This window comes from Streptomyces apocyni (assembly GCF_009739465.1).
In the GTDB taxonomy this organism is placed as follows: domain Bacteria; phylum Actinomycetota; class Actinomycetes; order Streptomycetales; family Streptomycetaceae; genus Streptomyces; species Streptomyces apocyni.
In genome coordinates this window covers 57,672-286,864 of the sequence record NZ_WHOM01000033.1, presented here as the reverse complement: position 1 = coordinate 286,864, position 229,193 = coordinate 57,672, and the positions used below count along the sequence as shown (strand labels likewise).

Sequence of the window (229,193 nt, the reverse complement as noted above, 5' to 3'; positions counted from 1 at the left end):
CCGGCCCGCGAGCACATCCCCGTCTACATCGCCGCGATCGGCCCGAAGAACCTTGAGCAGACCGGCGAGATCGCCGAGGGTGCCCTGCTGATCTTCCCGTCCGCCGAGCACCTCCAGGACACCGCGATCAAGCACCTCAAGGCGGGCCGCGAGAAGGCCGGGCTCACCATGGAGGGCTTCGACGTCTGCCCGACGGTGCCCCTCGCACTCGGCGCCGACAGCGACGTCCCGGCCCTGGCCGACACGTTCCGTCCGTACACCGCGCTCTACGTCGGAGGCATGGGCAGCCGCAAGCAGAACTTCTACAACCAGCTTGCCCAGCGCATGGGTTACGAGAAGGAAGCCGCCGAGATCCAGGACAAGTACCTGGACCGCGACAAGAAGGGCGCGGCCGCGGCCGTACCACAGAAGCTGATCGAACAGACCACCCTGCTGGGCTCCGTGGAGCGGATTGCCGACGGGATGCGGGCCTACGCCGCGGCCGGTGTCACCACCCTCACCCTGGCCCCGGCCGGGTTCACGCTGGAGGAGCGGATCGCCTCGCTGCGCGCGGGCACCGAGGCCCTGGAGCGTGCCGGACTGGCGTAATCCGCCGCCCTCAGGCGCCAGAGGGCGAGGGCGAGAGAGAGCCAAGTAGAGGTTTCTGCGGCCGTGGTGGGGGCTCGGGGGTCTTCCCCGCCACGGCCGTCACCCATACAACGCCGCACGCACGGGTCGGTTACGGGACCCGCCGCGCGCATATGGCCCGACCGTCACTTCGTAAACCTCAGATCCTCCTTTTGGCGGAGTTGTCTGGTGTGCTGTTGCCCGGCGCCCCGCAGCGGACTTCACTTGGGTCCGGTCCCTGCGTAGGAGGTGGCGGTCATGCTCTCGGCCAGAAGTCTGTTCCAGGAGATCATCGACAACGACGCGTCGTTTCAGCTGTTCTGTTCCATCGCTGCCAGCGGCGAGACCCAAGGCGGCTGGGAGAACGGGCGGATCGCGGCACTGATCCCCGACAGCCAGCGCGAACTCGCGCCGAAGATCGCACGGCACGGCGCCGACGAGGACAAACACGGCCGGATCTTCAACGCCCTGATGAAGAGGCGCGGACTCACCCCCGTCAACGTCCCCGAGGACACCGACTACACACTCCTGCTCGAGAAACGGGGCGTCGGACTCGCCCACGAACAGCTGCGCCGAGACGAGCGACTGAGCGAAGCCGACATCGTCACCTACCTGGCACACAGTCGCGTCACCGAGCAGCGCGCCGCCGAACAGATGGTGATGCTCCGCACGTACTTCGCCGACCACCCCGTCATCGGCAAGGCCGTGACCATGATCTCGAACGACGAGGACAACCACCTCGCCTACTGCCACGAGGAACTGCTCAGGCTCGCCCGGGAGGGCCACGCCCGCCTCATCCAGCGCACCCTGCACGACTGCGCCCTCGCTGAGATCCGCGTCTACCGAGACGTCAGCCTCGCCGTGATGGCCCGCATGGGCCGCATCCTGAACTGGCCAAAACCCAAGTCGGCCGCACTCGCCGTGGGCATCCACGCCATATACGCGTACGAGCGCCTCGGGGGCTGGCGGCGGATGGCGTCCCTGAAGATGCCCGCACGACGCAACGCGCTGAGCGGGCCACCGACCTCCGCCGCGGAGTTCGCCTAGACCCTCGTTCTGCGTCTCGGACCTGATCCGCCGGGCAGGCCCTAGGGTGGCAGTCATGCCCACGTTGATCCTCGTCCGGCACGGACGGTCGACCGCCAACACCGCGGGCCTGCTCGCGGGCCGGACGCCAGGCATCGGCCTGGACGAGCAGGGCAGCGCCCAGGCCGCCGCCCTGCCCCAGCGGCTCGCCGCCCTCCCGCTGGTCGCGGCTGTCAGCAGCCCGCTGCAGCGCTGCCAGGAGACCCTCGCGCCGCTGCTCGCCGCACGCCCCGGACTCGCACTGCACACCGAGGAACGCATCAACGAATGCGACTACGGCGACTGGTCCGGCCGCAAACTCGCCGAACTCATGGACGAACCACTGATGCAGGTCGTCCAACAACACCCCTCGGCGGCCGCCTTCCCCGGCGGCGAGTCGATGCCCGCCATGCGTACCCGCGCGGCCGAGGCGGTACATGACTGGAACGCGCGCGTAGTGCGCGATCACGGCCCCGACGCGGTGTATCTGATGTGCGCACACGGCGACGTGATCAAGTCCCTGGTCGCCGACGCCATCGGGCTCCACCTGGACCTCTTCCAGCGGATCTCGGTCGAGCCCTCCTCGATCACCGCGATCCGCTACACCCCGCTGCGCCCCTTCCTCCTACGACTCAGCGACACCGGTGACTTCGCCTCACTGGTCCCGCGCGCGAGCGACCCGGGGGGCGACACGTCGGACGCGACCGTGGGTGGCGGTGCGGGAGCACCGTGATCGCCACCCGCAGTAGGGTGAACTCGTCGCACCAGTCCAAGTGTCGTACCAGTCTAAGTAAGGGAGAGGCCAGGACGTGTCCCGTCAGGTGTTCCTCTATGACCCACCGGAACGCTTCGTGGCCGGAACGGTCGGGCTCCCTGGGCGCCGTACGTTCTTCCTCCAGGCTTCGGCCGGAGGCAGGGTCACCAGCGTCGCCCTGGAGAAGACCCAGGTCGCCGCGCTCGCCGAGCGCATGGACGAACTGCTCGACGAGGTCGTTCGGCGCAGCGGAGGCAGCGCCCCGGTGCCCGCCGTAGGACCCGCCGAGATCACGGACAGCGCGCCGCTCGACGCTCCGGTCGAGGAGGAGTTCCGGGTCGGCACCATGGCACTGGCCTGGGACGGCGACGACCAGTGCATGATCGTCGAAGCCCAGGCTCTGGTCGAGCTGGACGCGGACGATGAGGAGGGCCTCGCCGAGGCCGAGGAGCGACTGCTCCAGGACGACGAGAACGGCCCCCCGATGCTCCGCGTACGGCTCTCCGGAAGCCAGGCCAGGGCCTTCGTCAAACGCGCGCTGGACGTCGTGAACGCCGGGCGCCCGCCCTGTCCGCTGTGCAGCCTGCCGCTCGACCCGGAAGGACACGTATGCCCGCGCCAGAACGGATACCGTCGCGGAGCGTGACCACGACCAGCGTCGAGTTGCTCGCCCACGGGGAACTCTCGGTGCGCGGCCGCATCCGCGAGGCCTCCAACGCGGTGCTGTTCTGCTCGGTCGCGTACGAGGGCGAGAGCGCCACCTGCGTCTACAAGCCGGTCGCGGGGGAACGGCCGCTGTGGGACTTCCCCGACGGCACCCTCGCCCAGCGTGAGGTCGCCGCGTACGAGGTCGACGCGGCCATGGGCTGGGGCCTCGTACCGCCGACCGTGCTGCGCGAGGAGGGGCCCTACGGCGCGGGCATGTGCCAGCTGTGGATCGAGGCCGCCCCCGACGGCACGGCACCGGAACTCCTCGCCCTGGTGGACCGCCAGGAACCGGCCGACGGCTGGAAGGCGATCGGCTTCGCCGAGGTCGACGAAGGCCGCACCGCCCTGCTGGTGCACGCGGACGACCCCAGACTGCGGCGGCTCGCCGTCCTGGACGCGGTGATCAACAACGCCGACCGCAAGGGCGGCCACCTGCTGCCGACCGCCGACGGACGGCTGTACGGCATCGACCACGGCGTCACCTTCAACACCGAGGACAAGCTGCGCACGCTGCTGTGGGGCTGGGCGGGGGAGCCGCTCACCGACGAGGCCGTCGAGGTACTCGACCGGCTCGCCACCGACCTGGACAGCGGCCCACTCGCCGCGCGGCTCCCCGACCTGATCACCCAGGCCGAGCTGACAGCGCTGCGCGCCCGGGTGGCGGGCCTGCGCACCAGCGGACGCCACCCGGCACCTTCGGGTGACTGGCCCGCGATTCCCTGGCCGCCGGTGTAGGACGAGACGGTCAGGGCGCTGCCAGACGGTGGGGACGCTTGCGGAAGCGCGTTGAAGCACGCCGAAGCCAGCCGCGCAAGAGTGCTGAATCAGTCAACGTCACCCGTCCGGTTCGTATCCGGAACATCCGTCCGGTTAGGCTCGACCCATGCATGCCTGGCCAGCTTCCGAGGTCCCCGCCCTGCCCGGCACGGGCCGCGACCTCACGATCCACGACACCGCGACCGGTGAGCTCGTCACGCTTGAGCCCGGTCCCGTCGCCCGCCTCTACGTCTGCGGGATCACCCCGTACGACGCCACCCACATGGGTCATGCGGCGACCTACAACGCGTTCGACCTCGTGCAGCGCGTGTGGCTCGACAACAAGCGGCAGGTTCACTACGTGCAGAACGTGACGGACGTGGACGATCCGCTGCTGGAGCGCGCCGAGCGCGACGGGGAGGACTGGACCGTGCTCGCGGAGCGCGAGACGGCGCTCTTCCGCGAGGACATGACCGCCCTGCGGATGCTGCCTCCGCGGCAGTACATCGGCGCCGTCGAATCGATACCCAAGATCGTCCCCCTGGTCGAGCGCCTGCGGGACAACGGCGCCGCCTACGAACTCGAAGGCGACGTCTACTTCTCCGTGGAGTCGGACGCCCACTTCGGGGAGGTCTCGGGACTCGACGCCGAGGCCATGAGGCTGCTGTCCGCCGAGCGCGGCGGCGACCCGGACCGCCCCGGCAAGAAGAACCCGCTCGACCCGATGCTCTGGAGCGCCGCCCGCGCAGGCGAGCCCAGCTGGGACGGCGGCAGCCTGGGCCGCGGCCGCCCCGGCTGGCACATCGAGTGCGTCGCCATCGCCCTCGAGTACCTGGGCATGGGCTTCGACATCCAGGGCGGCGGGTCCGACCTGGCCTTCCCGCACCACGAGATGGGTGCCTCGCACGCCCAGGCACTGACCGGCGAACACCCCTTCGCACGGTCGTACGTACACGCCGGGATGGTCGCGCTGAACGGCGCGAAGATGTCCAAGTCCAAGGGCAACCTGGTCTTCGTCTCGACGGTCCGCCGCTCCGGCGTCGACCCGGCCGCCATCCGGCTGGCGCTGCTCGCGCACCACTACCGGGCCGACTGGGAGTGGACGGACCAGGTGCTCGTCGACGCCGCCGCGCGTCTGGACCGCTGGCGGGCCGCCGTCTCCCGGCCGGACGGTCCGTCCGCCGACGCGCTTGTGGAGGAGATCCGTACGGCTCTCGCCCACGACCTCGACTCGCCCGCCGCGCTCGCGGCCGTGGACCGCTGGGCCGGGCTCCAGGAATCGGCGGGCGGTACGGACGAGGGGGCGCCCGGCGTGGTCTCGCGCGCCGTCGACGCGCTGCTCGGTGTCGCCCTCTAGGGACGCCGGGGACGCACGTCATGTGGTGACCCAGTGACGCGAGGCGCCGGACGAGCGGGAGCTCGTCCGGCGCCTCTGTCGTAGGCGGCACCATCCGTGCTGCCCAACGCCCGCTACGACGTGGTGGCCGTCGACCAGGTCTGACGCCCTGCGGGCGTCAACTCTCGGAGCCGGACGGGCCGTCGTCCTCCTCGGGGTCCGTCGCATCCGGCGACGGTGAAGGCGGCGAACTCGGCGAACCCGGCGGTGGCGAACTCGGCGGTGGCGGTGGCGACTCCGGGAGCGGCGGCTTCGGTGGCCGGGTCCGCCCGCTGGGGTTCTCCCGCAGGTACGAGCTCCCCTCGCCGCCGTCCGTCGCATGCCCCGGAGCCTGCGTGGGCCCGCCGTCCCGACGCCGCAGATACCGCTCGAACTCCAGGGCGATCGCCTCGCCGGACGCCTCCGGCAGCTCCGCGGTGTCCCGCGCCTCCTCCAGCGACTGCACGTACTCGGCGACCTCGCTGTCCTCCGCGGCCAGCTGGTCAACACCCAGCTGCCAGGCCCGCGCGTCCTCGGCCAACTCGCCGAGCGGGACGCGCAGATCGAGCAGGTCCTCCAGCCGGTTCAGCAGCGCCAGCGTCGCCTTCGGGTTCGGCGGCTGCGACACATAGTGCGGCACCGCCGCCCACAGCGACACCGCGGGCACCCCCGCGTGCGTACAGGCCTCCTGCAGCACACCGACGATGCCCGTCGGGCCCTCGTACCGGGTCTCCTCCAGGTTCATCGTGCGGGCCAGGTCCGTGTCCGACGTGACACCGGTGACCGGCACCGGGCGCGTGTGCGGAGTGTCGCCCAGCAGCGCGCCGAGCACCACCACCAGCTCCACGCCGAGTTCATGCGCGAAGCCCAGCAGCTCGTTGCAGAACGACCGCCAGCGCATCGACGGTTCGATCCCGCGCACCAGCACCAGGTCCCGCGGTTTGTCCCCACCGATACGGACCACCGAGAGCCGGGTCGTCGGCCAGGTGAGCCTGCGCACCCCGCCATCCAGCCAGACCGTGGGGCGGTTCACCTGGAAGTCGTAGTAGTCCTCGGCGTCCAGCGCCGCGAACACCTCGCCCTTCCATTCCCTGTCCAGATGCGCGACCGCGGCGGAGGCGGCGTCACCAGCGTCGTTCCAGCCCTCGAACGCGGCCACCATGACCGGGTCGATCAGCTCGGGAACCCCCTCGAGCTCGATCACCCAGTGCCTCCTTCCGACGAGCCTTACGTACGTGCCAACCTTACGGCGTCAGCCGGGTGCCTCCGCAGCCCCCTATATCGGCCTCATGCGCGGGAGTGAACTTCCCCGGCCGGTGTGTAAAGCGCGCCCAGCCAAGCACGAGAGAGGCGACCGTACCTACCCGGCCGCCCCTCGTCGAGCCCTGCTTACCGCTTGGCGATAACTGCTTGGTGATTACCGCTTGGCGTCGAGCATCCCCTGCACCTTGGCGCGTACGTCCTCGGTGTCCAGACCGCGGATCGTCAGCGTCGTACGGCGACGCAGCACGTCGTCCGCCGTCTCCGCCCACTCCTGGTCCCGGGCGTAGGCGACCTGCGCCCAGATCTCCGGGGCGTCCGGGTGGACGCGCTCGGCGAGCGCCGCGTCCTCGTTGGCCAGCCGCGCGATGTCGAAGGCCAGCGAGCCGTAGTGCGTGGCCAGGTGGCGCGCGGTGTCCGCGGCCATCCGCGGCCCGGGAGCCGGTCCGTCGACCAGCAGCCGGTGCGCGACCGCGCGCGGGTTGGCGATACCCGGCAGCGGGAGCTTCTTCGGCAGCCGTGAGATCGGCTCCATGTCCTCGCCCAGCGGGTGCCCCGGAAGCTCGGCCAGCTTGGTCATGACCGTACGGCCGATGTGCCGGAACGTCGTCCACTTGCCGCCCGCGACCGACAGCATCCCGCCACGGCCCTCGGTGACGACCGTCTCGCGCTTGGCCTTCGAGGTGTCCCCGGGGCCACCGGGCAGGACCCGCAGACCCGCGAACGAGTACGTGATCAGATCGCGGGACAGCTGCTGGTCGCGGATCGAGAAGGCCGCCTCGTCCAGGATCTGCGCGGTGTCCTGCTCGGTGACCGCGACATCGGCCGGGTCGCCCTCGAACTCCTCGTCCGTGGTACCGAGCAGCAGCATGTCCTCCCAGGGGAGGGCGAAGGTGATGCGGTACTTGTCTATCGGCGTCGCCAGCGCGGCCTTCCACGGCGAGGTGCGCTTGAGCACCAGGTGCGCGCCCTTGGACAGGCGGATGGACGGAGCCGAGTTCGGGTCCTCCATCTTCCGCAGGTGGTCCACCCACGGGCCGGTCGCGTTCAGCACCAGGCGGGCGGTGACCCCGAACTCACTGCCGTCGGTACGGTCCTTGAGGTCGGCGCCGGTGACCCGGCCCTGGGTGAAGCGCAGGCCGGTGACCTCGGCGTGGTTGAGCACGGTGGCGCCCGACTCGACGGCGGCGCGGACCGTCATCAGGGCCATCCGGGAGTCGTTCATCTGGTCGTCGCCGTACACGGCCACGGCCTTCAGGTTGTCCGTCCGCAGCTCCGGCACGTCCTGCGCGGCCTTGGACGGGCTGAGCAGATGGCCGACGCCGTCACCGAACGCGGACAGCGCCGAGTAGGCGAAGACGCCCGCGCCGAGCTTGGCGGCGCCGTGCGGGCCGCCCTTGTAGACCGGCAGGTAGAAGGTGAGCGGGTTGGCGAGGTGCGGTGCCACCTGGCGGGACACCGCACGCCGCTCGAAGTGGTTCTCCGCCACCAGCTTCACCGCGCCGGTCTGCAGGTAGCGCAGACCGCCGTGGAGCAGCTTGGAGGAGGCGGAGGAGGTGGCGCCGGCGAAGTCACCGGCGTCCACCAGGGCCACCCGCAGACCGGACTGGGCAGCATGCCAGGCAGTGGAGATGCCCAGGATTCCGCCACCGATCACCAGGAGGTCGTACGTAGCCTTGTTCAGCTGCTCCCGGGTTTCGGCGCGGCTCGGGTGGGAGCCGCCGGCCGGATGCAGCCCGAGAGCCGGGAGGGCCGAGCCGCTCTGCAGGGTGGTCGTCATGGGTTTTTACTCCTCGTCCTCGATCCAGCCCATGGTCCGCTCGACGGCCTTGAGCCAGCTCTTGTACTCGCGGTCCCGCTGGTCCGCTTCCATGCGGGGGGTCCACTCGGCGGCCCGGCGCCAGTTGGCACGCAGGGCGTCGGTGTCCGGCCAGAAGCCGACGGCGAGACCGGCGGCGTAGGCGGCGCCGAGGCAGGTCGTCTCGGCGACCATCGGGCGCACCACCGGCGCGTCCGTGAAGTCCGAGATGGTCTGCATCAGCAGGTTGTTGGAGGTCATACCGCCGTCGACCTTGAGGGCCGCGAGCTCGACGCCGGAGTCCTTCGTCATGGCGTCGGTGATCTCACGGGTCTGCCAGGCGGTGGCCTCGAGCACGGCGCGCGCGATGTGCGCCTTGGTGACGTACCGGGTGAGTCCGGCGATCACACCGCGGGCGTCGGAGCGCCAGTACGGGGCGAACAGGCCGGAGAAGGCCGGTACGAAGTAGGCGCCGCCGTTGTCCTCGACCGTGGAGGCGAGGGTCTCGATCTCGGCGGCGGAGTTGATCAGGCCCATCTGGTCGCGCATCCACTGCACCAGGGAGCCGGTGACGGCGATCGAACCCTCGAGGGCGTAGACCGGCTTCTGGTCGCCGATCTGGTAGCCGACGGTGGTCAGCAGGCCGTTGTACGAGTTGACGGGCGTGTGACCGGTGTTCATCAGCATGAACGTGCCGGTGCCGTACGTCGACTTCGCCTCACCCTGGGCGAAGCAGGTCTGGCCGAACAGGGCCGCCTGCTGGTCACCGAGCGCGGAGGCGACCGGGATGCCGTCGAGCACCCCGCCCTTGGCGGTGCCGTACACCTCGGCGGAGGACTTGATCTCGGGCAGAACCGCGGCCGGGATCTCGAGGGAGGCGAGGATGCGCTCGTCCCACGCCATCTCGTTCAGGTTCATCAGCAGGGTGCGCGAGGCGTTGGTGACGTCCGTGACGTGCACACCGCCGTCCGCGCCACCGGTGAGGTTCCAGATGACCCAGGAGTCCATCGTGCCGAAGAGGATGTCGCCGCGCTCGGCGCGCTCCCGCAGGCCCTCGACGTTGTCGAGCAGCCAGCGGACCTTCGGGCCCGAGAAGTACGACGCCAGGGGGAGGCCCGTCTCGCGGCGGAAGCGGTCCTGGCCGACGTTGCGGCCGAGCTCCTTGCAGAGCGCGTCGGTGCGGGTGTCCTGCCAGACGATGGCGTTGTAGACGGGCTCGCCGGTGTTCTTGTCCCACATCAGCGTGGTCTCACGCTGGTTGGTGATGCCGATCGCCTTGACGTCGGCGGAGGTGATGCCCGCCTTGGAGATGGCGCCGGCGACCACGCTCTGGACGTTGGTCCAGATCTCGGTGGCGTCGTGCTCGACCCAGCCCGGCTTGGGGAAGATCTGCTCGTGCTCGCGCTGGTCGACGGAGACGATCCGGCCGTCACGGTCGAAGACGATGCAGCGGCTGGACGTGGTGCCCTGGTCGATCGCGGCGATGAAGGGGCCAGCGGTGTGTGCGTCGGTCACGTTCTTGCTCCTGGAAGTCTGTGTGCGGGGGGCTGCGGTGGCTTACGCGAAGGCGATGCTGTAGATACCGGCGGCGACAGCGCCACCGATGAGGGGGCCGACGACCGGGACCCAGGAGTAGGACCAGTCGGAGCCTCCCTTGTTCGGCAGCGGCAGCAGGCTGTGCACGATGCGCGGACCGAGGTCACGGGCCGGGTTGATCGCGTATCCGGTCGGGCCACCCAGCGACAGACCGATGCTGACGACGACGAACGCCGTGATCAGCGCGCCGAGCGGGCCGAGACCGTTGCCCTCATCGTTAAGCCCCTGGGTGAGGATCGCGAGGACCAACACCACGGTGCCGATGATTTCCGTGGCCAGGTTGTAGACCGGGTTACGCACCTCGGGGCCGGTGGAGAAGATCCCGAGCACCGGGCCTGGCTCCGTGGTGGACCGGGCCACCGCCGTGTCCTGGGCGCCGGGGCCGCCCACGATCTCCTTGTCGGTCAGGTGTGCGAGGAACTGCCCGTAGTAGGCGATCCAGACCAGCACCGCACCTATCATGGCGCCGAACAGCTGGCCTATGACGTAGACCGGGACGTCATCCCAGCCGCCGTTCTCGATGGCCAGGGCCACCGTGACCGCGGGGTTGAGGTGAGCGCCGGAGAGGTGGGCCGTCATGTAGACGGCCGTCATGACCGCGAAGCCCCACCCGAAGGCGATGGCGACCCAGCCGGCGTTCTGCGCCTTCGAGCGCTTGAGGGTGACAGCGGCACAGACACCGCCGCCGAGGAGGATGAGCACGGCGGTACCGATGGTCTCGCCAATGAAGATGTCGGAGCTGGACACCGGCGACTCCTTTGTCCTTCGTCCAGATGGAACACCGAGTAGGTCGTACCCCGGGTCCTTCCGGTGGTCCGAGCCCTCGGTGAGGGCGGAATGCTCGATCCACGTCTGCCATACCCTACCCCGTATTGCCGGTAGGTGTTCGACAATGTCGACCGATGAACGGCAGTTTTGCGCCACGGTTAACGCGACGTCAAGACTTCGGTGTGACTTCTGTGGCGAGAGTCCCGATCGTTATCCGAGGGACCCCTGCGAGTGCCGGGAGGGCCGGGGCCGCCGCGACGGCGGCGCCAGGGCAGGCGCCGCTAGCGTGCCCCGCTCAGAACCGGCCCGCGCCCAGATCCCGCGACACGGAACGCGCGCAGTCGCGCACCGCCGCCACCAGCTCAGACCGCAGCTCCCCGGCCACACAGACCCGCTCCACGGCCCCGGTGATACCGACCGCGCCCACAGGCATCCGCCGCCGGTCATGGATCGGCGCCGCGACCGAGGCGACCCCTTCCCATGTCTCCTCGACGTCCGCGGCCCAGCCGCGAGCACGGGTCAGGTCCAGCACCTCCTCGAAGGCGGCCAGGCCGCTGACCGTACGCGGGGTGAGGTTCGGCCGCTCGACCTCCACGACCTCGCTGTGCGCGACCGGGTCGTACGCCGAGAGCACCTTGCCCAGCGCCGTGGAATGCAACGGCTGCATCGCTCCCACCTCCAGCACCTGGCGGCTGTCGTCGGGCCGGAAGACGTGGTGCACGATCAGCACGCCGTGCTGGTGCAGCACCCCGAGATAGACGCTCTCCCCGCTTGAGCGCGCCAGATCGTCCGTCCACACCAGCGCGCGGGCGCGCAGCTCGTGTACGTCCAGATAGCTGTTGCCGAGCCGCAGCAGCTCGGCACCCAGCTGATAGCGTCCGGACGGCGGGTCCTGCTCCACGAAACCCTCGTGCTGAAGGGTGCGCAGAATCCCGTGCGCCGTACCCTTGGCGAGATCCAGGGACGAGGCGATATCGGAGAGGCCCAGGCGTCGCTCACCGCCCGCGAGCAGCCGCAGGATGGCCGCAGCCCGCTCGAGCGACTGGATGTTCTTCGCCATCGGGTCGGCGCCCCCTTTGCCCTTTGTTTACTGCCGCTTCCATTGTTCGGCAATGCTGAACACTATCGGTCGATGTCGACCTTGTCCTAATGGTGCGGCCATGCGGTGCGCACACATCTCTACACGAGAGACGCGCCGTGATCCCACCCGCTGACCACCAGGTCACCGGGCGGCACGCCGTCCCGCCCGGTGGACACCCTTCCCATCGGAGCCCCGGTCGTGGATACCCTGGCGGCGTGCACTCGCCTGCCGGTGGGTGCAAAGCCGACAGCCGTCGCATCCCAGGGAGTACATCCATGGCCACGCTGCCGACCCCCGCATCCTCCAGCCAGGCCCGCGCCGACGCCCTACGCGAGGCACTCGCCTCGCGCGTCGTGGTCGCGGACGGCGCAATGGGCACGATGCTCCAGGCACAGGACCCCACGCTCGACGACTTCCAGCAGCTTGAGGGCTGCAACGAGGTACTGAACATCACCCGGCCGGACATTGTGCGGTCGGTGCATGAGGAGTACTTCGCCGTCGGTGTGGACTGTGTGGAGACGAACACCTTCGGGGCGAACTTCGCGGCGCTGAGTGAGTACGACATCACGGAGCGGAACTTCGAGCTCTCCGAGTCGGGAGCGCGGATCGCGCGGGAGGTGGCGGACGAGTTCACCGCCTCGACGGGGCAGCAGCGGTGGGTGCTGGGCTCGATGGGCCCGGGCACCAAGCTGCCCACGCTGGGACACGCCCCGTACGCGGCCCTGCGCGACGCCTACCAGATCAACGCCGAGGGCATGATCGCCGGTGGCGCGGACGCGCTGCTCGTGGAGACCACGCAGGACCTGCTGCAGACCAAGGCCGCGATCCTGGGCGCCCGCCGCGCCCTGGACGCGACCGGGATGAGTCTGCCGGTGATCTGTTCGGTGACGGTGGAGACGACCGGGACGATGCTGCTCGGCTCGGAGATCGGGGCGGCGCTGACCGCGCTGGAGCCGCTGGGCATCGACATGATCGGGCTGAACTGCGCGACCGGCCCGGCGGAGATGAGCGAGCACCTGCGCTATCTCGCCCGGCACTCGAGGGTGCCGATCTCCTGCATGCCGAACGCGGGGCTGCCGGTGCTGGGCAAGAACGGCGCGCACTACCCGCTGACCGCCGCCGAGCTGGCCGACGCGCAGGAGACCTTCGTCGGGGAGTACGGGCTGTCGCTGGTGGGCGGCTGCTGCGGCACCACGCCGGAGCATCTGCGGCAGGTCGTGGAGCGGGTACGGGACCTGCGCCCGTCGGTGCGCGACCCGCGCCCGGAGCCCGGGGCCGCGTCGCTGTATCAGACGGTGCCGTTCCGCCAGGACACCGCGTACATGGCGATCGGTGAGCGGACGAACGCGAACGGGTCGAAGAAGTTCCGTGAGGCCATGCTGGAGGCCCGCTGGGACGACTGTGTGGAGATGGCCCGGGACCAGATCCGCGAGGGCGCCCACATGCTCGACCTGTGCGTCGACTACGTCGGCCGGGACGGCGTCGCGGACATGGCCGAGCTGGCCGGACGCTTCGCGACCGCCTCCACGCTGCCGATCGTGCTGGACTCCACCGAACTCGACGTGATCCAGGCCGGGCTGGAGAAGCTCGGCGGCCGGGCCGTCATCAACTCCGTCAACTACGAGGACGGCGACGGGCCCGAGTCGCGGTTCGCGAAGGTCACCGCGCTGGCCCAGGAGCACGGGGCCGCGCTGATCGCGCTGACCATCGACGAGGAGGGCCAGGCCCGCACCGTCGAGCACAAGGTCGCCATCGCCGAACGGCTGATCGACGACCTGACGCAGAACTGGGGCATCCATGAGGCGGACATTCTCATCGACTGCCTCACCTTCACCATCTGCACCGGCCAGGAGGAGTCCCGCAAGGACGGGATCGCCACCATCGAGGCGATCCGGGAACTCAAGCGCCGCCACCCGCAGGTGCAGACCACCCTGGGCCTGTCCAACATCTCCTTCGGCCTGAACCCGGCCGCCCGCGTCCTGCTGAACTCCGTCTTCCTGGACGAGTGCGTGAAGGCCGGTCTTGACTCGGCGATCGTGCACGCCTCCAAGATCCTGCCGATCGCCCGGTTCGACGACGAGCAGGTCACCACCGCGCTGGACCTGATCTACGACCGGCGCGCGGAGGGCTATGACCCGCTGCAGAAGCTGATGGCGCTGTTCGAGGGCGCCACGATGAAGTCGATGAAGGCGGGCAAGGCCGAGGAACTGGCCGCCCTGCCGCTGGACGAGCGCCTCAAGCGGCGCATCATCGACGGCGAGAAGAACGGCCTGCACCAGGACCTGGACGAGGCGCTCACCGAACGCCCGGCCCTGGACATCGTCAACGACACCCTCCTGGAAGGCATGAAGGTCGTCGGCGAGCTGTTCGGCTCCGGCCAGATGCAGCTCCCCTTCGTCCTCCAGTCCGCCGAGGTCATGAAGGGCGCGGTCGCCCACCTCGAACCGCACATGGAGAAGAGCGACGCCGAGGGCAAGGGCACCATCGTGCTGGCCACCGTGCGCGGTGACGTGCACGACATCGGCAAGAACCTGGTCGACATCATCTTGTCCAACAACGGCTACAACGTGGTCAACCTGGGCATCAAGCAGCCCGTCGCGGCGATCCTGGACGCCGCCGCCGAACACAAGGCCGATGTGATCGGCATGTCCGGACTGCTGGTCAAGTCCACCGTGATCATGAAGGAGAACCTCCAGGAGCTCAACCAGCGCCAGATGGCCGCCGACTACCCCGTCATCCTCGGCGGCGCCGCCCTCACCCGCGCCTACGTCGAACAAGACCTCCACGAGATCTACGAGGGCGAAGTCCGCTACGCCCGCGACGCGTTCGAGGGCCTGCGGCTGATGGACGCGCTGATCGCGGTCAAGCGCGGCGTTCCCGGCGCGACCCTGCCCGACCTCAAGCAGCGCCGGGTCAAGGCCACCGCCACCGCCGTAGCCGAGGAGCGCCCTCAGGAGGGCCCGGCCCGCTCCGATGTGGCCACCGACAACCCGGTCCCCACCCCGCCGTTCTTCGGCACCCGCGTCATCAAGGGCATCCAGCTCAAGGAGTACGCCTCCTGGCTCGACGAGGGCGCGCTGTTCAAGGGCCAATGGGGCCTGAAGCAGGCCCGCACCGGCGACGGCCCGACCTACGAGGAGCTCGTCGAGACCGAGGGACGTCCCCGGCTGCGCGGCTGGCTGGACAAGCTGCACACCGAGAACATGCTGGAAGCGGCCGTCGTGCACGGCTACTTCCCGTGCGTCTCCAAGGGCGACGACCTCATCATCCTCGACGAGAAGGGCGGCGAACGGACCCGCTTCACGTTCCCCCGCCAACGCCGTGGCCGCCACCTGTGCCTGGCCGACTTCTTCCGCCCCGAGGAATCCGGCGAGACCGATGTCGTAGGGCTCCAGGTCGTCACCGTAGGCTCGAAGATCGGAGAGTCCACCGCCGAACTCTTCGAAGCCAACGCCTACCGCGACTACCTCGAACTGCACGGCCTGTCCGTCCAGTTGGCCGAAGCCCTGGCCGAGTACTGGCACGCCCGCGTCCGCAGCGAACTCGGCTTCGCGGGGGAGGACCCCGCCGAGATGGAGGACATGTTCGCGCTCCGGTACCGCGGCGCGCGCTTCTCCCTCGGCTACGGCGCCTGCCCGGACCTCGAGGACCGCGCGAAGATCGCCGAGCTCCTCGAACCCGAGCGGATCGGCGTCCAGCTCTCCGAGGAGTTCCAGCTCCACCCCGAGCAGTCCACCGACGCCATCGTCATCCACCACCCGGAAGCCAAGTACTTCAACGCCCGCTGAGAACCTTGTCGCGAGGCGCCATCGAGCGACGCGTCGTACACTGGTAGGTCCAGTGCAGGCCGGTCGTCTTTCCCCAGGGAACTCCCCGCCGGGAAAGGTGGCCGGCCTTCTCGTCCCTCATGGAGGTGCGCGGATGACGAGTACGGTCCCCGCAGTCGGCACGCAGTCCCAGACTCGCAACTCTGTTCGAGCGGTGGAGACCTCGCTGACCGACGGCTCCGCCCTCCAGGCCGTGCTGCTCGACATGGACGGCACCCTCGTGGACACCGAGGGCTTCTGGTGGGACGCCGAGGTCGAGGCCTTCGCCCAACTGGGCCACACCCTGGACGCCTCCTGGCGGCACGTCGTCGTCGGCGGCCCGATGACCCGCAGCGCGGGCTTCCTGATCGAGGCCACCGGAGCCGACATCACCCTCACCGAACTGACGGTGCTGCTCAACGACACCTTCGAGCAGCGCATCAGCCACTCCCTGCCGCTGATGCCCGGCGCCTCCCGCCTGCTGACCCAGCTGGCCGCGCACAACGTCCCGGCCGCCCTGGTCTCCGCCTCCCATCGCCGCATCATCGACCGGGTACTGGAGTCGCTCGGCCCGCAGCACTTCGCCCTGAGCATCGCGGGCGACGAGGTGTCGCGTACGAAGCCCCACCCGGACCCGTATCTCCTCGCGGCGGCGGGCCTTGGCGCCAAGCCGGGCCGCTGCGCCGTCATCGAGGACACCGCGACCGGAGTCGCGTCCGCGGAGGCGGCCGGCTGCCGGGTGGTGGCGGTGCCGTCCGTCGCACCCATCCCACCAGCGGCGGGCCGTACGGTGGTCGACTCGCTGGAGGACGTTGACCTTCCCTTTCTGCGGAGCCTGATGGCAGGAATGAACTGATCCGCACACCGAGCGTGTTCCGGTGAATGCCGAGGGAAGCGAAGAGCGTCAGCCCGTGCCTTTTCCGTGATGCATCGGATGGCTGAATTCCGATGCACGGTACTTCAGTTGAATGCGTGACCTTTCTCACGTGGTCCGACGTCGACACGGCTCAGGCCGTGTGCTGAGGCTGCCCGAAATGCGTGACCTGGCGTGCCCTTGTGTCCCGATTGATAGTCAGGTGCACGAAACATTCCACTGTTCGGATATCGGTGCGTCGCGCGTCCGTGCCGCTGCGTGATTACCGTCCAACTCCGGGACCCTCCAGTTGCCCTGGCGCCGCGGACTAATCTCGTGGTCGAGAACATCGACGTAACTCCCGTGATCTGGCAACACACCCCAGTTGCCGGGAACACGGGAACCAACGCTGGAGAGCTTCGAGAATGAACCGAAGGACATGGGCGCTGTCGGCCGCCATCGGTCTGCTCGCCCCCGTGCTCGCTGCCTGCGGTGGATCAGGCAGTGGCGGGGGCGGCGGAGCGATCGTCGTCGGCACCACGGACCGGTTCTCCGCGAAGCAGGCTCCCGCACTCTTCGACCCGGCCTACGCCTACGACGCGGGCTCCTGGAACATCCTCCGCCAGACCGTCCAGAGCCTTCTGCACCTGCCACGCGGCGGCGGCGAGCCGGAACCCGAGGCGGCCGAGCAGTGCGGCTTCACCGACACCGGCAGCGAGCGCTACGAGTGCACCCTGCGCGAGGGGCTGAAGTTCTCCGACGGCAGCAGCCTCAGCGCCGAGCATGTGAAGTACTCGATCGACCGGGTACGGACCATCAAGGACGAGAACGGCCCGCTCAACCTCCTCGCCGGCATCGACACCATCGAGGTCCAGGGCGACCGCAAGGTCATCTTCCACCTCGAGGAGCCGGACGCCACCTTCCCGCAGAAACTCGCCACCCCGGCCGCGGGCATCGTCAACCCCAAGGCCTACGACGCGAAGAAGCTCCGCGAAGGCTTCAGCGTGGACGGCTCCGGACCGTACTCCCTCAAAGCCGAGGTCAAGGGCGACGAACTCGTCAAGGCCGTCTTCACCAAGAACCCCCACTACAAGGGGGCGTTGAAGACGAAGAGCGACAAGATCGAGCTGCGTTCCTTCGCCGACACCGACGCCATGGGCAAGGCGCTCAAGGACGGCGGCATCGACCTGATGACCCGCACCATGTCGCCCGAGCAGATCGAGCAACTGTCCAAGGAATCCGGCGGCGACATCGACCTCGTCGAGATGGCCGGCCTCGAAATCCGCTACCTCGCCTTCGACACCACTGCCCCGAGCGTGCGAAGCAAGGCCGTACGGCAGGCCATGGCCCAGGTCATCGACCGCGAGAAGCTCGTCTCCAAGGTCTACGGCACCACCGCGGAACCGCTCTACTCGCTCGTCCCCGCCACCGTCATCGGGCACACCAACGCGTTCCTCAACACGTACGGCAAGCCCAGCGTCGACGACGCCCGTGCCACGCTCGCCAAGGCCGATGTGCCAACCCCCGCCAAGCTCACCCTGCACTACACCACCGACCACTACGGGCCCGCCACCAAGGGCGAGTTCGAGATGCTGCGCGCGCAGCTCAACGACAGCGGCCTGTTCGACGTCACCATCAAGGGCACCGCGTGGGACACCTACCGCGCCGCCCAGCGAGACCGCGAACTCCCCGTGTTCGGCATGGGCTGGTTCCCCGACTTCCCCGACGCCGACAATTTCCTCGCACCCTTCCTGGACGAGGACAACTTCCTCCACTCGCCCTACGTGAACCAGGCCATCCGCAAGCAGCACATCCCCCAGTCGCGCCGTGAGGCGGACCGGATCACCGCGGCCGACAGCATCGAGAAGATCCAGGACATCGTGGCCCGGGACGTTCCCGTGCTGCCGCTGTGGCAGGGCAAGCAGTACGTCGCCGCGCGGGACAACGTCACGGGCGTGGAATGGGCCCTCAACTCGTCCTCCAACCTCCAACTGTGGGAACTCGGCCGTGGCGTAGGCAAGTAATGCCCGCTTCCCGGCCCTCCAGCACACACGTACGCACGTACCAGGCACGCAAGCACGCAAGAACGCAAGTACCAAGTACCAACGGAACAAGGAACAACGTGAAGAAGCACATCCAGTGGCCGGCCTCCCTGCTCGCTACGGGGCTCGCCGCCGGACTGCTCACCGGCTGCGGCAGTGAGCAGGGCGATTCCGCGGGCTCAGGCGACGCCGTGGTCGTCGGGATGTCCGACGAAGTCCAGTCCGTCGACCCGGCGGCGGGCTACGACCCAGGTTCGTGGCTGCTGTTCAACAACGTCTTCCAGTCGTTGCTGAGCTTCCCCAAGGGCGGCACCACACCCGAACCCGAGGCCGCCAAGCAGTGCGGATTCACCGACGCCCAGACCAAGGTCTTCGAATGCACCCTGCGTGACGGGCTGGAGTTCAGCAACGGCAACTCCCTCACCTCGAAGGACGTCAAGTACTCCTTCGACCGCACCCGGAACATCAACGACGACAACGGCCCGGCCGTCATGCTCACCTCCATCGACCGCATCGAGACACCCGACGCCAAGACCGTCGTCTTCAAGCTGAAGGTGCCCGACGCCACCTTCCCCAGCAAGATCGCCTCTGGCGCGGGCTCGATCGTGGACCACCGCAGCTACGACTTCGACAAGCTGCGCACCGACGGCCAGGCCGTCGGCTCCGGGCCGTACGCACTGGACTCCTTCGGCAAGAAGGAAGCGGTCTTCAAGGTCAACGGCAAGTACCAGGGCACCGCCCAGGCCAAGAACTCCGGGGTGACCCTGAAGTTCTACGCGGGCGACCAGAAGCAGCTCAAGAGCGAACTGCTGGACGGCAAGGTGCACGTCGCCTACCGCGGACTCGCCGCCGAGGACATCGCGGCCATCGAAGAGGGCACCAGCGGCAAAGAGTCGAATATCGACATCGTCGAGGGCTCCAGCGCCGAGGTCCAGCACCTGGTCTTCAACATGAACGACCCGGTCGCCGGAAAGCTCGGCGTCCGCAAGGCCATGGCCTACCTCATCGACCGCGAAGCCGTACTCGCCGAGGTCTACCGCGGCACCGCCGCGCCCCTGTACTCGATCGTCCCGGCCGGCATCACCGGCCACAACACGGCCTTCTTCGACACCTACGGCGGCCGCCCCCAGCGCGACAAGGCCGCCAAGGCACTCAGCGACGACGGCATCCACGACAAGGTCAAGCTCACCCTCTGGGCCACCCCGACCCGTTACGGCCCCGCCACCGTCGAGCAGTTCAAGGCCATCGCCAAGCAGCTCAACGACAGCGGCCTGTTCGACGCCGACGTGAAGTCCGCGCCGCTCGACGAGTACAACAAAGCCATCGAGGCAGGAAAGTACGGCGTCTACGTGAAGGGCTGGATTCCGGACTACCCGGACCCCGACAACTTCACCCAGCCGTTCTTCGGCGACGACAACGTCCTGCTGAACAACTACACCAACAAGTCGATCACCGACCGCATCATCCCGGCCACCTCCGCCCTCACCGAGCGCTCCGCCACCGAGAAGCAGTACGGCGAGCTGCAGGACACCGTGGCCAAGGAACTGCCCATCATCCCAATCTGGCAGGGCAAGCAGTACGCGGCCGTCGGCGAGAACGTCACCGGGCTCGAGTGGTGCCTCGACGCGTCCACCGTCTTCCGCTTCTGGGAGATCGCCAAGCACTGACCCCCGCACCCAGACGAGAGCGGGCCGCCCCCTGAGGAGGGGCGGCCCGCTCTCGTCCGTACCAGCGCAGTCCGAACCCGCGCTAACCCTGCGCGCCAGGGCGCACCAGACCACTCTCATACGCGTACACCGCGGCCTGCACCCGGTCACGCAGCCCCAGCTTCGTCAGCACATGACCCACATGCGTCTTGACCGTGGTCTCACTGACAAACAGATCCGCGGCGATCTCCGCGTTCGACAGCCCCCGCGCCACCAGCTTCAGCACCTCGACCTCCCGCTCGGTCAACGTGTGCAGCGTGTCCGGCACCGGCTCGTCCCCCGACGGCAGATGCCCCGCGTACTTGTCGAGCAGCCGACGCGTGATACTCGGTGCCAGCATCGCCTCACCCGACGCCACCACCCGGATCGCCTGCACCAGCTCATGAGCCGGAGCGTCCTTCAGCAGAAAACCACTCGCCCCGGCCTTCAACGCCTCGACCACATACTCATCCAGGTCGAACGTCGTCAGCACCAACACCTTCGCCGGACCATCCCGCCCCGGACCGGTGATCTGACGCGTCGCCTCGACCCCGTCCATCCGCGGCATACGGATATCCATCAACACCACATCGGGCTGCAACGCCCGGACCTGGTCGAGCGCCTGCAGCCCGTCCCCGGCCTCCCCGACGACCGCCAGATCCTGCTCGGCCTCCAGGATCATCCGAAAGCCCGTACGCAGCAGCGGCTGATCGTCGACCAGCAGGACGCGGATCGCCACAACACATCTCCCTTAGCTAGACCGGGCCCATTCTGCCCTGCCCCGCGCCCTCAGACCCCGGCGCCCTCAGAGCCTGACTTTGAACCCCCGCCTGCGCCCCGACGCCCGGCACGCACGCTCGCCGCACGGCGTCCCAGGACAGGTGGCTCCGCCACATGACCTGGGACGCCGCACGCCGATCGCACGCACCGACCGCCGCTGCGCCCGCGCTTCGCGCGAACGACGGGGGTTCAAAGTCAGGCTCTCACCAAAAGCGGATACGGCGGGGGAGTACCACCAAACTCCGGACACACCGCCTGATGATCACACCAGCCGCACAGCTTGCTCGGCCGCGGCCGCCAGTCACCCGTCTCCGTAGCCCGCCGAATCGCCTCCCACAGCGCGTGCAGCTTCCGCTCCACCCGCTCCAGATCCGCCACCACCGGGTCATACGTGATCACATCACCACTGCCCAGATACACCAGCTGCAGCCGCCGCGGCACCACACCCTTCAACCGCCACACCACCAGGGCATAGAACGTCATCTGGAACAACGCACCCTCGGAGTACTCCGGACGCGGCGCCTTACCCGTCTTGTAATCGACGATCCGCACCTCACCCGTCGGCGCCACATCCACCCGATCGATGATCCCCCGCAACCGCAGCCCCGACTCCAGCCGCGCCTCCACGAACAACTCACGCTCAGCCGGCTCCAACCGCGCCGGGTCCTCCAACGTGAACCACCGCTCCACCAGCGCCTCAGCCTGCTCCAGCCACCGCGCCAGCCGCTCACCCGCCGCCTGCTCATCAGCGTCCGCGAACAACTCCGACAGCTCCGGCTTCGCCTCCCGCAGCCGATCCCACTGCCCCGGCACCAGCGCCTTGGCCGCCGGCGCCGTACGCTCAGCGGCCGGCACGTCAAAAAGCCGCTCCAGCACCGCATGCACCAGCGTGCCCCGCGTCGCCGCCTCACTCGGCTTCTCCGGCAGCTTGTCGATCACCCGGAACCGATACAGCAACGGACACTGCATAAAGTCACTAGCCCGCGACGGAGAGAGCGACACCGGGCCCGCGGCGGCCACAGCGGCATCAGAGCTGACATCCATGGGCAAGACCCTACGACCCACCACTGACAGCAGCCGCATACCATCGACGTCAGACCCTCTCGCACTGCATGATCGTGGGACAACGTCACCGACAGCGAGAGACACTTACCCGAAGGGACTGAGGGGACACAGTGGACGACAGCGGCGGGAGCGGACGGCCGCAACCCGGCAAGGGCGAAGCGGACCCCGCCACCGACAACGACACGCCGCAGCTCCCGCAGAAACCAGCAGGCAAACCCGAGCGCCCCCGCGAACCCGGCGGCGGACTCCTCATGGGCCGCCCCTTCGGCGTGCCCGTATACGTCGCCCCCAGCTGGTTCCTCGTCGCCGCCCTCATCACCTGGGTCTTCGGCGGCCAGCTCGAACGCGTCCTCCCCGAACTCGGCAACGCCCGCTACCTCGTCTCCCTCTTCTTCGCCGTCGCCTTCTACGCCTCCGTCCTCGTCCACGAACTCGCCCACACCGTCGTCGCCCTGCACTACAAACTCCCCGTCCGCCGCATCCAGCTCCAGTTCTTCGGCGGCGTCTCCGAAATCGAGAAGGAATCCGAGACCCCCGGCCGCGAATTCCTCCTCGCCTTCGTCGGCCCCCTCCTCTCCCTCGCCCTCGGCGGAGCCTTCTACCTCGGCATGCAGACCGTCGAAGCAGGCACCGTCCCCGGAGTCCTCCTCGCCGGACTGATGATCTCCAACCTGATCGTCGCCGCCTTCAACCTCCTGCCCGGACTCCCACTCGACGGCGGCCGCATGCTCCGCGCCGTCATCTGGAAAGTCACCGGCAACCCCATGACCGGCACCGTAGCCGCCGCCTGGTTCGGCCGCGCCCTCGCCGTCACCGTCCTCATCGGACTCCCCCTCCTCACCCAGACCGGCGCCATCGGCGAACCCAAGAACGGCGTCGGCATGGACACCGTCATGGACGCCCTGCTCGCCGCGATCCTCGCCGCCATCATCTGGACCGGCGCCGGCAACAGCCTCCGCATGGCACGCCTCCGCGAACACCTCCCCACCCTGCGCGCCCGCACCCTCACCCGACGCGCCGTCCCCGTCGAATCCGACACCCCCCTCTCCGAGGCCCTCCGCCGCGCCAACGAATCCGGCGCCCGCGCCCTCGTCGTCGTCGACCCCCACGGCGACCCCCTCGCCGTCGTCCGCGAAGCCGCCATCGTCTCCGTACCCGAACACCGCCGCCCCTGGGTCGCCGTCAGCGGCCTCGCCCAGGACCTCACCGACGACATGAAACTCTCCGTCGAACTCTCCGGCGAAGAACTCCTCGACACCCTCCGCGCCCACCCCGCCACCGAATACCTCGTACTCGAGGACACCGGCGAGATCTACGGCGTACTCTCCACCGCCGACGTCGAGCGCGCCTTCGTCAAAGCCATGGCCAGGCCAAACTGACCCAGCCCCACCCCCCAGCCGCACCCCCAGGACCCCCACACCCGTGGTCAGCCGCCCCACGCCGGACCGGTACGCTGGTCACATGTCCGAACCGACCGGTGCCGCCCGCCGCCGCGGGCCCTTCAAGGTCGGGGACCAGGTGCAGCTCACCGACCCCAAGGGCCGCCACTACACGTTCACGCTCGAGGCCGGGAAGAACTTCCACACCCACAAGGGTTCCTTCCCCCACGACGAACTGATCGGCGCCCCCGAAGGCAGCGTGGTCCGCACCACGGGAAACGTCGCCTACCTCGCGCTGCGCCCCCTGCTCCCCGACTACGTCCTGTCCATGCCCCGCGGCGCCGCCGTGGTCTACCCCAAGGACGCGGGACAGATCCTGTCCTTCGCCGACATCTTCCCCGGCGCCCGCGTCGTCGAGGCAGGAGTCGGCTCCGGCTCACTCAGCAGCTTCCTCCTGCGAGCCATCGGCGACCAGGGCATGCTGCACAGCTACGAGCGCCGCCAGGACTTCGCCGACATCGCCCAGCAGAACGTCGAACGCTACTTCGGCGGCCCCCACCCCGCCTGGGAACTCACCGTCGGCGACCTCCAGGACAACCTCAGCGACACCGACGTCGACCGCGTCATCCTCGACATGCTCGCCCCCTGGGAGTGCCTGGACGCCGTCTCCAAGGCCCTCGTCCCCGGCGGCATCGTCTGCTGCTACGTCGCCACCACCACCCAGCTCGCCCGCACCGTTGAATCCATCCGCGAGATCGGCTGCTTCAACGAACCGACCGCCTGGGAATCGATGATCCGCAACTGGCACATCGAAGGCCTCGCCGTCCGCCCGGACCACCGGATGATCGGCCACACCGGCTTCCTGCTCACCGCCCGCCGCCTCGCCGACGGCGTCGAGCCCCCGATGCGCCGCCGCCGCCCCTCCAAGGGCGCCTACGGCGAGGACTACACAGGCCCCAACGCCGGAGGCGGAACCCCCACCGCCAGCTAGCCCCACCAGCCACAGCACAACCCTCAACGACAAGTCCCCGCCGCCGAGTTCCCCGCACCACCGGAGAACTCAGCGGCGGGGACTTTCCGTTGAGAGCCCGCCTCCGAACCAAACCCCAGAACCAGACCGCGGAACCAGACCGCGGAACCAGAGCTCAGAACCAGACCCCACCATTCCGCCCCACTGTGAGGTATGGCACGATGCTGGCCACCCCCACCGGCACAGCCCTCACAGGAGACACTCCTCGTGCAGCACCCCGCCGTCCCGGAACTCGCACACACCCGCACCCGCCCCATCCACTGGCTCACGACCGCCACAGCCCTCGCCGCCGTCGTCGCCCTCGCCACCCTCACCCAGCCCAGAAACGCCACCGCCGCAGCACCCAGCCCACCCCCACCCGCCGCAGCCGCCAGCGCACCCGACCCAGGCACCATCGACTACCCCATGCGATGCGGCACCACACCACCCCAAGTCCAGCACCAAGCCAGCACCGACCTCGACCACGACGGCCACCCGGAAACCATCGCCGTGGTCCGCTGCGCCGCAGGCTCCGGCACCCCACCCAGCGGCATCTACGTCATCACCGCACCCCCGTCCACGGCGCCCCGCATCGTCGCCACGCTCGTCGACCCCGCCGACCGGCTCAGCGTCAGCGACTTCGCCGTACAAGACGACACCGTCACCGCCACCCTGTACGGCTACTCCACCCCCGACGTACCCCGCTGCTGCCCCGACCAGCAAGAGAAAGCCAGCTGGCAGTGGAAAGACGGAACATTCCTTCGCTCACCGCAGGCAACCGCCCACAGCCTGTGACTACGGCGCGTCAGGCCCGTACACCTCGACCTGGTCCGACACCCGCCGCACATGAATACAGTCGCCCGGACACTCCTTCGCCGAATCCGCGACATCCCTGAGCAACGGCAGCGGCACGCGCGTGGTCGCCCCCACCTCCTGCAGCAGCTCGTCATCGGCGCTCTTCACATAGGCCAAGCCATCGATGTCGAGCTCGAAGACCTCTGGCGCGTACTGCGCACAGATGCCGTCGCCGGTACAGAGATCCTGGTCGATCCAGACCTCCAGAGCCTCGCCGCCATCGACGGTGGGCGCCTCGTGCTGCACGGTCATCTCTCCTGCCGTTTCCTCCGCCAGACCACCCGCCACAGGACAAGTCGGGCCAGCCCTGACGGGTGTTGAACGTTTCGACGATACAACCGCTCGCTTTCCGATGTTGTTCCGTGGGTATTCACCTGGCGTGAGGGAGTACGCAAGGGTGAAGATCGGACACACCCCGACCGTCTTTGTGGATCTAGGGGTTTCAATCCGTACCTGCCCAGGTAGGGTCAGGAAGCGTCCAGCTCCCCTTGGAGGAGGTGAGGACCGTGGCAGCCCACGACGACGACATGAACCGCGGCATCCGCCCGGGTCGAGGGTCCGATGACCCTGCCGGTCAGATTGCCTACCTAGAGCAGGAGATCGCCGTCCTGCGACGCAAGCTCGCCGACTCACCGCGCCACACGAGGATTCTCGAAGAGCGCATCGTCGAGCTGCAGACCAACCTGGCCGGAGTCTCCGCACAGAACGAACGACTCGCGAACACACTCCGTGAGGCCCGAGACCAGATCGTGGCCCTCAAGGAAGAAGTCGACCGGCTCGCCCAGCCGCCCGCCGGCTTCGGCGTCTTCCTGCACGCCAACGAGGACGACACCTGCGACATCTTCACCGGAGGCCGCAAACTCCGCGTGAACGTCAGCCCCAGCGTCGAGCTCGACGAGCTCCGACGCGGCCAGGAAGTCATGCTCAACGAAGCGCTCAACGTGGTCGAGGCCATGGAGTTCGAGAGCGCCGGAGACATCGTCACCCTCAAGGAAATCCTCGAGGACGGCGAACGAGCCCTGGTCATCGGACACACCGACGAAGAACGCGTCGTACGACTCGCCGAGCCCCTGCTGGACATCAACATCCGAGCCGGCGACGCCCTCCTACTCGAACCACGCTCCGGATACGTCTACGAAGTCATCCCCAAGAGCGAGGTCGAAGAGCTCGTACTCGAAGAGGTCCCCGACATCTCGTACGAGAAGATCGGCGGCCTCGGCGGACAGATCGAGATGATCCGGGACGCCGTCGAGCTCCCCTACCTCCACCCCGACCTCTTCAAGGAACACGAGCTCAGGCCCCCCAAGGGCGTACTGCTCTACGGCCCCCCCGGCTGCGGCAAGACACTCATCGCCAAAGCCGTCGCCAACTCCCTTGCCAAGAAGGTCGCCGAAGTCACCGGACAGCCCGCCGGAAAGAGCTACTTCCTCAACATCAAGGGCCCCGAACTCCTCAACAAGTACGTCGGCGAGACCGAGCGGCACATCCGCCTCGTCTTCCAGCGTGCCCGCGAGAAGGCCAGCGAAGGCACCCCCGTCATCGTCTTCTTCGACGAGATGGAATCCCTCTTCCGCACCCGCGGCAGCGGCGTCAGCTCAGACGTGGAAAACACCATCGTCCCGCAGCTCCTCGCCGAGATCGACGGAGTCGAAGGCCTCGAGAACGTCATCGTCATCGGCGCCTCCAACCGCGAGGACATGATCGACCCCGCGATCCTGCGCCCCGGACGCCTCGACGTAAAGATCAAAATCGAGCGCCCGGACGCCGAAGCGGCCAAGGACATCTTCACCAAGTACCTGAAGCCCACCCTGCCGCTCCACGGCGACGACCTGGCCGAACACACCGGCGACCGCCAGGCCACCGCCACCGCCATGATCCAGTCCGTCGTCGAGCACATGTACGCCGAATCCGAGGAGAACCGCTTCCTCGAGGTCACATACGCCAACGGCGACAAGGAAGTCCTCTACTTCAAGGACTTCAACTCCGGCGCCATGATCGAAAACATCGTCGGCCGCGCCAAGAAGATGGCCATCAAGGCCTTCCTCGAACACAACCAAAAGGGCCTCCGCGTCGCGCACCTCCTCCAGGCATGCGTCGACGAGTTCAAGGAGAACGAGGACCTGCCCAACACCACCAACCCCGACGACTGGGCCCGCATCTCCGGCAAGAAGGGCGAACGGATCGTCTACATCCGCACCCTCGTCACCGGAAAACAGGGCGCGGACACCGGACGCTCCATCGACACCGTGGCCAACACCGGCCAGTACCTGTAAAACCAAGGGCGGCTGCGGGTGCCCCACACGGGTACCCGCAGCCGACTGCATTCCAGGCCAAAACCATGCACCACCAATGACTGAAACGATCTCCCCACCAGCACAAAGGCGCTCTAGGCTCTTCGGTACCGCCGAGTCGCGCAGTGCGGGGACGGGCACCGCACACGCACCGGAGAACCAGCGGTACTTGAGCGCCGCACCCGAAGGGGAGCGCCGCCGGGCAAGGAGGGCCGCATGACCGTACGGCGAGTAATGGGCATCGAGACGGAGTACGGCATCTCCGTCCCCGGCCACCCCAACGCCAATGCCATGCTCACCTCATCCCAGATCGTCAACGCCTACGCAGCGGCGATGCACCGGGCGCGCCGCGCCCGCTGGGACTTCGAGGAAGAAAACCCGCTGCGCGACGCCCGAGGCTTCGACCTCGCCCGCGAGGCCGCCGACGCCAGCCAGCTCACCGACGAGGACATCGGCCTCGCCAACGTCATCCTCACCAACGGCGCACGCCTCTACGTCGACCACGCACACCCCGAATACAGCGCCCCCGAGGTCACCAACCCCTACGACGCCGTCCTCTGGGACAAAGCCGGCGAGCGCATCATGGCCGAAGCCGCCGAACGCGCCGCCCAGCTCCCCGGCGCCCAGCCCATCCACCTCTACAAAAACAACACCGACAACAAGGGCGCCTCCTACGGCACCCACGAGAACTACCTGATGAAGCGGGAAACCCCCTTCTCAGACATCGTCCGCCACCTCACCCCGTTCTTCGTCTCCCGCCAGGTCATCACCGGCGCCGGACGCGTCGGAATCGGCCAGGACGGCCACGAACACGGCTTCCAGCTCAGCCAGCGCGCCGACTACTTCGAAGTCGAGGTCGGCCTCGAGACCACCCTCAAACGCCCCATCATCAACACCCGCGACGAGCCACACGCCGACGCCGAGAAATACCGCCGCCTGCACGTCATCATCGGCGACGCCAACCTCTCCGAGATCTCCACCTACCTCAAGCTGGGCACCACCGCCCTCGTCCTCTCCATGATCGAGGACAGCTTCATCAACGTGGACCTCGCCGTCGACCAGCCCGTCCGCACCCTCCACCACGTCTCCCACGACCCCAGCCTCCAGCACCTGATCACGCTGCGTAGCGGACGGACACTCACCGCGGTACAACTCCAGATGGAGTACTTCGAGCTCGCCCGCAAGTACGTCGAAGAACGCTTCGGCTCCGACGCCGACGACCAGACCAAGGACATCCTGATCCGCTGGGAAGACGTGCTCGGCCGCCTGGAGACGGACCCGATGAGCCTGTCCGGCGAACTCGACTGGGTCGCCAAACGAGAGCTCATGGAGGGCTACCGCCGCCGCGACAACCTCGACTGGGACGCCGCCAGGCTCCACCTCGTCGACCTCCAGTACGCCGACGTACGCCCCGACAAGGGCCTCTACAACCGTCTGGCGGCCCGCGGCAAGATGAAACGCCTCCTGGACGAGCCCGGCGTCGAACGGGCCGAGACCAAGCCCCCAGAGGACACCCGTGCCTACTTCCGCGGCCGCTGCCTGGAGCAGTACGCCGACGACGTCGCCGCGGCCTCCTGGGACTCGGTCATCTTCGACCTCCCCGGCCGCGACTCCCTGCAGCGCGTGCCAACCCTGGAACCACTACGCGGAACGCGAAACCACGTAAAGGAGCTGCTGGACCGCTGCCGCACGGCGGAAGACCTGGTCCGCGTGCTCTCCGGAGGCTAAAGCGCGCCTGTGCGGGAATCATCGAGGTGGTCCTCGCACGTTGTAGTAAGCAAGTGCGGGGCCGATGTCGGACCGGGCTTGTAGGGTCTGATCTTGACCGATGCAATCGAGTCGTACTTACCGGAGCGGGGTGAGGGAAATGGCGACCAAGGACACCGGCGGTGGGCAGCAGAAGGCCACGCGTTCCACCGAGGAGGTCGAGGAGACCGCGCAGGACGCGCAGGCCTCGGAAGACCTCCAGGAGCGCCAGGAGAAGCTGTCGGACGACGTGGACTCCGTGCTTGACGAAATCGACGATGTACTGGAGGAGAACGCGGAGGACTTCGTGCGCTCCTTCGTTCAGAAAGGTGGCCAGTAGGCCACTTTCACCTTCGAATCGAAGGCGTCCGGTGGGTGAAGTGGTGGCCTCAGGGAACCTGAAGTGTTGTGCGCGGTGCGGTGAGGTGAAGCCGCGCACGTGCTTCGCAGCCAAGCGGTCGAACCTCGATGGCTTGCAGGGCTTCTGCCGTGACTGCGGGGCGCTGTCTGACCGGAAGCGCCAAGAGGCGATGGGGAGGGCGGCGTTCCCGCAAGGGCGGGTGCCTGCAGGGTGCAAGTGGTGCCTGGGCTGTGGGGAAGTCAAGCCGTACTCGGAGTGGCATCGAAACAGCTCGTCTTCTGACGGCCTGGCCACGCGCTGCAAGGCGTGCCGGGCCATAGCGGGTCGGGCGAGCCACCTGAAGCGTCAGTACGGCATCACGGAGGCTGAGCGTGACGAGATGATCGCGTCGCAGAGAGGGCTCTGCGTGATCTGCCTGAAAGCCCCGGCAGTACAGGTGGATCACTGCCACGAGACGGGTAAGGTCCGTGGCGTACTGTGCTTCAACTGTAATTCGGCCATTGGCAAGTTGGGGGACGACCCTGACGCGCTGAGACGGGCCATCGCATACCTGGGAGGAAACTCGTGGAAGCCAATCCTCGTAGCACCGGGCGTCTACCAGCTGCCTTCCTGACGCCTGGGTCGTCGTCCTTCGTAGACTTCCTGGCCGTGCATCAGCCGGACGTGCTGCCGGGCAGTCGCCAACTGCCGCCCGGGCAGGGCGCGGTACAGGCGCCGCATGGCACGACGATCGTGGCGGCGACGTTCCCCGGCGGTGTGGTGCTCGCCGGTGACCGGCGGGCGACCATGGGGAACATGATCGCGCAGCGGGACATCGAGAAGGTGTTCCCGGCGGATGAGTACTCGGCCGTCGGGATCGCGGGCACGGCTGGGCTCGCGGTGGAGATGGTGAAGCTCTTCCAGTTGGAGCTGGAGCACTTCGAGAAGGTTGAGGGTGCGCAGCTGTCGTTGGAGGGTAAGGCGAATCGCCTGTCGACGATGATTCGGTCGAATCTCGGGATGGCGATGCAGGGTCTGGCCGTGGTGCCGCTGTTCGCGGGGTATGACCTGGATCGTGAGAAGGGGCGGATCTTCTCGTATGACGTGACGGGTGGCCGTTCTGAGGAGCAGGGGTACGCGGCGACGGGCTCGGGTTCGATCTTCGCGCGTGGGTCGATGAAGAAGCTGTACCGCGAGGATCTGACGGAGCAGGAGGCGACGACACTGGTGGTGCAGGCGTTGTATGACGCGGCGGATGACGACTCGGCGACGGGTGGTCCGGATATGGCTCGGCGTATCTTCCCGATTGTCACGGTGATCTCCGATGAGGGGTTCCGGAGGCTTTCGGAGGAGGAGTCGTCTGAGTTGGCTCGTCAGATCACGGAGCGGCGGCTTGAGCGGCCCGATGGTCCGCGTGCCGCGTTGCTCTGAGGGGCTGTGTGGTTCTGATGGGCCGGGCGGAAGTGGGGTCCGGAGTTCACTTGTCACTGATAGGAAGGGACGGATAGCCGGTGTCGACGCCGTTCTATGTCTCACCCCAGCAGGCCATGGCCGACCGGGCGGAGTATGCCCGTAAGGGGATCGCCCGTGGTCGCAGCCTTGTTGTGCTGCAGTTCGCCGACGGCATTGTGTTTGTCGGCGAGAACCCGTCCCGTGCGCTGCATAAGTTCAGCGAGATCTATGACCGGATCGGTTTCGCGGCCGCCGGTAAGTACAACGAGTACGAGAATCTTCGGATCGGTGGGGTCCGTTATGCGGATCTGCGTGGGTATACGTATGACCGTGATGATGTGACGGCGCGTGGTCTGGCGAACGTCTATGCGCAGACGTTGGGGACGATCTTCTCGAGTCAGGCTGAGAAGCCGTATGAGGTGGAGTTGGTTGTCGCCGAGGTGGGCGCCGAGGCGGCGGGTGATCAGATCTATCGGTTGCCGCATGACGGGTCGATCGTCGATGAGCACGGCGCGGTGGCGGTTGGCGGTAACGCGGAGCAGATCAGCAGTTTCCTGGACCAGCGTCATCGGGATGGGATGAGTCTGGCGGAGGCGTTGCAGCTGGCGGTTCAGGCGCTGTCGCGTGAGCCGAACGGCGGTGAGCGGGAGATTCCCGCGGAGCGTCTTGAGGTGGCGGTGCTGGATCGTACGCGTCCGCAGCAGCGGAAGTTCAAGCGGATTGTGGGGCGGCAGTTGAGTCGTCTGCTGGAGGCGGAGGCGGACGCTGCGGCTACCACGCCGACGGAGGCTCCGTCGGATGAGGAGACTGGGGAGGGTGGAGGGGGCGCGGAGAGCGCGGAGTAGCTCTTTCTCGCCTTCTGGGTAGGTGTTCGCGCCCCCGTGTCGTTTCGTGCGACGCGGGGGCGCGGTGCGTCGTGGGGCGGGTTAGGGCGGGGGTGGTGCGGTGGAGTCGCGTACGACGAGTTCGACGGGGAGTGGGTCGTGTGCGGGGGTGCGGCCGTCGAGTACGGCGAGGAGGGCTTCCATGCCGCGTTCGCCGACGTGTTCGGCGGGGAGGCGGATGGTGGTGAGTTCGGGGTCGACGGCGGTGGCGAGGGTGAGGTCGTCGAAGCCGGTGATGGAGAGGTCGTGGGGGATGTGTAGGCCGAGGCGGCGGGCGGCTTTGCAGGCGCCTGCGGCGATGATGTCGTCGTCGCAGATGACGGCGGTGGGACGGGGGCCCGGTGCGGTGAGGGCGTGTTCCGCGGCTGCTCGTGCTTCGTGTACGGCGAGGGGTGCGGGGGCGGTGCGGGCGGTGGCGTCGGGGGTGGTGCTGAGGGTTTCGGCGAGGGCCCTGGCGCGTACGTGGAAGGTCCAGGAGTCGACGTCGGCGGCGAGGTGCAGGAAGTGGCGGTGGCCGAGTGTGAGGAGGTGTTCGGTTGCTTGGCGCATGCCGTCGGCGAGGTCGACGTTGACGTGGGCGGCGGGGGTGGGGTCGGTGGGGTCGCTGTCGAGCATGACGAGGGGGAGGTCGGCGCCGCGGATGGCGGTGAGGGCTTCGGCGGCCATGGAGGAGGCGATGACGCCGTCGAGTGCGGTACGGGCGGAGGCGAAGGGGTCTTTGGCGGGGCCGATGCCTTCGGGTGAGGGGTAGAGGACGACGCCGAAGTCGTGGGTGGTGGCGATGCGGGCGGCGCCGGTGTAGACGCGGGCGAAGAAGTCGTGGGTGAGGGCGGGGACGACGAGGAGTGCGGTGCGGGTGGTGCCGAGGCGGAGGCTGCGGGCGGCGAGGTTGGGCCGGTAGCCGAGTTCGCGTGCGGTGGCGCGGACGCGTTGGGCGGTGCGTTCGGAGACGCGGCCGCGCCATTTGTCGCCGAGTACGAGGGAGACGGCGGCTTGGGAGACGCCGGCGGCGTGGGCCACGTCTTTGCTCGTGGGCCGTGCCACGGGGGGCTCCTCTCGTGCGGTTGCCGCGGGGGCGGCGGATGCTGGTGGTGGGGTCGCTGTGTGGTCGCCGCGTGGTCTCTGGGTGGACCTGTTGGCTGGGCTCATGGTACGTATAACGGCAGACGTTATACGTAAAACCTCGGTGTGGGTGAGAGGGGCCGTACATGGCCGCGGGATATGTGGACCTGCTGCGGACGCGGCATGCGGCCAGGCTGCTCGGCGGGACGCTGGTCGGTCGGCTGCCGAGTGCCACCGGTCATGTCGCGATCGTGCTGTTCACGCGTGCCGAGGGCGGCAGCTACACCCTGGCCGGGGCGCTGGCGGCCGTCTATGGCCTGGCGATGGCACTGGGGCAGCCGCTGTTGGGCCGTGTGGTCGATCTTCGGGGGCAGCCGCGGGTGATGTTCCCCGCGGCGGTCTTGTCGGCGGCGGGGATGGCGGTGTTCGCGTTCTCGGGTATCGGGTCGTTGCCCCTGGCCTATGCGGCCGTGGGGATGGCGGGGCTGTTCACGCCGCCGCTTGAGGGCGGGCTGCGGGCGCTGTGGCCGAGTGTGCTGGGGCGTGAGGACCGGGTGCACGCGGCATATGCGCTGGACGCGGTGGCGCAGGAGATCCTGTTCACGGTGGGGCCGTTGCTGGTGACGCTGATCGTGTCGCTGTGGTCGGCTCCCGCGGCGCTGCTGGTGATCAATGTGATCGGGGTCGCCGGTGCGGTGTCGGTCGTGGTGTCGGGGCCGTCGCGCGCGTGGCGGTCGGCGCCGCGTGAGGCGCACTGGCTGGGGGCGTTGCGTTCGCCGGGGCTGCTGGCGTTGCTGGGTGCGTTCTTCTTCGTGGGGCTCGCGCTGGGGTCGATCACGGTGGCCGGTGTGGCGTACGCGGACGACCATGGGCGGGAGGCCGTGTACGGCTGGCTGATGGCGTCACTGGGCCTCGGCGCGCTGGTCGGTGGTGCGTTGTACGGGGCGCGGCAGTGGGCGGGGGTGCCGGAGCGGCGGCTGCGGGTGCTGGTGGGGTTGCTGGCGCTGGGGTATCTGCCGTTGGTGCTGACGCCGGGGGTGCTGGCGATGTGTGCGTTGGCGGCGGTGTCGGGTGTGTTTCTGGCGCCGTCGTTGGCGTGTGCGTTCATTGTGGTGGATCGGCATGCGCCGGCGGGGACGGTCACGGAGGCGTTCTCGTGGCTGGTGACGACGTTCGGTGTGGGGGCGGCGCTGGGCACGGGCGTGGCGGGGCCGGCGATTGAAGGGGGCGGGACCGTCGCGGGTTTCGTGGTGGCGGGCGGTGGGGGAGCGGCCGCGTTCCTGGTTCTGATGGCGACGGTTCGGGTGCTGGCGGCTCCGGTTCGTACGGTGCGGGTGACCGGCTCGTCCGAAAGTGATCGAAACGGTGCTGTCGAACCCGGTTTCAGTGCGGGGCATCAGGCGTAATGTTCAGTCATGGACCGCCGCATTTTCGGGCTGGAGAACGAGTACGGCGTCACGTGTACGTTCAGGGGGCAGCGCCGTCTGTCTCCTGACGAGGTGGCGCGCTACCTCTTCCGCCGTGTTGTGTCATGGGGCCGCAGTAGCAACGTCTTCCTGCGGAACGGCGCCCGCTTGTACTTGGACGTGGGTTCGCATCCGGAGTACGCGACTCCCGAGTGCGACAACGTGACCGAGCTGGTCACCCACGACAAGGCGGGCGAGCGCATCCTGGAGGGCCTGCTCGTCGACGCCGAACGCCGTCTGCATGAGGAGGGAATCGCGGGCGACGTCTATCTCTTCAAGAACAACACCGACTCGGCGGGGAACTCCTATGGTTGCCACGAGAACTATCTGGTGGCCCGTCATGGGGAGTTCTCCCGGCTCGCGGATATTCTCATTCCGTTCCTGGTGACCCGTCAGCTGCTGTGTGGCGCGGGGAAGGTGCTGCAGACTCCGCGAGGTGCGGTGTACTGCGTCAGTCAGCGGGCTGAGCACATCTGGGAGGGGGTCTCTTCGGCGACCACCCGCTCCCGCCCGATCATCAACACGCGTGATGAGCCGCACGCGGACGCTGAGCGGTACCGCAGGCTGCATGTCATCGTCGGCGACTCGAACATGTCCGAGACGACGATGCTGCTGAAGGTCGGCGCGACGGATCTGGTGCTGCGCATGATCGAGGCGGGCACGGTGATGCGGGATCTGACGCTGGAGAACCCGATCCGGGCCATCCGTGAGGTCAGTCACGACCTCACGGGCCGGCGCAAGGTGCGCCTGGCCAGTGGGCGTGAGGCTTCGGCGCTTGAGGTGCAGCGCGAGTACTACGAGAAGGCGGTGGACTTCGTCGACCGCCGGGGTATTCGTACGGGCACGGTGGAGCAGGTCCTGGAGTTGTGGGGCCGGACGCTGGACGCGATCGAGGCGGAGGATCTCGACCGTATCGACACCGAGATCGACTGGGTCATGAAGTACAAGCTCATCGAGCGGTACCGCGCCAAGCACAACATGACCATGTCGCATCCGCGGGTCGCTCAGATAGACCTCGCGTATCACGACATTCATCGTCGTCGTGGTCTGTACTACCTGCTGGAGAAGAAGGGGCAAGCGGCCCGGATCTGCAACGACTTGAAGGTGTTCGAGGGGAAGTCGGTGCCGCCGCAGACCACCCGGGCCCGGCTGCGCGGTGACTTCATCCGCCGCGCCCAGGAGCAGCGCCGTGACTTCACGGTCGACTGGGTGCATCTGAAGCTGAACGACCAGGCGCAGCGCACCGTGCTGTGCAAGGACCCGTTCAGGTCGGTGGACGACCGGGTGGAGAAGCTGATCGCTGGTATGTGAGGTGGGGCGGGCCGCCTTTTCGGGGGCGGAGCGCAACGCGGGGCGCCGTACGGCTTTCGTGCGGCGCCCTTCGCGCGTCGTAGAGTTGCGGGCACCCGACCCCGCAAGATCGACCGATGATGAGGCCCATTGTGCGCCGACGTTCCCTGCTCCTGGCCGTCCCCGCTGGACTGCTGACGCTCGCTGGCTGCGGCGATGAAAAGAGCGACAAGAGCAAGTCCGAGCCCAGCCCCGAGTCCCCGGAGTCTCCTGGTTCCGGAGATGCGGCGAAGGCGAAGATCGTGGACGGCCCTGTGCCGGAGATCACCGAGGGTACGGAGTTCGGTGAGAAGCCGACCGTGGCCAAGGGTTCCGGTAGGCCGTCGTCTGACCTCGCGGTGAAGACCGTGATCGGGGGCGAGGGCGGGGTCGTGGCGAAGGGGGACTTCCTGCAGGCTGATTATCTCGGTCAGATCTGGGATACGGCCAAGGTGTTCGACAACTCCTATGACCGTGGTGCTCCGGCGGTCTTCCCGATCGGTGTGGGCCGGGTCATCCCGGGCTGGGACCAGGGGCTGGTGGGCAAGAAGATCGGTAGCCGGGTCGAACTGGCGATCCCGCCGGCGCTTGGCTATGGCGAGCAGGGCAACCCGCAGGCGGAGATCAAGGGCACCGACACGCTGGTGTTCGTCGTGGACATCGTGGACTCCTTCAACGGCAAGAGCGCCGCCAAGGGCACGGAGGTGGCGCAGGACAACATCGACCTGCCGAAGGTGGGCACGAACACCGACGGCAAGGCTCCGTCGATCGATGTCCCGGAGAAGGACGAGCCGAAGAAGCTGGTGTCGAACTACGTCATCGAGGGTGAGGGTGAGGAGCTGAAGGCGTCCGACAGTGTCCTGGTGCAGTACAAGGGCGTGCTGTGGGACGGCGGGAAGGAGTTCGACTCCTCGTACAAGCGCGGTGAGCTGGCTCAGTTCGCGCTGAGTGAGGTGGTCAAGGGCTGGTCGCAGGGGCTGACGGGCAAGAAGGTCGGCAGCCGTGTACTGGTGGTCGTGCCGCCGGACCTGGGGTACGGGGATCAGGAGAAGGGGGAGATCCCGGCGAACTCGACGCTGGTCTTCTCGGTCGACATCATCGCCAAGATGTGACGGCGCATCTGTAAGACTGTCCCGGTTGCCATCAGCAGAAGCAGGAGCGTTTGACGTGAGCATCGAAAAGCCCGAGATCGACTTCCCGGGCGGGGAGCCCCCGAAGGACCTTGAGATCAAGGACATCTGGGAGGGCGACGGCCCGGTGGCCAAGGCGGGCGACAGTGTCGAGGTCCACTACGTGGGCGTGTCCTTCTCCTCCGGTGAGGAGTTCGACGCGAGCTGGAACCGCGGTAAGCCGCTGTCCTTCGAGCTGGGCGCCGGTCAGGTCATCAGCGGCTGGGACAAGGGTGTGCAGGGCATGAAGGTGGGCGGGCGTCGCCAGCTGACCATCCCGCCGCACCTGGCCTACGGCGACCGGGGCGCCGGCGGTGGCCGGATCGCGCCGGGCGAGACGCTGATCTTCGTCTGCGACCTGGTCGCCGTCTGACCGCCGTCTGATCGCAGTCCGGTCGGACGGATGTCCGGCCGGGTGTGAACGAGTGGAGGGCCCATGCTGACCGGCATGGGCCCTCGGCTTTTGCCACGCGTCCCCGGAGCGGTACGGTCAACGGTCGTAGCAGCACTTGTGGGAGGGTGGAGAGGGCGTCGATGGCGATTGCCAAGGCAGAGCGGCTGATGAATCTGGCGCTGTGTCTGCTCGGGACCCGGCGGCCGCTCAGCAAGCGTGAACTGCGCGGCTCCATCGAGGCCTATCTGGAAGCGGGCCAGGACGACGCCTTCAACCGGATGTTCGAGCGGGACAAGGATGACCTACGTGAGCTGGGCCTGGTCATCGAGACCGTCGAGAACCTCGACGGTGAGGTCGGCTATCTGGCGAGGCGGGACAGCAACCGGCTGCCGCCGGTGACGCTGGACGCCGAGGAGGCCGCGGCGCTCGGTCTGGCCGCGAAGGTCTGGCAGCAGGCCAGGCTGGCGGGGGCGGCCAGTGGCGCGCTGCAGAAGCTGCGTGCGGCGGGTATGCCGGAGGAGACCGATCCGCGGGAGGTGCACAGTGCGCTGGAGCCGCGTATCCCGGTGCACGAGGCGGCGTTCGAGCCGTTGATGCTGGCCTGCCGGGACCGCCGCCCGGTGGTCTTCGACTACCGCAAGGCGACCGCGGTACGGCCCGAGGTGCGGCATGTCGAGCCGTGGGCGCTGGAATGCTGGCGAGGGCACTGGTATCTGGCGGGCTGGGACCGTGACCGTGGTGCGGAGCGGGTTTTCCGGCTCTCCAGGATCACCGGCAAGGTCCGTTCCCGTGCCGGACGGTTCACCGCCGAGGTGCCCGATGTGGTGCGGGTACGGGAGACGGTCGCGAGCTGGGCGGGGGAGAACGCCGACCGCTCGGCGCGGATCGAGTTGCGCGCGGGGGCCGGCTATCCGCTGCGGGCCCGGGCCACGGCGGTGCGGGAGCTGGGCGGCGGCTGGGACGAGTTGGAGATTCCGTACGGGCACGGTCTGGACGCCTGGCTGGTGGAGTTCGGCGCCGATGTGGTCGTAGTGGAGCCCGCCGAGCTGCGGGCTGATGTCGTGGACCGGCTGCGCGCCGTGGCCAAGGGCTGAGGGGGAGACGCGGAAGATGGCGGCGAACGCGATCGACCAGACCCGGCGGATGCTGTCGCTGGTGACCTATCTGCGGGAGCGCCCCGGTGCCCGGATCGCGGATGTGGCCCGGGCCTTCGGGGTGAGCGAGGACGAGCTGATCTCCGACCTCGATGTGCTGCCGCTGTGCGGGACCAGCTTCCGGGGCGGTGACCTGCTGGATATCGACACCGATGGTGAGCGGATCTGGTGGCACAACCCCGACGATGTGGCCGAGCCGCTCCGGCTGGCGGCCGATGAGGCGACCGCGCTGCTGGTGGCCGCCCGCGCGGTCGCCACGCTCCCGGGGCTGCGGGAGAGCGACCGGCAGGCGCTGCTGCGGGCGACCGCGAAGCTGGAGGCGGCCGCGGGTGACACCGCCGGGGCCAGTGACCGGCTGTCGGTGACGTTCGAGTCCGAGGGCGGGGTGTTCGCCGAGGTGGACCGGGCCATCTCGGAGCGGCGTCGGCTGTGGCTGCGCTACTACTCGCCGACGCGGGACGAGCTGACCGAGCGCGAGGTGGACCCGATCCGGCTGTTCGCTGTCGGGCATACGTATATGGAGGCCTGGTGCCGCCTGTCGGAGGCCCGGCGTACGTTCCGTCTCGACCGGGTCGCGGAGATCCGTATCCTCGACGCTCCGGCGGCGCCGCCGGAGCTGGAGCTGCGTGACCTGTCCGAGGGGCTGGTGCAGCCTTCGGCGGATGATCCCGAGGTTGTGGTCGAGGTGGGTCCTGGCGGGCGCTGGGTGGCCGAGTACTACCCGCATGACAGTGCGGAGGACCTGTCGGACGGGGGGCTGCGGATCACGCTGCGGACGCCCGATCCGAGTTCGCTGCGCCGGCTGGCGCTGCGGCTGGGCCGGGACGGGCGCATTGTGTCGCCGCAGGGTCTCGCCGACAGTGCGCGGCAGGTGGCGCGGGAGGCACTCGCGGCGTACGACGGGCCGGGGCACGGGCGGGACCGCGGGCGGGATCGCGGGTGGGATCACGGGCAGGAACACGGGCGGGAGCAGGGAGCTTGAACATGTCGACTATGTCTCGTGTGACCGAAATCTCCAGGTCTTCGGTTCCCATTCTCTTCAAGGCGGCCTGCCCCGACTGCCGCGCCCACTTCGAACTGTCCGCCGGTGCCCTGCGGCTGGCGATCGGCGCCAGTCCCCGCACCACGTTCTACTCGTTCACCTGTCCCGAATGTGAGACCCCGGTCCGCAAGCCCGCAGGTGAGCGGATCGTCGAACTCCTCACGGGCGGCGGGGTGCGGACCCTGCGGCTGCACTCCACGGTCTAGGCTGGCCCGCATGTTCTGGCCCATGCTCGCGATCGCCCTCGGATTCTGCGGTATCGCCGTGCTCGGCGTCCTGGCCGTCCGGGTCTTCCTGGAGGTCGGGAGGCTGGGAAGGCAAGTCGACGACACCGCGCGGCAGATCAACCGCGCGGCCGGGAATCTGGAGCGAGCCGCGGCTGATCTGGCGCGTTCCGGCGAGACCCTGCGCTGACCGGCGAGGCCCCCGTCAGCGCGAGTACGCACGGGCATTGCCAGGCGTTTACCGCCGCGCGTTACGATGACTGACCAGTGCGAGCCTCGGGAGTGGTCCGTATGGTCGCATCCATTGTCCACAGGCCTCGGTGAGAAGGTAGGCACTCATGCCCGGTCAGATCGGTATCTGGCAGCTCGTCATCATCCTCGGGATCGTTCTCCTGCTCTTCGGTGCCAAGCGGCTTCCGGACATGGCGCGTTCGCTGGGGAAGTCCGCGCGCATCCTCAAGAGTGAGGCCGCCGCGATGAAGAGCGACTCGTCGGCCTCCGGCAGCAGCAGCGCGGACAAGGCCAAGGCCGAGTCCACCTCCGACGAGCCCCAGCCGAGGACCATCCAGGCAGCCCCCGGTGACGTCAGCAGCGCACGCCCCGTGGACGAGACCAAGCGCGCCCAGGGCTGAGCAGCACACCGAATCACCACAGGCACCTGGGTGGCCGGCCCGTAGGCCGGTCGCCCCCTAAGACGAGGACGTGGGTTGCTCAAGTCCGCCCGCAAGGAGGCCAGGGACCCGGAGGGGCGGATGCCCCTGGTGGAACACCTGCGCGAATTGCGTAACCGGCTGTTCAAAGCGCTGGTGGCCATCGTGCCGCTGGCGATCGTGGCGCTCTTCTTCGCCAAGGAGATCGCCGAGTTCCTGAGCGAACCGGTCCCACGGTGCGCGAACGAAGCCGAGGCCGCGGCGCAGGGCGGGAAATGCGCCGTCCTGTCCCAAACAGGCATTACGTCCCCGTTCGCCACCTACGTCAAGGTGGCCATCGTGTCCGCCCTGGTCGCGGCGGCGCCGGTGTGGCTGTACCAGCTCTGGGCCTTCGTCGCGCCCGGCCTGCACCGCAGCGAGAAGAAGTACGCCCTGTGGACGGTGGCCGTCGGCACCCCGCTCTTCCTGCTCGGCGCCTATCTCGCGTACGTGATCCTGCCGATGGCCGTGCCGGTGCTGCTCAGCTTCAGCGTGGACGGCGCCACCAACTACATCAGCGTGGACGACATCATCGGCATGTCGGTGAAGCTGGTGATCGCCTTCGGCCTGGCGTTCCAACTGCCGCTGTTGCTGTCCCTGCTCAATCTCGGCGGAGTGATCACTGGCAAGCGGATGCTCGGCTGGTGGCGCGGCATGGTCCTGGGCATCAACGTGTTCGCGGCGGTGGTGACCCCCACCGACCCCGTGTCGATGCTCGCCCTCTCCATCCCCATGGTCGCCCTCTACTTCGGCGCCGTGGCGTTCTCGCTGCTCAACGACCGCCGTAAGGCCCGGCGCGCGGGCCCCGAACTGAGCGACGACGAAGCCTCCGACCTTGACCTCACGCCGGAGCCCGTCGGCGGACCCGAGTCGGCGTCCGGTGGCCCCACCGTGCCGGGACAGGCGAACTCCGACAACCGCAGGATGAACGGTTTCGACGACGTGACCTGAGGCGGCCTTGTATGGTCCGGCCGTGACCAGCGAGATCACCCTCTTCGTCAATCCCACCGCGGGACGCGGCCGGGGCGCCCACGCGGCGCAACCGGCCGCTTCGGCGTTGCGCGCCGCCGGCTTCTCCGTACGCACCCTCCTCGGCGCCGACCCCGACGACGCGCTGCGCCGGGCCCGCGCGGCGGTCGAGGCCGGTACCGGAGCGCTCATCACCGTCGGCGGTGACGGGATGACCCACCTCGGCCTCCAGGCCGTCGCGGGCACCCGTACTCCGCTCGGTGTGATCGCCGTCGGCACCGGCAACGACTTCGCCCGCGCCCTGGGCCTGCCCATCCGCGATCCGCGGGCGGCGGGGCGGATAGCCGCCGATGCCCTCAAAGGGGCCCGCGTCCGGGACGTCGACCTGGGGCGGGTCGGCGAGCGATGGTTCGGAACCGTCCTCGCCTCCGGCTTCGACTCCCGGGTCAACGACCGCGGCAACCGGATGCGCTGGCCCACCGGCCGCTTCCGGTACGACCTGGCGATGGTCGCCGAGCTCGCCGCCTTCCAGCCCATCCCGTACCGCGTCCGCCTCGACGACGGGCCCGTCCAGCAGATCGAGGCGACCCTGATCGCCGTCGGCAATGGCCCGTCGTACGGAGGCGGCATGCGCATCTGCGCGAACGCCGAGCTGGACGACGGACTCTTCGACGTCACCGTGGTCGGCGACTGTAGCCGCGCCACGCTCCTCAAGGTCTTCCCGCGGGTGTACCGGGGGACCCACCTCGACCACCCCAAGGTCACCGTGCACCGGGTCTCCTCGATCACGCTCGAGGCGGCCGGGGTCACCGGATACGCCGACGGGGAACCGCTCGGACCGCTGCCCCTGACCGCCCGCTGCGTACCGGGCGCGGTGCGCGTGCTCGCACCCTAGGGTCAGCCCGGCTCAGCCCCGCGCCGCCCCTGGCCCTGTCTCTTGCGCGCTCAACAAAGATCGCGACCTGTGTCAGTGGTGGCGGGTAGGCTCGGGAGCAAGATGACAGAGGACCTCTCACCGGCCGAGCGGTACGCGGCAGCACGCAAGCGAGCCGCCGAGCAGGCCACCGCGCTCGCATCCTTTCGCGAGATGTACGACTTCGGTCTCGACCCGTTCCAGATAGAGGCCTGCCAGGCCCTGGAAGCGGGCAAGGGCGTGCTGGTGGCCGCCCCGACCGGCTCCGGCAAGACGATCGTCGGCGAGTTCGCCGTGCACCTCGCCCTCCAGCAGGGCAAGAAGTGTTTCTACACCACCCCCATCAAGGCGCTCTCCAACCAGAAGTACGCGGACCTGACACGGCGCTACGGCGCCGACAAGGTCGGCCTGCTCACCGGTGACAACAGCGTCAACGCCGACGCCCCGGTGGTCGTGATGACCACCGAGGTCCTGCGGAACATGCTCTACTCGGGCTCGCAGGCGCTGCTCGGCCTCGGATACGTGGTGATGGACGAGGTGCACTACCTCTCCGACCGCTTCCGGGGCGCCGTCTGGGAGGAAGTGATCATTCACCTCCAGGAGTCGGTGACCCTGGTCTCCCTCTCGGCGACCGTCTCCAACGCCGAGGAGTTCGGCGACTGGCTGGACACCGTACGCGGCCACACCGAGGTGATCGTCTCCGAGCACCGTCCGGTGCCGCTGTTCCAGCATGTGCTGGCCGGACGCCGGATGTACGACCTCTTCGAGGAGGAGTCGACGGCCGCCAGGCGGGCCGTCAATCCCGACCTGGAGCGGATGGCCCGCATGGAAGCCAGCCGCCAGACCTTCGGCCGGGATCGCAGACGCGGCAAGAACCTGCGCGAGGCCGACCGTGAGCGCGAGCGCCGCCAGCGCTCCAGGATCTGGACCCCGGCCCGTCCCGAGGTGATCGAGCGGCTCGACGCCGAGGGGCTGCTGCCCGCGATCACCTTCATCTTCAGCCGGGCCGGCTGCGAGGCCGCCGTACAGCAGTGCCTGTACGCGGGCCTGCGGCTGAACGACGAGGCGGCCCGCCACCGGGTCCGCGAGATCGTCGAGGCGCGCACGGCCTCCATCCCTCACGAGGACCTGCACGTCCTCGGCTACTACGAGTGGCTGGAAGGCCTCGAGCGCGGCATCGCCGCCCACCACGCGGGCATGCTGCCGACCTTCAAGGAGGTCGTCGAGGAGCTGTTCGTGCAAGGCCTGGTCAAGGCCGTGTTCGCCACCGAGACCCTCGCCCTCGGCATCAACATGCCCGCCCGCAGCGTCGTCCTGGAAAAGCTCGTCAAGTGGAACGGCGAGCAGCACGCCGACATCACCCCCGGCGAGTACACCCAGCTGACCGGCCGGGCCGGGCGGCGCGGCATCGACATCGAGGGCCACGCGGTCGTGCTCTGGCAGCGCGGCATGAACCCGGAGGCACTCGCCGGTCTCGCCGGGACCCGGACCTATCCGCTGCGCTCCAGCTTCCGGCCCTCGTACAACATGGCCGTGAACCTGGTGCACCAGTTCGGACGGCACCGCTCCCGCGAACTCCTGGAGACGTCCTTCGCGCAGTTCCAGGCCGACAAGTCGGTCGTCGGGATCTCCCGGCAGGTGCAGCGCAACGAAGAGGGCCTGGAGGGCTACCGGGCCTCCATGACCTGCCACCTCGGCGACTTCGAGGAGTACGCGCGGCTGCGCCGCGAGCTCAAGGACCGTGAGACGGAGCTGGCCAAGGCGGGCGCGATGCAGCGCAGAGCCGCGGCCGCCGTCGCGCTGGAGAAGCTCAAGCCGGGCGATGTGATCCATGTGCCGACCGGGAAGTACGCGGGCCTGGCGCTGGTCCTGGACCCGGGGCTGCCCGCCGGGCGGTCCAACGGCCATCGCGGCTTCGAGCACGCCGACGGGCCGCGCCCGATGGTGCTGACCGCCGAGCGGCAGGTCAAGCGCCTCGCGGCGATGGACTTCCCGGTTCCGGTCGAGCCGCTGGAGCGGATGCGGATCCCCAAGTCGTTCAACCCGCGCTCCCCGCAGTCGCGGCGTGACCTGGCGTCCGCGCTGCGGACGAAGGCGGGCCACCTCCGCGCCGAGAAGCACCGGCGCGGGCGCTCCGCGGCTGTCGACGACCGCGAGATCGCCCGGCTGCGTAACGAACTGCGCGCACACCCTTGCCACGGCTGCGACGAGCGCGAGGACCACGCCCGCTGGGCCGAGCGCTACCACCGGCTGCTGCGGGACACCAAGCAGTTGGAGCGGCGCATCGAGGGGCGGACGAACACCATCGCCCGCACCTTCGACCGCATCGTCGCGCTGCTCACCGAGCTCGACTACCTGCGCGGTAACGCGGTCACCGAGCACGGCCAGCGGCTCGCCCGGCTTTATGGCGAACTGGACCTGCTGGCCAGCGAATGCCTGCGGGCCGGTGTGTGGGAGGGCCTCAAGCCCGCCGAACTGGCCGCCTGTGTCTCGGCGCTGGTGTACGAGGCGAGGGCCGCGGACGACGCGCTCGCGCCGAAGCTGCCAGCGGGCGGGGCGAAGGCCTCGCTCGGCGAGATGGTGCGGATCTGGGGACGGCTCGATGCCCTGGAAGAGGAATTCAAGATCAACCAAGCGGAGGGGGTCGGGCAGCGCGAGCCCGACCTCGGGTTCGCCTGGGCCGCGTATATGTGGGCCTCTGGCAAGGGACTTGACGAGGTGCTGCGCGAGGCCGAGATGCCCGCGGGCGATTTCGTGCGCTGGTGCAAGCAGGTCATCGACGTGCTCGGGCAGATCGCCGCGGCGGCCCCGGCGGACGGCGGCAGCACGGTCGCGAAGAACGCGCGCAAGGCTGTGGACGCGGTGCGCCGGGGCGTGGTGGCGTACTCGTCGGTCGGCTGAGGCCGGGCGCGGGGCGGGGCGGGGCGTACGAGGCTGAGAGCTGGGGGTCTGGGTCTGGGTCTAGGTCAGGCGGCGGGTGGGGGAGCCCACTGGTCCGGGGCCGTCCAGGCCTCCAGCGTGCGGCGGCTCGCGAACCGATGCGCGCGGCCGGTCAGCGGGTCGGTGAACTCCAGTGCGCGGGCGAGCAGTTGCAGCGGCTGGCCGAAGTCGTCCGGGGCGGGGTCGGTGACGGCCGGGTAGGTCGGGTCGCCGAGGATCGGGATGCCGAGCGCGTTCATATGGACCCGCAGCTGGTGGGTGCGGCCGGTGCGGGGGATCAGCCGGTACCGCCCGAGCCCCGCGCGGTGTTCGACCAGCTCGATGTGGCTCTCGCTGTTCGGCTCGCCCTCCGTCTCGTAGGCGTCGATCCGACCCCGTACCTTCTCGATCCGGCTGCGCACCGAGACCGGCAGGTCGAGCCCCGGTACGTGGGCGGCCACGGCCTCGTACTCCTTGTGCACACGCCGGTCGCTGAAGAGCGACTGGTAGGCGCCGCGGTCCTCGGGTCGTACGGTGAACATCACCAGGCCAGCGGTCAGCCGGTCGAGCCGGTGCGCCGGGCTGAGCGTGGGCAGCTCCAGCTCACGGCGCAGCCGGGCCAGTGCCGTTTCGGTGATGTGGCTGCCGCGCGGGGTGGTGGCGAGGAAGTGCGGCTTGTCGGCGACGACCAGATGATCGTCCTGATACACCACGTCGATGCCGAATGGGACCGGCATCTCGGTGGGCAGATCGCGGTGGAACCAGACATGGGCACCTCCCGCGTAGGGGGTGTCCGGTGCCACGGGCCCGTCCACCGTGGCCACGTCCCCGTCCCGGATCATGGCGTCGATCGTCGCCGGGCCCACCGGTAGCCGCTCCACCAGGTGCTCGCGTACGGTCGCCCAGCCGCCGCCCTGGGGCAGCCTCAGCCGGACGGGGTCGATTCCGTGGCGCTGGGGCAGCGGGGCGGGTGGGATACGGGGCCTGCGTCGGGACACGGAACCAAGCGTACGAGGCCCGCGGTGCGGTCAGGACGCCGTCGGGAGGGCGGTGGCGGGCTCTTGTTCCGCCTCTACCTGGGTGTTCCAGTCGCGTTTGGTGGCCTGCCAGCCGTCCTCGTTGTGGCCGAGTCGCCAGTAGCCGGAGATCGACAGCCGTTCGCGTGGCACCTCGCGCTCGATGCGGAGGTAGTGGCGGAGGTCCTTCACGAATCCGGCCTCGCCGTGGACGAAGGCCTGCACCTCACCTGCCGGGAAGTCCAGCTTCCGTACGGCCTCCGTCAGCGCCGCGCCCACGGGGCGATCGTCACGGTGCAGCCAGGTGATCCGGGCGCCGTCCGGGGCGTTGATCTGCTGTTCTTCCTCCGGGCCCGCGACCTCGACGAAGGCGTGGGCCGTGGCGCCTGCCGGGAGCCGCTCCAGTGAGGCGGCGATGGCGGGCAGGGCGCTCTCGTCACCGGCCAGCAGATGCCAGTCCGCGTCCGCTCGCGGTGCGTAGCCGCCACCGGGGCCCCCGAAGTGCAGCACATCGCCGGGCCGTGCCCGCATTGCCCACGGTCCGGCGAGACCCTCGTCGCCATGCACCACGAAGTCCACGGTCAGCTCGCGCCGTTCGGCGTCCCAGCCGCGTACCGTGTAGGTGCGCTGGGCGGGCCACTTATCGCGGGGGAAGTCGGCGCGTATCCGCCGGATGTCGAACGGCTCGGGGTAGCGGACGCCCTCAATGGGGAACAGCAGCTTGATGTAGTGGTCGGTGTAATCGCCCACGGTGAAGTGGTCCAGGCCCGCACCGCCGAGGACCACCCGCTGCATGCCTGGGGTGAGGCGCTCGGTGCGCAGCACTTCCCCGCGGTGGGTCTTCGGCGCGGTGCGTGCCGCTGGTCCTGCCGGTGCCGGTGTCGGTGCCGGACGTGCTGCCACGGAGGCCTCCCCTGACCATCGACTAACTTAGGTAAACCTAAGTTAACACCTCGCGTCAGCGGCACGGACAGGCTCTTAGGCCTGGAGTGTCGTGAGGAGACGCTTCAAAGCTCCGCCCAGGCCCCACCGCGCGGCCAGCTCGTCCAGCGCCGCCGGGTGCAGCGGTTCACGGGGGAGCGCGAAGTCGAGATCCGGCACCGGCACGTCGGTCGCGACCCGCACCACCTTCGGCGCTACGGCGATATAGGCCCGCGCCTCATCCAGGCGCTTGCGCTGCGACGGGGTGAGCTTGGAGGTGCGGTCGTCGATCGCGGCCATGATCCCGGCCAGATCGCCGTACTGCGCGAGCAGCTTGGCGGCCGTCTTGTCGCCGATGCCGGGGACGCCCGGCAGCCCGTCGCTCGGATCGCCGCGCAGCAGGGCCAGGTCCACATAGCCCGGGCCGTCGACCGCGTACTTCTCGCGGAGCACCGCTTCGTCGGTGAGCTGCAGGCTGCCCACGCCCTTGAGCGGGTAGAGCACGCGGATGCCGCGTGCGTCGTCCACCAGTTGGTAGAGGTCCCGGTCGCCGGTGACGATGTCCACCGGGCCCGTGGCCCGGGAGGCCAGGGTGCCGATCACGTCGTCCGCCTCGTATCCCTCAGCGCCGATGCGGGCGATCCCGAGCGCGTCCAGCACGTCCTCGATGATGGGGACCTGGGGGGCGAGCGTGTCCGGGGTCTCCTCGGTGTCCGGTCCTTCGGCGAACTCCTCGGCGACTCGGTGGGCCTTGTAGGAGGGGATCAGTTCGACCCGCCAGTGCGGGCGCCAGTCCGCGTCCATGCACGCCACCAGATCGTCCGGGCGGTGGTCCTGCACCAGCCGGGCGATGAAGTCGAGCAGTCCGCGCACGGCGTTGACCGGGGTGCCGTCCGGGGCCCGGACGGAGTCGGGTACCCCGAAGTACGCCCGGTAGTAGAGCGATGCGGTGTCCAGGAGCATGAGCCGTCGAGTTTGCTGCGTCACACACGGCATCATGCCGCACGCCACTGACAACGGGGCGTTACGGTCACGGCCGTACGGGCACCTCGTGCGAGAGAGCCGTTGTCGGGGCATGGACGCCGTGCCTTGCGTAGGGTGCACAGCACAGGGATACGACTGCCAGGGCACAGGCACAGGCACAGGGCGCGGGACACTGGATACACGACACAGAACACACGACACAGGAACGAGGACAGAGGGGGGTCGGAGCATGGATGACAAGGAATCCGTCCGCGTCGGCGTGGCCATCCGCCGTCGGCGCAGGTCGCTGAGCCTGACGCTCGCCACGGTCGCTCGGCGCAGCGGCCTGTCCGTGCCGTTCCTGAGCCAGGTCGAGAACGAACGCGCCCGGCCCAGCCGCACCTCGCTGGAGCGCGTAGCGGACGCCCTGGGGACGACGGCCGCCCAGCTCCTCTGCGCCGCCGACGCGGAGCGCACGGTCGACGTGGTGCGCGCTGGCCCCGAGAGCGAGCCAGCGGACGGACCGAGCACCCGGCACCTGGTGCGGGGTCAGCACCAGCTGCACGCCGTGGAGTTCGTCGGCGACCACGACGCGGGGCGCGAGTTCCAGCACCGCAACGACGAGTTGATGTACGTGTCGGAGGGCGCCGTCGAGGTGGAGGCGGAGGGCAGGGCCTACCGCCTGGCACGCGGCGACACCCTCTTCCTGTCCGGTGGGGTACGGCACCGCTGGCGGTCAGCCGTGCCCGACACGCGGATTCTGCTGGTCGCGGTGGCCGAGCACATCAAGGCCGAGCCGGAGTAGCGCCGTATGCGTGTCGTCTCCCTGGTGCCCTCGCTGACCGAGGCGGTGGCGCACAGCGCGCCCGGACTGCTGGTCGGCGCCACCGACTGGTGCAGCCACCCGGCCGACCTGGACGAGCGTGGCGTCGTACGGATCGGGGGCACCAAGAACCCTGACGTTCCCCGGATCATCGCGCTCGCCCCCGACGTGGTCATCGCCAACGAGGAGGAGAACCGCGAGCCGGACCTGGCCGCCCTGCGCGCCGCCGGTCTCGACGTCCTGGTCACCGAAGTCCGTACGCTGCCGGACGCGTTCCGTGAGCTGGAGCGGGTACTCGTGGCGGGCTGCCGACTGACCCGTCCCGGCTGGCTGGCCGAGGCCGAGCGCGCCTGGCGCGAGCTGCCGTCGCTCCCCGTGGGCGTGGCGCGGGCGCGGCGAAGGGCCGTCGTACCGATCTGGCGCAGGCCCTGGATGGTGCTCGGCAGCGACACCTTCGCCGGGGACCTGCTGGCCCGCCTCGGCGTCGACAATGTCTACGCGGACCATCCGGAGCGCTATCCGCGTACCCCCGTGGACGCGTTGCGCGCGGCGGGCGCTGATCTGGTCGTCCTGCCCGACGAGCCGTACCCTTTCACCGCGGAGGACGGGCCCGAGGCCTTTCCCGGGCTGCCCGTGGCTCTCGTCGACGGCCGCATGCTCACCTGGTACGGGCCCTCGCTGATCGAGGCTCCCGCGCGGCTCGGAGAGGCTCTCAGCGCGGTGCTGCCAGCAGCGCGCCGCTGACGAGTCCGCGCAGCGTGTGGCACCCGGCCACCGCCCACGCCGCCACCAGGAAGCCGAACAGCGCCACAGCCAGCCAGCCGTACGCGTCAAGACCGGTGTGCCGGGCCAGTCCCGCCGCGCCCGTCACGCAGGTGCCCACCGGGAAGGTGAAGCCCCACCACGTCATCGTGAACCGCATTCCCTGCCGCCACGCGCGCACCACCAGCGCACCGGCGAACACCAGCCACAGCAGAGCGAAGCCCATCACCGGCACCCCGTAGACCACGGCGAACGCACCGAATGCCGCGGCATACGCGGGGCCGACCGCGCCCGGGGCCACATTGGCGAGCGCGTTGACCGCGGTCATCGACTGCCCGAGCGGGCCCAGGACCAGGAACAGCGTGGGAGTCAGGGCGAGCGGCAGCGGCCCGTGCTGCACCAGGCGGCCGAAGACCAACGGGAGCATCAGCAGCGTGGCCAGCAGGCTCAGCCCGAACATCGCGTAACTGCCCAGCAGCATGGCCTCGCGCCACTGACCCGCGGGCAGGTGGGGGACCAGCAGCGGCCCCTGGGCCGCGCTCACCATGGGGGCGACGACGGGCAGCAGCCAGACAGGCGTCGCGGTGCCCGGGGCGATCCGGTGCCGGGTGACCATCAGATACGGGATCGCGGCGGCGGCCAGCAGCCCGATCAGGGTGCCGGAGGTGAACAGCACGGCGTCCACGGCGAGCGCCGCGCGTGCCCCGATGACGTCCTGGCCGACGACGAGAGTGCCGCCGCCGACCGCGAGCAGGGCCATGGCCAGACAGCCGTAGAACGGGGCGACCGCCGGGTCGAGGAGGTGGGCGCGGGCCTGGTCACGGTGGTGCAGCCAGTGCCCGGCGCGGGCGGTGAGTACGGCGGCCAGCGCGAGCGCGGACAGCGCCCACACGGCGACGGCCGCCGGGCGTGGCACCGGGGTCGGCAGCGCGGTGCCCGCCGTCGCGACGATCGCGGTGCCCATGACGGCCGCGTACCAGTTCGGGCCCAGGTGCCGCAGCGAGCGGCCGGGGGCGGCGGGGGCGGCCTTGACGGAGGGCACGGTGGGCGCGGTGTGCGGGCGCTGCTGCGTGTACGTGGCCATGAACCCAGCGTCTCGGGTGCGCGCGTCCGTCACCAGGAGCTTTGTCTCTATGAGGGCATAAGCTGGGGTTATGAGTACAAGTGAGGTGGGGGCGAACGCAGGGGTGAGCCCGGGCGTGAGCTCGGGGGCGGGCCCGGGCGACGACGCGGCGGGTCTGGCCCACCGCGTGCCCGAGCTGGGGGCGTTGCAGCTGCTGCTCGCCGTCGCGCGGCTGGGGAGCCTGGGGCGCGCGGCGCGCGAGCTGGGCATCAGCCAGCCCGCGGCGAGCAGCCGGGTACGGGCGATGGAGCGGCAGCTCGGGGTCGCCCTGGTCGACCGGTCGCCGCGCGGGTCGCGGCTGACCGATACCGGGGTGCTGGTCACCGACTGGGCGCGGCGGATCGTCGAGGCGGCCGAGGCGTTCGACGTGGGGGCGCAGGCGCTGCGGGACCGGCGCGACTCGCGGTTGCGGGTAGCCGCGAGTATGACGATCGCCGAGTATCTGCTGCCGGGGTGGCTGATCGCGCTGCGCCGGGAGCGGCCGGACACCGCGGTGTCGCTGCGGGCCGGGAACTCGCTGGCGGTAGCCGAGCAGTTGCTCGCGGGTGAGGCGGACCTCGGGTTCGTCGAGGGGCTCGACGTGCCCAATGGGCTCAGTGGGGTCGTGATCGCCCAGGACAGTCTGGTCGTCGTCGTGGCGCCGGGGCATCCGTGGGCCCGGCGACGGGCCCCGCTTGGCCCGGCCGAGCTCGCGGCGACGCCGCTGATCCTGCGGGAGCGGGGTTCGGGGACGCGGCAGGTCCTGGACGCGGCGCTCGCGGCGGACGGGGGGCTGGCGCGGCCGCTGCTGGAACTGTCCTCGACCACGGCGGTCAAGGGGGCGGTGGTGAGCGGGGCGGGTCCTTCCGTGCTGAGTGAGCTGGTGGTGGGGGACGAGGTCGCGGCGGGGCGGCTGGTGCAGGTGCCGGTGGAGGGCGTTCGCCTCCGGCGGGATCTGCGGGCGGTGTGGACGACGGGGCATCGGCCCACCGGGCCCGCGCGTGACTTGTTGTCGCTGACGCGGCGAGTGGTCGCCTGACCGGGGCGCGGTGGCGCGGGTCAGAGATTGAGCCCCCACCCCACCCCTTCCCGAAAGGCCTCGCCGGCCGGGCTCAAAGATGTCCTCAATCGCCGGACGGGCTGAGATCTCTTCAGCCCGTCCGGCGATTGAGGACCGGGGTCCGGGGCGGAGCCCCAGTTACGGGAAGGGGCGGGGTGGGGAAGATTTCGCCGCGTGCACCAGGGCCGCCATCACCCGAGTGTCCTCGCCCATCTCCGGGTGCCACTGGACTCCCAGGACCCAGCCGTCTCCTGGGAGTTCCACGGCCTCCACCGTGCCGTCGGACGCGTACGCCGACGGCACCAGGCCCGCGCCGAGCCGGTCCACCGCCTGGTGGTGGTACGTCGGGACCGCCGCCTCCGTGGGCACCGCAGACGCGTACCGCGTCCCCGGAACCGGCTTCACCGTGTGCTGGCCGAAGACGCCGACGTCCGCCAGGTGCCCGGCCAGATGCTGCGTCAGCGTCCCGCCGAGCGCCACGTTCAGCAACTGCATCCCACGGCAGATCCCGAGCAGCGGCGTCCCCGCCGCCAGCGCGGCCTCGATCAGGGCCAGTTCCCAGGCGTCGCGCTCCCGCGCGGGCGGACCCGTACGAGGGTCGGGCTCGGCCCCGTACCGTACGGGCTCGACATCGGGTCCGCCCGCGATGACGAGCCCGTCCAGGCGCGCCACCACCCGCGCGGCCTGCTCAGGGCCGTCGGGCGGCAGCATCGCGGCGAGACCGCCCGCCGCTTGGACGAGCCGGGGGTAACCGGCCGGGACCAGGGCGGCGGGCAGGTCCCAGACACCCCACTTGGCCGAGGCTTCCAGGTAGGTGCTGACACCGATGAGCGGCGGGTGGGACACGGTTCGGGTTCCTCCAGGTCGGCAGAACGGGGGAGTCAGGTGCGTTCGAGTTCCGCCTCGGCCTCGGCCAGCGCCGCGAACTCCTCCTCGGGCGCCGCCGCGACCAGCCGATGCCGACTGTAGAAGGCGAAGTAGGCGAGCGCGATCGCGTAGACGCCGAGCGCGATGAACGCCGCCGTCTTGTCCACCAGGAACGTCGCGACCAGCGCGGACAGGGCCAGCACGAAGGCCACCGACGACGTGGCGATGCCGCCCGGCGTGCGGTAGGGCCGGTGCAGGCCGGGCTCGCGGCGGCGCAGCACGATGTGCGACAGCGCCATCATCGCGTACGAGATGGTCGCGCCGAAGACCGCCATGTTGAGCATCCGGCCGCCGTCGCCGGTCGCCGCGGCCAGTCCGAAGCCGATCGCCCCGGGAATGACCAGGCCCAGGTATGGGGCCTTGCGGCTGCTGGTCAGGGACAGGAAGCGGGGCAGATAGCCCGCGCGGGAGAGGGCGAACAGTTGCCGGGACCCGGCGTAGATCAGGGAGAAGAAGGAGGCGACCAGACCGGCCAGGCCCGCGTAGTTGACGAAGCGGGACAGCGCCGTTGGCTCGCCGTCACCCTGGAGGGCGACGACCAGCGGGTTGCCCGCTTCCTTGATCGCGTTCGCGCCGTGCGCGCCCGTCGCCGCGAAGAACGTGAGCAGGGCGAGCAGCACCAGGACGCCCATCGCGATCGACAGCGCCTTGGGCATCGAGCGCACCGGGTCCTTCGCCTCTTCGGCCGCCAGCGGCACCCCTTCGATGCCCAGGAAGAACCACATGCCGAAGGGGAACGCGGCCCAGATCCCCAGCAGCCCCATCGGCAGCCACGAGCTGGCGCCGAAGGCCTCGGTGTCGACCGGGATGTCGTTCAGGCCGTCCGCGCTGAACTCGGTGAACGCGCCGACCGCGAAGATGAGCAGCGCGGCCACCGCGATCGCGGTCACCACCAGGCTGAACCGCAGGGCCTCGCCCACGCCCCACAGATGCACGCTGATGAAGATCGCGAAGCAGGCGAGGTAGACCGGCCATCCCGAGGTCAGCCCGAAGAGGTTGAGCGACTCGATGTAGTCGCCGATGAAGATGGAGATCGCGGCGGGCGCCAGGATGTACTCGATGAGGATCGCGGTGCCGGTCAGGAAGCCGCCCCAGGTGCCGAGGGCGCGTCGGGCGAAGCCGTATCCGCCGCCCGCGGTGGGCAGGATGGCGGAGAGTTCGGCGAGGGCGAAGACCAGGCAGGCGTACATCGCGCCCATCAGGAGCATGGCGATGGCGAGCCCGCCGAAGCCTCCTTCCGCCAGGCCGATGTTCCAGCCGGAGAAGTCGCCGGAGACCACGTAGGCGACACCGAGGCCGGTGAGCAGCAGCCAGCCCGCGCTGCCCCGGCGCAGGGTGCGCCGCTGGAGGTACCGGTCTTCGTCGGAGCCGCCCTGGGAAGGGGCGGCTGGTGGGATGCGCGATTCGGTGCCCTCGGCCATAGACCGCTCCTGTCTCGGGGCAATGGTGTGGGGCCACACCTTTGCGCTCCGGCGGCGGCCGCGCAAGACCCGTGCGTTAAACGGATGTTACGGATCCGACCTTCAGGGGTGCCGGAAGCGCCCGGTGGGGGAGGTACCCGGCGGGGGAGGTGAACGCGGGCTCAGGTGAGAAAGCCTCTGAGCAGCGCGGCCGTCCCCGCGCAGTGCTCGCGCATCACCTCGCGCGCGCCGTCCGCGTCGCCGTCCAGGACGGCCTCCACCAGCGCGGTGTGCTGCTGCTGTGAGTGCTCCAGGTTCCGCACCAGGAGCGGGATGCCGTCCAGGAGGTCGTTCACCTGCGCTCGTACGGCGGCGTACTGGGCCGTCAGAGTGGACGAGCCGGACAGTTCGGCGAGCGTGAGATGGAGCAGGGTGTCGAGACGGCGGTACTCGGCCAGGGGTGCGTCATGGGTCGCCGCGAGTGCCGCGCGCAGCTGCTCGGCCCGGGCCCCGTCGAGCCCGTCAGCCGCGCAGAGCCCGGCCGCGCCGACCTCCAGCACCTCCCGGAACCGCAGGATGTCCTCGACGTCCACCGACGCGACCCGCCGCCGCAGCTCGCCCTCGCCCGGCGGTCGCGGCCGGTCCAGGACGAACGTGCCGCCGTACCGGCCGCGTCGGCTCTCCACCAGCCCCTGGTCCTGGAGTACCTTCAGCACCTCGCGCAGTGTGACCCGGCTGATCCGCAGCCGGTCCGCCAACTCTCGCTCGGCGGGGAGGCGTTCACCATGAGGTACGAGTCCCAGGCGCAGCACCTGCAGGATCTGCTCCAGCGCCTCCTCGAAGCCGTTGCCCGCCCGCACGGGCCGCAGCACGGGTGTCAGCCGGTCGTCCGCACCGATCTCCGCCATGTTGCGGTTCCCCCTTCCCAATCAATGGTCATCACCCATACCTTATGACTCCCGAAGCCCGAAGGAGGAGAATCCCGTGGCTGACCGCACACCCCCGCTCGCGATCGAGGAACTGCGTGCCCGCGTCGCGAGCGGTGAGATCGACACTGTCGTCCTCGCCTTCCCCGATATGCAAGGGCGGCTGCAGGGCAAGCGGTTCGCCGCGCAGTTCTTCCTGGACGAGGTCCTGGAGCACGGCACCGAGGGCTGCAACTACCTGCTCGCCGTCGACACCGAGATGAACACCGTCGGTGGCTACGAGATGGCCTCCTGGGACCGCGGCTACGGCGACTTCGCCATGCGCCCCGACCTGGACACCCTGCGTCGCGTCCCCTGGAACGAGGGCACCGCGATGCTGGTCGCCGACCTCGCCTGGAACGACGGCTCGCCGGTCGTCGCCGCCCCCCGCCAGATCCTCCGCCGCCAGCTGGAGCGCCTCGCCGAGCACGGCTTCACCGCGCAGGTCGGCACCGAGCTGGAGTTCATCGTCTTCAAGGACACCTACGAACAGGCCTGGGACCGTGACTACCGTGGGCTGACCCCGGTCAACCAGTACAACATCGACTACTCCGTACTCGGCACCGGCCGCATCGAGCCGCTGCTGCGCCGCATCCGCAACGAGATGGCCGCCGCGGGCCTGACCGTCGAGTCCGCCAAGGGCGAGTGCAACCCCGGCCAGCACGAGATCGTCTTCAAGTACGACGAGGCACTCGTCACCTGCGACCAGCACGCCATCTACAAGACCGGCGCCAAGGAAATCGCCGCCCAGGAGGGCGTCTCGCTCACCTTCATGGCCAAGTACAACGAGCGCGAGGGCAACTCCTGCCACATCCACCTCTCGCTCACCGACGCGGACGGCGTCAACGTCATGGCGGGCGACGGCCCCGGCGGCATGTCCCCGGTCATGCGGCACTTCCTCGCCGGGCAGCTCGCCGCCCTCCGCGACTTCTCCCTCCTCTACGCCCCGAACATCAACTCCTACAAGCGCTTCCAGCCGGGCTCCTTCGCCCCGACCGCCGTCGCCTGGGGCCATGACAACCGCACCTGCTCGCTGCGCGTCGTCGGCCACGGCCGCTCGACACGCTTCGAGAACCGGCTGCCGGGCGGCGACGTCAACCCGCACCTGGCCGTCGCGGGTCTGGTCGCGGCGGGCCTGTACGGCATCGAGCAGCAACTCGAACTCCCCGAGGTCTGCGAAGGAAACGCCTACACCGGCGAGTACGCGCACGTCCCCACCTCTCTTCGCGAGGCCGCCGAGCTCTGGGAGAACAGCCCCATCGCCAAGGCCGCCTTCGGCGCCGAGGTGGTCGCGCACTACCGCAACATGGCGCGGGTCGAGCTGGACGCCTTCGACGCCGCGGTGACCGACTGGGAGCTCCGCCGCTCCTTCGAACGTATGTGAGGCCCGACTTGTCCGTTTCGCACGAGCCGAATGAGCCGAATGAGCAGCCGTACGCGCACCAGGTGCTCAACCCGGCGACCGAAGACGTCATCGCGACCGTCCCGGCGACCACCGCGGCCGAGGTCGACGCCGCCGTCACCCGGGCCGCCGCCGCGCAGGTCCGCTGGGCGGCGCTGGCCCCCGCCGACCGGGCCCGCCTGCTGCGCCGCTTCGCCGCCGCCGTGGACGACCACGTCGAGGAACTTGCCCGCCTCGAAGTCCAGGAGGCGGGCCACACGCTGGGCAACGCCCGCTGGGAGGCGGGCAACGTCCGTGACCTCCTGGACTACGCGGCCGGGGGAGTGGAGCGCCTCAGCGGCCGCCAGATCCCGGTACCCGGTGGCCTGAACGTCACCTTCCTCGAACCCCTCGGCGTCGTCGGCGTGATCGCGCCCTGGAACTTCCCGATGCCGATCGCCGCCTGGGGCACCGCCCCCGCACTGGCCGCGGGCAACGCCGTACTCCTCAAGCCCGCCGAGACCACCCCGCTCACCGCGCTGCGACTGGCCGAACTCGCCCTGGCGGCAGGCCTTCCGGAGCACCTCTTCCAGGTGCTGCCCGGCGCGGGCGCCGTCGCCGGAAACGCCCTGGTCGAGCACCCGGGCGTCGCCAAGATCGTGTTCACCGGTTCGACCACGGTCGGCAAGCGCATCATGGCCAAGTGCGCCGACCAGGTGAAGCGGGTGACCCTCGAACTCGGCGGCAAGAGCCCCAACATCGTCTTCGCCGACGCCGACCTCGACGCCGCGGTGGCCGCCACCCCGATGTCCTTCCTGGACAACGCCGGACAGGACTGCTGCGCCCGCACCCGCATCCTCGTCCAGCGCCCGGTGTACGACCGCTTCCTGGAACTCCTGGCCCCCGCCGTCGAGTCAGTGGCCGTTGGCGACCCCGCGGACGACAAGACCCAGATGGGCCCGCTGATCTCCCGGGCGCAGTGGGAGCGGGTACGGTCCTACGTCCCCAGCGGCGCCGAGGCGATCATCGGCAGCGCGCCCGAAGGCCCCGGCTTCTGGTTCCCGCCCACCGTGCTGACCGCCGTCGAGCCCCACGCGCGCGTGGCCGTCGAAGAGGTCTTCGGGCCGGTCGCCGTGGTGCTGCCCTTCGACGACGAGGCGGACGCCGTACGGCTCGCCAACGCCACCGAGTACGGCCTCTCCGGCTCGCTGTGGACCCGCGACGCGGGCCGGGCGATCCGCGTCTCGCGCGCCGTCGCCGCCGGGAACCTCTCCGTCAACTCCCACAGCAGCGTCCGCTACTGGACCCCGTTCGGCGGATACCGGCAGTCCGGACTCGGCCGTGAACTGGGCCCGGACGCCCTGACCGCCTTCACCGAAACCAAGAACGTCTTCATCAGCACGGAGAGCACGGAGGCCTGAGCACCATGACGACCACTGAGAACATCTGCCGCCGCCTGGTGGGCCGCACCGCCGTCATCACCGGCGCGGGCAGCGGCATCGGCCTGGCCGCCGCCCGCCGACTCGCCTCCGAGGGCGCCCACGTCGTCTGCGGCGACATCGACGAGAGCGCGGGCAACGCCGCGGCGAAGGAGGTCGGCGGCACCTTCGTACGCGTCGACGTCACCAACGCCGAGCAGGTCGAGGCCCTCTTCAAGACCGCGTACGACACCTACGGCAGCGTGGACATCGCCTTCAACAACGCCGGGATCTCACCGCCCGACGACGACTCCATCCTGGACACCGGGCTGGAGGCGTGGAAGCGCGTCCAGGACGTCAACCTCACCTCCGTGTACCTGTGCTGCAAGGCCGCCATCCCTTATATGCAGCGCCAGGGCCGCGGTTCCATCATCAACACCGCCTCCTTCGTGGCCATCATGGGCGCGGCCACCTCCCAGATCTCGTACACCGCGTCCAAGGGCGGGGTGCTCGCGATGTCGCGCGAACTGGGCGTGCAGTTCGCCCGCGAGGGCATCCGGGTCAACGCCCTGTGCCCAGGCCCGGTCAACACCCCGCTGCTTCAGGAACTGTTCGCCAAGGACCCGGAGCGGGCCGCGCGCCGACTGGTGCACATTCCGGTGGGCCGGTTCGCCGAGGCCGAGGAGATCGCCGCCGCGGTCGCCTTCCTGGCGAGCGACGACTCGTCGTTCGTCAACGCCACGGACTTCCTGGTCGACGGCGGTATCGCCGGGGCGTACGTCACTCCGGTGTAGCGGTCACCGGTCACCTGGGTGTTCGGTGCACGCACCCCGTGCGACCGCTTAGGGTGGCCGCATGAGCATGACGACCCCGCCCGGCTGGTACCCGGACCCGTCGGTCCCGTCCCTTGAGCGCTGGTGGGACGGGACCGCGTGGACCGAGCACACCCGGGCCCCGCAGCAGGCCGGGCACTCGGCTGAGCAGTTGGCCGGTCAGTCGGCCGGGCAGCCCGTCGGTTTCGGCCCCGCGCAGCCCATGCCCGCGTCAGGCCCCGGCCAGAGCGCGGGGCGGGGCAAGATGATCGCGCTCGCCGTCGCCGGGGTCGTCCTCATCGCCGCGATCGTCACGGGAGTCGTCGTACTTGGCAAGGACGACACAGACGGTGCGGAGGCGAAAAGCGGCGGTACCCCGACCGCGCCTCCGTCCGAGACCGGCGACGAGCAGCCCAGCGACGAGCCGTCCGACGACCCCACGCCCTCCGCCAGCGCGTCCGCCGACGATCCCAGCGTGCTGGTCGACCAGCTCAACGGCGTCTCCCTGCCGATCCCGGACGGCTGGGAGAAGCCGGAGCACACAGTTGGCAGCGAACTGACCATGCGCACCAAGGACAGCTACGACTGCCCGGCGACCAGCGGCTTCTGCTACCACGGCACCGTCACCAGCGGCACCGCCGACAGAGGCAGCGGCGACACCGCGAAAGAGGCCGCCGAGAAAGACATCTCCGACTGGGCCGAGCTGGCGTACGGCGAGGGCATCCTCGACCGTGAACCGCACGGCGGCATCACGTCGACCAAGAAGGTCCAGGCGGGCCAGGTCGCGGTGGCGGGCCGCACCGGCTATCTCGTCCGCTGGCAGGTCAAGACCGGCAAGGGCCCCGGCGGATACGTCCAGTCCCTGGCCTTCCCGTCGACCATCGGCACCGAGTCCCTGATCATCGTGCGCTTCGCGTTCGACGCAGGGGCGGACGGACCGCCGCTGTCCGGGATGGACGAGATCACCAAGGGCATCCGCGACCTCGGCGACGAGGAGGCCGGGACAGGCGGCGTGGGCAGCAGCATCAGCCCGTCGTAGGGCCGGAGCGCTCGCGACTCAGAGGAACGTGCGGCCCTCACCGCGATACGTGGGAACGGTCGCGGTGACCCGCTCACCCTCCACCAGGTGCAGCGCGTCGAAACGCTCGCACAGCTCCCCGGCCTTGGCGTGCCGGAACCACACCCGGTCGCCGATCAGCAGATCGTCGGCCACCGACCCGAGCAGCGGCGTCTGCACTTCGCCCGGCCCCTCCTGCGGGTCATACCTCAGCCCCTCCGGAAGGTACGGCACCGGCAGCCGGTCCGCGCCCGCGGCCCCCGACGCCGGATAGCCGCCGCCGAGCACCGTCACCACGCCCACACCGGGCCTGCGCACCACGGGCTGCGCGAACAGCGCCGCCGGACGGCCGGTGAACGAGCTGTAGTTGTCGAACAGCCGTGGTACGTACAGGCCCGAGCCCGCGGCGATCTCGGTGACCGCGTCCTCCGCGGCGGTGTGCTGCACACTGCCGGTGCCACCGCCGTTGACGAACTCCAGGTCGGGTGCCACTGCCCGCACGGCGCGCACCACCTCCGCCCGGCGGGCGGCCAGTTCACGGCGGGCCGCCGACTGCATCAGCCGGATCGCCCGGGAGCGCAACGGCCGCCCGGCGACGCGGTCGCCGACCCCGGCCACATGACCCTCGTACGCCATGACCCCGACCAGCCGGAAACCGGGCCTGCGCACCACCGCGCGGGCCAGCTCGGCGACTTGGGCGGGGGAGTGCAGCGGGGAGCGCCGGGCTCCGACCCGTACCCGGCCGCCGAGCAGCTTCAGCGCGGTGTCCAACTCCAGGCAGACCCGCACCTCTTCGCCGCCGCCGTCCCCGTCCCTGGCCTCGTCGATCAGCCGCAGCTGCGCCGGATCGTCGACCATCACCGTCACCGCGGCGGCCAACTTGGGGTCGGCGGTGAGTTCGGCGAACGCGGCCCGGTCGGTCGACGGATAGGCCAGCAGGACGTCGTCGACACCGGACCGGGCGAGCCACAGCGACTCGGCCAGGGTGAACGACATCACACCCGCGAACCCGTCCCGGCTCAGTACGCGCTCCAGCAGGGCGCGGCAGCGCAGGGACTTGCTCGCCACCCGGATCGGCTTACCGCCGCCCCGTCGCACGAGATCCGCGGCGTTCGCGTCGAAGGCCTCGAGGTCGACGATGGCGACGGGCGCGTCGAGGTGGGCGGTGGCCCGGTCGTAGCGGACGCGGTCACTGGCGCGGGCTGTCATGAGCGCAGCTTGCCAGACGCGATTACCGCAGGGTAGGGGGATGCGGGGGATGAGCGTGATGAAGAGGGCAGATCGCCTCATGGCTGTGGATCGGGTCTCGGCCGAACGGTGTCAGCCCGTAGAGTGACGCGGGTACAGGGAAGGAACGGGCCTGTCCCCAAAGGCGATCGAGCGGGGCCCAAGAGTGAGGAACGGGGGGTGCATGAGCACCGAAGCGCAGCGCGCTCCCGTACCTCCGCGCCCCGCTGGCCCGCCACCCCCGCACCCCTCGACCCGCCTCCCTGACCGGCCTCCGAGGGTCTCTGACCAGCCTCCGACGGCCCCTGCCCGCCCGCAGGCCTCGGAGACCCCGCAGGCCTCGCAGGCTCCGCGAGACGTGCCCGAGGCCCCCACGACACCGCCCACGGCGCGCGAGCCGCGTCCGGACCCGGTGGTGACTGGCGCGGCTGGCACCGCTGGCGTGGCTGGCACCGCTGGCGCCCGCGCGGCGGCCGCTGCGGCAGTGCACGCGCCTCGCGTCCCTCTACGCCCGGTGAAGGCCCCCGGTACGGCTGGCGAGCGGGGGAACCCCGATGGGCGGCGACCCGCAGCCGGTACGCCCGTGGGGACACGGCCCTGGGAGCCGCCTGCCAGCGGGTTGTCCGCCGAGGTGGTCGACGAGGGGCCGACCCGGGTAGCCGAGCCTGGCCAGGACGCGGGACTGCTCGGGGGCGTACAGCCCAGGGCGGCCGCACCATCGGGTGACGTACCGTCAGACGCCGTCGGCTGGGGGTCCCGCAGGGCGGACGTCATACCGCCCAGGCCCGGCGCGCGGCGCCCGCTCGCGTTCGACGAGCCCTCGCCGTACGACGACCAGGACGCCCCCACGACCCGGCTGCGCCGAGTCCCCGCCCGTGGCAGGGCCCGCACCGCCGTCGCCGCGGCCTGCGTCGTCCTGGGCCTTGGTCTCATCGGCGGGGCGGTGACCGGCAGTTGGCTCACCGCCGACGCCGCCGACCCGACCGAGCGGTCCCGGTTCGCGGCGGCCGCTGACACCTGGCACAGCGAGCCCGTCGACACGCTCCTGCCCGCCGTGGTCAAGGGCGAGGGCGCGGGCCCCGGCGGCGCCGACCGCCGCTGGACCCGGATCGCCGTCGCCCCGGACAGCGAGTGCGCGGGCGCCCTCGACCCGCTGCTGCTCAAGGCACTCGAACCCGTCGGCTGCGAGCGCCTGGTGCGCGCCACGTACACGGACGACACCCGCAGCCATGTCACCACCGTCGGCATGGTGTTCAGCGAGGCGGACGAACCGGCCATGCGCGCCCTGCGGGCCCGCTTCGCCAAGGACAGCCTGGAACGGCGTGACGATCTGATGCCCCGCACCTACCCCGCCAGGGGCACCGTCGCCGAGGGCTTCGGCGACCGGCAGCGCGCGACCTGGACGGTCTCCGTCCTCACCGACGCGCCCGTGGTCGTCTACGCCGTGTCCGGCTTCGCCGACGGCCGTACGGTCAGCGCCCCGGAGCCGGTCGCCGACGCACTCGCCACGGACGCCACCAGCGCCCCCGCCCAGGCCGGTCTCGGCCACGAGGCGAAGGGACTCGCGGACCGGGTGGAGCGCACGTTGCGCAAGACCGTCAGCGCGGCCACCGAGAAGCCCGCATGAGACTCCGCCGTATGAGACTCCGCAAGACCGCCGCCCTGCTCGCCGCCGCCGCGCTCACCCTGCTGCCCGCCACCACCGCCGAGGCCGACTCGATCCGCGCCCGCCAGTGGAGCCTGGACGGCACGACCACCCGCGAGGCGTGGCGCACCACGCGGGGCGAGGGCGTCACCGTCGCGGTCCTGGACACCGGCGTCGACGCCGCGCACCCCGACCTTGAGCGCAACGTCGTCGACGGCAAGGACATGATCGGCTTCGGCGCCGCGCGGGGCGATGGCTCCTGGGCCAAGCACGGCACCGCGATGGCCGGGATCATCGCGGGCCACGGACACGGCCAGGACTCCGGCGACGGCGTACTCGGCGTCGCGCCCCAGGCCAGGATCCTCCCGGTCCGGGTGATCCTCGAAGACGGCGACCCCCTGCGGACGAAGGCCCGCAGCACCCGTGGCAACGCCCTCGCCAAGGGCATCCGCTGGGCCGCCGACCAGGGCGCCGACGTGATCAACCTCTCGCTCGGCGACGACAGCGAGTCCGCCCACCCGGCAGCCGCCGAGGACGCGGCCGTCCGGTACGCCCTCAAGAAGGGCTCCGTCGTCGTCGCGTCGGCGGGCAACGGCGGCGAGGAGGGCGACCGCGTCTCCTACCCGGCCGCCTACCCCGGCGTGATCGCGGTGACCGCCGAGGACCGCTTCGGCAACCGCGCCGCGTTCTCCACCCGCCGCTGGTACGCCACCGTCAGCGCACCCGGCGACGACATCGTGATGGCCGCGCCTGACGGCGGATACGTGGAGGGCTGGGGCACCAGCTCCGCCGCCGCCTTCGTCTCGGGCGCGGTGGCGCTGGTGCGCTCCGCACACCCGGACCTGACCCCGGCCCAGATCAAGAAGCTGCTCCAGGACACCACCCAGCACGCCCCCGACAACGGCCGCGACGACTCCCGTGGCTACGGCCTGGTGGACCCGGCCGCCGCGATCCGCGCGGGCGGCGCGCTGCGGCCCGAGTCGCTGCGCCCGGCCGAGTTCGGCACGCGGTACTTCGGTCCCGGACCCGACCAGCCCGAGGAGGAGCGCGACGCGATCGGCTGGGCTGGCCTGCTGGCGGGTGGTCTCGGTACGACGCTGCTGGTGACGGCCGTACTGCTGTGGTACCGGGGGCCCGCACGGCCGGGCGGCGGACCGCTGCCGTAACCGTCCCGTCGCGTCCTGCGTCGGGCGAGCGGCGTCGGGACCTCGGGACGCTGGGGCGCCAGGACCTCAGGGCGCCAGCACCTCAGGACTCAGGACGCCAGGGCGTCAGGACGTCAGTGAGGCGACCCCGGCCCTCGCCGAGGCCTCGACCAGCGCGACGCCGTCCTCCATCGTCGCGTGGCCGTCGGAGATCACGGCGACCAAGCGGTCACCGTCGTCCGTGGTCACCCGCCCGATGCTGTTCACGTCCCACAGCCCGCTCGCGCTCCGCGGCAGCCAGCCGTTCTTCAGCGCGCCATTCGAACCGGCCGCCGACACGCCCCAGCCCTGGCCGTCGGATATGCCCCCCATCAGCTCCTGGACGTAGGCACGCGAGGCCTCGACCAGCTCTGACTCCGGCCCGCCGAAGACCGCCCGCAACAGCGCCACCTGGTCCGCCGCGGTCGTCTGGGTCAGCCCCCACTCGCCGTTCTCACCGGCCGTGGTCCCGGTGAGCCCGAGCCGCTGGTTGGCGGCGTCCAGACCCGCGGCCCCGCCGATGGCCTCCCACAGTTCCGTCGCCGAGTCGTTGCCGCTGTTGACGATCATGTCGGTGGCCGCCGCGCGCTCCCGCTCGGTGAGCTCCCGCCCCTCGTCCTGGGCCTGGAGCAGCAGCGTCGCCAGTATGTCGACCTTCACTATGCTCGCTGTGTCGTATGTCTCCTCGCCGCCGTGCACCGCGAGGGCACCGTCGCCCAGGTCGAGGACCGCGACCGACAGCCGGGTCGGGCCGTCGTCGGGCAGGACGGAGGCCAGCGCCTCGGCCAGCCGCTTGTTCGCTTCCGGGTCCGCCCCCACCGCCACCTCCGTGACCGCCTCCTGCGCCGCTTCCCGCGCCCCTGTGGCCGCCTCCTGCTCTGCGGTGACCGCCTCTCGCGGCGTCGAGAGAGCTGACGGCGCGACCGTGGGTATGTGGCGCGGTGGTGCCGCGTCGTGCACCACGTTCGCCTGGTTCTGGGCGCAGCCCACGAGCCCCCAGCCAAGCAGGACGGCGGTGGCCACGGGCGCGTATCTGAGCCGTCGCATGCCCCCCATGGTCGCCGACGTTCCCGTGGTCGCCGACGTTCCCGCGTGCTTTGTTCGTCGTACCCCTGAACCCGAGGGGAACGCCTCGCGCGCGGGCTCGGTAGGGTCACTGGTCGTGGCGAACAAGAACATCCCTGACTCCGGCTTTTCTGACGACGACGGTTCCGCGGACCCGCGGCTGACCGCGGCCCTCACCACCTGGGCGGGCGACCGGACGGCCGAGAACGCGAGCAGGGTGCTTCAGGCGCTCTCCGGCACCCGGCTGCTGGTGCCGGTCGTCGCGGTGCTGGGCGAGGCGGAAACGGACGCGAACGGTCTGAAACGCGACAAGACCAGCGACATGGCCGTCCCGACTCTCAAGGCCGGGGACCGTACCGCACTGCCCGCCTTCTCGTCGACCGCCGCACTCGCCCGCTGGGACCCCGAGGCCAGGCCGGTCGCCGTACCGCTGGGGCAGGCGCTGCGCGCCGCCGCCCATGAGAAGGCCGACACCATCGTGCTGGACCTGGCGGGTCCCGTGGCCTTCGAACTGCCCCGCCCCGCGCTCCTCGCCCTCGCCGAAGGACGCGTCTCCACCGACCCGCTGGCCGACCCCGCGGTCGTCGAGGCGGTACGGACCGTGGTCGCCGGGGTGCCCGCGGTGCTCCGCGCCTACCTCGGCCCCGGCCAGGCGGACGGAACCCTCGCGCTGGTCCTGTCCGCGGACGCCGAACCGGCTGACGCGGCCCGCCAGGTCACCGAGGCGCTGGCCGCCGACGACGCACTGAGGGCCCGCCTGGTGCGCGGCCTGGACCTGGCACTGCTGCCGGTCACGGCCACCCCACCGGGCGAGCCCCTGTTCGTACGTGGTCCGTCCTCGTAGTACCTGCGTACCTACGAGGACGGGAGGACGGAAGGTCAGCCGAAGACCGGCCCGGTGTACTTCTCGCCAGGCCCCTGCCCCGGCTCGTCCGGCACCAGCGACGCCTCACGGAACGCCAGCTGCAGCGACTTCAGCCCGTCGCGCAGCGGCGCCGCGTGGAAGGAGCTGATCTCGGTGGTGCTGGCGTCCAGCAGACCGGCCAGCGCGTGCACCAGCTTGCGGGCCTCGTCCAGGTCCTTGTGCTGCTCGCCCTCGTCGGTGAGGCCCAGCTTCACCGCCGAGGCGCTCATCAGGTTGACCGCGACCGTCACGATCACCTCGACCGCGGGGACCTCCGCGATATCGCGGGTCATGGCGTCGAAGTCGGTGCTGCCGGGCTCGGTGGTCGGGTCGTCGCTCATGACTGCTTCTTCTTCCTGCGGATTGACGGGCCGGTCCAGCCTAGGCCCACCCGGCAGGCGGGCGGCGACGGCCCCGAACGCTGGTATGCTGGTGAATCGACCGGCTGGATATCCGTGTGCACCACGAGTGTCCGGCCCACAAGTGGAGGCTCCGATCTCCCACCTGGCCGCTCTTCGGGCGGCGGGTCACCGGTCAGACGCTCCACTCCCGCAGTGGTCGTCCGATGTGCGCCCCGTGTACGACACGGCGGTGCTCCGGTAGTGATGGAGCCCCGCAAGTGATCGTCCGGGGCATTTTTCATGCACCGGGCCGGTTAGGTCTAACGAATAGAGACGTTACGCGGCAGTCCGCCAGACCGTCGCGTGGTGCTACCGAGGAGGATCCATCAGCGCCGAGCCCCGCATCAACGACCGGATTCGCGTTCCCGAAGTGCGACTTGTCGGTCCAAGCGGCGAGCAGGTCGGGATTGTTCCGCTTGCCAAGGCCCTTGAGCTCGCTCAGGAGTACGACCTCGACCTGGTCGAGGTGGCGGCGAACGCTCGCCCGCCCGTCTGCAAGCTCATGGACTACGGCAAGTTCAAGTACGAGTCGGCCATGAAGGCCCGTGAGGCGCGCAAGAACCAGGCGCACACGGTCATCAAGGAGATGAAGCTCCGGCCGAAGATCGACCCGCACGACTACGACACCAAAAAGGGTCACGTCGTCCGGTTCCTCAAGCAGGGCGACAAGGTCAAGATCACGATCATGTTCCGTGGTCGCGAGCAGTCCCGCCCCGAGCTGGGCTTCCGGCTGCTGCAGCGGCTGGCTTCGGACGTCGAGGACCTCGGGTTCATCGAGTCGAACCCGAAGCAGGACGGCCGAAACATGATCATGGTTCTCGGTCCGCACAAGAAGAAGACCGAGGCGATGGCCGAGGCCCGCGAGGCCCAGGCCGCCCGCAAGGCGGAAGCCGCGGAGACCGCGGTGGAGAGCCGTCGGGACCGTGCCCCCGACGAGGAAGTCGCCGAGGCGTCCTCCGAGGAGCCCGCCGAGGCCTGATCCGGGGCGCGAGCCCTGGATGCCAACCGATACAACTGACGCTCCCGCCTGCCGGTCCCGACCGGGGGAGTGCCACCGACGAGGAGAGAACGGCGCTATGCCGAAGAACAAGACGCACAGCGGTTCCAGCAAGCGCTTCAAGATCACCGGCTCCGGCAAGGTGATGCGCGAGCGCGCCGGCAAGCGCCACCTGCTCGAGCACAAGTCGTCCCGACTGACGCGTCGCCTCACCGGCAACGCCGAGATGGCCCCGGGCGACGCCAAGAAGATCAAGAAGCTTCTCGGCAAGTGACGTCACGGCCCCCGCACCGACGGGGGCCGGACGCCGAGACCGGGACCTATTCGAACCGGGCCGTGTGACGATCACCACGGCCCCGCTACAAGGAGTTATCAAGTGGCACGCGTCAAGCGGGCAGTCAACGCCCACAAGAAGCGTCGGGCGATCCTCGAGCAGGCCAGCGGCTACCGCGGTCAGCGTTCGCGCCTGTACCGCAAGGCGAAGGAGCAGGTCACCCACTCCCTCGTCTACAACTACAACGACCGCAAGAAGCGCAAGGGCGACTTCCGTCAGCTGTGGATCCAGCGCATCAACGCCGCTGCCCGCCAGAACGGCATGACGTACAACCGCCTCATCCAGGGTCTGAAGGCCGCCAACATCGAGGTGGACCGCAAGATGCTGGCCGAGCTCGCGGTCAACGACACCAACGCGTTCGCCGCGCTGGTCGAGGTCGCCCAGAAGGCCCTCCCGAGCGACGTCAACGCCCCGAAGACCGCCGCCTGATCCAGGCCCCGTCTTCCCGGCCGTGACAGGCCTTTCGCCGGACCCGCAGGTGGCATGCCTGCGGGTCCGGTGCGTTCAGCGTTCCGCGGTCCGTGTTCTACGATCCACGGTCCGCGTTCCGCGTTCCGCCCTTCCGTACGTACGTGAAAAGGTGAGCCGCCGACCATGGGCACCCCCGAGCTGATCTCCCCCCGCTCCGCGCGGGTGGCCGCCGCCAAGCGGCTGGCCAAGCGCAACATCCGCGCCAAGGAGCACAGATTCCTCGCCGAGGGGCCCCAGGCCGTACGGGAGGCCGCCGGACACCGCAGCGGCGGCGAGCCCACGCTGATCGAGCTGTTCACCACCCCCGAGGCCGCCGAGCGGTACACCGACGTCATCGACGCGGCCCAGGGCGGCGGAGCCCGTGTGCACTACGCCGACGCATCCGTGATCGCCGATATCTCGACCACCGTCACCCCGCAGGGACTGGTCGGCGTCTGCCGCTTCCTGGACTCGCCGCTTTCGGACATCCTCGCCGCCCGGCCCAAGCTCGTCGCCGTACTGGCCCACGTCCGCGACCCCGGCAACGCGGGCACCGTGCTGCGCTGCGCGGACGCCGCGGGCGCCGAGGCCGTGATCCTCACCGATGCCTCGGTCGATCTGTACAACCCCAAGGCGGTACGGGCCTCGGTCGGCTCGCACTTCCATCTGCCGATCGCCGTGGGCGTCCCCGTGGAGGACGCCGTCGCGGGACTCCGGGACACCGGCGTCCGGGTACTCGCCGCCGACGGCGCGGGCACCGACGACCTCGACACCGAACTCGACATGGGCACCATGGGCACCCCCACCGCCTGGATCTTCGGCAACGAGGCCTGGGGCCTGCCAGCCGAGACCCGCGCCCTGGCCGACGCGGTGGTGCGCGTCCCGATCCACGGACGGGCCGAGAGCCTGAACCTCGCCACGGCCGCCGCCGTATGTCTCTACGCCTCGGCGCGCGCCCAGCGAGCCTAGGACAGGCCTGGGGCGGTCCTAGGCCCTGGCTGGCTCTGACCGCTGGCTGAGGGGGTCCGTTCGGTAACCCTCAGCTAGTAGTGTGGCGGGCTCGGGGACCCACTGCACCAGTTGAGAGGGTGGGGTACGGGGAATGACTGTCGGCACCAGGGGACCACGCGGAGCACACGGCGCCGCTCCGCCACCTTCCCCGACGCCCTGTGCCGCCCCCGAGGACGCCGAGGACCCCGGCGGCCTCGGCGGCCTCGGCCTGGACCCGGATGACCTGCCGGACGGCCTGGTCGTCGCGGACGAGACGGGCCGGGTGATCTGCTTCAACGCCGCGGCCGCCCGCATCACCGCCGTACCCCGCGCCGACGCCCTGGGCAGTCCGCTGGAGCGCGCACTGCCGCTGGAGGATCTCGAAGGCCGACGCTGGTGGCAGCTGACCGACCCGTACGGCGGGCTTGCCACCCGCAGGGGCCAGCCCGAGCGCAACCTCCTGCTGCCCGGCGGCCGCGAGGTCCTGGTCACCGCCCGGTACGTCCGTACCCGCCCCACCGGACCGCTGCGCCGCCTGGTCGTCTCGCTCAGGGACACCGAGGCCCGCCGCCGCACCGAGCGCAGCCACGCCGAACTGATCGCCACCGTCGCCCATGAGCTGCGCTCGCCGCTGACCTCCGTCAAGGGCTTCACGGCCACCCTGCTCGCGAAGTGGGAACGCTTCACCGACGACCAGAAGCGCCTGATGCTGGAGACCGTCGACGCCGACGCCAACCGCGTCACCCGGCTCATCGCCGAACTGCTCGACATCTCCCGGATCGACTCCGGCCGACTGGAGGTCCGCCGTCAGCCCGTCGACCTCGGCGCGGCCGTCGGACGGCATGTCCAGGCGCATGTCGCCGCGGGCCAGCCCCCCGAGCGCTTCCTGGTACGGCTACAGCAGCCGCTGCCGGGACTGTGGGCCGACCCGGACAAGATCGACCAGGTGCTGAGTAACCTGCTGGAAAACGCGGTGCGGCACGGCGAGGGAACTGTCACCATCGAGGTGGCCGCCGTGCGGCTGGACAGCACCGCCCGCCCGGACGACCCGGCGCGGCCCAAGCACCAGGCGGAGGGAACGGCAGTCACCGTGAGCGACGAAGGCCCCGGCATCCCCGAGGAGTCGATGGGCCGTGTCTTCACCCGCTTCTGGCGGGGGAGCAAACGCGGCGGGACCGGCCTCGGCCTGTACATCGTCAAGGGCATCGTGGAGGCCCACGGCGGCACGATCACGGTCGGCCGGGGACCGGCGGGCGGCGCCGAGTTCCGATTTACGTTGCCCGTGGCGACGCCTGCCTACCTGGTCTGAGCGCCCCACGGGCACCTTCGCCTTCCCGTACACCGTTAGACTCGACCTTTGGCGCGATTGTGTCCTTGTCGTGTGCGGGACTCCCCAGCCAAGCCAATCGGAAGTACGGGAAGAGATGTCGGCACCCAATAAGTCGTACGACCCTGTTCAGGTCGACGCGTTGAAACCGGACGAGATCGAGCGCGTACGGGACGAGGCGCTCGCCGCCTTCGCCGCGGCGCAGGACCTCGACGCGCTCGCCCACGCGAAGGTCGCGCACACCGGTGGCACCTCGCCGCTGGCGCTCGCCAACCGCGAGATCGGCGCGCTTCCGCCGCAGGCCAAGGCCGAGGCCGGCAAGCGTGTGGGCATGGCACGCGGCGTCGTGAACAAGGCGCTCGCCGCCCGACAGAGCGAGCTGGAGGCCGAGCGCGACGCCCGCGTCCTGGTCGAGGAGGCCGTGGACGTCACGCTGCCCTACGACCGTGTCCCGGCCGGCGCCCGGCACCCGCTCACGACCATCATGGAGCGCGTCGCCGACGTCTTCGTCGCGATGGGCTACGAGGTCGCCGAGGGCCCTGAGGTCGAGGCGGAGTGGTTCAACTTCGACGCCCTGAACTTCGTGCCCGACCACCCGGCCCGCCAGATGCAGGACACCTTCTTCGTCCAGGGCACCTCGCCGGACGGCAAGGCCACCACGGGCGACGAGTCCGGTGTCGTGCTGCGTACCCACACCTCGCCGGTGCAGGCGCGCGCCCTGCTCGACCGGGAGCCGCCCGTCTACATCGTCTGCCCGGGGCGGGTCTACCGCACCGACGAGCTGGACGCCACGCACACCCCGGTCTTCCACCAGATCGAGCTGCTCGCGGTCGACGAGGGCCTGACCATGGCCGACCTCAAGGGCACCCTGGACCACATGGTGCAGGCGCTCTTCGGCCCGGACATGAAGACCCGGCTGCGCCCGAACTACTTCCCGTTCACCGAGCCGTCCGCCGAGATGGACATGGTCTGCTACGTGTGCCGTGGCGCCTCCGTCGGCGACCCGGACCGGCCCTGCCGGACCTGCGGCAGCGAGGGCTGGATCGAGCTCGGCGGCTGCGGCATGGTCAACCCGCGGGTGCTCACCGCCTGTGGCGTCGACCCCGAGAAGTACAGCGGATTCGCCTTCGGGTTCGGCATCGAACGGATGCTGATGTTCCGCCACAACGTCGAAGACATGCGAGACATGGTCGAGGGTGACGTCCGTTTCACCCGGCCGTTCGGGATGGAGATCTGATGCGGGTCCCGCTTTCCTGGCTGCGGGAGTACGTCGACCTCCCCGCCACTGAGACCGGCCGTGACGTACAGGCCAAGCTGGTGGACGTCGGCCTCGAGGTCGAGACCGTCGAGACCGTCGGCGCAGGCCTCACCGGGCCGCTGGTGGTCGGCAAGGTCCTCACCATCGAGGAGCTGACGGAGTTCAAGAAGCCCATCCGCTTCTGCACCGTCGACGTCGGCCAGACCAACGGCACCGGGGAGCCGCAGGAGATCGTCTGCGGCGCCCGGAACTTCGCCGTGGGCGACAAGGTCGTCGTGGCCCTGCCCGGCGCCGTGCTGCCCGGGGACTTCCGGATCGCCGAGCGCAAGACGTACGGCAAGATGTCCCGCGGCATGATCTGCTCCGGTGACGAGCTGGGCATGGGCGACGACGGCACCGGCGGCATCATCGTGCTGCCCCCCGAGCACGAGATCGGCATCGACGCCACCAAGCTGCTCGAACTGCACGACGAGGTCCTGGACATCGCCGTCACGCCCGACCGCGGCTACTGCCTGTCGATGCGCGGCGTCGCCCGCGAGACCGCCACCGCGTACGGCCTGCCGCTGCGCGACCCGGCGCTCCTGGACGTCCCCGCGCCGAACGACTACGGCTACCCGGTGAAGATCGACGAACCGATCGGCTGTGACCGCTTCACCGCCCGTACGGTGACCGGCCTTGACCCCGAGGCGCGCTCCCCGATCTGGCTGCGCCGCCGCCTGCAGAAGGCCGGGATGCGCCCGATCTCGCTGGCCGTCGACGTCACCAACTACGTGATGCTGGAGCTCGGCCAGCCGCTGCACGCCTACGACCGGTCCCGTATCGAGGGCACGATCGGCGTGCGCCGCGCCGAGCCGGGCGAGAAGTTCACCACCCTCGACGGCACCAAGCGGGTGCTGGACGCCGAGGACCTGGTGATCACCGACGACCGTGGGCCGATCGGCCTGGCGGGTGTCATGGGCGGCGCCCACACCGAGATCGCCGACGTCGAGACCCACCCGGAGACCGGCGAGGTCCAGGGCACCACCGACGTGATCATCGAGGCCGCGCACTTCGACCAGCTCTCCATCGCCCGCACGGCGCGCCGCCACAAGCTGTCCTCCGAGGCGTCCAAGCGCTTCGAGCGCGGCGTGGACCCCGAGGCCGCGTCCGCCGCCGCGCAGCGCACCGTCGACCTGCTGGTGCTGCTCGCGGGCGGCTCGGCCGAGGCCGGGGTCACCGAGGTCATCACGCCGTCCGCGCCGCGTACGGTCAGGATCCCCGCCGACCACCCGGACAAGGTCGCCGGCGTCGCGTACGGCCGGGAGACCGTTGTACGCCGCCTCCAGGAGGTCGGCTGCGACGTGTACGGGCAGGATGACCTGACCGTCACCGTGCCGTCCTGGCGGCCCGACCTGACCGACCCCAACGACCTGGCCGAAGAGGTCATCCGCCTTGAGGGGTACGAGAACCTGCCCTCGACGCTGCCCAAGCCCCCGGCGGGGCGCGGCCTCACCGACCGGCAGCGGCTGCACCGCCGCGTCGGCCGCGCGCTGGCCGCGGCGGGCTATGTCGAGGCGCTGAACTACCCGTTCATCGGCGAGCCGGTCTTCGACCAGCTCGGCCTGGACGCCGACGACGCGCGCCGCAACACGGTGAAGCTGGTCAACCCGCTCTCCGACGAGGAGCCCGCGCTGCGCACCACGCTGCTGCCGGGCCTGCTCGGCGCGCTGCGGCGCAACGACGGCCGTGGCAGTCACGACCTGGCGCTCTTCGAGACCGGCCTGGTCTTCCGGCCGACCGGCGAGGAGACCAAGGCGGTACGGCTGCCCGTCGACCGCCGGCCCACCGACGAGGAGATCGCCTCGCTCAACGCCGCGCTGCCGCGCCAGCCGCTGCGCGCCGCGGTCGTCCTCGCGGGCGCCCGCGAGCAGTCCGGCTGGTGGGGCAAGGGCTACCCGGCGACCTGGGCGGACGCCATCGAGGCCGCTCGGTCGCTGGCCGCCGAGGCCGGGGTCGAGCTGACCGTGCGCGCCGACCAGCACGCGCCGTGGCACCCGGGCCGCTGCGCCGCGCTGTATGTGACGGTGGACGGCCAGGAGACCCTCGTCGGGCACGCCGGTGAGCTGCACCCGCGGGTCGTCAAGGCGCTGCACCTGCCGGAGCGCACCTGCGCCATGGAGATCGAGACCGACCTTCTGGAGCAGGCGTCGACCGGTGCGCTGCGCGCGCCGCGGATCTCCACCTTCCCGGTGGCCACCCAGGACGTCGCGCTGATCGTGGACGGCGACGTCCCGGCCGCCGACGTGGAGCGGGCGCTGCGGGACGGCGCGGGTGAACTCCTGGAGTCGCTGCGGCTGTTCGACGTCTTCACCGGCGAACAGCTCGGCGAGGGCAAGAAGTCCCTGGCGTACGCGCTGCGGTTCCGTGCCACGGACCGCACCCTGACCGTCGACGAGGCGTCCGCGGCCCGCGACGCCGCGATCGCCCTCGCGGGCGAGCGGACCGGCGCGGTGCTGCGCGGAGCGTAGGCGCGTTTTCCCTGGTGAGGGGCGCACTCGGTGATCCGAGTGCGCCCCTCACTCGTTCGGGTGAGAAGTCCGAGCTCCATGGCCCGACCGGGCCCCCTCATGGACAGAATCGACCCGGTCGTAGGAACCTGAGCGAGTCGCGGGAGACCGGAGTGAGGAGGGCGCCGGACGGCGTGCGCCCAACTCGGGCCTGAGGGAGGCCGTCGGCATGATCGGTATCGGACCCTGGGCTCCCTGGCGAGGCCGGCTCGGCGACAACGGCAAGCGCGCGGACGCCTCGCGGCTGCGCCGCGGATTCCCGTTAGCCGTGCCCACCCTGTGGGGTGCGGTCGCCATCACCTACAAGCTCACCTGCCCGCTCGCCCAGCAGGACAGCCTCGGGGCGCGGATCGCCACCAGCGCGGTCTTCTTCGTGGTGGGCACCGGACTCATAGTCGGCGTCCGCCGGGCACTGCTCCAGGAACTGGCCCAGGTCCGCGAAGTGGCCGGTGCCGCCCAGCGGGTGCTGCTCCGCCCCCTGCCGCCGCGGCTCGACGGACTGGCCATCGCCGCGGGGCAGCTCTCCGCCCACCGGGGCGCCGCGGTGGGCGGAGACCTGTACGAGGCGGTCGCCACCGACCACGGAGTGCGGGTCGTCATCGGCGACGTACGGGGCCACGGCCTCAGCGCCATCGGTACGGTCGCCGCGGTGCTCGGCAGCTTCCGCGAGGCGGCCCACGACGAGGCCGAACTCCCGGGCGTACTGCGCCGCCTGGAGCGCGCCCTGCAACGACACCTGCGCGAACGCTCCCGTGCCGAGCACCCCGCGTCCTGCGGGAGTGAGCCGGACCATCCGCTGTCCGAGGAGTTCGTCACGGTCCTGCTCCTGGAGATCCGCCCGGACGGCGAGTTGTTCGCCGTCAACTGCGGCCACCCCTGGCCCTATCGCCTGGGCGGCCGGGCCGAGCGCCTCTTGGGCGGCGATCCGCTGCCGCCGCTGGGGTCCTTCCCGCTTCCCGACACGGTTCCGGTCCGGCGCTGTGGGCGGCTGCGGCCAGGCGAGGCGCTGCTTCTGCACACCGACGGAGTCGAGGACGCGCGGAACTCCGCGGGGCGGTTCTTTCCGCTGCCGGACGTGCTCGCGACGCTGGCGCGCGGGGCTCCGGTGCCGCCCAACTCCCTCGTGCGGTCGGTGCATGAGGCGCTGCTGCGGCACACCGGAGGGCGCCTCTCGGACGACGTGGCCCTGCTGGTGCTGCGCAACGACCGGCGCCGGGTGCCCCCACAGGCGACCGAGGCGGCCGCCCACCGCGCCCGTACCGTCACCTGAGACCTGGTGTCAGATCCCCGGCCGACGCCGTCCGCCCCGCCGCGGACGAGTGCGGGCGGCTGAGCGGGACGACGCGGAGACGGACCGCCGTACTGTACGAGGGGGAGCCGGCGGCCCCGGCCGCCTCTGGCGAGGCCAGAAGGTCCGACCCAGGGGAAGCCGGACCTCCCTCAGTGAAGCCCAGCCATCCGCCGTACGACACCGGGTGCGCGCCACGGGTGCGGGCACTCCGTTCACACCCCGTGTGAACGGCCCCCGCTTCGCACCCCGTGTGAAGTCAACTCCACTACGCTGGGCGGCACCGAGCCAACCGGAGGGCCAGCATGCAGCCCAACACCCTGCTCGATGCCATCCTCGACGAAGCGGGGATCTCCCATGCGGGCCTCGCCGCCCACGTCAACCACGCGGGCAGAGCCCAGGGCCTCGAGCTACGTTACGAACACACGGCGGTCGCCCGCTGGTTGAAGGGCCAGCGGCCCCGCGGCCGGGTTCCGGACCTGATCTGCGAGGTACTCGCCGAGCGCCTGCACCGGCACGTCACCCTCGACGACATCGGCCTCGGCGTGCCGGGACAGCGGACCGGACCGTACGCCGACGGCGGCGCGGGCGGCGTCGGCGGTTCGTCGATCTCCGGATTCGTCGAGCGGGCAACCGCCTTGTGGCGCTCCGACGAGCAGCAGCGCCCACACATCCTGGGCGCGCCCGCCGTCACCGGGACCCCCGCCGTGATGCCGGTGTGGGAGTGGGAGAACCCCCCGGAGGACGTGGATGTGTCGCGGGGCGGCCGGCACCGGGTCAGCATGTCCGACATCGAGACGCTGCGCTCCGCCCGGGCGCACTACGAGCAGATGTACCGCAAGACCGGCGGGGTCGCGACCCGGGCCAGAATCGTCGGCTTCCTGAACTCCGAGACCGCGCCGCTGCTGCGCGGCAGCTACACCGACGCCACCGGACGCCAACTGCACCGTGCCACCGGGGGGCTGGTGGCGGTCGCCGGGATCTGCGCCTATGACTCGAACGCGCACGGGCTCGCCCAGCGCTACTTCCACCAGGCGTTGCGCCTCGCCAAGGCGAGCGGCGACCGGGGCCTTGGCGCCTATGTGATAGCGCTGCTAGTCAACCAGTCCCTGTTCATGCGGGAGTTCCGGCAGGCGGTCGCCTTCGCGGAGGCCGCGCTGCGCGCCGCCGGACGGCACATCACCCCGGCCCTGGCCGCCGACCTCTACGCCATGCAGGCCAAGGCGTACGCACATCTGGGGGACGGCAGCAGCGCGCTGTCCTGCATTCGCCGAGCCGAGTCCGCAGCCGACCGTATCCGCCGCCGACAGGAGCCGGACGAGACCGGCTATGTCCAGCCGGGCCTGGTCAACGTGCAAGTGGCGGAGGCGTTGTTGAGCCTTGGCGACCTGGAGGCGGCCCGGGAGCACGCGGCTGCCGCCGTGGACACTCCGGCGCACGACCGGGGGCGGGTGCACCGGCTGGCCATGCTCAGCCAGATCGCGTTGCGCCAGGGTGAGGCCGACCAGGCGGTGGCCACCGCGGTGGAAATGGCCGAACAGGCACGGGGGATGGAGTCCCAGCGGCTTCGCGACCGGCTGCGCGCGGTGCGTGAGCATCTCGTACGCAATGGCTGCTCGGGTACCGCTGAGGCGGCCGCCATGATCGACGGGGCGCTGCGCGTACCGCTGTGAGTACACCCTCCTGCTGCGATATTGCCATCTATCTCAGCGGAAGGTGGCAGAACCGTGCAGTGGACGAACCTAAAAGAACAAACTGTGTACGAGAATCGCTGGTTTCAGGTCAACCTCGCAGATGTCGCGCTGCCCGACGGCAGGCATCTCGACCACTTCGTGATCAGGCTCCGGCCGGTCGCCGTCGCCACCGTGGTCAACGAGGCCAACGAAGTCCTGCTGCTCTGGCGGCACCGCTTCATCACCGACAGCTGGGGGTGGGAGCTGGCGGCGGGCGTCGTCGAGGACGGCGAGCCGATAGCCGACGCGGCCGCCCGCGAGCTGGAGGAGGAGACCGGGTGGCGACCCGGCCGCCTCAAGCACCTGATGAGCGTCGAGCCGTCCAACGGACTCACCGACGCCCGGCACCACATCTTCTACTCCGATGAGGGCGAGTACATCGGGCACCCCGAGGACGACTTCGAATCGGACCGCCGCGAGTGGGTCCCGCTGAAGCTGGTCCCCGACATGGTGGCCCGCGGCGAGGTCCCCGCCGCGAACATGGCGGCCGCCCTCCTCCTGCTCCACCATCTGCGGCTCGGCTAGCTGCCGTTCACGGCGTGACCTGACCTGACCTGACCTGACCTGACCTTGGCCTCGGCCGCGGGCTCCGTGTCTCAGCGGCCGACGGCCTGCCAGATGGCCACCACCAGCGCGCCTATGGCCGTGAGCGCGGCCACCGCGGGCAGGGGCCAGCGGGTGTGTTCCAGGTTTGTGACGCGGGTGCTCAGGGTGCCCACGTCCCTGCTGTGCTGCTCGTCGCGCTGGGTGAGCAGTGCCAGCTTGCCGTCGATGTGGGCCAGGCCCACATCGAGGCTGCGACGCAACTCTGCGTATTCCTCCGGGACCACGGGATGGTCGGGCTCGGCGGTCACGAGTCCACTCCTCTCCAGGTAAGGCTCAGCCATGCCTTCCACGCGCACGGACAGTAAACAAGGCTGGTGGGCCGTGCGGGAGCGTGTGCGAGAGGCATATGCGTGTCCGTCGAACACACGGTGTGCGAACGGGACGGGCCCGGCACCCATCACGGGTACCGGGCCTGTCCTCGATGGCTGGATGTTTACGCAGAGTGGCCGATTCCGTATCGGTTCTCAGTAGGTGTAGAAGCCCGAGCTCGTCTTCCGGCCGAGTCGGCCCGCGTCGACCATCCGCTGCAGCAGCGGGGGCGCGGCGTACAGCGGCTCCTTGTACTCGGCGTACATGCTGTCGGCGACCGAGGCCACGGTGTCCAGACCGATCAGGTCGGCCAGCTTGAGCGGGCCCATCGGGTGGGCGCAGCCCAGCTCCATGCCGTTGTCGATGTCCTCGCGGCTGGCGATACCCGACTCGAACATCCGGATCGCGGACAGCAGATACGGGATGAGCAGGGCGTTGACCACGAAGCCCGAGCGGTCCTGGGCGCGGATCGCGTGCTTGCCGAGGATCTTCTCGACCATCGCCACCGAGCGGCTGATGGTGCCCTCGGACGTGGTGAGCGCGGGAATCAGTTCGACCAGCTTCTGGACCGGCGCCGGGTTGAAGAAGTGGATGCCGATGACCTGGTCCGGACGGGAGGTCGCGACGGCCAGCTTGACCAGCGGGATCGAGGAGGTGTTGGAGGCGAGGATGGCGTCCTGCCGGGTCACCACCTGGTCGAGCACCTGGAAGATCTCGGTCTTGACCTGCTCGTTCTCGACCACCGCCTCGATCACCAGATCGCGGTCGGCGAACTCACCGAGGTCAGTGGTGAAGTTCAGCCGTGCCAGCGTCGCGTCGCGCTCCTCAGTGCTGATCTTTCCGCGCTCGGCTGCCTTGGAGAGTGAGTTGTGCAGCCGGGTGCGGCCGATCTCCAGGGCCTCGCCGGTGGTCTCCGCGACCATGACGTCCAGGCCCGCGCGGGCGCAGACCTCCGCGATGCCCGCCCCCATCTGGCCACAGCCCACCACGCCGACGCGTGAGATATCGGTCGAGAAGTCCGTCACTTCGTGCCTTTCGCAGATCATCGGCCCGGCGGGAATCCCCCGTTTGGCTTAGGCGCCCGCCTCGCCCCCCGACGTTACCCCGCGCCCTGCGGTGGATGTCGGGTCGGGGCGGGCATGCTCTTCGATACCGCAGCACAACGCGTGGCAATGGGTGATATCCACTGGTAAAAGGTGCAGGAAGGGGTAAAACGTGCGAATGAGTCGCAGGAACTTTGCGATGGTCGCGGCGGCGACGCTCTCCGGGCTCGCCCTGGGCGGCGACGCGATGGCGGCGCCCGGCGGGGCCGCGGCGGGGCCCCGCCGGGGCAAGGGCGCGAAGGAGTTCCGCGGGATGTGGCTGGCGACCGTCGTGAACCGCGACTGGCCGTCCGAGCCCGGGCTGCCCGCGGAGCGGCAGCGCGCGGAACTGCTCGACTTCCTGGACGCCGCGGTACGCCGTCGGCTGAACGCCGTGGTCTTCCAGGTGCGGCCCACCGCGGACGCCCTGTGGCCCTCACCGTACGAACCCTGGTCTCAGTACCTCAGCGGCGAGCAGGGCAGAGATCCCGGCTGGGACCCGCTGGGCACGGCGGTCGAGGAGGCCCACCGGCGCGGCCTGGAACTGCACGCCTGGTTCAACCCCTACCGGGTGGCGAACCACACAGACCCCACCCGGCTGATCCCCGAGCACCCCGCGCGTGTGCACCCCGACTGGATCGTGCCGTACGGCGGGAAGCTCTACTACAACCCGGGGCTGCCCGAAGTCCGGCGCTTCGTCCAGGACGCCATGCTGGACGCCGTGCGCCGCTATCCGGTCGACGCGGTGCACTGGGACGACTACTTCTACCCGTACCCGGTGGCGGGCCAGGACTTCGACGACGACGCGGCGTACGAGCGCTACGGCGGGGGCTTCCCCGACCGGGCCGCGTGGCGGCGGGACAACACCGATCAGCTGGTCCGCGAGATGGCCGAGCGCATCCCACGGACGCGCCGGGGCGTGCGCTTCGGCATCAGCCCGTTCGGGGTCTGGCGCAATGCCGCCACCGACCCACTGGGCTCGGACACCAGGGCGGGCGTGCAGACCTATGACGACCTGTACGCGGACACCCGGAAGTGGGTCAAGCGCGACTGGATCGACTACATCGTGCCCCAGGTGTACTGGAACATCGGCTTCGCGCCCGCGGACTACGCCAAGCTGGTCCCGTGGTGGGCCGATGTCGTACGCGGCACGAGGGTACGGCTGATCATCGGTGAGGCGCTGTACAAGGCGGGCGATCCGGCACAGCCCGACCCCTGGCAGGACGTTGCCGAGCTGTCCCGCCATCTCACGCTCGCCGGGCGGTACCCGCAGGTGCGCGGCCACTGCTTCTTCTCAGCGAAGGAGGTGGCGGGCGACCCCACCGGAGCGATGGCCAGGGTGGTCGCCGACCATTACCGCACGGCGTGTCCGCCGCTGGGCTGAGTGTGAGTTCTCGTTAGTCCTCGGCGCCCGAGAAGTGCCGGACCACGGTGTCGGGGCCCGGAGACATCACCGTTTCGTGGCCGTCCTCGAAGCGGACGCGGTACGGGGGAGAGCCGTCCTCGCCCAGTACCTCGATGACCTCCGCGGTTCTGTCGTGCTGGCCGACGACTCTGCCGTGCACCAGCAGTCGGTCACCCACTGTTGCTTGCATGGAAAGTGCCCTCCTCATGGGATGAGAGGTAGCGATCTGTCCGTGGTTGCCAGTCTAGGGCCGTGGTCTTCGGATGACTCCTCAAGCGCGCGCCTACGGTTTCTTACGCGCGTGTCTGTTACGCGCGTGTCTGTTACGCGCGTGCCCGCTGGGTGAGCGCGATGCAGACCAGGACGGCGACGGCGGTGACCGGGGCGGCCGCCGGGAGCCGCTCGCCCAGCAGGGTCACGGACCAGACCAGAGTGAGCAGCGGCTGGGCGAGCTGGAGCTGACTGGCCCGGGGGACACCGATCACCGCCATCCCCCGGTACCAGACGACCAGGCCGAGGAACTGCGAGCCCGCGGCCACCCAGAGCAACCCGGTCACGCTGTGCGCGGTCAGCCGTACGGGCTCCGGCTCGGCGGCCAGTGCCAGCAGGGTGGCGGGCAGGGCCAGCGGCAGGCAGCACACCAGGGCCCAGCTGATGACCTGCCAGCCCGGCATCTCCCGGGCCAGTCGGCCGCCCTCGGTGTAGCCCGCGGCGCAGATCAGCAGCGCCCCGAAGAGCAGCAGATCGGCGGTGGAGAGCGCGCCGCCGCTCTGCTGGACGGTGAAGGCGACGACCGCGACCGCGCCCACCAGGGCCGCCGTCCAGAAGGTGCGTGAGGGCCGCGCCCCGGTGCGTAGCGCCGAGAACAGCGCGGTGGTCAGGGGGAGCAGTCCGATCACCACCGCGGCGTGCGCGGTCGTCGAGGTCTGCAGCGCCAGCGTGGTGAGCAGCGGGAAGCCGACCACTACGCCTGCCGCCACTACCGCGAGGCCCCGCCAGTGGCGGCGGTCGGGAAACGGGACGCGTAGCGCGAGGAGACAGCAGCTCGCGATCAGGGCCGCCAGCGCGCTGCGCACCGCGACCAGGGACCACGGGCCGAAGCCCTCCAGGCCCCAGGCGGTGGCCGGGAAGGTGAGGGAGAAGGCGATGACGCCGAGCGCGGCGAGCAGAGTGCCGCCCGCGGTGCTGGTGACTGCGGTGCTGGTGCCCGCAGTGCTGGTGACCGCTATCGAGCTGGGTTGAGTAGCGCTATCCTGTGCTGTCATGCATGAGCGTAGCAGTGTGAGTGAGCTGGCCGGACTCCTGCGAAAAGAGCTGATCCGCTACTCTCCCGGCGGGAAGCTGCCGTCGAGTCGGGCGCTGGTCGAGGAGTACCGGGTGAGCCCGGTGACGGTCTCGCGGGCGCTTGGCGTGCTCGCCGCGGAGGGGTTGGTCGTCACCCGCCCCGGCGCCGGGGCCTTCCGTGCCCAGCCCAGGGCGGCGGCCGCCGACCCGGTGGGCGACACCTCCTGGCAGCAGCTGGCGCTCAGCGCCGACGCCGCGAGTGACCCGGTGCCGCGCACGGTCGACGCCTCCGGGGTGCTGGCCAGCCTGGCCGCCCCGCCCGCCGGGGTGATCGAGCTCAACGGCGGCTATCTGCACGCCTCCCTGCAGCCCGAGCGCGCCATGGCCGCGGCGCTCGCCCGCGCGGGGCGGCGGCCCGGTGCCTGGGGCAGGCCGCCGATGGACGGGCTGCCCGAGCTGCGTGAGTGGTTCGCCCGCGGCTGCGGCGGTGCCATCACCGCCTCCGAGGTGCTGATCACCGCGGGCGGCCAGTCGGCGCTGACCACCGCACTGCGCGCGCTCGCCCCGCCCGGTGCGCCCGTACTGGTCGAGTCGCCCACGTACCCGGGCATGCTCGCCATCGCCCGCGCCGCCGGGCTGCGGCCGGTGCCGGTGCCGGTGGACACCGACGGGGTACGTCCCGATCTGCTCGCCTCCGCGTTCCGGGCCACCGGCGCCCGGGTGTTCGTGTGCCAGCCGCTGTTCCAGAACCCCACCGGCGCCGTGCTCGCGCCCGGCCGCCGCGCCGAGGTGCTGCGGATCACCCGGGAGGCCGGGGCGTTCCTGGTCGAGGACGACTTCGTACGCCGCCTTGTGCACGAGGACGCCGGGAAGCTTCAGCCACCGCTCATCGCCGACGACCACGACGGCGTCGTCGTCCACGTCTGTTCGCTCACCAAGGCGACCTCGCCCAGCTTCCGGGTGTGCGCCCTCGTCGCCAGGGGCCCGGTCCTGGAGCGGCTGCGCGCCATCCAGATCGTCGACCACTTCTTCGTGCCCAGGCCGCTCCAGGAGGCCGCGCTCGAACTGGTCGGCTCACCTGCCTGGAGCCGCCATCTGCGCACGGTCGCCGCCGCGTTGAAGGAGCGCCGGAACCTGATGACGGCCGCCCTGCACCGGGAGATCCCCGAACTCGCCCTGCCACACATCCCCTCGGGCGGCTACCATCTGTGGCTGCGGCTCCCGGACGGCGCCGACGAGGCGGCCCTGGTGTCGGCCGCGCTGCGGGCCGGAGTCGCCATCACCCCTGGCCGCCCCTACTTCAGCGCCGAACCCCCGGCCGGGCATGTGCGCCTGAGCTTCGCGGCCGTCGCCGGTGCGGCCGAGATCGCCGAGGGGGTGCGCCGGCTCCGTACCGCCTGCGACGAGGCACTCGGCGCTCCGTGAAAATCACTCGCCAGGCATGCCCCGCCTTTGCCAGGCTCCCGCCATGACCGACTACGAGATCTCCACCGACCCCGCCCGGCTCGACCCGGCCCGTATCCACCACTGGCTCTCCACCGACGCCTACTGGGCACTCGGCCGCAGCCGCGAGAAGCAGGACAGGGCCATCGCCGGATCGCTGAACTTCGGGGTGTACGACGGGGCGTCGGGGGAGCAGGTCGGCTACGCCAGAGTCCTCACCGACCAGGCCGACTTCGCCTGGCTCTGTGATGTCTACATCGCCCCGTCGGCGCGCGGCAAGGGCCTGGGCACCGAGCTGGTCACCGCTGTACGGGAGCGGCTCGACGCCTACGGAGTGCGGCGCTGCCTGCTGGCCACGCGCGACGCGCACGGGGTGTACGAGAAGGTCGGCTTCCAGCCGCTGCGGAACCCCGAGCACTGGATGGCGCTGCTCCTGGAGGAGTGAGTGCCGGGTGAGTGCCCGCGGAAGGCGTCCTTCCGCACCCGGCGCTCAGCTCTTGACCCGCGCGTCCCTGGCCCGCACGATCACCGCATGAACGTTCGGTTCACGCTGATAGCCGCCGCACGGAGTTCCTCGATGCTCGGCGAGCGCTTCGACGACGACCGGCCGCTGGACATGGCAGGCTGGCACGACGTCCGGCTCGCCGCGCCCGCCCTGACGCCGCTCGCAGCCGCCGAACTGCGCTACTGCTCGCCGACGCCGCGCAGCCGGGCCACCGGCGACGCGCTCGGCCTCGCACCGCTGGCCCAGCCCGCGCTGCGCGACTGCGACATGGGCCGCTGGCGTGGCCTGACGCTCTCCGACGTGACGGCGCACGACCCGGCCGCCGTCGACGCCTGGCTCGGCGATCCGCGCTCCGCACCGCACGGCGGTGAGTCGCTGCTGGCCTTCATCTCCCGGGTCGGCCGGTGGCTGGACACCCGCCCGGCCGACGACGGGGGCCGGATCGTCGCCGTCGCCGAACCCGGCGTGGTCCGGGCGGCGATCGTCTACGCGCTGAAAGCGCCCCCGGCGACGTACTGGAACATCGGCGTCCGCCCCCTGTCGGCGGTGAACGTCACCGGCTGGACCGGCCGCTGGAGCCTCAGCCTGGGCGACGGCTAGGGCCCAGGTTGCGCAGCGAACTCGCCAGTTGGATCACGGCGCGGCGGCGCCGGACGCCGGTCAGGCCGGTGGCCAGGGCCGCGCGGTAGCGCACCACGGCCTGCTGAGGCAGACCGGTTGAGTGATGCGCGCACCCGAGTTCGAAGTCGGTCACCGCGGAGCCCTCCGGGAACTCGTCGGTCCACTGTCGTCATCGCGACAGAATCGCAGTCACCACCGGGCGCCCGGTGAGATAACGTGGGCGTCCCCAACCGGGGGCATACCGAGGAGGTGAGACCCATTACCGCTGTTCAGGCTGGGTGTTCTCACCTCGCGGTGCTTCAGAGCCTGTGACACATCCCCGACCGGGAATGTGACACAGGCTCTCAGCTCGGCTGACCCGGGCGACCGCGAGAGCACCCTTCGGCATTCCGAAAGGTCTTTCCGCTCTTATGCCGCTGTCCGTATCACCGTCAGCATCTCCTTTCTCTTCCCCCTTCTCTTCCCTCCTCCCCGGCATCGTCGCCAGGCTGCGCGCCGTCGGATGCGTCTTCGCCGAGGAGGAGGCGGCCCTGATCCTTTCCACGGCCTCGACTCCCGCCGAGCTCACGGCGATGGTGGACCGCCGCGTCGAGGGGCTTCCGCTGGAACACGTCCTGGGCTGGGCGGAGTTCTGCGGCAGCCGGATGGCCGTCGACCCCGGGGTCTTCGTGCCGCGCCGCCGTACCGAGTTCCTGGTCGCCCAGGCGGCGGGTCTCTTCCGCTGGGAGGACCGGCCCACACCGGTCGTGGTCGACCTGTGCTGCGGCTCGGGAGCCCTGGGCGCCGCACTGGCCGCCGCCGTAGGCCCACTTGAGCTGCACGCCGCCGACATCGACCCCGCGGCCGTGCGCTGCGCCCGCCGCAACGTCGCCGCGGCCGGTGGCCAGGTCTACCAGGGAGACCTCTTCGCGCCGCTGCCCGCCGCACTGCGGGGTCGCGTCGGCGTCCTGCTCGCCAACGTGCCCTACGTGCCCACCGGCGAGGTCGGGCTGCTGCCTCAGGAGGCCCGTGAGCACGAGGCGCTGGTCGCACTGGACGGCGGTGGCGACGGCCTGGACGTGCTGCGGCGGGTCACCGCCGACGCCGCGTCCTGGCTCGCGCCCGGTGGACACCTCCTCGTCGAGACCAGCGAGCGCCAGGCCCAGGACGCCGTCACCACGTTCACCAGGGGCGGCTTGATCCCCCAGGTAGTCACCGACGACGACCTGTACGCCACCGTCGTCATCGGTCACGCCCCCGGCGGCCGCACCTCGGCGGGCCGGTGACCCACGTCACATCAGGGTTCTGTCAGGGATCGGGGCGCCGTCTCGTTCAAGGGGCACGCGAACGGCACACGAACGAGACAGGAGCACCACCATGAAGCACCGCATCGTCGTACTCGGCGCCGGATACGCCGGAGCCTTCGCCGCCGGAAACCTGGCCCGTCGGCTCTCGCCCGCCGACACCGAGATCACCGTCGTCAATGCCGAGCCCGACTTCGTCGAGCGGATGCGGATGCACCAGCTCGCGATCGGCCAGGACCTCGCCGTCCGCAAGCTGTCCGATGTGTTCGCGGGCACGGGGGTGCGGCTGCGGCTGGCGCGCGTCACCAGCGTCGACCCCGAGCGCAAGACCGTCGCCGTCACGGGCGAGGACGGCGACGGCGAGCTCGCGTACGACACGCTGCTCTACGCGCTCGGCAGCTCCGTCGCCCACCACGGTGTCCCCGGCGTGGCCGAGTACGCCTTCGACGTGGCCGGCCGGTCATCGGCACTGCGGCTGCGCGAGCGCCTGGCTCGCCTGGGCGCGGGCGGCACGGTGCTGGTCGTCGGTGAGGGGCTCACCGGCATCGAGACCGCCACCGAGTTCGCCGAGTCGCGGCCCGACCTCTCGGTCACGCTCGCCGCCCGCGGCGAGCTGGGCGCCTGGCTCTCCCCGAAGGCCCGTCGTCACCTGCGCCAGGCCTTCGACCGGCTTGGCATCACCGTCCACGAACACACGAACATCGAGGCCGTAGAGCCGACGCGGGCGATCGCCGACCGCGTCACCGGGTCGTCCATCCCGGCCGACGTGACCGTGTGGACGGCCGGGTTCGCCGTGCACCCCATCGCGGCCGCCAGCGGCCTGGAGGTCGCCGAGACCGGCCAGATCGTCGTCGACCGCAGCATGCGCTCGGTCTCGCACCCGGACGTCTACGCCGCGGGTGACAGCGTCTACGCGATCGGCGACAACGGCCGCCCGCTGCCGATGTCCTGCGGCTCAGCCGGATACACCAACATGCAGGCGACCGCCGCGATCATCGCCCGCCTGACGGGCGGCAAGGTCCCGACCGTCGGGCTGAAGTACCTCGGCAACCACATCAGCCTCGGACAGCGGGACGCGATCTTCCAGATGGTGGACGGGGACGTCCGGTCGAAGTCCTGGTTCCTGGGCGGGAAGTTCGCCGCGCGGCTCAAGTCGGGCGTGCTCAAGGGGGCCGGATGGGGCATCGCCCACCCGACGTTCGGCATGCCGAAGCGCCAGCGCCGCCTGGCCACCATACCCGACAGGGCCAGCGTCAGGGCCGCCGCATAGGCTGCTCCGCATGGACAGTGCGGCCGTCGATCAGTTCGAGGCCAGCCGGGGTCGGCTGGCCTCGCTCGCGTACCGTCTGCTCGGCTCGGCCGCGGACGCCGAGGACGCCGTGCAGGACACGTTCCTGCGCTGGCAGGCCGCGGACCGCGAACGGGTCGAGGTGCCGGAAGCGTGGCTGACCAAGGTCGTCACGAATCTCTGCCTCGACCGGCTTCGCTCGGCGCAGGCGCGCCACGAGCGCACGGCCGGTGCCTGGCTGCCCGAGCCGCTCCTCGAGGGCGACCCGATGCTCGGCCCGGCCGACACCGTCGAGCAGCGAGAATCGGTGTCCTTGGCCGTGATGACCCTCATGGAGCGCCTGTCACCGGTCGAACGGGCCGCTTACGTCCTGCGTGAGGCCTTCTCGTACCCTCATGCCGAGATCGCCGGGATCCTGGAGATCACTGAGTCCGCGAGCCAGCAGCATGTCCACCGGGCCCGGCGCCGGGTCGCCGCCGAGCGCCGCCGCGGCGACGAGGTGGACCCGGCGACCGCGCGCCGTGTCGTCGAGGAGTTCATCGCCGCCGCCGCGTCGGGACGCACCGACCGTCTGGTGGCGATGCTCACCGCCGACGTCACCGCGCTCTCGGACGGTGCCGGACTGGCCAGGCGGCTGCTGCGGTACACGACGCGTGAGCGCGTCGCCTCCTTCGTGCGGACCGGCTTCAAGCCGACACCCGCGAAGCGGCGGCTGGCCGGAGGCACTCCCGCGTTCCACGTGGCGCAGGTCAACGGCTCCCCGACCGTCATCGCCGTGATCGAGGGCCAGATCGTGGGCGCCGTGGCGTTCGAGATCAGCGACGGCAAGGTCGCCTTCCTCTGCGGCATCGCCGCCGCGGACCGGCTCGCGCGCCTCAACGAGGCCTGGCGGCGGTACGAGCCCGACGCTCCGGCCATCTACACCTGGTGACGTGAGCCACCAGGGTGACGTGAGCCACCGGGTCCGGACCCCTCCGTCCAGCACTACATTGCATAAAACTGCGGTCTTGCGTATAGTCATGCCATCACTAGGAGGGTTCGATGACGGTACGTGCGGCAGTGGCAGGGGCGAGCGGATACGCGGGCGGGGAGTTGCTGCGTCTGCTGGTCGCCCACCCCGAGGTCGAGATCGGCGCCCTCACCGGGCATTCCAACGCCGGTCAGCGCCTCGGTGCGCTGCAGCCGCACTTGGCGCCGCTGGCCGAGCGGGTGCTGGAGCCGACCACCGGTGACGTGCTCGCCGGGCATGACGTGGTCTTTCTCGCGCTGCCGCACGGCCAGTCCGCCGCCGTCGCCGAGCAGCTGGGCCCCGATGTGCTGGTCGTCGACATGGGGGCTGACTTCCGGCTGCGGGACGCGGCGGACTGGGAGAAGTTCTACGGGTCCGAGCATGCCGGGAGCTGGCCTTACGGGCTGCCCGAACTGCCCGGCGGCCGGGCGGCGCTGGAGGGGGCCAAGCGGATCGCGGTGCCTGGCTGTTACCCGACGGCCGTGACGCTCGCGCTCTTCCCAGCCTATGCCGCGTCCCTCGCCGAGCCGGAGGCCGTGATCGTCGCCGCGACCGGAACCTCCGGCGCGGGCAAGGCGCTCAAGCCGCATCTGCTGGGCTCCGAGGTCATGGGGTCGATGTCGCCGTACGGGGTCGGGGGAGTGCACCGGCACACGCCGGAGATGATCCAGAACCTGAGCGCGGCCGCGGCCGAGCGGGTCTCGGTCTCCTTCACGCCGACCCTCGCCCCGATGGCCCGCGGCATCCTGGCCACGTGCAGCGCCAAGGCCAGGCCAGGTGTGACCGCCGACGCCGTCCGGGCCGCGTACGAGAAGGCCTACGCCGACGAGCCGTTCGTCCACCTGCTCCCGGAGGGGCAGTGGCCCGCCACCGCCTCCGTCTACGGCTCCAACGCCGTACAGGTGCAGGTCACCTACGACGAGAGCGCACACCGCGTCATCGCCATCAGCGCCATCGACAACCTGACCAAGGGCACGGCCGGTGGCGCCGTGCAGTCCATGAACATCGCCCTGGGCCTGCCCGAGCAGACCGGGCTCTCCACGATCGGAGTCGCACCGTGAGTGTCACCGCCGCCAAGGGCTTCACCGCCTCCGGCATCGCCGCGGGCATCAAGGCGAACGGCAACCCGGACCTGGCCCTGGTGGTCAACAACGGCCCGAGCCTCGCCGCGGCGGGTGTGTTCACCTCCAACCGCGTCAAGGCCGCGCCCGTCCTGTGGTCCGAGCAGGTCCTCAAGGGCGGTCAGGTCTCCGCCGTCATCCTCAACTCCGGTGGCGCCAACGCCTGTACGGGTCCGAAGGGCTTCCAGGACACGCACGCCACCGCGGAGAAGGTGGCGGAGGTCCTCCAGGGGCACAGCGCCGGTGAGGTCGCCGTCGCGTCCACCGGGCTCATCGGCGTCACGCTGCCGATGGACAAGCTACTGCCGGGCGTCGAGCAGGCCGCCGCCGCGCTCTCCCCGCACGGCGGCGAGAAGGCCGCCATCGCCATCAAGACCACCGACACCGTGCACAAGACGGCGGTGTACGAGGGCGACGGCTGGTGCGTCGGCGGCATGGCCAAGGGCGCGGGCATGCTGGCCCCCGGGCTCGCCACGATGCTGGTCGTCCTGACCACGGACGCAGCCGTCGACCCTGCCGGGCTCGACAAGGCGCTGCGCGACGCCACTCGTAAGACCTTCGACCGCGTCGACTCCGACGGCTGTATGTCGACCAATGACACGGTGCTGCTGCTCGCCTCGGGTGCCAGTGAAGTGACCCCCGGGGAAGCGGAGTTCACCGAGGCCGTACGGGTCGTCTGTGACGACCTCGCCCGGCAGCTGATCGGTGACGCGGAGGGCGCGAGCAAGGACATCCGGATCGAGGTGATCAACGCGGCGAGTGAGGACGACGCCGTCGAGGTGGGCCGCTCGATCGCCCGTAACAACCTCCTCAAGTGCGCCATCCACGGTGAGGACCCCAACTGGGGCCGGGTGCTGTCCGCGATCGGCACCACGGCGGCGGCCTTCGATCCTGACCAGCTGAACGTGGCGATCAACGGCGTCTGGGTCTGCAAGAACGGCAGCGTCGGCGAGGACCGTGACCTGGTCGACATGCGTTACCGCGAGGTGCGGATCACCGCCGACCTCGCGGCCGGCAGCGCCGAGCCCGTCGTGATCTGGGCCAACGACCTGACCGCCGAATACGTCCACGAGAACAGCGCGTACTCCTCCTGAGGACTCATGAGCACTCGTCAGCACACCGCACTGCCCAAGGCGCAGATCCTCATCGAGGCGCTGCCCTGGCTGACCCGCCACCAGGGCAAGACCGTCGTGATCAAGTTCGGCGGCAACGCCATGGTCGACGAGCAGCTGAAGGCCGCCTTCGCCCAGGACGTCGTCTTCCTGCACCACGCCGGGCTCAAGCCCGTCGTGGTGCACGGCGGCGGCCCGCAGATCAGCAAGCAGCTCGACCGGCACGGTCTGGTCTCCGAGTTCAAGGCCGGGCTGCGGGTCACGACGCCCGAGGCCATGGACGTCGTACGGATGGTGCTCGCCGGACAGGTCCAGCGTGAACTGGTCGGACTACTGAACCGGCACGGCCCGCTGGCCGTCGGCCTCACCGGTGAGGACGCGCACACCCTCACCGCGACCAAGCACCAGCCCCGGATCGAGGGCGAGTTGGTGGACATCGGCCGGGTCGGGGAGATCACCGGGACCGACACCGGCGCGATCGAGGCGCTGCTGGCGGACGGCCGTATCCCGGTCGTGTCGTCCATCGCGCGGTCCGCCGACGACGACCACGTCTACAACGTCAACGCCGACACCGCGGCCGCCGCACTGGCCGCCGCGCTGAACGCCGAGACGCTGATGGTCCTCACCGACGTGGAGGGCCTGTACGAGGACTGGCCGCACAGCGACGACGTGATCAGCAAGCTGACCGCGGCCGAGCTGGAGAAGCTGCTGCCCGATCTGGCCAGTGGCATGGTGCCGAAGATGGAGGGCTGTCTGCACGCCGTACGCAACGGTGTGCACACCGCCCGCGTGATCGACGGCCGGGTCCAGCACTCGATCCTGCTGGAGATCTTCACGGATGACGGTGTGGGCACCATGGTCGTGCCCGACGGCGCCGACGACGACAGCGGCGACCGCGACAGCGGCGGCCACGACGAAGACCAAGGGGGAGCATCATGACCAGCAACGACGAGCTCACACAGCGCTGGCAGGGCGCGCTCATGGACAACTACGGCACCCCGAAGCTGGCGCTGGTGCGCGGCGAGGGCGCCAAGGTGTGGGACGCGGACGGCATCGAGTACCTGGACTTCGTCGGCGGCATCGCCGTGAACGCGCTCGGGCACGCGCACCCCGCCGTCGTCCGCGCGGTCAGCGACCAGGTCGCCACCCTCGGCCATGTCTCCAACCTGTTCATGGCGGAGCCGCCCGTCGACCTCGCCGAGCGGCTGCTCCAGCACGCGGGCCGCCCCGGCCGGGTCTTCTTCTGCAACTCCGGTACGGAGGCGTCCGAAGCCGTCTTCAAGCTGGGGCGGCTGACCGGGCGCAGCCACATGGTCGCGACCGACGGCGGCTTCCACGGCCGCACCATGGGCGCGCTCGCGCTCACCGGCCAGCCCGCCAAGCAGGGCCCCTTCCAGCCGCTGCCCGGCGACGTCACACATGTGCCGTACGGCGATGTCGAGGCGCTGCGAGCGGCCGTCACCGAACAGACCGCGTTCGTCCTGATCGAGCCGATCCAGGGCGAGAACGGCGTCGTTGTACCGCCGCCCGGCTACCTCCGGGCGGCCAGGGAGATCACCGCCGCCACCGGCACCCTGCTGGCACTCGACGAGGTGCAGACCGGCATCGGGCGCACCGGCCACTGGTTCGCGTACCAGGCCGAAGAGGGCGTCGAGCCGGATGTGATCACCCTGGCCAAGGGCCTCGGCGGCGGACTCCCGATCGGCGCGGTCGTCGCCTTCGGCGCGGCGGCCGACCTGGTGCGGCCCGGCCAGCACGGCACCACCTTCGGCGGGAACCCGGTGGCGTGCGCCGCCGGTCTGGCCGTACTCGACACGATCGCCGCGGACGGACTGCTCGACCAGGTCAAGCGCACGGGCGAGAAGCTCCGGGGCGGAATCGAGGGTTCCGGCCACCCTCTGATCGACCATGTCCGAGGCGCCGGGCTGCTGCTGGGTATCGTGCTCACCGAGCCGCTGGCGCACCGCGTGCAGCAGGCGGCTCAGGACGCAGGGCTGCTGGTGAACGCGCCGGCCCCGGATGTGGTCCGGCTGATGCCGGCCCTGACCATCGGGGACGACGCGGTGGACGCGTTCCTCCAGGCACTGCCCGGCGTCCTGGACGGGGCCCACCAGGCCGACGGGGACGGACGACCCACAGAATGAGACGACGATGAGCCTGCAGGAGAACGAACCGGGCGGGCCAGCGGTCCCGCAGACCCGCACCGCCCGACACCGCCGGATCGTGGACATCCTCAACCGGCAACCGGTGCGCTCCCAGAGCCAGTTGGCGAAGCTGCTCGCGGACGACGGGCTCTCCGTCACCCAGGCGACACTCTCCCGTGACCTGGACGAACTGGGCGCCGTGAAGATCCGCAACACCGGTGGTGAGCTGATCTACGCGGTGCCCAGCGAGGGCGGCTTCCGCACCCCGCAGGCCCCGCTGGGGGAGTCGGCGAAGGAGGAGCGGATGCGGCGGCTCTCGGCCGAGCTGCTGATCTCCGCCGAGGCGTCCGCGAACCTGGTGGTGCTGCGTACGCCACCGGGCGCGGCCCAGTTCCTGGCCTCGGCCATCGACCAGGCCGAACTCCGGGCCATCCTCGGCACGATCGCGGGCGACGACACGCTGATGCTGATCAGCCGTGACCCAGCGGGTGGCCAGGCGCTGGCCGACCATCTGCTGCGCCTGGCCCAGAACGAACGCTGAGCTTCGGTTACTCAGACACGTCAGAAGCTGCTGGGTGGCAGCGGGAGCGGCAGCCCCGGCATGCCGTCGATGCTCCTCGCGATGTCCCTCTTCGCGAAGTACGCGGACAGCGAGGCGTCGTCCTCGCGCGCGAAGCGCTTGGCGTGCAGGTCGCGGTCCTCGTCGTACGCCATATAGGGGACCGCGTACCCGCAGCTGTCGCGGATCAGTTCGGCCGTCACGACGATGATCGCGCGCAGTCCGTGCGGGCTTGGGTCGATGCCCGTGAAGTGACCGAGCAGCTCGGTGAAGCGCGGGTCGTCGCGGAACACGGGCTCGCCGTGGCCGTGTACCCGCACGATGTTGGGCGGTCCCTGGAAGGCGCACCACATCAGCGTGATCCGGCCGTTCTCACGGAGGTGGGCGATGGTCTCGGCGTTGCTCCCGGCGAAGTCCAGATAGGCCACTGTCCGGTCGTCGATGACCGCCAGTGAGTCGGTGAGGCCTTTGGGGGAGAGGTTCACCGTGCCGTCGCCGGAGAGCGGCGCGGTCCCGGTGAAGAAGATGGGCTGGGCCTCGATGAAGGTGCGGAGCCTGTCGTCTATACGTTCATGCACTTTTCCCATAGCGCTGATCATCTCACTGGACCCCGGCTCGATCGGGGCCCGAGTACGGGTCCCCCGGGTTGCACGATGCTGGGGGAATCGGTCCGCCTCGCTGAGGGGAAGGGGCAGCGGATGTCGATGGGAACAGTCGAGTACGGAGCGGCCGACGCCACCGTGGCATACCAGGCGCCTGCCGCGGTGATCGCGCCGGAGATCGCGGCGATGCTCCGCGGCCATCTGCGGCCCGGCGACACCTTCGTCGATGTGGGCGCCAGGACCGGACACCACGCGGTGCTCGGGGCCCGGCTGACCGGGGCCAGCGGTCATGTCATCGCGGTCGAGCCGGAGCCGCGCCGCCACTGGCTGCTCGCGGCCCACCTGGAGCGCCATGCCCCGGGCACGTATGCCGCACCGGCCGTGGCCGCGCTCGACCGCAACGGAGCCGTCGGTCTCCGGCTCGGCGGGAGGCTAGATGGCGGGCTAGATGGCGGGCTAGATGGCGGGCTGGTACGGGTCCCCGCGATGCGGCTGGACGACCTCCTGGCGGGCGTCCCCGGCATCACGCTGGTCAGGATCGACGCCGCGGGCGCCGAGCACCGGGTGATGCGCGGCATGGAACGCGTCATCCGCTTCCAACGGCCCGCCGTGATCACCGAGTTCGCCCCGGCGTCCATCGTGGCCGGAGGCGCTGACCCCGACGAGGTGCTGGGCCGCTACCGCGCCCTCGACCTGGACATCCACCGCGTCGACGGCGTGCCGCCGGGTCCCGGCGGCGAGCGCACCCTGCTGCTCCTGCCGCGCTGAGGGGGCTCCGTCCCACCGCCCACTACCTGGCGCGACACCTCATCGCGACTCGCGTTGACGAATCATGCGGCCTCCTGCATACTCATGCACGACAGTGAATGCATCGTAAGGAGAAACCCGTGACCGAGCGCGTCGTACTCGCCTACTCGGGCGGCCTGGACACCTCCGTCGCCATCGGCTGGATCGCCGAGGAGACGGGCGCCGAGGTCATCGCCGTCGCCGTGGATGTCGGCCAGGGCGGCGAGGACCTGGACGTCATTCGTAAGCGCGCGCTCGCCTGCGGTGCGGTCGAGGCCGAAGTCGCCGACGCCAAGGACGAGTTCGCCGACGAGTACTGCCTCCCGGCAATCCAGGCCAACGCCCTCTACATGGACCGCTACCCGCTGGTCTCCGCCCTCTCGCGGCCGACCATCGTCAAGCACCTGGTGGCCGCCGCCAAGAAGCACGGCGCCGACACCGTCGCCCACGGCTGCACCGGCAAGGGCAACGACCAGGTGCGCTTCGAGGCCGGAATCGTCGCCCTCGCCCCCGAGCTGAAGTGCATCGCCCCGGTCCGTGACTACGCCATGACCCGGGACAAGGCGATCGCCTTCTGCGAGGAGAAGAACCTCCCGATCGCGACGACCAAGAAGTCGCCGTACTCCATCGACCAGAACGTCTTCGGGCGGGCCGTGGAGACCGGCTTCCTGGAGGACATCTGGAACGGCCCGATCGAGGACGTCTACGAGTACACCCAGAACCCGGCCACGCCGCGCGAGGCCGACGAGGTGATCGTCTCCTTCAAGGCGGGCGTCCCGGTCGCCATCGACGGCAGGCCCGTCACGGTGCTCCAGGCGATCCAGCAGCTCAACGAGCGGGCGGGTGCCCAGGGCATCGGCCGGATCGACATGGTCGAGGACCGGCTGGTGGGCATCAAGTCCCGGGAGATCTACGAGGCTCCGGGCGCCATCGCGCTGATCACCGCCCACCAGGAGCTGGAGAACGTCACCGTCGAGCGTGAACTGGCCCGCTACAAGCGGCAGGTCGAGCAGCGCTGGGGCGAACTGGTCTACGACGGCCTGTGGTTCTCGCCGCTCAAGCGGGCCCTGGACGGCTTCATCGCCGAGGCCAACCAGCACGTCACCGGCGACATCCGGATGACGCTGCACGGCGGCCGCGCCGTGGTCACCGGCCGGAAGTCCGATGAGTCGCTGTACGACTTCAACCTCGCCACCTACGACTCGGGCGACACCTTCGACCAGTCCAAGGCGCAGGGCTTCATCGAGCTCTTCGGCCTGTCGTCGAAGATCGCGGCCAAGCGCGACCTGGGCTGAGTAGCCTCACCCCTGAGCGCGGTACGACTGAACGCGGTACGACTGAGCGCAGTACGACAGCCGCCTCCCCGGCCGCACACGGCGGGGAGGCGGCCGCACATCCACCCCCTTGAGGAGCAACCGTGAGCAGCAACACCGGCGATGTCCGCCTCTGGGGCGGCCGTTTCGCCGACGGTCCCGCCGAGGCCCTGGCCAAGCTGTCGGCGTCCGTCCACTTCGACTGGCGACTGGCCCCGTACGACATCGCCGGCTCCCGCGCCCACGCGCGCGTGCTGCACAAGGCTGGCCTGCTCACGGCCGACGAGCTGACGCGCATGCTGGCCGGGCTCGACCAGCTCGAAGCGGACGTCGCGGACGGCTCGTTCGTCGGCACCATCGCCGATGAGGACGTGCACACGGCCCTGGAGCGCGGCCTGCTGGAGCGGCTCGGCGCCGACCTCGGCGGCAAGCTGCGGGCGGGACGCTCCCGCAACGACCAGGTCGCCACCCTGTTCCGGATGTACCTGCGGGATCACGGCCGGATCGTCGGGTCGCTGCTCACCGATCTCCAGGAGGCCCTGGTCGGCCTCGCCGAGGCGCACCCGGACGTCGCCATGCCCGGCCGTACGCACCTCCAGCACGCGCAGCCCGTACTCTTCGCGCACCATGTGCTGGCTCATGTGCAGTCGCTGTCCCGGGACGCCGAGCGGCTGCGCCAGTGGGACGCCCGCACGGCCGTGTCCCCGTACGGCTCCGGCGCGCTCGCCGGGTCCTCGCTCGGCCTGGACCCGGAGGCGGTCGCCAAGGACCTGGGCTTCGAGCACGGGAGCGCGGGCAACTCCATCGACGGCACCGCGTCGCGTGACTTCGTCGCGGAGTTCGCCTTCATCACCGCGATGATCGGCGTGAACCTCTCGCGGATCGCGGAGGAGGTCATTCTCTGGAATACGAAGGAGTTCTCCTTCGTCACCCTGCACGACGCCTTCTCCACCGGCTCCTCGATCATGCCGCAGAAGAAGAACCCGGACATCGCCGAGCTGGCCCGGGGCAAGTCGGGGCGGCTGATCGGCAATCTGACCGGCCTCCTCGCGACGCTGAAGGCGCTGCCGCTCGCGTACAACCGCGACCTCCAGGAGGACAAGGAGCCGGTCTTTGACTCCTGTGACCAGCTGGAGATCCTGCTGCCCGCCTTCACCGGCATGATGGCCACGCTGACCGTCCACCGTGAGCGGATGGAGGAGCTGGCTCCGGCGGGCTTCTCGCTGGCCACCGATATCGCCGAGTGGCTGGTCAAGCAGGGCGTGCCGTTCCGGGTCGCGCACGAGGTCGCGGGCGAGTGCGTCAAGGAGTGCGAGCAGCGCGGCATCGAGCTCGACCAGCTTACCGACGAGCAGTTCGCCAAGATCTCCGCCCATCTGACGCCCGAGGTGCGCACGGTCCTCAACGTGCCGGGCGCCCTCGCCTCCCGCAGTGGCCGCGGCGGCACCGCTCCCTCGGCGGTCGCCGTCCAACTGGCCGAGGTCAAGCGGGACCTGGGGGTCCAGCGGGCCTGGGCGGACGCCAAGAAGTAGCGCGTACGTCGTTATCGGGGTTCTCGGGGCCCGGTCGCCGTCAGGGCGGCCGGGCCCCGACGTGTGTCCGCGCACCCTCAGCGGATGAGACAATGATGTCTCACATGCGTTACTGTTGTCTCATGGCTGTTGATCGTGAACACGTACTGCGCTCCGCCGCTGACCTGCTGACCCGCAAAGCCACCGCCACCATGGACGAGGTGGCCAAGGCGGCCGGGATCAGCCGGGCCACGCTGCACCGGCAGTTCGCCGGGCGGGACGCGCTGGTGAAGGCGCTGGAGGAGCTGGGCCTGCGCCAGCTGGAGGAGGCCCTGGACCGCGCCCGGCTCGACGAGGGCGCCGCGTCCGACGCCGTGAGGCGGCTGGTCGTCGAGGTGCAGCCGGTCGCCGGGTTCCTGGCCTTCCTGGTCACCGAGAACCAGCTCTTCGAAGGCGAGCAGCAGCACCAGGGCTGGGCGCGGATCGACGAACGGTTCGCGGTGCTGTTCCGGCGCGGGCAGGAGGCGGGCGAGTTCCGTATCGACCTGTCCCCGGCCTGGCTGACCGAGGCCCTGTACGGGCTGATCGGCGCCGGCGCCTGGTCGGTGCAGGACGGCCGCCTCGCGGCGAAGGACTTCTCATACATGATCGTCGAGTTGCTGCTCGGCGGAGTACGGCGGAGCGTGGAGCGATGACGAGCGCAGAGCAGCGGGTAGCGGACACGCACAGCGGTCGGCATCCCGGGCGCTGGCTCGCGCTCGCCGTGCTCGTCCTGGCCGTCCTGCTGGTCGCGGTCGACGCGACCGTACTGGGCCTGGCCACCCCGTTCCTCAGCGAGGACCTGAAGCCGTCCGGCACCCAGCTGCTGTGGATCGGTGACGTCTACTCGTTCGTCATCGCCGGTCTGCTGGTGTCCATGGGCAGCCTCGGCGACCGTATCGGCCGCAAGAAGCTGCTGCTCATCGGCTCGGTCGCGTTCGGCGCCGTCTCGGTGCTCAACGCCTACGCCACCAGCCCCGAGATGATGATCGCCGCGCGAGCGCTGCTCGGTGTGGCGGGCGCGACGCTGATGCCGTCCACCCTGGCGCTGATCCGCAACATCTTCCACGACCCCAGGGAGCGCAGCCTCGCCGTCGGCATCTGGGGTGCGGCGGCGTCCGCGGGCGCGGCCGTCGGGCCGGTCATGGGCGGCTTTCTGCTGGAGCACTTCTGGTGGGGCTCGGTCTTTCTGATCAACCTGCCGGTGATGGCCGTGCTGGTCGTCGTGGGCGTCAAGCTGCTGCCCGAGTCGCGTAACCCGGCGCCCGGCCCCTGGGACCTGCTCAGCGTCGGCCTCTCACTGGTCGGCATGGTCTCCGTCGTGTACGCCGTGAAGGAGGCGGCCGTGCACGGCTTCCGCTGGGACATCGCGGTCGCCGCCGCCGTCGGGACCGGCGCGCTGGTCTGGTTCGCCCGGCGACAGCTCACGCTGCCCTCGCCGCTGCTCGACATGCGGCTGTTCAAGCACCGGGGCTTCTCCGGCGCGGTCCTCGCCGACCTGCTGACCATCCTCGGCCTGTCCGGTCTGGTCTTCTTCCTCTCCCAGTTCCTGCAACTGGTCCAGGGCCGCTCACCCCTGGAAGCCGGGCTGATCGAACTGCCCGCGGCCGTGGGCGCGGTGGTACTCGGCCTCACGGCCGGAGTGCTGGCCCGCCGGACGTCGGTGCGGATCGCCATCTCGGGCGGCCTCACCGCGGTCGGCCTGGCGCTCGCCGCGTGTACGGCGCTGGACGCGGAGACCGCGGTGCCGTCGCTGGTCGTGGCCCTGTTCATCGGCGGCGCGGGGGCCGGGCTCGCCTTCACCGTGACGGCGGACGTCATCCTCTCCAGCGTCCCCAAGGAGCAGGCGGGAGCCGCGTCCGCGGTCTCCGAGACGGCGTACGAACTGGGCGCGGCGCTCGGTATCGCGGTGCTCGGCTCGATCGTCACCGGCACCTACCGGGGCTTCGCCACACCCGACGGGGTGCCCGCCGCCGCGGCGGACGCGGCCAGGGAATCCCTCGGCGGGGCGGTCGAGACGGCCGCCAGCCTGCCGACGGAGCAGAGCGCGGCCCTGCTCGCGGCGGCCCGGGACGCCTTCACGCAGGGGTTCGAGGCGGCGGCCGGGGTGGGCGCGGCGGTGCTCTTCGCCACCGCCGTCGCCGCCTGGTTCCTGCTACGCGGCCAGCGCCTCGAAGAGGGCGTCGAGCACCCGTAAGGGCCTGTCTTCGCACCCCGGCCAAGGTGCGAAGACAGGCCCCAAGGGCGGCGAGCGCTACGCCGCCTTGGCCTTCGTGGCGTACATGTCCACGTACTCCTGGCCCGACAGCTCCATGACCTCGGTCATCACCGAGTCGGTCACCGCCCGCAGCACATAGCGGTCGCGGCCCATGCCGTCGTAGCGCGAGAACTCCATCGGCTCACCGAAGCGGACCGTCACCCGCCCGGGCCGGGGGAACCCCGCGCCACCGGGCTGCAGCTTGTCCGTGCCGATCATCGCGAACGGCACCACCGGCGCCCCCGTCATCAGAGTGAGCCGGGCGATGCCGGTACGGCCCCGGTAGAGGCGGCCGTCAGGGGAGCGGGTGCCCTCCGGGTAGATACCGAAGACCTGGCCCTCCTCCAGCACCCGGCGCCCGGTCATCAGCGCCGCGACCCCGCCGTTCGCGCCGTCCCGGTCCACCGGGATCATGCCGACTCCGGTGAAGAACCAGGCCATCAGCCGCCCCTTGACGCCCTTGCCCGTGACGTACTCGTCCTTGCCGATGAACAGCACCTGCCGGTCACAGACCAGCGGCAGGATCATCGAGTCGATGAACGTCAGATGGTTGCCCGCGAGGATCACGGGCCCGAAGCCCGGGATGTTCTCGGCGCCCTCCACGCGTGGGCGGAACATCAGGCGCATGACCGGTCCGAGCACTGCCTTGATGAACGCAAAGCGGGACAACTAGTCCTCCGGTGTCAAGGGGTGAGGGTGAGGTCTGTGCAGGTGAGGACGATACTCGCGGGTCCGTGCGGATTGCACATCGGGTTCACAAGATGGATACGCAGTGTTGACGTGTGTTGGCGCCACGTTCGTCCAAGAGTCTCCCCTACAACAGGCGTAGGCCCCTAGCATCAGGGCCTCGCCTTGACCGGACCTTGAATGGGAAGGACCCCTATGACGCAGGGCAGGACGACGGAGCAGCAGCCGGGCACAAGCCTGGGGCGGCGCGCGGTACTGGGAGCGGCCGCGGCCCTCGGTGCCGGGGGAGCCACCCTGGGCCTGTCCGGCACGGCGAGAGCCGCCGGCGAGGGGCGGGGGCCCCGCGGCGGCTACCGGCACCTTCCGGTCCCGGCGGTGGTGGCACACCGCGGCGCCAGTGGCTACCGCCCCGAGCACACCTTCGGCGCGTACGACCTGGCGCTGGACATGGGCGCGCACGTCATCGAGCAGGACCTGGTACCGACCAAGGACGGCCACCTCGTGTGCCGCCACGAGAACGCCATCACCGACACCACGGACGTCGCGGACCACCCGGAGTTCGCCGACCGGAAGGTGACCAAGACGGTCGACGGGGTCGAGCTCACCGGCTGGTTCACCGAGGACTTCACGCTCGCCGAGCTCAAGACGCTGCGCGCCGTGGAACGTATCCCCGGCATCCGGCAGCGCAACACCCTCTACGACGGGCGCTGGACGGTGCCCAGCTTCGAGGAGGTGCTGCGCTGGGCGGACGAGCAGGGCAGGCGGCGCGGCCACAAGGTGTGGCTGCACGTCGAGACCAAGCACCCCAGCTACTTCCGCGGCATCGGCCTCGGCCTGGAGGAACGTCTCGCCCGGCTGCTGCGCCGCTACGGACGGCACGGCAAGCACTCGCCCACGTTCCTGCAGTCCTTCGAGCCCAGCAGCATGCAGCGGATGGCGCGGCTGGTCCACACACCCCGCGTAGTGCTGCTGTGGACACCGGACGACAGGCCGTGGGACTTCGTCGAGGCGGGCGACCCGCGCACGGTCGCCGACCTGGTCACGCCCGAGGGACTGAAGTGGATCGCGTCCTTCGCCCAGGGCATCGGCCCGCTGGTCGACCTGATCATCCCCAAGAACGCCGACGGCAGCCTGGGCAGCCCGACCACCCTGGTCCCGGACGCGCACGCGAAGAACCTGGTGCTGCACCCGTACACCCTGCGCAACGAGAACCGCTTCCTGCCGACCGAGTTCCGGCGCGGCACCGACCCGAACGCCTACGGAGACGCCTTCGGCGCCCTGAAGCGGTACTTCGAGACGGGCATCGACGGGATCTTCACCGACAACCCGGACACGGCGCTGCTCGCGGCCGCCGACTTCGTCAAGGACTGATCACCGCACGCCCGCACGAGTGAGACGCGGCCGACCCGGCAACCGCCCGCCGGGTCGGCCGCGTCCCGCCGGGCATGAAGACCGACGCATCAGACCTGGTAGGCGCGCTGCGCCCGCTCCTCGCCGCCGAAGCGGCCGCCGAGGCACTCGGCTCCGGCACCGAACCCGCCGACCTCGAACAGGCGGTGTGGCTACGCCTCCTGGAGCGGCTGGACGCCGCACACCCACCGCCCGACCCCGCCCGCTGGCTGCGGCACGCCGTACGCGCGGAATCACGCCGCGCCCGCCGCAGGGCCCGCCACGAGCAGCCGTACGCGACCGAGCCCCCGGCACCGGACGGCGGCCCGGAGCGCGCCGCCCTGACGGCCGAGCGCTGCCGCGCCGTGCGCGCGGCCGTGCGCAGACTGCCCGGCCGCTGCCCAGGCCTGCTGGACGCGCTGCTGTCATCGAAGGACCTGACCTACCGGGAGATCGCAGGGGAGTTGGGTATCTCACAGGGGTCTTTGGGGCCAGAACGTTCCCGGTGCCTGGGATGCCTGCGCAGAATGCTCGCGGCGGAGGTTGCGGCACCTGGAGCAAGGGGAAAGGTGCTCAGGAGGCAACCGGCGGACAGGTGAGCGGGAGGCATACGCACATGGGCATGAGTGTGACCATCTCTGCGGCGACCGAGCAGGACGCCGAGCAGATACTGAAACTGCAGTACCTCTGCTACCAGAGCGAGGCGGAGCTCTACGGCGACTACACCATCGAACCGCTCACCCAGTCGCTCGCCTCCCTCACGGCGGAACTGGCCGTCGGATGCGTCCTGGTGGCCCGACTCGGTGACGAGGTGGTGGCCTCGGTACGCGGCACGGTGGACGCCGACGGTACGGCCCGGGTCAACAAGCTGGTCGTCCACCCGAGGATGCAGCGGCACGGCCTCGGTGGGCGGCTGCTCAACGCGGTGGAGGAGCGGCTCGGTGCCGCGGGCGGCGTCAAGCACTTCCAGCTCTTCACCGGCCACCGCAGCGAGAACAACCTCCAGCTGTACCGCAAGCACGGCTATCTGCCGGTCTCCACCGAGCAGGTCAGTGCCCGGATGACGCTGGTGACCCTGGCGAAGGACGCCGCAGCCAGTACACCGCCGTCACCGGCAGCAGTACCGGGATGAACAGATAGCCCATCCCGAACCGCGACCAGACCGTGGCGTCCGGGAAGGCGTCGGGAGCGAGCACCGTCCAGGCGCCCACCACCACCACGCCCACCAGCTCGGCGGCGCAGCACACCAGCGCCGCCTTGCGGGCCGTCTCCCCGCCGCGTACGAGCGTGTACGTGATGAAGGCGTACACCACGGCGGCGACAGCCGACAGCGTGTACGCCAGCGGGGCCCGCTCGTAGTCGGCCGAGATCTGGTAGATCGAGCGCGAGACGGCGCCGACCACCATCACGCCGTACAGCCAGACCAGCACCAGCCCAGGGCCGCTGATCAGCCGGGTGTCCGTCGGTTGCCCGCCCTCGGTGCGCTGCCCGGTCATCTCAGCCTCTCCAGATGTCGTACAGCCGGACCTCGAGTACGGCCAGCACGAACGCGCCCGCGGCGACGGTCACCGAACCCCAGCGGGTGCGCTCGGCCAGCGACAGGAAGCCCGCGGCCGGAATACACAGGGCCGAACCGACCAGATACGACACGAACAGCGTGGCCCCCTGCTCCGGCTTCTCGCCCCGCGCCAACTGCACGATCCCGACCACCAGCTGGGCCACGGCCAGCAGGGTCACCGCGGCCATGCCGACGAAGTGCCGGTCCTTGGTCGGCTGATCGCGGTAGGCGGCGTAGCCGCACCACGCGGCGAGCACGAGCGCGGACACGGCGGTCGCGATCGTCAGGGCAGCAAGCATGCCGCGAGCCTATTACGGGACGAAAAGCCCGCTGCGCGCACCCCTTCGATGTCCTCAGGGTGGACAGGATTGTCCGCTATACGGACAGGTGGGAGGGTCCGACGCCGCCGTCTGTTTTACTGGGCCCATGACCACGACGAGCAGCCGCACCCTTGCGACCGAGGCGACCATGACGCCCGGTGCTCGCCGTATGTGTCGAATGTGCGCCTTCTGAGGGCCCCTGCCGCGCCAGCCTCGCGCCCCAAAGCGAGCCAGCTGAGCCCCGTCCGTACGCCCTGAGCGGCCCGGATCCGGCCTGCCCCGCGCATGCGTTGCCCCCAGGCTCGACCGCCTGTGACAACCCGTGCCGCGTGTGGACCTCGAAGCTACGCAACCACGAAGCAACCACGAATGCCCCGTGCCCGGCGACGATCTCGCCCCGCACTCGACAGTGACGGAAACCCTGTGATCACCACTACGGGCCTGACGAAGGTCTACCGTGACCGCTCGCGCGGCCGCGACGTCGTCGCCCTGGACGGCGTCGACCTCCATGTGCGCGAAGGCGAGGTGTACGGAGTCATCGGCCAGAGCGGCGCCGGAAAGTCCTCGCTCATCCGCTGCGTCAACCTCCTGGAACGCCCCACATCCGGCACCGTGACCGTGGACGGCCTGGACCTCACCGCGCTCGGCGGCGGCCGTGGCCCCCGCGCGGGCCAGCGGCTCCGCGCCGCCCGCAGCCGCATCGGCATGGTCTTCCAGCACTTCAACCTGCTGTCCTCGCGCACCGTGCGGGACAACGTCGAGCTCCCCCTGGAGATCCTCGGAGTCCAGGGCCGTGAGCGGACCCGGAAGGCGCTCGAACTCCTCGACCTGGTCGGCCTCGCCGACAAGGCGGGCAGCTACCCGAGCCAGCTCTCCGGCGGCCAGAAGCAGCGCGTCGGCATCGCCCGCGCCCTGGCCGGAGACCCCAAGGTGCTGCTCTCCGACGAGGCCACCAGCGCCCTGGACCCCGAGACGACCCGCTCGATCCTTCAGCTGCTGCGCGACCTCAACCGGGAGCTCGGCCTGACCGTCCTGCTCATCACGCACGAGATGGACGTCGTCAAGCAGATCTGCGACTCCGCCGCCCTGATGGAGCGCGGCCGGATCGTCGAGTCCGGCACCCTGGACGACCTGCTCGCCACGCCCGGCTCCGAGCTGGCCACGGCGCTCTTCCCGGTCAGCGGAGAAGCGTCAGGCGATGACCGTACCGTCGTCGACATCACCTTCCACGGCGATACCGCGGCCCAGCCGGTGATCTCCCAGCTGTCCCGTACGTACAACATCGACATCTCGATCCTCGGCGCCGCGATGGACACCGTCGGCGGCAAGCAGGTCGGACGGATGCGCATCGAACTGCCCGGACGGTTCGAGGACAACGTCGTCCCCATCGGCTTCCTGCGTGAGCAGGGGCTTCAGGTGGACGTGGCTGGCCGCCCGGCCGCCGGGTCCGCGGCCGCCGAGTCCCAGCTGGTCAAGGAAGGTGCCAAGTGACCTGGTCGGAGATGCAGCCGCTCCTGGAGCAGGCAAGCTGGGACACCCTGTACATGGTCGGCGTCTCGACCCTGATAGCCGTCGTCGGCGGTCTCCCGCTCGGCGTGCTGCTGGTCCTCACCGACCGCGGCGGGCTGCTCCAGAACACCGTGCTCAACAAGGTGCTGGGCCAGATCGTGAACGTCGCGCGCTCGATGCCCTTCATCATCCTGATGGTCGCGCTGATGTCCTTCACCCGCTGGATCACCGGCACCACCATCGGGGTCGAGGCGGCGATCGTGCCGCTGTCCATCGGCGCCATCCCGTTCTTCGCGCGGCTGGTCGAGACCGCCGTACGCGAGGTGGACCACGGACTCGTCGAGGCCGTACAGGCCATGGGCGGCAACACCTGGACCGTCGTCCGCAAGGTCCTCGTCCCCGAGTCGCTGCCCTCGCTGATCTCCAGCGCCACCACCACCGTCGTCGTCCTCATCGGCTACTCGGCGATGGCCGGAACCGTCGGCGCCGGCGGCCTCGGCGACATCGCGATCCGCTACGGCTACGAGCGCTTCGAGTCCGGCCTGATGTGGATCACCGTGGGCATCCTGGCGGTCGTCATCTCCGTCATCCAGTTCGCCGGGGACTACGCGGCCCGCTCGCTCTCCCGCCGCGGCCGCGGCTCCACCGTCCCCAGGCTGCGCCTGCTGCGCGCCGCCGCTCCGGCCGCTGGTTCGGTTACCGTCCCGGCCGCCGAACCAGCGGCCGAACCCTCAAAGGCTTCCTGACCCGCACCGACACCCGTAACCCGGGTGGCACCACCCATGGAGAAAGGCACTTTTCGTGCGTAATACCGTCAAGATCACCAGCGCTGTCCTGGCCGCCGGAGCCCTCACTCTCGGCCTCACCGCCTGCGGCGCGGACTCCGGAACCGGCGGCGACACCCTCGTCGTCGCCGCCAGCCCGACCCCGCACGGCAAGATCCTCGAGTACGTCAGGGACAACCTGGCGGCCAAGGAGAACCTCAAGCTGGAGGTCAGGGAGTTCACCGACTACGTCCTGCCGAACACGGCGACCCAGGACGGCTCGGTCGGCGCCAACTACTTCCAGCACAAGCCCTACCTGGACGACTTCAACAAGAAGAACAACACCGACATCGTGCCGGTGGGCGACGTCCACCTGGAGCCGCTCGGCTTCTACTCGGAGAAGATCGACAAGCTGGACGCGCTCGCCAAGGGCGCGACCGTCGCCGTCCCGAACGACACCACCAACGAGGCGCGCGCCCTCAAGCTGCTCGACGCCAACGGTGTCATCAAGCTGAAGGACGGCGCGGGCAACGACGCCACCCTCAAGGACATCGTCGAGAACCCCAAGGGCCTGAAGTTCAAGGAGCTCAAGGCGGCTCAACTGCCGCGCTCCCTCGGTGACGTGGACGCCGCGGTGATCAACGGCAACTACGCGGTGGAGGCCAAGCTCAACCCGGCCAAGGACGCCCTGGTCCAGGAGGCCGCCAAGGGCAACCCGTACGCCAACTTCCTGGCCGTCAAGAAGGGCAACGAGGACGACCCGAAGGTCAAGAAGCTGGTCAAGCTGCTCCAGTCGCCCGAGGTCAAGAAGTACATAGAGAAGGAGTTCGACGACGGCTCTGTCATCCCCGCCTTCTGACGGGTCGTTTCCTGACGGATCGTCGCTTACCACGGGGCCCGCGCCCGCCAAGGCGCGGGCCCCGTGGTGCGGTTGCCCGCTCCGATGCTGCATGCTGGGGCACTTCAGCAGCCTGTAGTGACGGAGCGGCGCGATGCAGACGGCCCACCTGGTGTTCCCGGACATCTCCATCAGCACGGAGCGGCTGGTGCTGCGCCCGTTCGAGGAGGCGGACATTCAGGCCTGCACCGCGATGATGAACGACGAACTGATCACCTCCTGGACCGCCGTCCCCCAGCCGTATACCGAAGCGGACGCGCGGGAGTGGATCACCCGGCTCGCACCAGCGGAGCGTACGGAGGGCCGAGGGATCGTTTTCGCGGTTACTGAGTTCCTCACCCAGCGACTGGTCGGCGTCGTGCACCTCCAGCACACCGACTGGCGGGTACGCGCCACGGAGATGGCTTACCTCGTCGCTCCCTGGGCCCGTGGCGAGGGCTATGCGTCGGAGGCCGCCGTCGCTGTCGCCCAGTGGTTGTTCCGGGACCAGCGGTTCGAGCGCCTGGAGCTGCGGACCGCCGCGGACAACACCGCCGCCCAGCAGGTCGCGCAGAAGATCGGCTGCGTCAGCGAAGGTGTGCTGCGCGGCGCCTGGATAGCGCGCACCCGACTCGATGACGGCGACGGCGTCGACGGGGATGGTGGTGGCGGCGACGGCGGCTGGCGTGACGTGCGTACCGACCTGATCGTCTGGAGCCTGCTGCCCGAGGACCTGGACGGCGTCACCGAGCAGCTCGCCGACGCCTCCGGCTACACCGCCTTCTCCGAGTGGAACTGATCTCCCCGAGGACTTCGGGTGATGCGGGAGGGGTACGCTCACGTAGCCCCGCCGGGGATCACCGCTGACCTGCTGAGCTGACGTGCTGACGTGCTGACCTGAACGACAACCCCGTCCGAGAACCTCCAGGAGACTGACAACGATGACCGACCGGGTCACGGTGATCGGCTGGGACGGCTCGCCACTGACCGACGCGGCCCGCTCCGCCCTCAGCGCCGCCACACTCGTGGCCGGCGCACCGCACCACCTCGCGCTCCCCGGAGTACCCGCGGGCGCCGAACAGGTCCGGCTTGGCAGCGTCACGCTGGCCGCCCGGAGAATCGCCGCCCACCGGGGCACCGCCGTGGTCTTCGCGGACGGGGACCCCGGCTTCTTCGGCGTCGTCCGCGCCCTGCGGGCCCCCGAGCACGGCCTTGAGGTCGAGGTGGTCCCCGCCGTCTCCGCCGTCGCGCAGGCCTTCGCCCGCGCCTCCATGCCCTGGGACGACGCCCAGGTCGTCGTCGCCCACCCGCGCACCCTGCGCCGTGCGGTCAACGTCTGCCGGGCCCACCCGAAGGTCGCCGTCCTCACCTCGCCTGGCGCGGGTCCCGCCGAACTGGCCCTGCTCCTCGAAGGCGTGCACCGCACCTTCGTCATCTGCGAGGAGCTGGGCACCGCCCGGGAGCAGGTCACCGTCCTCACATCGGAGAAGGTCGCCGACCGTGGCTGGCGCGACCCGAACGTCGTCATCGTCATCGGCGGCAGCCCGGCCACCGCCGAGACCGGCTGGCTCGCGGGCCGCGATCCCGCCACCCGTCCCCGAGGCTGGGGGCTGCCCGCCACCGAGTACGGGGGTGAGCTCGCCGAGGGCGAGGGCCACCAGCTGCGCGCGGCCCAACTGGCGCGGCTCGGCCCGCGGGTCGGTGACCTGGTCTGGGACATCGGCTGCGGCAGCGGCGCACTCTCCGTCGAGGCCGCCCGGCTCGGCGCCGCCGTGATCGCCGTCGACCGCGACGCCGACGCCTGCGGCCGCACCGCGGCCGTCGCCCGCCGCTTCGGGGTACAGCCGCAGATCCTGCACGGCACCGCCCCGCTCGTCCTGGAAGACCTCCCGGAGCCCGATGTCGTACGGGTCGGGGGCGGGGGAGCACCCGTTGTCTCCGCGGTCGCCGATCGCAGGCCCGCGCGGATCGTGACCCACGCCGCCACCCGCGACCAGGCCGAACTGATCGGCCGGGACCTCACCGAGCACGGATACGCCGTCGAGTGCGCCCTGTTGCAGTCCGTGGAACTGGACACCCGCGCCTGGACCGAGCGCGAGCGCGCGGTCGCCTTCCTGCTCTCCGGGCAACTGGAGGCACGGGGGGCACGCTAGGGCCTGCCCGGCGGACCCTACGACCTGATCCGCCGGACAGGCCCTGGGGCGGGCGCCCCGTGACCATGGTGCCGCGCGGCGCGCGGTAGGCTGGCCGATCGTTGTACTGCGCCAGGATGTTCGTCGGTTTATCCGTCAATGTCCGGAGGGTGCGCCCGGTTTGGGGCGTCTGTGGTACTGCGGGGGACCGGTAGGACGCGCGACGTGGCGCAGTCCACAGCGGACTGTGACGGATCTGCCGTCACAGTGGTGGGTGCGGCCGCGACAATGGCTTTGGCGTTTTTGCGCTTTGTCGTTTTGTCGATGGGTCGTTCGTGCCGCGCGGCGCGCACGCTCGTTCTTGTCTATGGGTGGTCATGTGCTGCCCCGGGCGAGCCGGCCGAAGGAGAGCATGACCAATGGGCGAGGGGTACGCATGACCGACACCGGCCAGGTCCCGGGCGAGGGACTGCCTCAGGACGCGGGCACGGTGGAGCAGCCGGGAGCTCCCGCCCCGGGTGCGTACACCTTCCTCGACCCCGCGGAGACCGCTGTGGACGACGATGACCTGCTGCTCATGCCGAGTGCGCAGGGGGCGTGGACCGAGGGCCAGCTGGGGCAGCCAGGCCAGCCGGGTCAGCCAGGTCAGCCAGGTCAGCCGATGACGGCTCAGCCGGTGGGGCAGGCGCCCGTGCAGGTGCCGTCGCCTGAGGCCGGTGCCGTGGCGGTGGCGCCCGAGCCGGTGATGGCGCAGGACGCGCAGGAGCCGGATGCGATGGCGCAGGAGCAGGCTGCGGTGCCGCCGCTCGCGCATGAGCCCGGGCCGCACGAGATGGCGGGCCGCGACAGCGGTGCGATCGACCTCGGAGCGGTACGCGTGCCCAGCCCCTCGCCGACTCCGGAGGCCTACCCCGATCCCGCGGCGCCGCCGCAGGCCACGCCCTCGCGGCGCCCGCTGCACCTGGGGCCGCCCGCGCCTGGCGCCGTGGCAAGCCCGGTGCGCTCGCTCGCCGACCGTGGTCCGGCCGGTACGCCGTCACCGAGCGCGCCAGCGCGGCGACACGGCCCGCCCACCTCGGGCCCGGAGTACCTCGACGTCCCGGGCGACCATGGCTCGCTGGCTGGCCAGCAGCAGGGGGGAGTCCCGCCGCAAGGGGCGACCCCATGGACGCCGCAGCCGCAGAGCGCAGACGTACGGCCTGAAGAAACGGTCGTCCCTCAGGCCCCCGCTGACACAGCGGCCCCCTCTCCCGCTACGGCTGCCGTGCCGCCGCCCGTCGGGCAGTTCGTCCCGGTCGAAGGCCAGGTACCGTCCACCCCGCACCTGGCCCCGACCCCGCCCCACGCGATGCCCGCGCCGGTGGCGCCCCCGGCCGCCGACGCGGAAGCGGGCGCGGGCGAACTGGCCGCGGACGCTGACGCCCAGCCGACCACCGTGCCCGCCGCGCACGCGCAGGGCACCGACGCACAGCAGCCCGCTGCCGCACCCGCCACCGCGCCACAGGCTGTTTCCGGCCCGGAGGCTGACGGCCAGTCGGCCGTCGCGCCGGGCGCTGACGAGCATCCTGTCGCCGTCGCCGTACCGGCCGCTGGCGTGCCGGATGTTTCCGGCCCTGACGTAGAGGGGCCGTCGGCTGTCATGCCCGGCGCGACCGATGGGCAGGGCGCCGTGCTCGTTACCGACGGGCAGCAGCCCATCGCCGTACCGGCCGCCGCCGACTCTGCCGCCGACGTCCAGCCGGTCACCGCGCCGGACGCGGACGGACCGGTCGCCATGCAGGGCGCTGCCGAGCAGCCCGTCGCCGTACCGGCCCCCGGGCCCCAGGCTGTTTCTGGTCCCGACGCTGCCGAGCAGTTCGTCGCCGGACCGGATGCTGGGGTGCCGGTTGTTTCCGGTCCTGACGTTGACGGGCCGTCGGCCGTCATGCCCGGCGCCGAGGCGCGGCCGGACGCCGCGCCGACCACCGACGCGGAGACGGCTGCCCCGTCTGGCGGGGCCGCGGCCGCCACCGACCCGCAGCCCGTGGTCGCCCCCACCCCCGCCCCCGTGGCACAGGCTGCCGTCGCGCTCGGCGCGCACGCGGAGGCTCCGGTCGCGCCTGGCGCTGAGGAGGAGGCCCCCGCACCCGGTCTGGAGGCGGCCGCTTCGGAGTCCGATGCTGCCGTGCCCGACGTCGCCGCGCCCGTAGCCGACGCGCAGGCCCCGGTGCCCGTCGCCGTGCCCGCCCCGGCCGCCGAGGACGAACCGCCCGCCGCGCAACCCGCCCCCGACGCCCTCGCGGAGCCCGCGCCGACCCCGCCAGCCGCCGAGGTCGCCGCCCCCGCCACCCCCGCCACCCCCGACGTCGCCGTGAGCGGCGCGGAACCAGCCGTACCGTACGCCGAAGCGCCCACCCCGCACGACCCGGAGCTCCCCGAAGGCCCGGAGCTGCTCGGCGCTCCCGCTACCTCCGGCGCCCCCACCGCCGCCGCCCCCGGCTACGACGACGCCGAACGCGCCGCCGTCCTGCGCGTCATGCGCGAGCGCCGGGACATCCGCAACGGCTTCCGCGGCGACCCCATCCCGCACGAGGTGCTGCTCCGCGTCCTGGAGGCGGCCCACACCGCCCCCAGCGTCGGCCACTCACAGCCCTGGGACTTCGTCGTCATCCGCTCCGCCGAGACCCGGCGCGCGATGCACGAACTGGCCACCCGCCAGCGCGAGGCGTACGCCAAGTCCCTCCCCAAGGGCCGCGCCAAGCAGTTCAAGGAACTGAAGATCGAGGCCATCCTCGACACCCCGGTGAACATCGTCGTCACCGCCGACGCCACCCGGGGCGGCCGCCACACCCTTGGCCGCCACACTCAGCCGCAGATGGCCCCTTATTCCTCGGCACTCGCCGTTGAGAACCTCTGGCTCGCCGCCCGCGCCGAAGGCCTCGGCGTCGGCTGGGTCAGCTTCTTCGACGAGCGGGAGATGGTCCGCGAGCTGGGCCTGCCGGACCACCTGGAGGTCGTGGCGTACCTCTGCGTCGGATACGTCGACGAGTTCCCCGAGGAGCCGGAGCTGATGCAGGCCGGGTGGTCCAAGCGCCGCCCGCTGTCCTGGGTCGTCCACGAGGAGACGTACGGCCGCCGCGCGCTCCCCGGTGAGGAGCCGCACGACCTGCTCGCCGAGACCATCTCCAACATCCGCCCGCTGGACGCCAAAGCGCTCGGCGAGGCCTGGGAGCGGCAGAAGCGGATGACCAAACCGGCCGGTGCGCTCGGCATGCTGGAGATCATCTCCGCGCAGCTCAGCGGTCTGTCCCGGAAGTGCCCGCCGCCGATCCCGGAGCCCGCGGCCGTCGCGATCTTCGCGGGCGACCACGGTGTGCACGCCCAGGGCGTCACCCCCTGGCCGCAGGAGGTGACCGGCCAGATGGTCGCCAACTTCCTCGGCGGCGGCGCGGTCTGCAACGCCTTCGCCAACCAGGTCGGCGCGGAGGTCTGCGTCATCGACGTGGGCGTTGCCTCCGACCTCCCCGCCACACCGGGCCTGCTGCCCCGCAAGGTCAGGGCCGGTACGGCGGACATGACCACCGGCCCCGCGCTCACCCGCGAGGAGGTCAGGGCCGCCATCGAGGTGGGCATCGACACCGCCCGCGACCTGGTGGCCGCCGGGAACAAGGCGCTGCTCACCGGTGAGATGGGCATCGCCAACACCACCGCGTCGGCCGCCCTGATCGCTGTTTACACGGGCGCTGACCCGGCTGAGGTCACCGGCCGCGGCACCGGCATCAACGACGAGACGCTCGCCCGCAAGACCGACGTCGTACGCCGGGCCCTGGAGCTCCACCAGCCCGACCCGGCGGACCCGATCGGCGTCCTGGCGGCCATCGGCGGCCTGGAGCACGCCGCGATCGTCGGCCTGCTTCTCGGCGGCGCCTCGCTGCGTACGCCGGTGATCCTGGACGGTGTCAGCGCGGGAGCCGCCGCCCTGGTGGCCCGGGCGATCGCCCCCGAGGTCCTGGCCGCTTGTATCGCGGGCCACCGCAGCGCGGAGCCCGGCCATGTCGCGGCCCTCAACAAGCTGGGACTGCGTCCGCTGGTCGACCTGGACCTTCGCCTCGGCGAGGGCACCGGCGCGCTGCTGGCCCTCCCGGTGGTGCAGAGCGCGGCGCGGGCGATGCACGAGGTGGCGACGTTCGACTCGGCAGGCGTCACGGAGAAGTAGCCAAGAAGCAGCACAGAACAGAAGCAGGAAAGAGGCAGGCACGCAGCCGCGCGGGTCCGGACCCACCAGACCGGCCCGCGCGGCGTACCCCCCCACCCCCCAGCCGCCGCCGCTCCCCGCAGCCCCGGCCTAGGCCCGACCCCGGCCACGGCCATGGCCCCACCCCCACCCGCGCCGTATCGTGGACCCGCACCCCGAAACCGGCACCCCACCAGCCGCTCCACCGTCGCAGCGGCCCACCCGCCCCGCCCTCAGGAGCCGCACAGCCATGGCCGAGCACGTCGACCACCCCGCCTACCCCGTCGGACTGCGCCTGACCGGACGGCGCGTCGTCGTCATCGGCGGCGGCCAGGTCGCCCAGCGTCGCCTGCCCACGCTGCTCGCGGCCGGTGCCGACGTCGTCCTCGTCTCGCCCTCCGCCACCGCGTCGGTCGAGGCCATGGCCGACACCGGCGAGATCACCTGGCTCCGGCGCCCGTACGCCGCGGGCGACCTCGCGGACGCCTGGTACGCGCTGATCGCCAGCAGCGACCACGCGGCCAACGAGGCCGCCAGCGCGGAGGCGGAGCACCGCCGCATCTGGTGTGTACGCTCCGACGACGCCACCGCCGCCACCGCCTGGACCCCGGCCACCGGCCGCTCCGAAGGCGTCACGGTCGCGGTCCTCACGGACGGCACCCCCGACCCGCGCCGTACCGCCGCCATCCGGGACGCGGTGGTCGAGGGCCTGCGGGACGGGACCGTGGTCGCCCCGCAGCACCGCAGCCGCGCCCAGGGCGTCGCGCTGGTCGGCGGCGGCCCCGGCGACCCCGACCTGATCACGATCCGCGGCCGTCGGCTGCTCGCCGAGGCCGACGTCGTCATCGCCGACCGGCTCGGCCCGCGCGACCTGCTCGACGAGCTCCCGCCGCACGTCGAGGTGATCGACGCCGCGAAGATCCCGTACGGCCGCTTCATGGCCCAGGAGGCCATCAACAACGCGCTGATCGAGCACGCCAAGGCGGGCAAGGCCGTGGTCCGCCTCAAGGGCGGCGACCCCTTCGTCTTCGGCCGTGGCATGGAGGAGGCGCAGGCGCTCGCCGAGGTCGGCATTCCGTGCACCGTCGTGCCCGGCATCTCCAGCTCGATCTCCGTTCCGGGCGCGGCCGGAATCCCGGTCACCCACCGGGGCGTCGCCCATGAGTTCACGGTCGTCAGCGGCCATGTCGCGCCGGACGACGAGCGCTCACTCGTCAACTGGGCGGCCCTCGCCGCACTGCGCGGCACCCTCGTCATCCTGATGGGCGTCGACAAGATCGGCGCGATCGCGCAGGCGCTCATCGACGGCGGCCGGGCGCCTGAGACGCCGGTCGCCCTCGTCCAGGAGGGCACCACGGCTGCCCAGCGCCGGGTGGACGCCACGCTCGCCACGGTCGGTGAGGTCGTCACGGCCGAGGAGGTCCGTCCGCCCGCGGTCATCGTGATCGGCGAGGTCGTCACGGTAGGGCCCCGGTAACAGAACCGGGTAGCAGACCCCGGCAGCAGACCCTGGTAACCACCGGTAACACAATCCGTGCGCAGCCGTTGGCACCACACTCCGGACAAGGCAGTATCACCCTGTGGCTGATCTCATCACCATCGACGACCCCGACGACCCGCGCCTGCGCGACTACACCGGACTGACCGACGTCGAACTGCGCCGTCGGCGCGAGCCCGCCGAGGGCCTCTTCATCGCCGAGGGCGAGAAGGTCATCAGACGGGCCAAACTCGCCGGTTACGAGATGCGCTCGATGCTGCTCTCGGCCAAGTGGGTCGACGTGATGCGCGACGTCATCGACGAGGTCCCGGCCCCCGTGTACGCGGTCAGCCCCGAGCTCGCCGAGCAGGTCACCGGCTACCACGTACACCGGGGCGCACTCGCCTCCATGCAGCGCAAACCCCTCCCGGCGGCCGAGGAACTCCTGACCACGACCCGCCGCGTGGTCATCATGGAGTCGGTCAACGACCACACCAACATCGGTGCCATCTTCCGCAGCGCGGCCGCACTCGGCCTGGACGCCGTGCTGCTCTCGCCGGACTGCGCGGACCCGCTCTACCGTCGTTCCGTCAAGGTGTCGATGGGCGCGGTCTTCTCGGTCCCGTACGCCCGGCTTGAGTCCTGGCCCAGGAGCCTGGAGACGGTACGGGAGGCGGGCTTCGACCTCCTCGCGCTCACCCCGGACGAGAAGGCCGCGACCCTCGACGAAGCCGCTCCGCATCGCCGGGACCGCATCGCCCTGATGCTCGGCGCCGAAGGCGACGGCCTGTCCACCCGCGCGCTGGTCGCCGCGGACGAATGGGTGCGTATCCCGATGGCCCACGGCGTCGACTCCCTGAACGTGGGAGCGGCCGCGGCGGTCGCCTTCTACGCGGTCACCGCGGGCCGCCCCCAGCTCTGACCCGCGGACCCACCCCCTAGGGGGCGTCTCCCCGATCTTCGCTGCCCCGCGACGCCTGTACGTCGCCATCCGTGGCGGAGTGTCCCGAAATCTGCTGCCGCAGCCCCTGGGCGGGTCCCTGGCAGCCCTGGGCCGCCGCGATCCCCAGGGCCACCAGCAGCGTCACCACGACGAACACGACCAGCCGCTGGCGCAGCAGCCGCGGGTTGGCGGGTACCCGACGCCCGGTCCCCGTCGTCCGCGGGCCCTGTCGGCCCGTACCGCTGCGGGGCGCGGCCCGGTCTCCTGGGCGGGTGCCGCCGCGGGGAGCGGGCGGCCGCCGACCTGGACTCGTCCCCGGGCGGGACGCTTCCGGCCGGGACTGCGGGGGAGCGGACTGGGTGTGGCGCAGGGTGCGCCGCTCGCCGTACGCCTCGGCATGCTGCCCGGACGGCCGGTCCGCCTCGCGGCGCTGGACCGGGGGGCGGGTGTCGGTGAGGCCGTGGGCCTCACGCGCGGCGATCTCCTTGAGGCGCAGCGAGAGTTGGAGCGTACTGGGACGCTCCTGAGGGTCCTTCGCCAGACAGGCCCGCACCAGCGGAGCCAGCGCGTCCGGCACGCCGTGCAGCTGCGCCTCCTCATGCACCACCCGATACAGCATGACCTCGGAGCTGCCGTGCCCGAACGGCGAGTCGCCCATCGCGGCGTACGCCAGCGTGGCCCCCAGCGAGAACACGTCGGTGGCGGGCGTGACCGCGGCTCCCCGCACCTGCTCCGGCGCCAGGAACCCCGGCGAGCCCACCGCCGTACCCACATGGGTCAGCGTGGACGCGCCCGTCGCCCAGGCGATACCGAAGTCGATGATCCGCGGGCCCTTGGGCGACAGCAGGATGTTGGACGGCTTGAGGTCCCGGTGCACCACCCCGGCCTCGTGGACGGCGACCAGGCCCTCGGCGAGCGCCGAGCCCACCGCGGCGACCTCGGCCGCCGTCAGCGGCCCTTCCTCGGCGACCTTGTCGTGCAGCGAGGGCCCCGGTACGTACTGCGTCGCGAACCACGGCCGGTCCGCCTCCAGGTCGGCGGCGACGAGCCGGGCCGTACACCCGCCCCTGATCCGTCGTGCTGCCGACACCTCGCGGGCGAAGCGCGAGCGGAACTCCTGGTCCTCCGCCAGATCCGGCCGGATCACCTTGAGGGCGACGCGCTGGCCACGGCGGTCGGAGCCCAGAAAGACCACACCCATGCCGCCCGCGCCGAGGCGCCGGTGCAGCCTGAACGAGCCGACGACACGCGGGTCCTCGCGCCGGAGCCGCATCATCGCCATGTCCATCCCCGCTGCCTGGCTGCCTGTCCGATTGACCGAGCCACAGCTTACGTTTCCCCGCCCGTGCGCGCGCAGAGGCCGCGCCTTCGCGGACCCGTCGATTGTCAGTGCCCGGTGGGAGAATTGAAGGGTGGTCAGGAGAACGGGACCCCGGGGCCGCGCAGCCTGCCCTGGTGCCCAACGGTCTGTCGCTGAAGGGGGATTGGGTCGATGAAGGGTGACCGAGTCGAGATAGTGGTGGATGCCGGAGACACGACCAGAACGTACGAGATGGTGGCCGCCAGGGCGGGCCGCCGGGTGGAGACCGCGGTGCGCAGAGGGGTGGTCGAAGTGAGTGAAGTCACCCGGACCGGGACCGTGGTGCGCACGGCCCGCTTCATGGCCAGCCGCGTGCTGGCGCTCGTGGAGCAGCCGGTGCCACGGGAGCAGGCGTCGGAGACCGCCGAGCGGCGACCCCTCCGGGAAGACCCTAAGACCTGACCCCGCGTCTCCACCCTGGGGAGTACATCGCGGCCCGCCGCTCATCCTGGGGGAGGCCCGGCAATCAGTACGAGGGCATGACGCCGCCGGGGCGCGCGCCGCCTAAGTTTGGAGTCAAGCGGCGGGTGCAGCACTCGTCCCCCGAGGTCAGACACCCGCCGCTGCCAAAACGACAGGAGAGCACCCATGGCGGACACGGCACCGCGGACCATGGTCCGCACGCAGGGACGCAGGTCATACGCCGCGTTCGGCGGCCGCCCGTCCGGTACGCGTCACCCCTTGGTGGCGACGGCCATGGTGGTTCCCCTGGCGGCCCTGCTCGTAGTCGTCTTCGGCGGCTGGGAAGCAGTGGTCACACAAGCGTCGTCCGTGGGCGTGATGCTGGGGCGCTGAGCGGCGCCCCAGGCCCGGAAGAGCGGTCCGGGCGGGGACATCCGGCCATATAACCCCGTGGGGACGGGGGTGCGGCGGACGGCACGAGTGCCCGCGCAGCTTTCGAGCTGCGCGGGCATCGCGCGTTCCGGGGCCGGTTTCGGCCCCGGTTCCGGCTCCGAGTTCAGCCCCGCGCGGCGCGAGGGGCCGTGGCGTACCCTCACCGGGCAGACGGAGCTACGGAACTTGATGGAGCGCGGGGGCCACATGACCACACCCGTGCCGCGCGCGCTCGCCGCGGCCGCCCGCCGCACCGTTCACCGCCGGGGCACCGCACCCTGCGCCTGCCCAGAGCCCGACACCGTGCTCGCCGACCGGCAGGACGCTACGGTCGTCCGGCACGGCGCCGTCGTCGCCAAGGCCCACGCCCCCACCACCGACCGCGCCGAGCTCACAGCCCGTCTCACCCTGGCCGCCCACCCCGCGCTCACCGGCATCCTGCTGCCCCCGCTACGGGTCCCGGCGGCCGAACTGCACGGCCGCCCGGTGACCTGCTGGCCGCACGGCACCCCGGTGGACCCCGACGCCCCGGACGACGCCCCCTGGGAACAGGCAGCCACCCTGCTGGCCCGTCTGCACAGCGTGCCCGCGTCCGAACTGCCCGGCCCGCTCCCCGAGATGCGCGGCCCCGCGAAGGCCGCACGCGCCGTCGCCCGGATGCGCCGGGACGCCCCCGCGCACGGTGCGGCCGTACCCGTGGAGCGCGCCTGGTCGATGCTGCCCGCCTGGGCCCGCGCCGAGGCCCCCATGCCGTACGCCAGCACGGTGTGCCACGGCGACCTGCACCTGGGCCAGCTCGTCCGCCACCCGCCCCCCGACGGCCCCTGGCTGCTGATCGACGTCGACGACCTCGGCCTGGGCATACCGGCCTGGGACCTGGCCCGCCCCGCCGCCTGGTACGCGTCGGGGCTGCTGGCGCCCGAGGACTGGACGCGCTTCATCGGCACCTACCAGGCGGCGAACGGCCCGGCCGTCCCCGCCGACGGCGACCCGTGGCCCGTACTGGACGTACCCGCCAGGGCGCTGACTGTACAGAGCGCCGCCCTGGCCGTCGCCAAGTCGGTCACCGAGTCGCGTCCGTTCGACGAGGCCGAGCGGGAGTTGGTCGATGCCTGCGTCCGCATCGCGGCGCTCCCGGCGGAGTTCGCCGACGGCGCCGCCAAGTAGGCTGGCGGGTGTAGCAGTTCCGGACGGCGAGAGTGGAGCCGAGCATGCAGTGTCCCAAGTGCCGAGCACCGATGCAGACGTACAACCGCAATGGTGTCCAGATCGAGCAGTGCAGCGGCTGCCGGGGAATCTTCCTGGACTACGGGGAGCTTGAGGCGCTGACCCGGCTTGAGTCGCAGTGGTCGCAGCAGGCGCCCCCGCAGCAGGCTCCGCCGCCCCCGCCCGCTCCCCAGGCCTACCCCGCCGCACCTGCCCCTGCCTGGGGTGCCCCGCAGCACGGCGGTGGGCACTACGGCGGGCACCACGGCCACCGTCGTAAGCAGGGCTTCGGGCGGATGCTCTTCTCGTCCTGAGACACCGGTCTCGTCCTGAGACACCGGCATCCCGCAACACCCGCAACGCAGAAGCCCCCGGTCGCGAGGACCGGGGGCTTCAGTGTGTGGACGATACTGGGATTGAACCAGTGACCTCTTCCGTGTCAGGGAAGCGCTCTCCCGCTGAGCTAATCGTCCTCGGGACCACGATCGACGATCATGGGCGGTGCGTGCGCGATACTGGGATTGAACCAGTGACCTCTTCCGTGTCAGGGAAGCGCTCTCCCGCTGAGCTAATCGCGCGGGGTGGTCCTCACGGACCAGTGGACGATACTGGGATTGAACCAGTGACCTCTTCCGTGTCAGGGAAGCGCTCTCCCGCTGAGCTAATCGTCCTTGGAGGTGGAGACGGGATTTGAACCCGTGTAGACGGCTTTGCAGGCCGTTGCCTCGCCTCTCGGCCACTCCACCAGGAGTCGGGGGTTCGGGAAGATCCCCCTGTTTTTCCGAGCGGACGACCAGGTTCGAACTGGCGACCTCAACCTTGGCAAGGTTGCGCTCTACCAACTGAGCTACGTCCGCGTGTCTCTCCGGAGCGCTTGGCGCGTCCCGGCGACGTGTTGAACTCTAGCGGATTCCGGGGCCAGTACAAAAACGCGTTTACGCAGCGTGCTGCGCTGACACCCGGGCCGGGGCGGCCCGCACCCACCGGTCATAGACTCACAGCCGTGTACGACCTCCCCCCTATGGCACGTTTCGGTGGCCTTGTCGCCTCCGATCTGCGCGATGTCACCAGCGACCCCGCCGCCCTCGACTCCACCGGCTTCTGGGCCGTCTCCGCGGACTTCGAGGGCCGCCTGGTCTGTGCCCGCTTCGGGGACGTACGCGACGAACCGGTCCCGGCCCCCGTCCCGGGGCGCTGGCGGGGACCGGCGGCCGGTGACTGGACGACCTCCCTCGACCACGCCGCGTACACCGCGGGCGTACGGCGGATCCGCGAGCACATAGCCGCGGGGGAGGTCTACCAGGCCAACCTCTGCCGGGTGCTCTCCGCGCCGCTCGCCGCGGACGCGGACCTGGACGCCCTGACGGCCCTCCTCGCGCGCGGCAACCCCGCTCCGTACGCGGGCACCATCCGTCTCCCCGCACAGGGCGTGGAGATCGCCACCGCGTCCCCCGAGCTCTTCCTGCGCCGCGCGGGCCGGGTCGTCGAGTCCGGCCCGATCAAGGGCACCGGACGGACCGAGACGGACCTGCTGGAGAAGGATCACGCCGAGAACGTGATGATCGTCGACCTGGTCCGTAACGACCTCGGGAAGGCTTGCGCCACCGGGACGGTGACCGTCCCCGACCTCTGCGTCGTCGAGAAGCACCCTGGCCTGGTCCACCTGGTCTCCACCGTGCGCGGAGAGCTCGCCGACGGGGTGGGCTGGCCCGGACTGCTGGCCGCCACCTTCCCGCCGGGTTCGGTGACCGGAGCCCCCAAGTCCAGCGCCCTGCGGATCATCGACGCGCTGGAGACCGCACCCCGTGGCCCGTACTGCGGCGGCATCGGCTGGGTGGACGCGGACCGGGGTGCGGGGGAGCTGGCCGTCGGCATCCGTACCTTCTGGGCCGACCGGGCTGACGGCATGCTGCGGTTCGGTACGGGCGCGGGCATCACCTGGGGCTCCGACCCTGAGCGCGAGTGGCGGGAGACCGAACTCAAGGCCGCGCGGCTGCTCGCGGTAGCGTCGGGTACGTACGACCCCTCAGAAGGAGCTGGCACGTGAAGATCTGGCTGAACGGCGGGCTGCGGGAGCTGGAGTCGGCCCGCGTCTCGGTCCTCGACCACGGGCTCACCGTGGGCGACGGCGTCTTCGAGACGCTCAAGGCCGTCGACGGCCTGCCCTTCGCGCTCACCCGCCACCTGGACCGGCTCGCCCGCTCCGCGCGCGGCCTCGGGCTCCCCGAACCGGACCAGGACGAGGTGCGCCGCGCCTGCGCCGCCGTACTCGAAGCCAACCCGATGGCACTGGGCCGCCTGCGGATCACGTATACCGGCGGGCTCTCACCGCTCGGCTCGGACCGCGGTGAGGCAGGGCAGACCCTGATCGTCGCGCTCGGCGAGACGCCACGCAGGCCCGACAGCACCGCCGTGATCACGGTGCCGTGGACCCGCAACGAGCGCGGCGCGGTCACCGGCCTGAAGACCACCTCGTACGCCGAGAACGTCGTCGCCCTCGGCCGGGCCCACGAACGGGGCGCCAGCGAGGCGCTGTTCGGCAACACGGTGGGGCGACTCTGCGAGGGCACCGGGTCCAACGTCTTCGTCGTACTCGACGGCGAGATCCACACCCCGCCCGTCGCGTCGGGCTGTCTCGCGGGCATCACCCGCGCGCTCGCCGTCGAATGGACCTCGGCTCAGGAGACGGACCTCCCGCTCGATGTGCTGGACCGTGCCGACGAGATCTTCCTGACCTCGACACTGCGCGACATCCAGGCCGTACACCGGGTCGACGGACGCGAACTGCCGGGTGCCCCGGGGCCGGTGACCGCCAAGGCTATGCGGATCTTCGACGAGCGTTCCGGCGCCGACCTGGACCCCTGAGAGCCTGCGTCGCGCCTTTGTCGGCGTACGGAGCGCGAACCCCGGTGACGACGGGGCGCGTCAGCGGGTAGAAACCTGTCGATGACCACGACACTACGGCCGACCGGGCCGCTGCAGAGCGAAGCTGACGGAGCGCGTTCACGCCCGTACGACGTGTGTGTGAACAGCCGTCCGGTGGGCCGACTCGATCTCGCCACCCACCTGGCCTTCGGCCCCACCGTGGGCCAGATACGCGCCCTCAGAATCGAGGAACCCGACCGCAGACGGGGCAGGGCCACGGTGGCGGCGCTCGCCGCCGAGGAGATCCTGCGCGGCTGGCGCTGTACACGGGTCGAGGCGATCATCCCCGCGGACGCCGCAGCCGCCGTGCGACTGGCCACCGTGCTCGGCTACGTAGAGCGCAACCGCACCCTGTCCAAGCCGCTGCCTGGGCAGGCCCCCGACCTCCCGGACGGCAGCGTCGGCCGCCCGATGTCCGATGCCGAATACGGCCCGTGGCTGGCGCACGCGAAGGAGCACTACGCGCGCGACTGGATGGCCCAGGGCATCCCCGAGAGCCAGGCGTACGCCAAGTCCGAGGCCGACCACGCCGCACAGCTGCCGGACGGCACGGCCACCGACGGGGTGCGGCTGCGGGTCCTGGAGCACCTGGGCACGGCAGTCGGCACGCTCTGGGTCACGGTGCGCGACAGTGGCGCGTACGTCTTCGACGTCGAGGTCGCCGAGGAGTACCGGGGCCGGGGGCACGGACGGTCGCTGCTCCGGCTCGCCGAGCGCGAGGCGCTCAGCGCCGGGGCCCGCCAGATCGGCCTGAACGTCTTCACGAACAACACCCCGGCGATGCGGCTGTACGCCTCGCTCGGCTACCAGCCGACCGCGTACCACCTGTCCAAGCCGCTGCTCTGACCTCGGGGGAGGCAGGCCCCCTCGGGCCCCCTCGGGCGTGCTGGGGCCCCCTCGGGCGTGCTGGGGCCCCCTCGGGCGTGCTGGGGCGCCCTTAGGTGGCTGCCTAGCTCCGCGGTGTGCCCTCGTCGGCTAGCAGGCGGTCCGCGATCCGCTCCACGCGCTCGCGCAGCCCTTCCTGGCTCTTGCCGCCGTCGAGGCGCTCGCCCCCGATGACATACGTCGGCGTCCCGGTGACCCCGATCGCCTTGCCCTCGGCCTGGTCGGCGTCGACGATCAGGATGTGGCGGCCGTCGATCAGGGCCGTCTCGAATTCGTCGGCGTCCAGGCCGAGGTCCCGCGCCACGTCCGACAGGAGCGCCTCGCCCCGGTGGCCGAACTCCTTGACCCGACCCAGCAGCGCCTCCGCGTACGGCCAGCCCTGGCCCTGCTCGGCGGCTTCCTCGGCGGCCTGGGCCGCGGGGAAGGAGTACTTGTTCTTCTCAAGGGGGAAATGCCGCAGTCGCACCTCCAGGCGCTCCCCGTAGCGGGCGCGCAGCGCACGCAGGTCGTCCAGGGCGGTGTGGCAGTCGGGGCACTGGAGGTCGCACCACACGTCGAGCACGGCTACGGCAGGGGCGGCGGGGCCGCCAGGGAGGGAGTCGCTCATGGGGACAGTCTTCCAGTCCCGCGGCCCACGCCCCAACCCGGATCTGGCGAGCGGGCCGACCCGGAGTTGTCCCTGATGTCCCTCCCGGATCGTGGCCCCGAGGCCCCTGGACGGTGCAGGATGGAAGGGACGTACACCATGGCGTGCGGCGGTACCGCCGTGCGGCCATGGCACTTCGACGCTGGAGGACCGGATGCTTGCCGAGACCGTCTGTTCCGCTGTGTCCGCGGCAGGCCTGGGCATCGCCGCGATCACCGCGTACCGCAAGCGGTTCCTGACCGCCACCCGTATCGCGGCCTACTCACTCATCCCGCTCGGTCTCGTGATGACCGGCGTGATCGAGTGGGTGTCCGACCTGGTCTTCAAGCCCAGTACCTGGGTCGGCTTCGGGGTGCTCGGTCTGGCCTGGCTGCTGTTCATGACGACCCGTGCCATCGAGCGGCGCGGCGGCGGTACCCGCAAGGAGCGTAAGCAGGCCGCCGCGGCGGAGCAGCAGGCGGCGGTCGCCCCTGGGGCGTCGGCGCCCTCGCTCGGCGCGGGCCAGTCCGCTCCGCCCGCCCGGCAGAAGAAGTCCGACGCCCCGACGGAGGACTTCTCGGACATCGAGGCGATTCTGAAAAAGCATGGGATCTGAGGATCTCTGCGTGTGGCTTGTCCGCCGCTGTTCACCGCTGTCCGAAGAGTGCCGGGATCGCCCCCGAGTGAGCGCGAAATTCGGCTAACTCCCGCTCTAGGCGGGCGTGTTGGTCAACCGGGTGGGTGCGGCTGCGTCATCATCGCCCCGAGATGCAGGACACTTCCCGGGGCGAGCCCCCCGCACCAGCCCCCGCCCCCGCACCAGCCTCCGCGCCAGCCCCGGGCCCAGCGCCGACCTCCGCGCCGTCGGCGCCCGCGTCCGAACCGCGAGGCTGCCTCTTCGCCCTCTCTCAGCCACCGCTGATGATCTTCCTCGGCGTGATCGGCTGTCTGCTGTTGATCGCCGCCATGTACGACCTGTATCTGCTGTGAGGTCAGCCGCGTCGGCCGCTGGACGTGTCAGCGGGCGGCTTCCTTGCGTCGCGCCCGGTACGCGGCGACATGCAGGCGGTTACCGCAGGTGCGGCTGTCGCAGTAGCGGCGTGAGCGGTTCCTGGAGAGATCGACGAAGGCGCGTCGGCAGTCAGGCGCCTCGCAGCGGCGCAGCCGGTCCTGCTCTCCGGCGACCACGAAGAACGCCAGGGCCATCCCGCAGTCGGCCGCGAGGTGGTCGGCCACCGACGCGCCCGGCGCGAAGTAGTGCACATGCCAGTCATAGCCGTCGTGGTCGGTGAGTCGTGGGGTGGTTCCGGCGGCGGCCACGAGGTCGTTGATCAGCGTGGCCGCGACCCGGACGTCAGGCGCCGAGAAGACCTCCGCGAACCGGGCCCGGACCTGGCGTACCGCTGCCAGGTCCGGCTCGGACAGGGCGCCGACATCGCTGATCTCGTGGGTCTCGACGAACGTGTGGAGCGCCGCGAGGTCCGCGAGCCCGTCGGTCTTGTCGTCCTCCGGTGCGGTGTTCACCAGATCGACCACGGCGTCGAGCGCGCACCGGGTGTCGTGGGTGATCAGCACGATTCGCTCCCTGGCCTGGGGGTCGGGCTAGTGCCCGCCGACGCTGGCCGATGCTAGTCGCTCGCACTGACGTCGCACCGACCAGTACCGACCAGTATCGATCCGCAGCGACGCCGTCCTCGCAGGATGAACCCGCGGGGACGGCGTCGGTGACTGCCGGTATGCGGTTGTCGTCACCCGCACCGTCGCCCCGAGTTCGGACGGTGGCGGGCTGTTTGTGGCTGGCCGGGCTGGCTCAGCTCTCGGCCAGGATGTGTGACAGCTCCGTATCCAGGTCGAAGTGACGGTGCTCGGTGCCGGGTGGTACGGCGGCGTCGGTCCGCTTCAGGAACGACTCAAGGGCCCGCGCCGGGGCCTCGAGCAGAGCCTCGCCTTCCGGAGAGCTCAGGGCGATGCAGACAACGCCCTGTCCGTGGCTGCGGGACGGCCAGACACGGACATCACCGGTGCCGGTGGGCCGGTGCAGCCCCTCGGCGAGGAGGTCGCGGGCGAAGACCCACTCGACGGTCTCCTCCGCTCCGGTGTGGAAGGTGGCGTGCACGGCATAGGGATCGGCCGTGTCATACCGCAGTCCTGCGGGTACAGGCAGTGAGGACTCGCTCGACACAACGAGGCGCAGGTGCAGCTCGCAGCTGACCGTGGTGTTCATAAGCGCCAGGGCCTTTCGCTCAGTGTGCGCTCGGGGATTCGCACGTCGGCGAAATCGACATGCCACCTACGGTGCCGTTGTAAACCCCTCTGAGGGATTTGCGTGCCTTTACGTAGCTCGTACGGCGCCTGTGACTACGCTCGGTGCGGCCATTCCGGTGACGGGTTTCCGTCGGGTAATGTTTCGCACCATGGATACGGAGAGTGACCGGTTGAGCGGGAGCGTCGCGGAGGCCGACCCCGCCACACAGGAGGCCCCGCGGGCCTTCGGGTCCAGGGCGCCCGACTTCATCAAGGCCCGCAGGGCGCTGCACCTGAGCTGGCAGGTCGGCGTCTTCCTGGTCGGGCTCGCGGTCGTGGGCGCGGGCGTCGCCATGCTGGTGCTGCCGGGCCCCGGCTGGTTCGTGATCTTCGCCGGTATGGCGATCTGGGCGACCGAGTTCGTCTGGGCCCAGCTGGTGCTGCGCTGGACCAAGCGCAAAGTGACCGAGGCCGCTCAGCGCGCGCTCGACCCGAAGGTGCGCCGCCGGAACATCATCCTCACCACCATCGGCCTGGTGATCACGGCCGTACTGCTGGGCGTCTACCTCTGGAAATTCGGGATGACGCTGCCGTGGAACATCAGTGAGTGACCCGGCTCGAATGACCGGGCTCGGGTGGTCCGGGGCACCCGCTGAGGTGCGGTAATGTTCTCTGTGCGCCCGGGCGATTAGCTCAGTGGGAGAGCGCTTCGTTCACACCGAAGAGGTCACTGGTTCGAACCCAGTATCGCCCACCCCGGATCGAAGGTCCGTGAGACAGCAGCTGTCTCACGGACCTTCGTCGTGTGCGGACTGTGGTGTACGGACTGTCGTGTGCGGACCACGGGGCACACTTCCCCCATGGACTGGTGCCGATACCGCTTCCGCTCCGTCTGGGAGTTGGCCGCAGAACCCGATGCCGTGTACGCGGCGCTCGAACGGGCCGAGGACTATCCGAACTGGTGGCCGCAGGTGCGCGAGGTGACCTCACTCGACGAGCTCAGCGGCACCGCACGCTTCCGCTCCCTGCTGCCGTACGACCTGGTCGTGACCGCCCGTGAGAAGCGGCGCGACCCCGCGGCCGGAGTGCTGGAGATCGCGATGACGGGAGACCTGGACGGCTGGGCGCGCTGGACCGTCACCGCGGACAGCGGTGGCACCCGCGTGCTCTACGAGCAGGAAGTCGAGGTGCGCAAACCGCTGATGCGCCGACTCGCCCTGCTGGCCCGGCCGGTGTTCCTGCTCAACCACGCGCTGATGATGCGCGGCGGGCGCCGTGGCCTGCGTCAGTTGCTGAAGAGAGTTTGAACGACGGGCGCCTGGACCTGTATGGTTCAGTGCGTTCCCGGGCGATTAGCTCAGTGGGAGAGCGCTTCGTTCACACCGAAGAGGTCACTGGTTCGAACCCAGTATCGCCCACCGGGAAGAGCCGGTCCGTCGATGACGGACCGGCTTTCTCATGTTCGGGGGAGACGCTACGGGTCAGGCCGCCGCCGGGAGTTCGGGCCGTAGCGGCCAGGCCGGGTCCACCGCCTCCTGGGAACCGGAACGGGCGAACCACGCCTGGAGCCCGCGCGCCTGGGCCGCGTGCCACACGGCCTGCCTGGCGTGCAGCTCGCCGGGCGTCAGGTCGTCGAGCCGGGCGGCGAACCGCCGCCCCAGGGCCCGTACGACCTCCAACGAGGCCTGGGCGTCGGCGGCGGCGTCATGCGCACCCGACAGCTCGACCCCGTACAGCTCGCAGAGGTCGGCGAGGGTGCGGCGGCCCTTGCGGTAGCGGTCCAGGTGTTTGTCGAGCACCCGGGGGTCGAGCACGCACAACGGGCGGGTCTCCAGGTAGTGACCGAGCGAGGCGTTGCGATGACGGCGCAACTCGCGGTCGAGCAGCGTCAGATCGAAGGGCGCGTTCATCACCACCAGCGGCCGCCCGGTCGCGGTCTCGTCCGCGATCTTGCGGGCTATCTCCTCCATCACCGGCGCCGGCCAGCGGCCGTTGCACCGCAGGTGATCGTCGGTCAGCCCGTGGATCGCGGTGGCCCCGTCCGGCACCGGAACCCCCGGGCTCACCAGCCAGCGGGTGACGCGCGGCCGGGCGTCGGTGCGGTCCTGGACGACCACGGCGGCGGACACGATGCGATCGTGCTCGACATCCACCCCGGTGGTCTCCGTGTCGAATGCGGTCAGCGGCCCCTCGTACCAGCACGTCATAGCCACAACTCCCGGTCCACTACGGGCAGCTGGCGCCCTTGCCCCCCTCGTCTGCCCGAGCTGGTGATACCCGGACCGTTTGCGCCGTACGCCGGGCGGTGACAACACACTTGACGGGCCGTGGAGTTGGGCGGGCCGCCGCGCCCGGTCCAGCGACCGGTGCAAGGAACACCTCAGCCCGGAAGGCTTGTTCGACATGGCGCTCGCGCAGCCCGAACAGGGTGGGCTGCTGCCCGAGCGGACCCCGCCGCCGCGCGGCACACTCGCCACCACCGCCTGTATGGAGACCCTTCAGGTGGGCTATCTGCACGCCGTCGCGGCGGCCGCGGGGTGCTCGCTGTCCCAGCCCTTTCCGGACAACGGCATCGACTGGCACCTGAGCCACAGCGCCCCCGGGCACACGGTCGACGACGAGGTCACCATCAAGGTGCAGCTCAAGTGCACCTACCAGGTCCCGCCGAACCCCCCGGGCGCCGCCTTCTCCTTCACCCTGGACAACGCGCATCTGGCGAAGCTGGCCCGCACCCCGGTCTCGGTGCACAAGATCCTCGTCGTGATGCTGGTGCCCAGGTCGCAGGACGACTGGCTGCGGGCCGGGCACGACCGGCTGGAACTACGGCACTGCTGCTACTGGACCAACCTGGCCGGGCACCCGGTGACGGGCCGGCGCAGGACCACCGTGCGCGTCCCGACCTCCCGGATCTTCGACGACCGGGCCCTGCGCGAGATCATGACGCGGGTCGGGACGGGAGGGAGACCCTGATGCACCGCCCGATGGACGAGCCCCTACGCCCCCACTCCCCTCACTCCCGCCCTGGCCACGAGGCCTGTGAGCCATGGGCCCAGCCCCCCGACGCCCGCGCCGTGGACCCCGCGGTGCTCAGCGCCCTGCTCGACCGGCACGGCTGGCGCCGACGCGGTGGCGCCGCCGGCCGGTACGCGCGCTGGACCGAACCCTCAGGCAGCTCAGGCACGAGTCTGCTGGTGCCGCAGAGCCGGGCGTTCCCGGACAGCGACGACCTCATCGGCGAGGCGCTGCTCGCCCTGTCCCGCAGCGCGGCGCCGTCCGCGCGCGAGGTCCTGCTCGGCCTCACCGTGCCCAGCGACGAACTGTGCTGGTCACGCGATGTGCCCGGCGGGCCCGGGGGAGGCGCGGCGTGGACCGAGGCGGAGCGCTTACGTGCCGCGGCGCGGCAGATGCTGCTCGCCGCGGCGCTCGCGGTGTGCGACCGGGCCGGATACCACGGGGCGCGGCACCGCGCTGCCGCCACCGCCGCGCTGGACGACGTCCTGGTGGGTCCCGAGCCAGGCGGACGGCGGCTGACCGTGTTCGTGCCCGTACCGTCCCGGCCGCTGGTCGTACGGCTGCATCACGCGCTGTACGCGGCCCGGGAGGCCGTCGACTACCAGCGGGCGACCGGGGGCATGGACGCCTTCGACTCGGCGGTCCAGGCGGGCGTCAGCCGGGAGCTCACCGAGGCGCTCGTCGCCCTCGTCCGGGGGACCGAGGGCGCCCGGGTCGCCATCGCCTGGGCACCGGCCGCGGGGGTGCCCGAGCGATGTGCGGCGCGGCCGGAGCCCGTCGAGTTCTCGCCCGGCGATCTGCCGGTGCTCCGTGCGGCGGGGGCCCGCTATCTGCGTACCGAGCCCTCGATTCCGGTACGGCTGACCGGCACCGTGGTGCGGTTGCGCCGGGCGGTTCCGGGCGGTCCTGGCACGGTGCGGCTGCGGGTGCTGGCCGGTGCGGACGTCGGGCAGGTACGGGTGACCCTGGACGAGGAGGCGTACCGCGTCGCGGGCCATGCCCATCTGGTCGGGCTGCCGGTACGGGTGCACGGGCGGCTGGAGAGCCGGGGCGGCTTCCGGCGGCTGACCGGGGCGTGTGAGCTGGCGCCGGTACAGGTGGACGAGGCGGAGCGGGACCGGCTGCGGAAGGCGCTCCAGGAGAACCTCGACTTCTTCGAGGAGGCCTGCGGCGGGGACGGGCTCTGAGGTTCTGAGGTTTCCGAGGCTGTCCGACGCCTTGCGAAGGGCCGCTGGAAGGGCCTAAGGACGGGCCCCGGGAAGGGGTCGCGCAGCAACCGTTTCGCGATCGACCCGTCCGGCTCGGTACGATTCGAGCCGCGCAGTATTCGCTGCGGCGACCTCATCAGGTAGGAGAGACCGGTGTCAGACGTCCGTGTGATCATCCAACGCGATTCCGAGCGGGAAGAGCGCGTGGTGACCACGGGCACTACGGCGGCGGAGATCTTCGCCGGAGAGCGCACCATCGTCGCGGCGCGGGTGGACGGCGAACTCCGGGATCTGGCGTACAGCGTCTGTGAGGGCCAGGTCGTCGAGCCCGTCGAGATCTCCTCGGAAGACGGTCTGAACATCCTGCGCCACTCGGCCGCGCACGTGATGGCGCAGGCCGTGCAAGAGCTCTTCCCCGAGGCCAAGCTGGGCATCGGCCCGCCGGTCAAGGACGGCTTCTACTACGACTTCGACGTGGCCAGGCCCTTCACCCCGGAGGACCTCAAGGCCGTCGAGAAGAAAATGCAGGAGATCCAGAAGCGCGGCCAGCGTTTCTCGCGGCGCGTCGTCACCGACGAGGCCGCCCGCGAGGAGCTCGCCGACGAGCCGTACAAGCTGGAACTCATCGGGCTGAAGGGCTCGGCCTCCTCCGACGACGGCGCGGACGTCGAGGTGGGCGCGGGCGAGCTCACCATCTACGACAACCTCGACGCCAAGACCGGCGACCTGTGCTGGAAGGACCTCTGCCGCGGTCCGCACCTGCCCACCACCCGGAACATCCCGGCGTTCAAGCTGATGCGGAACGCCGCCGCGTACTGGCGCGGCAGCGAGAAGAACCCGATGCTGCAGCGCATCTACGGCACTGCCTGGCCGTCCAAGGACGAGCTCAAGGCGCACCTGGAGTTCCTCGCCGAGGCCGAGAAGCGCGACCACCGCAAGCTGGGCAACGAGCTCGACCTGTTCTCCATCCCGGACCAGATCGGCTCCGGCCTCGCGGTGTTCCACCCCAAGGGCGGCGTCGTCCGGCGGGTCATGGAGGACTACTCGCGCAAGCGGCACGAGGAGGCGGACTACGAGTTCGTCTACACCCCGCACGCCACCAAGGGGAAGCTCTTCGAGACCTCGGGCCACCTGGACTGGTACGCGGACGGCATGTACCCGCCCATGCAGCTCGACGAGGGCGTGGACTACTACCTCAAGCCCATGAACTGCCCGATGCACAACCTGATCTTCGACGCCCGGGGGCGCTCGTACCGTGAGCTGCCCTTGCGGTTGTTCGAGTTCGGGACGGTGTACCGGTACGAGAAGTCGGGCGTCGTGCACGGTCTGACCCGCGCCCGGGGCTTTACGCAGGACGACGCGCACATCTACTGCACCAAGGAGCAGATGGCCGACGAGCTCGACTCGACGCTCACCTTCGTCCTCGACCTGTTGCGCGACTACGGCCTGACCGACTTCTACCTGGAGCTGTCCACCAAGGACCCGGAGAAGTTCGTCGGCTCCGACGAGGTGTGGGAGGAGGCCACCGAGACGCTGCGGAAGGTGGCCGAGAAGCAGGGCCTGCCGCTCGTACCCGACCCGGGCGGCGCCGCCTTCTACGGGCCGAAGATCTCCGTCCAGACTCGCGATGCCATCGGCCGCACTTGGCAGATGTCCACCGTGCAGTTGGACTTCAACCTGCCCGAGCGCTTCAACCTCGAGTACACCGGCCCCGACGGCAGCAAGCAGCGGCCCGTCATGATCCACCGGGCGTTGTTCGGCTCCATCGAGCGGTTCTTCGCGGTGCTGCTCGAACACTACGCGGGCGCGTTCCCGGCGTGGCTCGCTCCGGTGCAGGCCGTCGGCATCCCGATCGGGGACGCGCACATCCCGTATCTGCGGGAGTTCGCCGCCAAGGCGAAGAAGCAGGGGCTGCGGGTCGAGGTGGACGCGTCATCGGACCGCATGCAGAAGAAGATCCGCAACGCCCAGAAGCAGAAGGTCCCGTTCATGATCATCGTCGGCGATGAGGACATGGCGAACGGCTCTGTGTCCTTCCGCTACCGGGACGGCTCGCAAAAGAACGGCATCCCGTGTGACGAAGCGATCGCCGAGATCGTTGACGTAGTGGAGCGCCGGGTTCAGGTATGACGTTGTCCCCGCGAATGCGGGGATGATCCGGACGCGATCGGTCGGACGTGGCATATGTCGACCTTGTCCCCGCCAGTGCGGGGATCGGCCCCCGGGATCTTTCCCGGGGGCCTTTGCCGTGCCTCTATAACCCGGCCATATGCTGCACCCATGACGAATGAGCCGGAGCAGCAGATCGGAGTGGGGACGCAGGATGCGTTCCAGCGTCTGTGGACGCCCCACCGGATGGCCTATATCCAGGGCGAGAGCAAGCCCAGTGGTACGGGAGCCGGCGATGGCTGTCCCTTCTGCTCTCTCCCCGCCAAGTCCGACGAGGACGGGCTGATCATCGCCCGGGGTGAGGCTGTCTACGCAGTGCTGAATTTGTACCCCTACAACGGCGGTCACTGCATGGTCGTCCCGTTCCGGCACATCGCCGACTACACGGACCTCAACGGGCCCGAGACCGCCGAGCTGGCCGAACTCACCAAGCGGGCGATGACCGCGCTGCGCACCGCTTCGGGAGCGCACGGTTTCAACATCGGCATGAACCAGGGCGAGGCGGCGGGCGCGGGCATCGCCGGGCATCTGCACCAGCACATCGTCCCGCGCTGGGGCGGCGACACCAATTTCATGCCGGTCGTCGGCCACACCAAGGTGCTGCCTCAACTCCTCGCCGACACCCGCGCGATGCTCGCCGACGCGTGGCCGGTCGACTGACCTCACGCCGTAACGGGTAACGCGGTAAACGCGCCCACTACGCGTTGTACAGGTCCGCGTTCCTCGGGGTCGGGTCCTGGACCATTCCGCTGAGGAAGAGCGAGCGGTTGCCGAAGCGTTCGGTGTTCACCTCGTTGTCCTCGAGCACCCTGAGGGCCGCCGCGTGCACCACACGGAGCACCGGCGTCGCCGCGCGCAGCGCGTCATCGGCCATGAAGCGGTGCCGCCACGGCTGGTCCGCCCAGGCATGCCGCAGGCCGAACGGCTCGGGCAGCACCAGCTTGCCGCCCAGGAAGTCCAGCAGCGGGGGATACCAGGTCAACGGGGCCCGCACGGCGAGGCGCACCACCTCTGACGGCTCGACCAGCGGTTGCTTCACCGCCTTGGTCTCCCAGAACCTGACCGCCTTGGGCACCTCCTTGACCTTCGGCTTGGGCTTGGTGGTGAACAGCGGGTGCACCGGACCGAGCGCGTGGCCGGTGACCTCGACGCGCAACGTCTGGTGCAGCACGGTGACGGTGATCAGCATCGTGATGACCAACTGGCCGTCCCAGAGCGTGAACTGGACGCCCAGATAGTGCCGGTCGCCGCTGCCGAACTGCTGCTCGTTGCAGATGCGTTGGATCTCGTGGCCCTTGATCTGGAACGACTCGACCTCCGTGCCGCCGGGCCGGGCGACCTCCTTGGCGTTCTCGCCGACCGGGGAGACGATCCAGTGGCGTATCGAGGGGACCGGGAAGCCGCCGGTGTGCAGCGGGCCGCGCTCGATCATGCGCAGCTGGTCGTAGATCGCCCGTACGACGTCCCAGCTACGGAACGGCTGGATCTCGGCGGCGCCCTCGCGCGGCAGCAGATCCTCGGCGAGCTGCCAGCTGCCCCAGCGGGTGCCCATACCGAGCACGCCCTTGGGTCCCGCGTAGAACACCGAGTTGGACTGCTGCTCGGCGGAGAGCTTGGCGAGGCTCTGGCGCAGCTGCTCGGCCGAGGTCTCGTTGGGGTTGGCGGGCACGGCCTCGGGGATCTTGGCGCCGACCCCGCCGCCCGACAGCAGGCCTTCCCAGCCCGCCCGCAGGTCCCTGGCGGTGCGTTCGCTGAACTGCCGGGCGAGCAGCCAGCCGATGACGGGAGCGATCACCATCGCGCGTACGTAGATCCCCAGGACGCCGCCGAACGGCAGCCGGATCAGATAGAGCACGGCGAGACCGCAGGCGCCGATCAGCGCCGCTGTGGCCAGCGCCTGGAACCGCTTGTCCTTGAGGCGGCTGATGGTCCGCCTGGCCTGGAAGACGCCCAGCCAGAGCAGCACCCCGGGCAGGAACACCAGGCCGAACAGCCCGGTCACGGCGGTGAGTTTGGTGTCGCGTTCCTTACGGATGCGGCTCGCGGCGAGGCAGTGTTCGACGACGGCCTGCGGGTCGGTGCCGAAGGACTGGATCAGCGGCTTACGGGAGCCGCCCAGCATCCGGGTCTGCACGGCATGCGCGAAGGCCTCGCCCAGATTCGGCTCGAAGAGCGACAACTTGCCTTTCTTGACGGCGGATTCGTGCCACTCGTTGTTGGCTTTGAGTATCTCGGAGATCTCCGAGTCGCGGTACGCCGCCGACGCCAGGGCATGCGTGACCGCCGTCTCGCCCGCGGCGCCCGAGAGCGGAACCTGCGCGCCGGGCCTCATATCAAAGACATCGTCTGCCACTGCCGCCCCCTCGCCACCCCGCCGCTGCCGCGGCCTTTCCCGACTTCTGTACCCCGCACATCCGTTGAGTGCACCGATGAGCAGATCATCAATGTATCGGGGGGTACTGACATCCGGCAGGGGGCGGCCCGTACGCAGCCGCTGACAGGCCCTAGGAGCCCTTGTGCGCCTCCTCCCGGTACTTCGCCGCCAGTTGGGCCGGCATCGGCTCGTGCCGGAGGTACGAGCGGCTGAACCGCCCGGTGCCGTGGGACAGGGAGCGCAGGTCCACGGCGTACCGGCCGATCTCGATCTCCGGCACCTCGGCCCGTACGAGGGTGTGCCCGCCGGAGGTCTGCTCGGTGCCGACCACGCGGCCGCGGCGTCCGGACAGATCGCTCATCACGGCGCCGACGTACGCGTCGCCGATGAGCACCCGCAACTCGGCGACCGGCTCCAGCAGATGGATCGTGGCGTCCGCGGCCGCCTCGCGCAGCGCCAGCGCGCCCGCCGTCTGGAACGCCGCGTCCGAGGAGTCGACCGAGTGCGCCTTGCCGTCGAGCAGGGTGACCCGGATGTCGACGATGGGGTGTCCGGCCGCGAGACCGCGGGCGGCCTGGGCGCGTACGCCCTTCTCGACGGAGGGGATGAACTGGCGGGGCACGGCTCCGCCCACGACCTTGTCGACGAACTCGATGCCCGAGCCGCCAGGCAGCGGCTCCACCTCGATCTCGCAGATCGCGTACTGACCGTGGCCGCCGGACTGCTTCACATGCCGCCCGCGGCCCGCGGCCGTCTCGCCGAACGTCTCCCGGAGGGAGACCTTGTGCGGGACGACGTCGACCTGCACGCCGTAGCGGTTGCGCAGCCGCTCCAGGGCGACGTCCGCGTGTGCCTCGCCCAGGCACCACAGGACGACCTGATGGGTGTCCTGGTTCTGTTCCAGGCGCATCGTCGGGTCCTCGGCCACCAGCCGGGACAGGCCCTGGGAGAGCTTGTCCTCGTCCGGTTTGCTGTGTGCCTCGATGGCCAGGGGCAGCAGCGGGTCGGGCATCGTCCAGGGTTCCATCAGCAGGGGGGCGTCCTTGGCCGACAGAGTGTCGCCGGTCTCGGCTCGGGAGAGTTTGGCCACCCACGCGAGATCGCCCGCGACGCAGGCCGTGACGGAACGCTGCTGCTTTCCGAAGGGGGAGGAGAGCGCGCCGATGCGTTCGTCGGCCTCGTGCAGGTCCGGGCCGTCGGCGGTGGGCTCTACGGGGCCGTGGTCGGAGCCACAGACATGCACGGTGGCGTCGGGGCGCAGGGTGCCGGAGAAGACCCGGACCAGCGAGACCCGGCCCACATACGGGTCCGATGAGGTCTTCACGACCTCGGCGACCAGCGGTCCCTTGGGATCGCAGCCGAGCGCGGGCCGCGGCTCGCCCCGCACCGTGGTGACGGGCGCCGTACGCTCCAGCGGCGTCGGGAAGCCGCCCGTGATCAGCTCCAGGAGTTCCACCGTGCCCAGGCCCTGCCGGGCGCCCTCGGCGGCCGGTGCGGCCGCGAGTACGGGGTGGAAGGCGCCTCGGGCGACGGCCCGCTCCAGGTCGTCCACGAGTGTCTTGACGTCGATCTCCTCGCCGCCGAGGTAGCGGTCCATCAGGGACTCGTCCTCGCTCTCGGAGATGATCCCCTCGATCAGCCGGTTGCGGGCCTCGGCGATGAGCGGCAGCTGGTCCTCGCTGGGGTCGGAGGCCTGGCGTACACCGGAGCTGTAGTCGAAGACCTGCTGGGAGAGCAGCCCGATCAGGCCGGTCACCGGCGCGTGCCCGTCCGCGCCTGGCTGGCCGCGCAGCGGCAGGTACAGCGGCAGTACGGCGTCCGGGTCGTCGCCGCCGAACGCCTCGGCGCAGTTTCTGGTCATCTCCTCGAAGTCGGCGCGGGACGCTTCGTTGTGGGTGATCACGATCGCTCGGGGCATCCCGACCGCGGCGCACTCGTCCCACACCAGGCGGGTCGCCCCGTCCACGCCATCCGCGGCCGAGACGACGAAAAGGGCCGCGTCCGCGGCTCGCAGACCGGCCCTGAGTTCCCCGACGAAGTCGGCGTATCCGGGGGTGTCCAGCAGATTGATCTTGCACCCGCCCCAGGTGACGGGCACCAGGGAGAGCTGTACCGAGCGTTGCTGCCGGTGCTCGATCTCGTCGTAGTCGGAGATGGCCGTGCCGTCCTCCACCCGGCCCGCTCGGTTCACCGCCCCCGCGGTGAGTGCGAGGGCTTCCACCAGCGTGGTCTTGCCGGAACCGCTGTGGCCGACCAGCACCACGTTCCGCAAGGACGCGGGGTGGTCGGCCGTAGCTGCCCTGCCGGCGGCTCCGGGTTGTGTGCTCGCCTTGTCGCCCATGGCTGGCCTCCCGGTTTGTTGCACGGTGAGGAGTAAGGGCGATCGCGCGAGACCCGCGTGTGCTGGCGGCTCCGGCGACGCCCGCGTCCTTCGAGCTTTCCACTCAGGTCACAGGCCGTCCATACGTCGTGCGTGATCGCCGTACGGGGGCGGTGGCGATACGGGGCCCGTCTCCGTGGCTACGATGGGCCCGCCGGTGGCCGAAGGGGCCGCGCGGCTCACCGAACCCTCGGGAAGGCCATGCTGAACAAGTACGCGCGTGCATTCTTCACGCGTGTCCTCACGCCGTTCGCCGCGTTTCTGCTCCGCCGTGGGGTCAGCCCCGACGCGGTCACCCTGATCGGCACGGCCGGTGTGGTGGCGGGCGCACTGGTCTTCTTTCCCCGCGGAGAGTTCTTCTGGGGCACGATCGTCATCACCCTGTTCGTGTTCTCCGACCTCGTGGACGGCAACATGGCGCGGCAGGCCGGGGTGTCCAGCCGCTGGGGCGCCTTCCTCGACTCCACCCTCGACCGGGTCGCGGACAGTGCGATCTTCGGCGGTTTCGCGCTCTGGTACGCGGGCGGCGGCGACAACAACCTGCTGTGCGCCGTCGCTCTGTTCTGCCTGGCCAGCGGCCAGGTCGTGTCGTACACCAAGGCGCGCGGCGAGTCGATCGGGCTGCCCGTCGCGGTCAACGGCCTGATCGAGCGCGCGGAGCGCCTGGTGATCTCGCTGGTCGCCGCTGGTCTCGCCGGACTGCACAAGTTCGGGGTACCCGGTATCGACGTACTGCTGCCGATCGCGCTGTGGATCGTCGCCGTCGGCAGCCTGGTGACACTGGCGCAGCGGGTCGTGACGGTACGTCGCGAGGCCGCGGAGGCGGACGCCGCGAGCGGAGGCGAGACCGCGTGAGGGAGAAGCTCACCGACGCGCTCTACGGGGCGGGCTGGAGCACCGTCAAGAAGCTCCCCGAGCCCGTGGCGGTACGCCTGGGCCGCACCATCGCCGACCTCGCCTGGAAGCGGCGTGGCAAGGGCGTGCGGCGCCTTGAGTCCAACTACGCGCGCGTGGTGCCCGACGCGACCCCGGAGCGGCTCGCCGAGCTGTCCAGGGCGGGCATGCGCTCGTACCTGCGGTACTGGATGGAGTCGTTCCGGCTGCCCGCCTGGAGCGAGGAGCGGGTAAGGAACGGCATGGAGGTCACGGACCTCCACCATCTGACCGACGGCCTCGCCTCGGACCGCGGCGTGATCCTCGCCCTGCCGCACCTGGCCAACTGGGACCTGGCGGGCGCCTGGGTCACCACCCGGCTGGAGACACCGTTCACCACCGTCCAGGAGCGGCTCAAGCCCGAGTCGCTGTACGACCGGTTCGTGGCCTACCGCGCCGGTCTGGGCATGGAGGTGCTGCCGCACACCGGCGGCACCGCCTTCGGCGTACTCGCCCGCCGGCTGCGCGAGGGCGGCCTGGTATGCCTGGTCGCCGACCGCGACCTGTCCGCGTCCGGCGTCGAGGTGAAGTTCTTCGGCGACCGTGCCCGGATGCCCGCCGGGCCCGCGCTGCTCGCCCAGCAGACCGGCGCCCTGCTGCTGCCGGTGACCCTCTGGTACGACGCGTCGCCAGTCATGAAGGCCCGGGTGCACGCCCCCGTCGAGGTGCCGGAGACAGGTACCCGCGGCGAGAAGACGTCCGTCATGACGCAGACGCTCGCGGACGCCTTCGCCACGGGCATCGCCGACCATCCGGAGGACTGGCACATGCTGCAGCGCTTGTGGCTCGACGACCTCGACCCCGACAAGACCCCCGACAAGACGCCTGACACCACCCCTGACACGACCCCGGACGTGGGACAGCCGTGAGGATCGGCATCGTCTGCCCGTACTCCTGGGATGTGCCGGGCGGCGTCCAGTTCCACATCCGTGACCTCGCCGAGCATCTGATCCGGTGGGGCCACGAGGTGTCGGTGCTGGCGCCCGCGGACGACGAGACCCCGCTGCCGCCTTATGTCGTCTCGGCGGGCCGCGCGGTCCCGGTGCCGTACAACGGCTCGGTGGCGCGCCTGAACTTCGGCTTCCTGTCGGCCGCCCGGGTGCGCCGCTGGCTGCACGAGGGCACCTTCGACGTGATCCACATCCACGAGCCGACGTCGCCCTCGCTTGGTCTGCTCGCCTGCTGGGCCGCCCAGGGGCCGATCGTCGCCACCTTCCACACCTCCAACCCCAGGTCACGGGCGATGATCGCCGCGTACCCGATTCTGCAGCCCGCCCTGGAGAAGATCAGCGCGCGGATCGCGGTCAGCGAGTACGCCCGGCGCACGCTGGTCGAGCACCTCGGCGGTGACGCGGTCGTCATCCCGAACGGCGTCGATGTCGACGTCTTCGCCAAGGCCGAGGCCAAGTCAGAGTGGCAGGGGGGCACTCTGGGGTTCATCGGGCGGATCGACGAACCGCGCAAGGGCCTGCCCGTCCTGATGAAGGCTCTTCCCAAGATCCTCGCCGAGCGCCCGGAGACGCGGCTCCTTGTCGCGGGCCGCGGCGACGAGGAAGAGGCCGTGGCCACCCTGCCCGTGGAACTGCGCGACCGCGTCGAGTTCCTGGGCATGGTCAGCGACGAGGACAAGGCCCGACTGCTGCGCAGTGTCGACGTCTACGTCGCCCCCAACACCGGCGGCGAGAGCTTCGGGATCATCCTGGTTGAGGCGATGTCCGCGGGAGCCCCGGTACTCGCCTCCGACCTCGACGCCTTCGCGCAGGTACTCAACCAGGGCGGGGCCGGTGAGCTGTTCGCCAACGAGGACGCGGACGCGCTCGCCTCCAGCGCGCTGCGGCTGCTCGGGGACCCTGGGCGCCGCGCGGAGCTCCAGGAGCGCGGCAGCGCCCACGTACGCCGCTTCGACTGGTCGACGGTCGGGGCCGACATCCTCTCGGTGTACGAGACGGTCACCGACGGCGCCGCCTCGGTCGCCGCCGACGAACGCACCGGGCTGCGCGCCAGGTTCGGGCTGGCTTCGCGAGACTGAGAGCGGTCTTGAGCGGTCTTGAGCGGTCTGACGGTCTGAGCGGTCTGGGGGGCCAGGGGTGGTCCGGGCGGCGGTAGCCTTGCCGCCCGTGACCTCCACACTGATCTGGATCGCCGTCGTCCTCTTCGCGGTCGGCCTGTACCTGAGCTGGACGGCGGGCCGCCTGGACCGGCTGCACGCCCGTATCGACGCCTCCCGCGCCGCCCTGGACGCCCAGCTGCTGCGGCGCGCGTCGGTCGCGCAGGAGCTGGCCACGTCCGGAGTGCTCGACCCGGCCGCGTCGATCGTCCTCTACGAGGCGACCCACGCCGCGCGCCAGGCCGAGGAGGACCACCGCGAGGTCGCCGAGAGCGACCTCAGCCAGGCGCTGCGGGCGGTCTTCGGCGAACTGGACCAGGTCGAGGCGGTCCGCGCGGCCCCGGGCGGCGAGGAAGCGGCCCTCGAACTGGCGGCGGCCGTACGCCGCGTCCCGATGGCCCGGCGCTTCCACAACGACTCCGTACGCGCCGCCCGTGCCCTGCGCAGACACCGCAAGGTCAGATGGTTCCGGCTGGCCGGTCACGCGCCGTTCCCGATGGCCTTCGAGATGGACGACGAGCCACCAGCGGCACTGGCGGACCGCGCCACGAACTAGAGCCGTCTCCTCACGAGAGCACACCTCCTCGGTGCCCTGAACTGGAGTTTCGAGGAGGGGAAGGGGAAAATGATCCACCGGGTGACCATTGGCCCTTGATGTGGACTGCTCGGGGGAGGTTGTCTCGAGACTGCAGAACTTCTCTTCACTTCAGCGAGGTCATCCGTGTCCAGCACGCTCTCCAGCCCCACCACCCAGACCCCCGAGATCGGCACCGCGCGCGTGAAGCGCGGCATGGCCGAGCAGCTCAAGGGCGGCGTGATCATGGACGTCGTGACGCCCGAGGAAGCGAAGATCGCCGAGGACGCGGGCGCGGTCGCGGTGATGGCCCTGGAGCGGGTCCCGGCCGACATCCGTAAGGACGGCGGCGTGGCCCGGATGTCCGACCCGGAGATGGTCGAGGGCATCATCAACGCCGTCTCCATCCCGGTCATGGCCAAGTCCCGGATCGGCCACTTCGTGGAGGCCCAGATCCTGCAGTCGCTGGGCGTCGACTACATCGACGAGTCCGAGGTTCTGACCCCGGCCGACGAGGTCAACCACAGCGACAAGTTCGCCTTCACCACCCCCTTCGTGTGCGGTGCCACCAACCTGGGCGAGGCCCTGCGCCGGATCGCCGAGGGCGCGGCCATGATCCGCTCCAAGGGCGAGGCCGGTACCGGCAACGTCGTCGAGGCCGTCCGCCACATGCGCCAGATCAAGAACGAGATCGCCCGCCTGCGCGGCTACGACAACAACGAGCTGTACGCCGCCGCCAAGGACCTGCGCGCCCCGTACGAGCTGGTCAAGGAGGTCGCCGAGCTCGGCAAGCTGCCCGTCGTGCTGTTCTCCGCCGGTGGTGTCGCCACCCCGGCCGACGCCGCGCTGATGCGCCAGCTCGGCGCCGAGGGCGTCTTCGTCGGCTCCGGCATCTTCAAGTCCGGCGACCCGGCCAAGCGCGCCGCCGCCATCGTGAAGGCCACCACCTTCTACGACGACCCGAAGGTCATCGCGGACGCCTCCCGCAACCTGGGCGAGGCCATGGTCGGCATCAACTGCGACACCCTGCCCGAGACCGAGCGCTACGCCAACCGCGGCTGGTAAGGCGCGCATTCGATGAGTGACATCCTTGACAGCCCGGTCATCGGAGTTCTGGCACTCCAGGGCGACGTACGGGAGCACCTGGTCGCCCTGGCCGCGGCGGACGCCGTGGCCAGGCCGGTCCGGCGCCCCGAAGAGCTCGCCGAGGTCGACGGACTGGTCATACCCGGCGGCGAGTCCACCACCATCTCCAAGCTGGCCGCGCTCTTCGGCCTGACGGAGCCCCTGCGCGAGCGGATCAGGGCGGGCCTGCCGGTCTACGGCAGCTGCGCCGGGCTGATCATGCTCGCCGACAAGATCCTTGACCCGCGCTCGGGCCAGGAGACCTTCGGCGGCATCGACATGATCGTGCGCCGTAACGCCTTCGGACGGCAGAACGAGTCCTTCGAGGCGGCCGTGTCGGTCCAGGGCATCGAGGGCGGACCGGTCGAGGGCGTCTTCATCCGCGCCCCCTGGGTCGAGTCGGTGGGCGCCACCACCGAGGTGCTCGCCGAGCACGAGGGCCACATCGTCGCCGTACGCCAGGGCCACGTCCTGGCCACGTCGTTCCACCCGGAGCTGACAGGCGACCACCGGGTGCACACGCTGTTCGTGGACATGGTGCGCGCCCAGCAGGTGGCACGCGCCCGGTAGGATCTCTGACGCTGGTACAGAGATGGGTTACGCGAAGGAGACAGGCAGATGTCCGGCCACTCTAAATGGGCTACGACGAAGCACAAGAAGGCCGTGATCGACGCCAAACGCGGCAAGCTCTTCGCGAAGCTGATTAAGAACATCGAGGTCGCGGCACGCATGGGCGGCGCCGACATCGAGGGCAACCCGACCCTCTACGACGCCATCCAGAAGGCGAAGAAGCAGTCGGTCCCGAACAAGAACATCGACTCCGCGGTCAAGCGCGGCGCCGGTCTCGAGGCCGGTGGCGCCGACTACGAGACGATCATGTACGAGGGCTACGGCCCCAACGGCGTCGCGGTGCTCATCGAGTGCCTCACCGACAACCGCAACCGCGCGGCCTCCGACGTACGCGTCGCGATGACCCGCAACGGCGGCTCGATGGCCGACCCGGGATCTGTCTCGTACCTGTTCAACCGCAAGGGCGTGGTGATCGTCCCCAAGGGCGAGCTGTCCGAGGACGACGTTCTGGGCGCGGTCCTGGACGCGGGTGCCGAGGAAGTCAACGACCTGGGTGAGTCCTTCGAGGTGCTCAGCGAGGCGACCGACCTGGTCGCGGTGCGCACCGCGCTCCAGGAGGCCGGTATCGACTACGACTCGGCCGACGCCAACTTCGTCCCGACCATGCAGGTCGAGCTGGACGAGGAGGGCGCGAAGAAGATCTTCAAGCTGATCGACGTCCTCGAGGACAGCGACGACGTGCAGAACGTCTTCGCCAACTTCGACGTCTCGGACGAGGTCATGGAGAAGGTCGACGCCTGATCGGGCTTGGCTCAATTCAGCGCGGGCACACGGGCCGACGGGGACACACACCCCGTCGGCCCGCTCCGTTGTCGGCAGTTGTCAGTGCGAGCCGATAGCCTGCACAAACAGGTGAGCGAAGAAGGGGGCGGGGCGGCGTGCGGGTGCTAGGCGTGGACCCGGGGCTGACCCGGTGCGGCATCGGTGTCGTCGAGGGCACCGCGGGACGCCCGCTGACGATGCTCGGCGTGGGCGTCGTCCGCACCTCGGCTGACGCGGAGATCGGCGACCGGCTGGTGGCCATCGAGCGCGGCATCGAGCAGTGGCTCGACGCACACCGCCCCGAGTACGTGGCCGTGGAGCGGGTGTTCAGCCAGCACAACGTCCGTACGGTGATGGGCACCGCCCAGGCCAGCGCCGTCGCCATGCTCTGCGCCTCCCGGCGCGGCCTGCCCGTCGCCCTGCACACGCCCAGCGAGATCAAGGCCGCCGTCACCGGCAGCGGCCGAGCCGACAAGGCCCAGGTGGGCGCCATGGTCACCCGTCTCCTGCGGCTCGACACACCGCCCAAGCCCGCCGACGCGGCCGACGCCCTCGCGATCGCCATCTGCCACATCTGGCGCGCCCCCGCGCTGAACCGCCTCCAGCAGGCACACGCGGCGGCCCGCCGCGCCTCCGCCCCCGCAGTCCCCGTACGGAAGGTCACGCGATGATCGCGTTCGTCAGCGGCCCGGTCGCGGCCCTCGCCCCCGACTCCGCGGTGGTGGAGGTGGGTGGCATCGGCATGGCCGTCCAGTGCGCGCCGAACACCCTCTCCGGGCTGCGCGTCGGCCAGCAGACCAAACTGGCCACCTCCCTGGTCGTGCGGGAGGACTCGCTCACCCTCTACGGCTTCGCGGACGACGACGAGCGCCAGACCTTCGAACTGCTCCAGACCGCCAGCGGCGTCGGCCCCCGGCTCGCCCAGGCCATGCTGGCCGTGCACTCCCCGGACGACCTGCGCCGGGCCGTGGCCACGGCCGACGAGAAGGCGCTCACGGCCGTACCGGGCATCGGCAAGAAGGGCGCCCAGAAGCTGCTGCTCGAACTGAAAGACCGCCTCGGCGAGCCGCTCGGCAGCATGCCCGCCGCCCGCGCCCCGCAGGCGAGCTCCTGGCGCGACCAACTGCACGCCGCGCTCATCGGCCTCGGCTACGCCACCCGCGAGGCCGACGACGCGGTCGCCGCGGTCGCCCCGCAGGCCGAGGCGGCGGGCGGCACCCCGCAGGTGGGCCAGCTCCTCAAGGCCGCCCTGCAGACCCTCAACCGCACCCGCTGACCGGCAACCCCACCCGCCAGCCCCCGACCGACGACTCGCGAGGCACCCCCGTGAACTGGGACGACACCGCACCCCCGGCCGACGACACCGAAGGCGGCCGACTGGTCGCGGCCGCGGCGGACGGCGACGACCAGGCCGTCGAGGCGGCCCTGCGCCCCAAGTCCCTGGCCGAGTTCGTCGGCCAGGAGCGGGTGCGCGAGCAGCTCGACCTCGTCCTCAAGGCCGCGAGGCAGCGCGGCGCCACCGCGGACCACGTCCTGCTCTCCGGCGCCCCCGGCCTCGGCAAGACCACCCTCTCCATGATCATCGCCGCCGAGATGGAAGCCCCCATCCGCATCACCAGCGGCCCCGCCATCCAGCACGCGGGCGACCTGGCCGCGATCCTCTCCTCCCTCCAGGAAGGCGAGGTCCTCTTCCTCGACGAGATCCACCGGATGTCCCGGCCCGCCGAGGAAATGCTCTACATGGCGATGGAGGACTTCCGGGTCGACGTCATCGTCGGCAAGGGCCCCGGCGCCACCGCGATCCCCCTCGAACTGCCGCCCTTCACGCTCGTCGGCGCCACCACGCGCGCCGGGCTGCTGCCGCCCCCGCTGCGCGACCGCTTCGGCTTCACCGCGCACATGGAGTTCTACGAGCCCGCCGAGCTGGAGCGCGTCATCCACCGCTCCGCCGAACTCCTGGACGTCACGATCGACACGGACGGCGCGGCGGAGATCGCCGGACGTTCGCGTGGCACACCCCGTATCGCCAACCGCCTGCTGCGCCGCGTCCGCGACTACGCGCAGGTCAAGGCCGACGGCTTCATCACCCAGGAGATCGCCGCCGCGGCCCTGCGGGTCTACGAGGTTGACGCCCGGGGACTCGACCGCCTGGACCGGGCCGTCCTGGAGGCCCTGCTCAAGCTCTTCGCCGGGGGACCGGTGGGCCTGTCGACCCTGGCTGTGGCCGTGGGGGAGGAGCGCGAGACCGTCGAGGAGGTCGCGGAGCCCTTCCTGGTCCGCGAGGGTCTGCTGGCCCGCACCCCGCGTGGCCGGGTGGCTACTCCCGCGGCGTGGGCTCATCTGGGCCTCGTACCGCCGCAGACCCAGGGAAGCGGCACAGCGGGGCAACAGGGCCTGTTCAGGGCTTGACGGCGTGCGTCCTCGCACGGCCAGGAACCTCGGTGCCATGCTGAGCGTTGTTCCATAGGTGCGGACTCGCTTAGACTCCGCCGATGCCGCCCTTGTCGGCAGCATGCCCACCCCCATCCATCCGGCCGCCCACCAGCGCGGTCGTACGAAGGAAGTCCGACCCGTGAGTCTCGTGACCCTCCTCCCCTTCATCGTGCTCATCGGGGCCATGTTCCTGATGACGCGCTCCGCCAAGAAGAAGCAGCAGCAGGCGGCGCAGATGCGCGACCAGATGCAGCCCGGTACCGGTATCCGCACGATCGGGGGCATGTACGCGACCGTCAAGGAGGTCCACGACGACACGATCCTCCTTGAGGTGGCCCCGGGCGTGCACGCCGTCTACGCCAAGAACTCCGTCGGCGCCGTTCTCGATGACGAGGAGTACAACCGCATCGTGCACGGCACGTCCGACGAGCTCGAGGCCGACGGCACCGTGGTGCCGGACGACGCCTCCTCGCTGATCGACGACGCCTCCGACAGCGCCGCCGACTCCGACGACTCGCGCATCGACCTCGGCAAGAAGGACGCCGACACCGCTTCGGCCGAGGCCGCGACGGACAGCGCGGAGCCGAAGAAGACCGACGGCGAGTCCGACGCGAAGTAGGACGACCGAGGACCGGGGCGCCAGGACGCGCCGCGGTCCGCTGGATCGTGCGTGCTTCGCAAGGGGTCTCGACACCACTTCATCGCCGCCCACACAGGGCCAACGGGCGTTAATCGGCCCCGGGCGGTCGGACAGGGAGAAACGACAAGGTGGCAGCACCGAAGAAGGGCCGGAGGCAGAGCGGCCAGGCCAGGCCGGGGCGGGCACTGGCCCTGATCCTGATCGCCATGGTCGCGCTCACCGGGGGGATGTTCCTCTCCGGGCACACCACACCCCGCCTGGGCATCGACCTCGCGGGCGGCACGAGCATCACGCTCGAGGCGAAGGCTGAGCCCGGCAGGGAAAGCGCCATCAACGAGACCAACATGAACACGGCGGTCGACATCATCGACCGCCGTGTCAACGGTCTCGGCGTCTCCGAGGCAGAGGTCAAGACGCAGGGCAACAAGAACATCATCGTCAACGTCCCCAAGGGGACGGACGAGGAGCAGGCGCGGGAGCAGGTCGGCACCACCGCCCAGCTGTACTTCCGCCCGGTGATCACGCTGGCTCCGGGCGGGCCGACCCCCGACCCCGCCGCGTCGCCCTCCGAGACGCCCAAGGCCGACGACAAGGACGCCAAGGACGACGGCAAGAAGGACGACAAGGACGCCAAGGACGAGGCGAGCGACCCCTCGGCGTCGCCCTCCCCGACCGCGACGACGCAGGGCCGGGCCGTCACCGACGCCCTGAAGGCCGACGACGACCCCTCGCCTTCGGCCGACGCGTCGGACAAGCCCAAGGCCTCCGATTCCCCCATGCCCGACCCCTCCGCGGACGCGGAGACGGCGGCGCTGCAGAAGAAGTTCACCGAACTCGACTGCACCAAGCCGGCGCAGCGGACCAAGGCGGCCGAGGGCACCAAGCCCACCGACACGATCGTGGCCTGCGGCAAGAACGCCGCTGAGCAGTGGGAGAAGTACATCCTCGGCCCCGCCGAGGTAGAGGGCACCGACGTCAAGGAAGCCAAGGGTCAACTGGATCCCCAGCAGGGGATCTGGAAGGTCACCATGGACTTCACGGGCAAGGGGTCCAAGAAGTTCGCGTCGATCACCTCCAAGCTCTCGCAGCAGCAGCCCCCGCAGAATCAGTTCGCGATCGTCCTCGACAACAACGTCGTCTCCGCCCCCAGCGTGCGGACCACGCTCAGCAAGAACGCCGAGATCACCGGCAGCTTCAACCAGGAGTCAGCCCAGAACCTGGCGAACATCCTGTCCTACGGCGCGCTTCCGCTCTCCTTCGAAGAGGTCAACGTCCTCACGATCTCGCCCTCGCTGGGCGGGGAGCAGCTCAAGACGGGCCTGATCGCCGGTGTCATCGGCCTGCTGCTCGTCGTCGCCTACCTGGTCTTCTACTACCGGGCGCTCGCCCTTGTCGCGGTAGCCAGCCTCGCGCTCATGGGCGGGCTGACCTACGTGATCATGTCGCTGATGGGGCCCGCCGTCGGCTTCGCGCTGAGTCTGCCCGCCGTGTGCGGCGCCATCGTGGCCATCGGCATCACGGCCGACTCGTTCATCGTCTACTTCGAGCGCATCAGGGACGAGGTGCGCGGCGGCCGGTCGATCCGCCCCGCCATCGAGCGGGCCTGGCCCACGGCCCGGCGCACCATCCTGGTGTCCGACGTCGTCTCGTTCCTGGCGGCCGTGGTCCTGTTCTTCGCCGCGGTCGGCACGGTCCAGGGCTTCGCCTTCGTCCTCGGCCTGACCACCTTGCTGGACGTCGTGGTCGTCTTCGGCCTCACCAAGCCGATGACCACCCTGCTGGCCAGGCGCAAGTTCTTCTACGACGGACACCCGATGTCCGGCCTGGACCCCAAGCGTCTGGGTGCTACCCCGCCGATCAGGGGCCGTCGCCGCGCCGCCGCCCCGTCCGCCGAACCGAAGGAGGCCTGAGATGTCAAGGTTGGGCGATCTCGGTGGCAGGCTGCACCGTGGTGACATCGGTTTGAACTTCATCGGCCGCCGCAAGATCTGGTACCTGATCTCGCTGGTCCTGGTGGCGATCTCGCTCGGTGGCCTCGGCTTCAAGGGCCTGGAGATGGGCGTCGAGTTCCGGGGCGGAGCCGTCTTCACCACCCCGGCGGGCACCGAGCTGTCGGTGGAGGACGCACGGGACACCGCCTCGTCGGTGTCCGGCCGCGACGCCAAGGTGCAGCGCCTGGGCAACGACTCGCTGCGCATCACGGTCACCGGCCTGGACACCGACAACCAGGGCGAGACCCGCGAGGCCCTCGCCAAGGACCTCGGGATTCCCGCCGGGGATCTCAACGCCGAACTGGTCGGCCCCAGCTGGGGCGAACAGATGACCAGCAAGGCCCTCACCGGCATGGTGATCTTCCTGGTCCTGGTGAGCGTCTATCTGGCGATCGCCTTTGAGTGGCGGATGGCGGTGGCCGCGCTGGTCGCCCTCGTCCACGACCTCGTGATCACCGTCGGCGTGTACGCCATCGTCGGCTTCGAGGTCACTCCGGGCACGGTGGTCGGCCTGCTCACCATCCTCGGCTACTCGCTCTACGACACGGTCGTGGTGTTCGACAAGGTCAGGGAGAACACCGCGACCCTGAGCGACGACAGCCGGCACACGTACGCGGAGCTCGCCAACCAGGGTGTGAACGGCACGGTGGTGCGGTCGATCAACACCTCGATCGTCGCCCTGCTGCCGGTGGCCGCACTGCTGTTCATCGGCGCGGGTCTGCTCGGCGGCGGCATGCTGAAGGACATCGCGCTGTCGCTGTTCGTCGGCCTGACCGCGGGAACCTACTCGTCGATCATGATCGCCACACCGGTGGTCGTCGACCTCAAGAACCGTGACCCGGCTGTCAAGGCGCACGACAAGCGCGTCCTGCACAAGCGCGCCAAGCGCGCCGAGGCCGGTGGGTCCGACGAGGACGAGCTGAACGACGTGCCACGGACCGGGGCCGACCTGGCCGCGGAGCAGGTGGACGACGCGCCTGACGACGTATCGGACGCCACGGCGACCGTGGGCGCCGGACCCATCGCGGGCCAGCGCCGCACCCAGCCGCAGTCCCGCGCGCGCGGGCGCGGCCGCCCCTCGGGGAAGCGCCGATGACCGAGGCCGGCCAGCTGCTGCTCAGCCGTATCCGCGACGTCCCGGACTACCCGCAGCCGGGCGTGATGTTCAAGGACATCACCCCGCTGCTGGCGGACCCGGCGGCCTTCACGATCCTCACGGACACCCTGGCGGAACTCTGCGTCCGGCACGGTGCCACGAAGATCGTCGGCCTCGAGGCACGGGGGTTCATCCTCGGCGCCCCGGTCGCGGTCCGCGCGGGCCTCGGCTTCATCCCCGTACGCAAGGCGGGCAAGCTCCCCGGAGCGACCCTCTCGCAGGCGTACGACCTGGAGTACGGCAGCGCCGAGATCGAGGTGCACGCCGAGGACCTGGTCACCGGGGACCGGATCATGGTCATCGACGACGTCCTGGCCACCGGCGGCACGGCGGAGGCATCGCTGACGCTCATCCGTCGCGCCGGGGCCGAGGTCGCTGGCGTCGCGGTCCTGATGGAACTGGGCTTCCTCGGCGGCAGGCCCCGTCTGGAACCCGCTCTCCAGGGCGCCCCGCTGGACGCCCTCATCACCCTCTGACCCAGTCGTAGCAAGCCGAGGCGGGCACCTGGAACACTCCAGGTGCCCGCCTCGCGCGTCCCCCACAGGTGTCCCGCTCAGCGGACGGACGCGAGCCCGAGCCGTTGGCTCGATACCATGGACTTCCGGACCTGATCGGGGGGCCGGAACCTGCATGAGGAGCGCTCTTGCCAGACGAGGCCCATCAGCCACTCGCCGCGAAGCCCCAGCCCGAGCAGCAGTCCGGGCAGGCCGACGCCGCTGAGACCGCTGAGCCCCAGGCCGCGGCACCGGCTGCCACGCCCCCGAAGAGCGACCAGGCGGCCGAAAAGGCACGCCCCGCGCCCCCGGCCGGGCGGTCGCAGGGCAGCGCCGCGGCCCCCGCCGTACGCCCGTCGACCGCGGGTCAGCCCGCGCGCTCCGGCGGGTCATCCAACCGGGTCCGCGCCCGCCTGGCCCGGCTCGGTGTGCAGCGCTCCAACCCGTACAACCCGGTCCTTGAGCCCCTGCTGCGGATCGTGCGCAGCAACGACCCCAAGATCGAGACCGCCACACTCCGCCAGATCGAGCGCGCCTACCAGGTCGCCGAGCGCTGGCACCGCGGCCAGAAGCGCAAGAGCGGCGACCCGTACATCACCCACCCGCTCGCCGTGACCACCATCCTCGCCGAGCTCGGCATGGACCCGGCCACCCTGATGGCGGGTCTGCTGCACGACACCGTCGAGGACACCGAGTACGGCCTGGACACCCTGCGCCGCGACTTCGGCGACCAGGTCGCCCTCCTGGTGGACGGCGTCACCAAGCTGGACAAGGTCAAGTTCGGCGAGGCCGCGCAGGCCGAGACCGTACGCAAGATGGTCGTCGCCATGGCCAAGGACCCGCGCGTCCTGGTCATCAAGCTGGCTGACCGGCTGCACAACATGCGCACCATGCGCTACCTCAAGCGCAACAAGCAGGAGCAGAAGGCCCGCGAGACGCTCGAGATCTACGCTCCGCTGGCACACCGGCTGGGCATGAACACCATCAAGTGGGAGCTGGAGGACCTCGCCTTCGCGATCCTCTACCCCAAGATGTACGACGAGATCGTGCGCCTGGTCGCCGAGCGCGCCCCCAAGCGCGACGAGTACCTCGCCATAGTGACCGACGAGGTCCAGTCCGACCTGCGCGGCGCCCGCATCAAGGCCACCGTCACCGGACGGCCCAAGCACTACTACAGCGTCTACCAGAAGATGATCGTCCGTGGCCGTGACTTCGCGGAGATCTACGACCTGGTGGGTATTCGGGTCCTGGTCGACACGGTCCGCGACTGCTACGCGGCCCTCGGCACGGTGCACGCGCGATGGAACCCGGTCCCCGGCCGGTTCAAGGACTACATCGCGATGCCCAAGTTCAACATGTACCAGTCACTGCACACGACGGTGATCGGCCCCAACGGCAAGCCCGTCGAACTCCAGATCCGCACCTTCGACATGCACCGCAGGGCCGAGTACGGCATCGCCGCGCACTGGAAGTACAAGCAGGAGGCCGTCGCCGGGGCCTCCAAGGTGCGCACCGACGTCCCCAAGAGCGCAGCCGGCAAGGCCGGCAAGGACGCTGGCGCCGTCAACGACATGGCGTGGCTGCGCCAGCTCCTCGACTGGCAGAAGGAGACCGAGGACCCCTCGGAGTTCCTGGAGTCCCTGCGCTTCGACCTGTCCCGTAACGAGGTCTTCGTCTTCACGCCCAAGGGCGACGTCATAGCGCTGCCCGCCGGTGCCACACCCGTCGACTTCTCCTACGCCGTCCACACCGAGGTCGGCCACCGGACGATCGGCGCACGGGTCAACGGACGCCTGGTGCCGCTCGAGTCGACCCTGGACAACGGCGACCTGGTGGAGGTGTTCACCTCCAAGGCCGCTGGCGCGGGACCGTCCCGTGACTGGCTGGGCTTCGTCAAGTCGCCCCGGGCCCGTAACAAGATCCGCGCCTGGTTCTCCAAGGAGCGCCGGGACGAGGCCATCGAGCAGGGCAAGGACGCCATCGCCCGCGCGATGCGCAAGCAGAACCTGCCGATCCAGCGCATCCTCACCGGGGACTCCCTGGTCACTCTCGCGCACGAGATGCGCTACCCGGACATCTCCTCGCTGTACGCGGCGATCGGCGAGGGCCATGTCACCGCGCAGAACGTCGTCCAGAAGCTGGTCCAGGCGCTCGGCGGCGAAGACGCGGCCAACGAGGACATCGCCGAGACGGCCCCGCCCACGCGCAGCCGTAAGCGCCGTACCAGCTCCGACCCCGGCGTGGTGGTCAAGGGAGTCGACGACGTCTGGGTCAAGCTGGCCCGCTGCTGCACCCCCGTGCCGGGCGACCCGATCATCGGCTTCGTCACCCGCGGCAGCGGCGTCTCAGTCCACCGCAAGGACTGCGTGAACGTCGACGCGCTCTCCCAGCAGCCCGAGCGGATGCTCGAGGTCGAGTGGGCGCCCACCCAGTCCTCGGTCTTCCTGGTCGCCATCCAGGTGGAGGCCCTGGACCGCTCGCGGCTGCTCTCGGACGTCACCCGCGTCCTGTCCGACCAGCACGTCAACATCCTGTCGGCGGCCGTCCAGACGTCCCGCGACCGGGTGGCCACCTCGCGCTTCACCTTCGAGATGGGCGACCCCAAGCACCTGGGACACGTCCTCAAGGCCGTACGTGGCGTGGAGGGCGTGTACGACGTCTACCGCGTGACGTCGGCCCGCAGGCCGTAGGCCGGGCCCGCAGGCCCGTAGGCCGCAGCGACAGGAACGCCGAGGGGCTCCCGTACGCGATGTACGGGAGCCCCTCGGCGTCAGTGCACACAGCCGACCAGCACTAGCCGCCGAACTCGTGCAGCCCCTTCAGCGCCTGGTCAAGCAGCTCCTGGCGGCCGTCCAGCTCCCGCTGGAGCTTGTCCGCCTTGGCGTTGTTCCCCGCAGCGCGGGCCGCGTCCACCTGACCCCGCAGCTTGTCCACCGCGGCCTGCAGCTGACCCGTGAGCCCCTCGGCACGCGCCCGCGCCTCCGGGTTGGTGCGCCGCCACTCCTTCTCCTCGGACTCCTGGATGGCCCGCTCCACGGCGTGCATCCGGCCCTCGACCTTCGGCCGCGCGTCACGCGGTACGTGGCCGATAGCCTCCCAGCGCTCGTTGATCGAGCGGAACGCGGCGCGGGCCGCCTTCAGGTCCGTCACCGGGAGGATCTTCTCGGCCTCCTCGGCCAGCTCCTCCTTGAGCTTCAGGTTCTCCGTCTGCTCGGCGTCCCGCTCGGCGAACACCTCGCTGCGCGCCGTGAAGAACACGTCCTGCGCGCCACGGAAGCGGTTCCACAGGTCGTCCTCGTGCTCACGCTGCGCGCGGCCTACGGCCTTCCACTCCGTCATCAGCTCGCGGTACCGGGCGGCGGTCGGACCCCAGTCAGTCGACTTCGACAGGCTCTGGGCCTCCGTGACCAGCCGCTCCTTGGCCTTACGGGCCTCCTCGCGCTGGGCGTCCAGCGCGGCGAAGTGCGCCTTACGGCGCTTGGAGAAGGCGGACCGGGCGTGCGAGAAGCGGTGCCACAGTTCGTCATCCGACTTGCGGTCAAGCCGCGGCAGTCCCTTCCAGATGTCCACCAGCGCCCGCAGCCGCTCGCCGGCGGACCGCCACTGCTCGCTCTGGGCCAGCTCCTCGGCCTCGGCGACCAGCGCCTCCTTGGAGTGCCGGGCCTCGTCGGTCTGCTTCGCCTTCTGCGCCTTGCGCTCCTCGCGGCGGGCCTCGACCGTCTCGACCAGCTTGTCCAGACGCTGGCCCAGAGCCTCCAGGTCACCGACCGCGTGGGCGTCGACGACCTGCTCGCGCAGGTGGTCGATCGCGGTCATGGCGTCCTTCGTCGACAGATCGGTCGTCCGCACCCGGCGCTCCAGGAGCCCGATCTCGACCACCAGGCCGTCGTACTTGCGCTTGAAGTAGGCCAGCGCCTCATCGGGCGAGCCTGCCTGCCACGAACCGACGACGCGCTCGCCTCCGTCGGCCGTACGCACGTACACGGTCCCCGCCTCGTCGACGCGGCCCCACGGGTCGCTGCTCACAGCGCCTCCTCCACCATGATGCCTGCGCGGGGCCGCGGCCCCGGGGCATCGTCCACAGTTCCTTCAGGACCACCGGCACGCGGCGCCCTGCACAACGCCAACATAGGCGACGAGCAGGGCGGCTGTCCGCATCCAGCGCGAGCCAATCAATCCTTCTTCACGGTCGCCTTTTCGATGGTGACGCCCTTTTTCGGCGCGCCGTCGGTGGGGGACTGGCCGCCCTCGGCGACGCCCTCCTTGCCCACGCTCTTGACCAGCTTCAGACCCGCGTCGTCCATCGTGCCGAAGAGGGTGTACTGGGGCGGGAGCTTGGTGTCCTTGTACGCGAGGAAGAACTGGCTGCCACCGGAGTTGGGCTGGCCGGTGTTGGCCATCGCGACCGACCCGGCCGGATAGGTCACCCTGGGGTCCTCCTTGCTGGGCTTGCCGAGCGCCTCGAGGTTCTCGTCCGGGATGTTGTAGCCGGGGCCACCCGCGCCCGTGCCCTCCGGGTCGCCGCACTGCAGCACGAAGATGCCCTTGGTGGTGAGCCGGTGGCACTTGGTGCCGTCGAAGTACTTCTTGTCCGCCAGGTGCTTGAAGGAGTTGACGGTGCTGGGGGTCTTCGCCGCGTCCATGGCGATCGAGATGTCCCCGAGGTTCGTCTTGAGCCCCATCGTGTACGTGGCCTTCTTGTCGATGGCCATCTTGGGTTCGGGAGACGGCTTGGGCTCCGACGGCTCGGGCACCGGCGACTGGCTCGGGTCAGCCGCCGCGTTGTCCTTCTCGTTGTTGCCGTCGTCGCCCTTGAAGGCGCCGGTCGCCGCCGCACCCGCACCCGCCGCGAGCACGATGGCCAGTGCCGCGGCGATCACCGTGTTCCGCCGCCGCGCCCTCAGCCGCGCGGTCTCGCGCCGCTGCTGCTGACGCAGGTACTTCTCCCGGGCGAGCTGCCGCCGCCGCTGTTCGCTGCTGACCACCGGGCCTGCTCCTCGTTACGTTGGGTGAATCTGTCCGCCTGAGCTTGCCCGTACCGTATACGGGTTCGCTGTGAGAGGAGCCGCGCCGGTAGGCTGCCCCTGCTGCCGTGCAGCGCTGTGACCTCTCGCCGGACCAGGCGTCCGGACCGTAATGTAAGGACGATCGTGCTGATTGCCGGGTTCCCCGCAGGGGCCTGGGGGACCAATTGTTATCTGGTCGCCCCCGCCGCGGGTGAGGAGTGCGTGATCATCGACCCGGGCCACGAGGCCACCGAAGGCGTCGAGGAAGCACTCAGGAAGCATCGGCTCAAGCCCACCGCCGTGATCCTCACCCATGGCCACATCGACCATGTCGCCTCGGTGGTCCCGGTGTGCGGAGCACACGACGTACCGGCCTGGATCCACCCCGATGACCGCTACATGATGAGCGACCCGGAGAAGGCCCTCGGCCGGTCCATCGGGATGCCGCTGATGGGCGAGCTGACCGTGGGGGAGCCCGACGACGTCAGGGAACTGGCCGACGGCGCGCAGCTGCGCCTGGCCGGGATGGACTTCTCCGTCGCGCACGCACCGGGCCATACGAAGGGGTCGGTGACCTTCCAGATGCCCGAGGCGCCCCGCGGCGACGACATCCCGTCGGTGTTCTTCTCGGGCGACCTGCTGTTCGCCGGCTCCATCGGACGTACCGACCTGCCCGGCGGCTCGCACGCCGAGATCCTTCAGTCGCTGGCCCGGGTGTGCCTGCCGCTCGACGACTCGACCGTGGTGCTGTCAGGCCACGGCCCCCAGACGACCATCGGCCAGGAGCGCGCCACCAACCCGTATCTGCGGCAGGTGGCGGCCGGCCAGGGCATCAGCCCCACTTCCGCTCCTCGACGAGGAATGTGACGAGAGACTTCCCAGTGAGCACCTTCAAGGCCCCCAAGGGCACCTACGACCTGATCCCGCCGGACTCCGCGACCTACCTCGCCGTACGCGAGGCGATCGCCGCGCCGCTCAGGAACTCCGGCTACGGCTACATCGAGACGCCCGGCTTCGAGAACGTCGAGCTCTTCGCGCGCGGAGTCGGCGAGTCCACCGACATCGTCACCAAGGAGATGTACGCCTTCGAGACCAAGGGCGGCGACCAGCTGGCGCTGCGCCCCGAAGGCACCGCCTCCGTCCTGCGCGCCGCGCTCGAGGCCAACCTCCACAAGGCGGGCAACCTCCCCGTCAAGCTCTGGTACTCCGGCTCGTACTACCGCTACGAGCGCCCCCAGAAGGGCCGCTACCGCCACTTCTCGCAGGTCGGCGCCGAGGCGATCGGCACCGAGGACCCCGCGCTCGACGCCGAGCTGATCATCCTCGCTGACCAGGCGTACCGCTCGCTCGGCCTGCGCGAGTTCCGCATCTTGCTGAACTCGCTGGGCGACAAGGAGTGCCGCCCCGTCTACCGCGACGCGCTCCAGGACTTCCTGCGCGCCCTGGACCTGGACGAGGACACCCGGCGCCGGGTCGACATCAACCCCCTGCGGGTACTCGACGACAAGCGCCCCGACGTCCAGAAGCAGCTCGTCGGCGCCCCGCTGCTGCGCGACTACCTGTGCGACGGGTGCAAGGCGTACCACGAGCAGGTGCGCGAGCTGATCACCGCGGCGGGCGTGGCCTACGAGGACGACCCCCGGCTGGTCCGAGGGCTCGACTACTACACGCGGACCACCTTCGAGTTCGTCCACGACGGGCTCGGCTCGCAGTCCGCGGTGGGCGGCGGCGGCCGCTACGACGGGCTCTCCGAGATGATCGGCGGCCCCGCGCTGCCGTCCGTCGGCTGGGCGCTCGGCGTGGACCGTACGGTGCTGGCCCTGGAGGCCGAGGGCGTACGACTCGCCCTGCCCGCGGCCACCAGCGTCTTCGCGGTGCCGCTCGGCGATGAGGCACGCCGGGTGCTGTTCGGCGTCGTCACCGAGCTCCGTAAGGCCGGAGTCGCCGCAGATTTCGCGTACGGCGGCAAGGGCCTCAAGGGCGCCATGAAGAACGCCAACCGCAGTGGCGCGCGCTACACCGTCGTCGCAGGTGAGCGGGATCTCGCCGAAGGCGTCGTGCAGCTCAAGGACATGGAGACCGGCGAGCAGGCGCCCGTGGCGCTCGCCTCACTCGTCGACGAGCTGCGACAGAAGCTCGCCTGAGTCGTTGTACGGGGTGGAGGGGCCGGACGGGTTGGCCGTTCGGCCCCTCACACGTACCCCGAGGGGTACGGCAGAATGACCATGCCTCGCAGCACCGGACCGATGGAACGGCGATATGACGACGAAAACGGCAGACGTGCCCTCCGGCGAGCGGCAGCAGGATGACGGGCGGCGGGTCGGCGGCAGCCGTGCGCTGGCCCTGCTGTTGGTGATCACGGGCGCGGCCGGGCTGCTGGCCGCCTGGGTGATCACCCTGGACAAGTTCAAGCTCCTCGAGGACCCCGACTTCGTACCGGGCTGCAGCCTCAACCCCGTGGTCTCCTGCGGCAACATCATGGAGAGCGACCAGTCGTCGGCCTTCGGATTCCCCAACCCGATGCTGGGTCTGGTCACCTACGGCATCGTGGTCTGCGTCGGGATGAGCCTGCTGGCCGGGGCCCGCTTCCCGCGCTGGTACTGGCTGACCCTCAACGCCGGGATGCTCTTCGGGGTCGGCTTCTGCCTCTGGCTGATGTACCAGTCCCTGTACAACATCAACGCGCTCTGCCTCTGGTGCTGCCTGGCCTGGGTCGCCACCATCTTCATGTTCTGGTACGTGACCGCGCACAACATCCGCCAGGGTCTGCTGCCCGCGCCGAGCTGGCTGCGCGCCTTCTTCGACGAGTTCACGTGGGTCCTCCCGGTCCTGCACACCGGCATCATCGGCATGCTGATCCTGACCCGCTGGTGGGACTTCTGGACCAGCTGACCGCCTGGGCTCTCAGGGTGCCTGCGGCATCCACGGCATCCACGGCACCGACGCCACCGACGGCGTTGTCAGTGGCGTGACCTAGGCTTCACAGCGTGGAGCCCGACCTCTTTACCGCCGCAGCCGAGGACCGCCAGGAGAAAGACCCGGCGAGCAGTCCGCTGGCCGTCCGGATGCGCCCGCGCACCCTGGACGAAGTCATGGGCCAGCAGCATCTGCTCAAGCCCGGATCGCCGCTGCGCAGGCTCGTCGGCGAGGGCGGTCCTGGCCCCGCGGGGCCGTCGTCGGTGCTGCTGTGGGGACCGCCGGGCATCGGTAAGACCACCCTGGCCTATGTCGTCAGCAAGGCCACCAACAAGCGCTTCGTGGAGCTCTCCGCCATCACCGCGGGCGTCAAGGAAGTACGAGCCGTGATCGACGGCGCCCGCCGCGCCACCGGTGGGTACGGCAAGGAGACCGTCCTCTTCCTGGACGAGATCCATCGCTTCAGCAAGGCCCAGCAGGACTCCCTGCTGCCCGCTGTCGAGAACCGCTGGGTGACCCTGATCGCCGCCACGACCGAGAACCCGTACTTCTCGATCATCTCCCCGCTGCTGTCCCGCTCCCTGCTGCTCACGCTCGAATCCCTCACGGACGACGACCTCAGTGGCCTGCTGCGCCGCGCCCTCACCGAGGAGCGCGGCCTCGGGGGCGAGGTGACGCTGTCCCAGGACGCCGAAGCGCATCTCCTGCGGATCGCCGGTGGGGATGCCCGCCGCGCTCTCACCGCGCTGGAGGCGGGCGCGGGCTCGGCCCTGGCCAAGGGGGAGCGGGAGATCACCCTGGAGACGCTGGAGGAGTCGGTCGACCGCGCGGCGGTGCGCTACGACCGCGACGGTGACCAGCACTACGACGTGGCGAGCGCCCTCATCAAGTCGATCCGCGGCTCCGACGTGGACGCGGCGCTGCACTATCTGGCCCGGATGATCGACGCGGGCGAGGACCCCCGGTTCATCGCGCGCCGACTCATGATCTCGGCCAGCGAGGACATCGGCCTCGCCGACCCCACCGCGCTGCCCACCGCGGTCGCCGCCGCCCAGGCCGTCGCCCTGATCGGCTTCCCGGAGGCCGCGCTCACCCTGAGCCACGCCACCATCGCGCTGGCCCTGGCCCCCAAGTCCAACTCCGCGACCACCGCGATCGGCGCCGCCCTGGCGGACGTACGGGCGGGGCACGCGGGCTCCGTACCGCCGCATCTGCGGGACGGGCACTACAAGGGCGCGGCCAAGCTGGGCCATGCCCAGGGGTATGTGTATCCGCACGACGTGCCGGGCGGCATCGCGGCCCAGCAGTACGCGCCCGACGAGGTGCACGGCAAGCGCTACTACCAGCCCACCCGATACGGCGCGGAGGCGCGGTACGCCGACGTCGCCGACCGCGTCCGTGACCGCCTCCAGGGCGAGCCGCAGTAGCTCACGTCCCGGCGGCCTCGAAGAGGGCGTGCATGGCCCGGCGCAGCCCCACGACATCGTCCACCGGCTCAGGAAAGTCGAAGCGCGCGTCGAAGCACTGGGCACCGGTGAAGCGGACCCGCAGCCCGAAGCGGTCCAGCGCCAGCGGTGTGGCCTCCGTGCCCTCTGAGGCCCGCTCACCCAGCAGTGAGCGGAGCTGGTCCACCTGCTCGCCGTGCGCCGCGTGCAGGTGCTGCAGCAGCTCCACCTCGTAGCCGACCAGGGGGTCGGGCGACGCCTCGGCGAACTCGGCCGGTTCGACGCTTGAGGCGCCCCACAGGTCGTCGACGGAGATCTCACCGATCTCCAGGCGCAGGGCCATCAGACCGCGCTCGGCGAGCCCAGGCGCGTGTGTGAGCCAGCCGGAGATCCAGGCGCGGCCCCGGATACGGTGGGGCACGGAGACCGGTGCGACATCGGTGAGCTCCAGCACGGCGGCCAGCTCGTCGTCCTGGGCGTGCGTCGCGGCGCGCACCGGCGGCGCGTCGGCGGGGAACACCAGCACCAGTTCGCCGTCGGCGCCCACACTGCGCGCGAGCGGCGTCAGCTGGTCGGGCCGGGCTCCGTCCAGGCCGGGGACGAGCAGCACCGCGGAGCATGTACTCTGTACGAGAGTTCGTGTGCGTACGGCTGCTGACGGCATCTGTACGGATTCAAGCCGGCTGGGACGCGGCTGACCACGATCTGATCGGACCTCCGTCTTATCGACCGCCTTGTGAGCGTCGATGTTCTGCGTGCTGTCCGTGACGTGTGTGGTGTTCCCACGGCGAGACATGCGATCTCCTTAAGTAAGGTGAGCCTAACCTAACCTACAACGGAGGTCTGGAGAACGTGCCTAACCAGTCGCGTCCCAAGGTCAAGAAGTCCCGTGCGCTCGGCATCGCCCTGACGCCGAAGGCTGTCAAGTACTTCGAGGCCCGCCCCTACCCGCCGGGCGAGCACGGCCGTGGCCGCAAGCAGAACTCGGACTACAAGGTCCGTCTGCTGGAGAAGCAGCGCCTGCGCGCGCAGTACGACATCTCCGAGAAGCAGCTGGTCCGCGCCTACGAGCGCGCCAGCAAGGTGCAGGGCAAGACCGGTGAGGCCCTCATCATCGAGCTCGAGCGCCGCCTCGACGCCCTGGTCCTGCGTTCGGGCGTTGCCCGCACCATCTACCAGGCCCGCCAGATGGTCGTCCACGGCCACATCGAGGTCAACGGCAAGAAGGTCGACAAGCCGTCCTTCCGCGTCCGCCCCGACGACGTCGTGTCCGTCCGTGAGCGCAGCCGCGAGAAGCACCCCTTCCAGGTCGCGCGTGAGGGTGGCTACGACACCGACGGCGAGACCCCGCGCTACCTCCAGGTCAACCTGAAGGCCCTGGCCTTCCGCCTGGACCGTGACCCGAACCGCAAGGAAATCCCGGTCATCTGCGACGAGCAGCTGGTCGTCGAGTACTACGCCCGCTGATCCAGGCGCGGTACCGACGCGGGCTCCGGGGGTGACCCCGGAACCCCGGTCGCCGAGAGGTTCAGCCCGTCGTCTTCCCACCGCTGCCGGTGGGAAGCGGCGGGCTTCGGCGTTCCCCACCGGCCGGACGGGACCGTGGGGATAATGCGGTACGAAGTCGCAGGCCCGGCGCGATAGGGTCGGGGGAACGAATTGTCAACAAGCCCCGAACAGGCAGAGAGCGGTGCGGCGTGACCGGTGGAGAGGTGGCCGGGATTCTCGTAGCCGTCTTCTGGGCGATTCTGGTCTCGTTCCTCGCTGTGGCACTGGTGAGGCTGGCCCAGACGCTCAAGGCGGCCACGAAGCTGGTGGCGGACGTGACCGAACAGGCCGTGCCGCTCCTCGCCGAGGCGTCCACGACGGTCCGCTCGGCGCAGACCCAGCTCGACCGGGTCGACGCCATCGCGACGGACGTCCAGGAGGTCACCTCCAACGCCTCGGCGCTGTCCACGACCGTCGCGTCCACGTTCGGCGGCCCGCTGGTCAAGGTGGCGGCCTTCGGCTACGGCGTACGCCGGGCCATCAGCCGCAGCACCGACAGTGCGCCCCCGAAGCCGTCGCGTCGTACGGTGATCGTGGGCCGGGCCGTGCCCTCCGCACGGCGGGGGAAGCGGAAGAAGGACTGAGCTGCGATGTTCCGCCGTACGTTCTGGTTCACCGCGGGCGCTGCCGCCGGTGTGTGGGCCACCACCAAGGTCAACCGCAAGCTCAAGCAGCTGACCCCGGAAAGCCTCGCGGCCCAGGCCGCGAACAAGGCCATCGACGCGGGGCACCGGCTCAAGGACTTCGCACTCGACGTCCGCGACGGCATGGGCCAGCGCGAGGAAGAACTCAACGACGCCCTGGGCCTGAACACCCCGGACGCTCTTGAACTCCCGCAGCAGCGACGCTTCGCGGCACTGGAGAACCCGCTCAAGAACGCCTTCGGCACCCCCCGCCGCACCACCAACGACACGACGTACTCGTACAACCGGAATGAGGACCACTGATGGAGTCGGCTGAAATTCGCCGCCGCTGGCTGAGCTTCTTCGAGGAGCGCGGGCACACCCCCGTCCCCTCGGCGTCGCTCATCGCGGACGACCCGACTCTGCTCCTGGTCAACGCGGGCATGGTCCCCTTCAAGCCGTACTTCCTCGGCGAGACCAAGCCGCCCGCCCCGCGCGCCACCAGCGTCCAGAAGTGCGTCCGCACCCCGGACATCGAAGAGGTCGGCAAGACCACCCGGCACGGCACCTTCTTCCAGATGTGCGGCAACTTCTCCTTCGGCGACTACTTCAAGGAAGGCGCCATCGCCTACGCCTGGGAGCTGCTCACCTCACCCCAGGACAAGGGCGGTTACGGCCTCGACCCCGAGCGCCTGTGGATCACCGTCTACCTGGACGACGACGAGGCCGAGAAGATCTGGCGCGAGAAGATCGGCGTCCCGGCCGAGCGCATCCAGCGCCTGGGCAAGAAGGACAACTTCTGGTCCATGGGCGTGCCAGGACCCTGCGGCCCCTGCTCCGAGATCAACTACGACCGCGGCCCCGAGTTCGGCGTCGAGGGCGGCCCGGCCGTCAACGACGAGCGGTACGTGGAGATCTGGAACCTGGTCTTCATGCAGTACGAGCGCGGCGAGGGCACCTCCAAGGAGGACTTCGAGATCCTCGGCGACCTGCCGTCGAAGAACATCGACACCGGCCTCGGCCTCGAGCGCCTCGCGATGATCCTGCAGGACGTACCGAACATGTACGAGACCGACACCCTCAGCGTCGTCATGGACAAGGCCACCGCGCTGACCGGCGTCCGCTACGGCGCGGCCCAGGCCAGCGACGTCTCGATGCGCGTGGTCGCCGACCACATGCGCACCTCCGTGATGCTCATCGGTGACGGTGTCAGCCCGGGCAACGAAGGCCGCGGCTATGTGCTGCGCCGCATCATGCGCCGCGCCATCCGCAACATGCGCCTGCTCGGCGCCACCGGCCCGGTCGTCAAGGACCTGATCGACGTCGTGATCGAGAAGATGGGTCAGCAGTACCCCGAACTCATCACCGACCGCGGCCGCATCGAGGCCGTCGCCCTCGCCGAAGAGGCCGCCTTCCTCAAGGCGCTCAAGGGCGGCACCAACATCCTGGACACCGCCGTCACCGAGACCAAGGCCGCCGGTGGCACGGTCCTGGGCGGCGACAAGGCGTTCCTGCTCCACGACACCTGGGGCTTCCCGATCGACCTCACCCTCGAAATGGCCGCCGAGCAGGGCCTGTCGGTGGACGAGGACGGCTTCCGCCGCCTGATGAAGGAGCAGCGGGACCGCGCCAAGGCCGACGCCCAGGCCAAGAAGACCGGCCACGCCGACATGTCCGGCTACCGCGAGATCGCCGACCGCGCCGGAGCCACCGACTTCATCGGATACGCCAGCACCGAGGGCGAGTCCACGGTCGTCGGCATCCTGGTCAACGGACTGCCCTCGCCCGCCGCCACCGAGGGCGACGAGGTCGAGATCGTCCTCGACCGCACCCCGTTCTACGCCGAAGGCGGCGGTCAGATCGGCGACACCGGCCGCATCAAGCTGGACTCCGGCGCCGTCGTCGAGGTGCGCGACTGCCAGAAGCCGGTCCCCGGCGTGTACGTCCACAAGGGCGTCGTGCAGGTCGGCGAGGTCACCGTCGGCGCCCACGGCCACGCCGCCATCGACCAGGTACGCCGCCGCGCCATCGCCCGCGCCCACAGCGCCACGCACCTCACCCACCAGGCGCTGCGGGACGCTCTGGGCCCGACGGCCGCCCAGGCCGGTTCGGAGAACCAACCCGGCCGCTTCCGCTTCGACTTCGGCTCGCCGAACGCCGTACCCGGCGCCGTCATGACCGACGTCGAGCAGAAGATCAACGAGGTGCTCACCCGGGAACTGGACGTCCAGGCCGAGGTCATGTCCATCGACGAGGCCAAGAAGCAGGGCGCCATCGCCGAGTTCGGCGAGAAGTACGGCGAGCGGGTGCGGGTCGTCACCATCGGCGACTTCTCCAAGGAGCTGTGCGGCGGCACCCACGTCCACAACACCGCCCAGCTGGGCCTGGTGAAGCTGCTCGGTGAGTCCTCCATCGGGTCCGGGGTACGGCGTATCGAGGCCCTGGTCGGCGTCGACGCGTACAACTTCCTCGCCAAGGAGCACACGGTCGTCGCCCAGCTCCAGGAACTGGTCAAGGGCCGCCCGGAAGAGCTGCCCGAGAAGGTCTCCGGGATGCTCGCCAAGCTCAAGGACGCCGAGAAGGAGATCGAGAAGTTCCGCGCGGAGAAGGTCCTGCAGGCCGCCGCCGGTCTCGCCTCCGGCGCCAAGGACGTGCACGGCGTGGCCCTGGTCACCGGCCAGGTACCGGACGGCACGGGCGCCGACGACCTGCGCAAGCTGGTCCTCGACGTACGCGGCCGCATCCCGGGTGACCGCCCGACGGTGGTGGCCCTGTTTACGACAGCCAACGGCCGCCCGCTCACCGTCATCGCCACCAACGAAGCCGCCCGCGAGCGCGGCCTCAAGGCCGGTGACCTGGTGCGTACGGCCGCCAAGACGCTCGGCGGCGGCGGTGGTGGCAAGCCGGACGTCGCGCAGGGCGGCGGCCAGAACCCCGCGGCCATCGACGACGCCGTGGCCGCCGTGGAGCGCCTCGTCGCCGAGACGGTCTGACGCCGTGCGCCGCGGACGTCGCCTCGCGATCGACGTCGGGGACGCCCGGATCGGGGTCGCCTCGTGCGACCCCGACGGGGTCCTCGCCACCCCGGTGGAGACCGTGCCGGGACGCGATGTCCCGGCCGCCCACCGGCGGCTGAAGCAGATCGCCGAGGAGTACGAGCCGATCGAGATCGTGGTCGGCCTGCCCCGCTCCCTCAGCGGCGGTGAGGGCCCGGCCGCGGCCAAGGTCCGGGCGTTCGCCCAGGAACTGGCCCGTGGGGTCGCCCCCGTTCCCGTACGCCTGGTGGACGAACGCATGACCACGGTCACAGCGAGCCAGGGGCTCCGCGCCTCGGGCGTGACATCGAAGAAGGGCCGCTCGGTCATTGACCAGGTCGCAGCGGTGATCATCCTGCAGAACGCCCTGGAGGCCGAACGGGCGTCAGGTAAAGCCCCGGGCGAGGGCGTCGAAGTGGTCATCTGATCGCGATACGGTAACGTTCCGCGCGATGCGGTGGTGTTCGAACAGCCACCGCACAGCAGAAGAGGCGGAAGGGCCGCCCGGCACCCGTGCCAAGCGGCCGCCGCCTCGCGGCTCGTAGGGGATCGATGACTGAGTATGGCCGGGGCCCTGGCTCCGAACCGTGGCATCCCGAGGACCCGCTGTACGGGGACCAGGGATGGGGAGGACAGCAGGCTGCCGCCAGCCAGAGTCCGTACGGCGGCCAGCAGCAGCATTACCCGCAGTCGCAGCCGCAGCCGCAGCAGGTCCAGTACGACGATCAGTCCGGCTACGGCGCTCAGGGATACGGCGGCCAGCAGGCGTTCGACGGTCCGCACGGATACGGCGGTCAGCAGGGGTACGACGCTCAGGGATACAGCCAGCGGGAGTACAACCACCAGGACTACGGCCACCAGGAGTACGGCCACCAGGAGTACGGCGGCCAGCAGCACCAGAGCGGCGGATACCCCCAGTACGACCAGACCGGCGCCTGGGACACCGGCCAGGGCCCGGAGTACGGCACGAACCCCGACCCGTACGCGGACCAGCAGTCCGGCTACAGCGGTGAGCAGCAGCCCGACTCCTACGGCACGCCCGAGGCCTACCCCCCGCCCAAGCCGCCGGACCGGCGCCGCGAGGAGCCCCCGCAGAACCCCGACTGGGACCCGGGCCCCGACCAGGGCGAGCACGCGTTCTTCGCGGGCGGCGGGGACGACGACGCGTACGACGACGATGACTACGACGACTCCCGCGCGGCGCGGCGCGGTCGCGGCGACCGCCGCGGTAAAGGCCGAAAACGCCGCAGCGGTCTGGCGTGCCTGCTGGTAGCGGTGGTCCTGCTCGGCGGGCTGGGCGGCGTCATCTACTTCGGCACGCAGTTCTACCAGGACCGGTTCGGCCCCGCCGAGGACTACGCCGGTGACGGCAATGGCCAAAAGGTCACCGTCGAGATCCCCAAGGGCGCGGGCGGCACCCAGATCGGCAACGTGCTCAAGAAGGAGGGCGTCGTCAAGAGCGTCGACGCGTTCGTCTCGGCGCAGTCCAAGAACCCCAAGGGGCTGACCATCCAGGCGGGCGTCTACACGCTCAACAAGCAGATGTCGGCCAAAAGCGCCGTCGAGCTGATGCTCGACAAGAAGAGCCGCGCCAACCTCATCATCGCCGAGGGCTGGCGCAACGTCCGGGTCTACGAGGAGATCGACAAGCGGCTGGACCAGCCCAAGGGCACGACGGCGAAGTACGCCAAGGACAACTGGAAGGACCTGGGCCTGCCGGAGTGGGCGGCGAAGCCCGCGAGCGATGTGAAGGACCCGCTCGAAGGCTTCCTGTACCCCTCCAGCTATCCGGTCGCCAAGGGCATGGACACCGGGGACGTCCTGAAGAAGATGGTCGACACCGCCAAGGCGGAGTACGAGGAGTACGACCTCGAGGCCAAGGCGAAGGAGCTGAAGCTCGCCGACCCGCTCCAGGTCATCACGGTTGCCAGCCTCGCCCAGGCCGAGGGCATGAGTCACGACGACTTCACGAAGATGGCCGCGGTGGTCTACAACCGGCTCAAGCCAGCCAATACGGTCACCAACCAGAAGCTCGAGTTCGACTCCGCGTACAACTATCTGAAGAACGAGAGCAACATCGACATCCCGCTCTCGCAGATCCGCAACGACCCCGACCCGTACAACACGTACTACCACCGGGGGCTGCCACCCGGGCCGATCGGGAATCCGGGCGAGGTCGCCCTCAAGGCCGCGACGGCTCCGGACGGCGGCAAGTGGATGTTCTTCATCTCCGTCGACGGCACGACCACCGAGTTCACCAAGACGCTGGCCGAGCACGAGAAGCTCGTCAAGGAGTTCAACGACCGGAGGAAGAATGCCGAGTGAGGCAACGGCGGCGCGGCGGGCCGCGGTACTCGGCTCACCCATCGCCCACTCGCTGTCCCCGGTCCTACATCGCGCCGCGTACGCGGAACTCGGCCTGGCGGACTGGTCGTATGACCGCTTCGAGGTCGACGAGGAGGCACTGCCCGGCTTCCTGGACGGCCTCGGCCCCGAGTGGGCGGGCCTCTCGCTGACCATGCCGCTCAAGCGTGCCGTGATCCCGCTGCTCGACGAGGTCAGCCAGACGGCCGCCTCGGTCGAGGCCGTGAACACGGTGGTCTGTACGGAGGACGGGCGGCGGGTCGGCGACAACACCGACATCCCCGGGATGGTCGCCGCCCTGCGCGAGCGCGGCATCGAGCAGGTCGAGTCCGCCGCGATCCTGGGCGCGGGCGCGACCGCGTCCTCCGCGCTGGCCGCGCTGTCGCGGATCTGCACGGGGGAGATCGTCACCTACGTACGCAGCGACGCCCGCGCCGCCGAGATGCGGCAGTGGGGGGAGCGGCTGGACGTGGAGGTGCGCACCGCCGCCTGGACCGACGCGGCCAAGGCCTTCACCGCGCCACTCGTCATCGCGACCACCCCCGCGGGGACGACGGACAGCCTCGCCGCTGCCGTGCCTGAGCGTCCGGGCACCCTCTTCGACGTCCTGTACGACCCATGGCCCACCGAACTCGCCGCGCGCTGGTCGATGTTCGGCGGCGCCGTGGTGAGCGGCCTGGACCTGCTGGTCCACCAGGCCGTACTCCAGGTCGAGCAGATGACCGGCCGCCACCCGGCGCCGCTGGCGGCGATGCGCACAGCGGGCGAACGGGCACTCGCGTCCCGCTGAACGTCCCGCTGAACGTCCGCTGAGCATCCTGCTGAGCGTCCGTCTGCTGGACCTCTGCCGGGATTGGCTGCCCGGCGTGGGAGGATCTAGGCAGGCGGGCCAGGGCCGCGCACCCGGCCCTGCCGTCGCAGTGGCAGGCGCGAGCAAGAGGAGCACCGTTGAGCAGGTTGCGTTGGCTGACCGCGGGAGAGTCCCACGGGCCCGCACTCGTGGCGACGCTGGAGGGTCTTCCCGCCGGTGTGCCGATCACCACGGAGATGGTGGCGGACGCGTTGGCCAGGCGGCGGCTTGGCTATGGCCGCGGTGCGCGGATGAAGTTCGAGCGGGACGAGGTCACCTTCATCGGCGGGGTCCGGCACGGCCTGACCATGGGCTCGCCGGTGGCCGTCATGGTGGGCAACACCGAGTGGCCCAAGTGGGAGCAGGTCATGGCCGCCGACCCGGTGGACCCGGCCGAGCTGGCCCAGCTGGCGCGGAACGCGCCGCTGACCCGGCCGCGCCCCGGGCACGCCGATCTGGCCGGGATGCAGAAGTACGGCTTCGACGAGGCCCGGCCCATCCTGGAGCGTGCCTCGGCGCGGGAGACCGCCGCGCGGGTGGCGCTGGGTGCGGTGGCGCGGTCGTTCCTGAAGGAGACGGCCGGGATCGAGATCGTCTCGCATGTCGTCGAGCTGGCCGCGGCGAAGGCGCCGTACGGCGTGTACCCGAAGCCCGCCGACGTCGAGAAGCTGGACTCCGACCCGGTGCGCTGCCTGGACGCGGACGCCTCCAAGGCGATGGTCGCCGAGATCGACCAGGCCCACAAGGACGGCGACACGCTCGGCGGCGTGGTCGAGGTGCTCGCGTACGGCGTGCCGGTGGGCCTGGGCTCGCATGTGCACTGGGACCGCAGGCTGGACGCCCGGCTGGCCGCCGCGCTGATGGGCATCCAGGCGATCAAGGGTGTCGAGGTCGGCGACGGCTTCGACCTGGCGCGGGTGCCGGGCTCCAAGGCGCACGACGAGATCGTGGCCACGGATGAGGGCGTGAAGCGTACGTCCGGCCGCTCCGGCGGTACCGAGGGCGGTCTGACCACGGGTGAGCTGCTGCGCGTACGGGCCGCGATGAAGCCGATCGCGACCGTGCCGAAGGCGCTCGCCACCATCGACGTCACCACCGGCGAGGCGGCCAAGGCGCACCACCAGCGCTCGGACGTCTGCGCGGTGCCCGCGGCCGGGATCGTGGCCGAGGCGATGGTCGCGCTGGTGCTCGCTGACGCGGTCGCGGAGAAGTTCGGCGGCGACAGCGTGCCCGAGACGCGCCGCAATGTTCAGTCCTACCTCGACCACCTGCAGATCCGATGAGCGGCCCGCTGGTCGTCCTCGTCGGCCCGATGGGGGTCGGCAAGTCGACCGTGGGCGCGCTGCTCGCCGAGCGGCTGCACACGTCCTTCAGGGACAGCGACGCCGATATCGTCGCCGCCCAGGGCCGGGAGATCTCGGAGATCTTCGTCGAGGAAGGCGAGCCGTACTTCCGCGAGCTGGAGCGGGCGGCCGTACGCACGGCCCTCGCCGAGCATGACGGTGTCCTGGCCCTCGGTGGCGGCGCGATCCTGGACGCGTCCACGCGCGCGCTGCTCACCGAGCACCGGGTCGTCTATCTCGCGATGGGCGTCGACGAGGCCGTCAAGCGGACCGGCCTGAACGTCGCCCGCCCGCTGCTGGCCGTCAACCCACGCCGTCAGTGGCGCGAGCTGATGGAGGCGCGCCGTGAGTTGTACACCGAGGTCGCCCGCGCCGTCGTCAGCACGGACGACCGCACCCCCGAAGAGGTCGCCCAGGCGGTCCTTGACGCACTGGAGTTGAAGGAAGCATGACGGAGCAGGCACCCACCCGGATCCACGTCGGCGCCTCGGCGGGCACCGACGCGTACGACGTACTGGTGGGACGGCAACTGCTGGGCGAGCTGGGCGGCCTGATCGGCACGCAGACCCAGCGCGTCGCGGTGATCCACCCGGAGGCGCTGGCGGAGACCGGTGAGGCCCTGCGCGCCGACCTGGCCGGGCAGGGCTACGAGGCCGTCGCCATCCAGGTGCCGAACGCCGAGGAGGCCAAGACCGCCGAGGTCGCCGCGTACTGCTGGAAGGCGCTCGGCCAGTCCGGGTTCACCCGGACCGATGTCGTGGTCGGTGTCGGCGGCGGCGCCACCACCGACCTGGCCGGGTTCGTCGCGGCGACCTGGCTGCGCGGTGTGCGCTGGATCGCCGTACCCACCACGGTCCTGGGCATGGTGGACGCGGCGGTCGGCGGCAAGACCGGCATCAACACCGCCGAGGGCAAGAACCTCGTCGGCGCCTTCCACCCGCCCGCCGGGGTGCTGTGCGACCTGGCCGCGCTGGATTCGCTGCCGGTCCACGACTACGTCTCCGGGCTCGCTGAGATCATCAAGGCGGGCTTCATCGCCGACCCGGTCATCCTCGACCTGATCGAGGCGGACCCGGCGGCGGCGCGCACCCCCGCTGGCCCGCACACCGCGGAGCTGATCGAGCGGTCCATCCGGGTCAAGGCCGAGGTGGTCTCCAGCGACCTCAAGGAGTCCGGGCTGCGGGAGATCCTCAACTACGGGCACACCCTCGCCCACGCCATCGAGAAGAACGAGCGCTACAAGTGGCGGCACGGCGCGGCCGTCTCGGTCGGTATGGCCTTCGCCGCCGAACTGGGCCGTCTCGCCGGGCGCCTCGACGACGCCACCGCCGACCGGCACCGCAGCGTCCTGGAGTCGGTGGGTCTGCCGCTGACCTACCGGGGCGACCAGTGGCCCAAGCTGCTGCAGACCATGAAGGTCGACAAGAAGTCGCGGGGTGACCTGCTGCGCTTCATCGTGCTGGACGGGCTGGCCAAGCCGACCGTGCTCGAGGGCCCCGACCCGGCCGTACTGCTCGCCGCCTATGGTGAGGTCTCCGGCTGATCGCGGTCTGATCTTGGTCTGATCGGACACGTGTTCCGTTGACTGGGCACTAGTTCCGTCCCCCGGCCGTTCACACAACGGCGGCCGGGGACGGTACCGTTCGCCGGGAATCTGGCCGCCGATGAGCTGGCGGCCAGCGACAGTCGCCGGTACGAACCCTGGACGAGCCCTGTACGAGACGGAGTGGCACCGGATGCAGCACGCAGTGGGGGACCCGCTGCCGCCCCACCCGCCTGGGCGGGGGCTGGCCCACCAGCACCCTCAGAGCCATCAGGCACCCGGTTTCGCCGGGCAGGCTCGGCCGCAGGCCCCGGTGGCGCCCGTCCCGGAGACCACCGGGCATGTCCAGCTCCCGCCCGGCGCACCCGTCGCGGTGCCCAGCCCGCCGCCGGGCGCCGCCGCGGCGGACACCGGGGCGACCACGCTCGCGGTGCTGCTCATCGGCCCGGCGGGCGCGGGCAAGACCTCCGTGGCCAAGTACTGGGCGGAGCATCGCCGCGTGCCCACCGCCCACATCAGCCTCGATGACGTACGCGAATGGGTGCGCTCGGGCTTCGCCGACCCGCAGTCGGGGTGGAACGACCACTCCGAGGCCCAGTACCGCCTGGCCCGCCGCACCTGCGGCTTCGCCGCCCGGAACTTCCTGGCCAACGGCATATCCTGCGTCCTGGACGACGCGGTCTTCCCGGACCGCCCGGTCGTGGGCCTCGGCGGCTGGAAGCGCCATGTGGGTCCCGGGCTGCTGCCCGTGGTCCTGCTGCCGGGCCTGGAGATCGTCCTGGAGCGCAACGCCCAGCGCAGCGGAAACCGCCGCCTGGCCGACGAGGAAGTGGCCAGTATCCACGGCAGGATGGCCGGTTGGTACGGCTCCGGACTGCCGATCATCGACAACTCCGGCTACGACGTGCCCACCACCGCCCAGGTCCTGGACGACGTCCTCGCCCGCTCGATCGCCAGCCCCCCGAAGTGGTAGCCACCCAGGTGGCGGCGGCGGCCGTGCCCGAGCCGCCCGGTCGGACGCGCTGAACCAGCCGCGCGGCTCCACCGCTCGTAGGCTCGGTTCATGTCAGAGGTGTACGTGGCCCGCCGCGAGCGGCTCAGGGAGCGGTGCACGGCCGGCGGCAGCGCGGCCGCGGTGATCTCCCGGCCCGCCAACGTCCGCTATCTCACGGGCGCGGCCCCACCGTCCGCCGTACTGCTGCTCGCACCCGGCGACGACATCCTGGTGTGCGACCGCCCGCTGTCAGGGGAGGCCGTGGAGGGCCGCCCCGACGAGGCGCTGCGGCTTCATGTGCTGGAGGGTTTCGGGGGAGACCCGGCTGTCGGGGCCGCCGACCTCGCCCGCGGACAGGGGGCCGAGTCGCTCGCGGTCGAGGAGCACCATCTGACCGTCGCCCGCTACCGCGCCCTGGGTTCTGTCGCGCCGCTGCTCCGCCTGGAAAGCGTCGGCGGTGCCGTCGAGCAGCTGCGGCTGATCAAGGATGACGAGGAGATCTCCTGTCTGCGGATCGCCGCCGAGATCGCCGACCAGGCGCTCGGTGAGCTTCTGGAGTCGATTCTGGTCGGCCGTACGGAACGGCACCTCGCGCTGGAGCTCGAGCGGCGCCTGGTGGACCACGGGGCCGACGGCGCGGCCTTTCCCACGTCGGTCGCCACCGGTCCGCACGCGGGCCGCCGCTGCCACCGGCCGACGGATCGGCGGGTGGAAGAGGGAGATTTCCTGTGCGTCTGCCTCGGCGCCGTCTATCGCGGCTACCGCAGCGAGGTCGGCCGTACGTTCGTCATCGGGACCACGCCCGCCGACTGGCAGATCGAGCTGTACGACCTGGTCTTCGCCGCTCAGCGGGCGGGCCGGGAGGCGCTGGCGCCTGGTGTGGCGTACCGCGATGTGGACCGCGCGGCCCGTCAGGTACTGGACTCCGCTGGCCATGCCGGGGGCCTCGGCGAGTCCACCGGGCACGGTGTCGGACTCGAAATCGACGAGGACCCGCAGTTGGCTCCCTCGTCCATGGGTAAACTGGACGCTTGTGTGCCGGTCACCGTCGAACCGGGGGTCCACCTCCCGGGCCGGGGCGGTGTCCGGATCGATGACACGCTCGTCGTACGCCCCGAGGCGGACGGCGGACCCGAGCTACTCACCATTACGACCAAGGAGCTGCTCGCGCTCTAGCCCCGCTGGGGTGCGCACCCTCGGTCCCACCAGCTTCAGTCCAGGAGATTCCGCAACCGTGGCTTCCACGAACGACCTCAAGAACGGCATGGTGCTCAAGCTCGACGCAGGCCAGCTCTGGTCCGTCGTCGAGTTCCAGCACGTCAAGCCCGGCAAGGGCCCCGCGTTTGTGCGCACCAAGCTCAAGAACGTGCTCTCCGGCAAGGTGGTCGACAAGACCTTCAACGCCGGTGTGAAGGTCGAGACGGCCACTGTCGACAAGCGCGACATGCAGTTCTCGTACATGGACGGCGACTATTTCGTCTTCATGGACATGCAGACGTATGACCAGCTGCATGTCGACCGCAAGGCCGTCGGTGACGCCGCCAACTTCCTGATCGAGGGCTTCACGGCCACGGTCGCGCAGCACGAGGGCGAGGTGCTGTACGTCGAGATGCCCGCCGCGGTCGAGCTCGTCATCCAGGAGACCGAGCCGGGCGTCCAGGGCGACCGCTCCACTGGCGGCACCAAGCCCGCCACGCTGGAGACCGGCCACGAGATCCAGGTCCCGCTCTTCATCACCACCGGTGAGAAGATCAAGGTCGACACCCGCACCAGCGACTACCTCGGCCGGGTGAACAGCTAACCGTGGCTGCTCGGAACACGGCCCGTAAGCGCGCCTTCCAGATCCTCTTCGAAGCCGACCAGCGCGGTACCGACGTCGTCACGGTGCTGGCCGACTGGATGCGGCACGCGCGGACCGACACCCGGCAGCCGCCGGTCAGCGAGTACACCATGCAGCTGGTCGAGGGCTACGCCGGCCACGCGGACCGGATCGACGAGCTGATCTCGCAGTACGCGGTGGGATGGACGCTCGACCGGATGCCGGTGGTGGACCGGAACATCCTGCGGCTCGGCGCCTATGAGCTGATCTGGATGGACGAGACGCCGGACGCGGTGGTGATGGACGAGGCGGTGCAGATCGCCAAGGAGTTCTCCACGGATGACTCACCGGCCTTTGTGAACGGCCTCCTCGGCCGTTTCAAGGACCTCAAGCCGACCCTGCGGCGGGACGAGACGGACGGGTCCTGACGGACCGTCCCCCGTCACGCGAACACGACCACGGGCCCACCGCGCGAATCCCGCGCGGTGGGCCCGTCGTCATGCGCCATTCGGGTGAGTCGAGTCGAAGGAAGCCGAAGGAAGTCGAAAGAAGGGGGGCGGTCCGGTGCGCGGGGCAGACAAAAAACCGCCGTGTGTGCGGGAGCGGGGAGCTCCCGCGCACACGGCGGTACGTTTCTGCTGTAGTGAGCGGCCGCAGCCGGCCGGCCTCCGGGTCAGAGCTCGTCGTGACCCACGGCGCGACGCGCGTCCGCGTCCAGTACGCCCCAGCTGATCAGCTGCTCGGTGAGGACCGAGGGCGACTGGTCATAGATCACGGCAAGGGTGCGCAGGTCGTCCTGGCGGATCGACAGCACCTTGCCGTTGTAGTCCCCACGCTGGGACTGGATCGTGGCGGCATAGCGCTGGAGCGGTCCGGCCTTCTCCGGCGGGACGTGCGCGAGGCGCTCCAGGTCAAGCACCAGCTTCGGCGGTGGCTCGGCGGCCCCGCCCGGCGTCGTGCCCGGCAGCAGCTCCTGCACCGGAACGCCGTAGAAGTCGGCCAGCTCGGCGAGGCGCTGCACGGTGACAGCGCGGTCGCCGCGCTCGTACGAACCGACCACGACCGCCTTCCAGCGTCCCTGGGACTTCTCCTCGACACCGTGGAGGGAAAGGCCCTGCTGGGTGCGGATGGCCCGGAGCTTGGCCCCGAGCTGTTTGGCGTATTCGCTGGACATATGGCTCCCCGGACGCTGGAACATTGGCGGCTGCGCCGCGTGGCTGGTAACTCACTGTGAGGTTACGCAGCGTTACTTGGATGCGTCAAGCTGGATGGTATGTACCGCCCCCAAGGAGGGGGGTGATCTGCGGTGTTGCCGTCTCCTGGTAGCGTAGGTGGCGCAATCTTGACGTCCTTTAAGGTCCGTCCCGTGAGGCGGAGAAGGAGGTCCGTTTCCAATGGACACGAAAAACCCCGATGTCGCACGTCCAGTTCTCGAGGCGCCCGACATCGCCCGCGTACTGACCCGCATCGCCCACGAAATCGTCGAACGCGCCAAGGGCGCCGACGACGTGGTGCTTCTCGGCATTCCGACCCGCGGCGTCTTCCTCGCCCAGCGGCTCGCCGCCAAACTGGCGGACATCACCGGCCGCACCATCCCGGTCGGCTCCCTGGACATCACGATGTACCGCGATGACCTGCGGATGCACCCGCCGCGCGCGCTGGCCCGCACCGAGATTCCCGCCGACGGCATCGACGGCACCCTCGTCGTCCTCGTCGACGACGTGCTCTTCTCCGGCCGCACCATCCGCGCCGCACTCGACGCCCTGAACGACATCGGGCGCCCCCGTGCCGTACAGCTCGCGGTCCTGGTCGACCGAGGCCACCGCGAACTCCCCATCCGTGCCGACTACGTCGGCAAGAACCTCCCCACGTCGCTGCGGGAGACGGTCAAGGTCCAGCTCGCCGAGGAGGACGGTCGCGACACCGTGCTGCTCGGCGACCGGCCGACCGCTCCGGTCGGCGAGCAGTAGCACTCAGGCGTACGCCCCTTCGGGTGTACGCATCCCTCCGAGCGCCACTGCGCGCCCGCATGCCCGAAACCTCCGGATTCAGCATGGAGCCATCCCGATGATGCGTCACCTCATCTCGGCCGCCGACCTCACCCGCGACGACGCCGTCCTGATCCTCGACACCGCCGAGGAGATGGCCCGGGTCGCCGACCGGCCGATCAAGAAACTTCCGACCCTGCGGGGCCGTACCGTCGTCAACCTCTTCTTCGAGGACTCGACCCGGACCCGGATCTCCTTCGAGGCCGCCGAGAAGCGGCTGTCCGCCGATGTCATCAACTTCACCGCCAAGGGCTCCAGCGTCTCCAAGGGCGAGTCGCTGAAGGACACCGCGCAGACCCTGGAGGCGATGGGCGTGGACGCCGTCGTCATCCGGCACGGCGCCTCCGGAGCCCCGTACACCCTGGCGAACTCCGGCTGGATCGACGCCGCCGTGATCAACGCCGGGGACGGCACCCACCAGCACCCCACCCAGGCGCTGCTGGACGCCTTCACCATGCGCCGCCGCCTCGTCGGCCGGGACGAGGGCCTCGGCCAGGACCTGGCCGGGCGCCGGATCACGCTCGTCGGCGACGTCCTGCACAGCCGGGTCGCCCGCTCGAACGTCGACCTGCTGCACACACTCGGCGCCGAGGTCACCCTGGTCGCACCGCCCACCCTGCTGCCGGTCGGCATGGACAACTGGCCATGCGAGGTCAGCTACGACCTGGACCGGGTGCTGGCCAAGTCCGACGCGGTGATGATGCTGAGGGTGCAGCGCGAGCGTATGAACGCCGCCTTCTTCCCGACCGAGCGCGAGTACGCGCGCCGGTACGGGCTCGACGGCGAGCGCATGGCGAAGATGCCCGAGCACGCCATCGTGATGCACCCGGGCCCGATGGTCCGCGGCATGGAGATCACCGCGGAGGTCGCCGACTCCGACCGCTGCACCGCCATCGAGCAGGTCGCCAACGGCGTCTCGATCCGGATGGCGGTCCTGTATCTGCTTCTGGGCGGTAACGAACCCGCCGTCACCCACGCGCGTACCGAGGAGAGCAAGTAAGCATGACCAAGATCCTGATCCGTGGTGCGAAGGTCCTGGGTGGCGAACCGCAGGACGTCCTGATCGACGGCGAGACCATCGAGGCCGTCGGCAGCGACCTGTCCGCCGAAGGCGCCCAGGTCATCGAGGCCGAGGGCCAGGTCCTGCTGCCGGGCCTGGTCGACCTGCACACCCACCTGCGCGAGCCGGGCCGCGAGGACTCCGAGACCGTCCTCACCGGCACCAAGGCCGCCGCCAAGGGCGGCTGGACCGCCGTACACGCCATGGCCAACACCTTCCCCGTAGCCGACACCGCCGGTGTCGTCGAACAGGTCTGGCGGCTCGGCCGGGAGTCCGGCTACTGCGATGTGCAGCCCGTCGGCGCCGTCACCGTCGGCCTGGAGGGCAAGCAGCTCGCGGAGCTGGGCGCGATGCACGAGTCCGCCGCGGGCGTGATGGTCTTCTCCGACGACGGCAAGTGCGTCGACGACGCCGTGATCATGCGCCGCGCCCTGGAGTACGTGAAGGCCTTCGACGGCGTGGTTGCCCAGCACGCGCAGGAGCCGCGCCTCACCGAAGGCGCCCAAATGAACGAGGGCGTCGTCTCCGCCGAGCTGGGCCTGGGCGGCTGGCCCGCTGTCGCCGAGGAGTCGATCATCGCGCGCGATGTGCTGCTCGCCGAGCACGTCGGCTCCCGGGTGCACATCTGCCACCTGTCGACCGCGGGCTCGGTCGAGATCGTCCGCTGGGCCAAGTCCAAGGGCATCGACGTGACCGCCGAGGTCACCCCGCACCACCTGCTGCTCACCGACGAACTGGTGCGCTCGTACAACCCGGTCTACAAGGTCAACCCGCCGCTGCGCACCGAGGCGGACGTCATGGCGCTGCGGGAGGCACTCGCCGACGGCACGATCGACATCATCGCCACCGACCACGCCCCGCACCCGCGCGAGGACAAGGACTGCGAGTGGGCCGCCGCAGCCATGGGCATGGTCGGCCTGGAGACCGCGCTCTCCGTGGTCCAGCACACGATGGTGGACACCGGGCTGCTCGACTGGGCGGGTGTCGCCGAACGGATGTCGGCCAACCCGGCGAAGATCGGCCGCCTGAACGGCCACGGCCGCCCCGTCTCGGCAGGTGAGCCCGCCAACCTCACGCTGGTCGATCCGGCCTACCGTGGTGCCGTGGACCCCGCGGGCTTCGCCTCCCGCAGCCGCAACACCCCCTACGAGGGCCGCGAGCTGCCGGGGCGCGTCACCCACACCTTCCTGCGGGGCCGCGCGACGGTCGTGGACGGGAAGCTGGCGTGACACCTCTGATCAAGACCTCTCTGGTCGACACCCCCCTGCTGGAGCTGGCCGCGGAGCAGAAGTCGGCGGAGGTGACCGAATGGGCCGCGCGGATCGGCTGGCTGGTCGGACTCGTGCTGTTCGTCGCGCTCGTCTACTGGCTGATGCGCCAGGGCTGGAAGTGGCGGGGCACCCTCCAAGGCGGCCTGCCCGAGCTGCCCACCGCGCCGACTGAGCCCGGCCCGGCCACACTGAGCATGAGCGGCCGCTACCACGGCTCGACCACGGCCGGGCAGTGGCTCGACCGGATCGTCGCGCACGGGCTTGGCACCCGCAGCCGCGCCGAGCTCACGCTCACCGACGCCGGACTCGACGTCCAGCGCCCCGGGGCCGCCGACTTCTTCGTCCCGGCGGCGGCGCTGCGCGAGGCCCGGCTCGACAAGGGCATCGCGGGCAAGGTCCTGGCCGAGGGCGGACTGCTCATCGTCACCTGGGCGCACGGCGACCAGTTGCTCGACTCCGGCTTCCGCTCCGACCACGCCGCCGAGCACGCGGCCTGGGTCGAAGCCATCAACTCCATGAACCAGACCAACACGACGGAAGGCGCCGCACGATGACGACCTCCACCCGGGGAGCCGCCAGGGTTCCCGCCGTACTCGTCCTGGAGGACGGCCGGATCTTCCACGGCCGCGCCTACGGGGCCGTGGGGCACACCTTTGGTGAGGCCGTCTTCTCCACCGGTATGACCGGCTACCAGGAGACCCTCACCGACCCGTCGTACCACCGCCAGGTCGTCGTCATGACGGCCCCGCACGTCGGCAACACCGGCGTCAACGACGAGGACCCCGAGTCGGCCAGGATCTGGGTCGCCGGTTACGTGGTGCGCGACCCCGCGCGCGTGCCGTCCAACTGGCGCTCGCAGCGCTCACTGGACGAAGAGCTGGTGAAGCAGGGCGTCGTCGGCATCAGCGGCATCGACACCCGCGCCCTCACCCGCCACCTGCGCGAGCGCGGCGCGATGCGCGTCGGCATCTTCTCCGGCAACGCCCTGCCCGACGAGGGCACGATGCTCGCCGAGGTCCGCCAGGCGGCCGAGATGAAGGGCGCGAACCTCTCCGCCGAGGTCTCCACAGAGGAGGCGTACGTCGTCCCCGCGGTCGGCACCAAGAAGTTCACCGTCGCCGCCATAGACCTGGGCATCAAGGGCATGACCCCGCAGCTCATGGCCGAGCGCGGGATCGAGGTGCACGTGCTGCCCGCCACCGCGACGCTGGACGAGGTGTACGCCGTGAACCCGGACGGGGTGTTCTTCTCCAACGGCCCCGGCGACCCCGCCACGGCCGATCACCCGGTCGGTCTCATGAGCGGTGTCCTGGAGCGCAAGACCCCGCTCTTCGGCATCTGCTTCGGCAACCAGATCCTGGGCCGCGCGCTCGGCTTCGGCACCTTCAAGCTGAAGTACGGCCACCGCGGCATCAACCAGCCGGTCCAGGACCGCACCACCGGCAAGGTCGAGGTCACCGCGCACAACCACGGCTTCGCCGTGGACGCGCCGCTCGACAAGGTCTCCGAGACCCCCTACGGCCGTGCCGAGGTCTCCCACGTCTGCCTCAACGACAACGTCGTGGAAGGCCTGCGGCTGCTCGACCAGCCCGCCTTCAGCGTCCAGTACCACCCCGAGGCCGCCGCGGGCCCGCACGACGCCGCGTACCTGTTCGATCGCTTCACACAGCTCATGGAGGGCCAGCGTGCCTAAGCGCACCGATATCCAGTCCGTCCTGGTCATCGGCTCGGGCCCGATCGTCATCGGCCAGGCCGCGGAGTTCGACTACTCCGGCACCCAGGCCTGCCGCGTCCTCAAGGCCGAGGGCCTGCGCGTCATCCTGGTGAACTCCAACCCGGCGACGATCATGACCGACCCGGAGATCGCCGACGCCACCTACGTCGAGCCGATCACCCCCGAGTTCGTCGAGAAGATCATCGCCAAGGAGCGCCCGGACGTACTGCTGCCGACACTCGGCGGCCAGACCGCGCTGAACACCGCGATCTCGCTGCACGACGCGGGCACCCTGGAGAAGTACGACGTCGAGCTGATCGGCGCCAACGTCGAGGCGATCAACAAGGGCGAGGACCGCGACCTCTTCAAGGAGGTCGTCGAGGCCGTCAACGCCAAGATCGGCCACGGCGAGTCCGCCCGCTCGGTCATCTGCCACACCATGGACGAGGTCATCGCGGGCGTCGACACGCTCGGCGGCTACCCCGTCGTCGTCCGCCCCTCCTTCACCATGGGCGGCGCCGGTTCCGGCTTCGCCCACGACGAGGAGGAGCTGCGCCGGATCGCCGGGCAGGGCCTCACCCTCTCGCCGACCACCGAGGTGCTCCTGGAGGAGTCCATCCTCGGCTGGAAGGAGTACGAGCTGGAGCTGATGCGCGACCGGAACGACAACGTCGTGGTCGTCTGCTCCATCGAGAACTTCGACCCCATGGGCGTACACACCGGCGACTCGATCACCGTGGCCCCGGCGATGACGCTCACCGACCGCGAGTACCAGCGGCTGCGCGACGTCGGGATCGCGATCATCCGCGAGGTCGGCGTCGACACCGGCGGCTGCAACATCCAGTTCGCGATCGACCCGGCCGACGGCCGCGTCATCGTCATCGAGATGAACCCGCGTGTGTCGCGGTCGTCGGCGCTCGCGTCCAAGGCCACGGGCTTCCCGATCGCGAAGATCGCCGCCAAGTTGGCCGTCGGCTACACGCTGGACGAGATTCCCAACGACATCACCGAGAAGACCCCGGCCTCCTTCGAGCCGACCCTCGACTATGTGGTCGTCAAGGCCCCGCGCTTCGCCTTCGAGAAGTTCCCGTCCGCTGACGCGACGCTCACCACCACCATGAAGTCGGTGGGCGAGGCGATGGCGATCGGCCGCAACTTCACCGAGGCGTTCCAGAAGGCCCTGCGCTCGCTGGAGAAGAAGGGCTCGCAGTTCTCGTTCGTCGGGGAGGTGGGCGACAAGACCGAGCTGCTCGAAGCGTCCGTCCGCCCGACCGACGGCCGGATCAACACCGTCATGCAGGCGATCCGCGCCGGTGCCACCCCGGACGAGGTCTTCGCGTACACGAAGATCGACCCCTGGTTCGTCGACCAGCTCTTCCTGATCAAGGAGATCGCTGACGAGATCGCGGCGGCCGAGCTCCTCGACGCCGACCTGCTCGCGGAAGCCAAGCGGCACGGCTTCTCCGATCACCAGATCGCCGAGATCCGCGGGCTGCGCGAGGACGTCGTCCGCGAGGTACGGCACGCCCTCGGCGTCCGCCCGGTCTACAAGACGGTCGACACCTGCGCCGCCGAGTTCGCCGCGAAGACGCCGTACTTCTACTCGTCCTACGACGAGGAGAACGAGGTCGCCCCGCGCGAGAAGCCCGCCGTGATCATCCTGGGCTCGGGACCGAACCGCATCGGCCAGGGCATCGAGTTCGACTACTCCTGCGTCCACGCCTCCTTCGCGCTGAGCGAGGCGGGCTACGAGACCGTGATGGTCAACTGCAACCCGGAGACCGTCTCCACCGACTACGACACCTCCGACCGGCTCTACTTCGAGCCGCTCACCCTCGAGGACGTCCTGGAGATCGTGCACGCCGAGCAGGAGGCGGGCCCGCTCGCGGGCGTCATCGTCCAGCTCGGCGGCCAGACCCCGCTGGGCCTGTCGCAGGCGCTCAAGGACAACGGCGTCCCGGTGGTCGGCACATCCCCGGAGGCGATCCACGCCGCCGAGGACCGTGGCGCCTTCGGCCGGGTGCTCGCCGAAGCCGGGCTGCCCGCCCCCAAGCACGGCACGGCGACTACCTTCGCCGAGGCCAAGACCATCGCCGACGAGATCGGCTACCCGGTGCTGGTCCGCCCCTCGTACGTCCTGGGCGGCCGCGGCATGGAGATCGTCTACGACGAGACCCGGCTCTCCGCGTACATCGCGGAATCCACCGAGATCAGCCCCTCCCGGCCGGTGCTCGTGGACCGCTTCCTGGACGACGCCATCGAGATCGACGTGGACGCCCTCTACGACGGCACCGAGCTCTACCTCGGCGGCGTCATGGAGCACATCGAGGAGGCCGGTATCCACTCCGGCGACTCGGCCTGCGCGCTGCCCCCGATCACCCTCGGCGGCTTCGACATCAAGCGGCTGCGCGCCTCCACCGAAGCGATCGCGAAGGGCGTCGGAGTCCGCGGACTGATCAACATCCAGTTCGCGATGGCCGGGGACATCCTGTACGTCCTGGAGGCCAACCCCCGCGCGTCGCGCACCGTCCCGTTCACCTCCAAGGCGACCGCGGTGCCGCTCGCCAAGGCCGCCGCCCGCATCTCGCTGGGCGCGACCATCGCCGAACTGCGCGCCGAGGGCCTGCTCCCGGCGACCGGTGACGGCGGCACGCTGCCGATGGACGCGCCGATCTCCGTCAAGGAGGCCGTGATGCCGTGGTCGCGCTTCCGCGACATCCACGGGCGTGGCGTCGACACCATCCTCGGCCCGGAGATGCGTTCCACCGGCGAGGTCATGGGCATCGACTCGGTCTTCGGCACGGCCTACGCCAAGTCGCAGGCCGGCGCCTACGGGCCGCTGCCCACCGGTGGCCGGGCCTTCATCTCGGTCGCCAACCGCGACAAGCGCTCGATGATCTTCCCGGCGCGGGAACTGGTCGCCCACGGCTTCGAGCTGATGGCCACCTCCGGCACCGCCGAGGTCCTCAAGCGCAACGGCATCAACGCGCGCGTGGTCCGCAAGCAGTCCGAGGGTGAGGGCCCGCAGGGCGAGAAGACCATCGTCCAGCTCATCCACGAGGGTGAGGTCGACCTCATCGTCAACACCCCGTACGGCACCGGCGGCCGCCTCGACGGCTACGACATCCGTACGGCGGCCGTGGCGCGCGGCGTGCCGTGCCTGACGACGGTCCAGGCGCTCGCCGCGGCGGTCCAGGGCATCGACGCGCTGGGGCGCGGCGATGTGGGCGTCCGCTCGCTCCAGGAGCACGCGGAGCACCTGACCGCGGCCCGCGACTAGCAAGCCCACGAGGGGGACACCGAAACGGTGTCCCCCTCTTCATGAGGCCCCCGCCGCGTCGCCGTGTCGCCGCGTGGCCAGGGCCCGACGAGGAATCGCGATGTACAAACTCTTCTTCAATCTCGTCTTCCGGCGGATGGACCCCGAGCGCGCCCACTATCTGGCCTTCCGCTGGATCAGGCTCGCCGCTCGCGTCCCGGTCCTGCGGACCTTCGTGGCCGCCGTGCTCGCGCCGCGCGCCAAGGAACTGCGCACCGAGGCGCTGGGGCTGCGGATGCACGGCCCCTTCGGTCTCGCGGCCGGTTTCGACAAGAACGCGGTCGCTGTAGATGGCATGGCGATGCTGGGGTTCGACCACGTCGAGATCGGCACCGTCACCGGCGAACCGCAGCCAGGCAACCCCAAGAAGCGGCTCTTCCGCCTCGTACCGGACCGTGCGCTGATCAACCGCATGGGCTTCAACAACGAGGGATCGGCGGCCGTCGCCGAGCGGCTGGCCACCCGTCACCCGGTCTTCAAGCCCGTCGTGGGCGTCAACATCGGCAAGACCAAGGTCGTTCCCGAGGAGGAGGCGGCCGCCGACTACGTGAAGTCCACCGAGCGGCTGGCCCGGCACGCCGACTACCTCGTGGTCAACGTGTCCTCGCCGAACACACCCGGACTGCGTAACCTCCAGGCCGTCGAGCATCTGCGGCCCCTGCTCACCGCCGTACGCGAAGCGGCCGACCGGAGCGTGCCGGAGCGCCGGGTGCCGCTGCTCGTGAAGATCGCCCCTGATCTGGCCGACGCGGACATCGACGCCGTCGCCGACCTGGCCGTCGAGCTCGGTCTGGACGGCATCATCGCCACCAACACCACCATCGCCCGCGACGGGCTCGGACTGCGGTCGGACGCCGCGCTGGTCGCGGAGACCGGCGGGCTGTCCGGAGCGCCGGTCAAGGAGCGCTCCCTGGCGGTGCTGAGGCGCCTCTACGCGCGCGTGGGGGACGATCTCACCCTCGTGGGCGTCGGGGGCATCGAGAACGCCGACGACGCCTGGCAGCGCATCCTCGCCGGTGCCACCCTCGTCCAGGGCTACAGCGCCTTCATCTACGAGGGCCCCTTCTGGATGCGCGCGATGCACCGCGGCCTCGCGGCCCGGCTGAACGACAGCCCGTACGCCACCCTCGCCGACGCGGTCGGCGCCGACGTCAGGAAGCAGGCATCAGCATGACCCTGGAACCCTTCGGCGCGCGGCTGCGCCGGGCCATGGACGAGCGTGGACCGCTGTGCGTCGGCATCGACCCGCATGCCGCGCTGCTCCAGTCCTGGGGGCTCAGCGACGACATCCAGGGCCTGGAGCGCTTCTCGCGCACGGTCGTGGAGGCGATGGCCGACCGGGTCGCCGTACTCAAGCCGCAGTCGGCGTTCTTCGAGCGGTTCGGGTCGCGGGGGATCGCCGTCCTGGAGAAGTCGGTCGAGGAGGCGCGGGACGCCGGTGCGCTGGTCGTGATGGACGCCAAGCGCGGTGACATCGGGTCCACCATGGCCGCGTACGCGGAGACCTTCCTGCGCAAGGGCGCGCCGCTGTTCTCGGACGCGCTGACGGTGTCGCCGTACCTGGGGTACGGGTCGCTGAAGCCCGCGGTGGATCTGGCGCGGGAGAGCGGCGCGGGGCTGTTCGTCCTGGCGCTCACCTCCAACCCGGAGGGCGGCGAGGTGCAGCACGCGGTGCGGGCGGACGGGCGTGACGTCGGGGCGACGATGCTGGCGCGGCTGGCGGCGGAGAACACCGGGGCGGTGCCGATGGGGTCGTTCGGCGCCGTGGTCGGGGCGACGCTCGGTGATCTGTCGACGTACGAGCTGGACATCAACGGTCCGCTGCTTGCACCCGGGATCGGGGCGCAGGGGGCCACGCCAGCGGATCTGCCGGGCGTGTTCGGGGCGGCGGTGCGCAATGTCGTGCCGAACGTCAGCCGGGGCGTGCTGCGCCATGGACCGGATCTGACCGCGCTGCGGGACGCGGCGGTGCGGTTCGCTGACGAGGTGCGGGCCGCTGTCGGGTCGTAGGCTCGCCCCTCGGCTGATGTGCACTTCTCCAAAATCTGGGGCGTTATGTCGGATATGTATAGTTCAGCGGAGGCTGACCAGGACTTTTCCGCTGTTCTCGCTGACTAGAGCGGTCATGGCCGCTAGTCTCCGACGGGAGTGCACGGGTGAGTTTCGCTCGTTGCTCACCTGGTGTGGGGCGACTAGGTTCCTCACCGGTCCGTATCCGACAGTTCGACAACCGAGGTGACGTAGGCGTGGCTCTTCCGCCCCTTACCCCTGAACAGCGCGCAGCCGCGCTCGAAAAGGCCGCCGCGGCTCGCCGGGAGCGGGCCGAGGTGAAGAATCGACTCAAGCATTCCGGCGCGTCTCTTCACGAGGTCATCAAGCAAGGCCAGGAGAACGATGTCATCGGCAAGATGAAGGTCTCCGCCCTGCTGGAGTCCCTGCCCGGCGTGGGCAAGGTCCGCGCCAAGCAGATCATGGAGCGTCTGGGGATCTCCGAGAGCCGGCGTGTGCGGGGGCTCGGTTCCAACCAGATCGCATCGCTGGAGCGTGAGTTCGGCGGCGGTGCCGCCTAGGCTCTGCCACCCGGAGGCCTCACGGTCTCCGGCACCGCCGAGAACCTGGATAATCGCTGCATGGCTGTAACACCCCGGGGGACGACCCCCGAACCCCCGGACGCACGTCCGCGGCTGACCGTGCTCTCCGGCCCCTCAGGGGTCGGCAAGAGCACGGTCGTCGCCCATATGCGCAAAGAACACCCCGAGGTCTGGCTCTCGGTCTCGGCCACCACACGCAAGCCGCGACCCGGTGAGCGTCATGGCGTCCAGTACTTCTTCGTCAGCGACGAGGAGATGGACAAGCTGATCGCGAACGGTGAGCTGCTGGAGTGGGCCGAGTTCGCGGGCAACCGCTACGGCACTCCGCGAAAGGCCGTCCTGGAGCGGCTGGAGAACGGCGAGCCGGTGCTCCTCGAGATCGATCTGCAGGGCGCGCGGCTGGTCCGCGCGTCGATGCCGGAGGCTCAGCTGGTCTTTCTCGCTCCGCCCGACTGGGAGGAGCTGGTACGTCGGCTCACCGGCCGCGGAACGGAAGCCCCTGAGGTCATCGAGCGTCGGCTCGCGGCCGCCAGGGTCGAACTCGCGGCGGAGTCCGAGTTCGACACCACCCTGGTCAACACCTCGGTCGAGGACGTGGCTCGCGAGCTGCTAGCCTTGATGAACGTTGGCTAGAATTCTGAATTCTGTTTTTCATCCCTTTTCGGAAGGTAGATCGTGTCCTCTTCCATGACCGCGCCCGAGGGCATCATCAACCCGCCGATCGATGAGCTCCTCGAGGCCACCGACTCGAAGTACAGCCTGGTGATCTACGCCGCCAAGCGCGCCCGTCAGATCAACGCGTACTACTCGCAGCTCGGCGAGGGCCTCCTTGAGTACGTCGGTCCGCTGGTGGACACCCACGTCCACGAGAAGCCGCTCTCGATCTCGCTGCGCGAGATCAACGCGGGTCTGCTGACCTCCGAGCCCATCGAGGGCCCGGCTCAGTAGCACGAACTTCATCCCAGGCCCGGCAGCGCGACTGCCGGGCCTGTGGTGTGTCATGGGGATTGCAGGTACGGGTTCCGAGTGCGGGGAGACGCAGTGGGCAAGCCGAAGGTCGTTCTGGGGGTCAGCGGCGGGATCGCCGCCTACAAGGCGTGTGAGCTGCTGCGACGGCTGACCGAGTCCGGCCACGAGGTACGGGTCGTGCCGACCGCGGCCGCGCTGAAGTTCGTCGGGGCTCCCACCTGGGCCGCGCTCTCCGGACATCCGGTCTCCGACGAGGTCTGGTCCGATGTGTACGACGTCCCGCACGTCCGGATCGGCCAGTCCGCCGACCTGGTCGTGGTCGCACCGGCCACCGCCGACCTGCTGGCCAAGGCCGCCCACGGCCTCGCCGACGACCTGCTCACCAACACCCTGCTGACCGCGCGCTGCCCGGTCCTGTTCGCCCCCGCGATGCACACCGAGATGTGGGAGCACCCGGCCACGCAGGAGAACGTCGCGACGCTGCGCCGCCGCGGCGCCCTCGTCATCGAGCCCGCCGTCGGCCGTCTCACCGGCGTGGACACCGGCAAGGGGCGGCTGCCCGACCCGGGGGAGATCTTCGAGGTCTGCCGTCGGGTAGTGGCCCGGGGGGTGGACGAGCCCGACCTCGCCGGGCGCCATGTGGTGATCAGCGCGGGCGGCACCCGGGAGCCACTCGACCCCGTCCGCTTCCTGGGCAACCGCTCCTCCGGCAAGCAGGGGTACGCCCTCGCCCGCACCGCCGCCGCGCGCGGCGCCCGCGTCACCCTGCTCGCCGCCAACGCGGAGCTGCCCGACCCGGCGGGCGTCGACGTCATACGGGTCGGGACCGCCGTTCAGCTGCGCGAGGCCGTACTGAAGGCCGCGCCGGAGGCCGACGCGCTGGTGATGGCCGCCGCCGTGGCGGACTTCCGCCCCGCCACGTATGCCGGAGGGAAGATCAAGAAGCAGGACGGACGGGAGCCCGAGCCGGTCGCCCTCGTCCGCAACCCGGACATCCTCGCCGAGATCTCCGCCGAACGGGCCAGGCCAGGACAGGTCGTCGTCGGCTTCGCCGCGGAGACCGACGACGTCCTCACGAACGGCCGCGCCAAGCTGGCCCGCAAGGGCTGTGACCTGCTCGTCGTCAATGAGGTCGGAGAACGCAAGACCTTCGGCTCCGAGGAGAACGAGGCCCTGGTGCTCGGCGCCGACGGCAGCGAGACCCCGGTGCCGTACGGCCCCAAGGAAGCGCTCGCCGACACCGTCTGGGACCTCGTCGTCGCCCGTTTCGGGTGAACGGCACTTCGCACCCTAGGATTGCGCAAAACCGTGGAATCCGGGCGAGGACCCTCTGGTGGAGATCCGGCTTCATGCCGCAGAATGCGGTGTCGCAGGTCACAGGACTCCCATCTGGCGAGACACGGGGGTCGTTGACCGGCACAGACCGATAAACTGGTCTCGGAACGGAACCGGGCGCAGCTCCCGGACGTTCCACCAATGATCAGCCAGCAGCCGCTGCAACCCCAGGGAGCGTTGTGTCCCGTCGTCTCTTCACCTCGGAGTCTGTGACCGAGGGTCACCCCGACAAGATCGCTGACCAGATCAGCGACACCATCCTCGACGCCCTGCTGCGGGAAGACCCGACCTCCCGCGTCGCCGTCGAGACGCTGATCACCACCGGCCAGGTACATGTGGCGGGTGAGGTCACGACCAAGGCGTACGCCGACATCGCGACGCTGGTCCGCGACAAGATCCTCGAGATCGGCTACGACTCCTCCAAGAAGGGCTTCGACGGCGCCTCCTGTGGCGTCTCGGTGTCCATCGGCGCGCAGTCCCCGGACATCGCGCAGGGCGTCGACACCGCGTACGAGAAGCGGGTCGAGGGTGACGAGGACGAGCTCGACAAGCAGGGCGCGGGCGACCAGGGCCTGATGTTCGGCTACGCGTCGGACGAGACGCCCGAGCTGATGCCGCTGCCGATCCACCTCGCCCACCGGCTCTCCAAGCGCCTCTCCGAGGTCCGCAAGAACGGCACCATCCCGTACCTGCGCCCGGACGGCAAGACCCAGGTCACCATCGAGTACGACGGCGACAAGGCGGTCCGCCTGGACACGGTCGTGGTCTCTTCGCAGCACGCGTCGGACATCGACCTGGACTCGCTGCTGGCTCCGGACATCCGGGAGTTCGTGGTCGAGCCCGAGCTGAAGGCGCTCCTTGAGGACGGCATCAAGCTGGAGACCGAGGGGTACCGCCTGCTGGTCAACCCCACCGGCCGGTTCGAGATCGGCGGTCCGATGGGTGACGCGGGCCTGACCGGTCGCAAGATCATCATCGACACGTACGGTGGCATGGCCCGGCACGGCGGCGGCGCCTTCTCGGGCAAGGACCCGTCCAAGGTCGACCGCAGCGCCGCGTACGCGACGCGCTGGGTCGCCAAGAACGTCGTCGCGGCGGGTCTGGCCTCCCGCTGCGAGGTCCAGATCGCGTACGCGATCGGCAAGGCCGAGCCGGTCGGTCTGTTCGTCGAAACCTTCGGTACGGAGACCGTCGACACCGACAAGATCGAAGCCGCCATCTCGACGGTCTTCGACCTCCGCCCGGCCGCCATCATCCGGGACCTGGACCTGCTCCGGCCGATCTACGCCCAGACCGCCGCGTACGGCCACTTCGGCCGCGCGCTGGAGGACTTCACCTGGGAGCGCACCGACCGCGTGGACGCCCTGCGCGCGGCGGCGGGGCTGTAGCGGCTCCCCGCGCCCGTAACGGGTAACGGCTGACGAGGCGCGGCTCTCCCTCAGAGGAGGGCCGCGCCTTCGCTGTGCCGTGCGGCTGTGCGGTCCGGTGGTCGTGCGGACGTACGGGAGGGCGTCCGGTGTCAGTGGGGTCTGGTAGGTATGGGGCTGTGAGCAGCGGGAACGGGCAGGCGGACGAGGTGGGGGGTGAGGCCCCTCGCCCGGAGCAGCTTGCGCTCATTCGGGAGACGGTGCGGCAGGCCCAGGTGCCGCGGGCCAAGCCGCGGACCTGGCGGGGGGCCGCACTGGCGAAGGAGTTGCCGGTCGCGCGGGTGCTCGTGGACAAGGGGGTGCTGCATCTGGACCGGTACTTCGACTACGCGGTGCCCGAGGAGCTCGACGCGGACGCGCAGCCCGGCGTGCGGGTGCGGGTGCGGTTCGGGGCGGGTAAGCACCGGGTGCATGGCGGGCGGCGCGAGGGCGGGGGACTGATCGGGGGATTTCTGGTCGAGCGGCGGGCGGAGTCCGACTACGCGGGGCCGTTGGCGGCGCTCGCGCAGGTCGTGTCGCCCGAGCCGGTGCTGAGCGCGGAGCTGCTGGGTCTGGCCCGGGCGGTCGCCGACCGCTACGCGGGGAGTCTCGCGGATGTGCTGCAACTGGCCGTGCCGCCCAGGAACGCCCGGGCCGAGCGCAAGGAGTCGCCCGAGCCGCTCGCGGCGCCTGAGGTCCCTGAGCCGGGGACCTGGGAGCGGTACCCGCAGGGGGCGGCGTTCCTGCGGGCGCTGGCTCAGGGCGAGGCGCCGAGGGCGGTGTGGAACGCGTTGCCGGGGCCGCACTGGGCCGATGAGCTGGCGCGTGCCGTGGCGGCGACGCTCGCCTCGGGGCGGGGCGCGCTCGTGGTCGTACCGGACGGGCGGGCCGCGGGGCGGGTGGATGCCGCGCTGACGGCGCTGCTCGGCGCGGGCAGGCACGCGGTGCTCACCGCGGACGCCGGGCCGGAGAAGCGGTACCGGGAGTGGCTCGCCGTGCGGCGTGGGTCGGTGCGGGCCGTGGTGGGGACACGGGCCGCGATGTTCGCGCCGGTACGGGATCTGGGTCTGGTCGCCGTCTGGGAGGACGGGGACGGCAGCCACAGTGAGCCGCACGCCCCGCAGCCGCATACGCGCGAGGTGCTGGAGCTGCGCGCCGCGCAGGAGAAGTGCGGCTTTCTGGTGGGGAGCTGGAGCTGCACGGTGGAGGCGGCCCAGCTCGTGGAGAGTGGCTGGGCGCGGCCGTTGACCGCCGGACGCGAGCAGGTTCGCGGGGCCGCGCCGCTGGTGCGGACCGTGGGCGACGAGGACCTGGCACGGGACGAGGCGGCGCGGGCCGCGCGGCTGCCCACGCTGGCCTGGCGGGTGGTACGGGAGGCGCTGGCGCACGGGCCGGTACTGGTGCAGGTGCCGCGGCGGGGGTACGTGCCCCGGCTGGCCTGTGAGCGGTGCCGGGCGGCCGCCCGCTGTCGGCAGTGCGCGGGGCCGCTGGAGGCGCGGGACGCGGGCGCGCTGCACTGCGGGTGGTGCGGGCGCGGTGAGCCCGAGTGGCACTGTGCCGAGTGCGGGGGTTTCCGGTTGCGGGCCCAGGTCGTGGGGGCGCGGCGTACGGCGGAGGAGCTGGGGCGGGCCTTCCCCGCGGTGCCGGTGCGTACGTCGGGGCGTGAGCAGGTGCTGGACACGGTGCCGTCGGCGCCCGCGCTCGTGGTGTCGACGCCCGGTGCCGAGCCGGTCGCCGACGGCGGCGGTTACGCGGCGGCGCTGCTGCTCGATGGCTGGGCGATGTTGGGGCGGCCTGATCTGCGCGCGGGCGAGGAGGCGCTGCGCCGCTGGATCGGGGCGGCGGGACTGGTGCGTCCGCAGGGTGCGGGCGGCACTGTGGTCATGGTCGCCGAGCCGACGCTGCGGCCGGTGCAGGCGCTGGTGCGGTGGGACCCGGTGGGGCACGCGGTGCGGGAGCTGGCGGATCGCGCGGAGCTGGGGTTTCCGCCGGTGTCCCGGATGGCGGCGGTCGCTGGGCGCCCCGAGGCCATCGCGGAGTTTCTCGACGCGGTCGAACTGCCCGGCGACGCCGAGGTGCTGGGCCCCGTACCGCTGCCTGTCACGGACCCGGGCCGGCCACGGCGCTCGGGTGGACCGCCGCCGGGTGAACAGTGGGAGCGGGCGCTCGTACGGGTGCCGCCGGGGAGCGGCTCGGCGCTGGCCGCCGCGCTCAAGGCGGCGCAGGCCGCACGCATGGCGCGGGGGGAGGGCGAGCCGGTACGGATCCGGATCGACCCGCTGGACATCGGCTGACGAGTCTGGCGGGCCTGGCGGGCTCGCCGGGTAACGACCTCGGTACGGGACACCCGGGCGGTGCCCCGTACCAGGGCCAGCACAGCGTGGTGGGGCAGCGGTATCGGCGAACACCGCCTCGGCGAACGCTGCCTCGGTCTCGGTCTCAGCCGTTGCGCGGGCCGGGGAAGGCTCCCGGGCGGGCCTCGTCGCGGAGGCCGGAGCTGCCTGCCGTCGGCTGGGTCGGCATGGAGCGCGCGGCGGGAACGGTCGGCAGGGGCGCGCCGGAACCGCTGGAGCCGCCGGAGCCGACGGTCCCGACGGTCCCGACGGAGACCGGGCGGGAGCTCGCCGAATCGGTGGAGCGCTCCGCCTCGGCGGCCGCCTGCGTCGTCGCCCGCCGGGCGCCGTACCTGCGGTGCACCGCTTGCTTGGTGACGCCGAGCGCCGAGCCCACCGCGTCCCAGGAGAAGCCGAGCGAGCGGTCGAAGTCCACGGCGGCCGTGACGAGTGTCTCGACGCTGTCGCGGAGCTCCTGGGCAAGGCGGACGGTCGGTGCGGGAGCGCGTCCGTACACGACGAAGCCCGTGGAGGGCCCGGAGCGGCGCGGGCGGTAGACGTTGCCCAACTGGGCGGTGAGGGTGCGCAATGCGTCCACCTGCCGGCGGACCCGCTCGATGTCCCGCACCAGCAGATGCAGGCTGGCCCGTGCCTGGGCGTCGTGGGTTGCGTGGTCGGCCATGAACAAGCCTCTCGAACCGGCGGTTAAAAGGATCGGGCCGCATGCGCGGCCCGTTGTGGTCAACTCTTTCTTGACCAACGCGCCCTCGGCGATGTGGTCACGGTACGGGGGCGTATGCGCATATGCGCAGGGCGCACGGTGTCTCGCACGCCCTGTGGGCGGCGGCCTCACAGGCGGGCCAATAGACTGGTGTGCTGCTCGTCCTGACCCCGCCCGAGAGCTCGTCCTGACCCCCGCCCGAGAGGCAGTCGCCCACCTATGAAGTTGGTCTTCGCAGGCACCCCCGAGGTCGCCGTTCCCGCCCTGGACGCCCTGATCGCCTCCGAGCGCCACGAGGTGGCCGCCGTCGTCACCCGGCCCGACGCCCCCGCAGGGCGCGGTCGCAGGCTGGTGGCCAGCCCGGTCGCCCAGCGGGCCGAGGAGGCGGGTATCGAGGTGCTCAAGCCCCGGCGGCCACGGGACGAGGACTTCCTGGCCCGGTTGCGCGAGATCGGCCCCGACTGCTGCCCGGTCGTCGCCTATGGTGCGCTGCTGCCCCGGGTGGCGCTGGATGTGCCCCCGCGCGGCTGGGTCAATCTGCACTTCTCGCTGCTGCCCGCCTGGCGTGGCGCCGCCCCCGTACAGCACGCGATCATGGCGGGTGACGAGATCACCGGCGCGTCGACGTTCCTGATCGAAGAGGGCCTTGACGCGGGTGCGGTGTACGGGACGGTCACCGAGCGGGTCCGCCCCACGGACACCAGTGGTGACCTGCTGACGCGGCTCGCCTTCGCGGGCGCGGGCCTGCTCGCGGCGACCATGGACGGGCTGGAGGACGGCTCGCTCAAGGCCGTGCCGCAGCCGCGGGAGGGCATCTCGCTCGCGCCGAAGATCACCGTCGAGGACGCCCGGGTGGACTGGGCCGCTCCGGCGCTGCGCGTCGACCGCGTGGTACGCGGCTGCACCCCCGCGCCGGGAGCGTGGACGGTCTTCCGTGGGGAGCGGCTGAAGCTCATCTCCGTACAACTGGTCCCGGATCACCAGGATCTGGCCCCCGGCGAACTGTCCGTCGCCAAGAACAACGTGTACGTCGGTACCGGCTCACACGCCGTGGAGCCGCTCTGGGTGCAGCCGCAGGGCAAGAAGCCGATGCGGGCGGCGGACTGGGCCCGCGGGGTCCGCATCGCCCCGGGTGAGACGCTGGGCGCCTGAGACGAGGGGCCGGGCGTTGCTCGGCGGGCCTGGTCGGCGGGTCGCCGTAGGCTTAGTACGTATCTCTATCCAGATCCGGAGCACCTTTTCGTGAACGACCAGCCTCGTCGCCGTCCGCGCAAGCCCTACCGCCGCCCGCAGAAGGACCCTGTGCGGATGCTCGCGTTCGAGGCGCTGCGGGCGGTGGACGAGCGGGACGCGTACGCGAACCTCGTCCTGCCGCCGCTGCTCAAGAAGGCACGCGACAAGGGCGATTTCGACGGGCGGGACGCGGCGCTGGCCACCGAGCTGGTGTACGGCACCCTGCGCCGCCAGGGCACCTACGACGCGATCATCTCGGCCTGTGTCGACCGGCCGCTGCGCGAGGTCGACCCGCCGGTTCTGGACGTGCTCAGCCTCGGTGCGCATCAATTGCTCGGGACCCGGATTCCCAGCCACGCGGCCGTGTCCGCCAGCGTCGAACTGGCCCGGGTGGTGCTCGGCGACGGGCGGGCCAAGTTCGTCAACGCCGTCCTGCGGAAGATCGCGGCGGACGATCTGGACGGCTGGCTGGCCAAGGTCGCGCCGCCGTACGACCAGGACCCCGAGGACCATCTCGCGGTGGTGCACTCGCACCCGCGCTGGATCGTGTCCGCGCTCTGGGACGCGCTGGGCGGCGGACGCGCGGGCATCGAGGACCTGCTGGAGGCCGACAACGAACGCCCCGAGGTGACCCTGGTCGCCCGGCCGGGGCGCAGCACCGCGGACGAGCTCCTGGACACGCTCGGCGAGGAGAGCGGCCTGCCCGGGCGTTGGTCGCCGCACGCCGTACGGCTCACCGAGGGAGGCGAGCCGGGGGCGCTGGACGCCGTGCGCGAGGGGCGCGCCGGAGTGCAGGACGAGGGCAGCCAGCTGGTCGCGCTCGCGCTCGCCCAGGCGCCGCTGGACGGGCCGGACAAGCGGTGGCTGGACGGCTGCGCGGGCCCCGGCGGCAAGGCCGCGATGCTGGCCGCGCTCGCCGCCCAGCGTGGCGCGCTGCTGCTCGCCTCGGAGAAGCAGCCGCACCGCGCCCGGCTGGTGGCGGGCACCCTGGAGGGCAACCCGGGCCCGTACCAGGTGATCGCCGCCGACGGCACCCGACCGCCCTGGCGGCCCGGCAGCTTCGACCGGGTACTGATGGACGTTCCCTGCACCGGACTTGGCGCCCTGCGCCGCCGCCCCGAGGCCCGCTGGCGGCGCCGCCCCGAGGACCTGGACGGCTTCGCCCCGCTCCAGCGGGCCCTCCTCGAGGAGGCGCTGGCGGCCGTCCGCGTCGGCGGTGTCGTCGGCTACGCCACCTGCTCCCCGCACCTCGCCGAGACCCGCGCCGTCGTCGACGACGTACTGACGAAGCAGGGCGGCGCCGAACTGATCGACGCCCGCCCCCTGATGCCCGGCGTCCCGGCACTCGGCGAGGGCCCGGACGTCCAGCTGTGGCCGCATCTGCACGGCACGGACGCGATGTACCTGGCGGTGTTGCGGCGCACTGCCTAACTGCATAACTGCCTAACTGCCTACGCGCCAGAACGGCATGGAAGGTGAGGTTCCGGGTGGGCCCGGGGCCGACCACCAGGACCGAGGGTGGGAAAGCTCCGCGGGCATGGCAGTCTGGGGGCATGGCCGTTCAGATCAATCCCAGTATCCTGTCCGCTGACTTCGCACGGCTCGCCGACGAAGCGAAGGCCGTCGAAGGCGCCGACTGGCTCCATGTCGACGTGATGGACAACCACTTCGTCCCGAACCTCACGCTCGGCGTGCCGATCGTGGAGTCCCTGAGCCGGGCCACGGACACTCCGCTGGACTGCCACCTGATGATCGAGGACGTCGACCGCTGGGCGCCGCAGTACGTGGAAGCGGGGGCCGGATCCGTCACCTTCCACGCCGAGGCCGCGGCCGCGCCCGTACGGCTGGCCCGCGAGATCCGCGCCAAGGGAGCCAGGGCGTCGATGGCACTGAAGCCCGCGACGCCCATCGAGCCGTACGAGGACCTGCTCCCCGAGCTCGACATGCTGCTGATCATGACCGTGGAGCCGGGTTTCGGCGGCCAGGCCTTCCTGGACATCATGCTGCCGAAGATCCGGCGGACCCGCGAGCTGATCTCCAAGCACGGCCTGGACCTGTGGCTCCAGGTGGACGGCGGGGTCGCGGAGGCCACCATCGAGCGTTGCGCCGAGGCGGGCGCCGATGTCTTCGTGGCGGGCTCCGCGGTCTTCGGCAAGGACGACCCGGCCGCGGCGGTACGCGCCCTGCGGGCGAAGGCCGAGGGCGCTGCCGCGTCGCATGAACAGGCCGTGAGCGCGGCGGCGGCCTGGGCATGTGACCACTGAGTCACCGGCCACGCGTCCGCTGAGCCACGGCCAGGTGAACGCAGTACCGCACGACTGATCAAGACCGCCGGATCTGCGAGGATGAACGGTGAGTCGCTCAGTGAACTTGTGAACAGTGAGGAGATTGCCGTGTCCGGCATGTCGGCGGGTCGGCCAGCCCTGCGGATGGGACCCGCTGAGCTGGTGCAGGCGGCGGCCATGGCCCGCCGCTTCTACCTCGAGGGCAAGTCCAAGATCCAGATCGCCGAGGAGTTCGGCGTCAGCCGTTTCAAGGTCGCGCGGGTCCTGGAGACGGCGCTCGAACGCGACCTCGTACGGATCGAGATCCGGGTGCCAGCGGAACTCGACGCGGAGCGTTCCGACCGGCTGCGGGCCCGCTACGGCCTGCGGCACGCGGTCGTCGTCGAGTCACCGGCGGAGTCGGCCGAGGAGTCGCCCGATCCGGAGAACCTGGGCGAGGTGGCCGCTGACCTGCTCGGCGAGCTCGTCAACGAGGGCGATGTGCTGGGTCTGGCCTGGGGCCGGTCCACCATCCATATGGCCGCGGCCCTGGACCGGCTGCCGCCCTGCACGGTCGTCCAGCTGACGGGTGTGTACGACGCGGGGACCGCCGAGCGCGGCTCGGTGGAGGCGGTACGGCGTGCCGCACAGGTGTCCGGCGGCGAGGCGCACCCCATCTACGCGCCGATGCTGCTGCCGGACCCGGCGACCGCCGCCGCGCTGCGGAACCAGACCGGGATCGCCCGCGCCTTCGAGTACTTCGACAAGGTCACCGTCGCCGCGGTCTCCATCGGCTCCTGGGAGCCCGGCATCTCCACGGTGCACGACATGCTGACCGACGACGAGCGCGCCCACTACGCCTCGCTCGGAGTCGCCGCCGAGATGTCCGCGCACCTCTTCGACGGGCAGGGCCGCCGGGTCGGACGTGACCTGGGGGAGCGGTGCATCACGGTCGAGGCCGACCGGCTGCGGCGTATCCCCGAGGTGGTGGCGATCGCCGGGGGCCAGCGCAAGGCGGGCGCGATCGACGCGGTGCTCCGCTCCGGCCTGGTCACCAGCCTGGTCACGGACACCGCGGCGGCGGACCTGCTCCTGGAGACGGGCCCGGCACCGCGCCCGGCACTGGACCGCGCGGACCCGGACAGCGAGGGGCCGCAGGGCCGGTAGTAGCCAGTGTCGGCGGCGGGGGTTGAGAGCCCGTCAGCGGCCCCCGCTTGAACGACGACGCCTGGCCCGCGCGCTACCCCTCGTGCAGCGCGTGCACCGCGGCGACCGTGTCCGCGTCCGCCGCCCGCTTGTCCTCGCGGTACCGCACCACCCGCGCGAACCGCAGCGTCACCCCCTCCGGATACCGCGAAGAGCGCTGCACGCCGTCGAAAGCCACCTCCACCACCAACTCGGGCCGTACCCGCACCACCCACCCGTCGTCGCTCACCGCCAACTGCCCGAGCCGCTCGGTCTGCCACGCCAGCAACGCGTCGGTGAGGCCCTTGAAGGTTTTGCCCAGCATCGCGAAGGAGCCGTCCGGGCGGCGCGCGCCCAGATGCAGGTTGGACAGCTTCCCGGTGCGCCGTCCGTGCCCCCACTCCGCCGCGAGCACCACCAGGTCCAGGGTGTGCACGGGCTTCACCTTCAGCCAGGACGCCCCGCGCCGCCCCGCGCTGTACGCGGAGTCCAGCGCCTTGAGTACGACGCCCTCGTGCCCGCGCTCCAGGGCCTCGGCCGCGAACTCCCGCGCGGCCTCCCGCAGTCGTACGTCCCCGGGGTCGTCGATCGCCAGCCGCCGCACCCGGCGCGGCTCCGGCGCCACCCGGGCCAGCTCCGCGTGCCGCTCCCGGGCGGGCAGGTCGAGCAGGTCACGGCCGTCCACGGCCAGCAGGTCGAAGAAGACCGGGGACAGCGGCAGCGAGGCCTGAGCGCCCTCGACGTCGAGGCGCGAGCCGACCCGGCCCGCGATGTCCTGGAACGGCCGCGGCCGCCCCTGCCCGTCCAGCGCGATCACCTCACCGTCCAGCACCGCCCGGTCGGCCGCCAACTCTCGGGCCGCGGCGACGACTTCAGGCAGCCGTACGGTGATCTCGTCCAGCGTCCGGGTGAAGACCCGCACCGCGTCACCCGCCCGGTGCACCTGCACCCGGATGCCGTCGAGCTTCTCCTCGACCGCACACGGACCAAGGCGCTCCACCGCCTCGTCCACGTCCTTCGCGGTCTTCGCGAGCATCGGCAGCACCGGGCGCCCCACATCCAGCCGGAAGTCGTCCAGCGCCGCCACCCCGTCGGCGGCCAGCGCCGCCGCCACCACGTCGAGCCGCCCCGCGAGCATCACCGCCCGCCGTACCGCCACCGGGTCAGCGCCGACGGCCACCGCCAGTGCCTCGGCCGCCAGCGCGTCCAGCGCGCCCTGCCGCAGCTCACCGCCGATCAGCCCGTACAGCAGGCGCTGCTCGTCCTCGGTCGCGGCGGACAACAGTGCGTGCAGCAGCCGTCTGCGCTCGGCCTGCGCGCCCTGGCCGGACACAGCCGCGATCTGGTCGAACGCCGCGTTCACCTCCTGGACGGTGAGCCGGGCCTCATCGGCTGGCGGCTGCCGCTCCTTGAAGGACGTCCAGCCCACGCCGATCTTCCGCTGTGGCATCCGTCCCGCGAGATACGAGACGACCAGGGGCGCGTCAGCCGGTGACATCCCGCGGAACAGCTCGGCGAGGAGAGCGGTCTTCTTCGACCGTGAACGGGTCGCGGCGATCTCCCGCGAGGTTCTGGCCACATCGGAGAGCAGCATGAACACATCGTGGCCCAGCAGCCGCCTACCCGCAGTGGTTCGGCGCCTGTGGGAGCATCGGCCGCATGCTGCACGGGCCCCGTCAGGCACCACCCCACCGCCGCCCTACCGGTCTGCTACTCGCCCTGCTGTCCGCCGTCGCGCTGCTGCTCGGCGGCTGCGCCACGACCAGCGACACCAGCGCGCCGGGCGGGACGCCTACCCCCGGCGGAGCGTCGGCCCCCGCGACACCGGGCTGGGCGCGGGGCATGGCGACGGTTCTGGTGAGCGAGCTGCCACCCGAGGCACGCGAGACGCTGCGCCTGATCGACTCCGGTGGCCCCTTCCCGTACGCGCAGGACGGCACGACCTTCGGCAACTTCGAGCGGCTGCTGCCCCGTCAGCAGCGCGGCTACTACCGGGAGTACACGGTCCGCACCCCGGGCGAGCGCACGCGTGGGGCCCGGCGTCTGGTCACCGGTGACGGCGGCGAGACCTACTACACGCCGGACCACTACAACTCGTTCAAGGCGGTTCTGCGATGACCGACGCCCTCGCCCTGGCCCCCGTCCTGGCAGCCGCCCGCGCCACGGGCTGGCACACCGCCGTACTCGACCTCGAGGGTGCCGTGGACAAGGCCACCTTCATGGACCGCTGCGCCCGCCACCTGGACCTGCCCGCATGGTTCGGACGCAACTGGGACGCGCTCGCGGACTGCCTCACCGACCTGTCGTGGGCTCCGGCCACCGGAGGGCGGCTCCTGGTGGTGTCGGGCTGGCACGCGTACGCCCGTGCGCAGCCACGCGAGTGGGGCATCGCCCAGGAGGTTCTGGCCGACGCGGCGGACCACTGGCGGGCGAGCGACACCCAGCTCGTCGTGCTGCTGACGCTGGAGGCGGGTAGCATCCGGGGGTAAGGCAGGTTCCACTGCCTGACACCAAAGCGCCAAAGCCCCCGGACCTCTTCCGTGCCTCTTCGGAGGAGTAGACGAACACGGGGGTGTTTTGCTGTGTCTTCGTGGAAGCGACCTGCGCTATTTCGTATGGAAAACTGGGTCTTATGCGTTTTCTTGAGCCAGGTACCGGGCGCCCCGTGGATTCTTCTCCGGTCCCCTATGACCTGACGTACGACGATGTCTTCATGGTGCCGAGCCGCTCCGCCGTCGGCTCCCGGCAGGGCGTGGACCTCTCCTCGCCGGACGGTACGGGCACCACGATTCCGCTGGTCGTGGCGAACATGACCGCGATCGCCGGTCGCCGTATGGCCGAGACCGTCGCCCGTAGGGGCGGGCTTGTGGTGATCCCCCAGGACATTCCGATCGAGGTCGTCACCGAGGTCATCACCTGGGTCAAGAGCCGTCACCTCGTGCTGGACACCCCGATCATCCTGGCCCCGACGCAGACGGTCGCCGACGCGCTGTCGCTGCTGCACAAGCGGGCGCACGGCGCCGGTGTCGTCATCGACGGCGACCACAAGCCGATCGGTGTCGTCACCGAGTCGGACCTGTCCGGAGTGGACCGGTTCACCCAGCTGTCCGAGGTCATGTCGCGGGAGCTGCTGCTCATCGACGCCGACATCGACCCCCGTGAGGCGTTCACCCAGCTGGACGCGGGCCACCGCAAGGTCGCTCCCGCCGTCGACAAGGACGGCCGTCTCGTCGGCATCCTGACCCGCAAGGGCGCCCTGCGCGCGACGCTGTACTCGCCCGCCGTCGACGCGAACGGCAAGCTGCGCGTCGCCGCCGCCGTCGGGATCAACGGCGACGTGGCGGGCAAGGCCAAGCAGCTGCTCGACGCCGGTGTGGACACGCTGGTGGTGGACACGGCACACGGCCACCAGGAGTCGATGATCTCCGCCGTCAAGGCCGTACGGGCGCTGGACCCGCAGGTTCCGATCGTCGCGGGCAACATCGTCGCCGCTGAGGGCGTACGGGATCTGATCGAGGCGGGCGCCGACATCATCAAGGTCGGTGTGGGCCCCGGCGCCATGTGCACCACTCGCATGATGACCGGCGTGGGCCGTCCGCAGTTCTCGGCCGTGCTGGAGTGCGCGGCGGAGGCCAAGAAGTACGGCAAGCACGTCTGGGCCGACGGTGGCGTCCGGCACCCGCGTGACGTCGCCATGGCACTGGCCGCCGGTGCGTCCAACGTCATGATCGGTTCGTGGTTCTCGGGCACCTTCGAGTCCCCGGGCGACCTCCAGCAGTCCGCCGACGGGCGCCTCTACAAGGAGTCCTTCGGCATGGCGTCGGCGCGTGCCGTGCGCAACCGCACCTCCGACGAGTCGGCCTACGACCGCGCGCGCAAGGCGCTGTTCGAGGAGGGCATCTCCACCTCGCGGATGTTCCTGGACCCGGCCCGCCCGGGCGTCGAGGACCTGATCGACTCGATCATCGCGGGCGTGCGTTCCTCCTGCACCTACGCCGGTGCCGGTTCGCTGGAGGAGTTCGCCGAGCGCGCCGTCGTGGGTGTGCAGAGCGCCGCCGGTTACGCGGAGGGCAAGCCGCTGCACGCCAGCTGGAGCTAGTACCGGCTGCCCCCTTACGTTCTCTCGGCCACACGTTCCCTCGGCCACGGCCCCGATCGTCTCCGGACGGTCGGGGCCGCGGTCCGTTTTGAGCGAGTCATAACGGCAGTGCGCAACAAAAGCCCATCCGGGGCACTTGCGCGCAATGATCACACGTTGACGCGCAAGGTTGATGCATTACGTACGGGAACCCCCAGCTCATAGGCTCAACCGCTGTACGTGGAGTGGCGTTGACCGCCTGCTCGGCGGTCCTTCCTGGTGCGAGGCGCTTCCCCCTGCGCTGCCACGGGCCCCGTCGCGGTCAACCGCGCTCGACCCGCAGCACGACAAGGAGCGTCCCCAGTGTTGGACCAAAGCTCGGCACCCCCCACGACCGTAAGATCCTCCGGGCTCGGAACGCGGCTGATGCGCCGCAAGCCCGTCGAGGTGCTGGTCGCCGAGGGCGGTCAGGGCGAGGGCGGCACGCTGCGGCGTTCGCTCACCATGTGGCAGCTGACCATGATCAGCATCGGTGCCACCCTCGGCACCGGCATTTTCGTCGTCCTCGGCGAGGCGACTCCGCTGGCCGGTCCCGCGGTGGCGATCTCCTTCGTCATCGCCGGTCTGACCGCCCTGTTCTCGGCGCTCTCCTACGCGGAGCTGGCCGGGTCCGTACCGGTCTCCGGCTCCTCGTACTCCTACTCGTACGCCACCATGGGCGAGCTCATCGCCTGGATATGCGGCTGGTGCCTGATCCTCGAGTACGGCGTGTCGGTCGCGGCCGTCGCGGTCGGCTGGGGCGAGTACCTGAACGAGCTGCTGCACGGCACCCTCGGCATCACCATCCCCGAGACGGTGTCCGCGCCACTCGGTGAGGGCGGGTACATCAACCTGCCCGCCCTGATCGTCATCCTGATGGCCATGGTGTTCCTGATGGGCGGCGCCAAGGAAAGCGCCCGGGTCAACACGATCATGGTCGTCATCAAGATCGCCACGCTGGTGCTCTTCTGCGTCATCGGCTTCATGGGCATCAAGGCGGGCAACTACACCCCGCTGGCCCCGCTCGGCATCACCGGGATCAGCGCCGGCGCGGCCGTCCTGTTCTTCTCGTACATCGGCTTCGACGCCGCCTCCACCGCCGGTGAGGAAGCCAAGAACCCCAAGCGTGACCTGCCGCGCGCGATCATGCTGTCCCTGGTGATCGTCACGGTCCTGTACTGCATGGTGGCCCTGGTCGCCGTCGGCGCCATGCCGTGGGAGACCTTCGAGGGCACCGAGGCCGCACTCGCCCAGATCATGAAGGACGTCACCGGGCACAGCTTCTGGGGCGTGGTCCTCGCCGCTGGCGCCGTCATCGCCATCGCCAGCGTCGTCTTCGCCGTCCTGTACGGCCAGACCCGCATCCTCTTCGCGATGTCGCGCGACGGCCTGGTGCCCCGGGTCTTCGCCAAGGTCGACCCGCGCACCGGCACCCCCAGGGCCAACGTGGTGATCGTCTCGATGTTCTGCGGTGTGCTCGCCGCGACCATCCCGCTGGGTGAGCTGGCGAATGCCACCAGCATCGGCACCCTCTTCGCGTTCGCACTGGTGAACGTCGCGGTCGTCATCCTGCGCAAGCAGCGGCCCGACATGCCGAGGACCTTCAAGGTCGCGCTGTTCCCGCTGACGCCCATCCTGGGCTTCGGCTTCTGCGCCTGGATGATGTTCAGCCTGCCGGTCATCACCTGGATCTGGTTCGCTGGCTGGATGATCGTGGGGCTCGTGTTCTACTTCGGATACGGCATGCAGCGCTCCCGACTCGAGGGCGCGCCGTCACCACTGGCCACCGCAGAGAAGTGATCCACCCGCAGTGCGACTGAATGACCTCGACGAACGCATCGTCCACGCCCTCGCCGAAGACGCCCGCCGCTCCTACGCGGACATCGGCGCCGAAGTGGGCCTCTCCGCCCCTGCCGTCAAACGGCGGGTCGACCGGCTGCGCGCCGAAGGCGCCATCACGGGCTTCACGGTCCGGGTCGACCCGGCGGCGCTCGGCTGGGAGACCGAGGGGTTCGTCGAGATCTACTGTCGGCACAACACCGCTCCAGACGACATCCGCCGTGGTCTGGAGCGGTATCCGGAGGTGGTGTCCGCGTCCACCGTCACCGGGGACGCGGACGCCGTCGTCCAGGTCTTCGCCTCCGACATGCGCCACTTCGAGCGGGTGCTTGAGCGCATCGCGGGTGAGCCCTTCGTGGAGCGCACCAAGTCGGTGCTGGTGCTGTCGCCGCTGCTGAGGCGGTTCACGTCGGGGTCGGTGGCGTAGGACCGTACGGGCAGGGGAGGTGGGCTTCCCTACGGGTACGGGCGGCGGGGCTTCCGTACACGGCCCGCGCTGGCGCGCAACGAATCGCCGCATCACGGCGAAAACACGCAACAGATCGCTCAGATCCGCGCAACGGTAGCGCCTTGTCCGGGCAGAACCTTGGCCCGTACCGTCAAAGGCGTCCCCCAGCACCCTTCCGTACCGCCCGAGGAAGCCCATGCCGCCGCTGCGCACCGCCCTGCTCCAGAGCTCCGGACGACCCGGTGACGTGGCGAAGAACCTCGAACTGCTGGACACGGAGGCGGGCCGGGCGGCCGCCACCGGCGCCGGACTGCTGGTCTGCCCCGAGCTGTACCTGACCGGCTACGCGATCGGCGACGATGTGCACCGGCTCGCCGAGGCGGTGGACGGCCCGTCCGCCCGTACGGTGGCCGAGATCGCCCGCCGCCACGGCATCGCCGTCGCCTACGGCTACCCGGAGCGCGCGGGGGACATGGTCTTCAACGCGGCGCGGCTCGTCGGCCCTGACGGCGCTCTCCTGCTGAACTACCGCAAGACCCACCTGTTCGGCGCCTTCGAGGCGGAGCAGTTCACCGCGGGGGACCAGCCGGTCGTCCAGGCCGAGCTCGGCGGTCTGACCGTCGGCGTCGTGATCTGCTACGACGTGGAGTTCCCGGAGAACGTACGGGCGCACGCCCTGGCGGGCACCGATCTGCTGCTGGTCCCCACCGCGCTGATGCACCCCTTCCAGATCGTCGCCGAGTCCGTGCTGCCGGTCCGGGCCTTCGAGAACCAGATGTACCTCGCCTACGCCAACCGGACAGGACCCGAGGGCGCGTTCGAGTTCGCCGGTCTTTCCACCCTGGTCGGACCCGACGGCGTCGCCCGCGCGCGTGCGGGCCGGGCCGAGGAACTGGTGTCCGGTGAGGTGGACCCGGAGTTCCTCGCGGCGTCGCGGGCGACCAATCCGTATCTACGGGACCGCCGCCCCGGCCTCTACACCTCCCTCGTCTGAACAACCTCCCCTGCTTCCACCCGCTTCCCCCTTCACCACCGCGCAAGGAGTCCGTACCCCATGACGTCCACGGTGCCCACCGCCGTCCAGCACACCGACGCGCAGCCGCCGATCACCATGTTCGGTCCGGACTTCCCGTACGCGTACGACGACTTCCTCGCCCACCCGGCCGGGCTCGGCCAGATACCCGCCGGTGAGCACGGCGCCGAGGTCGCCGTCATCGGCGGCGGGCTCTCCGGCATCGTGGCCGCGTACGAGCTGATGAAGATGGGCCTCAAGCCCGTGGTGTACGAGGCCGACCAGATCGGCGGACGGCTCCGGACGGTGGGCTTCCCCGGCTGTGACGGCGACCTGACCGCCGAGATGGGCGCGATGCGCTTCCCGCCGTCGTCGACCGCCCTCCAGCACTACATCGACCTGGTGGGTCTGGAGACCCGGCCGTTCCCCAACCCGCTGGCCCCCGAGACCCCCTCCACGGTCGTCGACCTCAAGGGCGAGGCGCACTACGCCGAGACCGTCGACGACCTGCCGCAGGTCTACCGCGACGTGATGCACGCGTGGAACGCCTGCCTGGAGGAGGGCGCCGACTTCTCCGACATGAACCGTGCCCTGCGCGAGCGTGACGTCCCGCGTATCCGGGAGATCTGGGCGAAGCTGGTGGAGAAGCTGGACAACCAGACCTTCTACGGCTTCCTCTGCGAGTCCGAGGCCTTCAAGTCCTTCCGGCACCGCGAGATCTTCGGCCAGGTCGGCTTCGGCACCGGCGGCTGGGACACCGACTTCCCCAACTCCATCCTGGAGATCCTGCGCGTCGTCTACACCGAGGCCGACGACCACCACCGTGGCATCGTCGGCGGCAGCCAGCAGCTGCCGCTGCGCCTGTGGGAGCGCGAGCCGGAGAAGCTCGTGCACTGGGCGTACGGCACGTCGCTGAAGTCGCTGCACGAGGGTGAACCTCGTCCCGCCGTGACCCGGCTGCACCGCACCGCGGGCAACCGCATCACCGTGACCGACGCGTCCGGGGACATTCGCACCTACCGTGCGGCGATCTTCACGGCGCAGTCCTGGATGCTGCTCTCCAAGATCGACTGCGATGACTCGCTCTTCCCGATCGACCACTGGACGGCGATCGAGCGCACCCACTACATGGAGTCGTCCAAGCTGTTCGTGCCGGTTGACCGGCCGTTCTGGCTCGACAAGGACGAGGACACCGGGCGTGACGTGATGTCGATGACGCTCACCGACCGGATGACGCGTGGCACCTACCTGCTGGACAACGGCCCGGACCAGCCCGCCGTCATCTGCCTCTCCTACACCTGGTGCGATGACAGCCTGAAGTGGCTGCCGCTGTCCGCGAACGAGCGGATGGAGGTCATGCTGAAGTCGCTCGGCGAGATCTACCCGAAGGTCGACATCCGGCGCCACATCATCGGCAACCCGGTCACCGTGTCCTGGGAGAACGAGCCCTACTTCATGGGCGCGTTCAAGGCGAACCTGCCCGGCCACTACCGCTACCAGCGGCGGCTGTTCACCCACTTCATGCAGGACGAGCTGGCCGAGGACAAGCGCGGTCTGTTCCTCGCGGGCGATGACATCTCCTGGACGGCCGGTTGGGCCGAGGGCGCCATCCAGACCGCGCTGAACGCCGTCTGGGGCGTGATGCACCAGTTCGGTGGCGCCACTGACGCGGCCAACCCGGGGCCTGGTGACCTGTACGACGAGATCGCTCCGGTCGAGCTGCCTGAGGACTGAGGACTGAGGACTGAGGACTGAGACCGAGGACTGGGACTGGGACTGAGGCGTAGTACGTGTGGGTCGGGCGTTCAGCGCCAGGGTGTCAGGAGACAGCGCCCGACCAGGCCGATTCCGTCGTCCATCCGTCCCCTGAACTCCTCGGCCAGCTCCGGGAGATCCCGTAGCCCCCACAGCACCCGGGCCGCTGACCAGGCGGCCTCCCGGGCCCGCTCCAGGTTCCACGCACTGACCAGATGCGTCAGCGGATCGGCGACCTCCAGGAGGTCGGGGCCCGGCATCAGATCCTCTCTGATGCGCTCCTCCAGGGCCGTCAGCTGATCACCCACGCGGTCGAACTCGCCCTCCAGGTCCGTCGGTTGACAGTCGAGCGTACGACAGGCGTCCACGATGGCCAGCGCCAGATCGTGGCCGACGTGCGCGTTGATGCCGGAGAGCGCGAACTGCATCGGACGTACGCCGGGGTGTCGCCGATGCTGGAACAGCGGGCGCCAGCAGGCGGGTGGCCGCCTCGCGGTCGATGCCGTGTCGACGGCCGCCAGGTAGCGCTCCGTGCGGTGGACGTCCAGCGTGGTGGGGGGCTCGGGAACGTGCCGACTGGGCTCTTCCGTTGCCGAGAGGTAGGCGCGGTGGAACACGGCGACCCCGTCAGTCCGAGGCCACGACGACTCCAGCGCGCGCATCCGTGCGACTAGGGTGTTGACGTCGGCCGGGCCGGGGTGTTGCAGCGTCTGCGCCATGCGGGCAGCGTCCCAGTCGTAGGCTGGCGCGGGGTTCACCCGGCCGTGAGCTTCCCCGAAACGGGGGAACGGCCGGGGTACAGCACGTCAAGGTGGGGGGATTCACCGTGTCAGGCTCACGCGCACAGCGCCGGGTCCAACGCGCCGTCCGCGCCGGGGGCGCGGGACACACCAGGCGCCGGTGGGCGGCCGGGCGGCAGACGATGGCCGTGGTCGCGTCGGTGGTGGTCGTGGTGGGAGCGGCGATGGGGGTGCAGGCGTCCGTGCGGGGCGGCGGCGAGCGGGACGAGGCGCGTGCTGAGGAGAGCCGGGCGCCGAGCCTGCAGCCGCTTCCCGCGGTGCCTACGCCGAGCTCGTCTCCGTCGCCCTCCGCGTCGCCGTCCCCGTCGCTGTCTCCCTCACCTTCTGCCTCGGCTTCGCCGTCCGCGTCGAAGTCGAAGCCGACGTCGCCGAAGCCGTCCCCGACGAAGACCGGGAAGGCGACTGGTGGGGGCGGGAGTTCGGCCCCGGGCGCCCCCGAGCGGGCCGACGGGAGGCTGTACCGGCATGGGCAGTCGCAGGTGCTCGACTGGGTCAGGGCGAACCGAGGTGACGCGCGGCGTCCGCTGATCGAGGAGCGGATAGCGGCCAGGCCCGCGGCGGTGTGGTTCGCCGAGTACAACCCGGAGGTGATCACGTCGCGGGTGCGGGCGGTGACCTCGGCGTCCGGCAGCCGGGTGCCGATTCTGGTGCCGTACGCGATCCCTGACCGTGACTGCGGGGGCGCGTCGCAGGGCGGGGCGCCTGACCTGGCGGCGTACGACCGGTGGGTGGAGCGGTTCGCCGCGGGGCTCGGCTCCGGTGAGGCCATCGTGATACTGGAGCCGGACGCGATCGCGCTCTCGGACTGCCTCTCCGCCGGGCAGCGGGAAGCGCGGTTCGCCTCGCTGGCCCGTGCGGGACGCACCCTGCACGCGGCGAACCCCAAGGCTCGGGTGTACTACGACGCTGGGCACTCCGGGTGGCATCCGGCGGGCACGATGGCGGGGTTGCTGCGGCAGGCGGGCGCGGCGTCGAGCGCGTCGTCGGATGGCGTCTACACCAACGTGTCCAACTTCCACCGCACCGGCGATGAGGCGGCCTACGCCCGCCAGGTGCTGTCGGCCCTGGGCGGGCCCGCCTCGCTGGGCGCCGTCATCGACACCAGCCGCAACGGCAACGGCCCGCCGCCGGGAGGCGCCTGGTGCGACCCCGCGGGCCGCAAGCTGGGACAGCCGCCGACGCTGAGCACCGGGCGGGCGCGCATCGACGCCTACCTGTGGATCAAACTGCCGGGCGAGGCGGACGGCTGCCGGGGCAAGGCGGGCAGCTTCACGCCGGACTACGCGTACGAGCTCGCCACGGGGAACTGAGGGCGGCCGTGCTTCGCGGTGAGCCGGGCTCGGTGGGGTGGCCCCGCTATCGCTGCTGGTCCGATCGCGGTGTGGGGGTCAGGTGCTGGGCTGTGGGTTGGGGGGTTGTGCGGAGTACGTTCGCGCAGGCGACGAGGCCGAAGGCCAGAGCTGTGACCAGGCCGAAGGAGACCACCAGCGACGTCACGTCCGCCACCGCGCCGATCGCCGACGGGGCGACCAGGCCCGAGGTGTACGTGATGGTGGCGACGCCCGCGATGGCCAGGCTCGGGTTGTCGCCACTGCGGGCCGCCGCGGCGAAGGCCAGCGGCACGACGACGGCGATGCCGAGGCCCATGAAGGCGAAGCCGGTCATCGCGAGCGCCGCGTTCGGCGCGGTGACGATGAGCAGGCCGCCGAGCGTCGCGAACACCCCGCCGACCCGCACCACCCGTACCGCGCCGAACCGGTCGACCACCGCGTCCCCACAGAGCCGGGCCACGGCCATGGTCAGCGCGAACGCCGTCGTGGAGGCGGCCGCGACCGCTGGCGAGGCGCTCAGCACATCGCGTAGGTACACCGCTGACCAGTCCAGGCTCGCCCCCTCCGCGAACACCGCGCAGAACCCCACCGCGCCGATCAGCAGCGCCGACCTGGGGGGCAGCGCGAAGCGCGGCGGTGCCGCCTGGTCCGGGGCGCTGCGGAGATCCAGCACGCCCTGGCAGGCCAGCAGGCCGAACACGGTGAGCGCCCCGGCCGCGAGCAGGTGGTGCAGCCGGGCATCGGCGCCCAGGTGCGCGGCGAGCGTCCCCGCCGCCGAGCCGATCAGCGCGCCCACGCTCCACATACCGTGCAGCCCCGACATGATCGAGCGGTCCATACGGTTCTCGACCTCGACGCCGAGGGCGTTCATCGCCACGTCGGACATGCCCGCCGTCGCCCCGTACACGAAGAGCAGCGCGCAGAGGGTGAGCAGGTTCGGAGCCAGGGAGGGCAGGACCAGGGCGAGGGTCCACAGCGCGAGCAGGCCGCGCAGTGCCGTACGGGCCCCGAAACGGTGGCTGATCGATCCCGCGAGCGGCATCGCCAGGGAGGCGCCGATCGCCGGAAAGGCGAGCGCCAGGCCGAGCTGGCCCGCACTCACGCCAGTGTGCTCCTGAATCCACGGCACACGGGTCGCGAAGGACCCGGTGACCGCGCCGTGCACACAGAAGACCGCGCCCACGGCGTAGCGCGCCCGCCTCAACCGCTGTGCGTCGACGGTGATTTCGCCCATCTGTCCCTCCCCGGGGTTGTCTCGGGCGTAAACTATCAGGAACCTTGCCTGATAGAAATGGCATAAGGGAGTCACGGAGGAGTCTGGAAGGATCGTCGGCATGTCCGCATCACCCCGTACCGCCCGGGTCATCAACGACCGGCTCGCCCTTGGACTGCTACAGCGGCAAGGCCCGTTGACGGCCACCCAGCTGAAGCGGCTCACCGGTCTGTCCCGGCCCACCGTCGCCGACCTCGTGGAGCGCCTTCAGGGATCTGGGCTGATCACCGTCGTGGGCGAGTCGGGGGCCGAGCGCCGCGGTCCCAACGCGCGGCTGTACGGGATCGTCGCTGACCGCGCCCATCTCGCGGCCCTCGATGTCCGTACCGACGGGGTCTCCGTCGTGGTCGCCGACCTGCTGGGCACCGTCCTGGCCGAGGCCACCCAGCCGATCGACGAGGACGCCGGTACCGAGCCCGCCGTCGAGCGGGCCGTGGCGCTGTTGGAGCGCACCGCCCAGGCCGCCGGGGCGCGGCCGTTGCACAGCGTCGGCATCGGCGCGCCGGGTCTGGTCGACCCGGCCACCGGCGAACTCCGCAACACCACCGGCCTCCCCGCCTGGCACCGCCGTCTGGTCGCCGCGTTGCAGCAGCGGCTGCCCGCGACCGTCCTCGTCGAGAACGAGACCAACCTCGCCGCCGTGGCCGAGCAGCGCGGTGGAGCGGTGACGGACCGCGAGACCTTCGTCCTGCTCTGGCTGGGCGAGGGGGTGGGCGCGGCGGTCGTTCTGGACGGCGCGCTGCGCCGCGGAGCGTCTGGCGGCACCGGCGAGATCGGCTTCCTCCCGGTGCCGGGCACCGGCGCGTTGCCGTCGTCGACCGGCTGCGATGGTGGCTTCCACTCGCTCGCTGGCGCGGCCGCGGTCAGCGCGCTCGCCGCGGAGCACGGGCTGCTGGCGGATACGGAGCGGGGCGCGCCGTACGAGCGGCGGGCCGCGACCGTCGTACGGGCGGCGGTCGCGGCGGTGGCGGAGCTGTCGGGGGCAGAGCTGCCGGAGGCGGGCGCCGCTGCGTTTCTCGATGCGCTCGCTGATCGCCTCGCGATCGGCGTGGCCTCCGTGGTCGCGGTGCTCGACCCCGGATGCGTGGTGCTAGGGGGTGAGGTGGGCCGCGCGGGGGGCGCGGAGTTGGCCGCCCGTGTCGAGACGCGGCTCGCCGCGATGACGCCGCTGGCCACCGAGGTCCGGGCGGGCACGCTGGGGGGCGCCGCGGTGCTGCGTGGCGCGCTGTTCGTCGCGCGGGACGCGGCGCAGGACGAGCTCTTCGCGGTGAGTCCGTGAAGCGCTGAGCCCGCCCGGGGAACTGGGGGGCGGGCTCAGCGCTTAGGGGGAAGAACCCGGCGGCGGGCAAGGGCCGTCGACACCGCCGCCGGGTCGTTTGGTACTCCGGATCAGCAGGCGCCGAGGTCCTGCCAGACGCCCCACTCGCCGGTGGTGCCGGGCTCGTCGCCCTGCGTCCACCACTTGGCCTTCCAGGAGCGGCCGTCGTGCGAGACGACGGAGTCGCCGGTGTAGGTGTCTCCGGCCTTCCAGGCCGGGTCGGTGCATTCACCGCCACCGCCACCATCGCCGCCGCCGTCACCGCCGCCCGAGGAGCCATCGCCCGGCTCGACCAGCGTTGTACCGCGCGCCAGGTCACCGGCCAGCGCGTACGTCGTGCCGCCCACGGTCACCGTCCAGTTCGACGGTGTGGACACCGGCAGGTAGTAGACGAAGTCGAGCTGCACCGAGTCGCCGGGTGCCAGCGACTGCCAGGCCGGGAGCTTCAGCGAGGTGCGGTGGTACTCGCCCTTCAGGCCGCCGACGTTGTCCCCGGTGTGGTCGCTGCGGATGATCTCCGTACCGAAACCGGACTGGTCCTTGGCGTTGTTCGGCGCGGACGTGGCGTAGTCGAACTGGAACTCGGTGCCGCCCGGCAGCGTCGTCTGCGTCTTGTTGGTGATCGTCAGCTTCGGGCTGATCGGGTAGTTCGAGTCGCCGAGTGGGAACGCGTCGAAGCCCACCTCGATGTCGACCGCCTCGGTGGGCAGGTCGATGGTGGAGCGCTGCGCGCCGTACGGTGTGGCCGACTTGAACTTCTCGTACATGGCCGTGGTGAGCGTGTCACCCATCTCGTACTGGCCCTTGGCCGCGTTCCAGTCGTAGTCGCCCGCCAACTCCCAGACCATGGTGCCGCCCAGGCCCTGGTCGACGACATAGTCGGCCTTGGTGGTGACCGACTCCTCGTCCTCGGTGGACAGGAACACCTTCTTCTCGGCGTTCCAGAGCCATGGCGCGACCAGCGTGGAGTCGTACTTGCGCGCGTAGTCGCCGGTCAGGGTCGTGTCCGCGGGGAAGCCGTAGTCGGTCACGTAGTCCCCGACGACGCCCTTCTCCAGGTTCTTGGCGTGCCACATCGGGTTCGAACCGGCCGGGGACTCCTTGCCGTTGTCATCCTTGTCGTGCCACAGGTTGTCGATGCCGGACGCGCCGTCACCGCACGTGGTGAGGCCGGAACCGGCCGGGCAGTCGGTCGATGACGCCTTGCCCCACAGCCCGTCCGTACCGCCCTGCACGTTCTTGAAGCCGCGTGTGTAGTACGGCAGGCCGATGTTGATGCGGCCCGCGGGCATCGAGCCGCGGAAGTAGTGCGCGGCCCAGTCGGCGTTGAGATAGCCGATGCCGCCGTACTGGGACGTGGTGTACACCCCCGCGGCCGCGAGCTCCGAGTCCTTGCCGTCGTCGTAGAGCGAGGCGTTCGGGCCGACGTGCTCGTTCCAGGCGCCGTGCAGGTCGTACGACATGATGTTGACGTAGTCCAGATACCTCTGCATCTGGTAGGTCTCCATGCCGCGCAGCAGATAGCCGGAGGACGGCGCGGCGACGGTGAGCAGATAGTGCTTGCCGTCGGCGGCACCGGCCCGGTCCAGCTTCTCGCGCAAGGTCTTCATCAGGGCGTCATAGCCCTTGACCAGGCCCGCGCGACGGGAGTTCGCGAAGGACCAGTCCAGCGGATTGCCCGCGTCTTTCATGGTCGTCGCGTACTCGTAGTCGATGTCGACGCCGTTGAAGCCGTACTTCTTGATGAAGTCGACCGCGGAGTCGGCGAACGTCTCGATACCCGCGTGGTTCACCGAACCATCCGCGTTGGTGGCCATCTTGTAGAAGCCGCCGTCGTCCACCCGGTCGCCGTTGTCATCGAAGTGACCACCGGTCTCGGCCCAACCACCCACGGAGATCAGCGTCTTGACGTTCGGGTGCTGCTTCTTGAATTTGTTCAGCAGATTGAAGTGGCCCTTGTAGGGGTACGAGGGGTCCATCTCCGCACCCTCGACACCCGGCCAGGTCATACCGGTCGCGGCGTTCTTCGCGCCGTCCGAACCAACGGAGAGCTTGTTGCCGCCGTCCACATGGGCGAAGGCGTAGTTGATATGGGTGATCTTCTCCCAGGGGATGTCCCCCGCGAGGTAGGCGGGCGTTCCGTCCTGGCCGGTGCGCCAGCCGGTGAAGTAGCCGATGACGCGGCGCTGGTGGTCGTCGCCCATCTTCTCGCGGCCGTCCGCGTCATAGACGGAGCAGTACGGGACATCGACGCCTGGGGTCGTATAGAGCCCGTCGGGGCGGCACGAAGCGTCGTCGGCGGCATGGGAGGTGGTCGCGGTGAGGCCGCTGAGCAGCAGCCCGGCGACCGCCGTACCCGCGGCGAGCAGCGTGGCTCTCGCGCGTGTGGGGGACAGCACGTCGGTTCCTCCTGGGGAGGCTCGGTGTCACACAACGAATCAGGGCAGGGCCCCGGTGTGCGCACACCAACTGGGCCAACTCCTCGGAGTGACGCAGACGTTAAGAGGACTAGACCAGAGCGTCAATAGGTATGGACCAATCCGGGTGAACGTTGTACGAACACCTAGGTCCGTCCGCCGGACGGGCCTGGAGCGGGCCTGGGGCCGGTCTCGCGCGAGGCGCGGTGCGATATGTCCATGTCAGGGCGCTGTGAGTCAGCCCACAGGTGATCGCCCGCATGCGCGGCGCGTAGCCGTGGCAGACTGACCCTGTACCAACAGCAGCGCACTCCGGGGTCGGTGTAATTCCGAACCGGCGGTTATAGTCCGCGACCCGGCCGCATCCAGTGGCCGGTTGACCAGGTGAAACTCCTGGACCGACGGTGAAAGTCCGGATGGGAGGCAGTGCGCGGCGAGCGAGCGTCAGCTGTACGCCGCCGTTGGTCCGCCCTCACCGGCGGGCCCTTTCGGCGTTGTACCCGGTGCCGCAGTTCGTCGATTTCCGTCGTGACCTCACGTCATCGACAGCCCCGGAGTCCGTGCCCGAAGAGGCAGGAGGACCCGGTGGCCACCGCAGCAGCGCCCGACCCAGAGCACGCCGCCATGCGCCGTGCCGTAGAGCTCGCCGCGCTCGGACTCGGTTCCACCAGCCCCAACCCCGTCGTCGGCTGCGTCATCCTCGACGCCTCCGGCGAGCAGGTCGGCGAGGGCTACCACCAGCGCGCCGGCGGCCCGCACGCCGAGGTCCACGCCCTGCGCGCGGCGGGCGAACGGGCCCGTGGCGGCACCGCCCTGGTCACCCTCGAACCCTGCGCCCACACCGGCCGCACCGGACCCTGCGCCCAGGCCCTCATCGACGCCGGGATCGCCCGGGTCGTCTATGCGGTGGGCGACCCCAACCCCACCGCGACCGGCGGCGCCCAGCGGCTGCGCGAGGCCGGTGTCGAGGTGGCCTCCGGCCTGCTCGGAGACGAAGCCGCCGCGGGCAACGTCGCCTGGCTGACCTCCGTACGCACCGGCCGCCCGTACGTCACCTGGAAGTACGCCGCCACCCTGGACGGCCGTATCGCCGCCGCCGACCGCACCAGCCGCTGGATCACCTCCGCCGACGCGCGCGCCGACGTCCACCGGCTGCGCGCCGAGGTGGACGCGGTGATCGTCGGCTCGGGCACCGCACGCGCCGACGACCCGCACCTCGCCGTACGTGGCGTCGCCGGGGCCACCCAGCCGCTGCGCGTCGTCATCGACACCCACGCCACCGCCGTACGGTCAGGCGCCCGCGTCCTGGACGACGCCGCCCGCACCGTCATCGCGGTCGCCGCCGACCTCCCGCCGGACGCCACCACCCACCTGCCGGACGTCCTGCGCGTCCCGCGCGCCGCCACCACCGGCCTGGACATCCCCGCACTTCTCACCGCCCTGTACGAGGACGGCGTCCGCTCCGTCCTCCTGGAGGGCGGCCCCACGCTCGCCGGGGCCTTCGTCGCCGCGGGCGCCGTCGACCGGGTCGTCGGCTACCTCGCCCCGGTCCTGCTCGGCGCGGGCCCCGCGGCCCTCGTGGACGCCGGAATCACCACGATCACCGACGCGTTGCGGCTCGACGTGACCGAGACCGTGCGCATCGGCCCGGATCTCCGCGTCACCGCCGTCCCGCTGCCCGCCGCCTCTGCCGTCTCCGTTCCTCCCGCCACCCTCGCCACTCCCGCCTCGAAGGAGCACTGAAGTGTTCACCGGAATCGTCGAAGAGCTGGGTGAGGTCACCGCCGTCGAGAACCTCGGTGACTCCTCCCGCTTCCGACTGCGCGGCCCCGTCGTCACCGAGGACGCCAAGCACGGCGACTCGATCGCCGTCAACGGCGTCTGCCTGACCGTCGTCGACCGCGAGGGCGAGGAGTTCACCGCCGATGTGATGGCCGAGACGCTGAACCGCTCCAGCCTCGGCGAGCTGCGGCCCGGCTCCCGGGTCAACCTGGAGCGCCCGACCGCCGTCGGCGCCCGCCTCGGCGGCCACATCGTGCAGGGGCATGTGGACGGAACGGGCACCGTCGTGGACCGTAAGCCCTCCGACAACTGGGAACTCGTCACGGTCTCGCTGCCCGACGGGCTCTCCCGCTATGTCGTCGAGAAGGGCTCCATCACGGTCGACGGAATCAGTCTCACCGTCGTCGACGCGGGCCCGGACTTCTTCACGATCAGCCTGATCCCCACCACCCTCGCGCTGACCACGCTCGGCATCAAGCAGCCGGGTGACGTGGTCAACCTTGAGGTCGACATCATCGCCAAGTACGTGGAGCGGCTGCTCGGCACCGGCGCCGGGGAGCGCGCCAAGTGAGCACCTTCGACTTCCTCAACGCCGAGGCCTTCACCGCCTTCGGCCAGCACGTCATCTGGTCCGACATGGTCGGCAACACCGTCGGCCTGATCGCCCTCGCGCTCGGCTGGCGGCGCTCCATAGCCACCTGGCCCGCGCAGCTGCTGTCCGGCCTGATCCTGGTCGCCGCGTACGCGTCCGCCCAGCTGTCCGGCGGCGTCGGCAAGCAGCTCCTGGTCATCGGCGTGGCCGTCTGGGGCTGGCGCCAGTGGCAGCGGGGACGGCAGCAGGCCCAGGACGGCTCCATCGCCATCCGCTTCGCCAGCTGGCACGAGCGGGTCCTGCTGCTGGCCGGGGCCGTCGTCGGCACCCTGGCGGTGGGCGGCCTGTTCACCGCCTTCCCCTCGCTCTCCTGGAGCCCGTGGGCCGACGCCTACATTTTCGTCGGCACCCTGGTCGCGATGGTCGCCCAGGCCCGCGGCCTGGTGGAGTTCTGGTTCGCCTGGCTCCTGGTCGACCTCGTCGGCGTCCCGCTCGCCTTCAGCAGCGGCCTGGCCTTCTCCGGCCTCGTATACGTGATCTACCTCGCCCTCGTCCTGTGGGGCATGCGCGACTGGTGGCTGCGCTCCCGTGCGACCACGCCCGTCCTGGAAGGAGCACCGGCATGAGTACCGCCCCCGTCTGGTACAGCACCGCTCACGGTGAGGACACCTCGGACCTCGCCCTCGATCCCATCGAGCTGGCCATCGCCGATATCGCGGCGGGCCGACCGGTCGTCGTCGTCGACGACGAGGACCGCGAGAACGAGGGCGACCTCGTGATCGCGGCCGAGAAGGCCACCCCCGAGATCATCGCCTTCATGATGAGCGAGTGCCGTGGTCTGATCTGCGCCCCCATGGAGGGCGACGAGCTGGACCGGCTCGCGCTCCCGCAGATGGTCCAGGACAACACCGAGTCCATGAAGACGGCCTTCACCGTCTCGGTCGACGCCTCCGCCGCGCACGGCGTGACCACCGGCATCTCCGCCAGCGACCGCGCCACCACGCTCCAGCTCCTCGCGCACGGCGCGGCCCAGCCCGGCGACTTCGTACGCCCCGGCCACATCTTCCCGCTGCGCGCGCGGCCGGGCGGCGTCCTGGTTCGTAACGGCCACACCGAGGCCGCCGTGGACCTGGCCAGACTCGCGGGCCTGCGCCCCGCCGGAGCGATCGTGGAGATCGCCGGTGAGGACGGCCGGATGCTGCGGCTGCCCGAGCTGATCCCGTTCGCCCGTAAGCACGGTCTGACGATCATCTCCATCGAGGACCTGATCGCCTACCGGCGCACCGCCGAGCCGACCGTACGGCGCGAGGCCGAGGTCGAGCTGCCCACCGCGCACGGCCGGTTCACCGCCTACGGCTACCGCTCCGTGGTCGACGGTGTGGAGCATGTGGCTCTCGTCCAGGGCGACATCGCCGACGGCGAGGACGTCCTGGTCCGGGTGCACTCCGAGTGTCTGACCGGCGATGTCTTCCACTCACTGCGCTGCGACTGCGGCCCGCAGCTACAGGCCTCGATGGACCGCATCACCGACGAGGGCCGGGGCGTGGTCGTCTATCTGCGCGGCCACGAGGGGCGCGGCATCGGGCTGCTCTCCAAGCTCCGCGCCTACGAACTCCAGGAGCGCGGCCGCGACACCCTGGACGCCAACCTGGAGCTCGGCCTGCCCGCCGACGCCCGGGACTACGCCGCCGGCGCCCAGATTCTCACCGACCTGGGGGTACGCAGCCTGCGGCTGATGACCAACAACCCCGAGAAGACCGAGGCCCTGGTGAACCATGGCCTGCGGGTGACCGGGCGAGAGCCGGTGCACGTCCAGACCGGGGAGCACAATCTGCGCTATCTGCGGACCAAGCGGGACCGGATGGGACACGACCTGCCCTGGCTCGACGCGAACTGACGCGTCCGGGCACTTTGCATACCGAGTAACCAGCACATCGCACCAGCACACAGCACCGAGGAGAGACGTGAGCGGCAAGGGCGCACCCGAACTGAGCGTGAAGAACTGCGGCGACCTGCGGGTCGCGGTGGTAGCGGCGCAGTGGCACGAGAAGGTCATGGACGGCCTGGTCAACGGCGCCCTGCGGGCCCTGCACGAGCTGGGCATCGACGAGCCGACCCTGCTCCGGGTCCCCGGCAGCTTCGAGCTGCCCGTGGTGGCCAAAGTACTCGCCGACCGCGGCTACGACGCCGTCGTCGCGCTCGGCGTCGTCATCCGGGGCGGCACACCGCACTTCGAGTACGTGTGTCAGGGCGTCACCCAGGGCCTCACCCAGGTCTCGGTCGACACCGGCGTCCCCATCGGCTTCGGCGTGCTGACCTGCGACACCGACGAGCAGGCCCTGGACCGGGCGGGCCTGGAGGGCTCCAACGAGGACAAGGGCCACGAAGCGGTCACCGCCGCCGTCGCCACCGCGGCCACCCTGCGGTCCGTCTCCGAGCCCTGGCGCTGATCGGGGCGCCCGGGCCGCGTAGAGTGAGCACCACCATGTCCCAGAAGACTTTCGAGGAGCTCTTCACCGAGCTCCAGCACAAGGCCGCCAACGGCGACCCCGCCACCTCCCGTACCGCCGAGCTGGTGGGCAAGGGCGTCCATGCCATCGGCAAGAAGGTCGTCGAGGAGGCCGCCGAGGTCTGGATGGCCGCCGAGTACGAGGGCAAGGACGCCGCCGCCGAGGAGATCTCGCAACTCCTGTACCACGTACAGGTGATGATGGTCGCCCGTGGCATCTCCCTCGACGACGTCTACGCCCACCTCTGATCCGCCAAGACCCCGCCCCGTACGAACACCGAGCAAAGGAAGCCGACCTCATGCTGCGCATCGCCGTCCCCAACAAGGGTTCACTGTCAGGGCCTGCGTCGGAGATGCTGCATGAGGCCGGCTACCAGCAGCGCAAGGAGTCCAAGGAGCTCGTCCTGGTCGATCCGGACAACGAGGTCGAGTTCTTCTACCTCCGTCCGCGCGACATCGCGATCTACGTCTCCTCCGGCAAGCTGGACATCGGCATCACCGGACGCGACCTGCTGATCGACTCGGGCGCCGACGCCGAGGAGATCCTGCCGCTCGGCTTCGCCCGCTCCACCTTCCGCTTCGCCGCGAAGCCGGGCACGGCCAAGAGCGTCGGAGACCTCGGCGGGACCACGGTCGCCACCTCGTACGAGGGAATCGTCGCCGGACACCTGGCCGAGCAGGGCGTCGACGCCTCCGTCGTCCACCTCGACGGCGCCGTCGAGACCGCGATCGAGCTGGGCGTCGCCCAGGTCATCGCCGATGTCGTGGAGACCGGCACCAGCCTGCGCAACGCGGGCCTGGAGGTCTTCGGCGAGCCGATCATGAAGTCCGAGGCGGTCGTCATCCGCCGTACGGGCGCGGACGGCGGCGACCGGCAGGTGCAGCAGTTCCTGCGCCGCCTCCAGGGCGTCCTGGTGGCCCGTACCTACGTGATGATGGACTACGACTGCCGCGCCGAGCACCTGGAGCAGGCCGTCGCCCTCACCCCCGGCCTCGAATCGCCGACGATCTCCCCGCTGCACAACGAGGGCTGGGTCGCCGTCCGTGCCATGGTCCCGGCCAAGGAGGCCCAGCGGATCATGGACGACCTGTACCACATCGGGGCACGGGCCATCCTGACCACGGCCATCCACGCCTGCCGACTCTGAACCACGGAAGTATGTCGATGTCCGAGCGACTCCCCACCCTGCCCGTCGTCTTCAGGCCGACCCGGACCCGGGTCGTCCTGCTGACGGTCGGGGCCGCGATGTTCGTGGTGATCACCGCGATCGCGCTGCTCCTGGAGCGCCTCAGCGGGGGCGAGCGGGCCAGTTTCGTCTTCATCGGCGCCCTGCTCTTCGGCGTGCTGATCCTGCTCAGCAGGCCCAAGGTCGTCGCGGACGAGTCCGGCGTCACGGTCGTCAACCTCACCAACACGCGGCGCCTGGCCTGGGAGGAGATCCTCCAGGTCAACCTCCGGCCCGGCGACCCCTGGGTGTTCCTCGACCTCAGCGACGGCACCAGCCTCCCGGCCCTGGGCATCCAGCCAGGCATCGCCAAGCAGCGCGCCATCAGCGACGCCGGAGCCTTGCGCGCGCTCAGCCAGCGGCACGGCACCGGCCCCGAAGCCTGAGAGCGGGCTGGCGTAGAGCCTGCCCAGACACGTCTTGGCGCCGGTCAGGGACCCGGAGGGTCCTCCGGGCCGCGGCCCGAGAGCACCTCGCCGTACGCCTGCATCAGGTCCGGTAGCCGCAAGGTCGCCAGGTCGTCGCGGGTCGGAGTGCTGGTGAAGCCGGAGAGCCGCAGGTCGCGGTAGGCACAGCTCTTCTCGTACAGGGTGCGCAGAAAACGGCCGTTGCCCAGCTCGTCGATCCAGCCCTGATCCACGACATGCCCGCTGATCGCGCGCAGCTCCTCCAGGGACTCCTCGTCCCACACATCGCCGTTCTCGGCGGCCAGCACCTCGCCGATCGAGGTCAGCTCCAGCGGACGGTACGAGGGGAAGTCCACCCGGCTGGTGAAGCGGGAGCCAAGGCCGGGGTTGGTGGTGAGCAGCCGGTCCATGCCCTCCGGGTAGCCCGCCAGGATCACCACCAAGTGGTCGCGGTTGTCCTCCGCGCGCTTGAGGAGGACCTGCAGGGCCTCGTCGCCGTACGCGTCGCCCTTGCTGTAGCCGGAGTTGGACAGCGCGTACGCCTCGTCCACGAACAGCACGCCCCCGATCGCCGAGTCGATCAGCTCATTGGCCTTGACGGCGGTCTGGCCGAGGAACTCGCCGACGAGATCGGCGCGTTGGGCCTCCACCAGATGGTCGCCGCCGAGGAGACCGAGTGCGTAGAAGACGCGGCCCAGGATGCGGGCCACCGTCGTCTTGCCGGTGCCTGAGGGGCCGGAGAAGACGAAGTGCCGTTTCGGCGGCTGCACGGGCAGCCCCTGCCCGGCCCGCAGGCGTGCCATCCGCAGCTGGGCCGAGAGCGCCTTGACCTGACGCTTTACTGGTTCGAGTCCGACCATGCGCTCCAGCTCGGCGAGCGCCTGCTGCAGGAGTGCGGGGTCGGCGGGCCCGGGCGGGAGATGCGCGGGGCGCGGCTGGGCGGGGGCGACCGTCTTCTCCCGTACGTCATCCGGCGGCGTCGGCGCCGTTCCCGTACCGCCCGCGTCGGGGTCCATGCCCAGCTTCATCTCGCGCCCCTCGGCGCTGAGTGCGGCGTCGGTGCTCTCCTGGAGGTCCGCGCTGTCCTGGCCGACGCCCGCCAGGGCCACCGAGGCGAGACCGGCGGCGTCGGCGCCGGTCCCGTCCAGGTCGTCGAACCCGTCGTAGTCCGCGATCGCCGCGAGCCGTGCCGCGGTGTCCATGAAGCTGGGGTCGATCCGGTGCACCGCCCGGTACAGCGGCAGCGCGGCCGCGCTGCGGCCGGTGCCCTCGTGCGCCCTGGCCAGCCAGTAGCGCAACTCCTTGCGCTGCGGCTGCTCACTGCGGCAGCGCATCAGCGCGGTGGACAGGAGCGGCTCCGCCTGTCCGTACATCTCCAGGCGCACCCGGGCCATGCCGCCGAACAGACCCGCCTCGATGCCGAGTACGCCATCGTCGAGCAGCGGGTCGGTATGGCGTACGAGCTGGTCCCAGTCCTTGACCAGATAGCAGCGGCAGGCGTGCAGAAACCGCACCTGACGGTCGGCGTCGACCGGTGGCAGCCCGGCCAGCGCCTGGTCGAGCTCCGGCACATGGCGGCCGTCGAGCCAGTGCGAGGCGTGCGCGAGTAACAGGTCACGGGTCGACTCGAGCACCGGCTGCACCCACCAGCCCAGCCAGTACCAGGAGTTGAGGGTGCGGCGGTGCCGGGCGCGCTGCTCGCCGAAGCGGCCCTGGTGGCGGAACATCCGCAGCAGCGCCGTCGTGGTGTCGACCCGCAGCGCGTGCAGTCCGAGCCAGGCGTCCGCCATGCCGGGGTCAAGCCGTACCGCGGTCCGGAACTCCTCCTCGGCCTGCGGGTAGGCGCCCATGGTGTAGGCGTCCACTCCGCGCAGCCAGGCGAGGTCGGCCGGGGTCGACGAGCCCACCGCGTCGAAGTCCATCACGCCCCCACAAACCGTGCCCCCGCGCTGCGCCGTCGGGCGGGTGCCCGTCGGCGGCGTGCTCCGTGCCACCGAACCTTCGTACCGGGGACGGGAGTTGACCAGGTGTCGACTCCACCGTCCCAGGAGGTCGCACCGAGAGGCATCGTACCCGCGAGTCCACCGTCGGCCGAAGAGCGCCGGACGCGAGGAGCCAGAGGGTTGACCCCTGGACGGTGACCGAGGGTGAACGACGGGTGCCTCGGGAGTGGTCCGATAACGGACAAAGGGCAGAACGAAGCCCCCGATCACGGGGGAACAACCGGGGGCTTCGCATCCGCGGGCGGCTACGAAAAGCCGCACATTGAGAACGTAAGACCTGTATGGCCCCGGGGTCAAGCAGAGTTGGAGGAGTCGTGGGCGCGGATTCCGGCAGCTCAGCGCCCTTCCGATGGGCCCTCACGCTGGGTGACGGCTCAAGCGTCGGCTGACGCCTCAGGACCCTTCGGCAGCACCACATACCCCTGTGGACACTGCCGCACCAAGGCGTCGGCGAAGGGGCGTGAGGGGTCTTCGGAGAAATGCCGCCGCTCGGCGGGCTCCCATCCGTCCCAGAACGCCCGCTGCCCGGTGCCGTCCCGCTGGCGCCCGCGCCGCCAGGCGTCCGTCCGCTCCAGGTCCATCCAGTACAGCCGTGCCAGCTCACCGCGCAGCACCCGCCGCCCGGCCCCCACGCCTTCCAGGAGCACGACCGGCGCGGGCCGTACGGTGCGCGCGGGACCGAAGCGGCGCAGCCGCCAGTCGTACGGGGCGCAGCGGGCCGCTCGCCCCTGGGAGAACGGCGTCAGCACCTGCCGCCGCAGCCGGTCCGTCCACGCGAACAGCTCCTCGTGGGTCGCGAAGTCGTCCAGGTGCAGCACCGGGGCGCCGCCCAGCGCCTCGGCGAGCCGTTCGGCGAACGTCGATTTGCCGGACCCCGCGTGTCCGTCCACCGCGACCAGTCGCACCGGGCCGCAGGAGGGCGGCAGTCCGCGCAGGTCAGCGGCGATGTGGGGGAGTGGAGTGAGGCCGTTCATCACCCTCCACCCTACGGCCGCCGCGCCGCGCGAAGCCGTCCGCCGGGACAGAGCCACGGATGGGCGCGGTTTGGCGCGGATTGGCGCGGATTGGCGCGGATTGGTGCCGACCGCGCGGGCCGCGATGCTGGCAGAAGTCCGCCGAGACCGGGGATAGTTGTTCCACTGTCGTGCACCTGCCGCCCACGGGCTGGTCGCCCGGCTGGATGGGGCCATGCCCGCGCCCCATACGAACCCGTCTTCGACTGGGGGTCCCTCCTCATGGTCCGACCGTCCCGCCCCACCACGCGCCGAACCGTGCTGGCCGCCGCCCTGGCAGCGGCCGCCACCGGTGTCACAACCTCCGCCGCCGCCTCGCCGGGCGGGGCGGCGGCCGCCGCACCCGCGCCGACGGCACCCGAGCGACTGATCGACAACCGCTTCTGGACCTCCTACCGCGACTGGCGTGGCGGCACCGCGCGCGGCACCGCCCCGGTCCCCGGAATCCGGCCAGGACTGGTCATCGCCGAACCCGTGGGCCGCCGCGACTACACCGACCCGCACACCGGCACCAGCGCCACCTGGGAGTACGCCACCTGGACCGCACCGGTGCACCGGCTCTCGGTCCGCTCAAGCGAGGTCATCCCCTCCTGGAACGCCAGCACCCCGGCCGGCACCTGGCTGGAGGTGGAGCTGCGGGGCGAGTACACCGACGGCACCCAGACCCCCTGGTACGTGATGGGCCGCTGGGCGTCGGGCGACGCCGACGGCATCGACATCCGCCGCACCTCCCTCAACGGGCAGCGCGACGGCAAGAGCTCCGTCTGGACCGACGTCCTCGCCATCAACGACACCGACTCCGGCCTGCGGCTGGTCTCGTACCAGCTGAGACTGACCCTGCTGCGCAAGCCCGGCAGCACCGCCACCCCCACCGTCTGGCGGCTGGGCGCGATGGGCTCGGACATCCCGGACCGCTTCACGGTGCCCGCGTCCAGGCCCTGTGTCGCGCGGGAGCTGATCGTGCCCCGCTACTCGCAGGAGACGCATATCGGCCAGTATCCCGAGTACGACAACGGTGGTGAGGCCTGGTGCAGCCCCACCTCATCACAGATGATCATCGAGTACTGGGGCCGCAAGCCCACCCCCGAAGACCTGGCCTGGGTAAACCCGGACTTCGCCGACCCGCAGGTCTGCCACGCGGCCCGCTACACCTACGACTACGAGTACGGGGGCTGCGGCAACTGGCCCTTCAACGCGGCCTACGCGGCGACGTACAAGGACCTGCGGGGCGTCGTCACCCGGCTGGCCTCGCTCACCGACCTGGAGACCCTCATCGGGGCGGGCATCCCGGCGATCACCTCACAGTCCTTCCTCGCCTCGGAGCTCACCGGCGCCGGTTACGGCACGGCGGGCCACCTGATGACGGTGATCGGCTTCACCGAGTCCGGCGATGTGATCGCCAACGACCCCAACTCGCCGACCAACGAAGCCGTGCGCCGCGTCTACCGGCGTCGTGAGTGGGAGAACATCTGGCTGCGGACCAAGAGGTACGACGCCGACGGCAACGTCAGAGGGGGCACCGGGGGAGTGTGCTACCTCTACTTCCCCGCGAGGCCCACACCGGCTCAGCGCCGGGTACTGCGCCGGCTCCGCGTCGTCTAGGGCCTGCCAGGCCTAGGCCGCCTCGACACGGCCTAGGCCGCCTCGACGACCTCGGTGCGCCGCGCCATGGCCCACTCGGTGACCAGGAGCTCGTACTCACGCCGCTGCTCCACGGTGAGGCGCCCTTGGGCGCGCTCCCATAAGGCGCGTATCTGCTCGTTGACCACGGCAGCGGACCGCACGGACCCGCTCCACTCAGCGTTCGGGGGCATGAGGAGAGCCTAGGGGCAGGGTCTGACAATCCGCTACTAGTTCGTCACTCCAAGCGCGGATGACCGGAAAGCTGCGCCGAGGCGACCGCCGCGTACGCACCGCGGCCGCGCGGTACTGTGAGAAGTGAAGTGAACGGTCGTGAACCTGGTGACGTGCGGCCTCTGATCGGGCATACTCAACCCGCCACAGTCGCTGGTCAGCCTGGTCCGAGACCCGGAAGAGGCGGCATCGACTGGGGGAGAGCCTGAGATCCAGGCGGCGCCGCCACACCCTTCGCGTGCCCGCCGCAGCGCCCGACACGGAGGAGAGCGCCGCCATGACAGACCGCGCCGTACAGCCGGTGGAACGTCAACTGCCCACCGAAGAGGCCCGGGACCTGTTCGCGCTGGTGCGTGAACTCGTCCAGCGGGAGATCGCCCCCCGGGCGGCCGAGGAGGAGGACGCCGGACACTTCCCGCGCGAGGTCTTCACCCTCCTGTCGGAGTCCGGTCTGCTGGGTCTGCCCTACGACTCCGAGTACGGCGGCGGCGACCAGCCGTACGAGGTCTACCTCCAGGTACTCGAAGAGCTCGCGGCCGCCCGCCTGACGGTCGGCCTCGGCGTCAGCGTCCACTCGCTCGCCTGCCACGCGCTCGCCGGATACGGCACCAAGGAGCAGCGTACGGACCACCTCCCGGCGATGCTCGGCGGCGGACTGCTCGGCGCGTACTGCCTGTCCGAGCCCTCGTCGGGCTCTGATGCCGCCTCGCTGCGGACGAAGGCCGTACGGGATGGCGGGGACTGGGTCATCACGGGCACCAAGGCCTGGATCACCCACGGCGGCCTGGCCGACTTCTACACCGTGCTGGCCCGCACCGGCGGCGAGGGCGCCCGCGGCATCACGGCCTTCCTGGTGCCGGGTGACGCCGAGGGTCTGAGCGCCGCCGCGCCAGAGCGCAAGATGGGCATGAAGGGCTCGCCCACCGCCCAGCTTCACTTCGACGGGGTACGCGTCCCCGACGCCCGGCGCATCGGCGACGAGGGGCAGGGTTTCGCGATCGCCCTGTCCGCGCTCGACTCGGGGCGCCTGGGCATCGCCGCCTGCGCGATCGGGGTGGCCCAGGCCGCGCTGGACGAGGCCCTCTCGTACGCCACCGAGCGCAAGCAGTTCGGCCGCCCGATCGCCGACTTCCAGGGGCTGCGCTTCATGCTCGCCGACATGGCCACGCAGATCGAGGCGGGCCGGGCGCTGTATCTCGCCGCGGCGCGGCTGCGGGACGCCGGGCGGCCCTTCTCCCGGCAGGCCGCGATGGCCAAGCTGTTCTGCACCGACGCCGCGATGCGGGTGACCACCGACGCCGTACAGGTACTCGGCGGCTACGGCTACACCGCGGACTTCCCCGTAGAGCGTCTGATGCGCGAGGCGAAGGTGCTGCAGATCGTCGAGGGCACCAATCAGATCCAGCGCATGGTCATCGCCCGTCACCTCGCGGGTCCCGAGTCGCGCTGAGCGGGCGCGGGTTCACAGCCCGGCTCTGAACTGCCCGGGCCGCACCACGGGCGCCGTGAGCCTGGCCCACTCGGGGTCGCGGCGCCCGGGCAGGGTTCTGCCCTGGCTCGCCCAGTGGTGCAGCAGATCCCGGTAGATCGGCGGGTCGGAGGGCCGGACCTCGGTGTAGGGGCCGGGGTGCTGAACCGATTCTGCATAGGTGGGAGCGGGGACGTAGAGCGTGCGACGGCGTCGGCCGACCGGTTCGTACACAGTGGTCATGTCAGGCAAACGCCACGAATGGCGCCCGGGTCACCGCCGGGCGGATTCGGGAGTCGGTTCGGGTGGCGGCCCGTACGTGCTCGCGAGGTCCAGCGTGCGCGGCCTGGTGGCCCCGTACAGCCACCCGCTGACGCGTCCGGGCCCGCGGTGAACCGGACCTGGTGACACGAGTATGGCCCCCCGTACCGGATCTGACGTACCGTCAAATCCGCCGCCGGGGGGGCCGCACCCCCTCCGTGCGACGCCTACTGCCGCGTCCAGGGAGGCTTACCGTGGCCGACGACCGCCCCGTCCCGCTCGACGAGTACCCCGTCCATCAGGTCCCGCTGTCGATGAAGCACGTCGCGACCGGGGACCGTAACGCCTACGACCGCTGTATCTTCCATGTCCTCGACCACGAGGGCCGGTTCCTGCTGATCCTCGGACTCGGGGTCTACCCCAACACCGGGGTGATCGACGCCTACGCCACGCTGCGGACCGGCGAGACCCTGCACGCCGTACGGGCTTCGGACGCCCTGGGCGACGACCGGATGAACCTGAGCGTCGGGCCGCTGAGCATCACGGTCGAGGAGCCGCTGAAGCGACTGCGGCTGCGCTGCGACCCGGACGGGCCCGACTCGCTGTCGTACGACCTGACCTGGAACGCCGACTTCCCCGCGGTTTGGGAACCCCACCACATCCAGCGGCGCGGCGACCGGCTGACCCTGGAGGGCCGCCGCTATGTCCAGGCGGGCGGAGTCCAGGGGGTCATCCGGGCCGGGGGCGAGGACATCACGCTCGCGCCGGGGGAGTGGACCGGCACCCGGGACCGGAGCTGGGGGGTGCGCCCGATCCCTGGCGAGGAGGGCGGACGCGGTGCCGAGGAGCACCGGACGGAGGGCTTCCACTGGATCTGGGCCCCCGTGCGCTTCGACGACCGCTTTGTGATGGTGATCGCGCAGGAGGACGCGGACGGCCACCGGACGCTGAACGAGGCCCTCCTGGTGCGGGGCGGGTTCCGCGACGTCCAGCTCGGCTGGCCGCACACCGACATCAGCTACCGCTCCGGCACCCGCCACCCCGAGCGGGCCGTCATCCACCTCACCGACCCGGCCCGAAAGCCCCTCGAACTCGGCGTCGAGGTCCTCACCTCCTCACCCCTCGCGCTCGGCGCCGGATACCCGCCCGCCGACGACTGGCAGCACGGCACCTGGCAGGGCCGCGGCTGGACCGACCGGCGCGCTTACGACCTGTCCGACCCGGGCGCCCACCCGCTGGCCGGGTACGGCGTGACCGACCACGCCGCGCGCTTCACCCTCGACGGGCGGATCGGCTACGGCATCTTCGAGCACGGCAGCTTCGGGCGGCACGACCCCAGTGGCTTCACCGGCTTCGACTCGGTCGCGCCCTGAGTGCCGTAGGCCTCTGAACCTCCCGAGCTCCCACACCCACCGCACCCCTACCCCACCCCCTCACCTCCCTCGAGCCCTCGAAGATCTTTGGAGAGGAGTACGGCGATGGCGACAGCCCCCCGCCCGCGCACCAGCACCCGCGACCCCGAAGAACTCACCCGCCGCCTCAGCGCCTGGCTGGCCACGCGGCTGCCCGGCGCCAAGGCCACCGGAGTTCGCGTCCCCGAATCCAACGGCATGTCCAGCGAGACCCTGCTCTTCGACATCGCGCACCCCGACCCACCGCTGCGAGCCTGTGCCCTGCGGCTGGCCGCCGACCCGGCCGCGTACACCATCTTCCCCGTATACGACCTGCCACGGCAGTACCGCACCATGCGCCTGGTCGCCGAGCACACCGACCTCCCGGTGCCCGAAGTGCGCTGGCTGGAGGAGGACTCCGGGCCGCTCGGGGCGCCCTTCTTCGTGATGGAGCGGGTCGAGGGGCGCGTACCGCCCGACGTGATGCCCTACACGTACGAGGGAAACTGGCTGCACGCCGCGAGTGACGCCGAGCGTGCCGCACTCGAAGCGGGCACCGTACGGGTCATCGCCGCCCTGCACGACCAGTTCCCGGTCGACCAGGCGCGGTTCCTCGCCCTGCCGGGCGACGGCAGCCCGCTGCGCCGTCACGTCGAGGCCCAACGTGCCTACTACGCCTGGGTGGTGGACGGACTGCCCAGCTCGCCGCTCATCGAGAGCGGCTTCGCGCGGCTGGCCGAACTCTGGCCGAGTGACGAGGGCGATCCGGTGCTCAGCTGGGGCGACGCCCGGATCGGCAACATCATCTACGACGGCTTCGCCCCGGCGGCCGTACTGGACTGGGAGATGGCGGCACTCGCCCCGCGCGAGGTCGACCTCGGCTGGACCGTCTACCTGCACCGGTTCTTCCAGGACCTGACCGTCAGCTTCGGGCAGCCGGGTCTCCCGGACTTCCTGCGCCGGGACCGGATCGAGGAACACTACGCGCGGCTCACCGGCCACACACCGCGCGACATGGACTTCTACACGCTCTACGCGGCGCTGCGGCAGGCCGTCATCATGCTGCGCGTGGCCTACCGGCAGGTGCACTTCGGTGAGGCCGCGATACCCGACGACCCGGACCGGTTGATCCTGCACCACGCCTCACTGGCTGCCATGGTGCGGGGCGACTACTGGAGTTGACCGGGGCGCCCACTCGCATGAGTGGTGTGTGCGACCACCCGACCGGTATCAGACCGGCGTCAGGCCGCTGTCAGGCCGCGTGGTGAAACTGCGCCGCCTTGAGCGGACGCGAGCCCGGACCGCCCACATGCGAGAAGGGCTGCTTCCGCCAGTCGAGACCCTGAGGAAGCGTCAGGAGCAGTGCTGTGTCCTGCTCCTGGGGCTCCGTCACCTCGTCCGCCGGGCGGGCGTCGGCGGCTGCGCGACCGGTGCCCTCGCAGACCGTGAGCCCGAACGGGTTCCACGGAGTGGGGCACTTGGCGTGCTCGGGCAGCACGTCCTCATCCGCGAGGAGCGCGATCGGCTGCGTGCAGTCCGGGCAGGTCACCCGGTACATCTCGAAGGTGTCGTACGCGTCGAACGCGTCGCCGCCGTCGGTGGATTCGGCGGCGAAGCCGGTGCCGGAGTCGATGGCGACGCCGGGTTCGACGCCCTCCGGAGAGGGCTCGGCGACGTGCTTCTGCCGTTGGTGAGCGCCGTGGTTGGAGCGCTTGGGATTCTGCATGGGTTTCTCCCCCTCGGGTGGGCCGACAAGGCGCTGCGGCCTCGACCACAGCAAGCATTGCCCGCCCGGTCCCCTGAGTAATCCCGCCGTGCCGGTGGACACGCCCTCAGGGCTGTGGCGTTCGTCACATGCCACCGGCGGATGCGCGCCGGAGGTCGTCCAGGTATCGCCGAGTTGTCACCCAGGTATCAATGGGGATCACGGCACTGTAGGTTCTTGCGTCATGGAGGAGCTGGACCGGCAGATCGTGCAGCTGCTCGT

215 protein-coding genes, 7 tRNA genes, 1 pseudogene and 1 riboswitch (2 of these 224 cut by a window edge) are annotated in these 229,193 nt (G+C 70.5%); of the genes and pseudogenes, 169 read left to right on the top strand and 54 right to left on the bottom strand.

Annotation, left to right across the window (positions count from 1 at the left end):
• The 6 genes from GCN81_RS01900 to mshC all read left to right on the top strand — a co-directional run.
• A protein-coding gene (locus GCN81_RS01900; protein WP_156721629.1) for an LLM class F420-dependent oxidoreductase crosses the window boundary here: on the top strand, positions 1-588 show its 3' portion. 468 nt of this gene lie to the left of the window's left edge; 588 of the gene's 1,056 nt are visible here — the last part of the coding sequence; its start codon lies off the left edge, out of view; the stop codon is at positions 586-588.
• 276 nt (positions 589-864) lie between these two features.
• On the top strand, positions 865-1,653 hold the full coding sequence (locus tag GCN81_RS01895) for a ferritin-like domain-containing protein (RefSeq protein WP_156721628.1): 789 nt from the start codon (positions 865-867) through the stop codon (positions 1,651-1,653).
• Between the two features lie 55 nt (positions 1,654-1,708).
• The gene (locus GCN81_RS01890; protein ID WP_156721627.1) at positions 1,709-2,404 is read left to right on the top strand and encodes a histidine phosphatase family protein; all 696 of its coding nucleotides are present in this window, start codon (positions 1,709-1,711) and stop codon (positions 2,402-2,404) included.
• 76 nt (positions 2,405-2,480) lie between these two features.
• Positions 2,481-3,071, top strand: coding sequence for a DUF3090 domain-containing protein (locus tag GCN81_RS01885; protein WP_156721626.1), 591 nt, complete (start codon positions 2,481-2,483; stop codon positions 3,069-3,071).
• Entirely contained in the window at positions 3,035-3,868 is an 834-nt protein-coding gene (locus tag GCN81_RS01880; RefSeq protein ID WP_156721625.1) for an SCO1664 family protein, read from the top strand. The genes GCN81_RS01885 and GCN81_RS01880 overlap by 37 nt, the downstream gene beginning before the upstream one ends.
• A gap of 148 nt (positions 3,869-4,016) precedes the next feature.
• Entirely contained in the window at positions 4,017-5,246 is a 1,230-nt protein-coding gene (mshC, locus tag GCN81_RS01875) for a cysteine--1-D-myo-inosityl 2-amino-2-deoxy-alpha-D-glucopyranoside ligase (RefSeq protein ID WP_156721624.1), read from the top strand.
• A gap of 157 nt (positions 5,247-5,403) precedes the next feature.
• Here mshC and GCN81_RS01870 read toward each other — a convergent pair whose 3' ends face one another.
• From GCN81_RS01870 to GCN81_RS01850, 5 genes are all read right to left on the bottom strand, one after another.
• Positions 5,404-6,468 carry a PAC2 family protein gene (locus tag GCN81_RS01870; RefSeq protein WP_231626297.1) on the bottom strand — a complete coding sequence of 355 codons (1,065 nt, stop codon included), beginning with the start codon at positions 6,466-6,468 and terminating at the stop codon, positions 5,404-5,406.
• A gap of 213 nt (positions 6,469-6,681) precedes the next feature.
• Complete coding sequence (locus tag GCN81_RS01865; protein WP_156721623.1) at positions 6,682-8,304, bottom strand: glycerol-3-phosphate dehydrogenase/oxidase; 1,623 nt, start codon at positions 8,302-8,304, stop codon at positions 6,682-6,684.
• Positions 8,305-8,310: 6 nt separating this feature from the next.
• Positions 8,311-9,837, bottom strand: coding sequence for a glycerol kinase GlpK (gene glpK / locus GCN81_RS01860; RefSeq protein WP_156721622.1), 1,527 nt, complete (start codon positions 9,835-9,837; stop codon positions 8,311-8,313).
• A 42-nt stretch (positions 9,838-9,879) separates the two neighbouring features.
• A complete protein-coding gene (locus GCN81_RS01855; protein ID WP_156721621.1) occupies positions 9,880-10,665 on the bottom strand; it encodes an MIP/aquaporin family protein in 786 nt (261 codons plus the stop codon).
• 316 nt (positions 10,666-10,981) lie between these two features.
• Positions 10,982-11,746 carry an IclR family transcriptional regulator gene (locus GCN81_RS01850; RefSeq protein ID WP_156721620.1) on the bottom strand — a complete coding sequence of 255 codons (765 nt, stop codon included), beginning with the start codon at positions 11,744-11,746 and terminating at the stop codon, positions 10,982-10,984.
• 296 nt (positions 11,747-12,042) lie between these two features.
• Between GCN81_RS01850 and metH the strand changes: the two genes are divergently transcribed.
• The 4 genes from metH (at position 12,043) to GCN81_RS01830 (ending at position 20,135) form a co-directional block, all read left to right on the top strand.
• Complete coding sequence (gene metH / locus GCN81_RS01845) at positions 12,043-15,555, top strand: methionine synthase (protein WP_156721619.1); 3,513 nt, start codon at positions 12,043-12,045, stop codon at positions 15,553-15,555.
• Between the two features lie 133 nt (positions 15,556-15,688).
• Positions 15,689-16,429 (top strand): HAD family hydrolase, encoded by a 741-nt coding sequence (locus GCN81_RS01840; RefSeq protein ID WP_156721618.1) that lies wholly within the window; start codon positions 15,689-15,691, stop codon positions 16,427-16,429.
• 422 nt (positions 16,430-16,851) lie between these two features.
• Positions 16,852-18,450, top strand: coding sequence for an ABC transporter substrate-binding protein (locus tag GCN81_RS01835; protein ID WP_156721617.1), 1,599 nt, complete (start codon positions 16,852-16,854; stop codon positions 18,448-18,450).
• Between the two features lie 98 nt (positions 18,451-18,548).
• On the top strand, positions 18,549-20,135 hold the full coding sequence (locus GCN81_RS01830; protein ID WP_231626296.1) for an ABC transporter substrate-binding protein: 1,587 nt from the start codon (positions 18,549-18,551) through the stop codon (positions 20,133-20,135).
• Positions 20,136-20,217: 82 nt separating this feature from the next.
• On the opposite strand, the gene GCN81_RS01825 is transcribed toward GCN81_RS01830, so the two are convergent.
• A complete protein-coding gene (locus GCN81_RS01825; protein ID WP_156721615.1) occupies positions 20,218-20,892 on the bottom strand; it encodes a response regulator in 675 nt (224 codons plus the stop codon).
• A gap of 236 nt (positions 20,893-21,128) precedes the next feature.
• Entirely contained in the window at positions 21,129-21,977 is an 849-nt protein-coding gene (locus GCN81_RS01820; RefSeq protein ID WP_156721614.1) for a RecB family exonuclease, read from the bottom strand.
• Positions 21,978-22,108: 131 nt separating this feature from the next.
• Here GCN81_RS01820 and GCN81_RS01815 point away from each other — a divergent pair, with 131 nt between their 5' ends.
• From GCN81_RS01815 to GCN81_RS01805, 3 genes are all read left to right on the top strand, one after another.
• Positions 22,109-23,377: a site-2 protease family protein gene (locus GCN81_RS01815; RefSeq protein WP_156721613.1), complete on the top strand. Its 1,269-nt coding sequence runs from the start codon at positions 22,109-22,111 to the stop codon at positions 23,375-23,377.
• Positions 23,378-23,459: 82 nt separating this feature from the next.
• Positions 23,460-24,368 (top strand): tRNA (adenine-N1)-methyltransferase, encoded by a 909-nt coding sequence (locus GCN81_RS01810; protein ID WP_156721612.1) that lies wholly within the window; start codon positions 23,460-23,462, stop codon positions 24,366-24,368.
• A gap of 246 nt (positions 24,369-24,614) precedes the next feature.
• A complete protein-coding gene (locus tag GCN81_RS01805; protein ID WP_156721611.1) occupies positions 24,615-25,181 on the top strand; it encodes a hypothetical protein in 567 nt (188 codons plus the stop codon).
• On the opposite strand, the gene GCN81_RS01800 is transcribed toward GCN81_RS01805, so the two are convergent.
• Entirely contained in the window at positions 25,182-25,493 is a 312-nt protein-coding gene (locus GCN81_RS01800) for a ferredoxin (RefSeq protein WP_156721610.1), read from the bottom strand.
• Between the two features lie 254 nt (positions 25,494-25,747).
• On the opposite strand from GCN81_RS01800, the gene arc reads away from it, so the two are divergent.
• From arc to prcA, 6 genes are all read left to right on the top strand, one after another.
• On the top strand, positions 25,748-27,514 hold the full coding sequence (gene arc, locus GCN81_RS01790; protein WP_156721609.1) for a proteasome ATPase: 1,767 nt from the start codon (positions 25,748-25,750) through the stop codon (positions 27,512-27,514).
• 234 nt (positions 27,515-27,748) lie between these two features.
• The gene (gene dop / locus GCN81_RS01785) at positions 27,749-29,260 is read left to right on the top strand and encodes a depupylase/deamidase Dop (protein WP_407697926.1); all 1,512 of its coding nucleotides are present in this window, start codon (positions 27,749-27,751) and stop codon (positions 29,258-29,260) included.
• Positions 29,261-29,399: 139 nt separating this feature from the next.
• Positions 29,400-29,618, top strand: a complete 219-nt coding sequence (locus tag GCN81_RS01780) for a ubiquitin-like protein Pup (RefSeq protein ID WP_156721608.1) — start codon at positions 29,400-29,402, stop codon at positions 29,616-29,618.
• Entirely contained in the window at positions 29,557-30,252 is a 696-nt protein-coding gene (locus tag GCN81_RS01775) for an endonuclease VII domain-containing protein (RefSeq protein ID WP_156721607.1), read from the top strand. The genes GCN81_RS01780 and GCN81_RS01775 overlap by 62 nt, the downstream gene beginning before the upstream one ends.
• Entirely contained in the window at positions 30,204-31,049 is an 846-nt protein-coding gene (prcB, locus tag GCN81_RS01770; RefSeq protein ID WP_156721606.1) for a proteasome subunit beta, read from the top strand. Before GCN81_RS01775 ends, prcB begins: the two co-directional genes overlap by 49 nt.
• Before the next feature lie 80 nt (positions 31,050-31,129).
• On the top strand, positions 31,130-31,915 hold the full coding sequence (gene prcA / locus GCN81_RS01765; protein ID WP_156721605.1) for a proteasome subunit alpha: 786 nt from the start codon (positions 31,130-31,132) through the stop codon (positions 31,913-31,915).
• An 81-nt stretch (positions 31,916-31,996) separates the two neighbouring features.
• On the opposite strand, the gene GCN81_RS01760 is transcribed toward prcA, so the two are convergent.
• Positions 31,997-32,998 (bottom strand): LacI family DNA-binding transcriptional regulator, encoded by a 1,002-nt coding sequence (locus tag GCN81_RS01760; RefSeq protein ID WP_231626295.1) that lies wholly within the window; start codon positions 32,996-32,998, stop codon positions 31,997-31,999.
• Positions 32,999-33,162: 164 nt separating this feature from the next.
• On the opposite strand from GCN81_RS01760, the gene GCN81_RS01755 reads away from it, so the two are divergent.
• The 12 genes from GCN81_RS01755 to GCN81_RS01700 all read left to right on the top strand — a co-directional run bounded on the left by GCN81_RS01755 (position 33,163) and on the right by GCN81_RS01700 (position 45,266).
• Positions 33,163-34,422: an MFS transporter gene (locus GCN81_RS01755; RefSeq protein WP_156721603.1), complete on the top strand. Its 1,260-nt coding sequence runs from the start codon at positions 33,163-33,165 to the stop codon at positions 34,420-34,422.
• Between the two features lie 9 nt (positions 34,423-34,431).
• Positions 34,432-35,793, top strand: a complete 1,362-nt coding sequence (gene pafA / locus GCN81_RS01750) for a Pup--protein ligase (protein ID WP_156721602.1) — start codon at positions 34,432-34,434, stop codon at positions 35,791-35,793.
• 131 nt (positions 35,794-35,924) lie between these two features.
• Complete coding sequence (locus tag GCN81_RS01745; protein WP_156721746.1) at positions 35,925-36,923, top strand: FKBP-type peptidyl-prolyl cis-trans isomerase; 999 nt, start codon at positions 35,925-35,927, stop codon at positions 36,921-36,923.
• Positions 36,924-36,978: 55 nt separating this feature from the next.
• Positions 36,979-37,353: an FKBP-type peptidyl-prolyl cis-trans isomerase gene (locus GCN81_RS01740; protein WP_156721601.1), complete on the top strand. Its 375-nt coding sequence runs from the start codon at positions 36,979-36,981 to the stop codon at positions 37,351-37,353.
• Positions 37,354-37,514: 161 nt separating this feature from the next.
• Positions 37,515-38,468, top strand: coding sequence for a helix-turn-helix transcriptional regulator (locus GCN81_RS01735; RefSeq protein WP_156721600.1), 954 nt, complete (start codon positions 37,515-37,517; stop codon positions 38,466-38,468).
• A gap of 16 nt (positions 38,469-38,484) precedes the next feature.
• The gene (locus tag GCN81_RS01730; RefSeq protein ID WP_156721599.1) at positions 38,485-39,510 is read left to right on the top strand and encodes a helix-turn-helix transcriptional regulator; all 1,026 of its coding nucleotides are present in this window, start codon (positions 38,485-38,487) and stop codon (positions 39,508-39,510) included.
• A 2-nt stretch (positions 39,511-39,512) separates the two neighbouring features.
• Positions 39,513-39,776, top strand: coding sequence for a hypothetical protein (locus tag GCN81_RS01725; RefSeq protein WP_156721598.1), 264 nt, complete (start codon positions 39,513-39,515; stop codon positions 39,774-39,776).
• A 10-nt stretch (positions 39,777-39,786) separates the two neighbouring features.
• The gene (locus GCN81_RS01720) at positions 39,787-39,984 is read left to right on the top strand and encodes a hypothetical protein (protein ID WP_156721597.1); all 198 of its coding nucleotides are present in this window, start codon (positions 39,787-39,789) and stop codon (positions 39,982-39,984) included.
• Between the two features lie 148 nt (positions 39,985-40,132).
• The gene (gene tatA / locus GCN81_RS01715) at positions 40,133-40,426 is read left to right on the top strand and encodes a Sec-independent protein translocase subunit TatA (protein WP_156721596.1); all 294 of its coding nucleotides are present in this window, start codon (positions 40,133-40,135) and stop codon (positions 40,424-40,426) included.
• Between the two features lie 75 nt (positions 40,427-40,501).
• Positions 40,502-41,434 carry a twin-arginine translocase subunit TatC gene (gene tatC, locus GCN81_RS01710; protein WP_156721595.1) on the top strand — a complete coding sequence of 311 codons (933 nt, stop codon included), beginning with the start codon at positions 40,502-40,504 and terminating at the stop codon, positions 41,432-41,434.
• Positions 41,435-41,456: 22 nt separating this feature from the next.
• Positions 41,457-42,347, top strand: coding sequence for a diacylglycerol kinase (locus GCN81_RS01705; RefSeq protein WP_156721594.1), 891 nt, complete (start codon positions 41,457-41,459; stop codon positions 42,345-42,347).
• A gap of 102 nt (positions 42,348-42,449) precedes the next feature.
• Positions 42,450-45,266: a DEAD/DEAH box helicase gene (locus tag GCN81_RS01700; RefSeq protein ID WP_156721593.1), complete on the top strand. Its 2,817-nt coding sequence runs from the start codon at positions 42,450-42,452 to the stop codon at positions 45,264-45,266.
• Positions 45,267-45,331: 65 nt separating this feature from the next.
• Here the strand turns inward: GCN81_RS01700 and GCN81_RS01695 are convergent, their stop codons facing one another.
• The 3 genes from GCN81_RS01695 to GCN81_RS01685 form a co-directional block, all read right to left on the bottom strand.
• Entirely contained in the window at positions 45,332-46,282 is a 951-nt protein-coding gene (locus GCN81_RS01695) for a pseudouridine synthase (protein WP_156721592.1), read from the bottom strand.
• 30 nt (positions 46,283-46,312) lie between these two features.
• Positions 46,313-47,203: a siderophore-interacting protein gene (locus tag GCN81_RS01690; protein WP_407697925.1), complete on the bottom strand. Its 891-nt coding sequence runs from the start codon at positions 47,201-47,203 to the stop codon at positions 46,313-46,315.
• A gap of 75 nt (positions 47,204-47,278) precedes the next feature.
• Positions 47,279-48,184 (bottom strand): 5'-3' exonuclease, encoded by a 906-nt coding sequence (locus GCN81_RS01685; protein ID WP_197287440.1) that lies wholly within the window; start codon positions 48,182-48,184, stop codon positions 47,279-47,281.
• A gap of 250 nt (positions 48,185-48,434) precedes the next feature.
• On the opposite strand from GCN81_RS01685, the gene GCN81_RS01680 reads away from it, so the two are divergent.
• Positions 48,435-48,989 (top strand): helix-turn-helix domain-containing protein, encoded by a 555-nt coding sequence (locus tag GCN81_RS01680; RefSeq protein WP_156721590.1) that lies wholly within the window; start codon positions 48,435-48,437, stop codon positions 48,987-48,989.
• Between the two features lie 6 nt (positions 48,990-48,995).
• Entirely contained in the window at positions 48,996-49,751 is a 756-nt protein-coding gene (locus tag GCN81_RS01675; RefSeq protein ID WP_156721589.1) for a helical backbone metal receptor, read from the top strand.
• On the opposite strand, the gene GCN81_RS01670 is transcribed toward GCN81_RS01675, so the two are convergent.
• Complete coding sequence (locus tag GCN81_RS01670) at positions 49,720-50,853, bottom strand: TDT family transporter (protein WP_156721588.1); 1,134 nt, start codon at positions 50,851-50,853, stop codon at positions 49,720-49,722. The genes GCN81_RS01675 and GCN81_RS01670 overlap by 32 nt on opposite strands.
• Before the next feature lie 85 nt (positions 50,854-50,938).
• On the opposite strand from GCN81_RS01670, the gene GCN81_RS01665 reads away from it, so the two are divergent.
• A complete protein-coding gene (locus GCN81_RS01665; protein WP_407697929.1) occupies positions 50,939-51,910 on the top strand; it encodes a LysR family transcriptional regulator in 972 nt (323 codons plus the stop codon).
• A gap of 159 nt (positions 51,911-52,069) precedes the next feature.
• Here the strand turns inward: GCN81_RS01665 and GCN81_RS01660 are convergent, their stop codons facing one another.
• The 3 genes from GCN81_RS01660 to GCN81_RS01650 all read right to left on the bottom strand — a co-directional run bounded on the left by GCN81_RS01660 (position 52,070) and on the right by GCN81_RS01650 (position 55,166).
• Complete coding sequence (locus GCN81_RS01660) at positions 52,070-52,777, bottom strand: gamma-glutamyl-gamma-aminobutyrate hydrolase family protein (protein ID WP_156721586.1); 708 nt, start codon at positions 52,775-52,777, stop codon at positions 52,070-52,072.
• A gap of 35 nt (positions 52,778-52,812) precedes the next feature.
• Entirely contained in the window at positions 52,813-54,279 is a 1,467-nt protein-coding gene (gene eat / locus GCN81_RS01655) for an ethanolamine permease (RefSeq protein WP_156721585.1), read from the bottom strand.
• Between the two features lie 161 nt (positions 54,280-54,440).
• Positions 54,441-55,166 (bottom strand): FadR/GntR family transcriptional regulator, encoded by a 726-nt coding sequence (locus GCN81_RS01650; protein WP_156721584.1) that lies wholly within the window; start codon positions 55,164-55,166, stop codon positions 54,441-54,443.
• 76 nt (positions 55,167-55,242) lie between these two features.
• On the opposite strand from GCN81_RS01650, the gene GCN81_RS01645 reads away from it, so the two are divergent.
• From GCN81_RS01645 to GCN81_RS01630, 4 genes are all read left to right on the top strand, one after another.
• Positions 55,243-56,607 carry a glutamine synthetase family protein gene (locus GCN81_RS01645; protein ID WP_156721583.1) on the top strand — a complete coding sequence of 455 codons (1,365 nt, stop codon included), beginning with the start codon at positions 55,243-55,245 and terminating at the stop codon, positions 56,605-56,607.
• Between the two features lie 8 nt (positions 56,608-56,615).
• Positions 56,616-58,025 carry an aldehyde dehydrogenase family protein gene (locus GCN81_RS01640; RefSeq protein WP_156721582.1) on the top strand — a complete coding sequence of 470 codons (1,410 nt, stop codon included), beginning with the start codon at positions 56,616-56,618 and terminating at the stop codon, positions 58,023-58,025.
• A 5-nt stretch (positions 58,026-58,030) separates the two neighbouring features.
• Positions 58,031-58,816, top strand: coding sequence for a 3-oxoacyl-ACP reductase (locus tag GCN81_RS01635; RefSeq protein WP_156721581.1), 786 nt, complete (start codon positions 58,031-58,033; stop codon positions 58,814-58,816).
• A gap of 61 nt (positions 58,817-58,877) precedes the next feature.
• Positions 58,878-59,873, top strand: a complete 996-nt coding sequence (locus tag GCN81_RS01630; protein WP_156721580.1) for a DUF2510 domain-containing protein — start codon at positions 58,878-58,880, stop codon at positions 59,871-59,873.
• Positions 59,874-59,891: 18 nt separating this feature from the next.
• On the opposite strand, the gene GCN81_RS01625 is transcribed toward GCN81_RS01630, so the two are convergent.
• Entirely contained in the window at positions 59,892-61,100 is a 1,209-nt protein-coding gene (locus GCN81_RS01625; RefSeq protein WP_156721579.1) for an amino acid deaminase/aldolase, read from the bottom strand.
• Positions 61,101-61,701: 601 nt separating this feature from the next.
• On the opposite strand from GCN81_RS01625, the gene GCN81_RS01620 reads away from it, so the two are divergent.
• Both GCN81_RS01620 and mycP read left to right on the top strand, forming a co-directional pair.
• Positions 61,702-62,745, top strand: a complete 1,044-nt coding sequence (locus tag GCN81_RS01620) for a hypothetical protein (RefSeq protein WP_325065085.1) — start codon at positions 61,702-61,704, stop codon at positions 62,743-62,745.
• 11 nt (positions 62,746-62,756) lie between these two features.
• Positions 62,757-63,929: a type VII secretion-associated serine protease mycosin gene (gene mycP, locus GCN81_RS01615; protein ID WP_231626294.1), complete on the top strand. Its 1,173-nt coding sequence runs from the start codon at positions 62,757-62,759 to the stop codon at positions 63,927-63,929.
• 105 nt (positions 63,930-64,034) lie between these two features.
• Here the strand turns inward: mycP and GCN81_RS01610 are convergent, their stop codons facing one another.
• A complete protein-coding gene (locus tag GCN81_RS01610) occupies positions 64,035-64,994 on the bottom strand; it encodes a serine hydrolase (RefSeq protein WP_156721577.1) in 960 nt (319 codons plus the stop codon).
• Between the two features lie 115 nt (positions 64,995-65,109).
• Here GCN81_RS01610 and GCN81_RS01605 point away from each other — a divergent pair, with 115 nt between their 5' ends.
• Positions 65,110-65,856: an SseB family protein gene (locus GCN81_RS01605; RefSeq protein WP_156721576.1), complete on the top strand. Its 747-nt coding sequence runs from the start codon at positions 65,110-65,112 to the stop codon at positions 65,854-65,856.
• 35 nt (positions 65,857-65,891) lie between these two features.
• Here GCN81_RS01605 and GCN81_RS01600 read toward each other — a convergent pair whose 3' ends face one another.
• Complete coding sequence (locus tag GCN81_RS01600; RefSeq protein WP_156721575.1) at positions 65,892-66,257, bottom strand: DUF1844 domain-containing protein; 366 nt, start codon at positions 66,255-66,257, stop codon at positions 65,892-65,894.
• A gap of 385 nt (positions 66,258-66,642) precedes the next feature.
• On the opposite strand from GCN81_RS01600, the gene infC reads away from it, so the two are divergent.
• The 10 genes from infC to GCN81_RS01550 all read left to right on the top strand — a co-directional run bounded on the left by infC (position 66,643) and on the right by GCN81_RS01550 (position 77,765).
• On the top strand, positions 66,643-67,296 hold the full coding sequence (gene infC / locus GCN81_RS01595; RefSeq protein WP_156721574.1) for a translation initiation factor IF-3: 654 nt from the start codon (positions 66,643-66,645) through the stop codon (positions 67,294-67,296).
• A 97-nt stretch (positions 67,297-67,393) separates the two neighbouring features.
• A complete protein-coding gene (gene rpmI, locus GCN81_RS01590) occupies positions 67,394-67,588 on the top strand; it encodes a 50S ribosomal protein L35 (protein WP_156721573.1) in 195 nt (64 codons plus the stop codon).
• Between the two features lie 102 nt (positions 67,589-67,690).
• Entirely contained in the window at positions 67,691-68,077 is a 387-nt protein-coding gene (gene rplT, locus GCN81_RS01585) for a 50S ribosomal protein L20 (RefSeq protein WP_156721572.1), read from the top strand.
• Between the two features lie 165 nt (positions 68,078-68,242).
• Positions 68,243-69,067 carry a TrmH family RNA methyltransferase gene (locus tag GCN81_RS01580; protein WP_156721571.1) on the top strand — a complete coding sequence of 275 codons (825 nt, stop codon included), beginning with the start codon at positions 68,243-68,245 and terminating at the stop codon, positions 69,065-69,067.
• A gap of 133 nt (positions 69,068-69,200) precedes the next feature.
• Entirely contained in the window at positions 69,201-70,397 is a 1,197-nt protein-coding gene (locus GCN81_RS01575) for a sensor histidine kinase (protein ID WP_156721570.1), read from the top strand.
• A gap of 115 nt (positions 70,398-70,512) precedes the next feature.
• Entirely contained in the window at positions 70,513-71,652 is a 1,140-nt protein-coding gene (gene pheS, locus GCN81_RS01570) for a phenylalanine--tRNA ligase subunit alpha (protein ID WP_156721569.1), read from the top strand.
• A complete protein-coding gene (gene pheT / locus GCN81_RS01565; RefSeq protein WP_156721568.1) occupies positions 71,652-74,180 on the top strand; it encodes a phenylalanine--tRNA ligase subunit beta in 2,529 nt (842 codons plus the stop codon). Before pheS ends, pheT begins: the two co-directional genes overlap by 1 nt.
• 208 nt (positions 74,181-74,388) lie before the next feature.
• Positions 74,389-75,489, top strand: coding sequence for a PP2C family protein-serine/threonine phosphatase (locus GCN81_RS01560; RefSeq protein WP_156721567.1), 1,101 nt, complete (start codon positions 74,389-74,391; stop codon positions 75,487-75,489).
• Positions 75,490-75,812: 323 nt separating this feature from the next.
• Positions 75,813-77,180 carry a transcriptional regulator gene (locus tag GCN81_RS01555; RefSeq protein WP_156721566.1) on the top strand — a complete coding sequence of 456 codons (1,368 nt, stop codon included), beginning with the start codon at positions 75,813-75,815 and terminating at the stop codon, positions 77,178-77,180.
• Positions 77,181-77,234: 54 nt separating this feature from the next.
• Positions 77,235-77,765 carry an NUDIX hydrolase gene (locus GCN81_RS01550; protein WP_156721565.1) on the top strand — a complete coding sequence of 177 codons (531 nt, stop codon included), beginning with the start codon at positions 77,235-77,237 and terminating at the stop codon, positions 77,763-77,765.
• 71 nt (positions 77,766-77,836) lie between these two features.
• Here the strand turns inward: GCN81_RS01550 and GCN81_RS01545 are convergent, their stop codons facing one another.
• Positions 77,837-78,094, bottom strand: coding sequence for an ADP-ribosylation factor GTPase-activating family protein (locus GCN81_RS01545; RefSeq protein WP_156721564.1), 258 nt, complete (start codon positions 78,092-78,094; stop codon positions 77,837-77,839).
• Between the two features lie 216 nt (positions 78,095-78,310).
• A complete protein-coding gene (locus GCN81_RS01540; RefSeq protein ID WP_156721563.1) occupies positions 78,311-79,201 on the bottom strand; it encodes a 3-hydroxybutyryl-CoA dehydrogenase in 891 nt (296 codons plus the stop codon).
• Positions 79,202-79,397: 196 nt separating this feature from the next.
• On the opposite strand from GCN81_RS01540, the gene GCN81_RS01535 reads away from it, so the two are divergent.
• Positions 79,398-80,621 (top strand): family 10 glycosylhydrolase, encoded by a 1,224-nt coding sequence (locus tag GCN81_RS01535; RefSeq protein WP_197287438.1) that lies wholly within the window; start codon positions 79,398-79,400, stop codon positions 80,619-80,621.
• Positions 80,622-80,634: 13 nt separating this feature from the next.
• Here GCN81_RS01535 and GCN81_RS01530 read toward each other — a convergent pair whose 3' ends face one another.
• Positions 80,635-80,832 (bottom strand): DUF1918 domain-containing protein, encoded by a 198-nt coding sequence (locus tag GCN81_RS01530; protein WP_156721561.1) that lies wholly within the window; start codon positions 80,830-80,832, stop codon positions 80,635-80,637.
• Positions 80,833-80,965: 133 nt separating this feature from the next.
• Positions 80,966-81,907, bottom strand: coding sequence for a DMT family transporter (locus tag GCN81_RS01525; protein WP_156721560.1), 942 nt, complete (start codon positions 81,905-81,907; stop codon positions 80,966-80,968).
• Between GCN81_RS01525 and GCN81_RS01520 the strand changes: the two genes are divergently transcribed.
• From GCN81_RS01520 to GCN81_RS01510, 3 genes are all read left to right on the top strand, one after another.
• A complete protein-coding gene (locus tag GCN81_RS01520) occupies positions 81,906-83,351 on the top strand; it encodes an aminotransferase-like domain-containing protein (RefSeq protein WP_156721559.1) in 1,446 nt (481 codons plus the stop codon). The genes GCN81_RS01525 and GCN81_RS01520 overlap by 2 nt on opposite strands.
• A 43-nt stretch (positions 83,352-83,394) precedes the next feature.
• The gene (locus GCN81_RS01515; protein ID WP_231626293.1) at positions 83,395-83,814 is read left to right on the top strand and encodes a GNAT family N-acetyltransferase; all 420 of its coding nucleotides are present in this window, start codon (positions 83,395-83,397) and stop codon (positions 83,812-83,814) included.
• Between the two features lie 87 nt (positions 83,815-83,901).
• On the top strand, positions 83,902-84,474 hold the full coding sequence (locus GCN81_RS01510) for a histidine phosphatase family protein (protein WP_156721557.1): 573 nt from the start codon (positions 83,902-83,904) through the stop codon (positions 84,472-84,474).
• Here GCN81_RS01510 and GCN81_RS01505 read toward each other — a convergent pair.
• Complete coding sequence (locus GCN81_RS01505) at positions 84,455-84,628, bottom strand: tetratricopeptide repeat protein (RefSeq protein ID WP_197287434.1); 174 nt, start codon at positions 84,626-84,628, stop codon at positions 84,455-84,457. The two genes, GCN81_RS01510 and GCN81_RS01505, sit on opposite strands and share 20 nt — an antisense overlap.
• A 277-nt stretch (positions 84,629-84,905) precedes the next feature.
• On the opposite strand from GCN81_RS01505, the gene GCN81_RS01500 reads away from it, so the two are divergent.
• The 8 genes from GCN81_RS01500 to GCN81_RS01465 all read left to right on the top strand — a co-directional run bounded on the left by GCN81_RS01500 (position 84,906) and on the right by GCN81_RS01465 (position 92,993).
• Positions 84,906-85,760, top strand: coding sequence for a putative protein N(5)-glutamine methyltransferase (locus GCN81_RS01500; protein ID WP_156721556.1), 855 nt, complete (start codon positions 84,906-84,908; stop codon positions 85,758-85,760).
• A gap of 91 nt (positions 85,761-85,851) precedes the next feature.
• On the top strand, positions 85,852-87,048 hold the full coding sequence (locus GCN81_RS01495; RefSeq protein ID WP_156721555.1) for an NAD(P)/FAD-dependent oxidoreductase: 1,197 nt from the start codon (positions 85,852-85,854) through the stop codon (positions 87,046-87,048).
• 10 nt (positions 87,049-87,058) lie between these two features.
• Positions 87,059-87,997, top strand: a complete 939-nt coding sequence (locus GCN81_RS01490; protein WP_156721554.1) for a sigma-70 family RNA polymerase sigma factor — start codon at positions 87,059-87,061, stop codon at positions 87,995-87,997.
• A 110-nt stretch (positions 87,998-88,107) separates the two neighbouring features.
• Entirely contained in the window at positions 88,108-89,136 is a 1,029-nt protein-coding gene (gene argC / locus GCN81_RS01485) for an N-acetyl-gamma-glutamyl-phosphate reductase (RefSeq protein ID WP_156721553.1), read from the top strand.
• The gene (gene argJ / locus GCN81_RS01480; protein ID WP_156721552.1) at positions 89,133-90,290 is read left to right on the top strand and encodes a bifunctional glutamate N-acetyltransferase/amino-acid acetyltransferase ArgJ; all 1,158 of its coding nucleotides are present in this window, start codon (positions 89,133-89,135) and stop codon (positions 90,288-90,290) included. The genes argC and argJ overlap by 4 nt, the downstream gene beginning before the upstream one ends.
• Before the next feature lie 6 nt (positions 90,291-90,296).
• Positions 90,297-91,247, top strand: coding sequence for an acetylglutamate kinase (gene argB / locus GCN81_RS01475; protein WP_156721551.1), 951 nt, complete (start codon positions 90,297-90,299; stop codon positions 91,245-91,247).
• Positions 91,244-92,452: an acetylornithine transaminase gene (locus GCN81_RS01470; protein ID WP_156721550.1), complete on the top strand. Its 1,209-nt coding sequence runs from the start codon at positions 91,244-91,246 to the stop codon at positions 92,450-92,452. The genes argB and GCN81_RS01470 overlap by 4 nt, the downstream gene beginning before the upstream one ends.
• A 7-nt stretch (positions 92,453-92,459) precedes the next feature.
• Entirely contained in the window at positions 92,460-92,993 is a 534-nt protein-coding gene (locus GCN81_RS01465) for an arginine repressor (protein WP_156721549.1), read from the top strand.
• 20 nt (positions 92,994-93,013) lie between these two features.
• On the opposite strand, the gene GCN81_RS01460 is transcribed toward GCN81_RS01465, so the two are convergent.
• Positions 93,014-93,598, bottom strand: coding sequence for a pyridoxamine 5'-phosphate oxidase family protein (locus tag GCN81_RS01460; protein WP_156721548.1), 585 nt, complete (start codon positions 93,596-93,598; stop codon positions 93,014-93,016).
• Positions 93,599-93,709: 111 nt separating this feature from the next.
• Between GCN81_RS01460 and GCN81_RS01455 the strand changes: the two genes are divergently transcribed.
• The 5 genes from GCN81_RS01455 to GCN81_RS01435 all read left to right on the top strand — a co-directional run bounded on the left by GCN81_RS01455 (position 93,710) and on the right by GCN81_RS01435 (position 99,459).
• Entirely contained in the window at positions 93,710-94,381 is a 672-nt protein-coding gene (locus tag GCN81_RS01455; RefSeq protein WP_197287433.1) for an FkbM family methyltransferase, read from the top strand.
• A 119-nt stretch (positions 94,382-94,500) separates the two neighbouring features.
• Entirely contained in the window at positions 94,501-95,694 is a 1,194-nt protein-coding gene (locus GCN81_RS01450; protein WP_156721546.1) for an argininosuccinate synthase, read from the top strand.
• Positions 95,695-95,816: 122 nt separating this feature from the next.
• Complete coding sequence (argH, locus tag GCN81_RS01445; RefSeq protein WP_156721545.1) at positions 95,817-97,244, top strand: argininosuccinate lyase; 1,428 nt, start codon at positions 95,817-95,819, stop codon at positions 97,242-97,244.
• Between the two features lie 122 nt (positions 97,245-97,366).
• Positions 97,367-97,918, top strand: a complete 552-nt coding sequence (locus GCN81_RS01440) for a TetR/AcrR family transcriptional regulator (RefSeq protein WP_231626292.1) — start codon at positions 97,367-97,369, stop codon at positions 97,916-97,918.
• Entirely contained in the window at positions 97,915-99,459 is a 1,545-nt protein-coding gene (locus GCN81_RS01435; RefSeq protein ID WP_156721544.1) for an MFS transporter, read from the top strand. Before GCN81_RS01440 ends, GCN81_RS01435 begins: the two co-directional genes overlap by 4 nt.
• 57 nt (positions 99,460-99,516) lie before the next feature.
• Here GCN81_RS01435 and GCN81_RS01430 read toward each other — a convergent pair.
• A pseudogene (locus GCN81_RS01430) lies at positions 99,517-100,230 on the bottom strand (lysophospholipid acyltransferase family protein).
• Between the two features lie 171 nt (positions 100,231-100,401).
• Between GCN81_RS01430 and GCN81_RS01425 the strand changes: the two are divergent.
• The 3 genes from GCN81_RS01425 to GCN81_RS01415 all read left to right on the top strand — a co-directional run bounded on the left by GCN81_RS01425 (position 100,402) and on the right by GCN81_RS01415 (position 102,727).
• Positions 100,402-101,577: a glycerophosphodiester phosphodiesterase gene (locus GCN81_RS01425; protein WP_156721542.1), complete on the top strand. Its 1,176-nt coding sequence runs from the start codon at positions 100,402-100,404 to the stop codon at positions 101,575-101,577.
• Between the two features lie 74 nt (positions 101,578-101,651).
• Positions 101,652-102,194 carry an RNA polymerase sigma factor gene (locus tag GCN81_RS01420; RefSeq protein WP_156721541.1) on the top strand — a complete coding sequence of 181 codons (543 nt, stop codon included), beginning with the start codon at positions 101,652-101,654 and terminating at the stop codon, positions 102,192-102,194.
• A gap of 17 nt (positions 102,195-102,211) precedes the next feature.
• A complete protein-coding gene (locus tag GCN81_RS01415; RefSeq protein ID WP_156721540.1) occupies positions 102,212-102,727 on the top strand; it encodes a GNAT family N-acetyltransferase in 516 nt (171 codons plus the stop codon).
• On the opposite strand, the gene GCN81_RS01410 is transcribed toward GCN81_RS01415, so the two are convergent.
• Both GCN81_RS01410 and GCN81_RS01405 read right to left on the bottom strand, forming a co-directional pair.
• Positions 102,645-103,091, bottom strand: coding sequence for a hypothetical protein (locus GCN81_RS01410; RefSeq protein ID WP_156721539.1), 447 nt, complete (start codon positions 103,089-103,091; stop codon positions 102,645-102,647). The two genes, GCN81_RS01415 and GCN81_RS01410, sit on opposite strands and share 83 nt — an antisense overlap.
• A 1-nt stretch (position 103,092) precedes the next feature.
• Complete coding sequence (locus GCN81_RS01405; RefSeq protein ID WP_156721538.1) at positions 103,093-103,452, bottom strand: hypothetical protein; 360 nt, start codon at positions 103,450-103,452, stop codon at positions 103,093-103,095.
• Positions 103,453-103,842: 390 nt separating this feature from the next.
• Here GCN81_RS01405 and GCN81_RS01400 point away from each other — a divergent pair, with 390 nt between their 5' ends.
• The 8 genes from GCN81_RS01400 (at position 103,843) to GCN81_RS01365 (ending at position 115,367) form a co-directional block, all read left to right on the top strand.
• A complete protein-coding gene (locus tag GCN81_RS01400) occupies positions 103,843-104,964 on the top strand; it encodes a methionine ABC transporter ATP-binding protein (RefSeq protein WP_156721537.1) in 1,122 nt (373 codons plus the stop codon).
• Positions 104,961-105,728 (top strand): methionine ABC transporter permease, encoded by a 768-nt coding sequence (locus GCN81_RS01395; RefSeq protein WP_156721536.1) that lies wholly within the window; start codon positions 104,961-104,963, stop codon positions 105,726-105,728. Before GCN81_RS01400 ends, GCN81_RS01395 begins: the two co-directional genes overlap by 4 nt.
• Before the next feature lie 55 nt (positions 105,729-105,783).
• Positions 105,784-106,605 carry a MetQ/NlpA family ABC transporter substrate-binding protein gene (locus GCN81_RS01390; RefSeq protein ID WP_156721535.1) on the top strand — a complete coding sequence of 274 codons (822 nt, stop codon included), beginning with the start codon at positions 105,784-105,786 and terminating at the stop codon, positions 106,603-106,605.
• Positions 106,606-106,738: 133 nt separating this feature from the next.
• Positions 106,739-107,422: a GNAT family N-acetyltransferase gene (locus tag GCN81_RS01385; protein WP_156721534.1), complete on the top strand. Its 684-nt coding sequence runs from the start codon at positions 106,739-106,741 to the stop codon at positions 107,420-107,422.
• Between the two features lie 142 nt (positions 107,423-107,564).
• Positions 107,565-108,776 (top strand): precorrin-6y C5,15-methyltransferase (decarboxylating) subunit CbiE, encoded by a 1,212-nt coding sequence (cbiE, locus tag GCN81_RS01380; RefSeq protein ID WP_156721533.1) that lies wholly within the window; start codon positions 107,565-107,567, stop codon positions 108,774-108,776.
• Positions 108,777-109,191: 415 nt separating this feature from the next.
• Positions 109,192-112,950, top strand: a complete 3,759-nt coding sequence (cobT, locus tag GCN81_RS01375) for a nicotinate-nucleotide--dimethylbenzimidazole phosphoribosyltransferase (protein ID WP_156721742.1) — start codon at positions 109,192-109,194, stop codon at positions 112,948-112,950.
• A 268-nt stretch (positions 112,951-113,218) separates the two neighbouring features.
• Positions 113,219-114,445: a uroporphyrinogen-III C-methyltransferase gene (cobA, locus tag GCN81_RS01370; RefSeq protein WP_156721532.1), complete on the top strand. Its 1,227-nt coding sequence runs from the start codon at positions 113,219-113,221 to the stop codon at positions 114,443-114,445.
• A gap of 103 nt (positions 114,446-114,548) precedes the next feature.
• Positions 114,549-115,367, top strand: coding sequence for a TrmH family RNA methyltransferase (locus GCN81_RS01365; RefSeq protein ID WP_156721531.1), 819 nt, complete (start codon positions 114,549-114,551; stop codon positions 115,365-115,367).
• 16 nt (positions 115,368-115,383) lie between these two features.
• On the opposite strand, the gene GCN81_RS01360 is transcribed toward GCN81_RS01365, so the two are convergent.
• A complete protein-coding gene (locus GCN81_RS01360; protein ID WP_156721530.1) occupies positions 115,384-116,676 on the bottom strand; it encodes a serine/threonine-protein kinase in 1,293 nt (430 codons plus the stop codon).
• 204 nt (positions 116,677-116,880) lie between these two features.
• On the opposite strand from GCN81_RS01360, the gene GCN81_RS01355 reads away from it, so the two are divergent.
• The 4 genes from GCN81_RS01355 (at position 116,881) to GCN81_RS01340 (ending at position 119,102) form a co-directional block, all read left to right on the top strand.
• Entirely contained in the window at positions 116,881-117,150 is a 270-nt protein-coding gene (locus GCN81_RS01355) for a hypothetical protein (RefSeq protein WP_156721529.1), read from the top strand.
• A gap of 186 nt (positions 117,151-117,336) precedes the next feature.
• On the top strand, positions 117,337-117,543 hold the full coding sequence (locus GCN81_RS01350; protein WP_156721528.1) for a hypothetical protein: 207 nt from the start codon (positions 117,337-117,339) through the stop codon (positions 117,541-117,543).
• 246 nt (positions 117,544-117,789) lie between these two features.
• The gene (locus GCN81_RS01345; protein ID WP_156721527.1) at positions 117,790-118,749 is read left to right on the top strand and encodes a phosphotransferase family protein; all 960 of its coding nucleotides are present in this window, start codon (positions 117,790-117,792) and stop codon (positions 118,747-118,749) included.
• 44 nt (positions 118,750-118,793) lie between these two features.
• Positions 118,794-119,102: a TFIIB-type zinc ribbon-containing protein gene (locus tag GCN81_RS01340; protein WP_156721526.1), complete on the top strand. Its 309-nt coding sequence runs from the start codon at positions 118,794-118,796 to the stop codon at positions 119,100-119,102.
• A gap of 87 nt (positions 119,103-119,189) precedes the next feature.
• Here GCN81_RS01340 and GCN81_RS01335 read toward each other — a convergent pair.
• The 5 genes from GCN81_RS01335 to GCN81_RS01315 form a co-directional block, all read right to left on the bottom strand.
• Positions 119,190-119,261 (bottom strand) — tRNA-Val (locus GCN81_RS01335).
• A 33-nt stretch (positions 119,262-119,294) separates the two neighbouring features.
• Positions 119,295-119,366, bottom strand: a tRNA-Val gene (locus GCN81_RS01330).
• Positions 119,367-119,387: 21 nt separating this feature from the next.
• Positions 119,388-119,459 (bottom strand) — tRNA-Val (locus GCN81_RS01325).
• A gap of 1 nt (position 119,460) precedes the next feature.
• A tRNA-Cys gene (locus GCN81_RS01320) sits at positions 119,461-119,534 on the bottom strand.
• Between the two features lie 38 nt (positions 119,535-119,572).
• Positions 119,573-119,645: transfer RNA gene (locus GCN81_RS01315), tRNA-Gly, on the bottom strand.
• A gap of 146 nt (positions 119,646-119,791) precedes the next feature.
• On the opposite strand from GCN81_RS01315, the gene GCN81_RS01310 reads away from it, so the two are divergent.
• From GCN81_RS01310 to GCN81_RS01300, 3 genes are all read left to right on the top strand, one after another.
• Positions 119,792-120,835, top strand: coding sequence for a chorismate-binding protein (locus tag GCN81_RS01310; RefSeq protein WP_156721525.1), 1,044 nt, complete (start codon positions 119,792-119,794; stop codon positions 120,833-120,835).
• Positions 120,832-121,653 (top strand): aminotransferase class IV, encoded by an 822-nt coding sequence (locus GCN81_RS01305; RefSeq protein WP_156721524.1) that lies wholly within the window; start codon positions 120,832-120,834, stop codon positions 121,651-121,653. The genes GCN81_RS01310 and GCN81_RS01305 overlap by 4 nt, the downstream gene beginning before the upstream one ends.
• A gap of 81 nt (positions 121,654-121,734) precedes the next feature.
• The gene (locus GCN81_RS01300; protein ID WP_156721523.1) at positions 121,735-122,559 is read left to right on the top strand and encodes a GNAT family N-acetyltransferase; all 825 of its coding nucleotides are present in this window, start codon (positions 121,735-121,737) and stop codon (positions 122,557-122,559) included.
• 103 nt (positions 122,560-122,662) lie between these two features.
• Here the strand turns inward: GCN81_RS01300 and GCN81_RS01295 are convergent, their stop codons facing one another.
• On the bottom strand, positions 122,663-123,205 hold the full coding sequence (locus GCN81_RS01295) for a DsbA family protein (RefSeq protein WP_156721522.1): 543 nt from the start codon (positions 123,203-123,205) through the stop codon (positions 122,663-122,665).
• Positions 123,206-123,398: 193 nt separating this feature from the next.
• Between GCN81_RS01295 and GCN81_RS01290 the strand changes: the two genes are divergently transcribed.
• The gene (locus tag GCN81_RS01290) at positions 123,399-123,839 is read left to right on the top strand and encodes a hypothetical protein (RefSeq protein ID WP_156721521.1); all 441 of its coding nucleotides are present in this window, start codon (positions 123,399-123,401) and stop codon (positions 123,837-123,839) included.
• 152 nt (positions 123,840-123,991) lie between these two features.
• Complete coding sequence (locus GCN81_RS01285; RefSeq protein WP_156721520.1) at positions 123,992-124,213, top strand: hypothetical protein; 222 nt, start codon at positions 123,992-123,994, stop codon at positions 124,211-124,213.
• A 27-nt stretch (positions 124,214-124,240) separates the two neighbouring features.
• Here GCN81_RS01285 and GCN81_RS01280 read toward each other — a convergent pair whose 3' ends face one another.
• Together GCN81_RS01280 and GCN81_RS01275 are read right to left on the bottom strand one after the other, a co-directional pair.
• Positions 124,241-124,798 (bottom strand): CGNR zinc finger domain-containing protein, encoded by a 558-nt coding sequence (locus tag GCN81_RS01280; protein ID WP_156721519.1) that lies wholly within the window; start codon positions 124,796-124,798, stop codon positions 124,241-124,243.
• A 235-nt stretch (positions 124,799-125,033) separates the two neighbouring features.
• Positions 125,034-125,447 (bottom strand): SsgA family sporulation/cell division regulator, encoded by a 414-nt coding sequence (locus GCN81_RS01275; protein WP_003959770.1) that lies wholly within the window; start codon positions 125,445-125,447, stop codon positions 125,034-125,036.
• A gap of 190 nt (positions 125,448-125,637) precedes the next feature.
• On the opposite strand from GCN81_RS01275, the gene GCN81_RS01270 reads away from it, so the two are divergent.
• The 4 genes from GCN81_RS01270 to GCN81_RS01255 all read left to right on the top strand — a co-directional run bounded on the left by GCN81_RS01270 (position 125,638) and on the right by GCN81_RS01255 (position 126,885).
• Complete coding sequence (locus GCN81_RS01270) at positions 125,638-126,078, top strand: TIGR02611 family protein (RefSeq protein WP_156721518.1); 441 nt, start codon at positions 125,638-125,640, stop codon at positions 126,076-126,078.
• A 71-nt stretch (positions 126,079-126,149) separates the two neighbouring features.
• Positions 126,150-126,221 (top strand) — tRNA-Val (locus tag GCN81_RS01265).
• A gap of 106 nt (positions 126,222-126,327) precedes the next feature.
• The gene (locus tag GCN81_RS01260) at positions 126,328-126,774 is read left to right on the top strand and encodes an SRPBCC family protein (protein ID WP_156721517.1); all 447 of its coding nucleotides are present in this window, start codon (positions 126,328-126,330) and stop codon (positions 126,772-126,774) included.
• A 39-nt stretch (positions 126,775-126,813) separates the two neighbouring features.
• Positions 126,814-126,885, top strand: a tRNA-Val gene (locus tag GCN81_RS01255).
• 63 nt (positions 126,886-126,948) lie between these two features.
• Here the strand turns inward: GCN81_RS01255 and GCN81_RS01250 are convergent.
• On the bottom strand, positions 126,949-127,674 hold the full coding sequence (locus GCN81_RS01250) for an exonuclease domain-containing protein (protein WP_156721516.1): 726 nt from the start codon (positions 127,672-127,674) through the stop codon (positions 126,949-126,951).
• Positions 127,675-127,870: 196 nt separating this feature from the next.
• On the opposite strand from GCN81_RS01250, the gene GCN81_RS01245 reads away from it, so the two are divergent.
• The 4 genes from GCN81_RS01245 (at position 127,871) to GCN81_RS01230 (ending at position 132,516) form a co-directional block, all read left to right on the top strand.
• On the top strand, positions 127,871-128,437 hold the full coding sequence (locus GCN81_RS01245; protein ID WP_156721741.1) for a DUF4365 domain-containing protein: 567 nt from the start codon (positions 127,871-127,873) through the stop codon (positions 128,435-128,437).
• Entirely contained in the window at positions 128,434-129,666 is a 1,233-nt protein-coding gene (locus tag GCN81_RS01240; protein WP_156721740.1) for a hypothetical protein, read from the top strand. Before GCN81_RS01245 ends, GCN81_RS01240 begins: the two co-directional genes overlap by 4 nt.
• A 174-nt stretch (positions 129,667-129,840) precedes the next feature.
• Positions 129,841-131,817: a threonine--tRNA ligase gene (thrS, locus tag GCN81_RS01235; RefSeq protein WP_156721515.1), complete on the top strand. Its 1,977-nt coding sequence runs from the start codon at positions 129,841-129,843 to the stop codon at positions 131,815-131,817.
• Between the two features lie 150 nt (positions 131,818-131,967).
• Entirely contained in the window at positions 131,968-132,516 is a 549-nt protein-coding gene (locus tag GCN81_RS01230; RefSeq protein ID WP_156721514.1) for an HIT family protein, read from the top strand.
• A 37-nt stretch (positions 132,517-132,553) separates the two neighbouring features.
• On the opposite strand, the gene GCN81_RS01225 is transcribed toward GCN81_RS01230, so the two are convergent.
• Both GCN81_RS01225 and GCN81_RS01220 read right to left on the bottom strand, forming a co-directional pair.
• A complete protein-coding gene (locus GCN81_RS01225; RefSeq protein WP_156721513.1) occupies positions 132,554-134,209 on the bottom strand; it encodes a hypothetical protein in 1,656 nt (551 codons plus the stop codon).
• Positions 134,210-134,360: 151 nt separating this feature from the next.
• Positions 134,361-136,571, bottom strand: a complete 2,211-nt coding sequence (locus GCN81_RS01220; protein ID WP_156721512.1) for an elongation factor G-like protein EF-G2 — start codon at positions 136,569-136,571, stop codon at positions 134,361-134,363.
• Between the two features lie 240 nt (positions 136,572-136,811).
• Between GCN81_RS01220 and pgsA the strand changes: the two genes are divergently transcribed.
• The 15 genes from pgsA (at position 136,812) to GCN81_RS01145 (ending at position 152,145) form a co-directional block, all read left to right on the top strand.
• Entirely contained in the window at positions 136,812-137,465 is a 654-nt protein-coding gene (pgsA, locus tag GCN81_RS01215) for a phosphatidylinositol phosphate synthase (RefSeq protein WP_156721511.1), read from the top strand.
• Positions 137,462-138,412 (top strand): phosphatidylinositol mannoside acyltransferase, encoded by a 951-nt coding sequence (locus tag GCN81_RS01210; protein WP_156721510.1) that lies wholly within the window; start codon positions 137,462-137,464, stop codon positions 138,410-138,412. Before pgsA ends, GCN81_RS01210 begins: the two co-directional genes overlap by 4 nt.
• Complete coding sequence (locus tag GCN81_RS01205) at positions 138,409-139,572, top strand: glycosyltransferase family 4 protein (protein WP_156721509.1); 1,164 nt, start codon at positions 138,409-138,411, stop codon at positions 139,570-139,572. Before GCN81_RS01210 ends, GCN81_RS01205 begins: the two co-directional genes overlap by 4 nt.
• A gap of 88 nt (positions 139,573-139,660) precedes the next feature.
• Positions 139,661-140,206, top strand: a complete 546-nt coding sequence (locus GCN81_RS01200) for a hypothetical protein (RefSeq protein ID WP_156721508.1) — start codon at positions 139,661-139,663, stop codon at positions 140,204-140,206.
• Between the two features lie 165 nt (positions 140,207-140,371).
• Complete coding sequence (pdxS, locus tag GCN81_RS01195; RefSeq protein ID WP_156721507.1) at positions 140,372-141,289, top strand: pyridoxal 5'-phosphate synthase lyase subunit PdxS; 918 nt, start codon at positions 140,372-140,374, stop codon at positions 141,287-141,289.
• Positions 141,290-141,310: 21 nt separating this feature from the next.
• Positions 141,311-141,919, top strand: coding sequence for a pyridoxal 5'-phosphate synthase glutaminase subunit PdxT (gene pdxT, locus GCN81_RS01190; RefSeq protein WP_156721739.1), 609 nt, complete (start codon positions 141,311-141,313; stop codon positions 141,917-141,919).
• Between the two features lie 48 nt (positions 141,920-141,967).
• A complete protein-coding gene (locus tag GCN81_RS01185; protein WP_156721506.1) occupies positions 141,968-142,720 on the top strand; it encodes a YebC/PmpR family DNA-binding transcriptional regulator in 753 nt (250 codons plus the stop codon).
• Between the two features lie 137 nt (positions 142,721-142,857).
• On the top strand, positions 142,858-143,412 hold the full coding sequence (gene ruvC / locus GCN81_RS01180) for a crossover junction endodeoxyribonuclease RuvC (RefSeq protein ID WP_156721505.1): 555 nt from the start codon (positions 142,858-142,860) through the stop codon (positions 143,410-143,412).
• Entirely contained in the window at positions 143,409-144,017 is a 609-nt protein-coding gene (gene ruvA / locus GCN81_RS01175; RefSeq protein ID WP_156721504.1) for a Holliday junction branch migration protein RuvA, read from the top strand. The genes ruvC and ruvA overlap by 4 nt, the downstream gene beginning before the upstream one ends.
• A gap of 50 nt (positions 144,018-144,067) precedes the next feature.
• Positions 144,068-145,150 carry a Holliday junction branch migration DNA helicase RuvB gene (gene ruvB / locus GCN81_RS01170; RefSeq protein WP_156721503.1) on the top strand — a complete coding sequence of 361 codons (1,083 nt, stop codon included), beginning with the start codon at positions 144,068-144,070 and terminating at the stop codon, positions 145,148-145,150.
• Positions 145,151-145,313: 163 nt separating this feature from the next.
• Positions 145,314-145,793, top strand: a complete 480-nt coding sequence (yajC, locus tag GCN81_RS01165) for a preprotein translocase subunit YajC (RefSeq protein ID WP_156721502.1) — start codon at positions 145,314-145,316, stop codon at positions 145,791-145,793.
• Positions 145,794-145,942: 149 nt separating this feature from the next.
• Positions 145,943-147,724 carry a protein translocase subunit SecD gene (gene secD, locus GCN81_RS01160; RefSeq protein ID WP_156721501.1) on the top strand — a complete coding sequence of 594 codons (1,782 nt, stop codon included), beginning with the start codon at positions 145,943-145,945 and terminating at the stop codon, positions 147,722-147,724.
• 1 nt (position 147,725) lies between these two features.
• Positions 147,726-148,901, top strand: a complete 1,176-nt coding sequence (gene secF / locus GCN81_RS01155; protein ID WP_156721500.1) for a protein translocase subunit SecF — start codon at positions 147,726-147,728, stop codon at positions 148,899-148,901.
• Complete coding sequence (locus GCN81_RS01150; RefSeq protein ID WP_156721499.1) at positions 148,898-149,437, top strand: adenine phosphoribosyltransferase; 540 nt, start codon at positions 148,898-148,900, stop codon at positions 149,435-149,437. The genes secF and GCN81_RS01150 overlap by 4 nt, the downstream gene beginning before the upstream one ends.
• Positions 149,438-149,604: 167 nt before the next feature.
• Entirely contained in the window at positions 149,605-152,145 is a 2,541-nt protein-coding gene (locus tag GCN81_RS01145; RefSeq protein WP_156721498.1) for a RelA/SpoT family protein, read from the top strand.
• Between the two features lie 103 nt (positions 152,146-152,248).
• On the opposite strand, the gene GCN81_RS01140 is transcribed toward GCN81_RS01145, so the two are convergent.
• Positions 152,249-153,481, bottom strand: a complete 1,233-nt coding sequence (locus GCN81_RS01140) for a DUF349 domain-containing protein (RefSeq protein WP_156721497.1) — start codon at positions 153,479-153,481, stop codon at positions 152,249-152,251.
• Positions 153,482-153,627: 146 nt separating this feature from the next.
• Positions 153,628-154,440 carry a peptidylprolyl isomerase gene (locus GCN81_RS01135; RefSeq protein ID WP_156721496.1) on the bottom strand — a complete coding sequence of 271 codons (813 nt, stop codon included), beginning with the start codon at positions 154,438-154,440 and terminating at the stop codon, positions 153,628-153,630.
• A gap of 165 nt (positions 154,441-154,605) precedes the next feature.
• On the opposite strand from GCN81_RS01135, the gene GCN81_RS01130 reads away from it, so the two are divergent.
• From GCN81_RS01130 to GCN81_RS01115, 4 genes are all read left to right on the top strand, one after another.
• Positions 154,606-155,328 (top strand): MBL fold metallo-hydrolase, encoded by a 723-nt coding sequence (locus GCN81_RS01130; protein ID WP_156721495.1) that lies wholly within the window; start codon positions 154,606-154,608, stop codon positions 155,326-155,328.
• A gap of 14 nt (positions 155,329-155,342) precedes the next feature.
• The gene (gene hisS, locus GCN81_RS01125; protein ID WP_156721494.1) at positions 155,343-156,605 is read left to right on the top strand and encodes a histidine--tRNA ligase; all 1,263 of its coding nucleotides are present in this window, start codon (positions 155,343-155,345) and stop codon (positions 156,603-156,605) included.
• 115 nt (positions 156,606-156,720) lie between these two features.
• Positions 156,721-157,353 carry a vitamin K epoxide reductase family protein gene (locus GCN81_RS01120; RefSeq protein ID WP_156721493.1) on the top strand — a complete coding sequence of 211 codons (633 nt, stop codon included), beginning with the start codon at positions 156,721-156,723 and terminating at the stop codon, positions 157,351-157,353.
• A 95-nt stretch (positions 157,354-157,448) separates the two neighbouring features.
• The gene (locus tag GCN81_RS01115) at positions 157,449-158,804 is read left to right on the top strand and encodes a replication-associated recombination protein A (protein WP_156721492.1); all 1,356 of its coding nucleotides are present in this window, start codon (positions 157,449-157,451) and stop codon (positions 158,802-158,804) included.
• 1 nt (position 158,805) lies between these two features.
• Here the strand turns inward: GCN81_RS01115 and GCN81_RS01110 are convergent, their stop codons facing one another.
• Positions 158,806-159,486, bottom strand: coding sequence for a DUF2470 domain-containing protein (locus tag GCN81_RS01110; RefSeq protein WP_156721491.1), 681 nt, complete (start codon positions 159,484-159,486; stop codon positions 158,806-158,808).
• A gap of 188 nt (positions 159,487-159,674) precedes the next feature.
• Between GCN81_RS01110 and rpsD the strand changes: the two genes are divergently transcribed.
• The 14 genes from rpsD (at position 159,675) to nusB (ending at position 173,369) form a co-directional block, all read left to right on the top strand.
• Entirely contained in the window at positions 159,675-160,289 is a 615-nt protein-coding gene (gene rpsD / locus GCN81_RS01105) for a 30S ribosomal protein S4 (RefSeq protein WP_156721490.1), read from the top strand.
• A gap of 230 nt (positions 160,290-160,519) precedes the next feature.
• Positions 160,520-160,954 (top strand): DUF948 domain-containing protein, encoded by a 435-nt coding sequence (locus GCN81_RS01100; RefSeq protein ID WP_156721489.1) that lies wholly within the window; start codon positions 160,520-160,522, stop codon positions 160,952-160,954.
• Between the two features lie 6 nt (positions 160,955-160,960).
• Positions 160,961-161,317 carry a DUF6167 family protein gene (locus GCN81_RS01095; protein ID WP_156721488.1) on the top strand — a complete coding sequence of 119 codons (357 nt, stop codon included), beginning with the start codon at positions 160,961-160,963 and terminating at the stop codon, positions 161,315-161,317.
• A complete protein-coding gene (gene alaS, locus GCN81_RS01090) occupies positions 161,317-163,986 on the top strand; it encodes an alanine--tRNA ligase (protein WP_156721487.1) in 2,670 nt (889 codons plus the stop codon). The genes GCN81_RS01095 and alaS overlap by 1 nt, the downstream gene beginning before the upstream one ends.
• Before the next feature lie 4 nt (positions 163,987-163,990).
• Positions 163,991-164,455 carry a Holliday junction resolvase RuvX gene (ruvX, locus tag GCN81_RS01085; RefSeq protein WP_156721486.1) on the top strand — a complete coding sequence of 155 codons (465 nt, stop codon included), beginning with the start codon at positions 163,991-163,993 and terminating at the stop codon, positions 164,453-164,455.
• A gap of 125 nt (positions 164,456-164,580) precedes the next feature.
• Positions 164,581-166,353, top strand: a complete 1,773-nt coding sequence (gene mltG, locus GCN81_RS01080; RefSeq protein ID WP_156721485.1) for an endolytic transglycosylase MltG — start codon at positions 164,581-164,583, stop codon at positions 166,351-166,353.
• The gene (locus tag GCN81_RS01075) at positions 166,343-167,182 is read left to right on the top strand and encodes a shikimate dehydrogenase (protein ID WP_156721484.1); all 840 of its coding nucleotides are present in this window, start codon (positions 166,343-166,345) and stop codon (positions 167,180-167,182) included. Before mltG ends, GCN81_RS01075 begins: the two co-directional genes overlap by 11 nt.
• A 158-nt stretch (positions 167,183-167,340) precedes the next feature.
• On the top strand, positions 167,341-168,525 hold the full coding sequence (aroC, locus tag GCN81_RS01070; RefSeq protein ID WP_156721483.1) for a chorismate synthase: 1,185 nt from the start codon (positions 167,341-167,343) through the stop codon (positions 168,523-168,525).
• Complete coding sequence (locus tag GCN81_RS01065) at positions 168,522-169,037, top strand: shikimate kinase (RefSeq protein ID WP_156721482.1); 516 nt, start codon at positions 168,522-168,524, stop codon at positions 169,035-169,037. The genes aroC and GCN81_RS01065 overlap by 4 nt, the downstream gene beginning before the upstream one ends.
• Positions 169,034-170,128, top strand: coding sequence for a 3-dehydroquinate synthase (aroB, locus tag GCN81_RS01060; RefSeq protein ID WP_156721481.1), 1,095 nt, complete (start codon positions 169,034-169,036; stop codon positions 170,126-170,128). Before GCN81_RS01065 ends, aroB begins: the two co-directional genes overlap by 4 nt.
• Positions 170,129-170,321: 193 nt before the next feature.
• The gene (locus GCN81_RS01055) at positions 170,322-171,101 is read left to right on the top strand and encodes an AAA family ATPase (protein ID WP_156721480.1); all 780 of its coding nucleotides are present in this window, start codon (positions 170,322-170,324) and stop codon (positions 171,099-171,101) included.
• Positions 171,102-171,191: 90 nt separating this feature from the next.
• Positions 171,192-172,298 (top strand): aminopeptidase P family protein, encoded by a 1,107-nt coding sequence (locus GCN81_RS01050; RefSeq protein ID WP_156721479.1) that lies wholly within the window; start codon positions 171,192-171,194, stop codon positions 172,296-172,298.
• Between the two features lie 58 nt (positions 172,299-172,356).
• Positions 172,357-172,923, top strand: a complete 567-nt coding sequence (gene efp, locus GCN81_RS01045) for an elongation factor P (protein ID WP_156721478.1) — start codon at positions 172,357-172,359, stop codon at positions 172,921-172,923.
• A 2-nt stretch (positions 172,924-172,925) separates the two neighbouring features.
• The gene (gene nusB / locus GCN81_RS01040) at positions 172,926-173,369 is read left to right on the top strand and encodes a transcription antitermination factor NusB (RefSeq protein ID WP_156721477.1); all 444 of its coding nucleotides are present in this window, start codon (positions 172,926-172,928) and stop codon (positions 173,367-173,369) included.
• Positions 173,370-173,614: 245 nt separating this feature from the next.
• Here nusB and bldD read toward each other — a convergent pair whose 3' ends face one another.
• Positions 173,615-174,115, bottom strand: a complete 501-nt coding sequence (gene bldD, locus GCN81_RS01035; RefSeq protein WP_156721476.1) for a transcriptional regulator BldD — start codon at positions 174,113-174,115, stop codon at positions 173,615-173,617.
• A 220-nt stretch (positions 174,116-174,335) separates the two neighbouring features.
• Here bldD and pyrR point away from each other — a divergent pair, with 220 nt between their 5' ends.
• The 14 genes from pyrR (at position 174,336) to GCN81_RS00965 (ending at position 190,948) form a co-directional block, all read left to right on the top strand.
• On the top strand, positions 174,336-174,911 hold the full coding sequence (gene pyrR, locus GCN81_RS01030) for a bifunctional pyr operon transcriptional regulator/uracil phosphoribosyltransferase PyrR (protein WP_156721475.1): 576 nt from the start codon (positions 174,336-174,338) through the stop codon (positions 174,909-174,911).
• A gap of 97 nt (positions 174,912-175,008) precedes the next feature.
• Positions 175,009-175,989, top strand: coding sequence for an aspartate carbamoyltransferase catalytic subunit (locus GCN81_RS01025; protein ID WP_156721474.1), 981 nt, complete (start codon positions 175,009-175,011; stop codon positions 175,987-175,989).
• A 2-nt stretch (positions 175,990-175,991) separates the two neighbouring features.
• A complete protein-coding gene (locus GCN81_RS01020; RefSeq protein ID WP_156721473.1) occupies positions 175,992-177,278 on the top strand; it encodes a dihydroorotase in 1,287 nt (428 codons plus the stop codon).
• 5 nt (positions 177,279-177,283) lie between these two features.
• The gene (locus tag GCN81_RS01015; RefSeq protein ID WP_231626309.1) at positions 177,284-177,874 is read left to right on the top strand and encodes a PH-like domain-containing protein; all 591 of its coding nucleotides are present in this window, start codon (positions 177,284-177,286) and stop codon (positions 177,872-177,874) included.
• Positions 177,871-179,013 carry a glutamine-hydrolyzing carbamoyl-phosphate synthase small subunit gene (carA, locus tag GCN81_RS01010; RefSeq protein ID WP_156721472.1) on the top strand — a complete coding sequence of 381 codons (1,143 nt, stop codon included), beginning with the start codon at positions 177,871-177,873 and terminating at the stop codon, positions 179,011-179,013. Before GCN81_RS01015 ends, carA begins: the two co-directional genes overlap by 4 nt.
• Positions 179,006-182,314, top strand: coding sequence for a carbamoyl-phosphate synthase large subunit (carB, locus tag GCN81_RS01005; protein WP_156721471.1), 3,309 nt, complete (start codon positions 179,006-179,008; stop codon positions 182,312-182,314). The genes carA and carB overlap by 8 nt, the downstream gene beginning before the upstream one ends.
• 100 nt (positions 182,315-182,414) lie before the next feature.
• The gene (locus GCN81_RS01000) at positions 182,415-183,527 is read left to right on the top strand and encodes a quinone-dependent dihydroorotate dehydrogenase (RefSeq protein WP_156721470.1); all 1,113 of its coding nucleotides are present in this window, start codon (positions 182,415-182,417) and stop codon (positions 183,525-183,527) included.
• Entirely contained in the window at positions 183,524-184,363 is an 840-nt protein-coding gene (gene pyrF / locus GCN81_RS00995) for an orotidine-5'-phosphate decarboxylase (protein ID WP_197287431.1), read from the top strand. Before GCN81_RS01000 ends, pyrF begins: the two co-directional genes overlap by 4 nt.
• A 236-nt stretch (positions 184,364-184,599) precedes the next feature.
• Positions 184,600-184,923 carry an integration host factor gene (locus GCN81_RS00990; RefSeq protein WP_005319887.1) on the top strand — a complete coding sequence of 108 codons (324 nt, stop codon included), beginning with the start codon at positions 184,600-184,602 and terminating at the stop codon, positions 184,921-184,923.
• 60 nt (positions 184,924-184,983) lie between these two features.
• A complete protein-coding gene (gene gmk, locus GCN81_RS00985) occupies positions 184,984-185,577 on the top strand; it encodes a guanylate kinase (RefSeq protein ID WP_156721469.1) in 594 nt (197 codons plus the stop codon).
• A gap of 42 nt (positions 185,578-185,619) precedes the next feature.
• Positions 185,620-185,892 (top strand): DNA-directed RNA polymerase subunit omega, encoded by a 273-nt coding sequence (gene rpoZ, locus GCN81_RS00980; RefSeq protein WP_156721468.1) that lies wholly within the window; start codon positions 185,620-185,622, stop codon positions 185,890-185,892.
• A 93-nt stretch (positions 185,893-185,985) separates the two neighbouring features.
• Positions 185,986-187,188 (top strand): bifunctional phosphopantothenoylcysteine decarboxylase/phosphopantothenate--cysteine ligase CoaBC, encoded by a 1,203-nt coding sequence (coaBC, locus tag GCN81_RS00975; RefSeq protein ID WP_156721467.1) that lies wholly within the window; start codon positions 185,986-185,988, stop codon positions 187,186-187,188.
• A 239-nt stretch (positions 187,189-187,427) separates the two neighbouring features.
• On the top strand, positions 187,428-188,636 hold the full coding sequence (metK, locus tag GCN81_RS00970) for a methionine adenosyltransferase (protein WP_156721466.1): 1,209 nt from the start codon (positions 187,428-187,430) through the stop codon (positions 188,634-188,636).
• Between the two features lie 158 nt (positions 188,637-188,794).
• Positions 188,795-190,948 carry a primosomal protein N' gene (locus GCN81_RS00965; RefSeq protein WP_156721465.1) on the top strand — a complete coding sequence of 718 codons (2,154 nt, stop codon included), beginning with the start codon at positions 188,795-188,797 and terminating at the stop codon, positions 190,946-190,948.
• A 145-nt stretch (positions 190,949-191,093) separates the two neighbouring features.
• On the opposite strand, the gene GCN81_RS00960 is transcribed toward GCN81_RS00965, so the two are convergent.
• Entirely contained in the window at positions 191,094-191,669 is a 576-nt protein-coding gene (locus GCN81_RS00960) for a hypothetical protein (protein ID WP_156721464.1), read from the bottom strand.
• Between the two features lie 258 nt (positions 191,670-191,927).
• On the opposite strand from GCN81_RS00960, the gene fmt reads away from it, so the two are divergent.
• The 4 genes from fmt to GCN81_RS00940 all read left to right on the top strand — a co-directional run bounded on the left by fmt (position 191,928) and on the right by GCN81_RS00940 (position 196,372).
• Positions 191,928-192,860: a methionyl-tRNA formyltransferase gene (gene fmt, locus GCN81_RS00955; protein WP_156721463.1), complete on the top strand. Its 933-nt coding sequence runs from the start codon at positions 191,928-191,930 to the stop codon at positions 192,858-192,860.
• Positions 192,861-192,950: 90 nt separating this feature from the next.
• Positions 192,951-194,372 (top strand): RsmB/NOP family class I SAM-dependent RNA methyltransferase, encoded by a 1,422-nt coding sequence (locus GCN81_RS00950; protein ID WP_156721462.1) that lies wholly within the window; start codon positions 192,951-192,953, stop codon positions 194,370-194,372.
• 122 nt (positions 194,373-194,494) lie between these two features.
• A complete protein-coding gene (gene rpe, locus GCN81_RS00945; RefSeq protein ID WP_156721461.1) occupies positions 194,495-195,205 on the top strand; it encodes a ribulose-phosphate 3-epimerase in 711 nt (236 codons plus the stop codon).
• 81 nt (positions 195,206-195,286) lie between these two features.
• Positions 195,287-196,372: a sugar-binding transcriptional regulator gene (locus tag GCN81_RS00940; RefSeq protein ID WP_156721460.1), complete on the top strand. Its 1,086-nt coding sequence runs from the start codon at positions 195,287-195,289 to the stop codon at positions 196,370-196,372.
• A gap of 73 nt (positions 196,373-196,445) precedes the next feature.
• Here the strand turns inward: GCN81_RS00940 and GCN81_RS00935 are convergent, their stop codons facing one another.
• Entirely contained in the window at positions 196,446-197,984 is a 1,539-nt protein-coding gene (locus tag GCN81_RS00935) for an ATP-dependent DNA ligase (RefSeq protein ID WP_156721459.1), read from the bottom strand.
• A gap of 65 nt (positions 197,985-198,049) precedes the next feature.
• On the opposite strand from GCN81_RS00935, the gene GCN81_RS00930 reads away from it, so the two are divergent.
• From GCN81_RS00930 to GCN81_RS00900, 7 genes are all read left to right on the top strand, one after another.
• Positions 198,050-198,508, top strand: coding sequence for a ribonuclease domain-containing protein (locus GCN81_RS00930; protein ID WP_156721458.1), 459 nt, complete (start codon positions 198,050-198,052; stop codon positions 198,506-198,508).
• Positions 198,505-198,879 carry a barstar family protein gene (locus GCN81_RS00925; RefSeq protein ID WP_156721457.1) on the top strand — a complete coding sequence of 125 codons (375 nt, stop codon included), beginning with the start codon at positions 198,505-198,507 and terminating at the stop codon, positions 198,877-198,879. Before GCN81_RS00930 ends, GCN81_RS00925 begins: the two co-directional genes overlap by 4 nt.
• Before the next feature lie 143 nt (positions 198,880-199,022).
• Positions 199,023-200,489: a GuaB1 family IMP dehydrogenase-related protein gene (locus tag GCN81_RS00920; protein ID WP_156721456.1), complete on the top strand. Its 1,467-nt coding sequence runs from the start codon at positions 199,023-199,025 to the stop codon at positions 200,487-200,489.
• Positions 200,490-200,894: 405 nt separating this feature from the next.
• Positions 200,895-202,307 (top strand): amino acid permease, encoded by a 1,413-nt coding sequence (locus tag GCN81_RS00915; RefSeq protein WP_156721455.1) that lies wholly within the window; start codon positions 200,895-200,897, stop codon positions 202,305-202,307.
• A gap of 10 nt (positions 202,308-202,317) precedes the next feature.
• Positions 202,318-202,773 carry an Lrp/AsnC family transcriptional regulator gene (locus tag GCN81_RS00910; RefSeq protein WP_156721454.1) on the top strand — a complete coding sequence of 152 codons (456 nt, stop codon included), beginning with the start codon at positions 202,318-202,320 and terminating at the stop codon, positions 202,771-202,773.
• A 217-nt stretch (positions 202,774-202,990) separates the two neighbouring features.
• Positions 202,991-203,788, top strand: coding sequence for a carbon-nitrogen hydrolase family protein (locus GCN81_RS00905; RefSeq protein ID WP_156721453.1), 798 nt, complete (start codon positions 202,991-202,993; stop codon positions 203,786-203,788).
• A 60-nt stretch (positions 203,789-203,848) separates the two neighbouring features.
• Complete coding sequence (locus GCN81_RS00900; RefSeq protein ID WP_156721452.1) at positions 203,849-205,540, top strand: flavin monoamine oxidase family protein; 1,692 nt, start codon at positions 203,849-203,851, stop codon at positions 205,538-205,540.
• A 71-nt stretch (positions 205,541-205,611) separates the two neighbouring features.
• Here GCN81_RS00900 and GCN81_RS00895 read toward each other — a convergent pair whose 3' ends face one another.
• A complete protein-coding gene (locus GCN81_RS00895) occupies positions 205,612-206,280 on the bottom strand; it encodes a DUF5995 family protein (protein WP_156721451.1) in 669 nt (222 codons plus the stop codon).
• A gap of 107 nt (positions 206,281-206,387) precedes the next feature.
• On the opposite strand from GCN81_RS00895, the gene GCN81_RS00890 reads away from it, so the two are divergent.
• On the top strand, positions 206,388-207,671 hold the full coding sequence (locus GCN81_RS00890; protein ID WP_407697923.1) for a glycoside hydrolase family 6 protein: 1,284 nt from the start codon (positions 206,388-206,390) through the stop codon (positions 207,669-207,671).
• 46 nt (positions 207,672-207,717) lie between these two features.
• Here GCN81_RS00890 and GCN81_RS00885 read toward each other — a convergent pair whose 3' ends face one another.
• Positions 207,718-208,926 (bottom strand): MFS transporter, encoded by a 1,209-nt coding sequence (locus GCN81_RS00885; RefSeq protein ID WP_156721450.1) that lies wholly within the window; start codon positions 208,924-208,926, stop codon positions 207,718-207,720.
• 100 nt (positions 208,927-209,026) lie between these two features.
• Here GCN81_RS00885 and GCN81_RS00880 point away from each other — a divergent pair, with 100 nt between their 5' ends.
• Complete coding sequence (locus GCN81_RS00880) at positions 209,027-210,244, top strand: ROK family transcriptional regulator (RefSeq protein ID WP_156721449.1); 1,218 nt, start codon at positions 209,027-209,029, stop codon at positions 210,242-210,244.
• A 110-nt stretch (positions 210,245-210,354) separates the two neighbouring features.
• Here the strand turns inward: GCN81_RS00880 and GCN81_RS00875 are convergent, their stop codons facing one another.
• Positions 210,355-212,682 carry a chitinase C-terminal domain-containing protein gene (locus GCN81_RS00875; RefSeq protein ID WP_156721448.1) on the bottom strand — a complete coding sequence of 776 codons (2,328 nt, stop codon included), beginning with the start codon at positions 212,680-212,682 and terminating at the stop codon, positions 210,355-210,357.
• A gap of 321 nt (positions 212,683-213,003) precedes the next feature.
• Positions 213,004-213,134: riboswitch (FMN riboswitch) on the top strand.
• Between the two features lie 190 nt (positions 213,135-213,324).
• On the opposite strand from GCN81_RS00875, the gene ribD reads away from it, so the two are divergent.
• The 8 genes from ribD to GCN81_RS00835 all read left to right on the top strand — a co-directional run bounded on the left by ribD (position 213,325) and on the right by GCN81_RS00835 (position 219,195).
• Positions 213,325-214,443, top strand: coding sequence for a bifunctional diaminohydroxyphosphoribosylaminopyrimidine deaminase/5-amino-6-(5-phosphoribosylamino)uracil reductase RibD (gene ribD, locus GCN81_RS00870; protein ID WP_156721735.1), 1,119 nt, complete (start codon positions 213,325-213,327; stop codon positions 214,441-214,443).
• Between the two features lies 1 nt (position 214,444).
• On the top strand, positions 214,445-215,053 hold the full coding sequence (locus GCN81_RS00865) for a riboflavin synthase (RefSeq protein WP_156721447.1): 609 nt from the start codon (positions 214,445-214,447) through the stop codon (positions 215,051-215,053).
• Positions 215,050-215,700: a nicotinamide mononucleotide transporter family protein gene (locus tag GCN81_RS00860; RefSeq protein WP_156721446.1), complete on the top strand. Its 651-nt coding sequence runs from the start codon at positions 215,050-215,052 to the stop codon at positions 215,698-215,700. The genes GCN81_RS00865 and GCN81_RS00860 overlap by 4 nt, the downstream gene beginning before the upstream one ends.
• Positions 215,697-216,971, top strand: coding sequence for a bifunctional 3,4-dihydroxy-2-butanone-4-phosphate synthase/GTP cyclohydrolase II (locus GCN81_RS00855; protein WP_156721445.1), 1,275 nt, complete (start codon positions 215,697-215,699; stop codon positions 216,969-216,971). The genes GCN81_RS00860 and GCN81_RS00855 overlap by 4 nt, the downstream gene beginning before the upstream one ends.
• Before the next feature lie 67 nt (positions 216,972-217,038).
• Entirely contained in the window at positions 217,039-217,524 is a 486-nt protein-coding gene (gene ribH / locus GCN81_RS00850; RefSeq protein ID WP_156721444.1) for a 6,7-dimethyl-8-ribityllumazine synthase, read from the top strand.
• A 35-nt stretch (positions 217,525-217,559) separates the two neighbouring features.
• Positions 217,560-217,832 carry a phosphoribosyl-ATP diphosphatase gene (locus GCN81_RS00845; protein ID WP_156721443.1) on the top strand — a complete coding sequence of 91 codons (273 nt, stop codon included), beginning with the start codon at positions 217,560-217,562 and terminating at the stop codon, positions 217,830-217,832.
• A gap of 50 nt (positions 217,833-217,882) precedes the next feature.
• Positions 217,883-218,731 (top strand): ATP phosphoribosyltransferase, encoded by an 849-nt coding sequence (gene hisG, locus GCN81_RS00840; RefSeq protein ID WP_156721442.1) that lies wholly within the window; start codon positions 217,883-217,885, stop codon positions 218,729-218,731.
• A gap of 17 nt (positions 218,732-218,748) precedes the next feature.
• Positions 218,749-219,195 (top strand): PH domain-containing protein, encoded by a 447-nt coding sequence (locus tag GCN81_RS00835; protein ID WP_156721441.1) that lies wholly within the window; start codon positions 218,749-218,751, stop codon positions 219,193-219,195.
• 44 nt (positions 219,196-219,239) lie between these two features.
• Here the strand turns inward: GCN81_RS00835 and GCN81_RS00830 are convergent, their stop codons facing one another.
• Positions 219,240-221,138 (bottom strand): AAA family ATPase, encoded by a 1,899-nt coding sequence (locus GCN81_RS00830; RefSeq protein ID WP_156721734.1) that lies wholly within the window; start codon positions 221,136-221,138, stop codon positions 219,240-219,242.
• A gap of 455 nt (positions 221,139-221,593) precedes the next feature.
• Positions 221,594-222,193 (bottom strand): uridine kinase family protein, encoded by a 600-nt coding sequence (locus GCN81_RS00825; protein WP_156721440.1) that lies wholly within the window; start codon positions 222,191-222,193, stop codon positions 221,594-221,596.
• 261 nt (positions 222,194-222,454) lie between these two features.
• Here GCN81_RS00825 and GCN81_RS00820 point away from each other — a divergent pair, with 261 nt between their 5' ends.
• Positions 222,455-223,834 (top strand): peptidase C39 family protein, encoded by a 1,380-nt coding sequence (locus tag GCN81_RS00820; protein WP_156721439.1) that lies wholly within the window; start codon positions 222,455-222,457, stop codon positions 223,832-223,834.
• Positions 223,835-223,866: 32 nt separating this feature from the next.
• On the opposite strand, the gene GCN81_RS00815 is transcribed toward GCN81_RS00820, so the two are convergent.
• Positions 223,867-224,046 (bottom strand): hypothetical protein, encoded by a 180-nt coding sequence (locus GCN81_RS00815; protein ID WP_156721438.1) that lies wholly within the window; start codon positions 224,044-224,046, stop codon positions 223,867-223,869.
• Between the two features lie 317 nt (positions 224,047-224,363).
• Between GCN81_RS00815 and GCN81_RS00810 the strand changes: the two genes are divergently transcribed.
• A complete protein-coding gene (locus GCN81_RS00810) occupies positions 224,364-225,536 on the top strand; it encodes an acyl-CoA dehydrogenase family protein (RefSeq protein WP_156721437.1) in 1,173 nt (390 codons plus the stop codon).
• 12 nt (positions 225,537-225,548) lie between these two features.
• On the opposite strand, the gene GCN81_RS00805 is transcribed toward GCN81_RS00810, so the two are convergent.
• On the bottom strand, positions 225,549-225,797 hold the full coding sequence (locus tag GCN81_RS00805) for a hypothetical protein (protein WP_156721436.1): 249 nt from the start codon (positions 225,795-225,797) through the stop codon (positions 225,549-225,551).
• 272 nt (positions 225,798-226,069) lie between these two features.
• On the opposite strand from GCN81_RS00805, the gene GCN81_RS00800 reads away from it, so the two are divergent.
• The gene (locus tag GCN81_RS00800; protein ID WP_156721435.1) at positions 226,070-227,188 is read left to right on the top strand and encodes a hypothetical protein; all 1,119 of its coding nucleotides are present in this window, start codon (positions 226,070-226,072) and stop codon (positions 227,186-227,188) included.
• Positions 227,189-227,293: 105 nt separating this feature from the next.
• Entirely contained in the window at positions 227,294-228,388 is a 1,095-nt protein-coding gene (locus GCN81_RS00795; protein WP_156721434.1) for a phosphotransferase family protein, read from the top strand.
• A gap of 70 nt (positions 228,389-228,458) precedes the next feature.
• On the opposite strand, the gene GCN81_RS00790 is transcribed toward GCN81_RS00795, so the two are convergent.
• Positions 228,459-228,932, bottom strand: a complete 474-nt coding sequence (locus GCN81_RS00790) for a uroporphyrinogen-III synthase (RefSeq protein ID WP_156721433.1) — start codon at positions 228,930-228,932, stop codon at positions 228,459-228,461.
• A gap of 223 nt (positions 228,933-229,155) precedes the next feature.
• Between GCN81_RS00790 and GCN81_RS00785 the strand changes: the two genes are divergently transcribed.
• On the top strand, positions 229,156-229,193 hold the beginning of the coding sequence (locus GCN81_RS00785; RefSeq protein WP_156721432.1) for an Lrp/AsnC family transcriptional regulator. The gene runs 403 nt beyond the window's last position; 38 of the gene's 441 nt are visible here — the first part of the coding sequence; its start codon is at positions 229,156-229,158; its stop codon lies beyond the right edge, outside the window.

Excerpts from the sequence above, each read along its gene's own strand:
- GCN81_RS01895 (WP_156721628.1), top strand. The coding sequence starts at position 865 with ATGCTCTCGGCCAGAAGTCTGTTCCAGGAGATCATCGACAACGACGCG.
- GCN81_RS01890 (WP_156721627.1), top strand. The coding sequence starts at position 1,709 with ATGCCCACGTTGATCCTCGTCCGGCACGGACGGTCGACCGCCAACACC.
- GCN81_RS01880 (WP_156721625.1), top strand. The coding sequence starts at position 3,035 with ATGCCCGCGCCAGAACGGATACCGTCGCGGAGCGTGACCACGACCAGC.
- mshC (WP_156721624.1), top strand. The coding sequence starts at position 4,017 with ATGCATGCCTGGCCAGCTTCCGAGGTCCCCGCCCTGCCCGGCACGGGC.
- GCN81_RS01865 (WP_156721623.1), bottom strand. The coding sequence starts at position 8,304 with ATGACGACCACCCTGCAGAGCGGCTCGGCCCTCCCGGCTCTCGGGCTG.
- GCN81_RS01850 (WP_156721620.1), bottom strand. The coding sequence starts at position 11,746 with ATGGCGAAGAACATCCAGTCGCTCGAGCGGGCTGCGGCCATCCTGCGG.
- metH (WP_156721619.1), top strand. The coding sequence starts at position 12,043 with ATGGCCACGCTGCCGACCCCCGCATCCTCCAGCCAGGCCCGCGCCGAC.
- GCN81_RS01840 (WP_156721618.1), top strand. The coding sequence starts at position 15,689 with ATGACGAGTACGGTCCCCGCAGTCGGCACGCAGTCCCAGACTCGCAAC.
- GCN81_RS01835 (WP_156721617.1), top strand. The coding sequence starts at position 16,852 with ATGAACCGAAGGACATGGGCGCTGTCGGCCGCCATCGGTCTGCTCGCC.
- GCN81_RS01820 (WP_156721614.1), bottom strand. The coding sequence starts at position 21,977 with ATGGATGTCAGCTCTGATGCCGCTGTGGCCGCCGCGGGCCCGGTGTCG.
- GCN81_RS01810 (WP_156721612.1), top strand. The coding sequence starts at position 23,460 with ATGTCCGAACCGACCGGTGCCGCCCGCCGCCGCGGGCCCTTCAAGGTC.
- GCN81_RS01800 (WP_156721610.1), bottom strand. The coding sequence starts at position 25,493 with ATGACCGTGCAGCACGAGGCGCCCACCGTCGATGGCGGCGAGGCTCTG.
- dop (WP_407697926.1), top strand. The coding sequence starts at position 27,749 with ATGACCGTACGGCGAGTAATGGGCATCGAGACGGAGTACGGCATCTCC.
- GCN81_RS01780 (WP_156721608.1), top strand. The coding sequence starts at position 29,400 with ATGGCGACCAAGGACACCGGCGGTGGGCAGCAGAAGGCCACGCGTTCC.
- GCN81_RS01775 (WP_156721607.1), top strand. The coding sequence starts at position 29,557 with ATGTACTGGAGGAGAACGCGGAGGACTTCGTGCGCTCCTTCGTTCAGA.
- GCN81_RS01755 (WP_156721603.1), top strand. The coding sequence starts at position 33,163 with ATGGCCGCGGGATATGTGGACCTGCTGCGGACGCGGCATGCGGCCAGG.
- pafA (WP_156721602.1), top strand. The coding sequence starts at position 34,432 with ATGGACCGCCGCATTTTCGGGCTGGAGAACGAGTACGGCGTCACGTGT.
- GCN81_RS01735 (WP_156721600.1), top strand. The coding sequence starts at position 37,515 with ATGGCGATTGCCAAGGCAGAGCGGCTGATGAATCTGGCGCTGTGTCTG.
- GCN81_RS01730 (WP_156721599.1), top strand. The coding sequence starts at position 38,485 with ATGGCGGCGAACGCGATCGACCAGACCCGGCGGATGCTGTCGCTGGTG.
- GCN81_RS01725 (WP_156721598.1), top strand. The coding sequence starts at position 39,513 with ATGTCGACTATGTCTCGTGTGACCGAAATCTCCAGGTCTTCGGTTCCC.
- GCN81_RS01720 (WP_156721597.1), top strand. The coding sequence starts at position 39,787 with ATGTTCTGGCCCATGCTCGCGATCGCCCTCGGATTCTGCGGTATCGCC.
- tatA (WP_156721596.1), top strand. The coding sequence starts at position 40,133 with ATGCCCGGTCAGATCGGTATCTGGCAGCTCGTCATCATCCTCGGGATC.
- GCN81_RS01700 (WP_156721593.1), top strand. The coding sequence starts at position 42,450 with ATGACAGAGGACCTCTCACCGGCCGAGCGGTACGCGGCAGCACGCAAG.
- GCN81_RS01685 (WP_197287440.1), bottom strand. The coding sequence starts at position 48,184 with ATGCTCCTGGACACCGCATCGCTCTACTACCGGGCGTACTTCGGGGTA.
- GCN81_RS01680 (WP_156721590.1), top strand. The coding sequence starts at position 48,435 with ATGGATGACAAGGAATCCGTCCGCGTCGGCGTGGCCATCCGCCGTCGG.
- GCN81_RS01675 (WP_156721589.1), top strand. The coding sequence starts at position 48,996 with ATGCGTGTCGTCTCCCTGGTGCCCTCGCTGACCGAGGCGGTGGCGCAC.
- GCN81_RS01670 (WP_156721588.1), bottom strand. The coding sequence starts at position 50,853 with ATGGCCACGTACACGCAGCAGCGCCCGCACACCGCGCCCACCGTGCCC.
- eat (WP_156721585.1), bottom strand. The coding sequence starts at position 54,279 with ATGGCCGAGGGCACCGAATCGCGCATCCCACCAGCCGCCCCTTCCCAG.
- GCN81_RS01650 (WP_156721584.1), bottom strand. The coding sequence starts at position 55,166 with ATGGCGGAGATCGGTGCGGACGACCGGCTGACACCCGTGCTGCGGCCC.
- GCN81_RS01635 (WP_156721581.1), top strand. The coding sequence starts at position 58,031 with ATGACGACCACTGAGAACATCTGCCGCCGCCTGGTGGGCCGCACCGCC.
- GCN81_RS01630 (WP_156721580.1), top strand. The coding sequence starts at position 58,878 with ATGAGCATGACGACCCCGCCCGGCTGGTACCCGGACCCGTCGGTCCCG.
- GCN81_RS01625 (WP_156721579.1), bottom strand. The coding sequence starts at position 61,100 with ATGACAGCCCGCGCCAGTGACCGCGTCCGCTACGACCGGGCCACCGCC.
- mycP (WP_231626294.1), top strand. The coding sequence starts at position 62,757 with ATGAGACTCCGCAAGACCGCCGCCCTGCTCGCCGCCGCCGCGCTCACC.
- GCN81_RS01610 (WP_156721577.1), bottom strand. The coding sequence starts at position 64,994 with ATGCGACGGCTCAGATACGCGCCCGTGGCCACCGCCGTCCTGCTTGGC.
- GCN81_RS01600 (WP_156721575.1), bottom strand. The coding sequence starts at position 66,257 with ATGAGCGACGACCCGACCACCGAGCCCGGCAGCACCGACTTCGACGCC.
- rpmI (WP_156721573.1), top strand. The coding sequence starts at position 67,394 with ATGCCGAAGAACAAGACGCACAGCGGTTCCAGCAAGCGCTTCAAGATC.
- GCN81_RS01580 (WP_156721571.1), top strand. The coding sequence starts at position 68,243 with ATGGGCACCCCCGAGCTGATCTCCCCCCGCTCCGCGCGGGTGGCCGCC.
- GCN81_RS01575 (WP_156721570.1), top strand. The coding sequence starts at position 69,201 with ATGACTGTCGGCACCAGGGGACCACGCGGAGCACACGGCGCCGCTCCG.
- pheS (WP_156721569.1), top strand. The coding sequence starts at position 70,513 with ATGTCGGCACCCAATAAGTCGTACGACCCTGTTCAGGTCGACGCGTTG.
- pheT (WP_156721568.1), top strand. The coding sequence starts at position 71,652 with ATGCGGGTCCCGCTTTCCTGGCTGCGGGAGTACGTCGACCTCCCCGCC.
- GCN81_RS01560 (WP_156721567.1), top strand. The coding sequence starts at position 74,389 with ATGATCGGTATCGGACCCTGGGCTCCCTGGCGAGGCCGGCTCGGCGAC.
- GCN81_RS01555 (WP_156721566.1), top strand. The coding sequence starts at position 75,813 with ATGCAGCCCAACACCCTGCTCGATGCCATCCTCGACGAAGCGGGGATC.
- GCN81_RS01540 (WP_156721563.1), bottom strand. The coding sequence starts at position 79,201 with ATGATCTGCGAAAGGCACGAAGTGACGGACTTCTCGACCGATATCTCA.
- GCN81_RS01535 (WP_197287438.1), top strand. The coding sequence starts at position 79,398 with ATGGTCGCGGCGGCGACGCTCTCCGGGCTCGCCCTGGGCGGCGACGCG.
- GCN81_RS01530 (WP_156721561.1), bottom strand. The coding sequence starts at position 80,832 with ATGCAAGCAACAGTGGGTGACCGACTGCTGGTGCACGGCAGAGTCGTC.
- GCN81_RS01520 (WP_156721559.1), top strand. The coding sequence starts at position 81,906 with ATGCATGAGCGTAGCAGTGTGAGTGAGCTGGCCGGACTCCTGCGAAAA.
- GCN81_RS01525 (WP_156721560.1), bottom strand. The coding sequence starts at position 81,907 with ATGACAGCACAGGATAGCGCTACTCAACCCAGCTCGATAGCGGTCACC.
- GCN81_RS01515 (WP_231626293.1), top strand. The coding sequence starts at position 83,395 with ATGACCGACTACGAGATCTCCACCGACCCCGCCCGGCTCGACCCGGCC.
- GCN81_RS01510 (WP_156721557.1), top strand. The coding sequence starts at position 83,902 with ATGAACGTTCGGTTCACGCTGATAGCCGCCGCACGGAGTTCCTCGATG.
- GCN81_RS01500 (WP_156721556.1), top strand. The coding sequence starts at position 84,906 with ATGCCGCTGTCCGTATCACCGTCAGCATCTCCTTTCTCTTCCCCCTTC.
- GCN81_RS01495 (WP_156721555.1), top strand. The coding sequence starts at position 85,852 with ATGAAGCACCGCATCGTCGTACTCGGCGCCGGATACGCCGGAGCCTTC.
- GCN81_RS01490 (WP_156721554.1), top strand. The coding sequence starts at position 87,059 with ATGGACAGTGCGGCCGTCGATCAGTTCGAGGCCAGCCGGGGTCGGCTG.
- argC (WP_156721553.1), top strand. The coding sequence starts at position 88,108 with ATGACGGTACGTGCGGCAGTGGCAGGGGCGAGCGGATACGCGGGCGGG.
- argB (WP_156721551.1), top strand. The coding sequence starts at position 90,297 with ATGAGCACTCGTCAGCACACCGCACTGCCCAAGGCGCAGATCCTCATC.
- GCN81_RS01470 (WP_156721550.1), top strand. The coding sequence starts at position 91,244 with ATGACCAGCAACGACGAGCTCACACAGCGCTGGCAGGGCGCGCTCATG.
- GCN81_RS01465 (WP_156721549.1), top strand. The coding sequence starts at position 92,460 with ATGAGCCTGCAGGAGAACGAACCGGGCGGGCCAGCGGTCCCGCAGACC.
- GCN81_RS01460 (WP_156721548.1), bottom strand. The coding sequence starts at position 93,598 with ATGGGAAAAGTGCATGAACGTATAGACGACAGGCTCCGCACCTTCATC.
- GCN81_RS01455 (WP_197287433.1), top strand. The coding sequence starts at position 93,710 with ATGTCGATGGGAACAGTCGAGTACGGAGCGGCCGACGCCACCGTGGCA.
- GCN81_RS01440 (WP_231626292.1), top strand. The coding sequence starts at position 97,367 with ATGGCTGTTGATCGTGAACACGTACTGCGCTCCGCCGCTGACCTGCTG.
- GCN81_RS01435 (WP_156721544.1), top strand. The coding sequence starts at position 97,915 with ATGACGAGCGCAGAGCAGCGGGTAGCGGACACGCACAGCGGTCGGCAT.
- GCN81_RS01425 (WP_156721542.1), top strand. The coding sequence starts at position 100,402 with ATGACGCAGGGCAGGACGACGGAGCAGCAGCCGGGCACAAGCCTGGGG.
- GCN81_RS01420 (WP_156721541.1), top strand. The coding sequence starts at position 101,652 with ATGAAGACCGACGCATCAGACCTGGTAGGCGCGCTGCGCCCGCTCCTC.
- GCN81_RS01415 (WP_156721540.1), top strand. The coding sequence starts at position 102,212 with ATGGGCATGAGTGTGACCATCTCTGCGGCGACCGAGCAGGACGCCGAG.
- GCN81_RS01410 (WP_156721539.1), bottom strand. The coding sequence starts at position 103,091 with ATGACCGGGCAGCGCACCGAGGGCGGGCAACCGACGGACACCCGGCTG.
- GCN81_RS01405 (WP_156721538.1), bottom strand. The coding sequence starts at position 103,452 with ATGCTTGCTGCCCTGACGATCGCGACCGCCGTGTCCGCGCTCGTGCTC.
- GCN81_RS01400 (WP_156721537.1), top strand. The coding sequence starts at position 103,843 with ATGCCCCGTGCCCGGCGACGATCTCGCCCCGCACTCGACAGTGACGGA.
- GCN81_RS01385 (WP_156721534.1), top strand. The coding sequence starts at position 106,739 with ATGCAGACGGCCCACCTGGTGTTCCCGGACATCTCCATCAGCACGGAG.
- cbiE (WP_156721533.1), top strand. The coding sequence starts at position 107,565 with ATGACCGACCGGGTCACGGTGATCGGCTGGGACGGCTCGCCACTGACC.
- cobT (WP_156721742.1), top strand. The coding sequence starts at position 109,192 with ATGACCGACACCGGCCAGGTCCCGGGCGAGGGACTGCCTCAGGACGCG.
- cobA (WP_156721532.1), top strand. The coding sequence starts at position 113,219 with ATGGCCGAGCACGTCGACCACCCCGCCTACCCCGTCGGACTGCGCCTG.
- GCN81_RS01360 (WP_156721530.1), bottom strand. The coding sequence starts at position 116,676 with ATGGACATGGCGATGATGCGGCTCCGGCGCGAGGACCCGCGTGTCGTC.
- GCN81_RS01355 (WP_156721529.1), top strand. The coding sequence starts at position 116,881 with ATGAAGGGTGACCGAGTCGAGATAGTGGTGGATGCCGGAGACACGACC.
- GCN81_RS01350 (WP_156721528.1), top strand. The coding sequence starts at position 117,337 with ATGGCGGACACGGCACCGCGGACCATGGTCCGCACGCAGGGACGCAGG.
- GCN81_RS01345 (WP_156721527.1), top strand. The coding sequence starts at position 117,790 with ATGACCACACCCGTGCCGCGCGCGCTCGCCGCGGCCGCCCGCCGCACC.
- GCN81_RS01340 (WP_156721526.1), top strand. The coding sequence starts at position 118,794 with ATGCAGTGTCCCAAGTGCCGAGCACCGATGCAGACGTACAACCGCAAT.
- GCN81_RS01300 (WP_156721523.1), top strand. The coding sequence starts at position 121,735 with ATGACCACGACACTACGGCCGACCGGGCCGCTGCAGAGCGAAGCTGAC.
- GCN81_RS01295 (WP_156721522.1), bottom strand. The coding sequence starts at position 123,205 with ATGAGCGACTCCCTCCCTGGCGGCCCCGCCGCCCCTGCCGTAGCCGTG.
- GCN81_RS01290 (WP_156721521.1), top strand. The coding sequence starts at position 123,399 with ATGCTTGCCGAGACCGTCTGTTCCGCTGTGTCCGCGGCAGGCCTGGGC.
- GCN81_RS01285 (WP_156721520.1), top strand. The coding sequence starts at position 123,992 with ATGCAGGACACTTCCCGGGGCGAGCCCCCCGCACCAGCCCCCGCCCCC.
- GCN81_RS01275 (WP_003959770.1), bottom strand. The coding sequence starts at position 125,447 with ATGAACACCACGGTCAGCTGCGAGCTGCACCTGCGCCTCGTTGTGTCG.
- GCN81_RS01270 (WP_156721518.1), top strand. The coding sequence starts at position 125,638 with ATGGATACGGAGAGTGACCGGTTGAGCGGGAGCGTCGCGGAGGCCGAC.
- GCN81_RS01260 (WP_156721517.1), top strand. The coding sequence starts at position 126,328 with ATGGACTGGTGCCGATACCGCTTCCGCTCCGTCTGGGAGTTGGCCGCA.
- GCN81_RS01250 (WP_156721516.1), bottom strand. The coding sequence starts at position 127,674 with ATGACGTGCTGGTACGAGGGGCCGCTGACCGCATTCGACACGGAGACC.
- GCN81_RS01245 (WP_156721741.1), top strand. The coding sequence starts at position 127,871 with ATGGCGCTCGCGCAGCCCGAACAGGGTGGGCTGCTGCCCGAGCGGACC.
- GCN81_RS01230 (WP_156721514.1), top strand. The coding sequence starts at position 131,968 with ATGACGAATGAGCCGGAGCAGCAGATCGGAGTGGGGACGCAGGATGCG.
- GCN81_RS01220 (WP_156721512.1), bottom strand. The coding sequence starts at position 136,571 with ATGGGCGACAAGGCGAGCACACAACCCGGAGCCGCCGGCAGGGCAGCT.
- pgsA (WP_156721511.1), top strand. The coding sequence starts at position 136,812 with ATGCTGAACAAGTACGCGCGTGCATTCTTCACGCGTGTCCTCACGCCG.
- GCN81_RS01185 (WP_156721506.1), top strand. The coding sequence starts at position 141,968 with ATGTCCGGCCACTCTAAATGGGCTACGACGAAGCACAAGAAGGCCGTG.
- ruvA (WP_156721504.1), top strand. The coding sequence starts at position 143,409 with ATGATCGCGTTCGTCAGCGGCCCGGTCGCGGCCCTCGCCCCCGACTCC.
- secF (WP_156721500.1), top strand. The coding sequence starts at position 147,726 with ATGTCAAGGTTGGGCGATCTCGGTGGCAGGCTGCACCGTGGTGACATC.
- GCN81_RS01150 (WP_156721499.1), top strand. The coding sequence starts at position 148,898 with ATGACCGAGGCCGGCCAGCTGCTGCTCAGCCGTATCCGCGACGTCCCG.
- GCN81_RS01120 (WP_156721493.1), top strand. The coding sequence starts at position 156,721 with ATGACGACGAAAACGGCAGACGTGCCCTCCGGCGAGCGGCAGCAGGAT.
- GCN81_RS01110 (WP_156721491.1), bottom strand. The coding sequence starts at position 159,486 with ATGCCGTCAGCAGCCGTACGCACACGAACTCTCGTACAGAGTACATGC.
- GCN81_RS01095 (WP_156721488.1), top strand. The coding sequence starts at position 160,961 with ATGTTCCGCCGTACGTTCTGGTTCACCGCGGGCGCTGCCGCCGGTGTG.
- alaS (WP_156721487.1), top strand. The coding sequence starts at position 161,317 with ATGGAGTCGGCTGAAATTCGCCGCCGCTGGCTGAGCTTCTTCGAGGAG.
- mltG (WP_156721485.1), top strand. The coding sequence starts at position 164,581 with ATGACTGAGTATGGCCGGGGCCCTGGCTCCGAACCGTGGCATCCCGAG.
- GCN81_RS01075 (WP_156721484.1), top strand. The coding sequence starts at position 166,343 with ATGCCGAGTGAGGCAACGGCGGCGCGGCGGGCCGCGGTACTCGGCTCA.
- GCN81_RS01065 (WP_156721482.1), top strand. The coding sequence starts at position 168,522 with ATGAGCGGCCCGCTGGTCGTCCTCGTCGGCCCGATGGGGGTCGGCAAG.
- aroB (WP_156721481.1), top strand. The coding sequence starts at position 169,034 with ATGACGGAGCAGGCACCCACCCGGATCCACGTCGGCGCCTCGGCGGGC.
- GCN81_RS01055 (WP_156721480.1), top strand. The coding sequence starts at position 170,322 with ATGCAGCACGCAGTGGGGGACCCGCTGCCGCCCCACCCGCCTGGGCGG.
- GCN81_RS01050 (WP_156721479.1), top strand. The coding sequence starts at position 171,192 with ATGTCAGAGGTGTACGTGGCCCGCCGCGAGCGGCTCAGGGAGCGGTGC.
- bldD (WP_156721476.1), bottom strand. The coding sequence starts at position 174,115 with ATGTCCAGCGAATACGCCAAACAGCTCGGGGCCAAGCTCCGGGCCATC.
- pyrR (WP_156721475.1), top strand. The coding sequence starts at position 174,336 with ATGGACACGAAAAACCCCGATGTCGCACGTCCAGTTCTCGAGGCGCCC.
- GCN81_RS01025 (WP_156721474.1), top strand. The coding sequence starts at position 175,009 with ATGATGCGTCACCTCATCTCGGCCGCCGACCTCACCCGCGACGACGCC.
- GCN81_RS01020 (WP_156721473.1), top strand. The coding sequence starts at position 175,992 with ATGACCAAGATCCTGATCCGTGGTGCGAAGGTCCTGGGTGGCGAACCG.
- carA (WP_156721472.1), top strand. The coding sequence starts at position 177,871 with ATGACGACCTCCACCCGGGGAGCCGCCAGGGTTCCCGCCGTACTCGTC.
- GCN81_RS01000 (WP_156721470.1), top strand. The coding sequence starts at position 182,415 with ATGTACAAACTCTTCTTCAATCTCGTCTTCCGGCGGATGGACCCCGAG.
- pyrF (WP_197287431.1), top strand. The coding sequence starts at position 183,524 with ATGACCCTGGAACCCTTCGGCGCGCGGCTGCGCCGGGCCATGGACGAG.
- gmk (WP_156721469.1), top strand. The coding sequence starts at position 184,984 with ATGGCTGTAACACCCCGGGGGACGACCCCCGAACCCCCGGACGCACGT.
- GCN81_RS00960 (WP_156721464.1), bottom strand. The coding sequence starts at position 191,669 with ATGGCCGACCACGCAACCCACGACGCCCAGGCACGGGCCAGCCTGCAT.
- fmt (WP_156721463.1), top strand. The coding sequence starts at position 191,928 with ATGAAGTTGGTCTTCGCAGGCACCCCCGAGGTCGCCGTTCCCGCCCTG.
- rpe (WP_156721461.1), top strand. The coding sequence starts at position 194,495 with ATGGCCGTTCAGATCAATCCCAGTATCCTGTCCGCTGACTTCGCACGG.
- GCN81_RS00940 (WP_156721460.1), top strand. The coding sequence starts at position 195,287 with ATGAACGGTGAGTCGCTCAGTGAACTTGTGAACAGTGAGGAGATTGCC.
- GCN81_RS00935 (WP_156721459.1), bottom strand. The coding sequence starts at position 197,984 with ATGCTGCTCTCCGATGTGGCCAGAACCTCGCGGGAGATCGCCGCGACC.
- GCN81_RS00930 (WP_156721458.1), top strand. The coding sequence starts at position 198,050 with ATGCTGCACGGGCCCCGTCAGGCACCACCCCACCGCCGCCCTACCGGT.
- GCN81_RS00925 (WP_156721457.1), top strand. The coding sequence starts at position 198,505 with ATGACCGACGCCCTCGCCCTGGCCCCCGTCCTGGCAGCCGCCCGCGCC.
- GCN81_RS00920 (WP_156721456.1), top strand. The coding sequence starts at position 199,023 with ATGCGTTTTCTTGAGCCAGGTACCGGGCGCCCCGTGGATTCTTCTCCG.
- GCN81_RS00915 (WP_156721455.1), top strand. The coding sequence starts at position 200,895 with ATGCGCCGCAAGCCCGTCGAGGTGCTGGTCGCCGAGGGCGGTCAGGGC.
- GCN81_RS00905 (WP_156721453.1), top strand. The coding sequence starts at position 202,991 with ATGCCGCCGCTGCGCACCGCCCTGCTCCAGAGCTCCGGACGACCCGGT.
- GCN81_RS00900 (WP_156721452.1), top strand. The coding sequence starts at position 203,849 with ATGACGTCCACGGTGCCCACCGCCGTCCAGCACACCGACGCGCAGCCG.
- GCN81_RS00895 (WP_156721451.1), bottom strand. The coding sequence starts at position 206,280 with ATGGCGCAGACGCTGCAACACCCCGGCCCGGCCGACGTCAACACCCTA.
- GCN81_RS00885 (WP_156721450.1), bottom strand. The coding sequence starts at position 208,926 with ATGGGCGAAATCACCGTCGACGCACAGCGGTTGAGGCGGGCGCGCTAC.
- GCN81_RS00880 (WP_156721449.1), top strand. The coding sequence starts at position 209,027 with ATGTCCGCATCACCCCGTACCGCCCGGGTCATCAACGACCGGCTCGCC.
- ribD (WP_156721735.1), top strand. The coding sequence starts at position 213,325 with ATGCGCCGTGCCGTAGAGCTCGCCGCGCTCGGACTCGGTTCCACCAGC.
- GCN81_RS00855 (WP_156721445.1), top strand. The coding sequence starts at position 215,697 with ATGAGTACCGCCCCCGTCTGGTACAGCACCGCTCACGGTGAGGACACC.
- GCN81_RS00845 (WP_156721443.1), top strand. The coding sequence starts at position 217,560 with ATGTCCCAGAAGACTTTCGAGGAGCTCTTCACCGAGCTCCAGCACAAG.
- hisG (WP_156721442.1), top strand. The coding sequence starts at position 217,883 with ATGCTGCGCATCGCCGTCCCCAACAAGGGTTCACTGTCAGGGCCTGCG.
- GCN81_RS00835 (WP_156721441.1), top strand. The coding sequence starts at position 218,749 with ATGTCCGAGCGACTCCCCACCCTGCCCGTCGTCTTCAGGCCGACCCGG.
- GCN81_RS00830 (WP_156721734.1), bottom strand. The coding sequence starts at position 221,138 with ATGGACTTCGACGCGGTGGGCTCGTCGACCCCGGCCGACCTCGCCTGG.
- GCN81_RS00825 (WP_156721440.1), bottom strand. The coding sequence starts at position 222,193 with ATGAACGGCCTCACTCCACTCCCCCACATCGCCGCTGACCTGCGCGGA.
- GCN81_RS00820 (WP_156721439.1), top strand. The coding sequence starts at position 222,455 with ATGGTCCGACCGTCCCGCCCCACCACGCGCCGAACCGTGCTGGCCGCC.
- GCN81_RS00815 (WP_156721438.1), bottom strand. The coding sequence starts at position 224,046 with ATGCCCCCGAACGCTGAGTGGAGCGGGTCCGTGCGGTCCGCTGCCGTG.
- GCN81_RS00810 (WP_156721437.1), top strand. The coding sequence starts at position 224,364 with ATGACAGACCGCGCCGTACAGCCGGTGGAACGTCAACTGCCCACCGAA.
- GCN81_RS00805 (WP_156721436.1), bottom strand. The coding sequence starts at position 225,797 with ATGACCACTGTGTACGAACCGGTCGGCCGACGCCGTCGCACGCTCTAC.
- GCN81_RS00795 (WP_156721434.1), top strand. The coding sequence starts at position 227,294 with ATGGCGACAGCCCCCCGCCCGCGCACCAGCACCCGCGACCCCGAAGAA.
- GCN81_RS00790 (WP_156721433.1), bottom strand. The coding sequence starts at position 228,932 with ATGCAGAATCCCAAGCGCTCCAACCACGGCGCTCACCAACGGCAGAAG.